General features: G+C 69.1%; 214 protein-coding genes, 1 tRNA gene, 1 other RNA gene and 3 riboswitches (1 of these 219 cut by a window edge). Of the genes, 119 read left to right on the top strand and 97 right to left on the bottom strand.

Annotated features, from left to right (window positions below):
- The 3 genes in view from RBS60_RS08090 to RBS60_RS08080 are tightly spaced (at most 51 nt apart) and all read left to right on the top strand, a layout consistent with a single transcriptional unit that may run on beyond the window.
- Positions 1-447, top strand: partial view of a carbohydrate ABC transporter permease gene (locus RBS60_RS08090; RefSeq protein ID WP_307957097.1) — the 3' portion only. 399 nt of this gene lie to the left of the window's left edge; the window shows 447 of its 846 coding nt (coding positions 400-846); its start codon lies off the left edge, out of view; the stop codon is at positions 445-447.
- On the top strand, positions 444-746 hold the full coding sequence (locus tag RBS60_RS08085; RefSeq protein WP_307957031.1) for a hypothetical protein: 303 nt from the start codon (positions 444-446) through the stop codon (positions 744-746). Before RBS60_RS08090 ends, RBS60_RS08085 begins: the two co-directional genes overlap by 4 nt.
- 51 nt (positions 747-797) lie before the next feature.
- Positions 798-1,811: a LacI family DNA-binding transcriptional regulator gene (locus tag RBS60_RS08080; RefSeq protein ID WP_307957030.1), complete on the top strand. Its 1,014-nt coding sequence runs from the start codon at positions 798-800 to the stop codon at positions 1,809-1,811.
- 35 nt (positions 1,812-1,846) lie between these two features.
- On the opposite strand, the gene RBS60_RS08075 is transcribed toward RBS60_RS08080, so the two are convergent.
- The 4 genes from RBS60_RS08075 to RBS60_RS08060 form a co-directional block, all read right to left on the bottom strand.
- Positions 1,847-2,680 (bottom strand): hypothetical protein, encoded by an 834-nt coding sequence (locus RBS60_RS08075; RefSeq protein ID WP_307957029.1) that lies wholly within the window; start codon positions 2,678-2,680, stop codon positions 1,847-1,849.
- A 37-nt stretch (positions 2,681-2,717) separates the two neighbouring features.
- Positions 2,718-3,530, bottom strand: coding sequence for an exodeoxyribonuclease III (locus RBS60_RS08070; RefSeq protein WP_307957028.1), 813 nt, complete (start codon positions 3,528-3,530; stop codon positions 2,718-2,720).
- 65 nt (positions 3,531-3,595) lie between these two features.
- Positions 3,596-4,441, bottom strand: a complete 846-nt coding sequence (gene nadE / locus RBS60_RS08065; RefSeq protein WP_307957027.1) for an ammonia-dependent NAD(+) synthetase — start codon at positions 4,439-4,441, stop codon at positions 3,596-3,598.
- A gap of 29 nt (positions 4,442-4,470) precedes the next feature.
- On the bottom strand, positions 4,471-5,307 hold the full coding sequence (locus RBS60_RS08060; RefSeq protein WP_307957026.1) for a FadR/GntR family transcriptional regulator: 837 nt from the start codon (positions 5,305-5,307) through the stop codon (positions 4,471-4,473).
- Positions 5,308-5,439: 132 nt separating this feature from the next.
- Here RBS60_RS08060 and RBS60_RS08055 point away from each other — a divergent pair, with 132 nt between their 5' ends.
- The 15 genes from RBS60_RS08055 to RBS60_RS07985 all read left to right on the top strand — a co-directional run bounded on the left by RBS60_RS08055 (position 5,440) and on the right by RBS60_RS07985 (position 22,305).
- Positions 5,440-6,726, top strand: coding sequence for a sugar ABC transporter substrate-binding protein (locus RBS60_RS08055; RefSeq protein WP_307957025.1), 1,287 nt, complete (start codon positions 5,440-5,442; stop codon positions 6,724-6,726).
- Positions 6,727-6,864: 138 nt separating this feature from the next.
- A complete protein-coding gene (locus tag RBS60_RS08050) occupies positions 6,865-7,818 on the top strand; it encodes a sugar ABC transporter permease (RefSeq protein WP_307957024.1) in 954 nt (317 codons plus the stop codon).
- A gap of 1 nt (position 7,819) precedes the next feature.
- Positions 7,820-8,692, top strand: a complete 873-nt coding sequence (locus RBS60_RS08045; RefSeq protein ID WP_307957023.1) for a carbohydrate ABC transporter permease — start codon at positions 7,820-7,822, stop codon at positions 8,690-8,692.
- Between the two features lie 3 nt (positions 8,693-8,695).
- Positions 8,696-9,841: a galactonate dehydratase gene (gene dgoD, locus RBS60_RS08040; protein WP_307957022.1), complete on the top strand. Its 1,146-nt coding sequence runs from the start codon at positions 8,696-8,698 to the stop codon at positions 9,839-9,841.
- Positions 9,842-9,866: 25 nt separating this feature from the next.
- Complete coding sequence (locus RBS60_RS08035) at positions 9,867-10,520, top strand: bifunctional 4-hydroxy-2-oxoglutarate aldolase/2-dehydro-3-deoxy-phosphogluconate aldolase (protein WP_307957021.1); 654 nt, start codon at positions 9,867-9,869, stop codon at positions 10,518-10,520.
- Positions 10,517-11,470 (top strand): sugar kinase, encoded by a 954-nt coding sequence (locus tag RBS60_RS08030; protein WP_307957020.1) that lies wholly within the window; start codon positions 10,517-10,519, stop codon positions 11,468-11,470. The genes RBS60_RS08035 and RBS60_RS08030 overlap by 4 nt, the downstream gene beginning before the upstream one ends.
- Positions 11,471-11,565: 95 nt before the next feature.
- Positions 11,566-12,177 carry a dihydrofolate reductase family protein gene (locus tag RBS60_RS08025; protein ID WP_307957019.1) on the top strand — a complete coding sequence of 204 codons (612 nt, stop codon included), beginning with the start codon at positions 11,566-11,568 and terminating at the stop codon, positions 12,175-12,177.
- Positions 12,178-12,305: 128 nt separating this feature from the next.
- Entirely contained in the window at positions 12,306-13,397 is a 1,092-nt protein-coding gene (locus RBS60_RS08020; RefSeq protein WP_307957018.1) for a Gfo/Idh/MocA family oxidoreductase, read from the top strand.
- Positions 13,398-13,652: 255 nt separating this feature from the next.
- Complete coding sequence (locus tag RBS60_RS08015; protein WP_307957017.1) at positions 13,653-15,176, top strand: ABC transporter substrate-binding protein; 1,524 nt, start codon at positions 13,653-13,655, stop codon at positions 15,174-15,176.
- 73 nt (positions 15,177-15,249) lie between these two features.
- A complete protein-coding gene (locus RBS60_RS08010; protein ID WP_307957016.1) occupies positions 15,250-16,191 on the top strand; it encodes an ABC transporter permease in 942 nt (313 codons plus the stop codon).
- Positions 16,188-18,083 carry a dipeptide/oligopeptide/nickel ABC transporter permease/ATP-binding protein gene (locus RBS60_RS08005; protein ID WP_307957015.1) on the top strand — a complete coding sequence of 632 codons (1,896 nt, stop codon included), beginning with the start codon at positions 16,188-16,190 and terminating at the stop codon, positions 18,081-18,083. The genes RBS60_RS08010 and RBS60_RS08005 overlap by 4 nt, the downstream gene beginning before the upstream one ends.
- Complete coding sequence (locus tag RBS60_RS08000) at positions 18,080-18,916, top strand: ATP-binding cassette domain-containing protein (protein ID WP_307957014.1); 837 nt, start codon at positions 18,080-18,082, stop codon at positions 18,914-18,916. The genes RBS60_RS08005 and RBS60_RS08000 overlap by 4 nt, the downstream gene beginning before the upstream one ends.
- Before the next feature lie 249 nt (positions 18,917-19,165).
- Positions 19,166-20,026 (top strand): sugar phosphate isomerase/epimerase, encoded by an 861-nt coding sequence (locus tag RBS60_RS07995; protein ID WP_307957013.1) that lies wholly within the window; start codon positions 19,166-19,168, stop codon positions 20,024-20,026.
- Between the two features lie 33 nt (positions 20,027-20,059).
- Entirely contained in the window at positions 20,060-21,226 is a 1,167-nt protein-coding gene (locus RBS60_RS07990) for a Gfo/Idh/MocA family oxidoreductase (protein WP_307957012.1), read from the top strand.
- Positions 21,227-21,288: 62 nt separating this feature from the next.
- The gene (locus RBS60_RS07985; protein ID WP_307957011.1) at positions 21,289-22,305 is read left to right on the top strand and encodes a LacI family DNA-binding transcriptional regulator; all 1,017 of its coding nucleotides are present in this window, start codon (positions 21,289-21,291) and stop codon (positions 22,303-22,305) included.
- Positions 22,306-22,324: 19 nt separating this feature from the next.
- On the opposite strand, the gene RBS60_RS07980 is transcribed toward RBS60_RS07985, so the two are convergent.
- Positions 22,325-23,368 carry a LacI family DNA-binding transcriptional regulator gene (locus RBS60_RS07980; protein WP_374049252.1) on the bottom strand — a complete coding sequence of 348 codons (1,044 nt, stop codon included), beginning with the start codon at positions 23,366-23,368 and terminating at the stop codon, positions 22,325-22,327.
- Between the two features lie 140 nt (positions 23,369-23,508).
- Here RBS60_RS07980 and RBS60_RS07975 point away from each other — a divergent pair, with 140 nt between their 5' ends.
- The 11 genes from RBS60_RS07975 (at position 23,509) to RBS60_RS07925 (ending at position 37,331) form a co-directional block, all read left to right on the top strand.
- A complete protein-coding gene (locus RBS60_RS07975) occupies positions 23,509-24,864 on the top strand; it encodes an extracellular solute-binding protein (protein ID WP_307957009.1) in 1,356 nt (451 codons plus the stop codon).
- Positions 24,865-25,094: 230 nt separating this feature from the next.
- Complete coding sequence (locus RBS60_RS07970; protein WP_307957008.1) at positions 25,095-26,018, top strand: sugar ABC transporter permease; 924 nt, start codon at positions 25,095-25,097, stop codon at positions 26,016-26,018.
- An 86-nt stretch (positions 26,019-26,104) separates the two neighbouring features.
- Positions 26,105-26,938, top strand: coding sequence for a carbohydrate ABC transporter permease (locus RBS60_RS07965; RefSeq protein WP_307957096.1), 834 nt, complete (start codon positions 26,105-26,107; stop codon positions 26,936-26,938).
- Between the two features lie 3 nt (positions 26,939-26,941).
- On the top strand, positions 26,942-27,778 hold the full coding sequence (locus RBS60_RS07960) for a sugar phosphate isomerase/epimerase family protein (protein ID WP_307957007.1): 837 nt from the start codon (positions 26,942-26,944) through the stop codon (positions 27,776-27,778).
- A gap of 72 nt (positions 27,779-27,850) precedes the next feature.
- A complete protein-coding gene (gene uxaC, locus RBS60_RS07955) occupies positions 27,851-29,269 on the top strand; it encodes a glucuronate isomerase (RefSeq protein WP_307957006.1) in 1,419 nt (472 codons plus the stop codon).
- 11 nt (positions 29,270-29,280) lie between these two features.
- Positions 29,281-30,615, top strand: a complete 1,335-nt coding sequence (locus RBS60_RS07950) for a mannitol dehydrogenase family protein (protein WP_307957005.1) — start codon at positions 29,281-29,283, stop codon at positions 30,613-30,615.
- 115 nt (positions 30,616-30,730) lie between these two features.
- A complete protein-coding gene (manD, locus tag RBS60_RS07945; RefSeq protein ID WP_307957004.1) occupies positions 30,731-31,960 on the top strand; it encodes a D-mannonate dehydratase ManD in 1,230 nt (409 codons plus the stop codon).
- Complete coding sequence (locus RBS60_RS07940; protein WP_307957003.1) at positions 31,957-32,490, top strand: gluconokinase; 534 nt, start codon at positions 31,957-31,959, stop codon at positions 32,488-32,490. Before manD ends, RBS60_RS07940 begins: the two co-directional genes overlap by 4 nt.
- Positions 32,491-32,771: 281 nt before the next feature.
- Positions 32,772-34,613 carry a beta-glucuronidase gene (uidA, locus tag RBS60_RS07935; RefSeq protein ID WP_307957002.1) on the top strand — a complete coding sequence of 614 codons (1,842 nt, stop codon included), beginning with the start codon at positions 32,772-32,774 and terminating at the stop codon, positions 34,611-34,613.
- 37 nt (positions 34,614-34,650) lie between these two features.
- A complete protein-coding gene (uidB, locus tag RBS60_RS07930) occupies positions 34,651-36,096 on the top strand; it encodes a glucuronide transporter (RefSeq protein WP_307957001.1) in 1,446 nt (481 codons plus the stop codon).
- 290 nt (positions 36,097-36,386) lie between these two features.
- Complete coding sequence (locus RBS60_RS07925; protein WP_307957000.1) at positions 36,387-37,331, top strand: phosphodiesterase; 945 nt, start codon at positions 36,387-36,389, stop codon at positions 37,329-37,331.
- Between the two features lie 35 nt (positions 37,332-37,366).
- Here the strand turns inward: RBS60_RS07925 and RBS60_RS07920 are convergent, their stop codons facing one another.
- On the bottom strand, positions 37,367-39,028 hold the full coding sequence (locus RBS60_RS07920; RefSeq protein WP_374049249.1) for a stealth family protein: 1,662 nt from the start codon (positions 39,026-39,028) through the stop codon (positions 37,367-37,369).
- Positions 39,029-39,169: 141 nt separating this feature from the next.
- On the opposite strand from RBS60_RS07920, the gene pyrE reads away from it, so the two are divergent.
- The 3 genes from pyrE to RBS60_RS07905 all read left to right on the top strand — a co-directional run bounded on the left by pyrE (position 39,170) and on the right by RBS60_RS07905 (position 43,740).
- Positions 39,170-39,772, top strand: coding sequence for an orotate phosphoribosyltransferase (pyrE, locus tag RBS60_RS07915; RefSeq protein WP_307956999.1), 603 nt, complete (start codon positions 39,170-39,172; stop codon positions 39,770-39,772).
- Between the two features lie 37 nt (positions 39,773-39,809).
- The gene (locus tag RBS60_RS07910) at positions 39,810-40,811 is read left to right on the top strand and encodes a thioesterase domain-containing protein (protein ID WP_307956998.1); all 1,002 of its coding nucleotides are present in this window, start codon (positions 39,810-39,812) and stop codon (positions 40,809-40,811) included.
- A gap of 61 nt (positions 40,812-40,872) precedes the next feature.
- Positions 40,873-43,740 carry an FAD-binding and (Fe-S)-binding domain-containing protein gene (locus RBS60_RS07905; protein WP_307956997.1) on the top strand — a complete coding sequence of 956 codons (2,868 nt, stop codon included), beginning with the start codon at positions 40,873-40,875 and terminating at the stop codon, positions 43,738-43,740.
- On the opposite strand, the gene RBS60_RS07900 is transcribed toward RBS60_RS07905, so the two are convergent.
- The 3 genes from RBS60_RS07900 to RBS60_RS07890 form a co-directional block, all read right to left on the bottom strand.
- Positions 43,690-44,424 carry a GntR family transcriptional regulator gene (locus RBS60_RS07900; RefSeq protein ID WP_307956996.1) on the bottom strand — a complete coding sequence of 245 codons (735 nt, stop codon included), beginning with the start codon at positions 44,422-44,424 and terminating at the stop codon, positions 43,690-43,692. The two genes, RBS60_RS07905 and RBS60_RS07900, sit on opposite strands and share 51 nt — an antisense overlap.
- Before the next feature lie 187 nt (positions 44,425-44,611).
- Positions 44,612-45,370, bottom strand: a complete 759-nt coding sequence (locus RBS60_RS07895; RefSeq protein ID WP_307956995.1) for a glucose 1-dehydrogenase — start codon at positions 45,368-45,370, stop codon at positions 44,612-44,614.
- 115 nt (positions 45,371-45,485) lie between these two features.
- Entirely contained in the window at positions 45,486-46,286 is an 801-nt protein-coding gene (locus RBS60_RS07890) for an HAD-IIA family hydrolase (RefSeq protein ID WP_307956994.1), read from the bottom strand.
- A 147-nt stretch (positions 46,287-46,433) separates the two neighbouring features.
- On the opposite strand from RBS60_RS07890, the gene RBS60_RS07885 reads away from it, so the two are divergent.
- From RBS60_RS07885 to RBS60_RS07870, 4 genes are all read left to right on the top strand, one after another.
- Positions 46,434-46,841, top strand: coding sequence for a TOBE domain-containing protein (locus RBS60_RS07885; RefSeq protein WP_307956993.1), 408 nt, complete (start codon positions 46,434-46,436; stop codon positions 46,839-46,841).
- A 26-nt stretch (positions 46,842-46,867) separates the two neighbouring features.
- Complete coding sequence (modA, locus tag RBS60_RS07880) at positions 46,868-47,677, top strand: molybdate ABC transporter substrate-binding protein (protein ID WP_307956992.1); 810 nt, start codon at positions 46,868-46,870, stop codon at positions 47,675-47,677.
- A gap of 172 nt (positions 47,678-47,849) precedes the next feature.
- The gene (locus tag RBS60_RS07875; protein WP_374049248.1) at positions 47,850-48,602 is read left to right on the top strand and encodes an ABC transporter permease; all 753 of its coding nucleotides are present in this window, start codon (positions 47,850-47,852) and stop codon (positions 48,600-48,602) included.
- Positions 48,599-49,699, top strand: coding sequence for an ABC transporter ATP-binding protein (locus RBS60_RS07870; RefSeq protein ID WP_307956991.1), 1,101 nt, complete (start codon positions 48,599-48,601; stop codon positions 49,697-49,699). The genes RBS60_RS07875 and RBS60_RS07870 overlap by 4 nt, the downstream gene beginning before the upstream one ends.
- 3 nt (positions 49,700-49,702) lie before the next feature.
- Here RBS60_RS07870 and RBS60_RS07865 read toward each other — a convergent pair whose 3' ends face one another.
- Positions 49,703-51,082, bottom strand: a complete 1,380-nt coding sequence (locus RBS60_RS07865; protein ID WP_307956990.1) for an MFS transporter — start codon at positions 51,080-51,082, stop codon at positions 49,703-49,705.
- A gap of 200 nt (positions 51,083-51,282) precedes the next feature.
- Between RBS60_RS07865 and RBS60_RS07860 the strand changes: the two genes are divergently transcribed.
- Both RBS60_RS07860 and RBS60_RS07855 read left to right on the top strand, forming a co-directional pair.
- Positions 51,283-51,870, top strand: a complete 588-nt coding sequence (locus tag RBS60_RS07860) for a TrmH family RNA methyltransferase (RefSeq protein ID WP_307957093.1) — start codon at positions 51,283-51,285, stop codon at positions 51,868-51,870.
- Positions 51,871-52,021: 151 nt separating this feature from the next.
- Positions 52,022-52,690, top strand: coding sequence for a haloacid dehalogenase type II (locus RBS60_RS07855; RefSeq protein ID WP_307956989.1), 669 nt, complete (start codon positions 52,022-52,024; stop codon positions 52,688-52,690).
- A gap of 27 nt (positions 52,691-52,717) precedes the next feature.
- On the opposite strand, the gene RBS60_RS07850 is transcribed toward RBS60_RS07855, so the two are convergent.
- The 5 genes from RBS60_RS07850 to RBS60_RS07830 are packed head-to-tail and all read right to left on the bottom strand — an operon-like array spanning position 52,718 to position 57,401.
- Entirely contained in the window at positions 52,718-53,815 is a 1,098-nt protein-coding gene (locus RBS60_RS07850; RefSeq protein ID WP_307956988.1) for an MBL fold metallo-hydrolase, read from the bottom strand.
- Positions 53,815-54,567, bottom strand: a complete 753-nt coding sequence (locus tag RBS60_RS07845; RefSeq protein WP_307956987.1) for an SDR family oxidoreductase — start codon at positions 54,565-54,567, stop codon at positions 53,815-53,817. Before RBS60_RS07845 ends, RBS60_RS07850 begins: the two co-directional genes overlap by 1 nt.
- A 33-nt stretch (positions 54,568-54,600) precedes the next feature.
- A complete protein-coding gene (locus tag RBS60_RS07840) occupies positions 54,601-55,752 on the bottom strand; it encodes an alkene reductase (RefSeq protein WP_307956986.1) in 1,152 nt (383 codons plus the stop codon).
- Positions 55,752-56,906 carry an acyl-CoA dehydrogenase family protein gene (locus tag RBS60_RS07835; RefSeq protein WP_307956985.1) on the bottom strand — a complete coding sequence of 385 codons (1,155 nt, stop codon included), beginning with the start codon at positions 56,904-56,906 and terminating at the stop codon, positions 55,752-55,754. The genes RBS60_RS07840 and RBS60_RS07835 overlap by 1 nt, the downstream gene beginning before the upstream one ends.
- A gap of 3 nt (positions 56,907-56,909) precedes the next feature.
- Entirely contained in the window at positions 56,910-57,401 is a 492-nt protein-coding gene (locus RBS60_RS07830) for a MaoC/PaaZ C-terminal domain-containing protein (protein ID WP_307956984.1), read from the bottom strand.
- Between the two features lie 120 nt (positions 57,402-57,521).
- Between RBS60_RS07830 and RBS60_RS07825 the strand changes: the two genes are divergently transcribed.
- The 10 genes from RBS60_RS07825 to RBS60_RS07780 all read left to right on the top strand — a co-directional run bounded on the left by RBS60_RS07825 (position 57,522) and on the right by RBS60_RS07780 (position 67,023).
- Positions 57,522-59,102, top strand: a complete 1,581-nt coding sequence (locus RBS60_RS07825) for an acyl-CoA carboxylase subunit beta (RefSeq protein WP_307956983.1) — start codon at positions 57,522-57,524, stop codon at positions 59,100-59,102.
- 26 nt (positions 59,103-59,128) lie between these two features.
- The gene (locus RBS60_RS07820; protein WP_307956982.1) at positions 59,129-59,455 is read left to right on the top strand and encodes an EthD family reductase; all 327 of its coding nucleotides are present in this window, start codon (positions 59,129-59,131) and stop codon (positions 59,453-59,455) included.
- A gap of 15 nt (positions 59,456-59,470) precedes the next feature.
- Complete coding sequence (locus RBS60_RS07815; protein ID WP_307956981.1) at positions 59,471-60,064, top strand: TetR/AcrR family transcriptional regulator; 594 nt, start codon at positions 59,471-59,473, stop codon at positions 60,062-60,064.
- A 94-nt stretch (positions 60,065-60,158) separates the two neighbouring features.
- Entirely contained in the window at positions 60,159-61,709 is a 1,551-nt protein-coding gene (locus RBS60_RS07810; protein WP_307956980.1) for an AMP-binding protein, read from the top strand.
- On the top strand, positions 61,706-62,551 hold the full coding sequence (locus RBS60_RS07805) for a fumarylacetoacetate hydrolase family protein (protein ID WP_307956979.1): 846 nt from the start codon (positions 61,706-61,708) through the stop codon (positions 62,549-62,551). Before RBS60_RS07810 ends, RBS60_RS07805 begins: the two co-directional genes overlap by 4 nt.
- The gene (locus RBS60_RS07800; protein ID WP_307956978.1) at positions 62,541-64,337 is read left to right on the top strand and encodes an acetyl-CoA carboxylase biotin carboxylase subunit; all 1,797 of its coding nucleotides are present in this window, start codon (positions 62,541-62,543) and stop codon (positions 64,335-64,337) included. The genes RBS60_RS07805 and RBS60_RS07800 overlap by 11 nt, the downstream gene beginning before the upstream one ends.
- On the top strand, positions 64,334-65,212 hold the full coding sequence (locus RBS60_RS07795; protein ID WP_307956977.1) for a CoA ester lyase: 879 nt from the start codon (positions 64,334-64,336) through the stop codon (positions 65,210-65,212). The genes RBS60_RS07800 and RBS60_RS07795 overlap by 4 nt, the downstream gene beginning before the upstream one ends.
- Positions 65,213-65,247: 35 nt before the next feature.
- A complete protein-coding gene (locus RBS60_RS07790) occupies positions 65,248-65,730 on the top strand; it encodes a MaoC family dehydratase (RefSeq protein ID WP_307956976.1) in 483 nt (160 codons plus the stop codon).
- Between the two features lie 79 nt (positions 65,731-65,809).
- Positions 65,810-66,352, top strand: a complete 543-nt coding sequence (locus RBS60_RS07785) for a nuclear transport factor 2 family protein (RefSeq protein ID WP_307956975.1) — start codon at positions 65,810-65,812, stop codon at positions 66,350-66,352.
- Positions 66,353-66,381: 29 nt separating this feature from the next.
- A complete protein-coding gene (locus tag RBS60_RS07780; protein ID WP_307956974.1) occupies positions 66,382-67,023 on the top strand; it encodes a TetR/AcrR family transcriptional regulator in 642 nt (213 codons plus the stop codon).
- Between the two features lie 62 nt (positions 67,024-67,085).
- On the opposite strand, the gene RBS60_RS07775 is transcribed toward RBS60_RS07780, so the two are convergent.
- A complete protein-coding gene (locus RBS60_RS07775) occupies positions 67,086-67,535 on the bottom strand; it encodes a cupin domain-containing protein (RefSeq protein WP_307956973.1) in 450 nt (149 codons plus the stop codon).
- A gap of 241 nt (positions 67,536-67,776) precedes the next feature.
- Here RBS60_RS07775 and RBS60_RS07770 point away from each other — a divergent pair, with 241 nt between their 5' ends.
- Positions 67,777-69,129, top strand: a complete 1,353-nt coding sequence (locus tag RBS60_RS07770) for an MFS transporter (protein ID WP_307956972.1) — start codon at positions 67,777-67,779, stop codon at positions 69,127-69,129.
- Positions 69,130-69,197: 68 nt separating this feature from the next.
- On the opposite strand, the gene RBS60_RS07765 is transcribed toward RBS60_RS07770, so the two are convergent.
- The 10 genes from RBS60_RS07765 to RBS60_RS07720 form a co-directional block, all read right to left on the bottom strand.
- Positions 69,198-69,545, bottom strand: a complete 348-nt coding sequence (locus RBS60_RS07765; protein WP_307956971.1) for a hypothetical protein — start codon at positions 69,543-69,545, stop codon at positions 69,198-69,200.
- A gap of 127 nt (positions 69,546-69,672) precedes the next feature.
- Entirely contained in the window at positions 69,673-70,035 is a 363-nt protein-coding gene (locus tag RBS60_RS07760; protein WP_307956970.1) for a hypothetical protein, read from the bottom strand.
- A gap of 30 nt (positions 70,036-70,065) precedes the next feature.
- The gene (locus RBS60_RS07755; protein WP_307956969.1) at positions 70,066-70,359 is read right to left on the bottom strand and encodes a DUF1905 domain-containing protein; all 294 of its coding nucleotides are present in this window, start codon (positions 70,357-70,359) and stop codon (positions 70,066-70,068) included.
- On the bottom strand, positions 70,350-71,648 hold the full coding sequence (locus RBS60_RS07750) for an alpha-hydroxy-acid oxidizing protein (RefSeq protein ID WP_307956968.1): 1,299 nt from the start codon (positions 71,646-71,648) through the stop codon (positions 70,350-70,352). Before RBS60_RS07750 ends, RBS60_RS07755 begins: the two co-directional genes overlap by 10 nt.
- A gap of 625 nt (positions 71,649-72,273) precedes the next feature.
- On the bottom strand, positions 72,274-73,317 hold the full coding sequence (locus RBS60_RS07745) for a 2Fe-2S iron-sulfur cluster binding domain-containing protein (protein WP_307956967.1): 1,044 nt from the start codon (positions 73,315-73,317) through the stop codon (positions 72,274-72,276).
- Positions 73,289-74,302: an aromatic/alkene monooxygenase hydroxylase subunit beta gene (locus RBS60_RS07740; protein ID WP_307956966.1), complete on the bottom strand. Its 1,014-nt coding sequence runs from the start codon at positions 74,300-74,302 to the stop codon at positions 73,289-73,291. Before RBS60_RS07740 ends, RBS60_RS07745 begins: the two co-directional genes overlap by 29 nt.
- Before the next feature lies 1 nt (position 74,303).
- A complete protein-coding gene (locus tag RBS60_RS07735) occupies positions 74,304-74,612 on the bottom strand; it encodes an MmoB/DmpM family protein (RefSeq protein WP_307956965.1) in 309 nt (102 codons plus the stop codon).
- A 7-nt stretch (positions 74,613-74,619) separates the two neighbouring features.
- Positions 74,620-75,009 (bottom strand): Rieske 2Fe-2S domain-containing protein, encoded by a 390-nt coding sequence (locus tag RBS60_RS07730; protein WP_307956964.1) that lies wholly within the window; start codon positions 75,007-75,009, stop codon positions 74,620-74,622.
- Positions 75,009-75,254: a toluene-4-monooxygenase system B family protein gene (locus tag RBS60_RS07725; protein ID WP_307956963.1), complete on the bottom strand. Its 246-nt coding sequence runs from the start codon at positions 75,252-75,254 to the stop codon at positions 75,009-75,011. Before RBS60_RS07725 ends, RBS60_RS07730 begins: the two co-directional genes overlap by 1 nt.
- 11 nt (positions 75,255-75,265) lie before the next feature.
- Complete coding sequence (locus tag RBS60_RS07720; RefSeq protein ID WP_307956962.1) at positions 75,266-76,792, bottom strand: YHS domain-containing protein; 1,527 nt, start codon at positions 76,790-76,792, stop codon at positions 75,266-75,268.
- 525 nt (positions 76,793-77,317) lie between these two features.
- Between RBS60_RS07720 and RBS60_RS07715 the strand changes: the two genes are divergently transcribed.
- The gene (locus tag RBS60_RS07715; protein ID WP_307956961.1) at positions 77,318-79,705 is read left to right on the top strand and encodes a LuxR C-terminal-related transcriptional regulator; all 2,388 of its coding nucleotides are present in this window, start codon (positions 77,318-77,320) and stop codon (positions 79,703-79,705) included.
- Positions 79,706-79,755: 50 nt separating this feature from the next.
- On the opposite strand, the gene RBS60_RS07710 is transcribed toward RBS60_RS07715, so the two are convergent.
- Positions 79,756-80,943 (bottom strand): TerC/Alx family metal homeostasis membrane protein, encoded by a 1,188-nt coding sequence (locus RBS60_RS07710; protein ID WP_307956960.1) that lies wholly within the window; start codon positions 80,941-80,943, stop codon positions 79,756-79,758.
- Between the two features lie 283 nt (positions 80,944-81,226).
- On the opposite strand from RBS60_RS07710, the gene RBS60_RS07705 reads away from it, so the two are divergent.
- Together RBS60_RS07705 and RBS60_RS07700 are read left to right on the top strand one after the other, a co-directional pair.
- Positions 81,227-83,221 (top strand): S53 family peptidase, encoded by a 1,995-nt coding sequence (locus RBS60_RS07705; RefSeq protein ID WP_307956959.1) that lies wholly within the window; start codon positions 81,227-81,229, stop codon positions 83,219-83,221.
- Positions 83,222-83,377: 156 nt separating this feature from the next.
- Positions 83,378-84,370: a ribokinase gene (locus tag RBS60_RS07700; RefSeq protein WP_307956958.1), complete on the top strand. Its 993-nt coding sequence runs from the start codon at positions 83,378-83,380 to the stop codon at positions 84,368-84,370.
- A 95-nt stretch (positions 84,371-84,465) separates the two neighbouring features.
- On the opposite strand, the gene RBS60_RS07695 is transcribed toward RBS60_RS07700, so the two are convergent.
- Positions 84,466-86,076, bottom strand: coding sequence for a DUF222 domain-containing protein (locus RBS60_RS07695; RefSeq protein ID WP_307956957.1), 1,611 nt, complete (start codon positions 86,074-86,076; stop codon positions 84,466-84,468).
- Positions 86,077-86,309: 233 nt separating this feature from the next.
- Here RBS60_RS07695 and fbaA point away from each other — a divergent pair, with 233 nt between their 5' ends.
- Positions 86,310-87,332: a class II fructose-bisphosphate aldolase gene (gene fbaA, locus RBS60_RS07690; protein WP_307956956.1), complete on the top strand. Its 1,023-nt coding sequence runs from the start codon at positions 86,310-86,312 to the stop codon at positions 87,330-87,332.
- A complete protein-coding gene (locus RBS60_RS07685) occupies positions 87,332-87,760 on the top strand; it encodes a DUF3151 domain-containing protein (RefSeq protein ID WP_307956955.1) in 429 nt (142 codons plus the stop codon). Before fbaA ends, RBS60_RS07685 begins: the two co-directional genes overlap by 1 nt.
- A 152-nt stretch (positions 87,761-87,912) precedes the next feature.
- On the opposite strand, the gene RBS60_RS07680 is transcribed toward RBS60_RS07685, so the two are convergent.
- Complete coding sequence (locus tag RBS60_RS07680) at positions 87,913-88,647, bottom strand: FCD domain-containing protein (protein WP_307956954.1); 735 nt, start codon at positions 88,645-88,647, stop codon at positions 87,913-87,915.
- A 181-nt stretch (positions 88,648-88,828) separates the two neighbouring features.
- Here RBS60_RS07680 and RBS60_RS07675 point away from each other — a divergent pair, with 181 nt between their 5' ends.
- Together RBS60_RS07675 and RBS60_RS07670 are read left to right on the top strand one after the other, a co-directional pair.
- Entirely contained in the window at positions 88,829-89,374 is a 546-nt protein-coding gene (locus RBS60_RS07675) for a gluconokinase (protein WP_307956953.1), read from the top strand.
- Between the two features lie 39 nt (positions 89,375-89,413).
- Entirely contained in the window at positions 89,414-90,817 is a 1,404-nt protein-coding gene (locus RBS60_RS07670) for a GntP family permease (protein WP_307956952.1), read from the top strand.
- A gap of 169 nt (positions 90,818-90,986) precedes the next feature.
- On the opposite strand, the gene RBS60_RS07665 is transcribed toward RBS60_RS07670, so the two are convergent.
- Positions 90,987-92,327, bottom strand: coding sequence for an aromatic acid/H+ symport family MFS transporter (locus RBS60_RS07665; RefSeq protein ID WP_307956951.1), 1,341 nt, complete (start codon positions 92,325-92,327; stop codon positions 90,987-90,989).
- Positions 92,328-92,374: 47 nt separating this feature from the next.
- On the opposite strand from RBS60_RS07665, the gene RBS60_RS07660 reads away from it, so the two are divergent.
- Positions 92,375-93,184, top strand: a complete 810-nt coding sequence (locus RBS60_RS07660; protein ID WP_307956950.1) for an IclR family transcriptional regulator — start codon at positions 92,375-92,377, stop codon at positions 93,182-93,184.
- Positions 93,185-93,208: 24 nt separating this feature from the next.
- Here the strand turns inward: RBS60_RS07660 and RBS60_RS07655 are convergent, their stop codons facing one another.
- The 5 genes from RBS60_RS07655 to RBS60_RS07635 form a co-directional block, all read right to left on the bottom strand.
- Entirely contained in the window at positions 93,209-94,480 is a 1,272-nt protein-coding gene (locus RBS60_RS07655; RefSeq protein ID WP_307956949.1) for an FAD-dependent oxidoreductase, read from the bottom strand.
- Between the two features lie 10 nt (positions 94,481-94,490).
- Entirely contained in the window at positions 94,491-94,847 is a 357-nt protein-coding gene (locus tag RBS60_RS07650) for a non-heme iron oxygenase ferredoxin subunit (protein WP_307956948.1), read from the bottom strand.
- Between the two features lie 104 nt (positions 94,848-94,951).
- Positions 94,952-95,620, bottom strand: a complete 669-nt coding sequence (locus tag RBS60_RS07645; protein ID WP_307957092.1) for an ABC transporter ATP-binding protein — start codon at positions 95,618-95,620, stop codon at positions 94,952-94,954.
- Positions 95,621-95,754: 134 nt separating this feature from the next.
- Complete coding sequence (locus RBS60_RS07640; RefSeq protein ID WP_307956947.1) at positions 95,755-97,290, bottom strand: ABC transporter permease; 1,536 nt, start codon at positions 97,288-97,290, stop codon at positions 95,755-95,757.
- A 136-nt stretch (positions 97,291-97,426) separates the two neighbouring features.
- A complete protein-coding gene (locus tag RBS60_RS07635; RefSeq protein ID WP_307956946.1) occupies positions 97,427-98,461 on the bottom strand; it encodes a LacI family DNA-binding transcriptional regulator in 1,035 nt (344 codons plus the stop codon).
- Between the two features lie 255 nt (positions 98,462-98,716).
- On the opposite strand from RBS60_RS07635, the gene RBS60_RS07630 reads away from it, so the two are divergent.
- The 8 genes from RBS60_RS07630 to RBS60_RS07595 are packed head-to-tail and all read left to right on the top strand — an operon-like array spanning position 98,717 to position 106,849.
- Complete coding sequence (locus RBS60_RS07630) at positions 98,717-100,036, top strand: extracellular solute-binding protein (RefSeq protein WP_307956945.1); 1,320 nt, start codon at positions 98,717-98,719, stop codon at positions 100,034-100,036.
- A 2-nt stretch (positions 100,037-100,038) separates the two neighbouring features.
- The gene (locus RBS60_RS07625) at positions 100,039-100,941 is read left to right on the top strand and encodes a sugar ABC transporter permease (protein WP_307956944.1); all 903 of its coding nucleotides are present in this window, start codon (positions 100,039-100,041) and stop codon (positions 100,939-100,941) included.
- A complete protein-coding gene (locus RBS60_RS07620) occupies positions 100,941-101,843 on the top strand; it encodes a carbohydrate ABC transporter permease (RefSeq protein ID WP_307956943.1) in 903 nt (300 codons plus the stop codon). The genes RBS60_RS07625 and RBS60_RS07620 overlap by 1 nt, the downstream gene beginning before the upstream one ends.
- Before the next feature lie 12 nt (positions 101,844-101,855).
- A complete protein-coding gene (locus tag RBS60_RS07615; RefSeq protein ID WP_307956942.1) occupies positions 101,856-103,094 on the top strand; it encodes a Gfo/Idh/MocA family oxidoreductase in 1,239 nt (412 codons plus the stop codon).
- On the top strand, positions 103,091-104,095 hold the full coding sequence (locus RBS60_RS07610) for a sugar phosphate isomerase/epimerase family protein (protein ID WP_307956941.1): 1,005 nt from the start codon (positions 103,091-103,093) through the stop codon (positions 104,093-104,095). Before RBS60_RS07615 ends, RBS60_RS07610 begins: the two co-directional genes overlap by 4 nt.
- 11 nt (positions 104,096-104,106) lie before the next feature.
- On the top strand, positions 104,107-104,805 hold the full coding sequence (locus tag RBS60_RS07605; RefSeq protein ID WP_307956940.1) for a ThuA domain-containing protein: 699 nt from the start codon (positions 104,107-104,109) through the stop codon (positions 104,803-104,805).
- Positions 104,790-105,935: a Gfo/Idh/MocA family oxidoreductase gene (locus tag RBS60_RS07600; RefSeq protein ID WP_307956939.1), complete on the top strand. Its 1,146-nt coding sequence runs from the start codon at positions 104,790-104,792 to the stop codon at positions 105,933-105,935. Before RBS60_RS07605 ends, RBS60_RS07600 begins: the two co-directional genes overlap by 16 nt.
- Positions 105,932-106,849: an aldose 1-epimerase family protein gene (locus tag RBS60_RS07595; RefSeq protein ID WP_307956938.1), complete on the top strand. Its 918-nt coding sequence runs from the start codon at positions 105,932-105,934 to the stop codon at positions 106,847-106,849. The genes RBS60_RS07600 and RBS60_RS07595 overlap by 4 nt, the downstream gene beginning before the upstream one ends.
- 51 nt (positions 106,850-106,900) lie before the next feature.
- On the opposite strand, the gene RBS60_RS07590 is transcribed toward RBS60_RS07595, so the two are convergent.
- Entirely contained in the window at positions 106,901-108,115 is a 1,215-nt protein-coding gene (locus RBS60_RS07590) for an ROK family transcriptional regulator (RefSeq protein WP_307956937.1), read from the bottom strand.
- 107 nt (positions 108,116-108,222) lie between these two features.
- On the opposite strand from RBS60_RS07590, the gene xylA reads away from it, so the two are divergent.
- Genes xylA through RBS60_RS07575 form a run of 3 tightly spaced genes read left to right on the top strand, consistent with a single transcriptional unit; the run spans position 108,223 to position 112,166 of the window.
- Positions 108,223-109,422 (top strand): xylose isomerase, encoded by a 1,200-nt coding sequence (xylA, locus tag RBS60_RS07585; RefSeq protein ID WP_307956936.1) that lies wholly within the window; start codon positions 108,223-108,225, stop codon positions 109,420-109,422.
- Between the two features lie 18 nt (positions 109,423-109,440).
- Positions 109,441-110,901 carry an FGGY-family carbohydrate kinase gene (locus tag RBS60_RS07580; RefSeq protein WP_307956935.1) on the top strand — a complete coding sequence of 487 codons (1,461 nt, stop codon included), beginning with the start codon at positions 109,441-109,443 and terminating at the stop codon, positions 110,899-110,901.
- Positions 110,898-112,166 (top strand): D-arabinono-1,4-lactone oxidase, encoded by a 1,269-nt coding sequence (locus RBS60_RS07575; protein WP_307956934.1) that lies wholly within the window; start codon positions 110,898-110,900, stop codon positions 112,164-112,166. The genes RBS60_RS07580 and RBS60_RS07575 overlap by 4 nt, the downstream gene beginning before the upstream one ends.
- Before the next feature lie 88 nt (positions 112,167-112,254).
- Here the strand turns inward: RBS60_RS07575 and RBS60_RS07570 are convergent, their stop codons facing one another.
- Positions 112,255-112,725: a MarR family transcriptional regulator gene (locus RBS60_RS07570; RefSeq protein ID WP_307956933.1), complete on the bottom strand. Its 471-nt coding sequence runs from the start codon at positions 112,723-112,725 to the stop codon at positions 112,255-112,257.
- 119 nt (positions 112,726-112,844) lie between these two features.
- Between RBS60_RS07570 and RBS60_RS07565 the strand changes: the two genes are divergently transcribed.
- The 6 genes from RBS60_RS07565 (at position 112,845) to menE (ending at position 119,427) form a co-directional block, all read left to right on the top strand.
- A complete protein-coding gene (locus RBS60_RS07565; protein ID WP_307957091.1) occupies positions 112,845-113,780 on the top strand; it encodes an SDR family NAD(P)-dependent oxidoreductase in 936 nt (311 codons plus the stop codon).
- Position 113,781: 1 nt separating this feature from the next.
- A complete protein-coding gene (locus RBS60_RS07560; RefSeq protein WP_307956932.1) occupies positions 113,782-114,669 on the top strand; it encodes an amidohydrolase family protein in 888 nt (295 codons plus the stop codon).
- A gap of 1 nt (position 114,670) precedes the next feature.
- Positions 114,671-115,930, top strand: coding sequence for an acyl-CoA dehydrogenase family protein (locus RBS60_RS07555; RefSeq protein ID WP_307956931.1), 1,260 nt, complete (start codon positions 114,671-114,673; stop codon positions 115,928-115,930).
- Between the two features lie 20 nt (positions 115,931-115,950).
- Positions 115,951-116,427 carry a MaoC family dehydratase gene (locus tag RBS60_RS07550; protein WP_307956930.1) on the top strand — a complete coding sequence of 159 codons (477 nt, stop codon included), beginning with the start codon at positions 115,951-115,953 and terminating at the stop codon, positions 116,425-116,427.
- 66 nt (positions 116,428-116,493) lie between these two features.
- Positions 116,494-117,831: an MFS transporter gene (locus tag RBS60_RS07545; RefSeq protein ID WP_307956929.1), complete on the top strand. Its 1,338-nt coding sequence runs from the start codon at positions 116,494-116,496 to the stop codon at positions 117,829-117,831.
- Positions 117,832-117,870: 39 nt separating this feature from the next.
- Positions 117,871-119,427: an o-succinylbenzoate--CoA ligase gene (gene menE / locus RBS60_RS07540; RefSeq protein ID WP_307956928.1), complete on the top strand. Its 1,557-nt coding sequence runs from the start codon at positions 117,871-117,873 to the stop codon at positions 119,425-119,427.
- 64 nt (positions 119,428-119,491) lie between these two features.
- On the opposite strand, the gene RBS60_RS07535 is transcribed toward menE, so the two are convergent.
- A complete protein-coding gene (locus RBS60_RS07535; RefSeq protein ID WP_307956927.1) occupies positions 119,492-120,349 on the bottom strand; it encodes a DUF1206 domain-containing protein in 858 nt (285 codons plus the stop codon).
- 171 nt (positions 120,350-120,520) lie between these two features.
- On the opposite strand from RBS60_RS07535, the gene RBS60_RS07530 reads away from it, so the two are divergent.
- The 6 genes from RBS60_RS07530 (at position 120,521) to RBS60_RS07505 (ending at position 124,754) form a co-directional block, all read left to right on the top strand.
- On the top strand, positions 120,521-121,807 hold the full coding sequence (locus RBS60_RS07530) for an adenylosuccinate synthase (protein ID WP_307956926.1): 1,287 nt from the start codon (positions 120,521-120,523) through the stop codon (positions 121,805-121,807).
- 187 nt (positions 121,808-121,994) lie between these two features.
- On the top strand, positions 121,995-122,573 hold the full coding sequence (locus RBS60_RS07525; protein ID WP_307956925.1) for an RNA polymerase sigma factor: 579 nt from the start codon (positions 121,995-121,997) through the stop codon (positions 122,571-122,573).
- Positions 122,570-123,178 carry a hypothetical protein gene (locus RBS60_RS07520; protein ID WP_307956924.1) on the top strand — a complete coding sequence of 203 codons (609 nt, stop codon included), beginning with the start codon at positions 122,570-122,572 and terminating at the stop codon, positions 123,176-123,178. The genes RBS60_RS07525 and RBS60_RS07520 overlap by 4 nt, the downstream gene beginning before the upstream one ends.
- 43 nt (positions 123,179-123,221) lie before the next feature.
- On the top strand, positions 123,222-123,656 hold the full coding sequence (locus RBS60_RS07515) for a CoA-binding protein (RefSeq protein WP_307956923.1): 435 nt from the start codon (positions 123,222-123,224) through the stop codon (positions 123,654-123,656).
- Positions 123,657-123,669: 13 nt separating this feature from the next.
- Positions 123,670-124,065 (top strand): MmcQ/YjbR family DNA-binding protein, encoded by a 396-nt coding sequence (locus tag RBS60_RS07510; RefSeq protein ID WP_307956922.1) that lies wholly within the window; start codon positions 123,670-123,672, stop codon positions 124,063-124,065.
- A 53-nt stretch (positions 124,066-124,118) separates the two neighbouring features.
- Entirely contained in the window at positions 124,119-124,754 is a 636-nt protein-coding gene (locus RBS60_RS07505; RefSeq protein WP_307956921.1) for a tetratricopeptide repeat protein, read from the top strand.
- A 25-nt stretch (positions 124,755-124,779) separates the two neighbouring features.
- Here the strand turns inward: RBS60_RS07505 and RBS60_RS07500 are convergent, their stop codons facing one another.
- The 9 genes from RBS60_RS07500 to RBS60_RS07460 form a co-directional block, all read right to left on the bottom strand.
- A complete protein-coding gene (locus tag RBS60_RS07500; RefSeq protein ID WP_307956920.1) occupies positions 124,780-125,157 on the bottom strand; it encodes a cupredoxin domain-containing protein in 378 nt (125 codons plus the stop codon).
- A gap of 26 nt (positions 125,158-125,183) precedes the next feature.
- Positions 125,184-125,912, bottom strand: coding sequence for a class F sortase (locus RBS60_RS07495; protein ID WP_307956919.1), 729 nt, complete (start codon positions 125,910-125,912; stop codon positions 125,184-125,186).
- A complete protein-coding gene (locus RBS60_RS07490) occupies positions 125,912-126,688 on the bottom strand; it encodes a hypothetical protein (RefSeq protein WP_307956918.1) in 777 nt (258 codons plus the stop codon). The genes RBS60_RS07495 and RBS60_RS07490 overlap by 1 nt, the downstream gene beginning before the upstream one ends.
- A 134-nt stretch (positions 126,689-126,822) precedes the next feature.
- The gene (locus RBS60_RS07485; protein WP_307956917.1) at positions 126,823-127,422 is read right to left on the bottom strand and encodes a hypothetical protein; all 600 of its coding nucleotides are present in this window, start codon (positions 127,420-127,422) and stop codon (positions 126,823-126,825) included.
- A 308-nt stretch (positions 127,423-127,730) separates the two neighbouring features.
- On the bottom strand, positions 127,731-129,134 hold the full coding sequence (locus tag RBS60_RS07480) for an NAD-dependent succinate-semialdehyde dehydrogenase (protein ID WP_307956916.1): 1,404 nt from the start codon (positions 129,132-129,134) through the stop codon (positions 127,731-127,733).
- Positions 129,135-129,335: 201 nt separating this feature from the next.
- Positions 129,336-129,842 (bottom strand): CoA-binding protein, encoded by a 507-nt coding sequence (locus RBS60_RS07475; RefSeq protein WP_307956915.1) that lies wholly within the window; start codon positions 129,840-129,842, stop codon positions 129,336-129,338.
- On the bottom strand, positions 129,839-131,245 hold the full coding sequence (locus RBS60_RS07470; RefSeq protein WP_307956914.1) for an O-acetylhomoserine aminocarboxypropyltransferase/cysteine synthase: 1,407 nt from the start codon (positions 131,243-131,245) through the stop codon (positions 129,839-129,841). Before RBS60_RS07470 ends, RBS60_RS07475 begins: the two co-directional genes overlap by 4 nt.
- Positions 131,245-132,435, bottom strand: coding sequence for a dimethylsulfone monooxygenase SfnG (gene sfnG / locus RBS60_RS07465; protein ID WP_307956913.1), 1,191 nt, complete (start codon positions 132,433-132,435; stop codon positions 131,245-131,247). The genes RBS60_RS07470 and sfnG overlap by 1 nt, the downstream gene beginning before the upstream one ends.
- Before the next feature lie 604 nt (positions 132,436-133,039).
- Positions 133,040-134,029: a winged helix-turn-helix domain-containing protein gene (locus RBS60_RS07460; protein ID WP_307956912.1), complete on the bottom strand. Its 990-nt coding sequence runs from the start codon at positions 134,027-134,029 to the stop codon at positions 133,040-133,042.
- Positions 134,030-134,122: 93 nt separating this feature from the next.
- Here RBS60_RS07460 and RBS60_RS07455 point away from each other — a divergent pair, with 93 nt between their 5' ends.
- The 4 genes from RBS60_RS07455 (at position 134,123) to RBS60_RS07440 (ending at position 137,711) form a co-directional block, all read left to right on the top strand.
- Positions 134,123-134,614, top strand: coding sequence for a hypothetical protein (locus RBS60_RS07455; protein WP_307956911.1), 492 nt, complete (start codon positions 134,123-134,125; stop codon positions 134,612-134,614).
- A gap of 135 nt (positions 134,615-134,749) precedes the next feature.
- The gene (locus RBS60_RS07450) at positions 134,750-135,586 is read left to right on the top strand and encodes an alpha/beta hydrolase (RefSeq protein WP_307956910.1); all 837 of its coding nucleotides are present in this window, start codon (positions 134,750-134,752) and stop codon (positions 135,584-135,586) included.
- A gap of 43 nt (positions 135,587-135,629) precedes the next feature.
- Positions 135,630-136,898, top strand: a complete 1,269-nt coding sequence (locus tag RBS60_RS07445; RefSeq protein ID WP_307956909.1) for a serine hydrolase domain-containing protein — start codon at positions 135,630-135,632, stop codon at positions 136,896-136,898.
- A 90-nt stretch (positions 136,899-136,988) separates the two neighbouring features.
- Positions 136,989-137,711: an NADPH-dependent FMN reductase gene (locus tag RBS60_RS07440; RefSeq protein WP_374049251.1), complete on the top strand. Its 723-nt coding sequence runs from the start codon at positions 136,989-136,991 to the stop codon at positions 137,709-137,711.
- Between the two features lie 113 nt (positions 137,712-137,824).
- On the opposite strand, the gene acs is transcribed toward RBS60_RS07440, so the two are convergent.
- On the bottom strand, positions 137,825-139,810 hold the full coding sequence (gene acs, locus RBS60_RS07435; protein ID WP_307956907.1) for an acetate--CoA ligase: 1,986 nt from the start codon (positions 139,808-139,810) through the stop codon (positions 137,825-137,827).
- 5 nt (positions 139,811-139,815) lie between these two features.
- Positions 139,816-139,910: riboswitch (SAM riboswitch) on the bottom strand.
- A gap of 252 nt (positions 139,911-140,162) precedes the next feature.
- Positions 140,163-140,274: riboswitch (SAM riboswitch) on the top strand.
- Positions 140,275-140,313: 39 nt separating this feature from the next.
- Between acs and RBS60_RS07430 the strand changes: the two genes are divergently transcribed.
- From RBS60_RS07430 to RBS60_RS07420, 3 genes are all read left to right on the top strand, one after another.
- Positions 140,314-140,796 carry a flavin reductase family protein gene (locus RBS60_RS07430; RefSeq protein ID WP_307956906.1) on the top strand — a complete coding sequence of 161 codons (483 nt, stop codon included), beginning with the start codon at positions 140,314-140,316 and terminating at the stop codon, positions 140,794-140,796.
- 80 nt (positions 140,797-140,876) lie between these two features.
- Positions 140,877-141,788 carry an oxygenase MpaB family protein gene (locus tag RBS60_RS07425; protein ID WP_307956905.1) on the top strand — a complete coding sequence of 304 codons (912 nt, stop codon included), beginning with the start codon at positions 140,877-140,879 and terminating at the stop codon, positions 141,786-141,788.
- A gap of 69 nt (positions 141,789-141,857) precedes the next feature.
- A complete protein-coding gene (locus RBS60_RS07420) occupies positions 141,858-142,151 on the top strand; it encodes a DUF503 domain-containing protein (protein ID WP_307956904.1) in 294 nt (97 codons plus the stop codon).
- Positions 142,152-142,157: 6 nt separating this feature from the next.
- On the opposite strand, the gene RBS60_RS07415 is transcribed toward RBS60_RS07420, so the two are convergent.
- Positions 142,158-142,589, bottom strand: coding sequence for a hypothetical protein (locus RBS60_RS07415; protein ID WP_307956903.1), 432 nt, complete (start codon positions 142,587-142,589; stop codon positions 142,158-142,160).
- Positions 142,590-142,702: 113 nt separating this feature from the next.
- On the opposite strand from RBS60_RS07415, the gene RBS60_RS07410 reads away from it, so the two are divergent.
- A complete protein-coding gene (locus RBS60_RS07410) occupies positions 142,703-144,427 on the top strand; it encodes an LssY C-terminal domain-containing protein (RefSeq protein WP_307956902.1) in 1,725 nt (574 codons plus the stop codon).
- Positions 144,428-144,437: 10 nt separating this feature from the next.
- Here the strand turns inward: RBS60_RS07410 and RBS60_RS07405 are convergent, their stop codons facing one another.
- From RBS60_RS07405 to RBS60_RS07395, 3 genes are all read right to left on the bottom strand, one after another.
- Positions 144,438-145,067: a VOC family protein gene (locus RBS60_RS07405; protein ID WP_307956901.1), complete on the bottom strand. Its 630-nt coding sequence runs from the start codon at positions 145,065-145,067 to the stop codon at positions 144,438-144,440.
- Positions 145,068-145,376: 309 nt separating this feature from the next.
- Complete coding sequence (locus RBS60_RS07400; RefSeq protein ID WP_307956900.1) at positions 145,377-145,787, bottom strand: VOC family protein; 411 nt, start codon at positions 145,785-145,787, stop codon at positions 145,377-145,379.
- A 9-nt stretch (positions 145,788-145,796) separates the two neighbouring features.
- Entirely contained in the window at positions 145,797-146,237 is a 441-nt protein-coding gene (locus RBS60_RS07395) for a helix-turn-helix transcriptional regulator (protein WP_307956899.1), read from the bottom strand.
- 246 nt (positions 146,238-146,483) lie between these two features.
- Between RBS60_RS07395 and RBS60_RS07390 the strand changes: the two genes are divergently transcribed.
- Entirely contained in the window at positions 146,484-149,615 is a 3,132-nt protein-coding gene (locus RBS60_RS07390; RefSeq protein WP_307956898.1) for an alpha-amylase family glycosyl hydrolase, read from the top strand.
- 130 nt (positions 149,616-149,745) lie between these two features.
- Here the strand turns inward: RBS60_RS07390 and RBS60_RS07385 are convergent, their stop codons facing one another.
- Positions 149,746-150,993 carry an AbrB family transcriptional regulator gene (locus tag RBS60_RS07385; RefSeq protein WP_307956897.1) on the bottom strand — a complete coding sequence of 416 codons (1,248 nt, stop codon included), beginning with the start codon at positions 150,991-150,993 and terminating at the stop codon, positions 149,746-149,748.
- A 222-nt stretch (positions 150,994-151,215) separates the two neighbouring features.
- On the opposite strand from RBS60_RS07385, the gene RBS60_RS07380 reads away from it, so the two are divergent.
- Positions 151,216-151,938 (top strand): GNAT family protein, encoded by a 723-nt coding sequence (locus RBS60_RS07380; RefSeq protein ID WP_307956896.1) that lies wholly within the window; start codon positions 151,216-151,218, stop codon positions 151,936-151,938.
- Between the two features lie 21 nt (positions 151,939-151,959).
- Here RBS60_RS07380 and RBS60_RS07375 read toward each other — a convergent pair whose 3' ends face one another.
- Positions 151,960-153,012: an iron ABC transporter substrate-binding protein gene (locus tag RBS60_RS07375; RefSeq protein WP_369046325.1), complete on the bottom strand. Its 1,053-nt coding sequence runs from the start codon at positions 153,010-153,012 to the stop codon at positions 151,960-151,962.
- A gap of 246 nt (positions 153,013-153,258) precedes the next feature.
- On the opposite strand from RBS60_RS07375, the gene RBS60_RS07370 reads away from it, so the two are divergent.
- Together RBS60_RS07370 and RBS60_RS07365 are read left to right on the top strand one after the other, a co-directional pair.
- Positions 153,259-153,651, top strand: coding sequence for a VOC family protein (locus RBS60_RS07370; protein ID WP_307957090.1), 393 nt, complete (start codon positions 153,259-153,261; stop codon positions 153,649-153,651).
- A 75-nt stretch (positions 153,652-153,726) separates the two neighbouring features.
- Entirely contained in the window at positions 153,727-154,734 is a 1,008-nt protein-coding gene (locus RBS60_RS07365; RefSeq protein WP_307956894.1) for a zinc-dependent alcohol dehydrogenase family protein, read from the top strand.
- Here the strand turns inward: RBS60_RS07365 and RBS60_RS07360 are convergent.
- The 4 genes from RBS60_RS07360 to purS are packed head-to-tail and all read right to left on the bottom strand — an operon-like array spanning position 154,727 to position 160,699.
- A complete protein-coding gene (locus RBS60_RS07360; RefSeq protein WP_307956893.1) occupies positions 154,727-157,252 on the bottom strand; it encodes an HAD-IC family P-type ATPase in 2,526 nt (841 codons plus the stop codon). The two genes, RBS60_RS07365 and RBS60_RS07360, sit on opposite strands and share 8 nt — an antisense overlap.
- 36 nt (positions 157,253-157,288) lie before the next feature.
- Positions 157,289-159,637, bottom strand: a complete 2,349-nt coding sequence (gene purL, locus RBS60_RS07355; RefSeq protein WP_374049247.1) for a phosphoribosylformylglycinamidine synthase subunit PurL — start codon at positions 159,635-159,637, stop codon at positions 157,289-157,291.
- Positions 159,634-160,419 (bottom strand): phosphoribosylformylglycinamidine synthase subunit PurQ, encoded by a 786-nt coding sequence (gene purQ / locus RBS60_RS07350; RefSeq protein WP_307956892.1) that lies wholly within the window; start codon positions 160,417-160,419, stop codon positions 159,634-159,636. The genes purL and purQ overlap by 4 nt, the downstream gene beginning before the upstream one ends.
- 1 nt (position 160,420) lies before the next feature.
- Positions 160,421-160,699: a phosphoribosylformylglycinamidine synthase subunit PurS gene (gene purS, locus RBS60_RS07345; protein ID WP_307956891.1), complete on the bottom strand. Its 279-nt coding sequence runs from the start codon at positions 160,697-160,699 to the stop codon at positions 160,421-160,423.
- A gap of 218 nt (positions 160,700-160,917) precedes the next feature.
- Here purS and RBS60_RS07340 point away from each other — a divergent pair, with 218 nt between their 5' ends.
- On the top strand, positions 160,918-161,331 hold the full coding sequence (locus RBS60_RS07340) for a YchJ family protein (RefSeq protein WP_307956890.1): 414 nt from the start codon (positions 160,918-160,920) through the stop codon (positions 161,329-161,331).
- A gap of 497 nt (positions 161,332-161,828) precedes the next feature.
- Here the strand turns inward: RBS60_RS07340 and RBS60_RS07335 are convergent, their stop codons facing one another.
- Positions 161,829-162,917 (bottom strand): DUF6226 family protein, encoded by a 1,089-nt coding sequence (locus RBS60_RS07335; RefSeq protein ID WP_307956889.1) that lies wholly within the window; start codon positions 162,915-162,917, stop codon positions 161,829-161,831.
- 15 nt (positions 162,918-162,932) lie between these two features.
- Positions 162,933-163,898: a 3-methyladenine DNA glycosylase gene (locus tag RBS60_RS07330; protein ID WP_307956888.1), complete on the bottom strand. Its 966-nt coding sequence runs from the start codon at positions 163,896-163,898 to the stop codon at positions 162,933-162,935.
- 39 nt (positions 163,899-163,937) lie between these two features.
- On the opposite strand from RBS60_RS07330, the gene RBS60_RS07325 reads away from it, so the two are divergent.
- Positions 163,938-164,891, top strand: a complete 954-nt coding sequence (locus tag RBS60_RS07325) for a patatin-like phospholipase family protein (protein ID WP_307956887.1) — start codon at positions 163,938-163,940, stop codon at positions 164,889-164,891.
- A 112-nt stretch (positions 164,892-165,003) separates the two neighbouring features.
- On the opposite strand, the gene RBS60_RS07320 is transcribed toward RBS60_RS07325, so the two are convergent.
- On the bottom strand, positions 165,004-165,474 hold the full coding sequence (locus RBS60_RS07320) for a MarR family transcriptional regulator (RefSeq protein WP_307956886.1): 471 nt from the start codon (positions 165,472-165,474) through the stop codon (positions 165,004-165,006).
- A gap of 82 nt (positions 165,475-165,556) precedes the next feature.
- On the opposite strand from RBS60_RS07320, the gene RBS60_RS07315 reads away from it, so the two are divergent.
- Positions 165,557-165,781 carry a hypothetical protein gene (locus RBS60_RS07315; protein ID WP_307956885.1) on the top strand — a complete coding sequence of 75 codons (225 nt, stop codon included), beginning with the start codon at positions 165,557-165,559 and terminating at the stop codon, positions 165,779-165,781.
- Positions 165,782-165,862: 81 nt separating this feature from the next.
- On the top strand, positions 165,863-166,069 hold the full coding sequence (locus tag RBS60_RS07310; protein WP_307956884.1) for a hypothetical protein: 207 nt from the start codon (positions 165,863-165,865) through the stop codon (positions 166,067-166,069).
- Between the two features lie 109 nt (positions 166,070-166,178).
- Here RBS60_RS07310 and RBS60_RS07305 read toward each other — a convergent pair whose 3' ends face one another.
- The 6 genes from RBS60_RS07305 to RBS60_RS07280 form a co-directional block, all read right to left on the bottom strand.
- Positions 166,179-167,492 (bottom strand): aspartate kinase, encoded by a 1,314-nt coding sequence (locus RBS60_RS07305; protein WP_307956883.1) that lies wholly within the window; start codon positions 167,490-167,492, stop codon positions 166,179-166,181.
- A 172-nt stretch (positions 167,493-167,664) separates the two neighbouring features.
- On the bottom strand, positions 167,665-168,690 hold the full coding sequence (locus RBS60_RS07300) for a 2-oxoglutarate and iron-dependent oxygenase domain-containing protein (protein ID WP_307956882.1): 1,026 nt from the start codon (positions 168,688-168,690) through the stop codon (positions 167,665-167,667).
- A gap of 121 nt (positions 168,691-168,811) precedes the next feature.
- Complete coding sequence (recR, locus tag RBS60_RS07295) at positions 168,812-169,411, bottom strand: recombination mediator RecR (protein ID WP_307956881.1); 600 nt, start codon at positions 169,409-169,411, stop codon at positions 168,812-168,814.
- A 9-nt stretch (positions 169,412-169,420) separates the two neighbouring features.
- Positions 169,421-172,429 carry a DNA polymerase III subunit gamma and tau gene (locus tag RBS60_RS07290; protein ID WP_307956880.1) on the bottom strand — a complete coding sequence of 1,003 codons (3,009 nt, stop codon included), beginning with the start codon at positions 172,427-172,429 and terminating at the stop codon, positions 169,421-169,423.
- Between the two features lie 53 nt (positions 172,430-172,482).
- An RNA gene (gene ffs / locus RBS60_RS07285) (signal recognition particle sRNA small type) lies at positions 172,483-172,579 on the bottom strand.
- A 46-nt stretch (positions 172,580-172,625) separates the two neighbouring features.
- Positions 172,626-173,363 carry a hypothetical protein gene (locus RBS60_RS07280; protein WP_307956879.1) on the bottom strand — a complete coding sequence of 246 codons (738 nt, stop codon included), beginning with the start codon at positions 173,361-173,363 and terminating at the stop codon, positions 172,626-172,628.
- A 168-nt stretch (positions 173,364-173,531) separates the two neighbouring features.
- Between RBS60_RS07280 and RBS60_RS07275 the strand changes: the two genes are divergently transcribed.
- From RBS60_RS07275 to RBS60_RS07255, 5 genes are all read left to right on the top strand, one after another.
- Positions 173,532-174,242, top strand: a complete 711-nt coding sequence (locus RBS60_RS07275; RefSeq protein ID WP_307956878.1) for a response regulator transcription factor — start codon at positions 173,532-173,534, stop codon at positions 174,240-174,242.
- Positions 174,239-175,621, top strand: a complete 1,383-nt coding sequence (locus RBS60_RS07270; protein WP_307956877.1) for a HAMP domain-containing sensor histidine kinase — start codon at positions 174,239-174,241, stop codon at positions 175,619-175,621. Before RBS60_RS07275 ends, RBS60_RS07270 begins: the two co-directional genes overlap by 4 nt.
- 113 nt (positions 175,622-175,734) lie before the next feature.
- Positions 175,735-175,819: transfer RNA gene (locus RBS60_RS07265), tRNA-Ser, on the top strand.
- A 190-nt stretch (positions 175,820-176,009) separates the two neighbouring features.
- Complete coding sequence (locus RBS60_RS07260; RefSeq protein WP_307956876.1) at positions 176,010-177,191, top strand: M23 family metallopeptidase; 1,182 nt, start codon at positions 176,010-176,012, stop codon at positions 177,189-177,191.
- A 23-nt stretch (positions 177,192-177,214) separates the two neighbouring features.
- The gene (locus RBS60_RS07255) at positions 177,215-177,721 is read left to right on the top strand and encodes a glutathione peroxidase (protein ID WP_307956875.1); all 507 of its coding nucleotides are present in this window, start codon (positions 177,215-177,217) and stop codon (positions 177,719-177,721) included.
- 105 nt (positions 177,722-177,826) lie between these two features.
- On the opposite strand, the gene RBS60_RS07250 is transcribed toward RBS60_RS07255, so the two are convergent.
- Entirely contained in the window at positions 177,827-178,402 is a 576-nt protein-coding gene (locus tag RBS60_RS07250; RefSeq protein ID WP_307956874.1) for a WHG domain-containing protein, read from the bottom strand.
- 58 nt (positions 178,403-178,460) lie between these two features.
- Between RBS60_RS07250 and RBS60_RS07245 the strand changes: the two genes are divergently transcribed.
- Positions 178,461-178,946, top strand: coding sequence for a DUF4188 domain-containing protein (locus tag RBS60_RS07245; RefSeq protein ID WP_307956873.1), 486 nt, complete (start codon positions 178,461-178,463; stop codon positions 178,944-178,946).
- 121 nt (positions 178,947-179,067) lie between these two features.
- Here RBS60_RS07245 and RBS60_RS07240 read toward each other — a convergent pair whose 3' ends face one another.
- Positions 179,068-179,955 (bottom strand): hypothetical protein, encoded by an 888-nt coding sequence (locus tag RBS60_RS07240; protein WP_307956872.1) that lies wholly within the window; start codon positions 179,953-179,955, stop codon positions 179,068-179,070.
- A 118-nt stretch (positions 179,956-180,073) separates the two neighbouring features.
- On the opposite strand from RBS60_RS07240, the gene RBS60_RS07235 reads away from it, so the two are divergent.
- Positions 180,074-180,373: a type II toxin-antitoxin system VapB family antitoxin gene (locus tag RBS60_RS07235; RefSeq protein ID WP_307956871.1), complete on the top strand. Its 300-nt coding sequence runs from the start codon at positions 180,074-180,076 to the stop codon at positions 180,371-180,373.
- 7 nt (positions 180,374-180,380) lie between these two features.
- Positions 180,381-181,028 carry a LytR C-terminal domain-containing protein gene (locus RBS60_RS07230; RefSeq protein WP_307956870.1) on the top strand — a complete coding sequence of 216 codons (648 nt, stop codon included), beginning with the start codon at positions 180,381-180,383 and terminating at the stop codon, positions 181,026-181,028.
- Positions 181,029-181,053: 25 nt separating this feature from the next.
- Here the strand turns inward: RBS60_RS07230 and RBS60_RS07225 are convergent, their stop codons facing one another.
- Complete coding sequence (locus RBS60_RS07225; RefSeq protein WP_307956869.1) at positions 181,054-181,686, bottom strand: TetR/AcrR family transcriptional regulator; 633 nt, start codon at positions 181,684-181,686, stop codon at positions 181,054-181,056.
- Positions 181,687-181,825: 139 nt separating this feature from the next.
- Positions 181,826-181,924: riboswitch (glycine riboswitch) on the top strand.
- Between the two features lie 150 nt (positions 181,925-182,074).
- On the opposite strand from RBS60_RS07225, the gene RBS60_RS07220 reads away from it, so the two are divergent.
- Positions 182,075-182,911, top strand: a complete 837-nt coding sequence (locus RBS60_RS07220) for a methylenetetrahydrofolate reductase (RefSeq protein ID WP_307956868.1) — start codon at positions 182,075-182,077, stop codon at positions 182,909-182,911.
- Positions 182,911-183,183 (top strand): hypothetical protein, encoded by a 273-nt coding sequence (locus RBS60_RS07215; protein WP_307956867.1) that lies wholly within the window; start codon positions 182,911-182,913, stop codon positions 183,181-183,183. Before RBS60_RS07220 ends, RBS60_RS07215 begins: the two co-directional genes overlap by 1 nt.
- A gap of 18 nt (positions 183,184-183,201) precedes the next feature.
- Here RBS60_RS07215 and RBS60_RS07210 read toward each other — a convergent pair whose 3' ends face one another.
- From RBS60_RS07210 to RBS60_RS07165, 10 genes are all read right to left on the bottom strand, one after another.
- Complete coding sequence (locus RBS60_RS07210; RefSeq protein WP_307956866.1) at positions 183,202-184,059, bottom strand: biopolymer transporter Tol; 858 nt, start codon at positions 184,057-184,059, stop codon at positions 183,202-183,204.
- A 71-nt stretch (positions 184,060-184,130) separates the two neighbouring features.
- Positions 184,131-185,135, bottom strand: coding sequence for a sugar phosphate isomerase/epimerase family protein (locus tag RBS60_RS07205; RefSeq protein ID WP_307956865.1), 1,005 nt, complete (start codon positions 185,133-185,135; stop codon positions 184,131-184,133).
- Positions 185,136-185,228: 93 nt separating this feature from the next.
- Positions 185,229-186,389 (bottom strand): Gfo/Idh/MocA family oxidoreductase, encoded by a 1,161-nt coding sequence (locus RBS60_RS07200; RefSeq protein ID WP_307956864.1) that lies wholly within the window; start codon positions 186,387-186,389, stop codon positions 185,229-185,231.
- Complete coding sequence (locus RBS60_RS07195) at positions 186,386-187,504, bottom strand: Gfo/Idh/MocA family oxidoreductase (RefSeq protein ID WP_307956863.1); 1,119 nt, start codon at positions 187,502-187,504, stop codon at positions 186,386-186,388. Before RBS60_RS07195 ends, RBS60_RS07200 begins: the two co-directional genes overlap by 4 nt.
- Complete coding sequence (locus tag RBS60_RS07190) at positions 187,501-188,286, bottom strand: sugar phosphate isomerase/epimerase (protein ID WP_307956862.1); 786 nt, start codon at positions 188,284-188,286, stop codon at positions 187,501-187,503. The genes RBS60_RS07195 and RBS60_RS07190 overlap by 4 nt, the downstream gene beginning before the upstream one ends.
- Before the next feature lie 52 nt (positions 188,287-188,338).
- Entirely contained in the window at positions 188,339-189,244 is a 906-nt protein-coding gene (locus RBS60_RS07185; protein ID WP_307956861.1) for a carbohydrate ABC transporter permease, read from the bottom strand.
- The gene (locus RBS60_RS07180; protein WP_307956860.1) at positions 189,241-190,215 is read right to left on the bottom strand and encodes a sugar ABC transporter permease; all 975 of its coding nucleotides are present in this window, start codon (positions 190,213-190,215) and stop codon (positions 189,241-189,243) included. Before RBS60_RS07180 ends, RBS60_RS07185 begins: the two co-directional genes overlap by 4 nt.
- A gap of 14 nt (positions 190,216-190,229) precedes the next feature.
- Positions 190,230-191,537, bottom strand: coding sequence for an extracellular solute-binding protein (locus tag RBS60_RS07175; RefSeq protein WP_307956859.1), 1,308 nt, complete (start codon positions 191,535-191,537; stop codon positions 190,230-190,232).
- A gap of 58 nt (positions 191,538-191,595) precedes the next feature.
- Positions 191,596-192,405, bottom strand: a complete 810-nt coding sequence (locus RBS60_RS07170) for a hypothetical protein (RefSeq protein ID WP_307956858.1) — start codon at positions 192,403-192,405, stop codon at positions 191,596-191,598.
- Positions 192,402-193,469, bottom strand: coding sequence for a Gfo/Idh/MocA family oxidoreductase (locus RBS60_RS07165; protein ID WP_307956857.1), 1,068 nt, complete (start codon positions 193,467-193,469; stop codon positions 192,402-192,404). Before RBS60_RS07165 ends, RBS60_RS07170 begins: the two co-directional genes overlap by 4 nt.
- A 158-nt stretch (positions 193,470-193,627) precedes the next feature.
- Here RBS60_RS07165 and RBS60_RS07160 point away from each other — a divergent pair, with 158 nt between their 5' ends.
- A complete protein-coding gene (locus RBS60_RS07160; protein ID WP_307956856.1) occupies positions 193,628-194,848 on the top strand; it encodes an ROK family protein in 1,221 nt (406 codons plus the stop codon).
- Between the two features lie 28 nt (positions 194,849-194,876).
- Here RBS60_RS07160 and RBS60_RS07155 read toward each other — a convergent pair whose 3' ends face one another.
- Positions 194,877-195,515, bottom strand: a complete 639-nt coding sequence (locus RBS60_RS07155) for a class I SAM-dependent methyltransferase (RefSeq protein ID WP_307956855.1) — start codon at positions 195,513-195,515, stop codon at positions 194,877-194,879.
- A 126-nt stretch (positions 195,516-195,641) separates the two neighbouring features.
- Between RBS60_RS07155 and RBS60_RS07150 the strand changes: the two genes are divergently transcribed.
- Positions 195,642-195,836 (top strand): DUF1918 domain-containing protein, encoded by a 195-nt coding sequence (locus RBS60_RS07150; RefSeq protein ID WP_307956854.1) that lies wholly within the window; start codon positions 195,642-195,644, stop codon positions 195,834-195,836.
- A 1-nt stretch (position 195,837) separates the two neighbouring features.
- Positions 195,838-196,974: an acyl-CoA dehydrogenase family protein gene (locus RBS60_RS07145; protein ID WP_307956853.1), complete on the top strand. Its 1,137-nt coding sequence runs from the start codon at positions 195,838-195,840 to the stop codon at positions 196,972-196,974.
- Between the two features lie 6 nt (positions 196,975-196,980).
- Here RBS60_RS07145 and RBS60_RS07140 read toward each other — a convergent pair whose 3' ends face one another.
- Positions 196,981-197,766, bottom strand: coding sequence for a DsbA family oxidoreductase (locus RBS60_RS07140; protein WP_307956852.1), 786 nt, complete (start codon positions 197,764-197,766; stop codon positions 196,981-196,983).
- A 114-nt stretch (positions 197,767-197,880) separates the two neighbouring features.
- Between RBS60_RS07140 and RBS60_RS07135 the strand changes: the two genes are divergently transcribed.
- Both RBS60_RS07135 and RBS60_RS07130 read left to right on the top strand, forming a co-directional pair.
- Positions 197,881-198,357: a hypothetical protein gene (locus tag RBS60_RS07135; protein ID WP_307956851.1), complete on the top strand. Its 477-nt coding sequence runs from the start codon at positions 197,881-197,883 to the stop codon at positions 198,355-198,357.
- 53 nt (positions 198,358-198,410) lie between these two features.
- Positions 198,411-198,905, top strand: a complete 495-nt coding sequence (locus RBS60_RS07130) for a hypothetical protein (protein ID WP_307956850.1) — start codon at positions 198,411-198,413, stop codon at positions 198,903-198,905.
- 328 nt (positions 198,906-199,233) lie between these two features.
- On the opposite strand, the gene aceB is transcribed toward RBS60_RS07130, so the two are convergent.
- The gene (gene aceB / locus RBS60_RS07125) at positions 199,234-200,919 is read right to left on the bottom strand and encodes a malate synthase A (RefSeq protein ID WP_307956849.1); all 1,686 of its coding nucleotides are present in this window, start codon (positions 200,917-200,919) and stop codon (positions 199,234-199,236) included.
- Positions 200,920-201,004: 85 nt separating this feature from the next.
- The gene (gene aceA, locus RBS60_RS07120; RefSeq protein WP_307956848.1) at positions 201,005-202,339 is read right to left on the bottom strand and encodes an isocitrate lyase; all 1,335 of its coding nucleotides are present in this window, start codon (positions 202,337-202,339) and stop codon (positions 201,005-201,007) included.
- A 172-nt stretch (positions 202,340-202,511) separates the two neighbouring features.
- Between aceA and RBS60_RS07115 the strand changes: the two genes are divergently transcribed.
- Entirely contained in the window at positions 202,512-204,008 is a 1,497-nt protein-coding gene (locus RBS60_RS07115; protein WP_307956847.1) for a helix-turn-helix domain-containing protein, read from the top strand.
- A 55-nt stretch (positions 204,009-204,063) separates the two neighbouring features.
- Here RBS60_RS07115 and RBS60_RS07110 read toward each other — a convergent pair whose 3' ends face one another.
- On the bottom strand, positions 204,064-204,312 hold the full coding sequence (locus tag RBS60_RS07110) for a hypothetical protein (protein WP_307956846.1): 249 nt from the start codon (positions 204,310-204,312) through the stop codon (positions 204,064-204,066).
- Positions 204,313-204,547: 235 nt separating this feature from the next.
- On the opposite strand from RBS60_RS07110, the gene RBS60_RS07105 reads away from it, so the two are divergent.
- Positions 204,548-205,246 carry a hypothetical protein gene (locus RBS60_RS07105; RefSeq protein WP_307956845.1) on the top strand — a complete coding sequence of 233 codons (699 nt, stop codon included), beginning with the start codon at positions 204,548-204,550 and terminating at the stop codon, positions 205,244-205,246.
- A 34-nt stretch (positions 205,247-205,280) separates the two neighbouring features.
- Positions 205,281-207,485, top strand: a complete 2,205-nt coding sequence (locus RBS60_RS07100) for an MMPL family transporter (RefSeq protein WP_307956844.1) — start codon at positions 205,281-205,283, stop codon at positions 207,483-207,485.
- Positions 207,486-207,545: 60 nt separating this feature from the next.
- On the opposite strand, the gene RBS60_RS07095 is transcribed toward RBS60_RS07100, so the two are convergent.
- From RBS60_RS07095 to RBS60_RS07085, 3 genes are read right to left on the bottom strand one after another with little or no spacing between them, the layout of a single operon-like run.
- A complete protein-coding gene (locus RBS60_RS07095) occupies positions 207,546-208,583 on the bottom strand; it encodes a TAXI family TRAP transporter solute-binding subunit (RefSeq protein ID WP_307956843.1) in 1,038 nt (345 codons plus the stop codon).
- Complete coding sequence (locus tag RBS60_RS07090) at positions 208,576-210,177, bottom strand: HAMP domain-containing sensor histidine kinase (RefSeq protein WP_307956842.1); 1,602 nt, start codon at positions 210,175-210,177, stop codon at positions 208,576-208,578. Before RBS60_RS07090 ends, RBS60_RS07095 begins: the two co-directional genes overlap by 8 nt.
- A complete protein-coding gene (locus tag RBS60_RS07085; protein ID WP_307956841.1) occupies positions 210,174-210,857 on the bottom strand; it encodes a response regulator transcription factor in 684 nt (227 codons plus the stop codon). The genes RBS60_RS07090 and RBS60_RS07085 overlap by 4 nt, the downstream gene beginning before the upstream one ends.
- Positions 210,858-210,977: 120 nt before the next feature.
- On the opposite strand from RBS60_RS07085, the gene RBS60_RS07080 reads away from it, so the two are divergent.
- Together RBS60_RS07080 and RBS60_RS07075 are read left to right on the top strand one after the other, a co-directional pair.
- Positions 210,978-212,417, top strand: coding sequence for an MFS transporter (locus RBS60_RS07080; protein ID WP_307956840.1), 1,440 nt, complete (start codon positions 210,978-210,980; stop codon positions 212,415-212,417).
- 337 nt (positions 212,418-212,754) lie between these two features.
- Entirely contained in the window at positions 212,755-213,960 is a 1,206-nt protein-coding gene (locus tag RBS60_RS07075; RefSeq protein WP_307956839.1) for an MFS transporter, read from the top strand.
- A 24-nt stretch (positions 213,961-213,984) separates the two neighbouring features.
- Here the strand turns inward: RBS60_RS07075 and tgt are convergent, their stop codons facing one another.
- The 8 genes from tgt to RBS60_RS07035 all read right to left on the bottom strand — a co-directional run bounded on the left by tgt (position 213,985) and on the right by RBS60_RS07035 (position 220,914).
- Positions 213,985-215,286: a tRNA guanosine(34) transglycosylase Tgt gene (tgt, locus tag RBS60_RS07070; protein ID WP_307956838.1), complete on the bottom strand. Its 1,302-nt coding sequence runs from the start codon at positions 215,284-215,286 to the stop codon at positions 213,985-213,987.
- Positions 215,287-215,380: 94 nt separating this feature from the next.
- Positions 215,381-216,460, bottom strand: a complete 1,080-nt coding sequence (locus RBS60_RS07065; RefSeq protein WP_307956837.1) for an LLM class flavin-dependent oxidoreductase — start codon at positions 216,458-216,460, stop codon at positions 215,381-215,383.
- 15 nt (positions 216,461-216,475) lie between these two features.
- The gene (locus RBS60_RS07060) at positions 216,476-216,682 is read right to left on the bottom strand and encodes a tautomerase family protein (RefSeq protein ID WP_307956836.1); all 207 of its coding nucleotides are present in this window, start codon (positions 216,680-216,682) and stop codon (positions 216,476-216,478) included.
- A 12-nt stretch (positions 216,683-216,694) separates the two neighbouring features.
- A complete protein-coding gene (locus RBS60_RS07055; RefSeq protein WP_307956835.1) occupies positions 216,695-218,176 on the bottom strand; it encodes an aldehyde dehydrogenase in 1,482 nt (493 codons plus the stop codon).
- A complete protein-coding gene (locus tag RBS60_RS07050) occupies positions 218,173-218,904 on the bottom strand; it encodes an alpha/beta fold hydrolase (protein ID WP_307956834.1) in 732 nt (243 codons plus the stop codon). The genes RBS60_RS07055 and RBS60_RS07050 overlap by 4 nt, the downstream gene beginning before the upstream one ends.
- A 5-nt stretch (positions 218,905-218,909) precedes the next feature.
- Positions 218,910-219,461 (bottom strand): amino acid synthesis family protein, encoded by a 552-nt coding sequence (locus RBS60_RS07045; protein ID WP_307956833.1) that lies wholly within the window; start codon positions 219,459-219,461, stop codon positions 218,910-218,912.
- Positions 219,458-220,129, bottom strand: coding sequence for an amino acid synthesis family protein (locus RBS60_RS07040; RefSeq protein ID WP_307956832.1), 672 nt, complete (start codon positions 220,127-220,129; stop codon positions 219,458-219,460). The genes RBS60_RS07045 and RBS60_RS07040 overlap by 4 nt, the downstream gene beginning before the upstream one ends.
- A gap of 89 nt (positions 220,130-220,218) precedes the next feature.
- Complete coding sequence (locus RBS60_RS07035) at positions 220,219-220,914, bottom strand: GntR family transcriptional regulator (RefSeq protein ID WP_307956831.1); 696 nt, start codon at positions 220,912-220,914, stop codon at positions 220,219-220,221.
- A 117-nt stretch (positions 220,915-221,031) separates the two neighbouring features.
- Here RBS60_RS07035 and RBS60_RS07030 point away from each other — a divergent pair, with 117 nt between their 5' ends.
- From RBS60_RS07030 to RBS60_RS07020, 3 genes are all read left to right on the top strand, one after another.
- Complete coding sequence (locus tag RBS60_RS07030; protein ID WP_307956830.1) at positions 221,032-221,982, top strand: flavin reductase; 951 nt, start codon at positions 221,032-221,034, stop codon at positions 221,980-221,982.
- A gap of 101 nt (positions 221,983-222,083) precedes the next feature.
- Positions 222,084-223,517 (top strand): cytosine permease, encoded by a 1,434-nt coding sequence (locus RBS60_RS07025; protein WP_307956829.1) that lies wholly within the window; start codon positions 222,084-222,086, stop codon positions 223,515-223,517.
- Positions 223,514-224,074: a cysteine hydrolase gene (locus RBS60_RS07020; RefSeq protein ID WP_307956828.1), complete on the top strand. Its 561-nt coding sequence runs from the start codon at positions 223,514-223,516 to the stop codon at positions 224,072-224,074. Before RBS60_RS07025 ends, RBS60_RS07020 begins: the two co-directional genes overlap by 4 nt.
- Before the next feature lie 146 nt (positions 224,075-224,220).
- Here the strand turns inward: RBS60_RS07020 and RBS60_RS07015 are convergent, their stop codons facing one another.
- Positions 224,221-225,003 (bottom strand): SDR family oxidoreductase, encoded by a 783-nt coding sequence (locus tag RBS60_RS07015; protein ID WP_307956827.1) that lies wholly within the window; start codon positions 225,001-225,003, stop codon positions 224,221-224,223.
- Positions 225,004-225,141: the final 138 nt, after the last annotated feature.

Raw genomic sequence — 225,141 nt, 5'->3', positions numbered from 1 at the left:
TTCACGAACATCGGCTGGATGGGCACGTATCAGGTACTCATCATCCCGAACATCTCGTTCGTGCTCCCGCTCACCGTCTACACGCTCACCTCCTTCTTCCGTGAGATGCCGTGGGAACTCGAGGAGTCTGCACGCATTGACGGATGCACCCAGGGGCAGGCGTTCCGGAAGGTCATCCTCCCGCTGGCCGCACCCGCTACCTTCACGACGGCGATCCTCGCCTTCATCTCGGCCTGGAACGAGTTCCTCATCGCGAGCCAGCTCTCCTCGGACTCGACCCGCACCGTGACCGTGGCGATCGCGTACTTCGCCGGGGCGCAGCCGCACCAAGAGCCGTATACAGCCGTCATGGCAGCCGGGACTATCGTCACCGTCCCGCTCGTGATCCTCGTGCTGGTGTTCCAGCGCAAGATCGTGGCCGGTCTGACTGCCGGTGCCGTGAAGTGACGGAGCACCACACGGAACAGCGTCGTCGGTTACCCTGGGGCCCGTTCGCGGTCGGTGGTGCGGCATATCGCCGCTCCGCCGACCACCGACGGGCGGTCATCGAGCAGTTCGAGATCTTCATCGGATTCCTCGGATTCTGGGCACTCGTCCTCCTGGTGGCGACTGTGTGGCTCGAGGTGACGGGGCAGCCAGCCCTCGGGTGGGCGCTCGGGCTGGCTGGTGTGCTTGCAGCGATGGTCGGCTTGTGGGCGCTTCGGCGGAGAACACTGCGAGGCTCCAAGGACGATCCCGAGCGTTAGTCCGTGGCAGCCCTTTGTGCGTGTCCGCGTCCGAGGGCAACGGAGAGGATCATGGTAGGGATCGATGATGTCGCCGCCGCAGCAGGGGTCTCGACGGCCACGGTTTCTCGGGCCATCCGCGGCCTCCCCCGCGTCTCGCCCGCGACGCGTGCCAAGATCCTCGCGACGGCTGAGGATCTCGGGTACGTGCCGTCGTCGGCGGCATCTCGGCTTGCGACCGGAAAGACGCGGACGATCGGTGTGCTCGCGCCCTACGTGGACCGATGGTTCTTCGGTAAGGCGATCGCCGGGGTCGATCAGGAATTGCACGAGCGCGGCTACAACCTCTCGCTCTTCAACCTGGGCGGCCGGATTACCCCGCGTGAACGCCTCTTCAGCCGGTCCATGGTGCATAAGCAGATCGACGCGCTCCTCCTCCTGTGCATGTTCCTCCATCCGGAAGAGATCGACGACCTCCATGCGATTGACATGCCACTCGTCGTGGTCGGCGGACCCGTGCGGGGCTGCTCGAGCGTGGGCATCGATGACTACCTGGCCGCTCGGAGCATCACGCAGCACCTCATTGGGCTCGGGCATCGGCATATTGCCCTCCTTCACGGCAGCGGCGATGCGGAGCTCAACTTCTCCGTTCCCAAGATCCGCGTCGAAGGCTTTCACGACGCCGTGCACGACGCCGAGCTCGAACTCAATCCCGACGCCGAGTTCTTCGGCAATTTCACGGTGGAGAGCGGCGTTGAGGCGATGCGCCGCTTCATGGAGCTTCCCGAGCCGCGGCCGACGGCCATTGCCTGCGCCTCGGACGAGATGGCCCTCGGCGTGCTCTTCGAGGCCCGGCGCCACGGCGTCCGGGTGCCCGAGGACCTTTCGGTCGTGGGAATCGACGGGCACGAGATGGGAGCCTCGGCGGGGCTGACGACTGTGTGGCAGGACCCGACGTCACAGGCACGTCGTGGAACGCAGATGCTGCTCGCCGAAATCGGTGGCGAGATCGGCGCAGTGCACTCCGAGACCGCCGTGCAGCGGCTCATCGTCCGGGAGTCAACCGCACCGCCGGCCGCCTTCTGAGGGTGCCCCGTCTTGCCGGTGCCCTGCCCAGCGCCCTAGGAAGCGCGGGCCAGCTGGCGGATAGGGATCCACCGGGAGGCGAGGCGCCGGTAGGCGGCGGCCGCCCCGGTCATGTCCCCCTCGGCGAGGCACTCGATACCCAGGAGGACGTCACTGGGCGAATCGTCGGGGAAAACCCGATCCGCGACCTTGCCGTAGTCGAGCTCGATCACGGAATCGGGGTGGAACTCCTCGAGCCACTCTGTGAGAGACGTGAGCTCGTCGAGCAGGTTCATCTCGGGGGCCGCGAGGGCCAGATTCGCCACTGCGAAGCGGGCCCGGCTGATGGCCTTGGCCCAGCCGACGGTGATCCGGACGGTCACCACGTGGTCATTGTCCTCGACGACCACTGTGGGGTCGCCTTGGTGGAACAGCACGAACCAGCTGAAGGGGATCCCCCAGAGCGACTCGCGCGTGCTGATGCGCGGCGTTCCGGGATCCTCGGCAAGACGGTCGACCCGCTCCTGGTGGCGGGCGCGCGCGATCTCCGGAAGGAGAACCGAGGCGAGCGGACCCGGGGCCGTCGTGAGCACCGATTCGGCGGCGAGGCCCGAGCGGAGCACGAGCTGTGACGGACAGTAGAGCGTGTGCCCGTCCACCGTGAGGGTGCGGGTGAATTCGGCACTGCCGTCAGGGAACGGGTCACCGGATGCGCTGACGATGCGGCGCAGCGTGTCGTCGGACTCGGCTTTCTCGAGGTCCTCGCGCCCGTTCTCCGTGAGCCCCTGCTCGATCCGCGCCCGCGCCTCGGCGGTGAACGCAGACAGGGGCTCGTAGACGCGCAGCCGCGATGCGAGCGGGCGTCCCGTGCGGCGGTGCCCGGCGCTCATCCCGACCCGCTCCGGGATGGTGGGGGAAGCGCGGGGGTCACGGCGTGTCTGCCAGGTCCACGATGACGGGCGCGTGGTCCGAGGCGCCCTTGCCCTTGCGCTCCTCGCGGTCGATGAGGGCGCCCGTTGCCCGCGCGGCGAGTGCGGGGGAGGCCAGCACGAAGTCGATGCGCATGCCCTCTTTCCTGGGGAAGCGCAGCTGGGTGTAATCCCAGTAGGTGTAGACGCCCGGACCGGGGGCGTAGGGGCGCACGATGTCGGCGTACCCCGAGTCCCCGAACGCGCGGAACGCGTCCCGCTCGGGCTCGCTCACGTGGGTGAGCTGCTCGCGTCGGAAGTAGTCGATGTCCCACACGTCGTCGTCCTGCGGCGCGATGTTCCAGTCGCCCACGAGCGCAATCTGCGCCTCAGGGGCACCGGCGAGCCACTCGGCGGCGTGGCCGTTGAGGACCTTGAGCCACTCGAGCTTGTAAGGCATGTGCTCATCGTTGAGGGCGCGGCCGTTGGGGACGTAGAGGCTCCACACGCGCACTCCCGCGCATGTCGCAGCTATCGCGCGGGCCTCCTGGGCGGCGTTGTCGCCGTTCTTGCCGAACGAGGGCTGGTCAGGGAAGGTGCGCTCAACGTCATCAAGTCCCACTCGGGAAGCGATCGCGACGCCGTTCCACTGGTTCAGCCCGAAGTGCGCCACCTCGTACCCGTTGCGCTCGAAGAGCTCCCACGGGAAGTTCTCGTCCTTGCACTTGGTCTCCTGGATCGCGAGCACGTCAACGTCGCTGCGCAGGAGCCAGCTCTCAACACGGTCGGCGCGGGCGCGGAGGGAGTTCACGTTCCAGGTAGCAAGCTTCACGGTGCCCACGCTATCAATCCTGCCGGGAGGCCGACACCGGCCTGCCGCCCGACGCCGCGTGGGGCCTACCGCGACCAGGCGTCGGCACCCTCGCGCCACCACGTGTCGAAGATCGTCACCGGCGTGGCGCGCTTGTGGCGGGTCACGAGATACCGCTTCTCGATGGCCTCTGCGACGGAGTCCGAGACATCCTTGCCCTCGAGGTAGTCGTCGATGTCCTCGTACGTGATCCCGAGTTCGTGCTCGTCGGTGCGTCCGGGCTGGAGGTCGAGCAGGTCCGCCGTCGGAACCTTCTGCCAAATCCGCTCGGGAGCCCCGAGATGCGCGAGGAGCTGGCGGTTCTGGCGCTTGTCGAGCCCGAACAGCGGCAGGACGTCCGCGCCTCCGTCGCCGTACTTAGTGAAGAAGCCCGTCACGGACTCTGCACCGTGGTCGGTGCCGATCACGAGCAGGAAGCTCTGTCCCGCGAGGGCGTACTGCGCGATCATCCGCGAGCGGGCCTTGATGTTCCCGCGGTTGAAGTCGCTGAGATCCTCGCCGGTGGTCGCAGCGTACTCCTGCTGGAAGCCGTCCACAGCGGGCTTGATGTTGAACGTCCACTGGGTCTTGGCCCGCACGAACTCGAGGGCGGCCACCGCATCGTCCTCATCGTGCTGCACCCCGTACGGGAGGCGGACTGCCACGAAGTCGGCGTCAGTCCCTTCCTCGGCGAGGGACTCGACGGCGAGCTGCGCAAGGCGCCCCGCGAGGGAGGAATCGAGTCCGCCGCTGATGCCGAGCACGAAGCCCTTCGCGCCGGTCGCCTTGAGGTAGTCCTTGAGGAAGTCGACGCGGGCAGCGACCTCTGCCGCCGGGTCGATCTCGGGCTTGACGCCCATCTCCTCGATGATCTTCGCCTGGAGTTCGCGCATGGGGCTAGCGTAATGCAGACGGGTTTCGGTTAAGGCGTGCCCGGCGCCGCGCCGGGGGCGTCCCACATGTGGGCCATCTCCACGAACGACTGCTCCACGATCTTCTCCATCGCCGCCCGCGCGGCCCGGCCGTCGCCGTGCTGGATCGCGACCGCAACGTCCATGTGCCACTCGAGCGCCGCGTGGTCGGGCAGCTGCGGCATGAGGCCGTACTGGACGCGTCCCGCAAGCACTTCCTGGGTGATCTGGTGGAGCGTGGCGATCATCTGGTTCCTGCTCCCGGCCAGCACCGCGTGGTGGAACTCGATGTCGAGTGCGAGGAACTCCTGCTGGCGCCCGGTCTTGCCTGCCGCCCACATGGCCGCCGCGAGACGCACGATCTCGGCGCGCTCGGCGGTATCGGCCCGCTCGGCGGCCAACATCGCCGCAAGGGGCTCGACGGCGTTGCGCAGCTCTGTCAGCTCGCGCAGCTGCGTGAGGCGCGCCGGGGAGGCGAGCTTCCACCGGATCACCTGCGGATTGAACGCGTCCCACCGCGATTCCGGGAGCACCACCGTGCCGACGCGTCGTCGCGCCTCGACGAGGCCCATCGTGGCGAGGACCCGCAGCACCTCCCGCACGAGCGTCCGGGAGACCGCGAACCTCGCCTCGAGCTCGTCGGTGTTCAGGACGCACGACGGCGGGAGCTCGCCCGAGCAGATCTGCCCGCCGAGCGTCTCGAGGATCTCGCTGTGGCGGCGCGATGCTCCGCCGGGCATGGGCTCCGCCGCGGCGGGGGCGAGCGCGGCGGCCGGCACGACGGACGCGGAAGGTGGGTCGCCGCCGTCGTGCGTCGTGTCCTCCTGCAGCTCCGGTGCGTGCCCCATGGAGAGATCATACTGTGACCCGAGCCACTCTTGAATACGTACTACTTATCGCTTAGTGTCCCTGCTGGGATCCGACGTAAAGGGGCGTCGGACGCGGACCGCGGAAGCGGTCCGAGAGATTGGAGATCACCGATGAAGGTTCCATCGTTCATCAAGGTCGCCGCTGTCGCCGCGGTCGCGAGCCTCGGGCTCGCGGCGTGCGGATCGGGCGGCAGCGGCGCAAGCGACAGTTCGGCGCCCCTGCGCGTCACGCTGGCCAACCACGTCTGGACCGAGCAGATCAAGGCCGCCATTCCGGAGTTCGAGAAGCAGACGGGCATCAAGGTCGAGCTCACGCAGCTGGGCGAGGACCAGCTCTCGGACCAGTACAACGTCAAGCTCAACGCCGGCACGGACGAGATCGACGTGATGATGTACCGCCCGCTCCAGGAGGGCAAGCTGTTCGCGAAGAACGGGTACCTCGCGGACCTGACCGGCAACGTCAAGCAGGACTCCTCGTGGGACTGGAGCGACTTCCAGGCCGGTCCGGTCAAGGCCACCACGGCGGACGGCAAGGTGGTGGGGGTCCCGATCATCACCGAGCGCGAGGTCCTCTACTACCGCAAGGACATCCTGCAGTCGGCGGGCGTCGCAGTGCCGAAGACCATGGACGAGCTCAAGGCAGCCGCCGCCAAGATCAAGGCAGCCAACCCGGATACCGCGGGCTTCGTGGCCCGCACCGGCAAGTCCACCGCCGTCACGCAGTTCTCGAGCTTTCTCTACAGCTACGGCGGCGACTTCACCCAGGACGGCAAGGCCTCGGTCAACACGGACGCCGCCAAGAAGGCCTACGCGTTCTACGGCGGCCTCATCAAAGAGAACGGCCCGGCCAACGTCTCAACGGACATGAGCTGGCCCGAGGCCATGGCAATCTTCACGCAGGGCAAGGCCGCCTTCTACACGGAGGCAGACTCGCTCTACAAGAACGCCACCGACCCCGCGAAGTCCAAGGTCGCCGACAAGGTGGGATTTGCGCCGCTCCCCGCCGGCCCGGCGGGCTCGAAGCCGTACAACATCCCATCCTGGGCGCTCGGCGTCAACGATGCCTCCAAGCAGAAGGACAACGCGTGGAAGTTCGTGCAGTGGGCCACGTCCAAGGAGCGGACCCTCGCCGCGCAGAAGGCCGGCGTGCCGGGTGCCCGAACGTCCGTGTGGGCCAGCCCTGAGGGCACGTCCACGTACCCGAAGGACCTCGCCGACGCCATTGCCGTGAGCGCCCAGAACGGTGTGGGCCACGACCGCCCCGAGGTGATCACGGTGGGCAAGGCCCGCGAGATCGTCGGCGCACCGATCGTCTCAGCGATCACCGGCGCCGACTCGGGCAAGGCGGCCGACGACGCCCAGACCGCCTTCTCGACGTTCCTCGGCACGGACAAGTAGCCCGGCGAGAGCACAACGGCACCCCGCCGGGGCGCGCGGCCGACGTCGTGCGCCCCGGCCCCCCGCCACCCCGCACCCTGGCACCCCAGGCCCAACGGGGGCCTACCCACTCTGACCGTCCCTCTGGCGAGGTAATCCATGACTTCCACCACCCTCGAGCCGACCAGCGCGCAGGCAGCGGCGCCGCGGCCCAAGCCCACCTCGGCCTTCTCCGCGTGGGCCAACCGCCACCGCAAGTGGCTCTTCGCGGCCCCCGCCATGATCTTCGTCGCGGTCCTCATCATCTTCCCGCTCGTGTGGACCGCCTGGCTTTCCCTCACCGACTCGCACGGCTCGGTCCGCGCCGCCGCCAAGTTCATCGGGCTGCAGAACTACGCGACCGTCCTGACGGATACCACGCGGTTCTGGCCGGCCGTGGGGCGCACGGTGCTGTTCACCGGCGTCGTCCTTGTGTTCGAGGTGGTCTTCGGCATGTGCATCGCGCTCCTGCTGTGGCGCCCCTTCAAGGGAGAGCGCTGGGTCCGCGTCGCCGTGCTGCTCCCGCTCGTCGCCACCCCGGTGGCCGTGGGCATGATGTGGCGGCTCATCTTCGATCCCAACATCGGGTTCGCGAACCAGGTGATCGGCTGGTTCGGCATCCCGCCCCAGCCGTGGCTCGCGGGCCAGGAGACGGCGCTGTGGACCACGATGTTCATCGACGTGTGGCAATGGACGCCGATGGTCGCGCTCATCCTCCTCGCCGGCCTCACCTCGCTCTCCGAGGAGCCGCAGGAGGCCGCGAAGATCGACGGCGCGAGCACGTGGCAGCGCTTCTGGTTCGTCACGCTCCCGCTCATGATGCCCACCGTGATCGTCGCGATCCTCCTGCGGGGCATCGACGCGCTCAAGACCTTCGACATCCTCTACGCGACCAAGGGCAAGGGCGGCGGCTCGTTCAACGAGGTCGAGACCCTCAACGTCTACGCCTACGGTCTCTCGTTCGACTACAACCAGTACGGTGTCTCCTCGACCGTGCTGATCCTGTTCTTCCTGCTCATCATCGGCGTCATGTGGGCGCTGACGGGCCGCAGGAACAAGAAGAAGGAGGCCTGAGATGGCGCGCACGACGCCGCTCCCCGCCGCGGACGCCCGGCCCGCCACACGCCGTCGGCCGCTCTCGACCCGCGCGTACCCGGCCTTCCGGACGGTGGCCCTCGTGGTCACGGTGGTCGCGCTGCTGCTGCCGCTGATCTGGATGGTCCTGGCCTCGCTCAAGACCAACGTGGACATCTACGACCCGTCCAAGTCGTTCATGTTCGCCCCGACGTTCGAGAACTACGTCAACGTCCTCACCCGGAACAACTACTTCGTGTTCGTGGTGAACAGCTTCTGGGTCGCGTTCGTCTCGACCCTGCTCTCCCTCGTCCTCGGCGTCCCCGCCGCGTACTCGATGAGCAGGTTCACGATGCACCGCTCGGCACTCGTGGTGCTCATGGCCCGCGTGATCCCGGGTGTCTCGCTGCTCGTGCCGTGGTACTACGTGTTCTCCAACCTGCGCATGGTGGGCGGGTTCGAGGTGCTCATCCTGAGCCACATGTTCGTGGCCCTGCCGCTCATCGTGTACATCATGATGGGCTACTTCGACTCGATGCCGCTCGAACTCGAGGAATCGGCCCAGGTGGACGGGCTGACGCCGATCGGGGCGTTCCGGAGGATCACCCTCCCGCTCTCAGTGGCGGGCATGGCGACGGCGGGCATCCTCGCCTTCATCTTCTCGTGGAACAACTTCATGTTCGCGCTCGTGCTCTCGGGCTCGAAGACGAAGACCCTGCCGGTGGCGATCTTCGACTTCGTCTCCTATGCGAGTATCGACTGGGGCGGGCTCATGGCCGCGGCGACGGTCGTGACGCTGCCGATCATGGTCGTTGCGCTCTTCGCGCAGCGCTACATCGTCTCGGGTCTCACCGCCGGTGCGACGAAGGGCTGACGCGTGAAGATCGAACGGATCGAGACGTTCCTCGTCCCACCGCGGTGGCTCTTCGTCCGGATCGAGACCGACACGGGCATCGTGGGGTGGGGCGAAGCCACGTGCGAGGGCCGCTCCGAGACGGTGCGCACCGCCGTCGGCCAGCTCTCCGAGCTCCTGGTCGGGCGGGACCCGCTGCGCATCGAGGACCACTGGCAGGTCCTCACGAAGGGATCGTTCTACCGGGGCGGCCCGATCCTCGCGAGCGCCGTGGCCGGCCTCGACCAGGGGCTGTGGGATATCGCGGGCAAGCACTTCGGTGCGCCCGTCCACCAGCTTCTCGGGGGGCCGGTGCGTGATCGCATCCGCGTGTACGGCTGGGTCGGCGGCGACGAGCCGAACGAGGTCGCCGACGCGATCGTGGCCCAGCTCGAGGTGGGGCTCACCGCGGTCAAGATGAACGCGTCCGGGCGCATGTCCGCCAACGGCAGCGCCGGCGAGCTCGACGGCGTCGTGCGCCGTGTCGCCGCGGCGCGCGAGGTGCTCGGCCCCGACCGCGACGTCGCCGTGGACTTCCACGGCAGATTCACGCTCGCGACGGCGCGACGCGCGGCCTCGCTCCTGGCGGACCTGCACCCGTTCTTCCTCGAGGAGCCAGTGGCCCCGGAGAACTCGCACCTCATCGGAAGGATCGCCGAGTCCACCGCGATCCCCATCGCGACGGGCGAACGACTCTATTCCCGCCAGGAGTTCCTGCCCGTCCTGCAGGCAGGCATCGCCGTCGCACAGCCGGATCTCAGCCACGCGGGAGGCATTACGGAGGTCCGCAAGATCGCCGCGCTCGCCGAGACCTTCGACGTCCAGCTTGCCCCGCACTGCCCCCTCGGGCCCCTCGCGCTCGCGGCCTGCCTGCAGGTGGGCTTTGCGACCCCCAATTACCTGATCCAGGAACAGAGCATCGGCATCCATTACAACCATGGCGCCGAAGTGCTGGACTATGTGGTGGACAAGGAGCCTCTGGCGTTCGTGGACGGCTCCATCGAGCGGCTCACGGGTCCGGGCCTCGGCATCGAGGTGGACGAGGCGGCCGTCCGGGACGCCGACCGGCGAGGCCATGGCTGGCGCGGGCCCGTGTGGCGGCACCCGGATGGATCGTTCGCGGAATGGTGACCAGCTCGGCAATGGAAAGGCACCCATGAGCACCCTCGATACCCCCACCCTCCTCGACGTGATCCGCGCGAGCCGCGTGGTCGCCGTCATCCGCGGGGATTCCGCAGAGCACGCCGCCGACGCCGCGCGGATCCTCTTCCGCGAGGGCATACGGCTCGTCGAGATCGCGCTCACGACGCCGGGCACGCTCGACGCGATCGCGTCCGTCGTCCCCGACGTCCCGGCGGGCTCGTACCTCGGTGCGGGCACCGTGCTCACGCTCGAGGACGTCGACGCAGTAATTGCCGCGGGGGCGACGTTCATCGTGACGCCGGCGGTGACCGAGGCGGTCCCCTACGCCGCCGGGCTGGGTGTTCCCGTCCTCGCGGGCGCGTTCACCGCAACCGAGTCCTATGAGGCGTGGCGGCAGGGCGCCGCGGCGGTCAAGCTCTTCCCCGCCTCCGCTGTGGGCCCCGGCTACCTCAAGGCGCTCACCGAGCCGTTCCCGGACATCCCGTTCCTCGCCGTGGGCGGGATGGGCCTCGAGCAGCTGCCCCAGTACGTCGCCGCAGGTGCGCTCGGGATCGGCGCCGGGGGTCCCCTCGTGGGCAACGGCGCCCGCGGCGGAAGCGCGGACGGGCTCGCCGAGCGGGCGCGGGCCTTCGTCTCGGCCGCGCGGGAGCTCGAGGAGCCGCGGTGACCCGCAGTGCGGGGACAGTTGTGACGTTCGGCGAGGCGCTCGTCTCGGTGCGGTCCGCCGGGCCGCTCGCGATCGGCAGCCCGCTGACCATGCACGCTGCCGGCGCCGAGCTCAATGTCGCTATCGGGCTCGCGAGGCTCGGCCACGCGGCGTCGTGGGGAGGTGTGCTCGGCGACGACGAGCTCGGCGAGTTCCTCCTCCGCAGCCTTGCCGCCGAGCGCGTTGACGCCTCGCGCGTGCGCCGCGACGTGCTGCCCACGGGCGTGATGTTCCTCGAGGCGCGCACGCCCGACGTGTCCCGCGTGTTCTACCATCGCAAGGGCTCGGCGGGCGCCCAGCTCACCCCGCACGACGTTGACCGGCTCCTCGACCGCGACCCGGCCTGGCTGCATCTCACGGGCATCACGCCTGCGCTCTCGGAGGGGGCCCGCGCAGCGGTCCTGCACGCTGCCGAGACGTGCCGACGTCGATCGGTGCCGTTCTCCGTGGACGTGAACTTCCGCTCGAAGCTGTGGAGTGCACCGGAAGCGGCCGAGGTGCTGCCGCGGCTCATCGAGGGGGCAGAGGTGGTCATCGGATCCCCGGAGGAGCTCGTGCTCGTGGCGCCCGAGGGGAAGACCGTCGAGGCGGCGGCGGCCGAGCTGCTGCCCAGGGGGGTCGGCGAGGTGGTGGCCAAGCTCGGCGCTGCCGGTGCCGGTGCGTACACCGCACAGGGGCTGTTCACGGCGCCTGCGTTTCCCGTGAGGGCCGTGGACACCGTGGGCGCGGGTGACGCGTTCACCGCCGGGTACCTCTCCGCGCGGCTGGACGGCGAGGATGTAGCCGGGCGCCTGCGCCGCGGCAATCTCCTGGGCGCTTTCGCCGTGGGGCAGCTCGGCGACTGGGAGGGACTCCCTCGCCGCGACGAGCTCGGGCTGCTGGATCTCGGGCAGGGAGAGACGCACCGCTGAGGCCGCGGCTCCTGCCGCCCCGCGGCAGTGCGTGCGATCCGCGGCAACCTGCTACCGTGACGGGTGTCACGTGCAACTGCTTCCTGGGGATGCTGATGTCCGATACCACCTGCCACATGTCGATCTCGCTCGACGGCTTCGTTGCCGGACCCGAGCAGAGCCGGGAGAATCCGCTGGGCAAACGCGGCGGCGAGCTGCACGGGTGGCATATGGGCGACCCGCGCGCCAGCGAGGCCGACAGCACAGCGACGGGATGGCTCATGCGCCGGCGCGGCGCGTACGTCATGGGGCGGAACATGTTCGGGCCGATCCGCGGCGAGTGGACCGAGCCCTGGGACGGATGGTGGGGACCCGAGCCGCCGTACCACGCCCCGGTCTTCGTGCTCACTCACCATGCCCGCGAACCGATCGAGATGGAGGGCGGGACCACCTTCCACTTCGTCACCGGGGGCTTCGACGCCGCCTACGCGCAAGCGCTCGAAGCGGCTGACGGGAACGGCGTGGACATCGCCGGCGGCGCTTCAACCGTCCGACAGGCACTCAACGCCGGCGTGATCGACGAACTCGCCCTCGACATCGCACCCGTCCTGCTCGGCAGCGGCGAGCGGATGTTCGACGGCGTCGCGACCTTCGGCTTCGAGCCCGTCGAGGTGCTCCACTCGCCGCTGGCCACCCACATCCGCTACCGCCGAGCCAGCCAGGGCTGAGCAGAGCCTACCGGAGCGCGATCCCGCAGTCGGAGGGGAGTCCTCTTCCGGGAGGTCCGCTCTGCATCGGCGCGCAACCTCTTGGCAAGCGGTTGCCTGTTCGGGACCCGCGTCACTAGCGTGGGTTCATGCCCGTCTCCGTGCCGCCGTCTCGGCCTTCCGCATCGTCCCCTGAGCCCGGACCCCTCTGTGCCGCGGTGGTGGGTTGCGGCGACATCTCGGCCCAGCACTTCGCCGCGATCGGGGGCCTCGCGGCACAGGGGACCGCGAGGCTGGCCGCCGTCGTCGACCTCGACCCGCAGCGGCGAGGGGCCGCGGCGGGTGCGCACGGCGTGCCGGGGTACGAAACCCTCGGCGAGGCGCTCGCGGGAGGAGGCATCGACGTCGTGCATCTGTGCACCCCGCACAGCGAGCACGTCCCGCTCGCCCTCGAGGCCCTCGCCGCCGGCGTCCACGTCCTGACCGAGAAGCCCGTGGCCCATACCCTCGGCGACGCCGAGCGGCTCATCGCCGCAGCCCGTACGGCGTTCAGCGAGGGGGGCACCCAGCTCGGCGTGTGCTTCCAGAACCGGTACAACGCGCCGGTCGTCGCCATGCGCAGCCTGCTCGAGGGCGGCACCCTCGGCGCGGTCACGGGCGCGGAGGCGACGGTCATGTGGCACCGCCCGGCAGCGTACTACGGGGCGAAGCCGTGGCGCAGCACGTGGGCCGGCAGTGGCGGGGGTCTGCTGATGAATCAGGCGATCCACACGCTCGACCTGCTCCAGTGGCTCGTCGGCCCGGCCACTGTTGTGGGCGGCGGCGCATCGACGCGCACCCTCGCGGACACGATCGAGGTTGAGGACACCGCGGACATCTTCCTGGACCATGCGCGTGGCTCCGACGGCTCGCCGGTGCGCAGCGCCTTCTTCGCCACGAATGCCAATGGACGCAACGCTCCCGTGACGCTGCACATCCAGACCGAGGCCGCCGAACTGAGGCTCCGCGGAGCCCTCTCGGTTCAGTACGCGGACGGACGCCTCGACACCGTCGAGGAGGCCGGTGCGCTGCCAGGCGAACGCTCGTACTGGGGCGCCTCGCACCGGCTGCTCGTCGCGGACTTCTACCGCGCCGTGCGCTCCGGCGAGCGATTCTGGATCGGGGCCGAGGAAGCCTCCGAGTCCCTGCGGCTCATCAAGGACGTGTACTCGCGTTCATACTCGGCGGGGGAGTGGGTCTAGCTTCTTCGCGTAGGCGCACGACGGCGCGGGCTGGCTCTGGCTGGCATGTCGCCCATCGGGTGGGCCCGGTGGACTGCCAGCATGGGCTCGACTGTGCCCCGTGACGAAGACATTACGACATCGGAAGGCAAGATTTGGCAAGCGTTGGCCAATGGCAATCGACTGCCAATACGGTGGATTGAGACCGGTTGTGATCGCTCTCACACAGTGATGTGGGGGTCGCCGGGCACCGCACCCTTCCGAAGGAGCTTGACAATGAAGTTACGCGTGAGCGCCGCGGCCGTGGTGGCCGCAGCAACCCTTGCCCTGACCGCCTGCGGCAGCGGTACCGGTGCCGCCAGTGGACAGGCCGCGGGTCCCCAGCCCCTGACCCTGGGCATCCTCACCGACATCCGTTCGTGGGACTCGTCCCAGGCACACGTGGGCCACCTGCTGCAGCCGTACCAGTTCTCGTATGACTCGCTGCTCCTGCGTGAGCCGGACGGCAAGCTCAGCCCGATGCTCGCCACGAAGTGGCAGTACAACGCCGACAACACCGTCCTCACGATGGACCTGCGCACGGACGTGACCTTCAGCGACGGGACGAAGTTCGATGCGCCCGCGGTCAAGGCGAACATGGACAACTTCAAGAAGGCCAACGGTCCGCAGATGCAGCAGCTCTCGGCAGTCAAGGAAGTCAAGGCCCTCGACCCGGCCAAGGTCGAGATCGACCTGTCCAAGCCGGACCCCTCGCTCGAGTACTACATGAGCCAGGCCGCGGGGCTCATGGAGAGCCCCAAGGCGATCGGGACGCCTGAGGTCAAGACCGGTCCAGTGGGCAGCGGCCCCTACATCATGGACAAGGCCACGTCGGTTGCCGGATCCCAGTACGTCTTCACGGCGAACCCGAACTACTGGAACAAGAACCTCCAGAAGTTCTCGAAGGTCACCCTCAAGTACCTCCAGGACCCCACCGCCCGCGTCAACGCGATTGTCTCTGGCCAGGTCGACGGAACCCTCCTTGACCCGAAGACGGGCAAGCAGGCCGACGGCGCGGGCCTGAAGCTCGTGACCAACCAGGTGGACTGGGCGGGGCTCCTGTTCTTCGACCGCAACGGCGAGGTCAACAAGCCGCTCGGCGACGTCCGGGTACGCCAGGCGATCAACTACGCCATCGACCGCAAGCAGCTCCTGGACACGATCATGTTCGGTCAGGGCACACCGACCGCCCAGGTCTTCGGCCTGGCAAGCGGCGCATCCGTGGACACCCTCGACAATGCCTACCCGTACGACCCGCAGAAGGCCAAGGCGCTGCTGAAGGAAGCCGGCTTTGAGACCGGCGTCACGATCGAAGTTCCGACCCTTCCGGGGTCCGAGGCGCTCCTCGCAGCCGTCAAGCAGCAGCTCAGCGAGGTCGGTGTCACGTTCAACGCCGGTGCCGCACTCCCGACCACCTACACGTCGGACATCGCGGCCAAGAAGTTCCCGGCGATGTACTTCCAGCTGTTCCAGGGTGAGCCGTGGGTGGCGATCAACCAGATGATCTCCACCAAGGCCCTGTACAACCCGTTCAAGACGACGACGCCCGAGCTGCAGGCGAAGATCGACGCCGTCGAGACCGCCGGCAAGGATGCCGGCAAGGCTGCCCAGGAGGTCGACAAGTACGTCACGGACAACGCCTGGTTCGCGCCCTTCTACCGCGTCAACCAGATGTACTACGTCAACTCCAAGAAGGTCACGGTGACGCCGCAGATCCAGCAGGCCGTTCCGTCGATCTACAACTACGCCCCGGCCAAGTAGCCACGACGGCGGTGGCCGGGATCCCGGCCCCGGCGACCGCCGCCAATCCAGCACTCACTCCCGGAGCAACCCCATGATCCCCTTCATCCTCAAACGCCTTGTCAGTGGCCTCATCGTCCTGCTGACGGTCTCAGTCCTCACGTTCGTCCTGCTCTACTTCTCGAGCGGCAGCATCGCCCGCAATATCGTGGGCGATCAGGCCACGCCCGAGCAGGTGGCCGCCAAGGCTCACGAGCTCGGCCTCGACGAGCCCCTCGCTGCGCGGTACTTCTCGTGGCTCGGGAACGCCCTCCAGGGCGACCTCGGGACCTCGTGGTTCACGTCCGAGCCGGTCGCCCATGCAATCGGCAACCGCCTCCCGATCACGATGACCATGGTGTTCGTCGCCATGGCCTTCATCGCCGTCATCGCCGCACTCATCGGCGTCGCCGCCGCGGTCAAGCGCGGCTGGGTGGACCGCGTCGTTCAGGTGGGCGCCGTCCTCGGCGATGCGATCCCCGGGTTCGTCATCGGCATCATCCTCGTGACGTTCCTCGCGATCAAGCTTCAGCTGTTCCCTGCCACGAGCACCATCGCGCCCGACGCCGGCGTGGACGCCTGGGTCGCGTCCCTCACCCTGCCTGTCCTGGCCCTCGTCCTCAACGGAGTCACGGGAGGGGCGCAGCAAATCCGCTCCGCGGTCATCAAGCAGCTCGAGCGCGACTACGTCCGTACGCTGCGCTCGCGCGGCATCGGCGAGGGGGAGATCCTCTTCAAGCACGTGCTCCGCAGCGCCGCCCCGGCGGGCCTGACTGTCCTGAGCCTCCAGCTCATCGGCATGCTCGGGGGCGTCCTCATCATCGAGACGATCTTCGCCCTTCCGGGTCTCGGCCCTATGGCCGTCTCCTCGACGAGCCTCGGCGACCTCCCCGTCGTCATGGGCGTCGTGATGTACACGGTCGTCGTGGTGATCATCGTCAATCTCGTCGTCGACCTGCTCAACGGCTGGCTCAACCCCAAGGTGCGTGTCTCATGACCACACAGGCCACATCCCCCGCAACGGGGCAGAACGGCACGGTCGTGCGTTCCAACGTGTTCCTGCGCCTGCTCAAGAACCCCCTCGGCGTGACCGCGACCGTGATCCTCCTGGCGATGCTCGTGCTCGCGGTCTTCGCGCCCGTCATCGCGCCCTTCGACCAGAACTACGCGAACCTCGCCAAACCGATGGCCATGCCCGACGGCGTCAACATCCTCGGGACCGACAGCGCAGGCCGCGACATCTTCAGCAGGCTCACGTACGGCGCCCAGCCGACGCTGCTCTCGGCGCTCCTGTGCGCCGCGGTTGCCATCGCGATCGGTCTGCCGACGGGCCTCCTCGCCGGCTACTACGGCGGATTCTTCGACACCGCCAGCAACTGGGTCGTCTCGATCCTCATGAGCCTGCCCGGACTCATCGTCCTCCTCACGATCCGCGCCGCCTTCGGGCCCAGCGTGTGGACCGCGATGATCGCGTTCGGCATCCTCATCAGCCCGAGCTACTTCCGCCTCACGCGCTCCGCGGTGCAGTCGGTCCGCAACGAGCTCTACGTCGACGCCGCGCGCGTCGCCGGTCTCTCGGACGCGAGCATCATCGGCCGCCACATCTTCTCCGTCGTGCGCGCGCCGATCATCATCCAGACCGCCGCCGTGTGTGGCATCGCGATCGCGATCCAGTCCGGCCTCGAGTTCCTCGGCCTCGGCGACCCGTCCAAGGCCACATGGGGCGTCATGCTCAACGACGGCTTCAAGAACGTCTACCTCGCGCCGCAGGTCCTGCTCTGGCCCGCCCTCGCGATGGCCCTGACCATCGGCGCCCTCGTGCTCCTCGGCAACGCGATCCGCGACGCGCTCGAGGATGCGGACAAGGCCAGCGGGAAGAAGGCCGCGGCCGCATCGGCAGCAGTCATCGGCGCAGCCCTCGGTTCCGCGACGAGCGCGGCCATGGGCGCGACGTCGGGCGCGGACGTGATCCCGCACCAGGCCAAGGTGCGCCCGGTCGCGAAGTCTCGACCGGTCGCAGGCACGCCTGCAGTCGCGGAAGGCACGGAGCACCACCTCGTGAAGGTGACCCACCTCGGCGTCGGCTATCCGCAGGCGGACGGGACGGTCAAGAAGGTGGTCGACGACGTCTCGTTCCACGTCGACCGCGGCGAGATCGTGGGCATCGTGGGCGAGTCGGGCTCCGGCAAGTCGCAGACCGCGTTCTCGATCCTCGGCCTCCTGCCGGACAACGCCCGCATCGTGGCCGGCACCATCCAGTTCGACGGCGCGTACACCGTCGCTCCCGCGGACGACCGGGTGGACGAGGACCGGGTCAGTCGACTGAGGGGCAAGCGGATTGCGTATATCCCGCAGGAGCCCATGAGCAACCTGGATCCGGCCTTCACGGTCGGCTACCAGCTCGTGACGCCCATGGTCCGCGTCCTCAAGATCACCAAGGCGGAGGCCAAGGCCCGCGCGCTCAAGCTGCTCGCCGACGTCGGCATCCCGAACCCCGATCGCACCTTCGCCGCGTACCCGCATGAGGTCTCCGGCGGCATGGCCCAGCGTGTCCTCATCGCCGGCGCGATGAGCTGCGAGCCGGACCTCATCATCGCCGACGAGCCGACGACGGCGCTCGACGTCACGGTCCAGGCTGAGGTCCTCGACCTCCTGCGCGAGCTCCAAGGCCGGCTCGGCATGGGCATGGTCCTCGTGACCCACAACTTCGGGGTCGTGGCCGACCTCTGCGACCGCGTGGTCGTGATGCAGAACGGCCGCCTCGTCGAGGAGGGTCCCGTCCGTGACATCCTGCGCTCTCCCAAGGAGCCGTACACGCAGATGCTCCTTGCCTCGATGCTCGAGGGCAAGGAGCCCAGGACCCAGCTGACGAAGGTGGCCGCCCGATGAGCGAGCAGAAGCTCTTGAACGTCGACGGGCTCGTCGTCGAGTACCCCGGCAAGGGATTCCGGGCCAAGGCGTTCCGCGCGCTCAAGGGCGTGAGCATCGAGATCGGCGCGGGGGAGACCCTCGGTCTTGTCGGCGAGTCCGGCTCGGGCAAGACGACGCTCGGCCGTGCCCTCCTCGGCCTGGCCCCGGTCACGGGCGGCAAGGTCCTCTTCGAGGGCAGGGACATCGGGCACGCTTCCCGGGCAGAGCGTCGACGGCTGTCGCGCGACATCCAGGTCGTGTTCCAGGATCCGTACACATCGCTCAACCCCGCCATGACCATCGGTGACATCCTCGCCGAGCCGCTCAAGGTGCAGGGCAAGAACGATACCGACGCCCGCGCACGCATCCGGGAGCTGCTCGACCACGTGAACCTGCCGGTCGATGCCATCTACCGCCTCCCGCGCGAATTCTCGGGCGGCCAGCGCCAGCGCGTCGCGATCGCGCGGGCCCTCGCGCTCGCGCCGAAGCTCATCGTGTGTGACGAGCCGGTCTCCGCCCTCGACCTCTCGACCCAGGCCCGCGTTCTGGACCTGTTCCTGCAGATCCAGCAGGACACCGGGGTCTCCTACCTGTTCGTCTCTCACGACCTCGACGTGGTCCGCCACATCAGCGACCGGGTCGCGGTCATGTACCACGGGGAGATCGTTGAGCAGGGCGACGCCGAGCAGGTCACCCGGGATCCGCGGCATCCCTACACGCAGCGGCTCCTGCTCGCCTCTCCCGTTCCGGACCCGGACCGGCAGGCCGAGCGACGCGCTCAGCGGAAGGCGCTGCTCGCCGTCGGCAGCTAGCCGTAGGGTCCGGGAGGTCCGGCGAGGTCGGGCGCACGACGGCGGGTGGGAGCCTTCGCGGTCCCGCCTGCCGTCGTCGTGGCAACCAAATGGCAAACGGTTTCCATGTGATGCCGTCGGGGATACGGTGGAACGATGCGTGTGATGCCGCGCACCGCGATCCCGTCGTCGGACAGCGTCGCGGCGCCCCGGGAACCGAGCAAGACCCCACGACTCCCCAGAAGACACTGAACGATACTAAGGAGAACCATGGCCAAGATCGGCGTACAGGCGATGATGCTCAAGGACAGCTTCGCGGAGATCGGCCCCTTCGAGACGCTCCGCAAGGTTGCGGACATCGGGTACAAGGCCGTCGAGGTTTCGCAGATCCCGATGGACGAGAAGAATATTGCCGAGCTTGAACGGTCGCGGGGCGAGCTCGGTGTCGAGTTCGCCGCGCTGTCCGCGCAGCTCGACGGCGAGAAGGGGGCGACGCCGTACGCGCTCGCCGTCGACATAGACCGTGCCGCCGCGGACTGCAAGCGCCTCGGCACGGACATGCTCCGCATCGGCATGCTCCCCATGTCCGAGCTGCGCAGCGAGGAACGCGTGGTCGACTACGCGAAGCGCGTCGAGAAGGCGGCCCAGGCCCTTGCCGACCATGGTGTGACGCTCTACTACCACAACCACCACGTGGACTTCGCCCGCATGGGCGGCCGCTACGTCATGGACATCCTCGCGGAGGAGGCCCCCAGCATCGGCCTTGAGATTGACGTCCACTGGGTCCAGCGCGGCGGCCTCGACCCCGTCCGCACCCTGCAGAAGTACGCGGGCCGCACGGCCATGGTCCACCTCAAGGACTACCGGATCGGCGCCCTCCCCGAGGAGGGGATCGCCGCCTACGAGTCCGGCGACTTCGCCGCCTTCATGGGCCACTTCAAGGATGTTGTCCAGTTCGCGGAGGTCGGAGAGGGCAACCTCGACTTCGCCTCGATCGTCCCAAGCGCCATCGATGCCGGAGCGAAGTACCTGCTCGTGGAGCAGGATCAGCTGTACGGCCGCGGAGTGTTCGACGTGCTGCAGACCTCGCACGACAACCTCGTGTCCCTCGGCTTCAAGAACCTCTTCTAAGAGACTTCTCACACCAGAACGGAGACAGTACCCATGAGCAGGAAAGTCCGCCTCGGCGTCGTCGGATTCGGCGCGCAGGGCAGCTCGTACGCGAAGTTCATCGCGGATGGCCTCGTGCCGAACATCGAGGTCACGGCCATCGCAGACGTCGACCCGGCCAAGCGCGAGAAGATCGCCGAGCTCTACCCGGACGTCCACGTCTTCGACGACTACGTCACGATGCTCGAGTCCGGCGTGGTCGAGGCCGTCGTCACGACCGTGCCGCACTACCTCCACCCGCAGATGGGCATCCAGGCCCTCGAGCGCGGCATCCACGTGCTGCTCGAGAAGCCGGCCGGCGTCTACACGAAGCAGGTCAAGGAGCTCAACGAGTTCGCTGGGACCCGGCCCGAGCTGACGTTCGCGATCATGTTCAACCAGCGCAACAACCCGCTGTACCGCAAGCTCAAGGAGATCGTGGACGCGGGCGAGATCGGCAAGATCAAGCGCACCAACTGGATCATCACCACGTGGTGGCGCCCGCAGGGCTACTACGACCAGAGCGAGTGGCGCGCCACGTGGGGCGGCGAAGGCGGCGGCGTCCTGGTCAACCAGGCACCCCACCAGCTGGACCTGTGGCAGTGGATCTGCGGCGTCCCGCAGAGCGTCTTCTCGAAGGTCGCCTACGGCTTCCGTCGCAACATCGCCGTCGAGGACGAGGTGACCGCGGTGGTCGACTACGGTGACGGCGCGACGGGCGTCTTCGTGACCGCGACGCACGACATCACGGGCACCGACCGCTTCGAGATCCTCGGCGACCAGGGCAAGATCGTCGTCGAGGATTCCAAGACCGCCGTGGTGACACGCCTGAACAAGCCCGAGCGCGAGCTGAGCGAGGCCATGGACATGGATGACGTCCGCAAGATGTTCCAGGGCCAGTTCAACCCGGCGGACTTCTACACGCAGGAGACCATCGCGTTCGAGTCCGCTTGGGGCGCCCAGCACTCCGGCGTGCTTGAGAACTTCGCCGCGAACATCCTCGACGGCACACCCCTGCTCGCCCCGGGTACCGACGGCATGCTCGGCGTGCGGCTCGCCAACGCGATCCACCTCTCGAGCTGGACCGGGAAGGAAGTCTCGATGGACTTCGACGAGGACGAGTTCCTCGCGGAGCTCAACAAGCGCATCGCCGCCGAGGGCAAGTTCCCCGAGCGCGCGTAGCCCTCTGAAGGGGCGCAGCGCAAGCCTCCTTTCTGGGAGCATGGACCCAGAAAGGAGGCCCTGTGCCCAAGCCCCAGGCGACGATCTACGACATTGCGGCGCTCGTCGGAGTGAATGCGTCGACCGTCTCTCGCGCCCTGAGCCGGCCCGGGCGCGTGAGTGCAGCGACCCAACGCCGCATTGAGGATGCCGCGCGCGAACTCGACTACCACGTCAATACCGTCGCGCGGGCCGTCAAGACCGGGCGTCTCCAGACCATTGGCCTCCTCGTCCCTGACATCGCGTATGCCGTGTACCAGGACATCCTGCGGGGCGCGGAGCGGGCCGCGAGGGAGGTCGACTACGTGGTGCTCGTGGGGGAGGAGTTCCGTTCGGCCCAGGCGGAGCTGGACTGGGCGCGCCGTGTACGGGCGGCGGTCGACGGCGTCATCCTCGCCTCACCGCGCATCCCCGACGCCCGCATCCGCGAGTTCGCGGGGGACAAGCCGACCGTCGTCGTCAACCGGGTTCTCAACGGCGTGCCCAGCGTTGTGCCAGACGTCGCGCCCGGGGTGAGAGCCGCCGTCGTGCGCGCGGCCGAGCTGGGGCACCGCCGGCTGCTCTACATTCCGGGCGTGGGCAGCTCGTGGATGTCGCGGAGTCGATGGGACATCCTCGAGGCGGCGGGCGCCGAGGCCGGGATCGAGGCTGTCTCGGCGCCGCCCGGCATGCCCTCACGCCGACGCGGGGCCGAGCTCGCCGATGACGTGCTCGCCAGCGGGTGCTCGCTCGTCATCGCGTTCAACGACCTCATCGCGATCGGCCTCCTGCAGGAGCTCCAGGACCGCGGCGTGCCGGTGCCCGAGCGGCTCAGCATCGTCGGCTTCGACAACATCCGCGGCTCCGACTTCACGTCGCCCCGCCTTGCGACCATCGGCGCGCCGCTCAACGAGGCTGGCGGCCAGGCGGTCAGGATGCTGCTCGCGCGGATCGAGGGCAGCACGGATCGCGGAACGGCGGCCGACGACGGCGGTCCGGGCGCGCCGTCGTACGGCCTCGCGACAGTATTCCACGAACGCGGCTCCCTCGGCCCGGCGTAGAAAGGCCAGGAGGGACTGCTCAGCCGGCGTGCTCGGTGCGGGCGGGCGCCTGGCCTGTCGAGGCCCGCACCTCGAGGTGGGTGGGCATGACCGCAAGCCTGCGGACCGTCGCTGCGTGCAGCGGATCGAGCTGGGCGAGGAGCATCGAGACGGCGGTGCGCCCGGCCTGCTCGATCGGGGAGGCGATCGTGGTCAGCGGCGGGTTGCAGAAGTCGGCCCCGAAGATGTTGTCGCAGCCCACGATGCTCATGTCCTCAGGCACGCGGACGCCGCGCTCGCGGAAGCGTTGGAGCATGCCGATCGCGATGAGGTCGTTGAACGCGATGACGGCCGTCGCGCCCGTGCGCAGGGCAGCGTCGGCAGCTGCAGCACCGGATGAGGTCTTCGGGGAGTAGGGCCCCACGCGGGTCGCCGTCATCCCGCGCCGCGCGGCGGCCTCTTCGATCGCCTTCCAGCGGCGGTGTGTTGACCACGAGCTCGTCGGGCCGCCCACGTAGGTCACCCTCGTGTGCCCGAGCGAGGCGAGGTGCTCGAGCGCCTGGACCATAGCGCTGGGGGTGTCGATGAGCACGGTGGGGGCGTCTGCCGTCGCGCGGTTGATCGTCACGAGCGGCTGGAGGCGCGCGGCCTCGGTGAGCTGGACATCGGTGAGGCGCGACGCCGCGAGGATGATTCCGTCCGCGGTGCGGCGCAGCTTGCGCAGGGCATCGAGTTCGACATCGGTCGCCTCCTCAGTGTCGACGAGCAGCTGTGTGTAGCCCGCCGCCTTGAGCTGGTTCTGCGTGCCGCGGATGATGTCGAAGTAGAACGGGTTGGTCACGTCGGGCACGAGGACCGCGATGATGCCCGTGCGCCCCGAGCTCAGCCCGCGGGCTTGGGAACTCGGCACGTAGTGCAGCTCTGCTGCGATCTTCTCGATGCGCTCGCGGGTGCGGGCGTTGACGCGCTGCGGGTTGGAAAGAGCGCGGGATACGGTCGACGTCGCGACGCCGGCCCGTTCGGCGATGTCGCGGATGGTGGGCATCCGCTCGGAGGCCTCGATGGCCCCGGAAGACTCTGTCATGACTTCCATTGGAGCAGGCTTGGCAAATTTTGGCAATCGCTTGCCGCCATGTTTTGCTCTTCCTAGACTCGCTAGTGCTGCTCACGGTTGTGGGCTGCGTCACGAAATCCGATGCAATGAGTACTCAAAGAGGAGACACCATGCGGATGCGCACCTCCGCCAAGCTGGCCGCCGTCGCGGCAGCAGCGGCACTTGCCCTCACAGCCTGCGGTTCAGGCGGCTCGTCAGGGGGCTCGTCTGGCGGGGCCGTCAACGGTGCCGGCAAGACGCTCAACGTCCTGGTCAACGTCAACACGCTCTACCCCGAGCAGCAGAAGCAGTGGATGTCGGACATCGCTGCCAAGTTCAAGACCCAGACCAGCGCTGACCTCAAGTTCGAGACCTTCACTTCCGCCAACGACGAGCTCACGCGCATCCAGACGTCGGTGGTGTCCGGCCAGGGGCCGGACGTGTACTCGCTCGGCACGACCTTCACGCCGACCGCCTACGCGACCAAGGCCTTCGTGACGCTCACCGACGACGACTGGAAGAAGGTCGGCGGCAAGGACCGGTTCAACCAGGCTGCCCTCGGCATCTCCGGCCCGGACAAGGACCACCTCGCGGGCGTCCCGTTCGTGAGCAGGCCGTTCGTCATGGCCTACAACAAGGACATCCTCAAGGCAGCGGGCATCGACAAGCCCGCGACAACGTGGGATGGCCTCCTCGACCAGGCCAAGAAGACCACCGACGCGGCCAAGGGCCAGTATGGCCTCGCCGTCGCCTACAAGGACAACTTCGATCCGTGGAAGTACATCTGGGCGATGTCAGTCCAGGCGGGCAACCCCCTCGTTGACGGCAAGACGGCCAAGCTCGACGACCCGGCCGTCAAGAAGGCCTACGAGACCTACTTCGGCTGGTTGACCAACAACAAGGTCGTCAACCCCGCCTCGGTCGGGTGGAGCAACGCCCAGGCGCTCGCCGACTTCGCCGCCGGCAAGGCCGCGTTCTTCCCGATGACCACCTCGAACTCGATCCCGACCCTCGAGAAGTCGGCGCTCAAGGACAAGTACGACTACGCCCTCATGCCCGTCGCGGCGCCCGGCGACTCGTCGCCGAAGTCCGGGGCGACCCCCGCGGCGTCGATCCTGTCCGGTGACAACGTGGTCGTGGCGGACTACTCGAAGAACAAGGACCTCGCGTTCGCGTACATCAATCTCGTCACCAGCAAGGATGAGCAGCTGAACTACCAGAAGACCTTCGGTGACCTGCCCGCGAACGCCGAGGCGCTCGCGTCCCTGACCTCCGCGCCGCACATGGCACCGATCACCGACGCCGCGAAGCAGTCGTTCGCGACCCCGTTCACCGGTGCGTGGAGCGACATCCAGCTCGCCCTGCTCAACGTCACGGTCCAGAGCGTCCCGGACCTCGCCTCGGGCAACGTGTCCGACTCGGCGCTGAGCCAGCGCATCAAGGATGCGCAGACCAAGGCCCAGCAGTCCCTCGACCGGGCGAAGTGAGCTGCGGACTCGACCCCGCGTGACTGACATGAACACTGCAAGCACCCCTTCGCCGGAGACCCGGCCTGCCGCATCCGCGGCGGGCCGGGCCGCCCCGCCCGCCCCCGCCGGCACCAACACGACCCGCACCGTGCCGCCCCCCCCCCCCGCCGCCGCAGCCCCGGCCGCCCGCTGCCGGGGGGGGCGGGGCCGCCCGGCCCGCCCCGTCCGGCACCAACAGGACCAGCTCGGTGCCGACCCCCACCCCGGACAAGCCGCGCCGCGGCCTGTCCGAGCGGAACCGTCCCCTGTGGATGCTCCTGCCGGGCGGACTCCTGATGACCATCGTCATCCTGATCCCGCTCCTGCTGGGCCTCTACATGTCCCTCCTGGACCTCGACCAGTACACCCTGCGCCAGTGGATCGCCTCGCCGTTCATCGCGTTCGGCAACTACGTCGAGGCTGTCACCCAGACCACCCTCTTCCACGCCGTCTGGCTGAGCGTCTCGTACTCGTTCATCGCGACCGTCGTCGCCCTGCCGATCGGCATCGCCGCGGCTGTGGCGACGCAGAACGCGTTCAAGGGCCGCGCCGTCGTGCGATCTGTCTTCCTCATTCCCTACATCCTGCCGTCCTTCGTGGTCGCGACCGTGTGGCGCACGATGTTCCAGCCGCAGGGCGTGGTAGACCACTCGTTCGGCCTCTTCGGAATCGATCCGGGGCTGTGGCTCAACGGCCCCAACACGTACGGGGCCATCATCTTCGTGCAGGTCTGGGCATCGTGGCCGTTCGTCTACCTGCTCGCACTGTCGGGCCTGCAGTCCGTGGACCACGAGGTGCACGAGGCATCGGCGCTGGACGGCGCCCTGTGGTGGACCAAGCTCCGGTACGTCGTGTTCCCGTACCTCAAGGGTCCGGTCTCCCTCGCCTTCATCATCGGGATGCTGAACCACATCAACAACTTCACACTGCCGTACGTGATGTTCGGGCTCCCCGCCCCGCACGATGTGGAGCTGCTCCCGATCCTGACCTACGTGACGAGCTTCCAGAGCTTCCGCTTCGGCCTGTCCGCCGCGATGGCCGTGGTTTCGCTCATCCTCATCCTGATCCCCCTCTTCATCTACCTCCGCGCCGTCAGGCTTGACGACACCGAATCCCAGGGAGGCCGCAAGTGACCCTCTCACAGACAGTCACGAAAACAACGCTGAATCCGCTCGTTGACAGGCCCGGCTCGCGCCAACAGGCGGAGGTCACGCGCCTCATGCCGGGGTGGCTGCTCACCGTCGTCATCGCGGTGCTCGGCCTGTTCGTCCTCGCCCCGATCGTGTACATCTTCCTCGCGAGCATCAACTCGGACATCTCCGTGGCCCGCGGCGACTTCTGGCCTGCCGAATTCACGTTCGACAACTATGTGAAGATCTGGTCGAGCGTGGGGCTTGCGAGCGCACTCGTGAACTCCGTCATCGCGGCCGGCGCCACGGCGGTGATCTCGGCGGTCCTGTCCATCGGCACGGCCTACGTTCTGGTCCGCTACCAGTTCCGCGGGCGCCTCACGGTGCTGCGCGGCCTCCTCGGTCTGCAGTCGATCCCCGGCACGCTCCTCGTCCTGCCGGTCTTCGTCCTGTTCTCCTCGGCCGCGACGTACCTCGGGGTCACAGTGATCGGAACCCGCTGGGGCCTCATCGTGACGTACCTGACGTTCGCGCTGCCCTTCTCGACCTGGGTGATGGTCACCTACCTGCGCGGGCTGCCGAAGGAACTCGAGGAGGCCGCGAGGATCGACGGCGCGTCGAACCTCGGCATTCTGACGAGGATCATCCTGCCGCTGAGCTGGCCCGGGATCATCGTCTCCGGCATCTTCGCCTTCCTGCTCGGCTGGAACGACGTGCTGTTCGCGTCGGTCATGACGCGCCCGGACACCCAGACCGCCGCTGTGGCGCTTCAGGTCTTCGCGACCAGCACCGAGGGCGGTGCGATTCCGTACTACGGGCAGATGATGGCCTCGGCCCTCGTCTGCGCCGTGCCCGTCGTGATCCTGTACCTGTTCTTCCAGAAGTATCTAGTGGGCGGCTTGACCGCCGGAGGAGTGAAGTAGACCGTGTCAGACACCAAGTGGGAACTGTCCGGATTCGGCGACGAGATCGACGCCGACCCGCGTGTCCAGGCAGCGGTGATGCGAGCGCTCGGTGCCAACTACATCGAGGTCCGCAGCGCGTGGGGCACCAACATCGTGGACCTCTCCGAGGAGCAGCTCACCGAGCTCAAGAAGGTCCTCTACGAGGCGGGGCTCAAGGTCTCTGCGATCGCGTCGCCGATCGGGAAGGTCGATATCGCGCTGCCTGTGGAGCATGAGGTCGAGCGCCTCGGCCGGGCACTGCGCGCCGCCGAGGTGCTCGGCGCGGGCTACATCCGGATCTTCTCGTTCTACTACGAGGGCAAGACCCCCGAGGAGGCCCGCGACGCGGTGATCGAGCGGATGACGGCGCTCGCGAAGCGGGCGGAGGGCACCGGCGTCGTGCTCGTCCACGAGAACGAGAAGGACATCTTCGGGGACGTTCCGTCGCGAGTGCTGGACATCGTCGAGTCGGTGGACTCGCCGGCGCTCAAGCTCGCGTGGGACCCGGCCAACTTTGTCCAGGTGGGCGTCAAGCCGTTCACCGAGGGCTACGAGATGCTGCGCCCCCACACCGTCTACCTCCAGATCAAGGATGCGCTCGCCGCAACGGGCGCCGTGGTCCCGGCTGGCGAGGGCGACGGCGAGCTGCTCGCCACCGTCGAGGCCTTCCGCGACAGTGGCTACGCCGGCTTCGTCTCGCTCGAGCCGCACCTCGCGAATGCGTTCGAGCTCGGCGGATTCAGCGGCCCGCAAGCGTTCGGCGTGGCTGCCCGTGCGTTCGCGAAGGTGCTCGAGAAGGCCGGCGTCGAGGCCAGCTGAGCCGCACCGGCGCCGTCATGCGCCCAGCGCAACGCGCCAAGACCCGAGCAGAGACTAGAGAAGAGACCACCCGTGACTGACTCCATCGCCGCCAACCCTGACCGACTCCTGCCAGCCGATCCGGGAACTCGCCAGATCGCGCGCGAGCTGCTCGCCGACGTCGAGCATCTGCCGATCTTGTCCCCCCACGGCCACGTGCCGGCCGACGTGATCGCGGACGACACCCCGTTCCCCGATCCGACGGCGCTCATCGTGAGCCCGGACCACTACGTGACCCGCCTCATCCACGCGTCCGGCATCGAGCTCTCCGACCTTCGAGTGGGGGGCACGGCCGACGTCGACTCCCGCACCGCGTGGCGCAGGTTCGCCGAGGCGTGGCCGCTCTTCGACGGCACCGCCTCCGGCTACTGGCTCCGCAGCTCGTTCGAGCACGTCTTCGGACTTCCCTCTGACCTCGTCGACAACCTTGGCGCGGACAACGCGGACACCGTGTACGAGGCGATCTCGGCCAAGCTCGCCGAGCCCGGCTTCCGCCCCCGTCAGCTGTTCACGGACTTCGGCATCGAGGTCCTCGCGACGACCGACGATCCGCTCGACTCCCTCGAGGCGCACGCGCGCATCGCCGCGGACGAGTCGTTCGCGGGCCGCGTCCTGCCCACCTTCCGCCCCGACCCTTACATCAACCTGGCCCACGCGGAGTGGAGCCAGCGCGTGGACCGGATCACGGCGGAGGCGGGCGACGGCGTCGCCGGCTACGCGGGCTACCTCCGCGGGCTCGAGAACCGCCGCCGCTACTTCGTCCAGCACGGCGCCGTCTCGGCAGACCACGGTGTCCGCACGCCGCTCACGCTCAAGCTCGGGCGTGCCGAGGCCGAGGCCCTGTTCGAGAAGGCCCGCCGCGGCGAGGCCACTGCGGCCGACCGTGACGCGTTCGAGGCCCACATGATGTACGAGATGGCGCGCATGTCCGTCGAGGACGGCCTCGTCATGACCATCCACCCCGGCTCGTTCCGCAACCACCACAGGCCGACGTTCGAGAAGTACGGGGCCGACACGGGCCACGACATCCCGTTCGCGATCGACTACACGGCGGGCATCCGGGCTCTGCTCGAGGACTTCGGAACGGCCAAGGACTTCCACCTGGTCCTGTTCACGCTCGATGAGACGGTGTTCTCGCGCGAGCTTGCGCCGCTCGCGGGCTTCTACCCCTCGGTGTACGTCGGTGCGCCATGGTGGTTCCTCGACGCCCCTGACGCGATGATGCGGTTCCGCTCCGCCGTGACCGAGACGACGGGCTTCACCCGCACGTCCGGCTTCATCGACGACACCCGTGCGTTCTGCTCGATCCCCGCCCGCCACGACGCCTCCCGCCGAGTCGACGCGAGCTTCCTGGCCCGCCTCGTCGCCGAGCACCGCGTCACCGAGAACCGCGCCCACGAGATCATCGTCGACCTGGTCGACGGTTCGCCGCGCCGCGTCTTCAAGCTCTAGGAGAGACTCCTGTGACTGCTGCAGGCACTACGACCGAAATCCCCCTCCTCGGCCGCGAGGGCACGCAAGCGCCGCCCGTGAGGATCGTCCACCTGGGCCTCGGCGCCTTCCACCGCTCGCACCAGGCCTGGTTCACCGAGCACGCGTCCGACTCGGCGGAGTGGGGTATCGCGTCCTTCACGGGGCGCCGGCCCGATGCGGCCCTGACCCTCGCGGCTCAGGATGGCCTCTTCACACTCATCGAGCGCGGACCGGAGGGCGACGCCTTCGAGGTCGTCGGCTCGATCGCCGAGGCTGTCGACGGCGCGGACACCGACCGTCTCAACGAGCTCCTCGCCGCCCCGGCCACGGCGCTCGTCACCCTGACCGTCACCGAGGCCGTCTACGAGAAGCACGACGCCGACTCTCCCCTCGCGCGCCTCGTCCGCGGTCTCGCAGCGCGCCGGGACGCGGGGGCCGGGCCGATCGCCGTCGTGAGCTGCGACAACGTGGCCGGCAACGGCGAGGTCGCCGAGCGTGCGGTCCTCTCGATCGCCGAGGGTCTGGACGCCGGCTCCGCCGGCCTCGCCGACTGGATCCGCGACAACGTCAGCTTCGTCGGCACGTCCGTGGACCGCATCACGCCGCGCACGACTCCGGAGGACATCGCAGAGGTGGCCGCCCAGCGCGGGTACCGTGACGAAGCGCCGGTCGTGGCGGAGCCGTTCGCGAACTGGATCCTCTCGGGCGGCTTCCCGGCGGGACGCCCGCGCTGGGAGGACGCCGGCGCCCAGTTCGTGGACGACATCGAGCCCTTCGAGAACCGCAAACTGTGGCTCCTCAACGGAGCGCACTCCCTGCTCGCCTACGCGGGCCAGCTGCGCGGTCACACGACGGTTGCCGAGGCGATCGACGACGCCGCGTGCCGCGACGCGGTCGAGGCGTTCTGGAACGAGGCCGCCCGCCACCTGACGCTGCCGGGGCTCGGGGTGCCCGCGTACCGCGATGCCCTCCTCGAGAGGTTCTCGAACCCGCGGATCGCGCACCATTTGGCCCAGATCGCAGCGGACGGCACCACGAAGCTGCGCATGCGGGCCGTGCCCGTGCTGACGGCCGAGCTCGCGGAGGGCCGGAGTGGGGTGGCCGCGGCACGCATGATCGCGGCCTGGATCGACTTCGTGTCCGCGGCGGTGGCCTTCGGCACCGACTTCCAGGACCCACTCAAGGAACCCATCGTCGCGGCCGCCGGACTCGAGGGACGTGAGCGCACGCAGGCCCTCACCGAACTCGTCTCCGCCGAGCTCGCGGGAGACCCGCTCGTCGTCTCGCGGATTGACTCCCTCCGCGGCACGTTCGGCGCGGAGTGACGGGTCTTGGCATCATGACGGCAAATTATGGCAATCGATTGCCATGCGACCGCCGCCCAACTAGGCTGAAGTACACATCCCCTCCGGCAGCGCCCAGCAGTGAAAGGAAGCGACAATGAAGATCGTCTCCGCTGAAGTCTTCGTAACGAGCCCGACCCGAAACTTCGTGACCCTCAAGGTGACGACCGACGAGGGGGTCGTCGGCATCGGCGACGCGACCCTCAACGGCCGCGAGCTCGCCGTCGCCGCCTACCTCAAGGAGCACGTGGCCCAGCTCCTCATCGGACGCGATCCGCACCGTATCGAGGACACGTGGCAGTTCCTCTACCGCTCCTCCTACTGGCGCCGCGGCCCCGTCACGATGGCCTCGATCGCCGCGGTGGACATGGCGCTGTGGGACATCAAGGGCAAGGTGGCCGGCCTCCCGGTCTACCAGCTGCTCGGCGGGGCCTCCCGCAACGGCCTCCGCGCCTACGGCCATGCCTCGGGCACCGACATCCCCTCCCTCTTCGACTCGATCCACGAGCACCTCGAGCTCGGCTACAAGTCGATCCGCGTCCAGACGGCGATCCCGGGCATCAAGGCCGTCTACGGCGTGGCCGCCCAGACCCAGGCCTCGGGCGAGCGCTACGACTACGAGCCGGCCGGCCGCGGCGCGTTCCCGCAGGAGGAGGACTGGGACACCCGCGCGTATCTGCGCCACCTCCCGACCGTCTTCGAGGCCGTGCGCAACGAGTTCGGCCCCGAGATCCCGCTCCTGCACGACGGCCACCACCGCATGACCCCGATCCAGGCGGCCAAGCTCGGCAAGGCCCTCGAGCCCTACGACCTCTTCTGGCTCGAGGACTGCACTCCGGCGGAGAACCAGGAGGCACTGCGCCTCGTCCGCTCGCACACGACGACGCCGCTGGCGATCGGCGAGGTCTTCAACACCGTCTATGACTTCCAGAGCCTCATCAAGGAACAGCTCATCGACTATGTCCGTGCGGCCTCCACCCACTTCGGCGGCATCAGCCCGCTCAAGAAGGTTATGGACTACGCGGCGCAGTACCAGATCAAGTCGGGCTTCCACGGCCCCACCGACATCTCACCGGTGGGCTTCGCCGCCCAGCTGCATGTGGGCCTCGCGATCCACAACTACGGCATCCAGGAGTACATGCAGCACTCGGAGGCGACGAACACCGTGTTCGAGCAGTCCATGACGTTCAAGGACGGCTACCTCCACCCCGGCGACAAGCCGGGCCTCGGCGTCGAGTTCAACGAGGAAGCGGCCAACTCCTTCCCCTACCAGCAGGCGTACCTGCCGTACAACCGCCTCATCGACGGCACGGTCCACGACTGGTGAGCACGGCCGTCGAACGCGCTGAGCCCGGCGCCGCGTCCCGCACGTTGCATGTGATCGCCATGGGCGTCTCCGGCTCGGGCAAGAGCACCGTGGGGGCCCTCCTCGCCGAGGAGCTCGGGGGAGAGTTCGTCGACGGGGACGACCTGCATCCGGCGGCCAACGTCGCGAAGATGGCGGCAGGCACTCCGCTCGACGACGACGACCGTGCGCCCTGGCTGCGTGAGATCGGCGCGCGGATGGCCGCCGCGACCGGCACGATGGTGATCGGCTGCAGCGCGCTCAAGCGCTCGTACCGCGACCTCATCCGCAGCGCGGCGCCGGACACCGTATTCGTGCACATGCGAGGAAGCCGCGAGCTGCTCGCTGAGCGCATGGCCGCCCGGCCGGAGCACTTCATGCCGCTCTCGCTCCTGGACTCGCAGCTCGGGACCCTCGAGGAGCTCGAACCGGACGAGCACGGTGTCGCCTTCGACGTCGCCGAGCCGCCCGCCCAGATTGCCCGCGAGGCAGCGGAGTGGCTCCGCGCCTGACGCACTCGGGCGGCGTGCCCTCTATCCCCACGCCAGAGCGCCACCACGACCGCACCTGCGGAGTGGTGGCGTTTTGGCGTCTCCTGGTTGTTCCACGCGGGCGCGACTCGACTGGGTCGCGGGCTTGCGGGGCTGCACGGATGCGATGATGGCAACGTGTGGCAATCGATTGCCGAGATGTTGCCGCCGGTCCTACCCTTGAATGAACAGCCCCGAAGACAGGCCCCGCCCAGGCGGCGCTCCAATGCCCCGGCGGACCGCAACGATGCGAAGGACGGCACATGCTCAAGCCCCAGGATGGACCCACCCGCGAACTGGTGAGCCTGGACGGCTTGTTCGCCTTCAAGGTGGATTCGGACAACGCGGGCCTCCGCGAGGGCTGGCAGAACGCACGGCTCGACACGGCACTCGAGATGGCCGTGCCCGCGAGCTACAACGATGTGTTCGCCGACAAGGCGATCCGCGACCACGTCGGCTGGGTCTGGTACGAGCGCGACGTCCGCGTGCCCCGCGGCTGGGCCGGTGAGCGCGCCTGGCTGCGCTTCGAGTCCGCGACGCATGGTGCGAAAGCCTTCGTGGACGGCGTCCTCGTCGCCGAGCACCAGGGCGGCTACACCCCGTTCGAGGCGGACATCACCGAGCACGTGACGCCGGGCGGTGCGTTCCGCCTCACCGTCGCGGTGAACAACGAGCTCACGCAGGCCACGATCCCACCGGGCAACATCACCGAGACTGAGGACGGCCGCCGCCAGCAGCAGTACATGCACGACTTCTACAACTACGCCGGCATCCACCGCAGCATCTCGCTCTACAGCACGCCGGCGGTCTACGTCGAGGACGTCGTCGTGACGACCGGCTTCGAAGGCGACCCCGGCGCAGCCGGGACCGGCACCATCGCGACAGGCACCGTCGACTACGCGGTTGTCGTCGCCGGTGAGACCGCAGGGCTCCTGCCGGTCCGCGTGCGGGTCCTCAACGCCTCGGGCGCCGAGGTGGCCGCCGCGGACGGGATCTCCGGCACGGTGGCGATCCCCGACGTCGAGCTCTGGCAGCCCGGCAAGGGCTACCTGTACAGCCTCGTGGTCGAGGTCGTCGACCTGGACGGTCAGGTCGTGGACTCCTACGCCCAGACGTTCGGCGTCCGGACCGTCGAGGTGCGCGGCACGGAGTTCCTCATCAACGGCGAGCCGTTCTACTTCACGGGCTTCGGGATGCACGAGGACCACGTCACGATCGGCAAGGGCCACAGCCACGCGCAGATGGTGAACGATTTCTCCCTCCTGGAGTGGGTCGGCGCGAACTCCTTCCGCACCTCCCACTACCCGTACTCCGAGGAGGTCATGGACTACGCGGACCGCCACGGCATCGTCGTCATCGACGAGACCCCTGCAGTGGGCCTCAACGCGGACTTCGCAGGGTTCTTCAGCACAGGAGCGAAGAAGACGTATGGCCCGGAGTTCGTCAGCGACGAGACCGCGGCCGCGCACCGGCAGGTCATCGCGGAGCTCGTCGCGCGGGACAAGAACCACCCGTCCGTGGTCATCTGGTCCATCGCCAACGAGCCCCAGTCTTCCGAGCAGGGCGCCCGCGAGTACTTCGAGCCCCTCGCCAGGCTCACCCGCGAGCTCGACCCGACGCGCCCGATCGGCTTCGTGAACGTCATGTTCGACGGACCGGACAAGGACGTCATCACGGACCTGTTCGACGTGATCATGCTCAACCGCTACTACGGCTGGTACCTGAACACCGGCGACCTCGCGTCGGCGGAGAAGGCCCTCGAGGCCGAGCTTCTCGCATGGACCGAGAAGCACGGCAAGCCCATGATCATGACCGAGTACGGTGCCGACACGATGCCGGGCCTGCACTCCCTCTACGAGCAGCCCTGGAGCGAGGAGTACCAGTCCGCGTTCCTGGACATGTACCACCGCGTCTTCGACCGCGTGCCGGCCATGGTCGGCGAGCACGTGTGGAACTTCGCGGACTTCGCCACGTCCAACGGCATCATGCGTGTGGACGGCAACAAGAAGGGCGCCTTCACGCGCGATCGCCGCCCGAAGGCCGCCGCTCACGCCCTGCGCCGTCGCTGGGCGCCGCTGAACAACAAGAAGCCGCAGGCCCGCTGACCGCGACCGGACCCACCCCAAGGACAAGGACATGACAATGACGTCTTCACCGTCGGCACCGGCCGCGCGCACCGATCATCCCGGGTCGGACAAGCTCCGCCTCCGGAGCATCATCGGCTACGGGGCGGGTGACGCCGCCAACAACCTCGCGTTCACCACCACGTCGATGTTCCTGCTCGTCTACTACACCGACGTGGCAGGCATCCCCGCCGCGGCGGCGGGCACGCTGTTCCTCGTGGTGCGCCTCTTCGACGCGTTCTCCGACCTGTTCGCTGGACGCATGGTGGACAGGACCAACACGAAGCGCTGGGGCAAGTTCCGCCCGTTCATCCTGTTCGGGTCCGTTCCGCTGCTCATTCTCACCTTCCTCAACTTCCACATCCCCCAGATCGGCGAGGGCGGGAAGCTCGCCTACGCGTACATCGTGTACGCGGCGCTGGGCCTGGCCTACTCGCTCGTGAACATCCCCTACGGCTCGATGGCCTCGGCGATGACGCAGAAGCCCAAGGAACGCGCAAAGCTCGCCTCGGCGAGAACCGTTGGCGCGCTCCTCGTCTCCTCCGCTCTCGGCATCTTCGTCGCGCCGCTGCTCAAGGCCGGAACCGACCTCCAGCCCATCTTCACCGCGGTGACGCTCGTCTTCATGGTGCTCGGCGTCGTGCTGTACCTGTTCACGTTCTTCACGACCCGCGAGAAGGTCGCCCGCGACGTGCCGAAGGTCTCGTTCAAGCAGAGCATGCAGACGCTCAAGGGCAACAAGCCGCTGCTCATGCTGTGCCTCTCCTCGCTGCTCTTCCTCTCGGGCTACCTGTCCCTCTCGACCGTGCAGGTGTACTACTTCCGCGACGCTCTGCACAACCTCGGCCTCGTCCCGATCCTCTCGATCGTCCAGCTCGTCATCACCTTGGCGCTGAGCGCATGGGTCCCCGTCCTCGTCGCGAGGTATGGCAAGCGGACCGTCTACATGGCGTTCATCGTGGTGGGAGTCGTGGGCGGCCTCCTGGTCATGTTCACCCCGACCACGCTCGTGTGGCTCGCGTTCCTCGGCTTCGTCATCGCGGTTGGCGGCATCGCCGGCGTCAGCATCGTGGTGTGGGCCCTCGAGGCGGACACCGTCGAGTACGGCGAGTGGAAGACGGGCGTCCGCTCCGAGGGCATTATCTACTCGCTCTTCTCCTTCACCCGCAAGACCGGTCAGGCGGTGGGCGGCGCCCTCGCCGGCTACGCGCTGGCGTGGGGCGGCTACGACGGCCATGCTGCGGCGCAGACGGCGCAGGCCGTGACCGGCATCCAGATCGCCGCGGGCCTCATCCCGGCGATCCTCGGCGCCGGCGCCGGCGTGATCATGTTCTTCTACGAGCTCACGGACGCACGGCACGCCAAGATCGTGGCCGAGATCCGTGAGCGCCACCTCCAGGCCGGCGCTGGCCTCGGCGCCGACGCGGAGACGGTCGCCAAGCTCAGCAAGCCGGAAGGGGCCTAGCTCCCTCTCGGTTTCGGATACAGGTCCGGGCCAGAGCGCAAGGGCGGACGACGGCCGCGCCCCCGGTGCGCCGGCGTGCGCCGCGCGGTTTCGCCCGGCGTGGGTTTCCCGTTGCGCGGGGCGCCCGGCCCGGGGGGGGGGCCCCCCCCCCCCCCCCCCCCCCCCCCCCCCCCCGCCTCTCTGTTTCGCCCGGCTTGGGCGGTTTGCGGCGCGTTCACTGGACATTCATCGCCCAGATGCCTTGGATGTGTGCACTGGGGGGAGTGACCCGAGACGACAGAAGGCTCCCAATGGGCATCATCCAGGCCGAGCATCCTCGGCCGCGCCATTTCCTGGTCCATGTGAGCGATACGCACCTCGTCGGTGACGGACTCCTCGCGGGCACCCTCGATTCCGAGGAGCGGCTGCGCAGGCTCTTCTCCCAGATGCACGACGCCGGCGGCTCGCCCGAGGCGATCGTGGTCACCGGTGACCTCGCGGACCGGGGCGAGCCCGCCGCCTACGCCCGGCTGCGCAGCATCGCGGAGCCGGCGGCCGCGGCACTCGGCTCGCGCCTCATCTGGGCCATGGGCAACCACGATTCGCGTGCTGCCCTCCGCGAGCACCTGCTCGACGAGGACCCCTCCGCCGAGCCGCTCGACCGGGTCCACTGGGTCAACGGACTTCGGATCATCGTGCTCGACACGACCGTGCCCGGCTTCCACCACGGCGAGCTCTCCGCGGCCCAGCTCGACTGGCTCGCCGAGGAGCTCACGTTCCCCGCCCCCGACGGGACGCTCCTCGCGATGCACCACCCGCCCGTGCCCTGCGTGCAGGAACTCGCGGTGCTCGTGGAGCTGCGGGGGCAGGCGCCCCTCGCTGACGTGCTGCGCGGCTCGGACGTCCGCGCGATCCTCGCCGGGCACCTGCACTACTCGACCTCCGGGACGTTTGCGGGGATTCCTGTGTCTGTCGCCTCTGCGACCTGCTACACGCAGGACCTCGCCGGCGCCGTCGATCCCACCTCCGGGATCCGCGGAACGCGCGGACGCGACGCCGCCCAGGCGTACAACCTCGTGCATGTCTACGCGGATTCGGTGCTGCACTCCGTGGTGCCCGCCGCGGGCGGCGAGACGGTGGGCCGCGACGTCCCCGCTGCGGAGGTCGCGCGGATCCTCGCCGACGCCGGGGTCACGTTCCCCGCGGACGACGGCGCGCGCCCGGTCCGGCGGTCAGAGGCCCACCCCACCCTCTGACCAGCGCCGAGATCCGGACCCGAAACGGAGCGCGGTCAGCGCTCCCAAGGAGCCGGGATGGGGAAGTACTTCTCGAGGAAATCGGTCACGCGCTCCTGGCGCTCCTGCGCTGACACCTCGGGGAACGAGCCGTCGTTGAGGCAGAAGAAGTCCTGGTTGCGCTTCTTGAGCAGCTTGCCGAGCGACTCCAGTCCGGAGCGCACGGTCGTGTCGATGTACTGGACCTTCGCCCCGATCTTCGTCACGGCGCGCCCGGTGAGGAGCGCGTAGTAGTGGTAGAAGGAGTTCGTCACCGAGATGCTGTCCCACGTGCGGAAGCGCGCGGCGGCCGTGCGGGCGAACTCCTCGGGGAACTCCCGCTCCATCTCAAGCAGGACACTGCGCCGCAAGGGCGCGGCGGTGTGCTCGAGGTGGCGCGTGGTAATGCGGCCGAACCGCTCCCACAGGAGTCGCCGGTTAACGCGCGCGGCGTTCTCGTGGCCCGAACGGTCAAGGTGGTTGTCGCCGAGCCCGATCCGCGTCGAGGCCTCGATGAACTTCGTGATCCCGCCAGGGGAGAAGAACATGTCCGGGCCGAGCGGCCGGCCGAAGAACATGTCGTCATTGGAGTACAGGAAGTGCTCGGACAAGCCCTCGATGTGCTGCAGCTGAGACTCGATGGCCTGGGAGTTGAACACCGGCAGCACTGACGGGTCCTTGTAGTGGTCCGCGGCCGGCACGATGGTGATCCGCTCGTGCGAGGCATTCAGCCAGTCGGGGACCTTCGAATCGGTTGCGATGAAGATGTGTCCAATCCACGGCGCGAACATGTGCACGCTGCGCAGCGCGTACTTGAGCTCGTTGATCTGGCGTACTCGGGCCTCAGCGTCGTCGCCCTCGCCGAGCACCACGCCCGGCAGGAACGACGCGCGGTAGCGCTGGAGCTCGGGATCGGCGCCGTCCACCCACGAGAAAACGATGTCGATCTCGAAATGGATGTCCGTCGCGTGGTCGGCGAACATGTTCTCGATGGTCGGCCAGGTGTGCCCGAACCGCTCTACCGTTCCTCGGACAGCCTCGGACCGCGGGATGGTGCGGCGCGTGAGCGAGTTCTCGATGGGAAGCTGCAGGATCTCGCCTTCCCACTTCCACAGCTCGATCTGGACACCCGTCTCCGGGCCGTAGCGCAGGCCGCCATGCGGCTCGATCCGCGGCCGATAGAGCCGGAACATGCGCGCCTGTGCCGACTCGGCGAGTTGGCCGTCCGCAACGAGCAGGGCTCGGTCCTTGCGTGCATCCACGGTCAGAGAGTAGAACGGCTCGTCACGGCACGCCGCCACGAGCGCATGGCGCAGCTGCCTGCGGAAGGACCAGTCGACGGCGATCACGGGTCGTGCGTCGTTGCCTCGCACTAGGAGGTAGGGGACCTGCGCGCCCTCGAGGGCCCCCCTCACGAACAGCAGGTCGGCGACCATCGCCTCGTGCGGGGTCTGGCCGACGTTGACGAGGGCGTAGCCGCGCTTCTTGTGCCGGACCACGTCTTCCCGGTCCGCGAGGCGCCGCCCGGCCGCGGCGGAGGTGACCTCGTGCACCGGCGGCACGGACTCCTCGGCGTCTGGCGTGGCGTGGTAGACCTCGGCGGGGGTGAGGGACGTGTTCACGGGCCTCCTTGCGGGATGCGGGCGGGGCAGGACGGGTGTGCGGGGTTCAAGGCACATGATAGGCGCACGACGCCGCGCCGCCCCTCGGATGGCCACATCGCCGTCGGCGACCACACGCCGTCGTGCGTGCCGCTCCGGACGGAACCCGGCCGAGCGAAGTGAATCCGGGTGAAGACGGCCGCCACTAGAATCGAAGCCATGACTGACGCCCCGATTGCTGCCTCCGCCGCTGCCGCTACCGTCGACATCGCCACCGCCCGCGCCCGCCTGCTCGAACTGATCAAGGAGCTCGCCGTGGTCCGCGGGAAGGTGACCCTCTCGAGCGGCAAGGAGGCGGACTACTACGTGGACCTCCGCCGCGTCACCCTCCACCACGAGGCCAGCCAGCTTGTGGGGCAGGTCATGCTGGACCTCATTGACCGGGCTGGCGTGCAGATGGAGACCGCGGGCGGCCTCACGATGGGCGCCGACCCGGTGGGCACCGCCGTCATGCACGCCGCGCGCGAGGCGGGCCGCGCCGTCGATGCGTTCGTGGTGCGCAAGGCGCAGAAGTCCTACGGGATGGGACGGCAGGTGGAGGGGCCGGGCGTCGCGGGCCGCAAGGTCGTGGTGCTCGAGGACACCTCGACCACCGGAGGTTCCGCGCTGACCGCCGTGGAGGGCGTGCGCAACGCGGGCGGCGAGGTGACCGCCGTCGCCGTCATCGTGGACCGCGCCACCGGCGCGGAGGAGCGCATCGAGGCCGAGGCCGGTGTGCCTTACCTGTTCGCGTTCGGGAAGGCCGAGCTAGGCCTCGACTGAGGGGCCCAGCCCGGGCGGCACTGTGGGAGAACCGGCCATGGACCCGGCCATGCTGCGCGCCGCACGGCGGCTCAAGGCGTTCTCGCGCCGCGCCTTCCTCGGTGGCGCGGTGGGGTCCGCGCTCCTGGCAACGGACATGTTCGTGACCCGCGAGGTGCAGAGCCGTCGCCGCCAGACGGTGGTCCTCGAGATGGCCGACGACGCCGCGAGGCGGCGCTTCCCCGACGCCTCGTGGGTCCTGTTCCCCGGCTACAAGACGAGCTGGGAGGAGGGGCGGATCATCCTCGCCGCCCTGCATGACTCGCTGTCCGAGCGCGGACAGCTCGCGGCGATCGGCTATTCGAACCTCGGGCTCGACATTGACGAGATCCTCGATGCACTGCGCGTCTACGTGCGTCAGAGGCGCCTGCGGACCCTGTATTTCTATGGGCACTCGTTCGGCGGGATGGTGGCCGTTGAGGTGGCATCGCGGCTGCTGGCCGAGAACGGGCCGCTCGTCGAGGTGATCGTGCTGGACTCGACGCCCGCCTCGAAGTACGACGTCCTCGACCAGAGCTGGTTCGACTCCGTGGTGTTCCTGTACGACCTAGGGATCCGCATCCCCTCGCTCGTCCGCGGCGGCTACGAGTTCGGGGAGCGCGTGATCCACAAGAACGAGCGCACCTGGACGCAGATTCTGGACCAGACCCTCGAACAGCTCTCGCCGCTCGCGCCGTCGAGCGTGCTGATCCAGGCGGAGTCCCAGTACATCTACGACTGGGACGTGACCCGCTTCGTCGGCACGCTCGACCGGGCGGAGATGGCGTTCATCGGCAATCCCGGCGACCAGACGGTCAACTACTCCTCCGCCCGCGCCCGGTGGGCACGGTATTTCCCCGAGAACCTGGTCAGCTCGGACCTGCAGACCATCGGCGCGTTCCCCGCCCACGCGAGCCCGGAGTGGAGCGGCATCGTGTACAACAACCTCCTCGGGCGGCTCCTGCCGCAGCTGCTTCCGCTCCCGCGGAAGGTGGGCGGGGCCGGTGGAGCGGGCAGATAAGAGCTCTTGTAGTATCTCACGTGTAGCATGTTACTGTCACTGTGTCCACCAGGAGAAGAAGATGACCAGCGTCGCCCTCCGCACGGACCTCACCACACGCGCCGCCTACGTCTCCGACGCGTCGATCTACCGACGCGTGCCGGCCGCCGTGGTCGAGCCCCACACCGTCGAGGACATTCGGGAGGCCCTCAGGACTGCCGCAGAGCGGGGGTGGCCTGTCACGTGCCGTGGCGGGGGCACCTCGGTGGCAGGGAACGCGATCGGCGACGGCCTCGTGATCGACACGAGCCGCTACTTCAACGAGATCCTCCAGATCGACCCTCAGGCCCGGACCGCACGCATCCGTCCCGGCGTGGTCTGCGACGCCCTCCGCGACGCAGCGGCACCCTTCGGGCTGACCTACGGCCCCGACCCGTCGACGCACTCCCGCTGCACGGTGGGCGGGATGGTGGCCAACAATGCCTGCGGTTCGCATTCGGTCGCGTGGGGCTCAGCGGCCGAGAATCTGGTCTCCCTCAAGGTCATGCTCGCTGATGGCCGCGAGGTCGAAATCGGCGCCGACTCCTGCAGCGACCCTGTGCTCGAGGACCGCCTGAGGCAGATCCGCGACGCCCACCTCATGGTGCTCCGGAACGAGCTCGGGCAGTTCCCGCGGCAGGTTTCCGGGTATGGGCTGCACTATCTGCTCCCCGAGAACGGCTTCGACATGGCCAAGGTCTTCGCGGGGACCGAGGGGACGTGCGGGGTCATCACGGAGCTGACCGTCCGCCTCGTCGAGCGGCCGCAGGCGACAGCGCTCGCGGTGCTCGGATTCGCGGACGTGTTCGACGCCGCTGCCGCCGCGCCACTCCTGCGCCGGCCCGGCGTCTACACGGTCGAGGGGATGGGGGCCGACCTCCTGGCTGCCTTGCGTTCTCGGCCCGGACGGGAGACCGCCGGATCCGAGCTGCCCGAGGGTGGTGGCTGGCTCTACGTCGAGCTCGGCGCCGGGACCGCTGACGAGGCGGGCGAGGCGGCCAGGTCCCTCGTCGACGCCCTGATGCGCGAGGGACGCATCGTGGACTCTGTGGTGGTCACCGGGCACGACGAGGCCCGTGCGCTGTGGACCATCCGCGAGGCCAGCGCGGGCATTGTCACGCGGCTCCCCGATGGGGGCGAGGCCTGGCCTGGTTGGGAGGACTCCGCCGTGCCTCCCGAGCACCTCGCGGACTACCTCCGCGATCTCTACGCGCTGCTCGGGAGGCACGGACTCCAGGGGATCCCGTTCGGCCACTTCGGCGAGGGATGCGTCCACGTCCGCATCGACTTCGGCCTCGGCACCGAGGACGGCGTCGCAGGCTACCGTTCCTTCATCGAGGAGGCCGCCGCGCTCGTCGCCCGGCACGGCGGGTCTCTATCCGGCGAGCACGGCGACGGCCGCGCCCGCTCCGAGCTCCTCCCGGTGATCTACTCCACTGAGGCGTTGGGGGCCTTCGCCGAGTTCAAGGCCGCCTTCGACCCCGACAACTTCTTCAACCCGGGGATCCTGGTCGATGCCGAACCCATCGATCAGGGCATCCGTCCGGGTCCGGGCATCCGCCATTTCGACCTCACACCGGTGCACGCGTTCAGCCGTGACGGCGGGTCCTTCGTCAGCGCCACGAACCGGTGCGTCGGCGTCGGCCTGTGCCGATCCGACGTCGGTTCCATGTGCCCCTCCTACCAGGCCACCCGGGATGAGGTGCACTCGACCCGCGGGCGTGCGCGGATCCTGGCCGAGATGCTCCGCGGCGAGTCCGTGACCGACGGCTGGCAGTCCAAGGAGACGCTCGAGGCCTTGGACCTGTGCCTGTCCTGCAAAGCCTGCTCCTCCGAGTGCCCCGTCAACGTCGACATGGCCACGTACAAGGCCGAGTTCCTTTACCACCATTACAACGGCAGGCTCCGGCCGATGGCGCACTATGCGATGGGCTGGCTGCCGCTCACGTCGAGGGTGCTCGAGGCGATCCCCGGCTCGGCGCGGCTGGCCAACTGGATCCTGGGCTTCCGCCCCGCCGAGGAGCTCGTCAAGCGCCTCGCGGGCATCGAGCCCAAGCGGCGCATGATCCACTTCGCGCCCGTCACGCTGCGGAAGTGGTTCGCCAAGCGCGCCGCCGCCATTGAGGCAGAAGGCGAGCGGCCCGCCGTCGTGCGTTCCACCGTCATGCTGTGGCCTGACACGTTGACGAACTTCAACGCGCCGGACGTCGGCCAGGCTGCCGTGGAGGTCCTCGAGGCGCTCGGCTACCGGGTCGTCCTGCCTCAGGGACAGGTGTGCTGCGGCCTGACCTGGCACTCGACAGGCCAGCTCGACATGGCCAAGAAGGTCATGAGCCAGTCCCTCGACGCGCTCGAGGAGGCACTCTCGCAGAATCTGCCGATCGTGGGACTCGAGCCCTCATGCACCGTGATGCTCACCCACGAGATCACAGAGCTCCTCCCGGACGATCCACGGGCGGCCCAGCTTGCGGGCCAAGTGGTCACCCTCGCCGAGCTCGTCGCAGAGCACGACGGCGCGTGGCCCTTCGGCGTCGTCGACGCGCCCGCAATTTCGCAGGTGCACTGCCATCAGGAGGCCCAGGGCACCTATGACCCGGACCTGGCCGTGCTCCGGAAGCTCGGGATCGACACCGATGTCATCGGATCGGGCTGCTGCGGACTCGCAGGGAACTTCGGATTCGAGCCGGGCCATTTCGAGGTCTCCCAAGGGCTCGGCGAACGGGAGCTGTTCCCGAAGGTCCGGGCCAAGGGAGAGTCCACGCTGGTTCTCGCCGACGGCTTCTCGTGCCGGACGCAGGTCCAGCAAGGAACGGGCGTCCGGGCCCAGCACCTGGCAGAGGTCCTTCGTGGGGCGCTCAGCTCAGAAGCTGGCGGTCAGAGCGTCCCACAGGGCATCCCCGTCGAGGGCTAGGCCCAGCCTGTCAATGGTCTGGTCCACCAGGAGGCGGCCGGTGTGGTTGAGGTGGGCCCGCATCTCGGCGGCCGCACGGGCGCCGTCGCCCTCCTTGATGGCCTCGACGACGGGTGCGTGCTCCTGAACGATGGCCTGGAGGGAGCGGTTCACGCCGGCCGTCGACGCCCCGAGGATGCGGGTCGTCACGCGAAGCTGGGCGATGATCGAGCGGATCCGGGTATTGCCCGAGGCGGCGAGGATGACGTCGTGGAGGCGCTGGTCATGGTGGAAGAACGTCTCGTCGTCGCCCGCCGCGGCGGCCTCTTCCATCCGGGCCATCGCGTCCTTCAGCGCCGCAGCGATCTCCGTATCGCTTCGCAGGGCGGCGGCCCGCGCCGCGGGAACCTCGAGCGCGAGGCGAATCGCGAAGATTTCGGCCACGTCTTCGGGACGGGGCTGGACCACCCTGAAACCCCTGTTCCGCTCGAAGCGCACGAGGCCAGCCTCTTCGAGCCGCAGCATGGCGTCCCGGACCGGCGAGCGGGAGACGTTGAACAGCTCCGCGAGCTGGTAGACCGAGTACAGCTCGCCCGGCTTCATCTCGCCGGACATGATGGCGGCCCGGACCTGCTTCATGACCTTGCCTGTGAGGGTTGTCTCGGGCTCACCGAGTGGTTCGAAGGTGAGATCCGGGTGAGGCATGGACTTCACACTATCCCAGCGCGCCTACAGCTGTTTGAGCAGTTCCGCGACCGAGCCGAGTACCTGCTGGTTGGGCGTTCCTCGCCGGATCCGCGGGGTAGGGAGGCGTGAGCTGACCCGCGCAGGACGGCGGCCGGCCACCCACAGGTGACCGGCCGCCGTCGTTCGCCGCATTCCCGTCCCAGCGTCACACGGTCGTGTACCCGCCGTCCACGAGGTAGTAGCCGCCCGTGATGAAGGACGCCTCGTCGGAGAGCAGGAACGTCACGAGATGAGCGACCTCCTCAGGCCTGCCGAGGCGTCCGAGGACATGCTTGCCCTTGAGGGCCTCCACGACCTCAGGGGAGAGGCTGTTGTCCAGGAGCGGGGTATGGATGTAGCCGGGGCCTACCGAATTGATGCGCAGTCCCTGCGGCCCGTACTCGGCGGCGGCGTTCTTCGTGATGCCCACGACCCCGTGCTTCGCGGCCGTGTAGGCGCCGCTGCCGATGGCCGCGACGGTGCCGTGGATCGAGGCCATGTTCACGATCGAGCTGCCTTCGGCGCCGGCCTTGAGCATCTCGGGGATCTGGTAGCGCATCCCGTAGAGCACGCCGTTGAGGTTGATGCCGATGACCCGGTCCCAGTCGTCGAGGTCCGTCTCGCCCGCGGGGGCGGCGTTGCCGCCGATCCCCGCATTGTTGACGGCGTAGTTCAGCTTGCCGTACGTCTCGACGGCAAACTGGACCGACTTCTCGGAGTCCTCCTTCTTGGAGGTGTCGGCCTTGAACGCGGAGGCGACGCCGCCCGCGTCGGCGATCTCTTGGGCGACGCGCTGGGCGGCCTCGAGGTTGATGTCGGTCAGGACAACGCTCGCGCCCTTCGCCGCGAGTTCCTTGCCGATTGCCTCGCCGAGGCCCGAGCCCCCACCCGTCACGAGAGCTACCTTGCCGGTGAACTGTGCCATGTCGATCTCCTCTGCTATCGCTGGATCAGTCTCTGTCTGCTTCAGCAAAGGTTGAAGGATCGATATTTCCCGGACCGGAGTCTCGTTGGCGACACGCCTCCGTGATCCACCAGACTCACAGCTGCGTCAACAGCTCCGCGACCGAGCCGAGTACCTGGTTGGGCCGGAACGGGAACGCGGAAATGTCTTCCTCCCGCGTGATGCCCGAGAGCACGAGGACGGTGTGCAGCCCGGCCTCCATGCCCGCGATGATGTCAGTGTCCATGCGGTCGCCGATCATCGCGGTCGTCTCGGAATGCGCGTCGATCTGGTTCATTGCGGAGCGGAACATCATGGGATTCGGCTTGCCCACCGTGTACGGCTCGCGGCCGGTGGCCTTCGTGATGAGAGCTGCTATCGCACCCGTAGCAGGCAGGACGCCGTCCCGCGAGGGGCCGGTCGCGTCCGGGTTGGTCGCGATGAAGCGGGCCCCGTCGAGGATGAGGCGGATCGCCGTGGTGATCGCGTTGAACGAGTACGTGCGCGTCTCGCCGAGCACCACGTAGTCCGGGTCCTGGTCGGTGAGGATCATCCCGGCCTCGTGGAGCGCCGTCGTGAGTCCCGCCTCGCCGATCACGTAGATACGCGCGCCCGGCATCTGGTCCTTGAGGAATACCGCGGTGGCCAGCGCCGACGTCCAGATGTTCTCCTCCGGAATGGACAGGCCCGAGGTCTGGAGGCGCGCGGCGAGGTCGCGCGGGGTGTAGATCGAGTTGTTCGTCAGGACGAGGAAGCGGCGCGACGTGTCGACCCAGCGCTGGATGAGCTCCGCGGCGCCCGGGATCGCGTGGTTCTCATGGACGAGCACGCCGTCCATATCGGTCAGCCAGCACTCGATGTCCTCGCCGCTGCGGTACGTGACGATCGTTTCACTCATGGACGGCTCCTGATCGGGAGGTGAGGGGACGCGCACGACGGCGGACGCACCCTCAGTCTTCCATCCCGCCTTAAGTCTGGGCTATGTTTCCGCATCTGCGGAGTATTTTGCTGGATCGAACCGCAATCGCGGAACTAGACTCAGACGATGGGCCTCATCCGCATCTCCGACGCAGCCCGCCTCACCGGCGTCTCCGACGACACGGTCCGCCGTTGGGTCGACGCTGGCACCCTCACTGCCCACAAGGACGACTCTGGTCGCGCTGCCGTTGACGGCGCGGAGCTCGCCGCGCACGCCCGCGGCATCGCGGCGGCGACGCCGGATTCCTCGGGGGTGGCCCGATCGGCGCGGAACCAGTTCACCGGGCTCGTGACCGAGGTGACCGTGGACAAGGTCATGGCGCAGGTCGAGATGCAGTGCGGGCCGCACCGCATCGTGTCCCTCATGAGCTCCGAGGCCGTGCGCGAGCTCGGACTTGAGCCTGGGTCCGTCGCGACCGCCGTCGTCAAGGCAACGACCGTGATCGTCGAGACGGCTTCAGGGCGTGCGCTGTGACGGCGCGCCCCGTGAGAACGGGCCCCGTGAGGGCGCGCCTCGGCGCGCTCGCGGGCCTGCTCGCCTTGCTCTCTGCGGGGCTGCTCACTGCGTGCGGAAGCACGACGGCGGGTGGTGCGGCCGCGTCGTCGTCCGCCGTCAGCACGGGACGGCACACCATCACCGTGTTCGCCGCCGCATCCCTCAAGCAGACGTTCACGCTCCTGGGCAAGCAGTTCGAGGCCGCGCACCCCGGGACGACCGTGGCATTCAGCTTCGCGGGGTCCTCGGACCTTGCTGCGCAGATCGCCCAGGGGGCCCCGGCCGACGTGTTCGCTTCGGCGGACACCAAGAACATGGACAAGGTCACCGGACCCAGGCTCGCCGACGGCGCGGCCAATGACTTCGCGACCAATGTGCTCACGATCGCTGTCCGGCCGGGCAACCCGTCCGGGGTCACGGGTCTTGAGGACCTCGCGAAGCCCGGCGTGAAGCTCGTGGAGTGCGCGGCCCAGGTGCCGTGCGGGTCAGCGGCGCAGGCGGCCGCACGGGCGGCAGGCAACGGGGCCGGTGTGACCTTGAAGCCGGTGTCCGAGGAGTCCAATGTGACGGACGTGCTCGGCAAGGTCATCTCCGGCGAGGCCGACGCTGGCCTCGTGTACGTCACGGACGTCAAGGGTGCCTCCGGGAAGGTCGACTCGGTGCCGTTCCCCGAGGCCTCGGCGGCCGTGAACCACTATCCGATCGCCGTGCTGCGCGACTCGAAGGACAAGGACACCGCCCGCGCCTTCGTTGCCTATGTTTCCAGCCCCGAGGGACGGAAGGTGCTCGCGGATGCCGGATTCGGCGCCCCCTGACCCCGGTACGCAGGGACGTGACCCCGGATCGTTGGGACGTGACCCCGCATCGTCGGGACGTGACCCCGGGTCCGGATTAGGACGCGGGGTCACCTTTCAGCGACGCGGTGTCACCTTTCAGCGATCTGGGGTCAGGTCCCGTGGGTTCACGGGTCTCCCGGGGTGGATCTGGGTGCCTGCGGCGGTGGGCGCGCTCTTCGTCGTTGTGCCGCTCGTCGGAATCCTGGCCCGTGTGGACTGGGCCCACTTCGCTTCGCTGGTCACCTCGGGATCCTCACTCGCCGCCCTCCGGCTGAGCCTCGAAACCGCGGTGGCGAGCGCCGTCGTCGTCCTTGTCTTAGGCGTGCCGATGGCCATGGCCCTCGCGCGAGGCAACGTGCCGGGGCTGCGTTGGCTGCGAGCGCTTGTACTCCTGCCGCTCGTCCTGCCGCCCGTGGTCGGCGGCCTCGCGCTCCTCTACACGTTCGGGCGCCTGGGCCTCGTAGGCCGCTGGTTGGACGTGGCCGGCGTCCAGATTGCCTTCACCACCACGGCGGTGGTGATGGCGCAGGCCTTCGTGTCGCTGCCGTTCCTCGTCGTCTCACTCGAGGGCGCGCTGCGCACGGCGGGCGGGCGGTACGAGGCCGTCGCCGCGACGCTCGGAGCGACCCCCACCCATACGTTTCGCCGCGTCACCCTGCCGCTCGTGCTCCCGGGCCTCGCGTCCGGACTCGTCCTCGCGTTCGCGCGCAGCCTCGGCGAGTTCGGCGCGACGCTGACGTTCGCGGGCAGCCTCCAGGGCGTCACGCGGACGCTTCCCCTCGAGGTGTACCTGCAGCGCGAGACCGACCCGGACGCCGCCGTGGCACTGGCTTTGGTGCTCGTCGCGGTCGCGGCCGCCGTCGTCGGCCTCGCCTACGGCCGACGGGCGGGGGGACTGCGGTGAGCTTCCTGACGGTCGACGCCGGCCTGGCCGCCCGCGGTGTGCACCTCGCGGTCGGCGTGGCGGAGGGCGAGACGGTGGCGGTGATGGGGCCCAACGGCGCCGGGAAGTCGACGCTCTTCGGCCTGTGCGCCGGGCTCCTGCGGCCCGACTCGGGCCGGGTGGCGCTGGGTGGTCGAGTCCTCGCCGACGCCCGCGGCACCTGGATCCCGCCCCACCGGCGGGGGGTCGCGCTGCTCGCGCAGGAGCCGCTGCTGTTCCCGCACCTGAGCGTGCTCGAGAACGTGGCCTTCGCCCCCCGCGCGGCGGGCGCCTCCCGCGCGACAGCACGGACCGCCGCCGAGTACTGGCTCGGCGAGGTCGACGCCGCGGACCTCGCCTCCCGCCGGCCCGCCCAGCTCTCGGGCGGTCAGGCGCAGCGGGTCGCGATCGCACGGGCTCTCGCCGCCGAGCCGCGCGTCCTTCTGCTCGACGAGCCATTCGCCGCGCTCGACGTCGCCGCGGCCCCGGCCCTGCGTCGGCTCCTGCGCCGGGTCCTCACGGGCCGGACTGCGCTCGTCGTGACGCATGAGCCGCTCGATGCGCATCTGCTGGCCGATCGGGTCGTGGTGCTCGAGGGCGGCCGGGTCGCTGAGTCCGGCCCGACGGCCGAGCTGCTCGAACGCCCCCGAAGCCCTTTCGCTGCGGGGCTCGCCGGGCTCAACTTCCTCCGCGGGCGCGCCGTCGTCTGGGGCCCAACCGCGCGCACGACGCCGCCCGGCCACCTTCGCGTCGACGGCCTCGGCGAGGTGTCGGGCACGGTCCCGGACGGTGCCGACACCCCTGCCGCGGGCGAGGAGGCGATCGCCGTGTTCCGTCCGGCGGATGTCTCCGTGTTCCGGCCAGAGAGCGCCCCGCACGGATCGCCTCGGAACGCGTGGGCCGCTGCGGTCCGCGAGCTCGAGCCGCGGGGCGCCCAGGTGCGGGTCCACTGCGACGCGGGCAGCCACGTGATCGTCGCGGACCTGACCCCCGCTGCCGCCGCCGAGCTCGATCTGGGCCCGGACGTCGCCGTCGTGCTCGTGGCGAAGGCGGCGGCAGTGTCGGTGTACGCGGCGTAGGCCTCAGCGAGGAGCGTCGCTGCTCCCGGCGGCCGCTTGACTGCTGGCGGCCTCAACCGCGGCCGCAGCCCTCACTCGTGTCTTGGGGCCGAAGAATGCGACCGCGAGCGCGCCCACGAGCCAGGTTCCCGCGATGAAGATGAAGACGCTCTGGTATCCGCTGCCGTTGTAGAGCGCGGCGATGATGAGCGGCCCAACGGCGTTGGAGAGTCGCCCCAAGCCGTATGAGACGCCGGTGCCGAGTGAACGGGCCCTGGTATCGAAGAGCTCCGGCGAGTAGGCGTAGGCCACGGCGGTGTAGCCGCGCTCGAACATGTTCACGAGGAAGCCGAAGGCGACGATCATGATCGGGTTGAACGTGAGGCCGTACAGCAGGCCACTGATCGCGATGGCTGTCCCGAAGACTGCGAGGGACCACTTCCGCTCGAAGCGGTCGGAAACGAGGGCGGCGATGAAGGATCCGAGGGGAGCCCCCACCGTGGTGAGGGCCACGTAGAAGATCGAGCTCTCAACGCTGAAGCCCTGCTTGGAGAGCAGCGTCGGAGCCCAGCTCGAGTAGCCGAAGAAGCCGATGGTCTGTGTCACCCAGAGGAGGGAGAGGAGAAGGGTCGGCGCAAGGTACTTCTTCTGCAGCAGCATCCTGACGTGGGCCTTCGCCTGGGGCGCGACCGCCACCGGTGCCTCCGGCGCGGGGAGGGGGCCCTTCTCCGCTGACACCATGTCTTCGATCTCGCGGAGGACCTCGTCGGCGCGCTCGGGCATGCCCATGCTCTCGTACCAGCGGGGTGATTCCTTGAGGTGCCGGATGAACAGGACGAAGAACAGTCCCATGGCGCCCCACAGGTAGACCAGTCGCCACGACCAGTCGGAGAGCGGGACGACGGCGCTCGCAATGAGATTGGTGACCGGAGTGCCGCAGATGCCGATCACGATGGCGTAGGCCTGGTACTTGCCCCGGACGGCCGCGGGGAACAGTTCGCTCACATAGATGACGGCCACCACGGTCATCGCCGAGAGGCCTGCGGAGGTCAGGACCCGGAAGAACCCGAGGGACACGACGTCCCAGGAGAAGACTGACGTGAGGGAGAAGACCGCGAACCAGACGGTGGTCCACGTCAGTGCCTTCTTGCGGCCCCAGCGGTCGGCGATCCAGCCCGCCGCGAGGGATCCGAGGAACATGCCGACGAAGGACAGGGAGGTCACGTAGGCGATCTGGTCCACCGTGACGCCCCAGAGCTTGATGAGCTTCGGAGCCGTGGTGGCGAAGGTGTTGGTGTCCGCGAACTCGAAGAAGTAGGCGAAGGAGACGGCCAAGAGGGTGATCTTGTGGAAGCGAGAAATGGGCAGTCGGTTGAGACGGCTCACGACGTTGGGATTCTGCATTGAAGCCCTTTCGCGGATGTCGACAGTGATGGGACGAGGACGAGCCTAGGTGGGAACAAAATTGTTGACAAACCTCCATGGGTGTCAGGGGCCGCCACGACTACGCTTGTCCGGTGACTGAACAGCGCGAGGAGGACGCCGCCGTCGTGCGCGGGGATGGCGAGCGGGAACACGTGGTGGGAGTCGGACCGTGGAAGGGCATGTGGCCCGAGGGCGAGCACTGGGACCCCGAGCTGCTCGCGCACGGAGACCGCCGCAACGTCCTGGACAAGTACCGGTACTGGACGCATGAGGCGATCGTCGCGGAGCTGGACACGCGGCGGCACGAGTACCATGTGGCGATCGAGAACTGGCAGCACGATCTCAACATCGGCACCGTGGTGCGCACCGCGAACGCGTTCCTCGCCAAGGAGGTGCACATCATCGGACGACGGCGATGGAACCGCCGCGGCGCGATGGTCACCGACCGCTACCAGCACGTCCGGCACCATCCCACGGTCGAGGACTTCGTCGAATGGGCGCGGTCCGAAGACCTGCCGATCCTCGGGGTGGACATCTTCCCCGACTCGGTGCCGCTCGAGACCTATGAGCTTCCACGGCGATGCGTGCTCGTGTTCGGTCAGGAGGGGCCGGGGCTCACGCCGGAGGTGCATGCGGCGGCAGAGGCGACGCTCTCGATCGAGCAGTTCGGTTCGACCCGGTCCATCAATGCGGCGTCGGCGGCAGCGATCGCGATGCACGCGTGGGTGCGGCGGTGGGAGTTCGGGCAGCACGCGACCGGTGGGTGAGCGGAGCGGGACTGGGGGCCCGCGTGGTTGCGGATCCCGCCGTCGTGCGCTGCGTAGCTCCTACGAGGCCGACCACGACGCGAGAGGTTCCGCAGCCCCCGGGACACCTGACACACTGGCATTCCCTGAGCGCCTACGAAGGGACGCCTCCATGGCTAACACCCCGAGCATCATCGTCTTCGACGTCAACGAGACCCTCTCCGACATGTCTCCGATGGGGGAGCGGTTCGCCGACGCCGGGGCCCCCGCATATCTCGCCAAACAGTGGTTCGCCTCTCTTCTGCGGGACGGCTTCGCCCTCGCGGCGACCGGTGATTCGGCCGGCTTTGCGGCGGTCGGCATCGAGCTCCTCACGCCGTTGCTCGACGCCGCCGGAGTCGCCGACCCCGGACAGGCCGCGCAGCGGCTCGCTTCATCGGTCGCGGATCTGCCGCTGCACCCCGACGTGGTCGACGGCGTTCGCTCCCTCCGCGACGCGGGGCATTCTCTGGTGACGCTCACCAACGGCTCCGCCAAAGTCGCCGAAAAGCTCTTCACCGCGGCTGGAATCCTGGACGCGTTCGAGAAGCTGCTCTCGGTCGAGGATGCGCCCGCGTGGAAGCCGCATCCGGCGTCATACCGGTATGCCGCCGAGGCCTGCGGGAAGCGCCCGGAGGAGATGCTGCTCGTCGCAGTCCACCCGTGGGACATCCACGGCGCCGCGCGGGCCGGCCTCCGCACGGCGTGGGTGAGCAGGGACGGCTCCCCGTACCCGCGCTACTTTACGGCGCCGGACATCACCATCACATCGCTGGATCAGCTCGTCGGCGCGCTTGCCTGAAGGTCGACGGCCGGACGCCTTTGAAGGTCAAGTGCACTCGACCAGCACGGCGGGGCCGTTTCGACTGTGCTCAACGCCGGTGGGCTGCTGAACCACCGTATCGATGCCGGTCACGAGACCGAGCAATGCCAGATGCTGGAGGTGGGCTGCGGTCTCGCTGAGCGCGAGTCGGAACTGGAGCCGATGCAGGGAATCGAACCCTCGCGACCATGAGATGTCCCGGGCCACGGAGTAGACGGTAGGGTCGGGTTGCACGGACGCAGCCTCGCGGACCTGCCGCGAGCGCTCCTCGGTCGCCACGCGCAGCTGCCGCGCCCGGAGGCCGGGCCCCCGGAACCGGTATTCGTGGGCAGGCAGGACCTCGTAGTGGTCGGCCAGCTCGACGCGCTGGAGAGAGCGAACGTAGCTCCCGACGGGGTCGGGGTCGCCTCGGATCTCGAGCGAGACGTTCGGCGTGATCCGGGGAAGGAGATGATCGCCGCTGAGGAACACCGCGCGGTTGGCCAGCTCGAGGCAGAGATGCCCGGGCGTGTGCCCTGGCGTCTCGATGACGCGGATCGGGTCGTGGCCCGACAGTGCGGCGCCGAACGGCACCGCGTCCCCGGACGCAAGGCGGAAGTCCGCGTCGGCCAAGCCGCGCAGGTGCTCGAGGCCCTTGACGGTCATTGCCCCCTCGGCGACCCGCGACTCGGGCACGCCCCAGCGCCGCATGCGCTCGCGGTCCAGCTCGACCTCCTCGCGCGCGTCCTCGTAGACCGACAAATACCGGCGCTCCGCCTCACCGAGCCCGATGGGCGCCCCGGACACCCGCGAGAGCCGGCATGCCATGCCGAGATGGTCGGTGTGGAAGTGCGTCGCGATGATGCAGGTGACCTCCCCGGCGCCGATGCCGGCAGCACCGAGGCCAGCCGTGAGATGCCCCCAGCCCTCGTCGCTGTCGAAGCCGGGGTCTACGACGAGGCATTCATCGCCCTCGACGAGCACGTAGCTCAGCGTGTAGCGCATGGGGTTGCCCGGGAATGGGATCGGGACGGACCAGAGCCCGTCGTCGAGCCGCTCAACTGGCGGGAATGCCTTCGCGAGCCACGCTTCACGCTGGGCTGTGCCCGTGACCTCGACAGCCATCAGGCGTGCTGCGGGTCGAAGAGCCGGAAGATCTGCGTCGCGCCGCCGTCGATCACGAGGTCGGCGCCGTTGATGCTGCGGGCGTCGTCGGTGAGCACGAAGGCGATGAGCGCCCCGATCTCCTCGGGTTCAACGACCCGACCAGTGGGAACCTTGTTCGGCACCTGGTCGCGGACCTCCTGGATGACCATCTGGGTGTCGACCACCCCCGGGCACACGGAGTTGACGGTGATCCCGGTGCCCCAGAAGTCCATAAGCAGCGACCGGGTGAGGTTGGAGAGCCCGGCCTTCGACGCCGCGTAGCTCGGGTAGGGGTACCCGGTGGTACCCGCGATGGAGGAGATGTTGACGATTCGGCCGAAGTCGGCGTCGAGCATGTCTTGCGCGAACTCGCGGATCACGGCGAACGGGCCTACGAGGTTGATGTCGAGTACCTTCGCGAATGAGGCGGCATCGTGGTCCAGAAGCATCTTGCGGTCAAGCACGCCGGCGGCGTTGACGATGGCCTGGACGGCCCCGACCTGCTCGAGGGCGTCGCGGCGCAGGCGCTTGACGTCGTCGGGTGTCGTGACGTCCGCGGCGAACGCGAACGCCTTCCCGCCATCTGACCGCACTGCCTCGGCGGCGGCTTCGGCACGCTCGGCGTCGATGTCCACGCACAGGAGCGTGTGCCCGGCGTCGGCGAGGCGTCGGTTGATGCCGCGGCACATTCCGCCGCCGGCACCGGTGATGAGGACGTTGAGACTGCGCAAGGCGGCCTTCCTTTCGTGGTCAGCGTGGTTTCTTCAGGAGGCGAGGCTGGGAACGGCGTGCGGGTTGTCGGGGTGGAGTGGGTAGTCGGTGTAGCCGGCCTCCCCGCCGCCGTAGAGCCCCTCACGCCGGAGCGGCTCAAGCTCGGCGCCGGCCTGAAAGCGGTATGGAAGGTCCGGGTTGGCGATGAACAGCCGGCCGAACCCTACGAGGTCCGCGGTCCCGGCCTCGATGCGGGCCGCGGCCGACTCCGCTGTGTGCCCGCCGGTCACGATCACTGGACCGGCGAAGTGCGCCGCGAGATCGCTGGTAGGTACGACGGCGGCTCGGTCGCCTTCCACATCGACCGAACCAGCGATCCCGGGCTCGACGAAGTGGAGATAGGCGAGACCCCGCGCCGAAGCCAGCCGCACGACGGCCGAGTACACCCCGCGCTTATCCGGATCCCGCATGTCCATCCACGTGGACGACGGCGAGAGCCTCAGCCCCACGCGGTCCATCGGCATGCCCTCTGCGAGCGCATCGAGGATCTCGGCGAGGAACCGGACCCGATTGCTGAAGGTGCCCCCGTACCGGTCGGTGCGCCCGTTCGAGCTCGCGTTGAGGAACTGGTCGATGAGGTAGCCGTTCGCGCCGTGGAGCTCGACGCCGTCGAACCCCGCATCGAGCGCATTCCGCGCGGCCGCAGCGAACTGCGCCACGATCTCGGCGATGCCCGCTTCGGTGAGCTCGCGCGGCACCTCGAATGGGATGCGTCCGGCGGGGGAGCGGTACAGGTCGCCGATGATCGGGATGGCCGACGGCGCGCACGGCGGCAGGCCGTCGGGCTGCACCATGGAGTGGGCCTGACGGCCGACGTGCCACAGCTGTGCGTAGACGAGGGCGCCCCGGCCCTTCGCGGCCGCGACGACCGGCTTCCACGCCTCAACCTGCCTGGCCGTGTACAGCCCCGGAACGCGAGCGTACGAGGCCCCCTGGGGCGAGACGACGGTCCCCTCCGACACCACAAGCCCTGCGCCGGACCGCTGGCGGTAGTACTCGGCCATGAGCGGCGTGGGCACGCCGTCCTGGGTGGCCCTGCTGCGGGTCAGGGGCGCGAGCACAATCCTGTTCGGGGCGTCGAGGCCGCCAATCACGGCGGACTCGAACAACCGGTCGAGGGTGGGCGCAGCTTTCGCGGCGGCCATCAGTACGACCTCGGCAGGCCGAGCATCTTCTCGCCCAAGTAGTTGCGGATCATCTCGTCGGTCAGCGGTGCGAACGTGTAGAGCCGCGCGTCGCGGAAGTACCGCTGCATGGGCAGTTCGCGCGCGTAGCCCCAGCCGCCCATGAGCCGCATCCCGGCGTCGGTGGTGAAGGTCGCTGCCTCGGAGGCGGCAAGCTTCGCGAGCGCTGAGTCGACGTCGCCGCTAGGGTCCCCGGCCTCGGCTGCCCTCACAGCGCGCTCGAGGAGCAGCACGGCGGACTCGATCTTGAGCCGGGCGTCCACGAGGGAGTGCTGGAGGGCCTGGAACGCGCCGATGGGTCGACCGAAGGCCTCGCGGGACTTGGCCCAGTCGAGCGCGACGTCGAACGCGCCGCGCGCGATGCCGAGGGCCACGGCCGCGGCGTTGAGACGCTCGCCGTTGAGCGTGCCGATCACCTGGCGGAAGCCGCGGTCGGGCTCTCCGAGCACGTTGGCCGCCGGGACGCGGACGTCGTCGAGGAAGATGTCCGTCTGGGCGAGACTGCGGATGCCCATGGTGTCGATCTCGCGTGTCTCGATGCCGGGCGTGGAGCGGGGCACGATGAAGGTCGTGATGCCCCCTATCGCCGATGTCCCGATTTCGGTGGTCCGCGCGAGCAGCAGCATGTAGCCACAGTCCATGGCCCCGCCGATCCACCGCTTGCGTCCGGAGATCGAGTACGAGCCGTCGGGCAGGCGCGTCGCGGTGGTCTTCATGGCGCGCGCGACGTCTGTGCCGCCGTCGGGCTCGCTGAGCGCGAAGGAGGCGTGGACGTCGCCAGCGAGCAGGGGCGCAAGGTGCGCGTCCTTTTGCGCTGGCGTGCCGTGGGCAGAGAGGAGTTGGACGGCCATGTACTGCACCACGAACGCCACGGCCATCGAGGTCGGGCCCGCTGCGAGCTCGGTCAGGACTGCGGCCTGGTGCGCGTGGCTGAGCTTGCCCGAGTCGTCGAGGGCCCCGGAGAGGAGTCCGGCGTGGGCGAGCGCATGGAACAGCTCGTGGTCGAAGCGTTCGGCCTCGTCGAACTCCCGGACACGGTTCGCTGGGGCGTGCTCGGAGATCACGGCGCGGACGACGTCGGTCGCGGCCTTGGGTTGCCGGGTCACGGTTGTCATGGGTTACCGCCCCACCAGGAAGCTGCTCGTGAACGTCATGACGGTGCTGCCGTCCTGCTTGACCACCACGTAGTCGAGGGTCCACAGGCCCACGTCCGGTTTCTTGGTCTCGCGGGCCACCCGCACGGTCGCCTCGACGTGGATCGTGTCCCCGATGAACACGGGTTGTACGGCGCGGACCTCGTCGAGCCCGAGCCATGCGGCGACGTTGGAGAAGTAGCCGGTCTGGGTGAGCAGGCCGAGCCCCACCGAGAGCGTGAGCGGCCCGTGGCCGATCCGGCGGCCGAAGGGGGTCTGGGAGGCGTACTGCTCGTCGAGGTGGAGCGAGACCCAGTCGCCGGTGAGCCCCGCCCACTGGACCAGATGTGCCTCCGTGACCGTGATGCCGGGACTGTCAACGCGGTCGCCCTCCACGAGCGCGTCCCACTTGTGGTTCGGCCTGCCTTTCGGGGCGGCCATCCGGACCGCGGCAAGGTCGTCATCGAATGCCTGCATGTCGCTCCTCGAATCTGTAGGAAGGCTACGTGCCCTCGACATCCAGACTAGACTAGCGAGCGCTTGTTCGTATACTGGTGAAGTCAATTTCTTTTCAGTGGATTCACCTCGGAGGCCCACATGAGCACGTCCACGATTCCTACGGCAGCGGATCTCGGCGCCGCGGAGCCGGCCAAGACCGTCCACGAGCTTTTGGCGGAGAAGACCGAGCAGGCCAGGCTCGGCGGCCCGGAGAAGAACCGCCGCAAGATCATCGAGTCCGGCAAGCTGCTTGTACGCGAACGGCTCGCGCTCCTATTCGACGATAACGAGTACATCGAGGACGGACTCCTGGCCCGCTTCGAGGACGGGCTGCCCGGTGACGCCGTCGTCATTGCCTTCGGCCGCGTCGATGGCCGCGAAGTCTGCGTCATCGCCAACGACTTCAGCGTCAAGGCCGGCACGTGGGGCAACCGCACCTTCGAGAAGATCACCGCCGCGCAGGACAAGGCCGTCGCCGCGGGTATCCCCCTCATCTACCTTTTCGACTCCGCCGGCGCACGCATCGACGAGCAGTTCGAGAGCTTCGCCGGCCGCCACGCGTGGGGCAACATCTTCTACAACCAGGTCCAGATCTCCGGCCGCGTCCCTCAGGTCTGCGCCCTCTTCGGCCCCTCGCCCGCCGGATCCGCGTACGTCCCGGCTCTCTGCGACCTCACGATCATGGTCCGCGGCCACGCGACCGCCTATCTCGGGTCCCCGCGTCTGGCCGAGATGGTCACGGGCGAGAAGGTCACGCTCGAGGAGATGGGCGGCGCCGAGATGCACTGCACCGTGTCCGGCCTCGGCGATGTGCTCGTCGAGGACGACGCCGAGGCTATCGCGGCCCTCCGAGTCTGGCTGTCCTTCTTGCCGTCTAACTGGGAGCAGCCCGCGCCCATCGCGCCGTCGGTCGCGCCGCGCGAGGGCCGCACCCTCGAGGAGATCGTGCCGCTGCGCGAGGCGGAGGTCTTCGACATGGAGGAGTTCGTCGAGTCGCTCGTCGACGAGGGCACCTGGTTCCCCTACAAGGAGCTCTTCGCCCCCGAGATGCTCACCGGGTTCGCCCGCATCGGCGGCCGCCCCGTGGGGCTCGTGGGCAACCAGCCTAAGCACATGGGCGGATCGATCTTCCCCGACTCCTCGGACAAGGCCGCCCGCTTCATCTGGATCTGCAACGCCTACAACATCCCGATCATCTTCCTTGTGGACATCGCCGGCTACATGATCGGCTCTGCGGTGGAGCGTCAGGGCATCATCCGGCACGGGGCGAAGATGATCTTCGCCGTCTCAGAGTGCCGCGTCCCGCGCATCACCGTACTCGTCCGCAAGGCATACGGCGGCGGCTACCTGGCTATGTCGGGCGCACCGATGAATCCCGACGCGGTTATCGCGCTCCCCACGGCGCGCCCTGCCCTCATGGGCCCCGACGCCGCAGTCAACGGGATCTACTACAACCAGATCCACGAGATCGAGGACCCGGAGGAGCGCAGGGCCTTCATCGCGGAGAAGCACGCCGAGTACGCCGAGGGCATCGACGTCTTCAAGATCGCCAACGCGAACGCGGTCGAGGCCGTCGTCCCGGCCAATGACCTCCGGAACGACCTCTCGCGCCGGCTCGATCTGTACGGGCGCCGCAAGGCGGTCCCGGTCGAGCGCCGCCAGGCCGTCACCCCCGTCTGAGTCATCTGGTCTGAGCGGAGAAGAGCATGATCAAGGTTGTCGCTGTCCTCAACGCCAAGCCCGGCATCAGCCGGGAGGAGTTCCTCCACAAATGGAACGTGGAGCACCCCATCCTCGTCCGCAGGCTCCCTGGCCTGCGGAGGTACCGCCAGAACCCCGCGATCGAGCACCGCAAGCAATGGCCGTTCAGTGGCATGGCTGAGCTGTGGTTCGACACAGTCGCCGACGTCAAGGTCGCCTACGGGGGGCCTGAGGCCGCAGAGGTCTTCGCCCACGAGGATGAGTTCCTCGAGCGGATGCAATGGTTCCTCGCCGACGAGGTCGAGATCGACATCCGCGGTGAGAATCGCTAGCCGGAACCTGTCAAGATGAGCGTCACTAGCCCCGAGGCGGACACCCTGACGGCCATCCGGAGGGCCGCCGCGAGGCTCTTCTATGAGCATGGCTACAACGCGACGACGCTGCGGCAGATTGCCGCGGACGCGGGCCTCAAGGTCGGCAGCCTCTACTACCACATCGCTTCCAAGGAATCCCTGCTCCTGGACATCATGTGCGGGGCGCTCGACGATCTCCACCGGGACGTTCTCGAGACCATTGCGGCGCATGTCGGCGAGGTGGATCGTCTGATGGTCGCCGTCGAGTCGCACATCCGGTTCCATGCCGAGCGCGGCCCCGAGGTTTTCGTGGGCAACACCGAGCTGCGGGCCCTTTCCAACGCGGGCCGTCGTGTCGTGGTAGCCAAGCGCGAGGGGTACGAGCAGTTCATGCTGGGACTGGTCGAGGCCGTCGTGGCCGCCGGCGAGGCCGATTCCATCGATCCGCGGGTCCACCTCTACAGCCTCTTCGCGCACGCGGCCCATGTGGCCGGGTGGTTCCGCGGAGAAGGCCGCATTGGCGTCGCCGATCTCGGCCGGGCCTACGCCGAACTGGCCCTGCGGGGGCTCGGGATCACGAAGCATTGAACATCAACGGTATCTAACGTACGCTTGTTCGTAAGAATGGAACTCACGTGGTTCCAGGCGCCGAGCAGGCGCATCTGCTGCAGAGAGGCACACGATGCGGACCATAGGAGACTGGATTCGGCTGAACAGCCGCCGGAATCCCGCGAGGGAGGCGTTCGTCGGAGTCGATGGGCGCGTGACATTCGGCGAGGCCGCCGAGAGGGCTTGGCAGCTGGGCCGCGGGCTGCGCAAAGCCGGCGTCACGGCCGGTAGCGGGGTGGGCGTCCTGGCGGGCAACACCGTGTTCAACGCCGAGGCGTTCCTCGGGGTCGCCGCGAGTGGCGGCGTCTACATCGCCTACAACTGGCGGTGGGCGGCAGCGGAGCTCGCAAACGGCATCCTTGAGACGGGCGCGAAGGTCATCCTCGCCGAGGAGGCGCACCTGCCACTGCTCGAGGAGGCTCTGGAGATCCTCGCGGAGAAGGTTGCGGATGACGGCGGGACGGTGCCCTCGGTCGTGCGCCAGGGTGCCGAGATCGATGCGCTCCGAATCGGCTCGGGGCCACTCGAGGATGTGGTCGACGCCGAGGCACCGCTGTGTGTCATCTACACCGGTGGCAGCACCGGCACCCCGAAGGGCGTGGTCCTGTCTCACCGCTCGTCCCTCGCCAACGCCCTCAATGAGATGTATGACTGCGGGGTCGGGAGCCGCGAGAACGAGCGCGGGCTCATCGTGACGCCGTTGTTCCACTCCGCGGCGCTACTGTGTTGGCTCGTGCCGCATTTCGTGGCCGGGGCCACGAGCGTGATCGCGCAGAAGTTCAGTGACGAGACCGTGGTGGACCTCGTGGGACGTGAGTCCATCACGAACACGTTCATGATCCCGAACATGATGCGCCGACTCATGGACCAAGGCGTCCTTACGGACCCCGCGATCAGGAAGAACCTCAAGGCGCTCCACACCGGCGCTGGCCTCCTGCGCATGCCGGACAAGCAGCTCTTCGCCGAGATGCTGCCCGGGACGGACCTCTTCTTCCGCTACGGCCTCACCGAGGCAGGGCCCATGGTCACGCGGCTCAGGCCGGCTGACATGCTTGACTCGGCCGTGGACGGCTCGATTGGCACCGAGTACCTCCTCGTTGAGGCACAGCTCCAGGACGCCGACGGGAACGAGGTGGCCCCCGGCGAGCTCGGGGAGATCTGCGTCAAGGGCCCGTCGCTCATGAGCGGCTACTACGGCCGCCCGGACGCAACCGCCGAGGCCATGCGCGGTGGCTGGCTGCACACCGGCGACCTGGCCGTGAAGGATGAGCGCGGCTACTTCTACTTCCGCGACCGGCTCAAGGAGATGATCAAGACCGGCGGCGAGAACGTCTACTCGGCTGAGATTGAGCAGGTCCTGCACCTCCACCCCGCCGTCCTCGAGGCCGTGGTCCTGGGCGTCCCGGACCCGAAGTGGGATGAGGAGGTCCGCGCGGTCGTCGTGCTCCGCAGCGGCCAGACCGCCGAGGCTGCCCAGCTGTCCAGCTTCCTCCGCGAGCGCTTGGCCGGGTACAAGGTCCCCAAGCAGATGGTCTTCCTCACCCCGGACCAGCTGCCCCGCACTGCCGCGGGCAAGCTCCAGAAGGCCGTACTCAAGACCCAGCTCGGATGGAGTGGTTCATGAAACTCGCCACGATCCGCTGGAGCGACAGCACCGGCACCCGCGCCGCCGTGCTCGACGGCGGCCGCCTCCATCCGCTCGACCTAGCCGACGTCGGGGCGTGGCTCGAGGCCGGCTCGCCCGACTGGGCCCAGCACGTCGACGGTGTGCCGGTCGAGACGGCCGACGCCGACTTCGCGCCGCTCGTGCCTCGGCCCGGGAAGATCATCTGCGTCGGGCTGAACTACCGGGACCACATCCTCGAGATGGGCAGGGAGCTCCCCGAGTACCCCACGCTCTTCGCGAAGTTCGCGGACTCCCTCGTCGGCGCGCGCGACGACGTTGTGCTGCCGGCCGGCTCCGGCAGGGTCGACTGGGAAGGCGAGCTCGCCGTCGTCGTGGGCCGCACCGTGAGCCACGCAGACGAGGACGCGGCTCGGGACGCAATCGCCGGGTTCGCCGTCTCCAACGACGTCTCAGCCCGCGACTTCCAGCGGCGCACGCCGCAGTGGCTCCAGGGCAAGACGTTCGATTCGACCACCCCGCTGGGCCCCTACCTCGTCACCGCCGACGAGACGGGGCCCGAGCCGGATCTGACGATCACGTGCAGCGTGGACGGCGCGGTCAAGCAGCAGTCCCGCACCTCCGAGCTCGTGTTCGGCCCCGTCGAGCTGGTCCGCTACATCTCCGCGATCACGATCCTGCGGCCCGGCGACGTGATCCTCACCGGCACCCCCGGCGGCGTCGGCGACGGCCGCGACCCGAAGGAGTACCTCCGCCCGGGGTCCGTGCTCACCACCACCATCGAGACCCTCGGCGAGACCGAAAACCTGTGCACCGAGACAAGGACCACCCATGTTCACTAAGATCCTCATCGCCAACCGCGGCGAAATCGCGGTCCGCGTTGTCCGGGCCGCCCAGTCACTCGGCGTCAAGGCCGTCGCCGTCCACTCCGAGGCGGATACGAAGTCGATGCACGTGCGAATCGCCGACGAGGCCGTGGACCTCGGTGCCGGCCCGGCCAGCGAGAACTACCTCAACGCCGCCAAGATCATCGAGGCTGCCCTCGCCACGGGCGCCCAGGCCATCCACCCGGGCTACGGGTTCCTCTCCGAGAACGCCGCATTCGCTCGGGCGGTCGCCGACGCGGGCCTGACCTTCATCGGCCCGAGCGCGACGGCGATCTCCACCATGGGCGAGAAGGTCGCCGCCCGCGCCGTCGCGGTCGAGGCAGAGGTTCCGCTCGCGCCTGGCTCGAACGGCGCCATCTCCAGCGCTGACGACGTCGTGGCGTTCGGCGCCAGCCACGGCTACCCGATCCTCGTCAAGGCCTCCGCTGGCGGCGGGGGGCGCGGTATGCGCCTCGTCAACACCGCGGCGGAGGCGGCCGACGCCGTCGCGGCCGCCACACGAGAGGCGACCGCCGCGTTCGGGAACGGCGAGGTCTACCTCGAGCGCTACCTGACGAGCGCCCGGCACGTCGAGGTCCAGGTCTTCGCCGACTCCCACGGCAACACGGTCTACGTCGGCGACCGCGACTGCTCCGTGCAGCGCCGCCACCAGAAGCTCGTGGAGGAGTCGCCCGCGCCCGGGCTGTCCGACGAAATGCGCCGCGCGATGGGGGCCGCCGCCGTGCGCCTCGCCGAGCACGTGGACTACGTGGGCGCAGGGACGGTCGAGTTCCTCGTCGAGGGGGAGCGCTTCTACTTCCTCGAGATGAACACCCGCATCCAGGTCGAGCATCCGGTCACCGAGATGGTCCACGGTGTGGACCTCGTCGCCGAGCAGATCAAGGTCGCCGCCGGCGCGCCGCTGAGCATCCTCGACCGGCTCGCGCCGGTGGGGGCCGCCGTCGAGGCGCGTATCAACGCCGAGGACGTCGCAGACGGCCTCTTCCTCCCGGCACCGGGTCCGCTCCAGACCGTCGAGGCCCCGGAGGGGGAGGGCCTGCGGTTCGATGCCGGCTATGCCTCCGGCGACGAGGTCCTGCCGTACTACGACAGCCTGGTCGGCAAGCTCATCGCCCATGGGGCCACCCGCGAGGAGGCGCTCGACCGGCTCGCCGTCGGGCTGCGAGAGCTGAACATCGTCGGGGTGCCGACCACAGTTCCGGCCGCCCTCGCGATCGTGACGCATGAGGATTTCCGCGCCGCGCGGTTCTCGACGCGCTGGCTCGAGGAAAGCATGAACCTCGCGGAGGAGCTCGAGAAGCTCGACGAGGCGCCGTCACGCCAGGAGGTCGGGGTCGGCGGCCGCTTCTACACCATCCCGGTGTTCCCCGACCTCGGCCGGCCCGGCGCCCAAGCCGTGCTCCCGGCGGCAGGTGCAGCGGAACCGTCTTCCGATCGGGCCGCGGTGAACGGATCCGCCAACGGCACGCGGACTGGCCGCGGCGTTAAGGCGCGTAAGGCCAAGGCCACGGACGGCAGCGTCAAGGCGCCCATGCAGGGAACGATCGTCAAGGTGAACGTCGCCGAGGGCCAGAGTGTCGAGGCCGGCGAGGTCCTCTTTGTCCTCGAGGCCATGAAGATGGAGAACCCGATCACCGCGCCCGCGGCCGGAATTGTGGGATCCGTCAACGCCGCCGTGGGTGATGCGCTGGCCGCAGGCACGCTGCTCACCCAGCTTGTCCTCGAGGGGGCTGCCGCGTGAAGCCGTACCGCTCCCTGCTGTTCGTCCCCGGCCATAAGCGGTCCTGGATCGACAAGGCCCTCGCCTCGGACGCCGACGCTGTGATCATCGACCTCGAGGACTCGGTCCCCGAGGAGGATAAGGCGCTCGCCCGGGCCAACGCCCGCGAGGCCCTCGACGCCCCGGGCTCGGTGCCGGGCGGCAAGGGCGTGCTCGTGCGGCCCAACGCTCTGGATACGGTGCATTTCGGGGCCGACATCCTCGAGGTCACGCACGGCCGGCTCACAGGATTCCTCCTGCCGAAGCTGTTCACGCGCGACGACGTGGTCAGGTTCGACGCCCTCGTCACCGCAGCGGAGCTCGCCCACGGGGTGGACCGCGGGACCGTAGAGCTCATCCCGTCCCTCGAGACCGCGGCGTCGATCCAGAACGTCGAGGCGATCCTCTCCGGCCCGCGGGTCGGCGGGGTGATGGCTGCGGCGGCGAAGGATGCCGACGTCTCGCGCGAGGTGGGCTTCACCTGGACCGCCGAGGGGCAGGAGACCCTGTACCTCCGCAGCCGCGTGGTCCTCGCCGCCCGTGCCGCTGGCCTGCGCAGCATAGTCCTCGGCCTGTGGCAGGAGGTGCGCAACCTAGACGGACTGCGTACCTTCGCCGCCGCGAACAACCGACTCGGGTACACCGGGCAGGTCCTCATCCACCCGACGCACGCGCAGGTGGCCAACGAGGAATACGGGCTCTCCGACTACATGCGCACCTACTACGAGGGCCTCATCTCGGCCTTCGAGGACGGCCAGCGCGAGGGGCACGGCGCGGTCTCCTACCGGGGCGACCACATCGACCTGGCCCACGCCAACCACGCCCGGCAGGCGCTCGCGTTCGCCGCGGCAAGCTGACACCCATCAGATCCACCAGACCCAAGGAGCCAACCATGGCAGGCATGTACTACGAGGACTTCGAGGTGGGCACCGTGATCCTCCACGAGGTCACCCGCACCGTCACCGAGGCGGACAACCTCCTCATCACCACCCTCACCATGAACGTCCAGCCCCTGCACCTCGACGCCGAGTTCTCGGCCAAGAGCATGTACGGCAAGCAGATTGTCAACAGCATCTTCACGCTCGGCCTCGTGACCGGCATACCCGTCCAGGACACGACGCTTGGCACCACGCTCGGGAACCTCGGCTTCCGCGACATCGAGTTCCCCAAGCCCGTGTTCATCGGGGACACCTTGCGGGTGGAGACCGTGGCTCTGGACAAGCGCGTCTCCAAGTCCCGTCCCGATACCGGGATCGTGGGCATCGAGCACCGCGGCTACAACCAGCGCGACGAGCTCGTGTGCGTCGTCCGCCGGACCGCGCTCATGAAGCGGAAGGTCGTGGCTGTCGCTGCCGCGGAGTCGGCCACGGCCTGAACACCACGGGGCGCAGCCGGCGACGAGCGCTGGCCCGTCGCCGGCTTTCCGCGTTCCGACGCCCAGCACAGGAGCCCACGTGACTCAGGATAGTCTGCTCGATTTCGCCGACCACCAGCTCATCTCCCGCCTCAAGGCGGACTACTTCTTCGCCATCGATACCAAGGACTGGAACCGACTGCGGGGCCTGTTCGCCGACGGGGCACGGTTCGAGGGGTTTCCTTTCGCCTCGGGCGGCCCGGAGGCTTTCGTCGCCGGAGTGTCGACGTGGCTGGCGCGGATGCGCTCGGTCCATCACGGGATGATGCCCGATCTCCGGGCGGTCGGCCCGGACCTCGTGCGTGGCCGATGGACAATGACGGACTACCTTACGTGGACTGACCGCGACTTCGACTACAAGGGGTTCGCAGTGCCCGGCATGTACGGGATTCGGGGCTACGGCTACTACGACGAAGAGTACGTGCGCTGCCAAGACGCCCGCTGGCGCATCTCCTTCATGCGGCTCACGCGCCTGTGGATCGACCCCCTGAGGGGTGACTACCTTCAGCCGCCCGCGTACGATGTGCCATCCGTGGAGACGCGTTGGCTTGATCCGGTGGGCGAACGAACGCTCGGGAGCTAAGATGGGTGGACGCGCAAGAAGGAGGATCGATGCCCGCGACGACTGAACGCAGGACGGCTGATGCCATTCGGGAGGAGGCGGCCAAGCTCTTCTTCGAGCGCGGCTACAACGCGACGTCGCTGCGCGATGTCGCGGCCGCCGTCGGCCTGAAGGTCGGCAGCCTGTACAACCACATCGAGAGCAAGGAAGACCTCCTGCTCCAGATCATGGGCGGGATCATTGACGATCTCCTCGAACAGGCACGGCAGGCACTCGCGGAGGCGACCGGTGACGCCGTCGACCGCCTCCAGGCCGTGCTGGGGGCCCACCTGCGGCTCCACACGGAGCGCGCGCAGACGGTGTTCATCGGCAACACCGAGCTGCGGTCGCTCTCGCCGGACGCCCATCAGAAGATCGTGGACAAGCGGCGGGAGTTCGAGCTGTTCCTTCGCGGACTCGTCGAGGACGCGGGGCGCGCTGGCCTGGCCGACCTCATCGATGTGCGGATCCACGTCTACAGTTTCGTGGCCCAGGCCACGCACATCGCGAGCTGGTACCAGCCGGGGCGCGGTAAGTCCTTGGATGAGATCCTCCGGGACTACACCAAGCTCGCCCTGCGGGAGCTGGGCGTCTCCGACGCCGACGAGCGCGTGGACCGCCAGTACGCGGCCTCGGCTCACCCGGCGGCCTGACACAGCAACGGGCACGAGTGAGGGCCGGCAACTTTGCCGGCCCTCACTCATTCGCTCTCTGCTCAGGAGCGGTAGTCGATCTCGAGGTCCACGACGTCCTGGTCCTGGAGGTTGACCACGATGTTGTCAGGGGTCCGCGTGGTCATCCAGATGAGCTCCTCGGTTTTGCTCGCGTTGCCCTCGATGTGGGGCATGAACGGTGGCACGAAGACGAAATCGCCCTCCTCGAGGTATACGATCTGGCCGTAGCCCTGGCCGTAGCGGATGTAGCCGCGGCCCTTGAGCACGTAGCCGCCGGTCTGGGCCTCCCCGTGGTGGTGCGCACCCGAGACCTCGCCCGGGCCGGTGTAGACCTTGCCGAACCAGATGCGGTCCGCGGCGCTGTTCTCCCGGCTCACGCCCGATACGCGGCGGGCGTTGAGCGTCTGGCCGGGGGCGGCCTCGAGATCGACCGCGCGGTGCACGCGGAAGATGTCGGTGTTCTGGTTGATGTCGAAGGCGATGTCGGTCATCGTCAGTGTCCTTTCGGGTGGCATCGGCGGCACCGTCCGCCGTCGGTCTGGGCGGCTGGAAGGCTGCTTCCAGTGTCCAACTGACCGACTTTAGTGTCAAGCAAACGCTTGTTCGTTTATGTATGCTCGAGTCGAAAGTCTCCAAAATCTCAGGTGACGTCTTGCATGAGATGAGAATCACATCTACTGTTGTGGACGAGCGCTTGTTCGTATTCGGTTCCTCTACAAGTCAGGGATCTCCATGTCTGATCTGACCAGCTACTCCGCGCCAATGGCGGCGCACACCTCAGATGCCCCTATCGCGGACACCAGGGGGGCACGGCGCGCGGTCGCGAGCGGTACGTTCGGTACCGCACTCGAGTGGTTCGATTTCGCCGTCTACGGCACCCTTTCGGCCACAATCTTCCCGCATCTGTTCTTCCCGGCCTTCGACGCAAATAGCGCCGTACTGGCGTCGTTCGCGACGTTCGGCGCAGGCATGGCGGCCAGGCCGCTCGGCGGCGTCGTCTTCGGCGCCATGGGCGATCGGATCGGCCGCCGCAACGTCCTCATGTTCACGCTCGTCCTTATGGGTATCTCCTCGATCCTCATCGGCCTGCTGCCCACCTACGCCGCGGCGGGCATCATCGCGCCGACCCTTCTTGTCGCGCTTCGCTTCCTGCAAGGCTTCGCCCTCGGTGGGGAGTCGACCGGCGCGCAGATCCTCGTGGTCGAGCACGCTCCGAACGAGCGACGCGGCTTCTTTGGCGGCATCCTCGCCACCGGCTCTCCCGTAGCTCAGACCATCGCCTCGCTGACCCTCACGGGCCTCGCCATGTTCCTCTCGAAGGATGCGTTCGAGTCGTGGGGCTGGAGGATCCCGTTCCTCATGGGCATCCTGCTCCTGGTAGTGGGCGTCTTCATCCGCCGCCGTATTGAGGAGTCGGAGGCGTTCAAGGAGAGCCAGCGGCTCGCTGCCGAATCCGACGAGCCGCAGGACCGCGCCCTCGCCGTGCTCCGCAAGAGGCCGGGCACCGTCCTCAAGCTCGTGCTGGCCTGGGCCGCGCCCGCCGGCCTGTTCTGGATCTGCGTCACGTACGCCGTGAACTACATGACCAAGGAATTGCACTACGACAACTCGAGCACGTTCGCGCTCATGGTCATGGGGAACGTCATCTCGATCCCTGCGGCAATCTTCGGCGGCCGTCTGAGCGATCGGATCGGCCGCAAGAAGTCGTTCCTCCTCGGCCTTCTGCTCATGGGAATCTCGGCGGCCACGATGTTCCCGACCATGAACACGATGAACTATGCCGCCAGCGTCGCGGTCATCGCCGTTGCCCTGTGCGGCATCCAGATGATGGCAGGCACCCAGGCGTCGTTCTTCGCCGAGGCACTCCCCACGAGCATGCGGTACACCGGCTCCGCGCTCGGCATGACCTTTGCGGGCCTCATCTTCGGCGCCCCGATCCCGTTCGTCGCCGCGTGGATCTTCCAGAACACAAGCAACGGGACCCTCGCGCTGACCCTCATGGGTGTGGGGCTCGTGGTGATCTCGGCGATCGCGACACTCTTGCTCCCCGAGCGCTACAAGCGAGGGCTTCACGAGGACCTGTGATCGTCGCACCATGAGCATCGGGCGGACCTGCGAGCGGCGGGTCCGCCCGATGCTGTTCTCCGTCCCGCCTAGGACCAGATGTACTCCTCGGCGATCGCGCCATCCTTCCATTTCGCGACGGTGACCATGCGGCCTCCGCCCTCGAACTCGCCGATCACGCACGTCCACTCGCCGGAGCCGAAACCGATCGGGTGGGACGTGATCTGAGGCGGTGTGCCCCCGGCCGTCTCGACGTAGGCCTTCATCGCGTCGATGTGCTCCTGCACGCCGTCGGTCGGTGGTGCGCCCTTCCAGTCCACGTGCACGTCATCGGTGTGGTGGTGGGCGAACACGCCGTGCCAGTCGGCCTTGTTCCACCCATCGAAGTCGAGATCGTCCATGCCCTTGAGGTTGTTCTGAACCTGATCGTCTGCCATGTTCCTGCCCATCTTCTGAGGAATTGCCCGGATTCAGCAGCGTCACGGCTGAGGGAATGCGAACGGGTGCGGCGAGCCGTGACCGCACGAATCTATCCCCGTGCTCTGGGCGGCGAATAGGTCTGGCTCAGCGGAACGCGGGGCGGAACCGGAGCGCCGACCACACGTCGTCGAGCGAGACCTGCCGCACCGGGTCGGCGCCGAGCGCGATGACCTCCTGGGCCAGGAGATCGCGGTTGAGGTCCGTGCCGAGCTTCTTCGCCTTCGGATAGGCGATCCACGCGAGCCGGTCCTCGTGGGCCGCGCGGACCGCTGCCGCACCGCGTGCGGCTAGCTCATCGCGGTTGGCCGCGTAGAGCACGACGGCGGCCGCGGCCCCGGCGTCGTCGCTCGCCTCGAAAGGGCCCTCCAAAGCCGGCGCATCCGCGGGCGCGTTGAGCACAGCAACCGTCATGCCCGGTTTGATCTGCAGCTTCTGCCAGAGTTCCACTCGGTCAGTATGCCCAGGTTTCGGTGTCGCTCAACCACGGGTGCCGAGCGTGAGGGTCACCGGAACGACGTCGTCCACGTCGATCCCCTCGGCCTCGCGGTACGCCTTGCGCAGCGGCACGAGGTAGGCGCCGTCCTTCGGCATGAGGGCGGTGGTCCACTCAGAGCCGCCCAAGCGCACCGAGACGGGGATACAGCCCCAGCCGTAGGTGAGCTCGCGCGAGACCGCGTGGATCTCCTCCGACTCCTCATCGGGGACCCGGACGAAGACGAACGGCGCGGGGCCCCGCCATTCGATCACGTCGCCGTCGAAGCTCAGCTCCATCCGGCCAGTATGCCGTCCGCGGTAAGGCTGTCCGGCCCGATATCGTCCACCCCCGTCACCCCGGCAACGGCCATCGTGAGGTCCAACTCGGCGCGCATCCCCTCGAACACCTCGCGCGCGCCTTCCTCCCCGGCGAGGGCAAGCCCGTACATGTACGGCCGTCCGATGCACACCGCCGCGGCGCCGAGCGCGAGCGCCTTGAACGCGTCCGCCGCGCAGCGCACGCCCGAGTCGAAGAGGACGGGAACGCGCCCGGCCGTTGCCTCGACCACTCCGGGGAGCGCGTCCAGGGACCCAAGCGCGCCGTCGAGCTGACGTCCGCCATGGTTGGACACGATGATCCCGTCCACGCCGTGCTCGAGCGCGGCCCGCGCGTCATCGGGGTGCTGGAGGCCCTTGAGCAGGATCGGCAGGCGGGTCCGCTCCCGCAGCCAGGCCAGGTCGGACCACGTGAGAGTGGTTCGCGAGAACACGTCGAGGAACGTTTCCACGCTCGCCCTCGGCACACGCGAGGTGAGATTCTCCCGGAACCCGCCGGGATGCTCCCGGGCCAGCCGCACGAGCGAGCGAACCGCCGCGGGGGTAGGACGCGCCGTCGTGCGCTCCCCGGACGCGCCAGAGGCGAGCCGCTCGTTGACGAGCGCGCGGAAGGCCGGGTCCGAGGTGTACTGCGCGATTCCCATCCCTAGCGCGAACGGCAGGAAGGCGTTGTCAAGGTCGAGGGTGCGCCACGAGAGGACCATCGTGTCGAGGGTGACGACGATGGCGCCGCACCCGATCCGCTCCGCGCGCCGCACGAACGACTCGACCACCGCATCCTCGCTGCTCCAGTACAGCTGGAACCACCGCTCCGTGTCTCCGAGCTGGGCGGCGATCGACTCCATGGCGTACGACGCCTGCGACGAGATGATCATCGGCACGCCCGCCGCGCGGGCCGCGCGGGCGGCTGCGAGGTCCCCAGCCGGGTGTGCCAGCTCGAGGACGCCGATGGGTGCCGCGAGGAAAGGGGCGGGGTGACGGCGGCCGAACAGCTCGACGGACGTGTCCCGCGCGGAGACGTCGCGCGCGAGGCGGGGGACGAGCCGCCACCGGTCGAACGCGGCGCGGTTCGCCGCCATGGTCGAGCCCATTCCGGCGCCGGTGGCCACGTAGCCACGGGCCTCGCGGGACATCCTCGCCAGGGCGCGGCGCTCGAGCTCGGCCGGGTTCGTGGGCACGGCGGCGCGTCTGCCGAAGACGCCATTGCGGTAGATCCGTGCCTGGACTCGCCGGCCGAAGGACTCGCTCACATCCCGAGGCTAAGGCAAGGCCATGGTCGAGGCGAAGAGCCAGCCCAGCGACGCGAATGCCCGGAATGGGCCCTAGGAGGAGTGGACCGTCCCGGGTCAGTGAGAAGGGGCAGGTGCTTCCCGGCCGATCGTGGTGGGACAGGCCACTCGGTTCTGGAGGCCCCCGTCGACCACTGCGTGCACCCCTGACTGGTGTAGCGCCAAGGCCGTGCCCAGGGTGACGTTCCAGCGCCGCGGTCCACTTGCGGTCAGCGCAATCACACTGCACCGTTCACCGCCATGCTGGATCTTGACGGAGATGGGACGGTGGATGCTGCTGCGCAGTCTCGCTGCCCCTGCGGAGTCGGGAATGTCGGCTATCGCGAAGTCGAGGTCTTCTCCGGCGAACGTCCGCAGGTGCAGGAGAGTGGTCCGGTGGCCATAGGACGCTCCGGCGACGACCGCCGATCCTACGAACTGGCCGGAGCCGTGTTGATGATTCCGCGTGTCGTGCATGCTCTCCTCCTGGATATGCGTGGCTGGCGGCCTTGCGGCCCCGAATAGCCTTCTGCGCAGAATGCCGGGCGCGGTGGCCGAGGTCCTGTGCGGGACTCGGCCACCGCATGGTGGTTTCGATGCCGCGCGGTCAGCCGAACCTGTCGTAGTGGATCCGGTCGAGGGGAACACCGGTGTCGCGCAGGACGGCCATCACGGCGTCGACCATCGGTGGCGGGCCCGCGAGGTAGTAGCGGTGCTCGGGCGTTGCCATCTCCTTGAGCGGCGCCGTGGCGAAGCCGCTGCGGCCTGTCCAGGACGGGTCCGGCCTCTGCACCACGGGGACAAGCTCGCCCAGGGGCAGTGCGGCCACCGCCTCGGCCAGTTCATCCAGGCACACGAGCTCCTCGCGGGTGTTCGCGCCGTACAGGACAGTCACCGGGTGGGTGCGCCGTTGACCGGCGATGTGCCGCAGGAGAGACAGCATCGGAGCCACGCCCGTGCCGCCGGCGACGAGTATCGCGTCGGCGTCATCGTCTCGCAGCCACATGTCGCCGAACGGGAGCGCGATCGGCAGCTCGGCACCCACCTCCAGGCGGTGCAGGGCGTTGCTGCCGGCCTTCCCTTCGTAGCGCTTGGCCACGAAGGTGACCTCCTGTCCCGGGAGCCCGTCCATCGAGTAGCACCGGCGCAGGTCCGGGGCGAGTTCAAGGATTGCGTACTGGCCGGGCCGGAATTCAGCATGGCCGCCCAGATCGAAGGTGAACGAGCAGATGTCCGGACCGAGCTCGCTCCTGTCCACGAGCCGCGCAACGTGATCAGAGGTCGGCCGCTCTGCGAAGGGCCCGAGGCGAGTGACCCTGAGCGTCACGTCCGTCGCCGTGGTGCTCTGGCAGGTGATGACGTGGCGGCGTCGCTCGTCCCGCGGGTCGATCGACGGCGCCGCTGGGAAGAGCGACTCGACCTCGCCGGACACGACCGTCGCCTTGCAGGTCCCGCACGATCCCCAGCCACATTCGAACGGCAGGCACACGCCAGCGCGCCGTCCCGCGGTCAGGATCGGCTCTCCTGGGCGCACAGGAAAGGTGTCGCCGGTCGGCTCGACCGTCACGTGGAAGATGCCCACCTTCCCCGGGGCCGGCGTGCCGGGCCCGGGGAAGAGGTCTTCAGATTGAGGTGCCAACGATGAACTCATCGCGGGTGCTCCGTGCTTTCTCGGTGACGGCTGCCGGGTTGAACGGAATGGGAGCCTTGCTGAACACTGGGGCGAAGCCGTCGACTGCCGCATCGGCGATCGGCGTCCACTTCTGGACCGAGCCGTCGAGCACCCCGGACAGCTTCGGGTCGCGCTCCAGGGCGTAGGCCGTCAGCGCCTGGGTCCAGTCGCGGCTGCGGGCAGAGTCATGGGCGAACTCGGCGGCCAGTTCCGCGACGAACGCGTCGCCGTTCTGCGTCGCCAGCTCGCTCATCGCCTCGTTGAACATCGCGTCCAGGGTCGGCTTGAGAACCACGTTGAGCGCGGTGAACGCTTCACCCCAGTCGTAGGTGATGAGCAGCTCCTCCAGCGCCTTGCGCAGCGGCTGCCAGGCCGGGTCGGACTCCCAGATCTGACGACTGCGCTCGGTCGAGGCGATGTCGCCACCGTGGGCGTTGTCGAGCACCTTGGTCCAGTACGCGATCCGCTGGATGCGGCGCATCTGGTCCGCGGCCTGGAAGTGGGCGCAGTTGGTGATGTACGACGACGGTGCCAGCTGGCCGACGTAGAGGCTCACCATCTGGAGCACGTGGATTGGGAACCGCAGCGGGACGAGCACGTCTCCGAGAGCCGCAACCCACTCCGGGGACAGCGTCGCGGGGTGGTTGCTCGCCTCGGCACGGTCGATCATGCCATCGACGAAGATTTCGCGCTCATGCTGCATCGCGACGTAGTCGCGGTAGGTGAGCTTGAAGGGGTCGCGGAACTGCTCCCAATCGTCGACCTGGAACGCCGAACCCTCGCGGTTCTTGAGGTACCAGAGGTTCAGCGGCGTGTGCGGGTCCATCTCGAACGGCGCCGGCTCCCGCCGGAAGTGATAGTGGAACTTGCCGGTGACGGCCTCGTAGGGCGTCGGTTTGCGCTTCACGTCGCCGAACTGGCTCCAGGTGCGCAGCTTGCGGTTGGTGGCGGGGATCATGGCCATGTCAGTTGGTCCTCTCGAGGTACCACTCGATGCTGTCGTCGGAGGTGCGCACGCGACCGGAGAAGGAGGCGAGCGCCTGCTCCAGCCGAGTGATCGGGTAGGTGTAGCCGAGTTCGTCCTCGAGCGTGTCGCGGGTCAGCACACACCGGCCGGGGGTGTGGATGCGGACATAGCCGCCCTGATCGTCGACCATCACCTCGGCCTCGGGGTTGTCTCGCTCGATCGCAGCCAGCACAGCCTCGGCGAGGTCCGGATCGAAGCCGCGGATGACTGGGCCGACGAGCAGGTTCTTGTTGTAGGTCTGCGTCATGTCAGCCTCAGCTCTCGTAGGACTTGGTGTAGTGGGCCTCGCCGTCCTGGGGGATGCCGACGCGGACCACGCCGCCCTGCTCCTTGACGGGGTAGCGGTAGAGCGTGGACCCCTTTGGGTTGATGCCATCGCCCTTCTTCATGTCGAACTCCCAGAGGTGGCCGGGGCAGGCGATCACGCAGGACTCCTCGTCCCACTTGCCGTCGGCCAGCAGTACCTCCTGGTGCGGGCAGAGACCCTGGAAGGCGTCGTACGAGCCGTCGAGGTGGTGGACGATGATGACCTGCTCACCGTCGACCTCGGCGTCTACGATGTCGCCTTCCCAGATGTCCTGCGCCTCAGGAACCTCGACCCACTTGATCTCGACGTCGGCGCCGAGGTGGACGTCGGCGCTCATCACGCGTACCCGACTTCCACGAGGGCCATCGGGGCGAAGCTGGCGCTTCTCACTGTCGCGTCCGCGGGGACTACGACCGAGTTGTGGCGGACCTGCATCGGCCGGTCTTGCGCGGGTACGCGACGGCCGACGGCGTGGTGGGCGACCTTCTCGGCGACCTGCGTCATCGTGTCCTGGTCATCGACCTGGACGAGCATGAAGAGGAAATCGCCGTCGAACATGCCTTGCAGCGGGAACAGTGCCATCAGGGGTCTCCTCAGTGGTCGGCGGCGACGAGCGTCGCTGCGGGGATGTAGGGCTTCTGGGCCCAGCTGTAGTTGGTGGCGTCCCGGCCGCACTCCTCCGGGGAGAGGCTCATGTAGGCGAGGGCGCCCGCCAGATCTGGCGGCTGGATCTCGCCGGCGAGGAACCGGTCCACGAGGGTGGTGTGGCCTGCGAACCGCTCGGGCTGCTCCTCGAAGATCCACTTGCAGGGCACGGAGCAGAAGTTGTACTGACGGCCTTCGTGGATCACGGTGTGCGGGAGCGGGCTATCGAGCTTGCCCGCGGCGTGGCCCGCCGGGGTACAGATCGGGACCTGGCACATGTTGCAGACGATCGGCAGCGTCTCGGGGAGGGTGAGTTCTTCGTGGCCGTCGCGGATGTTCTCGCCCACGACGTCCCAGTGCCGGCCGAAGGTCTCGTTCCAGCCCGGGTACTTCGACTCCAGCCAGTCGCGCTCCTCCGGCGAGACGCCGGCGTCGGGGTTCCACCAGACGGTCGGACGCCAGGTCCAGACACCCTCGTGATAGGCGTGGTGGAGCCAGTCGAGCTCGGGCAGGAAATGCTCGTCCCAGTACCAGGGCTTCTCCAGACCGAAGTCCCGGAACTGCTCGAGGAACTGCTTGACGATGAACTCCTCCATGAACTCCTTGAAGGAGTGCGTGCGATGCTCGAGCGGCGTGTAGTAGTCCATCGACAGGCCCGTCAGCAGCGCGAAGACCTTCCACGACCGCCAGAACATGTGGTCGACCAGCTTCTGGGCAACATCCTTTCTGCCCTGCTCGATCAGGATCTTCACCGTCGGCTCGCCCTGCTGCGAATGGCGCGCCTCGTCGGTCTGGATCGAGGAGATCAGCGAGCCGAAGTCGACGTCGCCGACTTTCATCGCGTCGGCCGCCATGCCCAGGAACTGCAGGTTGGTGAAACCGGTCTCGAAGGTGAAGGTCAGCTGGATGGCCGTGGAGACCGCGTCGTTGGCAGCGAACATGTCGTCGAAGAGGCTGCGCGCGGCAATGGCGGCCCATTCGTTCGTGTGGAAGGCCTTGTGGGCCCAGTCTGCCCGCGGCTCCTTTGCGAGGAGGCCGTACGGGAAGTAGGTCTGGATCTGCCCGTGCCGGGTCTCGTCCAGCGTGCCGTACATCGCCATGTTGCGCCATGCGGCCGCCCGGCCGAAACGGCCCATCCGCGACTCGCCGATGCCGGCGACGTATTCGGGGACGGCGATTGCGCCGTAGTGGGCGAGGATGGCGGACTTCCAGCCCGGGTCGAGCGACTCGAAGATCTTCGAGCGCCCGACGACTGCGTTGACGGCGTACACGGAGGCGTCCTTGCCGTACTGGTTGTGGACGTACTCCGTGTAGGTCACCTTGTACGGCTCGTCCCAGGGCCACCAGTCCTGGGCTGCGACGCCGTAGCTGTTGGACATCTCCTCGGGGAAGACCTCCTCTTCATTGACGTATGAAAACGTCCAGTTCATGTCGCGTGTGAGGTCATACCACTGTGACCGCTCAAGGCTTGGCACCTTTGGCTCCTTCAGATGGGTGTGCTTTGGACTGATTCGGTGTGCTGTGAGGCGAATTGATGCCCAATGGGGAGGGGCTGGCCGTCAGCTTGTGGCCGACTCGGCTGACGCCGCGGGGCCCGGTCCGGCCGGTTCCCGCGCTGCGGGCGGCCCGCCGCAGACCGCCGCGATTCCGCATGAGGTGCAGGCTCTGGGCGGAGGCTGGGGTGACCGGCGCTCGTGCGCAGCGGATGGGGGATCAGTGCTCATGTCAGGCCTCCCTTAGTCGTGGTGGCGACTAGTCGTGGTGGCGACGGGACTGTCCGGACCGCAGGCCACGACGTGTGACCCTCGGATCCTTGGTTCGTCTGCATCCAGAGTGATCTCCTCGCCCTTCACAGACCCGGGTGAGATCACCCGTCTCGACTACCCGTATTGTGGTGGGCATCACAGGAGGGTCATGGGTGCAGGGTTCTCGCCCTTCCCAGGTCAGGGTGAAGTCACCCCCTCGGCTACCTGTATCGTGTTTGGCATCACAGGAGGGTCATGAGCACTGCTGCACTGGTCGGCCGCATGTCCGGGGGCCAGGGCCTGACGAGCTTTGTCGGCAGACGGCGGGAGCTTGCCGAGATGCGCGAGCTCATGTCACGCTCGCGGCTACTGACGCTCGTGGGCCCCGGCGGTGTGGGCAAGACGCGCCTCGCCGTTGAACTCGTGGCTAGGTCAGGGGAGTCCTTCCGGGACGGCACTTGGCTGGTCGAGCTGGCGGCGTTGGAGGACGGCGACTTGGTCGGATCCCAAGTCGCCGCTGCCCTGAGGCTGCCCGACCAGTCCAACCGTTCGGCCCTTGACCGGCTCGCGGACTACCTCAGGGAACGCGAGCTCCTGATCGTCGTCGACAATTGTGAGCACCTGCTCGACGCCGTCGCCCCCCTCGCGTCCGAGCTCCTCGAAGTCGCCCCAGGGCTGCGGATCCTCGCGACGAGCCGTGAGCCGCTCGGGATCCCCGGCGAGCAGGTCTACAGCGTGCCGCCACTCCCTGCGCCCGCAGAATCGCAGCCAGGGGCCGACCCGCTCGAAGGGTTCGAATCGGTGCGCCTGCTCGTGGACAGGGCGCGCAGCGTGGACCCGACCTTCGAAATCACCGACGCCAACCGACACGCGGTCGCGCAGCTGTGCCAGAGGCTCGACGGCATGCCGCTGGCGATCGAGCTTGCGGCCTCGCGGTTGCGCTCCCTCTCAGTCATCCAGCTCGTGGAGCGGCTCGACCGGCGCTTCGACCTCCTCACCGGCAACAGTCGCGTCGCCGTCCCGCGGCAGCAGACCCTTCGGGCCCTCGTCGACTGGAGCTACGAGCTCTGCAGCCCGGCAGAGCGACTCCTATGGGCGCGTCTGGCCGCGTTCCCCGGGGGATTCGACCTCGAGGCCGCCGAGGACGTCTGCGGTTTCGGCGAGGTCACGCGGGAGGACGTCTTGGACCTCTTGGACCGCCTCGTCTCCAAGTCGCTGGTACTGGCCGAGCGGCTCGAGGGCCCTCGTGAACTGGGCGGCGGCCGGGTGCGCTACCGCCAGCTCATGACCTTCCGGGAGTACGGCGCCGAGCTCCTCGACGCCGCGGGCGAGGCCTCCCAGCTGCGCCGCCGGCAGCGCGACCACTTCCTCGCACGTGCGGCGAGAATGGTCTCCTCGTGGTGCGGTCCCGATCAGGCCGAGCGCCTCGCGGCGGCCCGGAGGGACCACGCCAACCTCCTCTCGGCCCTTGACTGGTCAGCCTCCACCCCGGGAGAGGAGCTCGCCGGGATGCGCCTCGCGGCGCTGCTGAGGTACCACTGGCACGCCGGCGGCAACCTGAGCGACGGGCGCCGGTGGCTCGACCGCTTCTTGGCGCTCTCTTCTGAACCAACCCCCGAGCGGGGGGATGCGCTCTGGGCCGCCGCATGGGTTTGCCTCGTTCAGGGCGACAGGGGCCTCGCCCGCAGTTACCTGCAGGAGTGCCGGCGCGTCGCACGCCTGCTGAATGATCCTGTCCTTGCGGCCCATGCCGACCACTGGGACGCGCTGCGCGAGCTCTTCGGAGGGAATCTGGAGCCCGCGTTGGCAATGTTCGACGCAGCCATCGCCGTCCACCGCCGGGTCGGTGACACGATGTCGGCACTCATAGCGCTCTTCCAGCGGTCGTGGGCCCAAACGTATGCCGGACGTCCTCGAGAAGGACTCGCCGCGTGCCAGGAAGCCATCAGGGAAAGCGAGGAGCTCGGTGAACGTTGGACCCAGGCTTATTCCCATTGGGTGTCGGGACTCTGCCAACGCGATCTAGGTGATCTCGACGCCGCGCGGCAGTGTCAGATCGCTGCGCTCGAGATACAGCAGGGCTTTCTGGACGGCATCTGCATCGCGCTCACGATCGATGAGACCTCTTGGACGACTGCGTCCACCGGGCGCTACGAGGACGCCGCCGTCCTCTTCCACACCGCCCAGTCCGTGTGGAAGGGCCTCGGGACAGCGATCTCAGCCTTCGGCCCGCACCTCCAAGCCGATTCCGAACGGGCCGCATCCCTCATCCGGCGGGGGCTGGGCGGGCCTCGGTTCGAGGCCATCCTCGCTCTGCCTCCCGTGCCGACCAAGGAGAGGGCGATCGAACTCGCTCTAGCCACGGCCAGATCAGGACCCCCCGCACCGGAGGCCGCCACGACGCCGCGGCCGGAGCGCGACACGACGGGCCCAAAGCTTACCAAACGGGAACACCAGATTGCTGCTCTCGTCGCCGAAGGCCGCAGCAACAAGGAGATCGCAGCGGCCCTCGTCGTCTCTCCACGGACGGTCGACGGCCACGTCGAGAACATCCTCGCCAAGCTGGGGTTCACTTCTCGCGTCCAGATCGCGGCGTGGATCGCCGGTCACACCGGGCCGGAACGGACGGCCACCTCCCGATAGATCAAGTTCATCTCCACCCGCGTGGTTCTGCCCCCACCAGACCACCGTGGTCAGCGCGCGAGGAAGTCCGCGTGCCTCGCATGCGCCTCGGCGACCTTCGCGCGGATCGCGTCGATGTCCTTGACCTTGTCGCGGTACTTCTTGTCCATCTCGAGGATGTCCTTCTCTTCATCGAGGAGCTCCCGATAGACCCGCTCGCGCTCGGTGGGGTCGGCCGTGTACTCGAGGTCGAGGTAGCTCTCGGCATGGCGGCGGGCATTGTTGACGGCTGCGTGCGCCTTGCCCGCCTTGCTGAACAGCGAGGCGATGACCGTGACGAGCAGGACGCCGATGATCACCGTGAGGGAGAGGCCGGTCGTGATCTCGAAGACCTGGACGTGCTCGCCGCCGTTGATGAACGGCAGGTTGTTCTCGTGCAGCGCGTGGAGGACGAGCTTGACGCCGATGAACGCGAGGATCGCGGCGAGGCCGTACGAGAGGTAGATGAGGCGGTCGAGCAGGCCGTCGAGCAGGAAGAACAGCTGGCGCAGGCCCATGAGCGAGAACGCGGTCGCGGTGAAGACGACGTACGCGTTCTGGGTCAGGCCGAAGATCGCCGGAATCGAGTCGAGGGCGAAGAGCAGGTCCGTGCCGCCGATTGCGACCATGACGAGGAGCATGGGGGTGAGGACGCGTTTGCCGTTCTCAACGGTGAAGAGCCTGTCGCCGTCGTAGTGCTCGGAGGTGCGCAGGAACTTGCGGGCCAGGCGTATGACGAAGTTGTCCGCCTCCTCATCGCCTGAGTCTTCGCCCTTGAGCAGGTTGCCGGCGGTGATGAGCAGGATGAGGCCGAAGAGATAGAAGACCCACGAGAACGCGTTGATGAGCGCCACGCCGGCGAAGATGAACGCTGAGCGCGCGATGAGGGCGAACACGATGCCGAACAGGAGGACCTTCTGCTGGTCCTCGCGAGGAACCCGGAAGCTCGCCATGATCACCAGGAACACGAAGAGGTTGTCCACGGAGAGGGCCTTCTCCGTGATGAAGCCGGCGAAATACTCGCCGCCCATGGTCGAGCCGCCGAAGACGAGCAGGACGACGCCGAACAGCACCGCGGCGCCGACGTAGATCGAGGACCACACCGCCGCTTCCCTGAGCGTGGGCACGTGCGCCTTGCGGATGTGGAAGAAGTAGTCGAAGGCCAGCAGGGCCAGGATCACCACGATGGTGATGGTCCAGACGAGCGGTGATACGGACATGGAAAGGGTCCCTTTCGCAGGTAGGCGATATCGCCACAAGTCTCTCCACCCGCCCGATGTGTGGGCTGGCCGCTGCACCCGGCCGGGCTCCGGCGCCCGACGTGCTGACGTGTGCAGCGCTTGGGATACTCCCCTGCGCAGAGTCCAGCCTAACGGCTACCTTGGCTGTCGCAAAACTCATGGCAAACTCTCAGCTTCTGCGCACTTCCTGCAAGGGTCGCTTCACAACTAGTCTCGCTGCAGCCGGACCCGCTGGGGTGTCCGGCAGAACGGGAGAAGAAGCATGGCGCCCCATCGCGGTTCTCATCGGTTTTCCCTGCGTGCCCTCGCCGCCACCGCGGCCGTGGGCTGCACCCTCGGACTCGCGGCGGTAGGTGTATCGAGCGCCGCGGCGGCGCCGCCCAATCCGCCGCCCTCGAGTTCCAAGTCCTTCCCCGGCTCAGTGCCGCCGTGGGCCGGGGCACGGACGAAGACTGGGATCCCCCTGACCAACACCACCGTCGAGGGGGAGATATACCTCAAGCTGCCCAACGAAGCAGCGGCCACGGCCTTCGCTACTGCCGTCTCGACTCCCGGAAACCCGCAGTACGGCCAGTACCTGACTGCCGCCCAGTGGAAGTCCCAATACGCGCCCGCGCAGGCGGCTACAGACAAGGTGGTCGCCTGGATCCAGGCGCAGGGCATGGTCATCACGGGGGTGCCGGACAGTGGGATGTACGTCGTCTTCCGTGGCACCGTCGCGGAGGTCAACGCAGCATTCCAGGTCGCGGAACAGACGTACTCCGTGCAGGGCACCGATCTCATCGGGCCGGACCGGGCACCGACCGTTCCCGGCGACATCGCCGGCCTGGTCTCGTCCGTCAGCATCGATCAGGGCCGCCTCCTCACCCGCCCGGACAACATTGCCGACGGCGCGGACGCCTCGCCGGGCGGCCAGACCGCTTCCGCAGTGCCGGTCGCGACTCCGTGCTCCCACTACTGGGACGAACACGAGGTGACGGTCCCCAGGACCGCGACCGGCGCGACGTCGGCCCCGACCGTCCTGTGCGGCTATACGCCAGGCCAGATCCAGGCGACGTATGGACTCGGCAACGGCGTCGCGATGAATGCGACGGCCGGCGCGGGGCAGACTGTGGCGATCATCGACGCCTTCGCGGCGCCCACGATGCTCTCTGACGCCAACCAGTACGCGTCGCTCCACGGCCTTCCGGCGCTGACCTCGACTTCCTACCGCGAGATCCTTCCGAGCGTCTATTACGACCAGGCGCTCTGCGCAGAGCCGAGTGGCTGGCAGGGCGAAGAGGCGCTCGACGTCGAGGCCGTGCACTCCACCGCCCCTGGCGCGAACATCCTCTACGCCGGAGGCTCGAATTGTGCCGGTGGGCTGGACATCGCCATGTCGAAGATCCTCGACGGCCAGCTCGCGAACATCGTGAGCAACAGCTACGGGTACGTCGGCGAGGCCGTAGCGCCCGATCAGCTCGCAGGGGAGGTCCACCAGCACCTCCAGGCCGCGGCCGAGGGCATCGGGCTGTACTTCTCGAGCGGCGACAGCGGCGACGAGAAGAAGGCGCTCGGCTACACCTCCCCGGACTTCCCGGCGAGCTCGCCATTCGTGACGTCGGTGGGCGGCACGAGCCTCGCGCTCGACCAGTCCAACAACTATCTGTGGGAGACCGCGTGGGGAACCACGCGCCAGCGGATCCTCGCGCAGGCCGACGGTACTCTGACCTACGCCGGTGCACTTCCGGGCGTCTTCCAGTACGGTGCCGGCGGCGGCCGGAGCGCGGACTTCGACCAGCCTGCATACCAGACCGGGCTCGTTCCGGCGTCGCTCGCGAACGGCAAGCGCGTTTCGCCGGACGTCTCGGCGCTCGCTGATGTGTGGACGGGGTTCCGGATCGGCTTCAGCCCCATCACCAACGACCACTCGCTGAACACCGGCAGCTACTCCGAGGAGCGGATCGGCGGCACCTCGCTCTCGTGCCCGCTCACGGCGGGGCTCATGGCCAGCGCGCAGGCTGCGTCCAACAAGCGAATCGGCTTCGCGAACCCGGCGGTCTATCAGGCGGCAGCCGCCCCGGGCGCTGCGATGAGGGATGTCACCTCCCCAGCGACTTCCATCAACCTCGTCCGCGCCTACCCGGCCACGGGCCTCACCTGGATGGCGACCCTGGGCCTCGACACGTCCCTGACGGCGACGAAGGGCTATGACGACGTCACGGGCGTCGGAAGCATGACCGAGGCGTTCGCGCAGCAGGTCGCGGCCCAGCACTGAGGCAAGCTCCTCAGGCGCCTTCTCACCGTGAGCGAGGGGCGTGACGGCGAGGCGCACGACGGCGGCACCCACCCGCCGTCGTGCGCGTCGCCTTTCGCGTGGGGAGGCAGTGCCCAGCGCGGAGACCTCATCGCGGAGCCGCCTACCATGACTCGCATGGACTCCAGCGTGGTTGTGGTGGGCTCGTTGAACGCGGACCTCGTCTTCTCCGCTGAGCGGATGCCGGATCCCGGGGAGACAGTGGCGGGCGCCGACTTCGCCGTCCATCCGGGCGGCAAGAGCGCGAATCAGGCCGTTGCGGCGGCGCGGCTCGGGGCGAGGGTGCGGCTCGTGGGCGCAGTCGGGGACGACGCCCACGGCGAGATGCTGCGCGCCTCCGCCGAGGCTGCGGGCGTAGACGTCTCGGCGGTGCGCGTGGTTGCCGGTGTGCCGAGCGGCGTCGCGGGCATCACTGTCGACGCCCGCGGCGAGAACAGCATCGTGATCATTCCCGGCGCGAACGGGATGCTGGCCCCTGGGGACATTGCGGCGGCGCGCTCGCACTCTGTTTTCGAGGGCGCAGCAGTGGTGTGCCTGTGCCTCGAGGTCCCCATGCCCACGGTGCTCGCGGCCGCGCAGGCGGGGCGTGACGCGGGAGCGACAGTCATCCTGAACCTGTCCCCTTACGCCGCGATCCCCCCTGAGCTCGCAGCCTGCACGGACGTGCTCCTCGTCAACGCGCGCGAGGCCGGACAGCTCCTGGGCAGCGGCGATCTCGAGCCCAGTTCGGATTGGACTGCCACGGACTGGGCGGAGGCCGGGCCAGCGTTCGTCAGGGCCGGGTTCCGCAAGGTCATCGTGACCCTAGGCGCCCGAGGCGCAGTGCTTCTCGATCCCGACCCGGCGGCAGCCGTGGTGTCCCTCGAGTCCACGCCGGTTGTGCCGGTGGACACGACCGGCGCCGGCGATGGGTTCACCGCTGCCGTCACGGTCCGCCTCGCCGCCGGCGACAGCCTCGAGGACGCGGCGCGCTACGCCTCGGTTGCCGCAGCCCTCGCCACCACGCGTCCCGGGGCTCAGCCGTCTTACCCGTCGGCAGGCGAGGTCGAGGAGAAGATCCGACACGCAGGACGGGGCGTTGAGCGGGACGCAGGACGGGACGCTGGATGAGCGCGGGGCGTTGAGCGGGACGCTGGATGAGCGCGGGGCGTCGAGCGGGACGCTGGATGAGCGCGGGATGTTGAAGGCAGCCGAAGCGACGCGTCTTAGAAGGGCGGCGGTTCGTCGCCGTCAGACGTTTGAATGTCCCATGAACCGCGCGCCGGTGGCGGCTTAGGTAATGGGGAGTCGCGCGGCGTTGGCGTAGGAGGCATTTCGGGGTCTCGCGGCCCGCGCGGACCGCGCGGCCCGGCCAGTTCGGCAGTTTCGACTGTTTCAACTGGTCCGGCGGGGAGCCTGACGGTTCGCGGTCCCAGGATGTGGTCGCGGCTCAGGGGCTCGGCGGGCAGAATTGTGCCGAGAAGGGTTTCCCAGAGGAGCTGGCCGCTGACCTTGGGTGGCTCTTTGGGGAGCTTCGTGCCCGCGACGGTGGGCGCCGAGCCCTCGGCTGCCTCTCTGCGGAGACGAAAGAGGGCCAGTGACTTCAGTGCGTGGTGCTTGGGGCAGAGCAGGGTGAGGTTCTCGGCATCGGTAGTGCCGCCGTCCTGCCATTCGATCGTGTGGTCGATCTCAGACCGCCTCGCCGCGCACGAACATCCGGGGACGAGACACGTGCCATCGCGGTACTGGATGAAGCGGACCAAGCCTGCCGGCGGTCGATAGGTGCTCCGCCCGAGCTTGACGGGAACCCCCTCGTCGTCCGTGAAGATGCGCTGCCACGTCGGCGCGGCCGCCGCAAGCAGCCGCGCGGTATCGGCGTCGATAACGCCGTAGCCCTCGAGCTGGGCAACGTCGTCGGACGCTCCGAGCGCCACCGCGAGCGGAATATGCACGACGATCTCCGCCTTGACGCCGCCGAGCAGTTCTTCGGGAGACGGTACGGACGCCGCGGGCGTTCCGGTGCTGGCCGGATCGAGCCTGTCCGCGAGGGCCAGGTTGATGAACGCGTCGGCACGTAGCTGGGCGAGCGTCCTGACCTCGCCCTCGCGGCCGCGAGCCGAGCGTGCGACCGCGTCGATGCGCGCGTACATGGATGTTGCCGTCTCGGCGGGCAGGAGCGCGGACAGCGTGCACATGCCGTCCTCGTCCGGCTGGAGCCACACGCGGCGATCTTCGCGTGCGGCCGCGCGCCGCCTCACGATCGACTCCGGGTGGAGGCGCTCACGCAGATCGCGGACGACTGCGCGGAACTCGCCCGGGGTCCGGACACGTCCCTTGCGGGTATGGAGCCGTGAGAGCGCCTCGATGCCGAAGGCCTCGGCGACGGATTCGGGCAGGGACGACGCCTGATCGACGATAGCCCGGGCGTGGGCCTCGGTGATGTCTCCCGCCGCGAGGGCCTCGTGGAGCGCTGGGTGGAGGTTGACGAGGGCCACGGAGAAATTCATGGTCCGAGCGGCGGCAGCCTCCGATGTGTTCTGCAGGGAGGCTATCTCGGCGACCGCAGCGGCGTGCTCGACGTCCCCACCGAACCGGGTGGGCTGCGATTCCCGCCCCGCCAGAGGAGTCTCTGCCACGTGCTGGGTGTGCCGGTCGATGAGGAGTGCGCGCAGGCTGGCGCTGAAGGAATCGAAGTCTGCGAGTGCCCGAAGCGCCTGGGACACCCCATCCGGAGTGTCGAGGGCCTGGGGATCGAGGCTGAGCGAACCATGGAGGGCGTCCGGGTGGCGCGAGATGAACTCGAGCTCCGCAGCGGACCGTAGTCCTGCAGTCGGCATCCTGAACCCCCTCAGTCCAATTGATTCGAATCTATATTCCTATACTATAGACTGAGTTATCCAAACACTAGAGTTATTTTCGAATCCTGTGAGATCCCGAGCCCGTCTACCCACCGCCCTCCGTCATCTGTACCCATGGAAACTCGCCCGTGAACCTCGCTCGCTAGGATGGGCAGTGGCCAAACCACGCGACCCGCGTGATACCCCGTCGAGCCACTGTCGAGGAGCACTCAATGCCTATCGCCACCCCTGAGAAGTACGCAGAGATGATCGACTCCGCCAAGGCCGGCGGCTACGCATTCCCCGCGGTGAACGTGACCTCGTCACAGACGCTCAATGCCGCCATCCGCGGCTTCGCCGAGGCCGGATCCGATGGCATCATCCAGGTCTCCACCGGCGGCGCGGCGTACTGGTCCGGCGCCTCGGTCAAGAACATGGTCGTCGGCTCGCTCGGCTTCGCGGCGTTCGCACGCGAGGTCGCCAAGAGCTACGACGTCAACATCGCGCTCCACACCGACCACTGCCCCAAGGACAAGCTCGACAGCTTCGTGCTGCCGCTCCTCGCGGCGTCCGAGGACGAGGTCAAGGCCGGACGCAATCCGTTCTTCAACTCGCACATGTGGGATGGCTCCGCCGAGACGCTCGAGGAGAACCTCCGCGTCGCCAAGGAGCTCCTGCCCCGCACTTCGGCCGCGAAGATGATCCTCGAGGTCGAGATCGGCGCCGTGGGCGGCGAAGAGGACGGCGTCGAGAACGCCATCAACGAGAAGCTGTACTCCACGGTTGCCGATGGCCTCGCGACCGTCGAGGCCCTCGGGACGGGCGAGAACGGCCGCTACATCACGGCGCTGACGTTCGGCAATGTCCACGGCGTCTACAAGCCGGGCAACGTCAAGCTGCGCCCGGAGATCCTCAAGGACATCCAGGCGCAGGTCGGCGCACAGGTCGGCAAGGACAGCCCGTTCGACCTCGTGTTCCACGGCGGTTCCGGCTCGAGCGAGCAGGAGATCGCGGACGCCGTCTCCTACGGCGTGATCAAGATGAACATCGACACCGACACGCAGTACGCCTTCACGCGGCCGGTGGCCGGGCACATGTTCTCCAACTACGACGGCGTGCTCAAGGTCGATGGCGAGGTGGGCAACAAGAAGACCTACGACCCTCGCGTCTGGGGTGCCCTTGCCGAGGCCGGCATGGCCGCGCGCATCGTCGAGGCAGCGCAGCAGCTCGGTTCCGCCGGCAAGTCCATCAAGTAATGAGCGACGAGTTCCGCACCAACCTCCTCGGCCCGGAGCCCACGCGGCTCCCGGCCGAGAGCGAGGTGTACCAGGGCCTCGCGATGGGGCAGGAGGCCCGCGACCTCGTGGTCAAGCACCCGGAGTCGTCGCTCCTGTGGGCGATCCTCGCCGAGGAGGCCTGGGACGAGGGAAGCACGGTTGAGTCCTACGCGTATGCCCGCGTCGGCTACCACCGCGGCCTCGACGCCCTGCGCCGCAACGGATGGCGTGGCGCGGGGCCCGTCCCGTGGGAGCATGAGCCCAATCAGGGATTCCTCCGGGCGCTCTACTCGCTCGGCAGGGCTGCCGCGGCGATCGGCGAGGTGGGCGAGCCCGAGCGGATCGACACGTTCCTCACCGAGTCCGACCCGGCCGCGAAGGCCGCGATCGAGGCATCCCAGCACTAGGCATCGCAGCATCAGGAACCCCTGACGCACGACGGGGCGGGGGCCGCGGCCCCACCGACCCCCGCCCCCCCCCCGCGGGGGGGCGGGGTGACCCCGGGGGGGGGGCCCGCGCGCCCCCCCGCCGCCCCCCCCCCCCCCGTCGTGCTTCCGGGTTACCCGAGGCCCATGGCCCCCCGCACCTCGGAGATAACGCTGTGCATCGACTCCTCGGCTGCGGCGGCGTTGCCGCCCGCGACGGCCGATGCGACGGCCTCGTGCGCGTCGAGCGCCTCGGGGCGCGGATGGAAGGGCATGAGACCCTGCCGGGTGCGGCTCGTGAGGACCTCGGCGACCATGTTGTCGAGGGCCGCGAACATCTCGTTTCCGCACGAGTGAAGGACGAGCCGGTGGAACGCGATGTCGGCGGCAAGGAAGGCCTCGAGGTCGCCTGCCTCGCCGAGCCGGCGCAGCTCGGCCGCGAGCCCAGCTAGCTCCGCCTTCTGGGCCGGCGTCGCTCGGTGTGCGGCCCCTGCTGCGGCGATCGGCTCGACGGCGACGCGCAGTTCCAGGAGCGAGGCGTACTGCTCGTCGCGCCGTCCGGAGGCGAGCCTCCAGCGCACGAGCTTGGGGTCGAAGACATTCCATCGCTCAGGCTCCTGGACGACGATCCCCACACGGCGTCGCGAGTAGACGAGGTTCATCGACTCCAGAACGCGCATGGTGTCCCGGGCCACCGTGCGCGAGACGCCGAACTCCTGCTGGAGGTCGTCAAGGGTCAGGCGTGAATGGGGCGGCAGGAGCCCAGACGCGATGCGCTCGCCGAGCGCGTCCAGCATGCGCTGGTGCAGGCCGCCTTCCGCCTTGGCCTCCTGCTGGGCGCTGGCCTCCTGAGGTGTCGCCGTCGACATGCCCCGCCTTCCGTGTCCGCGTGGGTTCAGCCTAGCCGCTCGCGACGATAGATGTGACCTATGACAATTAAAGTACTACCAATGCCAAAACAATGGTGCTATCTTTCTTGCCGGGCCGGCGTTCGCGGGCCTGCAGAGCTTCTTCGGAAGCCAACGACGTCTTCTGCGGAGGTAGAGAGCCATGGAACCCCTGCATGTGGTGGTCATGGGTGTTGCCGGATCCGGCAAGACAACGGTCTCGGCGGCCCTGGCCGAGCGACTCGGCTGGCGGATCGCGGAGGCCGACGAGTTCCATCCGGCGTCCAATATCGCCAGGATGACGGCCGGCATCGCGCTCACGGACGCGGAGCGCTGGCCGTGGCTGCGCAGCATCCGCGACTGGATGACCGGGCAGGCGCGCGACGGACACAGCACCGTGCTGACGTGCTCGGCGCTCAAGCGGTCCTACCGGGACCTCCTCTCCGAAGCGGGCGGACGCGTGGTCTTCGCCCACCTGGACGGCGACCCGGCCCTCCTCGCGGAGCGCATGGCCTCGCGCGCGGGCCACTTCATGCCCGCCGGACTCCTCCCGAGCCAGCTCAGGACCCTCGAACCGCTCACCGTTGACGAGCTCCGGGCCGGCAGCCTCCGTCTGGACATCTCCGAGAGTCCCGAACGCCTCGTCGAGGCGATCGCCGCCTCACTGCACCCGACCGACGAACCCGCCCAACGCGCCGTCGTGCGCTGACGGTCGAACCCCACACCCCGAAGAACCCCAAGGAGAACCATGACCATCGAAGGATGGACCCAGACGCTCGGCGCTGGGCCGCTCCTCGCCATAGCGGCGGCCGCGATCGCCGTACTGCTCGTGCTCATCATGCAGTTCAAGATGCATGCGCTCCTCGCGCTCATCGTGGTGAGCCTGCTGACGGCCTTCGCCACCGGGATTCCGCCGGCGCAGGTGGTCAACGTCCTCGTCAACGGCTTCGGCACGACCCTCGGGACAGTCGCGCTCCTCGTGGGGCTCGGCACGATGCTTGGCCGGATCGTCGAGACCTCCGGCGGCGCGAAGGTGCTCGCCGACTACCTCATCGGGATCTTCGGCGAGAAGCGTGCCCCGTTCGCGCTCGGCCTCGCCTCGCTCCTGTTCGGCTTCCCGATCTTCTTCGACGCCGGCCTCATGGTCATGCTCCCGGTCGTGTTCGCAGTGGCCCAGCGCATGGGCGGCGGAGTGCTGCGGTACGGCCTGCCGGCCGTCGGCGCGTTCTCCGTGATGCACGTGTTCCTTCCCCCGCACCCCGGCCCGGTCTCCGCCTCCGCGATCCTCGGCGCGAACGTGGGCATCGTGACGATCGTGGGGCTCATCGTCGCGATCCCCACGTGGTACGTCGCCGCGTACCTCTACGGCCTGTGGACCGGCGGAAAGCTCGTGCTGCCCGTGCCGGAGATCCTCGGCCACGCTGATGCCGAGGCGGAGTCGCACCCGCCGCGCTTCCGCACCGTGGTGGGCATCCTCCTCCTGCCGCTCGTGCTCATCTTCCTCAACACCGGGCTCGGGACGCTCGCGACCGCCGGTGTGATCAGCAAGTCGGTGAGCGGCCAGACGTGGTTCCAGATCCTGCGTGCGCTCGGCGAGACGCCCGTTGCGCTGCTCATCTCCCTGCTCGTCGCCGCGCTCGTGCTCGGTGCGCGGCGCGGCCTGCACGGATCGGTCCTCGAGAAGCTGCTCGAGTCCTCGCTCGGTCCGGTCTGCTCCGTCATCCTCATCACCGGCGCGGGCGGCATGTTCGGTGCCGTGCTGCGCACGTCCGGCATCGGCAAGGCGCTCGCGGACGTGCTCGGGGGCGCCGGGATCCCGCTCATCCTCGCGGGCTTCCTCATCTCCGCAATCCTGCGAATCGCCCAGGGTTCCGCGACCGTCGCGCTCACGACGGCGGCGGGCCTCCTCGCGCCCGCCGTCACCGGGGCGGGGCTCAACGGCGTGCAGCTCGCGGCGCTCGTCGTTGCCGTCGCGGCGGGCTCCGTGGTGGTCTCGCATGTCAACGACGCGGGCTTCTGGATGGTTGGCCGGTTCATGGGCATGGACGTCAAGACGACCCTCGCCACGTGGACCGTCATGGAGACACTCATCGGCGTGATGGGCTTCGCGCTCGCGGCCGTGGTCTTCGGGGTAGGGTCGGCGTTCGCCTGACGCTCTTTCTTCACGCACGGCGGCGGGGGGGGGGGGGCCCCCCCCGGCCCCCCCCCCCCCCCCCCGGGGGGGGGGGGGGGCGGGGGGGTGCGGGGCCCCCCGGGGGGGGGGGGCCGGCCCCCCGCGGGCCCCGCCGCCCCCCCGCCGTCGTGCGTCGCTGTCTGCTGCGTTAGGCGGCGACGAGAGCGGTCTTGCGGCTCTTGAGGTCGCGGGCCACGATGACGGCCAGGAAGACCGCCGAGACGATGGCCGCGCCGCCGAACATGAGGAAGTTCATCGACGGCGGGACGGTCTTCGTGGCGAGCATCAGGCCGGAGAGCTGCGGTGCGAGGACCGCGCCGATGCGGCCGATGCCGAGTGCCCATCCGAGCGCGGTGCCGCGCAGTTCGCTCGGGTAGTGCGAGGCGATCGCGCCGATCACGAGGGACTGGGTTCCGTGCGTTCCGACGCCGGCGATCACGAGGGCGGCGTAGATGAACGCCGTGTTCGAGGCAGGCGTCACGAGGAGGGCGATCAGCGCGATTCCGGCGAGGCCCGCAGCGATGACGGACACCTTGACGGTGCCGAACTTGTCTCCGGCCCACGCGGTGATGATGGACCCCGCGACCGCGCCGAGGTTGAGTGCGATGGTGAAGGTCAGCGCCGGACCGAGGTTGGCGCCGGAATCGTGCATGATCTTGGGCAGCTGGGTCCCGAGCCCGTACCACGCGAAGAGCGTGAAGAGGGTGGACGCCGCGAACAGGATCGAGAGCGCTCCGAAGCCACCGCGGAACAGGCCGGCAAAGCCGCCGCGCGGCGTCGTGCGGGCCGCGGACTCGGAACCGGGTGCGGTCGACGCCGCGTCCTCGGCCGCCGTCCGGGCCGCACCGAGCGTCTCGGGGAAGAAGGCGAGGCCGAGCGGCACGAAGAGGACGAGAGGGATGATCGCGACGAGGAACATCGGCTGCCAGCCGAAGGCCGGGATCACGCCGAGGCCCAGCAGCGCCGCGATGGTGCCGCCGATCGGGACTCCGGACATCATGAGGGTGGCCATCGATCCGCGCCACTTCGAGGGGATGAGCTCGGCGGCTAGGGCGTTGGCCGACGGCACGAGTCCGCCGAGTCCGAGGCCCGCGACCAGACGCAGGAGCCCGAAGGCGAGGGCACTGGGCGCGAAGGCGCAGAGCACCGTGGCCACCGAGAAGATGATGGTGCACAGGATGATCGCCTTGCGGCGGCCCCACGCATCGGAGAGCCGGCCGGCGAAGACGGCGCCGAGCATCATGCCCACGAAGGCCATCGAGCCGAGCGTGCCCGCCGAGGCAGCGTTCAGGCCCCAGCCCGTGGACTCGATGAGGCTGTTCTGGACCGTGCCATAGACAATGAGGTCGTACCCGTCGAACACGACGAGGCCCCAGCAGATGACGACCGCGATGATCGCGGCGCGGCGGCTCTGGCCCGATTCCGGGCCACGGGTGGCATTGCGGGCGGCTTCATTGCCGGGCGCAGAGGAGGTAACGCTAGAAGTCACACAGCAAGCATCTGGTGTTGTGGCTCACATGACCATAAGATTCTGTTGTGCAGAAGTTTCAGATCGTGAAGAAGCCGGCCTACGCGATTGAATCGGTAGACAATGCGCTCCAGCTCATCCTCATGCTCCAAGAGCGCGACTCGGTGCGCGTCCACGAGGCGGCGGAACGGCTCGGCGTGGCGCAGTCCACCGCGCACCGTCTGCTCGCGACGCTCGTCTACCGGGGGTTCGCTCTCCAGGACGAGGGCCGCCGGTATACCGCCGGGCCGGCGTTCTCGGACGACTCCCGCCACGGCCGGCTGCAGGACGTCGTGGCCCGAGCTCTCCCGCACCTCGACGAGCTCACGGCGACGGTAGGGGAGACGAGCAACCTCGTGACGCGGTTCGGAACGAGTGTGCGCTTCCTCGCGAGTGCCGAGTCCCGCCAGATCCTGCGGGTGGGAGACCGGACTGGGTCCGTGCTTCCCGCGAGACTGTCCTCGGGCGGCAAGGCCATGCTTGCGACCCTCGACCCTGCAACCCTCCGCCAGCTGTTCACGGGCCGAGGCGCGCAGATGTCCGGCGAGCAGCTCGGCGAGGAGGCGCTCCGCGCGCTCGAGGCCGAGCTCGCCGCGGTGCGCGAAAGCGGCGTGGCCATCAACAGGGGCCTCACCGAGCCGGGGCTCGTCGCGATGGGCGCCGCCGTCCCGGCGCCGGGCGGCGGCTCGTCCCACCGCGCGTGGCTGGGGGTCTCGCTCAGCGTGCCGGACTCGCGGGCAGGGGCGCTCGACGAGCCGGAAACCCGCGAGGCACTCCTGGCGTGCTGCAGCAGCATCGCGGCCTCGCTCGATGCAGCGGGGCTCACCGAGCCACGCTGATTCTGCTCTACAGAAGATAAAGGTTCAGCGCGCGAGCTTCCGCGGATCGACCGTCGGGTCGGCGAGGCGCTCGGGGTCCGGGATGATCCCCCGGTCGATGATGCGGCGCGCGGCCCGGACGACGAGCGGCTGGTCAACGGCCGCGCACCCGAGCAGGCGACCGTCCTCGGCGAGGAGGAAGGCTGCTGCAGGGACCCCCGTGACCGTCCCGTCCTCCGTGCGGAGGACGACGCGCGCGCCCGGCTCCTGACGTGCATCCATCGTGCCGACCGCCTCAGCGTGCACGCCGTAGCGGTCCGACCAGAACCACGGCGCTCCGAACTCCGCCGGCGCCTGGCCGAGCAGGCCCGCCGCCGCGGCCTGGCCCGAACGCACGGCGGCTTCCCAGTGCTCTGCTCGCCGCGCTGCGCCCCCGCGCACGACGTCGTCCGGTTGCCGGGTGCGGGTCGCGTCGCCGGCGGCGAAGATCGCCGGGTGGGATGTGGAGCCGTCGGAGCCGACGAGGATCCCGTCGTCCACGTCGAGGCCTGCGGCCTCGGCGACGTCGGTGTCCGGGGTGATCCCGATGCCGGCCACGACGATGTCGGCGGGAACGGAGCGGCCATCGGCGAGCCGCACGAGGTGCGGGGCGGCGTCGTGCGTCCCGTCCTCGATCGCCGCCGGCAGGCCGGTGACCGTGCGGACGCCGTGCTCTGCGTGCATCGCGTGCAGTCTGCGCGCGAGGTGCTCGCCCATCGCGGGGCCGAGGGGGAGGTCGATCGGGTCGATGAGAGTCACGTTGCCGCCCAGCGACGCGGCGGCGGAGGCCACCTCGGCGCCGATGAGCCCCGCGCCCACGATCACGATCCGCGCGCCCGGGACGAGCACGCGGCGCAGGGCATCGGCGTCGGCGCGGGACCGGAGGGTTAGCGCGTGCTCACCGCCGGGGATTGCGAGGCGCCGCGGGAGGCCGCCCGTCGCGAGAAGGATGCGGTCGGCGGCGAGGACCCGCCCGTCGTCGAGCGTCACCGACGGGTTCCCGCCGGACGCGTTCAGGGCGGTTGCACGCGAGGCAACCACCGCGACGTCGTGCTCGCCGTACCAGCGCGCCGGCGCGAAGAGGATCTTCGCAGAGTCCTCGGTGCCCAGGAGGTAGCCCTTGCTCAGGGGCGGTCGGTCGTAGGGCAGGCCCTCGGGGGAGAGGATGGTGAGGACGCCGCCGTAGCCGCGGGCGCGCAACTCCTGCGCGGCGCTGAAGCCTGCGACGCCGCCGCCCAGGATGACGATGCTGTGGGGGAGGGCAGGCGGAGCGCTCACAGCGGCGCCGTCACTGCGCGCAGGCCTCCGGGTCGGCGTCCGCGCCCGGGTACAGGAAGATCTGGCCGTCGCGGACCTCGACCCGGTGGGTACGAGCATCCACGGTGGCCGGCAGGCACGTGACCTTGCCGGTGCGGAGGCTGAAGCTCGAGGAGTGCAGAGGGCACTCGACCTCCTCGCCCTCGATCCAGCCCTCGGCGAGCGATGCTTCCTCGTGCGTGCACGTGTCGTTGAGCGCGAAGAAGCAGCCCGTCTCGGCGTGGAAGACGGCGATGGCCTCGGCGAAGCCAGACTCCTCCGGTTCGACGACCTTCGCGGTGCCCTCCTCGATCTCGCCTGTGCTGCCGACCACGATTCCTTCGCTCATGGGCTCCACTCTACCGAGAGGCGTCGTGCAGGTTCGCGAAGGAGATTGGCGGCCCGGACCCGTGAGACTGCGCGGCCCCGACCCGCGAGACTGCGAAGCCCGGGCTACTTGCTCTCGGCGAGCTTGCCGCCCGCGATGCGCAGGCGTCGCTGGGCGCGGCGGGCCACCGCGGAGTCATGGGTCACGAGGACAATCGTGAGGCCCTGACGCCAGAGCGTCTCGAAGAGGTCCATGATCTCGTCCCGCGTGCCTTCGTCGAGGTTGCCCGTGGGCTCGTCGGCGAGCAGCACCTTGGGCCTCTTCGCGAGGGCCCGGGCGATCGCGACGCGCTGCTGCTGGCCGCCGGAGAGCTCTCCGGGACGGTGCGACGCGCGGTCGCCGAGCCCGACCGACGCGAGCGACTGGGTGGCCCGCTCGGCGCGCTCCTGTGCCGGGAGGCCCAGCGGCGCGAGGCCCATCTCCACGTTCTCCTGAGCCGTGAGCGTGGGGATGAGGTTGAACGACTGGAATACGAAGCCCACCTCGTGCGCGCGGATGTCCGCGAGTTCGCGGTCGCGCAGCTTCGAGATCTCGTGCCCGGCGAGCGTCACGGTGCCGGACGTCGGGCGGTCGAGGGCCCCGAGCATCTGGAGGAGAGTGGACTTCCCACCGCCCGTGGGACCCTGGATGGCCACAAGCTGCCCGGTCGGGATGGTGAGATCGACGCCGTCGAGCGCGTGGACTTCGCCCCGGGACTGGCGGTACGTCTTGCTGACGCCCACGAGCTGGAACATCGCTCCTGGGGCTGTAGCAGGGGCTGTTTCTGCCGTCAGTGCTGGCGCCACGGGCCGCTGGGCCTCATCCGGCGTCGTCGTGCTCTGCATCGCTGGTGCTTCCTTCTCGAGTCGTTTCTCGTCCTGGACGCTCATTACGCCACGCTCCGCAGCGCCTCGGCCGGCTGGAGCCGCGCGGCCCGCCACCCGCCGACAATTCCGGCGATAAGCCCGCCCGCGATGGCGATGCCCACGGCGATGAGCACGATCGCGGGCGTGATCGGAGCGCCGAGCACGACCTGGGCGGCGCTCCCGCCGCCGAAGCCGCCTGGCCCCTGTCCCGGCCCGCCGGACTGCGCAGCCTGGCCCGCTGCCTGCCGCGCCGCCTGGCCGGCCGCCTGTCCCGCACCGCCTTGGCCGCCGAAGCCGCGGCCCACGCCTGCGGAGGCGCTGAGGGTCGGGGCGAAGATGTTCAGCAGCACTACTGCGATGAGCCCGACGGCGATCCCACCCACGGCGCCGATGCCCGACTGCACGAGCGACTCGCCGGCGACCTGCCGCACGATGGCCGAGTTGCGCCAGCCGATGGCCTTGAGCGTGCCGAACTCCCGCGTGCGCCGCGACACCCCGGAGAGCGTCAGGAGCGCCGCGAGGAGGAAGGCCGCGACGAGGACCGCGACCGAAAGCCACAGGCCCAGGCCCGAGACGAGGCTCGACGCGTTCGCGAGCGAGCCCGAGACGTTGGCGGCGAGGTCATCCTGCGTGTTGACGGTCTCGTCCGGGAGGGCCTTCTGGAGCGCGGCCTTGACCGCGGCGAGCTGATCCGACGAGGACGCCTTGACGTAGACGGAGCTCACGACCCCGGCCTGTGACGAGAGGGTCTGCGCGACGTCGAGCGGGACGTAGACGTTCGCCGCCGTCTCGGACTCGGACCCTGTCGCGGAGACAATCCCCACGATCGTGAAGTCCGTGCCGCCCACGTTCACGGTCCCGCCGAGCGTGAGGCTCGCCGTCGTCGCGTAGGAGGAATCCACGACGGCGTTGTGCTGGCCGACGTCCTGCGTGCCGAGAGCGCGGCCCTGTGACACGGAGGCCGACGCGAGGGGGCCGACGGTGGAGGCGCTGCCGTCGATGCCCAGGACGCTGAACGAGTTGACGCCGAAGGAGCCGCCGGGGCCGCGCTGGCCCTGCCCGGTTGCCGTCTGGCCCTCGCCGGATGGGGCCGGGGCGGTGGGGGCGGCGGTCGGCGCGCTGCCCGAACCGGTGCCGGTCTGGGTCAGCTGCCCGTTGAGCGTGATGTTCATGAGGGACAGCGCCGCCGAGGCCGACTGGACTCCCGTGGTCGCCTTGACCGTATCGGCCGACGTCCCTGCGAAGGTCGACGCGCCACGGCCCGAGATGAGCCTGGACTGGCTCACGGAGGTCGAGGAGCCGGTGCCCGACTGGCCGTTGACGTCGAACCGCTGGCCCGGCTGCGCGCCGGCCGTCGGCGCCGCGGGCGCCTTGGTCACCGTGATGTCGGTGCCGACGCCGTACACGGTGGCGAGCGCCGCCTTCTGCGCGTCCCGCACCCCGGCGGACAGGGCATTGACGACGATGACGAGGGCGATGGCCAGAGCCAGGGCAATGGCGATGATGGCGGTCTGCTTCCGCCGCCCTGACAGCTCTCGCCGCAGGTACCGAGCAAACATGGGGTGTCCCTTCGCTGCGCGGGCCTTCGCCGCGCCTGCCTCCGACGCTAGGGACGCACCCTATGGGCGTTGTAGGGCGAAGCTGTGGTGCGGCTGTGGTGGGCTGTGCGATGGGCAGGCCAGGCGTTCCCGAGCGTCAGCGAGCGGGGGGCGCCGTTGACTCGCGGATCACGAGCTGGGTCGCTAGCTCAACGCGGTGCGAGTCGAGCTGCTCGCCGCGCGCCTGCCGCAGGACGGTCCGGAGCGCGGCCCTGCCCATGTCGTGCAGGGGCTGTGCCACGGAGGTCAGGGCGGGAACGGAGTCTTCGGCGAGCGTCGTGCCGTCGAAGCCGACGAGGCTCAGGTCCTCCGGCACCCGGATCCCTCGCCGTCTGGCTTCCCTCAGCACGCCGACGGCGATCGCGTCGTTGCCCGCGAAGATCGCTGTGGGCGGCTCGGGCATCGTCAGGAGCGCCGAGAGGCCCTCGACGCCGTACTCCGCGCGGAAGTTCCCGTGGATCACGAGCTCCGGCCCAAACCCGATGCCGCGCGACATGAGGGCAGACATGTAGCCATGGAGGCGCGCCTGGTTGCACTCGGCGGACTTCGGTCCGCCGAGGTAGGCGATGCGCCGGTGGCCGAGGTCCAGGAGGTGCTCGGCCGCGGCCCGGCCGCCAGCCCAGTTGGTCGCCCCGACGCTCACGACGTCCCCGGGCGGCGGGTTGAGCGGGTCGATCACGACGACGGGGATCTGGCGCCGCCGGAACGCCATGAGCTGCGCCTCGGCGAAGGCCGAGGTCACGACGATCAGCCCCGCACGCCCCTCGTCGACCATGCGCTGCGCCCTCCGGGACAGATCGTGCCCCCCGGCCGGGGCATGCTGGGTCGCGCTGAGCATGACCTCGACGCCGGCCTCGGCCGCGTAGTCGAGGATGCCGTTGAGCACGGTCAGGGAGTAGTTCGAGTTGACCGAGTCAAACGCGACCTCGACGACGGAGGGGCCGGCCGCCGTGCGGCGCTGGCCGGGGGACTGGTAGCCCGCGTCCTCGAGCGCGGCCAGCACCTTGGCCCGCGTCTGGGGCGCGACGTCCTCGCGCCCGTTGACCACCTTCGACACGGTGGGCGCGGAGACGCCGGTGAGGCGCGCGATGGCGGCCAGAGTGGTCTTCCCGCCGGTCGTGGTGAGGGTCATGGCCGTCCGAACTTTCGAAATTATTTCGTGCCGTTTCAGTCTGGCCGTGGAGCCGTGTCGAGTCAACTCTTCGGCGGCTCCTCACCATCGCAGCGAAAGCGGGATGGATCATTCGTCAATGTCTTGAACTTTTTCCCTGAAACCCGTTGACCGTGATCTGAGTCACCCATTACGGTTGCACTGCAAGCCGAAATCTATTCGAAACATTTCGAAGCCTTGCGGTCACTGACGACCCCAGAGGATGAACGGAAGACCATGAACATTCGGAAACTGCGCACGGCCGCCACCGCGGTCGCCGCCGGAGCACTTGCCCTCACTCTTGCCGCGTGCGGCTCGGCGGGACCGGGGGGAGCGGCGGTCAGCGCCGACTCGGCGACCATGTGGGGCCTGACCGGAGGCAACCAGCCGGTGCTCCAGAAGTCGGTCGATGCGTGGAACTCGGCCCACGCGGGCGAGTCCATCAAGCTCGACTTCTTCGCGAACGACGCCTATAAGACCAAGGTCCGCACTGCCGTCGGCGCTGGCCAGGGGCCCACGTTCATCTACGGCTGGGGCGGCGGCGTGCTCAAGTCGTACGTCGACGCCGGCCAGGTCGAGGACCTCACGTCCTTCCTCTCCCAGAACCCGGACGTCAAGGACCGCTACCTGCCCTCTGTGCTCCAGAACGGCCAGGTCAACGGGAAGCAGTACGCGATCCCGAACAACAACGCCCAGCCCGTGGTCCTCTACTTCAACAAGGACCTCTTCGCGAAGATCGGGGCGCAGCCGCCCACCACGTGGGATGAGCTCATGGCGCTCGTGCCCAAGTTCAAGGCCGCCGGCATCGCCCCCTTCGCGCTCGGCGGGCAGTCGAAGTGGCCAGACCTCATGTGGCTCGAGTACCTCGTGGATCGCATCGGCGGCCCCCAGGCGTTCGCGGACATCGCGGCGAACAAGCCCAGCGCGTGGTCCAACCCCGCCGTGGCCGAGGCCCTGACGAAGATTCAGCAGCTCGTCGACGCGGGCGGATTCGTCAACGGCTTCTCATCCATCGCCGCGGACAGCAACGCGGACCAGGCGCTCCTCTACACGGGCAAGGCCGCCATGATCCTGCAGGGCGGCTGGATCTACCAGGGCATGAAGACGAACGCGGCCGACGCCATCAAGGGCGGCAAGATCGGCTGGACGACCTTCCCGGCCGTTGCCGGCGGCAAGGGCGATCCGGCGGGCATCGTGGGCAACCCCTCCAACTTCTGGTCGGTCTCCTCGAAGGGCACCGACGCCCAGAAGAAGGCCGCGCTCGACTACATCAAGAGCGGCATGTTCACCGACGCCGACACCCAGACCCTCATCGACTCGGGCGCAGTGCCCGTGGTCAAGGGCATTGAGGGCAAACTGGCGGCGTCCCCGGACAAGGACTTCCTGACGTTCGTGTACGGCATGGTCAAGAACGCCCCGAGCTTCACCCTCTCGTGGGACCAGGCCCTCAGCCCGGCCCAGGGCGACGCGATGCTCGCCAACCTCGACCAGATCTTCCTCAAGAAGATCACTCCCGAGCAGTTCGTCAGCACGATGAACGCGACGATCGGAAAGTAGGGATGGCCTTCACCAGCACCGCCTCCCGGCGGGCCCGCGAGAGCGGCCCGTCGGGGTGGCTGGCCGCCCCGGCCCTCGTCTTCTTCCTTGTCTTCGCGGTGATCCCACTGGCCGGCGTCGTGGCCCTGAGCTTCACGAAGTGGGACGGCCTGAGTGAGATCACGTTCGACGGCGTTGCCTCCTGGGCGCGCACCCTCACCGACCCGGTGACCGCCAACGCGCTCTGGGTGACGGCGAAGATCATGGTCTTCTCCTACGTGGTCCAGACGCCGATCAGCCTCCTCCTCGGGGTCTTCACGGCCGGAGGTCAGCGCTACCGGGCCGTTCTCGCGGTCCTGTACTTCCTCCCGCTCCTGCTCTCCTCGGCGGCGATCGCGATCGCGTACAAGGCGCTCCTCGATCCGAACTTCGGCATGGGCGCGGGCCTCGGCCTTCCGGCCCTCGCACAGGACTGGCTCGGCAACTCCGACCTCGTGCTGTTCGTAGTCGTATTCGTGATCGCGTGGCAATTCGTGCCGTTCCACACGCTCATCTACCAAGGCGGCGTGCGGCAGATCCCGGGCTCCCTCTACGAGGCGGCGCAGATCGACGGCGCGGGCCGCCTGCAGCAGTTCTTCGCGATCACGCTCCCGCAGCTCAAGTACACGATCATCACGTCGTCGACCCTCATGGCCGTGGGATCGCTCGCGTACTTCGACCTCATCTTCGTCCTCACGGGCGGCGGGCCCGGTTACTCGACCCGACTCCTACCCCTGCACATGTACCTGACCGGATTCAAGGCCAACGACATGGGCGCCGCGAGCGCGCTCGGGGTGATCCTCGTCGTCGTCGGCCTCGCCCTCGCGCTCATCCTGCAGCGCCTCGGCGGCACGAACCGCAAGGCCAGCCAATTGGAGGGTGCCTGATGGCTTCCACGACGCAGCTCCCCGTGAACCCCGCGGCGCCCACGCGCCGTCGTGCGCAGGAGGCTCCGCCCCCGGCGCGCGGCGGCCGGAAGCGGCCCAACGTCCTCGGCGCCCTCGGCGGCTGGTTCTGGCTCGCGGTGATCATCCTGCCCATCTACTACGTGGTGATCACGAGCCTCAAGGACCAGTCCGGGTTCTTTACCTCGAACCCGCTCGCCCCGCCCACGGACCCGACGTTCGCGAACTACCAGCTCGTGCTCGAGAGCGACTTCGCGCGGTACTTCGCCAACAGCCTCGTGGTGACGGTGGGGAGCGTCGTGCCGGCCCTGCTCGTCTCGTTCATGGCCGCATACGCCATCGTGCGCGGCCGGGGCTGGTTCCTCTCGTGGACCAACCGCCTGTTCCTCCTGGGGCTCGCGATCCCGCTGCACGCGACGATCATTCCGATCTACTGGATGATCACGCGGGCGCACATGTACGACACTCTGCTCGCGCTCATCCTGCCCTCGGTCGCCTTCGCGATCCCCATCTCCGTACTCATCCTGAGCAACTTCCTCCGCGACGTCCCGAACGAGCTGTTCGAGTCCATGCGGCTGGACGGGGCGAGCGACTGGGCCATGATGTGGCGCCTCGCGCTGCCGCTCGTTCGCCCGGCGGTCGTGACGGTGGGCATCTATGACGCGCTCAACGTCTGGAACGGCTTCCTCTTCCCGCTCATCCTCACCCAGAGCCCCGAGACCCGCGTGCTCCCCCTCTCGCTGTGGACGTTCCAGGGCGAGTTCAGCGTCAACATCCCCGCGGTGCTCGCCTCCGTGGTCCTCGCGACGCTTCCGCTCCTCGTCGTCTACATCGTGGCCCGTCGCCAGCTCGTGAGCGGCCTGACCGCCGGCTTCAGCAAGTAAAGGAAGACCCCAGTGACTGAATCCACGCCCTTGCGCGTCGGCATGGTGGGGCACGCCTTCATGGGCGCGGCCCTTTCTCACGCGTGGCGCACCGCGCCGCGGTTCTTCGACCTCCCACTCGCCCCGCGGCTCACGGCGGTAGCCGGCCGGGACCCCGAGCGGGTAGCGGCGGCGGCCGCGAAGCTCGGATGGGAGTCGATCGAGACGGACTGGCGCCGCCTGATCGACCGGGACGACATCGACCTCATCGACATCTGCACGCCCGGGAACACGCACGCCGAGATCGCGATCGCGGCGCTCGAGGCCGGCAAACACGTCCTGTGCGAGAAGCCGCTCGCAAACTCGGTAGCCGAGGCCGAGCGGATGACGGCTGCCGCGGACTCAGCGGCGGCCCGCGGTGTCCACTCGATGTGCGGCTTTTCCTACCGGCGCACGCCGGCGCTCGCCCTCGCGAAGCGGTTCGTGGACGAGGGCGCCCTCGGGCAGATCCGCCACGTGCGCGCCCAGTACCTCCAGGACTGGCTCACCGACGGGAACGCGCCGCTCACGTGGCGGCTCGACAAGTCGAAGTCCGGCTCCGGCTCGCTCGGGGACATCGGCGCGCACTCGATCGATGCCGCGCAGTGGATCACGGGCCAGAGCATCGCAGGGGTCTCGGCCCTGCTCGAGACGTTCGTCAGGGAGCGGCCCATCGCGGGCGAGCTCGTGGGGCTGGGCGGCCACGGCGGCGTCGATGCGCCGCGCGGGCCCGTCACGGTGGACGACGCTGCAATCTTCACCGCGCGCTTCGACGGCGGCACTGGATCGGGCGGCACTGGATCGGGCGGCACGGAATCGTCTGGCGCCATCGGCGTGTTCGAGGCGACGCGATTCGCCCTGGGCCGGAAGAACGCGATGCGGCTCGAGCTCAACGGCACGAAGGGCTCGCTCGCGTTCGACTTCGAGGACATGAACTCGCTCTGGTTCTACGACGCCGACGACGAGCCCAACGCGGGCTTCCGCCGGATCCAGGTCACCGAGCCCGAGCACCCCTACACCGGGCACTGGTGGCCCGTGGGACACGGGCTCGGCTACGAGCACGGATTCACGCATCAGGTGGTGGATCTCGTCGAGGCGATCGCCGCCGGGAAGCAGCCCACGCCGTCGTTCGCGGATGCGCTCCAGGTGCAGTGCGTTCTGGAAGCCGTCGAGGCGAGCGCCGCGGACGAGAGCCGCTGGACCAAGGTTCCGGGCGGGTGGGACGGACGATGACACGACCCATCACGCTGTTCACTGGCCAGTGGGCGGACCTGCCGTTCGAGGAGGTCGCGCGGCTTGCGGGGGAGTGGGGCTTCGACGGGCTCGAGATCGCCTGCTGGGGCGACCACCTCGACCCCGTGCGGGCGGCGCACGACGACGCGTACGTCGCCGACCGTCGGGCCATCCTCGAGCGCAACGGCCTCGAGGTCCACGCGATTGCGAACCACCTCACCGGCCAGGCCGTGTGCGACGACCCGATCGACGCCCGCCACCGCGGCATCCTCTCCGATGACGTGTGGGGCGACGGCGACCCCGAGGGCGTGCGACGGCGTGCGGCCGAGGTCATGAAGGACACGGCGCGCGCCGCGGCGCGGCTCGGCGTCCCGACCGTCACCGGCTTCACGGGCTCTTCGATCTGGAAAGCAGTCGCCATGTTCCCGCCGGTCCCGGAGGGCATGGTCGAGGCTGGACACCAGGACTTCGCGGACCGGTGGAACCCGATCCTGGACGTCTTCGACGAGGTCGGGGTGCGGTTCGCCCTCGAGGTGCACCCCTCGGAGATCGCCTACGACTACTGGACCGCCAGACGCACGCTCGAGGCGATCGGGCACAGGGAGGGCTTCGGGCTCAACCTCGACCCCTCGCACTTCATCTGGCAGGACCTCGATCCCGTCATGTTCCTGCAGGACTTCGCCGAGAAGATCTTCCACGTGCACGTCAAGGAATCCGTGCGCCAGCTCAACGGCCGCAACGGCAGGCTCGGCTCGCACCTGCCGTGGGCCGACCCGCGGCGCGGGTGGGACTTCGTCACCGCCGGCCACGGGCACGTGCAGTGGGAGCCCATCTTCCGCACCCTCAACGCGATCGGCTACGAGGGGCCCACGAGCATCGAATGGGAAGACGCGGGCATGGACCGCCTCGTCGGGGCTCCCCAGGCGCTCGAGCTCGTGCGCGGACTCGCCCGCATCTCGCCCCCCGCCGCGGCCTTCGACGCCGCCTTCAGCACCCGGTGAAAGGACCACCCATGACAACCACCAAGAACGCCCTCGTGGTGCGCGGAGGCTGGGACGGGCACCAGCCCATCGAGGCCACCGACCTGTTCATCCCGCACCTTCGGGCCAACGGCTACGAGGTGCGGATCGAGGAATCGCCCAAGATCTACGCGGACGCGGAGTACATGGCCAGTGTGGACCTCGTGGTGCAGTGCATGACGATGTCCACGATCGAGCGGGACGAGTTCGAGGGGCTGCGCACCGCGGTCGAGAACGGGACCGGACTCGCGGGCTGGCACGGCGGGATCGCCGACTCGTACCGCAACACCTCGGACTACCTGCACCTCATCGGCGGCCAGTTCGCGTGCCACCCCGGCAAGCACCCGGACGAGCGCACGGGCGAGCAGTCGGACAACTACGTCCCCTACACCGTGAACATGCTCCCGGCCGCGGCCGAGCATCCGATCACGGTAGGGATCGAGGACTTCGAACTCGTCACCGAGCAGTACTGGGTCCTCGCGGACGACTACATCGACGTGCTCGCGACCACTACACAAAAGGTCCGCGAGTGGGATCCGTGGCACCGCGAAGTGACATCCCCCGCCATCTGGACCAGGGAGTGGGGCCAAGGGCGCATCTTCGTGTGCACCCCGGGCCACCGCGTCGAGGTCCTCGAGGACTCCACCGTCCGCACCATCATCGAAAGGGGCCTGCTATGGGCAAGCCGGTAGGGAATCCTCTGCGCATCGGAATCATCGGCTGCGGGAAGATCGTTGGCCAGTACCTGGACAGCTTCCGGCGGCTCGAGGACGTGCGGCTCGTGGCCGTCGCGGATCTAGACGCCGCACGGGCCGGCGCCGTCGCCGAGGAGTACGGCCAGGGGGTGCGCGCTGTCGCCGTCGACGCGCTCCTCGCCGCCGACGACGTGGACCTCGTCCTCAACCTGACCGTCCCCGCAGCCCACGCCGAGGTCGCGCTCAAGGCTATCGCCGCAGGCAAGCACGTCTACGGCGAGAAGCCGCTCGCCGCCACGACCCAGGAGGCGCGGGAGGTGCTCGACGCCGCGCGGGAGGCGGGCGTCGTCGTCGGCTGCGCCCCGGACACCGTGCTCGGGACAGGCATCCAGACCGCCCGCAAGGCGATCGACGACGGGCTGATCGGCGCGCCCGTGGCCGCGATGGCCACCATGGTCACGCCGGGGCACGAGCGCTGGCACCCCAACCCGGACTTCTACTACGTGCCCGGCGGCGGCCCGCTCCTGGACATGGGGCCGTACTACGTGACGGCGCTCGTGACGCTCCTGGGGCCGGTGGCCTCCGTGATTGGTGCCGCGAGCCACACGCGCGCCGAGCGCACCATCGGCTCGGGGCCGCGGGCGGGGGAGACGATCCCGGTCACCACCGACACGCACGTCACGGGCGTTCTCGTCCACGAGTCGGGCGCGCTCTCGACGCTCGTCATGAGCTTCGATGCGGTCGCGACGCACTCCGCGAACATCGAGGTGCACGGGTCCCTCGGGACGCTCGCCGTCCCGGACCCCAACCACTTCGACGGCGATACGCGCCTCTTCCGCCTCGGCGGGAGCGAGTGGGAGACCCTGCCGGTCTCCGCCGGGTACACCGGCTCGGGCCGCGGCTACGGGATCGCGGACCTCGCGCGGACCCTGGCGGGCCACGCTGCTGCGCCGGGCGAGGAGCCCCGCGCCGGCGGCATACTCGCCTACCACGTGCTCGACGTCATGGAGTCGCTCCTGGCCTCGGCGCACACCGGCGCGTCTGCGGCGGTGACGAGCCGCGCGGAGCGGCCGCGCGCCGTCGCCCTCGAGGAGGTCGCAGCGGAACCGAGCCGGCTGACCGCGTGAGCACCACGATTCGGGCGGGGGACTACGCGGCCGTCGTGACGCCCCGGGCGGGCGCGCTCGCCTCGCTCACTTACGCCGGCCGCGACCTCGTGGTGCCGTCCGACCCGAGCCTGCCGATCCCGGACTACCGGGGGATCGTCGCGGCGCCGTGGCCCAACCGCCTCGCCGATGGCCGGTACACCGCGGGCGGGCGAGAGCTCGCCGTGCCCGTCACGGAGCCCGAGCGGGGCACCGCGCTGCATGGGCTCGCCTTCGGCCGGGACTGGGAGGTCGTCGCGCACGACGGCGCGTCCGCGACCCTCGCGCTCGACCTCGCCCCGAGCGAGGGGTACCCGTTCCGCGTGCGCCTCGAGACGCGGTACGCGCTCGACGCCGGGGCGTCCGCCGAACGCGGCGGACTCACGTGGTCGGTGCGGGCGGTCAACCTCGGGGAGGGCACAGCCCCGTACGGGGTGTGCCCGCACCCGTACCTCGTCGCCGGTCCGCACGCCCTGGACGCATGGGTCCTCGAGGTCCCCGCGGAACGGTTCCTCGAGGTGAGCCCGGACCGGCTCCTTCCGGTCGGCCTGTGGGACGTTGCGGGGCATGCGTTCGACTTCACCACCGCGCGCGTGATCGGCGCCACGGCGATCGATCATGCGTTCACGGGGATCCGCTTCGACGCGGCCGGGACGGCGCAGGTGCGGGTGTGGGACCCCTCGGGGACCGGCGTCGGCATGGCGTGGGATGACGAATGCCCGTGGGTGCAGATCCACACCGCGGACAAGGCGCCGCCAGGTCCCAACCGGCTAGGGCTCGCGGTGGAGCCGATGACGTGCCCGCCCAATGCGTTCGCGAGCGGGACGGACCTCGTGTGGCTCGCGCCGGGTCAGGAGCATGCCGTCAGCTGGCGGGTATTCGCGCTCGGCGGCTGATGGCCTGCCGCACGCGGGCTGCCTCCGACGGCCTACCGCGAGGCGCCAGCCTCAGGCGAGCAACTCGTGGGGCGCGGCGAGAACCCGGCGCACCGCGCCCCCGGCGGCTCCCCTCAGGGCAGCGGAGGCCCCGAGGTCGGAAAACGATACCGAGGTGATCTGACCGGGGGCGAGGTCCGCGAGCGAGTCGACGAGGAGGGGGCCGATCCGGTCCCGCAGGGCGGCGAAGTGGCCGCCGAGCACGACGGCGGAGATGTCCACGAGCCGCGCCGCGGCGACCACCGCCACGGCGAGTGCGGCCCCGGCGCGGCCGACGGCGTCGGCCGCCTTCCGGTCACCGGCGGCGAGGGCGTCCCGGAGCGCGGCCATGCGCCCCGTCGCCGTGCCCGTGCCGATGCCCGCGGCGGCGAAGATCGCCTCCTGTCCGGCCACCGTCTCGAGGCACCCGCGCCCGCCGCAGCTGCAGCGCCGCCCCTGCGGGTCCACGACGACGTGTCCCACCTCGCCCGCGTGGCCGCCCGGCCCGGTGAACAGGCTGCCGCCGAGCACGAGCCCACCGCCGACGCCGACCTCTCCGGAGAGGTAGAGGTACGCGTCCGCCGCGGAACCCTGCCCGTACCAGAGCTCGGCCACGGCGGCGCTGTCCGCCTCGTTGGAGAGCGCCACCCCGTATGGGGCGTCCGGCACGAGCGCGGCCAGCGCGTCTGAGACGTCCACGTCGCGCCAGCCGAGGTTCGGCGCTGTGAGCACGATGCCGGTATCCCCCTCCACGAGGCCCGGCGCCGCGAGGCCGCCCCCGAGCAGCTCGATGCCTTCGGCGGCGGCACTGTCCCGTGCTCGGGCGGCGAGCCCCTGCAGGTCGGCGAGCACGTCCGCGGGCGCGCGTCCGTGGTTGACCGCCTCGACGGACTCGTGCACGCGGAGCGTCCCCTTCAGGTCCAGGACACCCACCGCGAGGTAGTCGACGTTCACCTCCGCACCCAGTGCCCCGCGCCGGGGGTTCAGGGCGAGGCCGACGCCGGGACGGCCGCGCTCGCCGTCGCGCGTCACGCCGAGCTCCTCGACGAGGCCGGTCGTGAGGAGGTCCGTCACGAGGCTCGAGACGGACGCCTTGGTGAGCCCGGTCGCGGCGGCGATCTCGGCGCGGCTCGCGACGGTGTCCGGGCCGAGGCGGCTGAGCACGAGGGCGAGGTTGCGCCGTCGCACGTCCCCGACGCGCCCGGGCGCCTCGCTGGCCCGGGGCCCCGCTGCGGCCTGAGAAGTCATGGCGTCCTCCCGGAAGAAAAGTGTTGACCACATCACATCACAGTGGATACAGTCCATATAGTTCAGAACACATACTAATTCGTCCGGCCTCAACGAGGAGCATCACGATGTCCCAGACCAGCCCCGCCGTCCCCAAGCCTGCTGACAAGTTCACCTTCGGCCTCTGGACCGTCGGCTGGACGGGCAACGACCCGTTCGGCGTCCCGACCCGCGCAGCCCTGGACCCTGTCGAGGCCGTCCACAGGCTCGCCGAGCTCGGCGCGTACGGCATCACGTTCCACGACAACGACCTCGTCCCGTTCGGCGCCCCCGCGAGCGAGCGCGAGCTGATCCTCAAGCGCTTCCGCGCCGCGCTCGAGGAGACCGGCCTCAAGGTTCCGATGGTCACGACGAACCTGTTCAGCCACCCGGTCTTCAAGGACGGTGGCTTCACATCCAACGACCGCTCGGTGCGTCGGTTCGGCCTCGCGAAGGTGCTGCGCAACATCGACCTCGCCGCGGAGCTAGGTGCCGAGACGTTCGTCATGTGGGGCGGGCGCGAGGGTTCGGAGTACGACGGTTCGAAGGACCTCAACGCCGCCCTGAACCGCTACCGTGAGGGCGTGGACACGGCCGCGGCGTACATCAAGGAGAAGGGCTACGGGCTGCGGATCGCCCTCGAGCCCAAGCCGAACGAGCCGCGCGGGGACATCCTCCTGCCGACCGTGGGGCACGGCCTCGCGTTCATCGCCCAGCTCGAGCATGGGGACATCGTGGGCCTCAACCCCGAGACGGGACACGAGCAGATGGCGGCCCTGAACTTCACCCATGGCATCGCGCAGGCGCTGTGGGCGGGCAAGCTCTTCCACATCGACCTCAACGGCCAGCGCGGCATCAAGTACGACCAGGACCTCGTGTTCGGCCACGGCGACCTCACGAGCGCATTCTTCACCGTGGACCTGCTCGAGAACGGCTTTCCGGGGGGCGGCCCCCGCTACGAAGGCCCGCGCCACTTCGACTACAAGCCCTCCCGCACCGACGGGTACGACGGCGTGTGGGCGTCCGCCGCCGCGAACATGCGCATGTACCTGCTCCTGAAGGAGCGTGCTGCGGCGTTCCGTGCCGACTCGGAGGTCCAGGAGGCCCTTCGCACGTCAGGCGTCTTCGAGCTCTCCGAGCCGACCCTCGCCGCGGGAGAGACGACGGCGGACCTCCTCGCCGATGCCTCCGCCTTCGAGGACTTCGACGCCGACGCCGCCGCCGAGCGGTCGTACGCGTTCGTCCGCCTCAACCAGCTGGCCCTCGAGCACCTGCTCGGCGCCCGCTGAGATCCGGAAGGTCCTGACGTGCCGCTCGTCGCCGGAATCGACAGCTCCACCCAGTCCTGCAAGGTCGTGGTCCGTGACGTCGAGACCGGGGCGCTCGTCCGCTCCGGCTCGGCCCGCCATCCCGAGGGCACCGAGGTGCACCCCGACGCGTGGTGGGAAGCGCTCCAAGCTGCGACCACGGCAGCCGGCGGGATCGACGACGTCGCCGCAGTGTCGGTGGGCGGCCAGCAGCACGGCATGGTCTGCCTCGATGCCGACGGTGTCGTGGTGCGGCCCGCGCTCCTGTGGAACGACACACGCTCGGCTGGCGCCGCTGCCGCCCTCATCAAAGAGGCGGGCGCTGCATCGAGTTCGCCCGACCCTGCCGCCGGCGCCCGGTGGTGGGCTGAAGCGACCGGCACGGTGCCGGTCGCCTCGATCACCGCGACGAAGCTGCGCTGGCTCGCAGAGAACGAGCCCGAGAATGCCGCCCGGACCGCCGCCGTGTGCCTCCCGCACGACTGGCTCTCGTGGCGGCTCGCGGGCCACGGCCCCGGCACGGCAGGGCCAGACGGTGCCGCTGGGGGGCTCGCCGCCCTGGCAACTGACCGCTCGGACGCCTCGGGTACCGGGTACTGGTCCCCGGTCTCGGGGGAGTACCTCCCGAGCGTGCTTGAGCAGACCCTCGGCCACGTGCCGGTCCTCCCGCGCGTGCTCGGGCCACTCGAGGCGGCCGGGCGCACCCCCGCTGGGGCGATCATCGGCCCCGGAGCCGGGGACAACGCGGGCGCCGCGCTAGGGGTCGGAGCGTCGGTGGGCGACGTCGTGGTCTCGATCGGCACCTCCGGCACCGTGTTCGCCGTCGCCGACCACCCGACGTCGGACACCTCCGGCCTCGTCGCCGGCTTCGCCGACGCGACCGGGAACTACCTCCCGCTCGTGTGCACGCTCAACGCCTCGCGCGTGCTGGACGCGACGGCGGCGCTGCTCGCCGTTCGGCTGCCCGAGCTCACCGAACTCGCCCTCTCGGCCCCCGCGGGGGCGGGGGGGCTCACCCTCGTGCCGTACTTCGAAGGCGAGCGCACGCCGAATCTGCCCGACGCGACCGGCTCGCTGCACGGCCTCACCCTGCACAACTACACGCGCGCTAACCTCGCGCGCGCCGCGGTGGAGGGCATTGTGTGCTCTCTTGCGGACGGGCTCACCGCACTCGCCGCTGCGGGGGTGATGGCCGAGCGGATCATCCTCGTGGGCGGAGGCGCGCGCTCGGCCGCCGTCCAGCAGGCCGCTGCCGCCATCTTCGGGATGCCGGTGCACGTGCCGGAACCGGGGGAGTACGTGGCCGACGGCGCCGCCCGCCAAGCCGCGAGCCTCCTCTTGGGGCGCCTCCCGGACTGGGAGGCCGCGGGCACCGCGACGGTCACGGCCCCGGCGGCCCCGGGCGTCCTCGAGCGTTACCGCGCTGCTGCCTCTACGACGTATTCGAAGGGACTGGAATGAAGAACTGGGCTGGGAATCTGGACTATTCGGCGGCGTCTGTGGTGCGGCCGGAGTCAGTCGAGGAGCTCGCCGTGCTGGTGGGGTCCGCGTCGGCGCGGGGCGCGCGGGTCAAGGCGCTCGGCTCGAGGCACTGCTTCAACGACGTCGCGGACACCGACGGCGTCCAGGTGGTGCTCGACCGGTTGCCCGGGCCCGTGGAGGTTGACGCGCGGCGGCGGGTGGCCCGCGTGGGCGGCGGGCTCACCTACGGCGAGCTCGGGACCGCCCTTGAGCGCGAGGGATGGGCCCTGCACAACATGGCCTCCCTGCCGCACATCTCCGTCGCAGGGGCCGTGCAGACCGGCACGCACGGTTCCGGGATCTCTAGCCCCGCGCTGGCATCGGCCGTGAAGGCCGTCGAGCTCGTGCGCGCGTCCGGGGACGTCGAGCGGCTCGACGAGGGCGACGGCGAGTTCGCCGGCTCCGTGGTGGGCCTCGGGGCGCTCGGGATCGTCACGGCGCTCGAGCTCGCGATCGAGCCGAGCTACCAGGTGCGCCAGCAGGTCTTCGAGAACCTGCCGTGGGAGACCGTGCTAGCGGACTACGACGGCGTCGCCGGCGATGGGTACAGCGTCTCGCTCTTCACGGACTACGCCGGGGACGCCGTTCCCCAGGTCTGGCGGAAGGTGCGCGCCGACGCCGCGGAGGCCGGACGCGCCGTCGACCGCTCCTCTGACTTCCACGGAGCGGTGCCGGCGACCCGTCCGCGGCACCCGCTCCCGGGCATGTCCGCCGAGAACTGCACGCAGCAGCTCGGCGTCCCCGGTCCGTGGCTGGACCGGCTGCCGCACTTCCGGCATGAGTTCACGCCGAGCGCGGGAGAGGAGCTGCAGACCGAGTACCTCCTCCCACGTCGGTACGCAGCCGAGGCGCTCGCCGCGGTGCGCAGGCTCGCGGGGGAGCTCGCGCCGCTCCTGTTCGTCTCGGAGGTTCGCACCGTCGCCGCCGACGAGTTGTGGCTCAGCCCCGCCTATCGGCAGGACAGCATCGCGCTGCACTTCACGTGGCGGCCTCAGCAGGCCCAGGTCGAGGCGTTGCTGCCCGAGCTCGAGGCTGCGCTCGCCCCGTTCGGCGCGCGCCCGCACTGGGGCAAGCTTTTCGCAGTGCCGTCGGCGGAGTTCCGCGCACTGTATCCGCGGTTCGAGGAGTTCCGGGACCTCGTCGCGAAGCGCGACCCGGAGGGCACGTTCCGCAACGCCTACCTCGACAGGGTTCTCGGCGCCTGAGCCGCGCCGCGCCCATAGCGGGGCCATGTCCCGCGTCGCGGGGGACATGGCCCCGCGTTGGTGGGTTGGGGCGCCGTCGGTCCTTCGCCTACGCGGCGCCGCTCCAGAGGGCCTTCCGCAGCAGTGACCTGAGGGTCACGGTCTCTGAGGGCGCGAGTGCCGACAGCGTCTCCGCTTCGCTCGCCGCCACTGCAGCCTCCGCCGCGGCATGGATGCTCGCGCCCTCGGGAGTCGCGAGCACGATCTTCTGCCGCCGGTCAGTCCGTCCCTGTTCGCGTGTCACGAGGCCGCGTCCTTCGAGCTCGTCCACGAGTGCCACGATCTGGCTCGGATCGAGGCTGAGGAAGTCGGCGAGCTCGCGCTGCGTCGGCTCGAGTCCGCTGCAGGCGAGCCGCAGCACCGAGTACGAGCGCTCGCGCAGTTCGAAGGCCGCGAGAGTGCGGTTGTTGAGAACCGAGCCGGCCGCGTGCAGCTTCGCGAGGAGAAGCCCGATGTCGTCGGCGATGGCCGCCTCGGCGAGCCGCGGCACGCTCACCTCTACGTCGTCCTGCACGCTCACGCCGTCCTCCAAGAAGTACTCAAGATAAATCGTTGACATTTTCAATGATCCAGTATTTCATGGACTGTGACAAGGGTCTCACGAACGAGGCCGCAGCGGCACACGGCAAGGAGCAGGGCATGAGCCTGGCAGGCAAGGTAGCAATCGTCACCGGCAGCGGACAGGGCCTCGGCCTCGCCTATGCCCGTGAGCTCGCGCGGCAGGGCGCCGCCGTCGTGATCAATGACGTCAACGCGGAGACGGCAGCCGCCGCCGTGGCGCAGATCGAGGCCGACGGCGGCCAGGCGACCGCCGTCGTCGTGCCGGTCGGGAGCACCGAGGCCGCGAAGGCGCTCGTGGACGGCGCGGTGAACGCGTTCGGCCGCCTCGACATCCTCGTCACGAACGCCGGGATTCTGCGCGACAAGAGCCTGCTGAAGATGACGGACGATGACTTCGACCTCGTCATCAACGTCCACCTCAAGGGCACGTTCACGTGCGTCCGTGAGGCCTTCGCGTACTTCAAGGCCAACAACGTCCAGGGCCGGATCGTCACGATCGGCTCCCCGACGGGCCAGCGCGGCAACTTCGGCCAGACCAACTACGCCGCCGCGAAGGCCGGAATCGTGGGCATGGTCCGCACGTGGGCCCTCGAGATGAAGAAGGCCGGCGTGACCGTCAACGCGGTCATCCCCGTCGCCGCGACCGCGATGACCAAGACCGTCCCGTACTTCGCCAAGGCCGTCGAGGCCGACGAGCGCGGCGAGGCCATGCCGGCGTTCTTCCGCCACGATCTGGGCTTCGGGACGGCCGACGACGTCGCCGGCCTCGTCGCGTATCTCGCCTCCGACGAGGCGGCCGGCATCAGCGGCCAGGCCATCGGCGCCGGCGGCGACCGACTCCAGGTCTGGACCCACCCCGACGCCGCCACGACGGACTACCGCGAGGGCGGCTGGACGTACGAGGCGCTCCGCGCCCAGGGCGCCGAGCTCATCGGCGCCCACCTCCAGAGCGTCGGCGAGGAGTTCCTCCCGCTTCCCGCCGACCTTCAGCCCGCTGCCGCAGAGGCCCGCTGACATGGCCCGCTACGAACTCGGGATCGACGTCTCGTCGATCGACGCGATCGACATGCACGTGCACATCGAGATCGATGGGCACGGCCATTGCTCCCTCCCCGACGCACTCAACGAGGCCTCGGCGAAGTACTTCAAGGCCGACGACCGCTCACCGAGCCTCGAGAAGGTCGCGGAAACCTACCGCGAGCTGAACATGGCCGCCGTCATCTTCACCGTCGACGCCCGGACCCAGCTCAAGCACGAGCCCAACTCGATCGAGGACCTCATTGCCGGCGCCGCCGAGCACAACGACGTCCTCATCCCGTTCGGCTCGGTCGATCCCCGCACCGGCGCGGACGCGATCGCCCGTGCCAAGCACCAGGCCCTCGAGCTCGGCGCGCGGGGCTTCAAGTTCCATCCCTCCCTGCAGGGCTTCGACCCGTCCAGCGAGGAGTTCTACCCGCTCTGGGAGACGCTCCAGGAGCTCGGCCTCCCGGCCATCTTCCACACCGGCCAGAACGGGATGGGCGCGGGCCTGCCCGGGGGATACGGGATCAAGCTCGGCTACTCGAACCCGATCCTGCTCGACGCCGTCGCCGCGGACTTCCCGGGCCTGACGGTGATCATGGCGCACCCCTCGGTCCCGTGGCAGGACGAGGCGAACTCGATCGCGACGCACAAGTCGAATGTGTTCATTGACCTCTCCGGCTGGTCCCCGAAGTACTTCCCCGAATCCCTCGTGAAGGCCTCGAACTCCATGCTCCAGGACAAGGTGCTCTTCGGCACCGACTACCCGCTCATCACCCCGGCCAAATGGCTCGGCGCCTTCGCCGACCTCCCACTCAAGGACGAGGTCCGCCCCAAGATCCTCAAGGGAAACGCGGTCAAGCTCCTCGGGCTCGGTGGTTGAGATGGCAGGCACGACGACGGAGCTCGCCTCGAGCGTGAACCCGGCCGGCGCCGCTTCTCCCACTCCTGGGCGACTGTATGAGGTGGCCGACTGGTACGACGCCGAGTCCCTCCTCACGCCCGACGAGCGCCGGGTCCTCGGCCGCCTCCGCGACTTCCTCGAGGAGAAGGCCAAGCCGCTCGTCGGCGACTACTGGGAGCGGGGCGAATTCCCCTACGAGATCGCGCAGCCGCTCATCGACCTGGACCTCATGGAGCCGGCCGAGCTGACCGAGGGCCGCACCAAGCCGGCCCGCGGGATCTACCAGGGCTTCCGCATCTTCGAGCTTGCTCGCACCGACGCCTCGATCGCCACGTTCTACACGGCTCAGGCCGGGCTCTTCCGCACGGCCATCCGCGTGGGCGCGTCCGAGGAGCAGAAGCGCGAGTGGATGCCGAAGGTCATCGACTTCTCCCTCAAGGGCGTCTTCTCGCTGACCGAGCCCGAATCCGGCTCGGACATCGCGGGCGGCCTCGCCACGACGGCTCGGCGTGAGCCGGGCGAGAACGGCGACACGTGGATCCTCGACGGCGAGAAGCGCTGGATCGGCGGCGCGTTCACCGCGGATGTGCTGGCGGTCTTCGCCCGCGATGTCGCGGACGGCCAGGTCAAGGCGTTCCTCGTCCCGCGAGAGGCGCCCGGCGTCACGCTGACGAAGATCCACCGCAAGACCGCCCTGCGCATGATGCAGAACGCCCACATCACGCTCGACGGCGTCCGGGTCACCGAGGCCGACCGCCTCCACAACGTGAACTCGTTCAAGGACGTTGCCGCGATGCTGAGGGGCATGCGCTCGGACGTCGCGTGGATCGCCACGGGCATCCAGGCGGGCGCGTTCGAGGCCGCCCTGCGCTACGTCAGAGAACGCGAGCAGTTCGGCCGCCAGCTCGGCTCGTTCCAGCTCGTCCAGGAGAAGCTCGCCCGCATGCTCGGCAACCTCACCTCGAGCCTCTCGCTCGTGGTCAGGCTGACTGAGCAGCAGGAGAAGGGCATCTACCGCGACCAGGACTCGGCCCTCGCCAAGATGCAGACGTCCCTGCTCATGCGCGAGACCGTCGCGCTCGCCCGCGAAGTCGTGGGCGGCAACGGCATCACCCTCGACACCGACGTGGCCCGCTTCCACGCCGACGCCGAGGCCGTCTACTCCTACGAGGGCACCCACGAGATCAACGCCCTCATCATCGGCCGCGCCCTCACGGGGCACAGCGCCTTCACGAAGTAGAGAACTCCAAGGAGAATCCCATGACCGCGCCCCGCACCATCGAGCCGAGGCTCGTTGTCGACTTCGACCAGCTCCTGACCATGACCGGCGCCGACCTCGGCGCGACCGACTGGATGGAGATCACCCAGGACCGCATCAACCTCTTCGCCGACGCGACCGGCGACCACCAGTGGATCCACACCGACCCCGAACGCGCCAAGGACGGCCCGTTCGGCGCGCCGATCGCGCACGGCTTCCTCACCCTGAGCCTGCTCATCCCGTTCTGGGGCGAGCTGTTCGACGTCGACGGCGTCACCACCAAGGTCAACTACGGCCTCGACAGGGTCCGCTTCACCTCGCCGGTCAAGGTCGGCTCGAAGGTCCGCATGCTCGGCTCGATCGCCGAGGTGTCCGAGGTCAAGGGCGGCGCCCAGATCAAGGTCACGGCGACCATCGAGATCGAGGGCCAGGAGCGCCCCGCCGTCGTCGCCGAGTTCCTCGCGCGCTTCTACAAGTAGACCTGCAGTTCCCGCCCCACCAAACCCACCCTTACCAGCATCATTTCCGTCCCCAAGGAAATCATCATGTCCGGAAACACCACGCTCAGCCAGATGAGCACGACCGCGCAGCGCAAGGAAGCGCGCACGGTCATCCTGTCCAGCTACATGGGCAGCACCATCGAGTTCTACGACTTCCTCCTCTACGCAACCGCCGCCGCGGTCGCGTTCCCGAAGGTGTTCTTCGCCGGGACGGACCCGTGGGTCGGCGTCGTGGCAGCGTACGCGACGTTCGCGGCAGGCTACGTCGCCCGCCCGCTCGGCGGCGTGATCTTCGGCCACTTCGGTGACCGGATGGGCCGCAAGGGCATGCTCATCATCTCGATGACCGTGATGGGCCTGGCCTCGGCGGCCATCGGCCTCATTCCCGGCGCGAACCTCATCGGCCCATGGGGCGCGGTGCTCCTCGTGGTGCTCCGCGTGCTGCAGGGCATCGCCGTAGGTGGCGAATGGGGTGGCGCGGCGCTCATGGCCCTCGAGCACTCCAACCCGAAGAGGCGAGGATTCGCGGCGTCGTTCGTCAACGCCGGTGCCCCCACGGGCGCTGTGCTCGGCACGGTCATGATGGGCATCGTCTCGGCGCTGCCCGGGGACCAGTTCCTCTCGTGGGGCTGGCGCATCCCGTTCCTGCTCTCGTTCGCGCTCCTCGTGGTCGGCCTGTTCGTCAGACTCCGCGTCACCGAGAGCCCGATCTTCTCGGAGGCCGTCGAGGCAGAGAAGAAGGCGGAGGAGGCCAAGGGTGCGAAGCCGAAGGTCCCGCTCATCGAGGTCCTGCGCCGGCCCAAGGCGCTCATCTTCATCATGCTTGCGGGCGCCGCGGGCTTCGGCCTCCAAGTCGTGCTGCCCACGTTCGCGGTGACCTATGCAGTCTCCAAGGGTGCCCCCCAGCAGGGCGTGCTGTACGGGTTCGCGGCGGCCTCGGCGATCTCGATCGCGTTCGTGCTCTTCGGTGGCCGGCTCTCCGACCGGTTCGGCCGGCGCCCCGTCATGATCGCGGGCCTCATCCTGTTCGTCGCGTACTTGTTCCCGATGTTCGGCCTTCTCGGCTCGGGCAACGTGTGGCTCGTGTTCCTCGCGTTCACCCTCGCCCTCGTCTTCCACTCGACGCTGTACGGGCCGCTCGCCGCGTTCGTCTCGGAGCAGTTCGGCACCACGTCCCGCTACACCGGCGCGGCGCTGGGCTACCAGCTCGCCACCCTCATCGGCGCCGGGTTCACGCCGGGCATCGTCGCCTCGCTCTACAAGGACTCGGGCCAGAGCATCGGTGCAGTGGTCGGGTTCCTTGCCATCATGTCCCTCGTCTCGGCGGTCTTCATCCTGCTGACCCGCGAGTCCAAGGACAACGACCTCACCACGGTCCGCTGAGGCCCCGCCCGCTGCCCAACCCGACCTGAGGAGGTCCCCATGTACAACAACGGTGTTGGCTCGTGGCTCCACCGGCGTCGCCCGAAGTCGGGCCCGAAGGTTGCCCTGGTCGCGGGAGAGCGCGAAATCTCCTACGACGAGCTCTCCGAGCGCGCCGACCGCCTCGCGAACGCGCTGCGCCGCCGCGGGGTGGCCCGCGGCGACCGCATCGCTTACCTCGGCGAGAACGATCCGGCCTTCGTGGAGACGTTCTTCGCCGCGGGACTTCTCGGGGCGATCTTCATCCCGCTCAACACGCGGCTCGCCGCCCCCGAGCTGCAGTACCAGCTCCAGGACTCCGGGGCCCGGCTCCTCGTCAACGGATCGGCGCTCGAGGCCTTGGCCGCTGCCGCGGCCGAGGATACCGGCGTGCGGAACCGACTGGTGGTGGGCCAAGCGGAGCCCGCGCCGACCGCACAGGCGGGGCCCGCCGTCGAACGGGGTATTGAGCTCTACGAGCAGGCCCTCGCGGCGGCGCCCGCGGAGGTGATCGACGAGACGGTGACGCATGACGACGGTGCCCTGATCCTGTACACCTCCGGGACGACGGGCAGGCCCAAGGGCGCGCTGCTCACGCACGGGAACATCACGTGGAACTGCATCAACGTGATCACCGACATGGACGTCAACCGCAACGACGTCGCGCTCATGATCTCGCCCCTGTTCCACGTGGCCTCGCTCGACATGGGCCTCCTGCCGATGCTGCTCAAGGGCGCCACCGTGGTCCTCGAGTCCAGATTCGAGCCCGGCCAAGTCCTGCGGACCATCCAGGAGCGCGGGGTCACGTCCCTCAACGGGGTGCCGACCACGTTCCAGATGCTCTGCGAGCACCCCGACTGGGACGCGACGGACCTCAGCTCGCTGGACAAGCTCACGTGCGGCGGATCCGCCGTGCCGGTGCGCGTCCTCGAGGCGTACGAGGGGCGCGGACTGGGCTTCTCCAACGGCTACGGCATGACCGAGACGGCGCCGGGTGCCACGACGCTGCCGGTGTGGCGGTCCAAGGAGAAGGCCGGCTCGTCCGGGCTCCCGCAGTTCTTCACGGACATCCGCATCGCCGACCCGCTCGGCCAGGTGCTCGCGCCCGGTGAGGTCGGTGAGATCCAGATCGCCGGACCCAACGTGATCAAGGAGTACTGGAACCGCACCGACGCGACGCGCGAATCCTACGCGGATGGCATCTGGTTCAAGTCCGGGGACATGGGCTACCGCGACGAGGAGGGCTTCCTGTTCGTCTCGGATCGGCTCAAGGACATGATCATCTCCGGCGGGGAGAACATCTACCCGGCCGAAGTCGAGGCCGTCATCGTTGAGCTCGATGCCGTCGCGTCCGTGGCCGTCATCGGGGTTCCCGATGACAAATGGGGCGAAGTGCCGCGGGCCATTGTGACCCTGAGGGAGGGCACGTCTCTGACCGAGGCCAGCGTCCGCGCCCACCTCGATGGGCGCCTCGCCCGCTATAAGATCCCCAAGTCCGTGGTGTTTGTGACCGAGATGCCCCGCACGGCAAGCGGGAAGATCCGCAAGGCCGAGCTGCGCAGGCAGTACGCGGGGTGACCACGACGTCCGTGGCGCACGACGGCGGGACGCGCGTCCGCGTCGTCGTGCGCCAGTGGGCGGACTACCGGGCGAAGTCCCCGTACTTCGCCCGCGCGGCGCTGTAGACCCCGTAGCAGAACAGGCCGACGGCGACCGCCCCGAGGATCCAGTCCCCGAAGGGCTGGGCCGCGAGTCCCTTGAGGGCGCCGTCGAGGCCGCTCTGCTGTGAGGGGTCGTGGCGGATCGTGGCCACGAGGATGAGGATGCCGAGGACCGCGACCGCCACGCCCTTCGCGGTGTAGCCCACAGTCCCGACCGCCCTGACCCAGGCCGGCGCGGTCTCACCAGGCTGGGCATCCTTGCCGAGGAAGCTCCGCGTGATGCCCGTGTAGCCGAAGTACACGCCCACCCCGAGGACCGCGAGCCCCACAACGATCAGCAATGCAAAGCCGAACGGGGCCGTGAGGAGTTTCGCCGTGGTCTCCTGGGACTGCTGGCCCGAATTCTCCTGATTTCCGATCGCGAAGCTGATCAGCAGCCACGTCAGGGCGAGGTACGCCACCGCGGTCCCGGCCGGCCCGAGCGCCTTCGTCGGTTTGCCGTAGCGGCGCCACCGGGCCACGGCGTCGAGTGCCATCCACACCGCGAGGGCGCCGCAGCACACGGCGGCCGCCCACAGCAGGAATGGTCCGCCCGGCGCCCCCGCGAGCTGCCCGATCGCGCCCGACTGGTCCGCATGGCCGCTGCCTGCTCCGATCGCGATCTGCGCGGCGAGCCATGCGATGAGCGCGTGCACCACTCCCACGAACACGAATCCGGCCCGGGCCAGCATCCGGGCCGGACGGGAACGAGCCGCCCGCTGCGCTCCGCGCGCCGCGGACCTCGCACCGTCCTCTGCCATCTCGCGGGCGTTGCCGCCCGTCTGTCCTCGATTGCTCACGTGTGACCTCCCGGTGGGTCTATTGCCCCATCTTCGGCGTCTTACGCGGCCCTTGGGTAGACTTGGGTGGCAAGAGCCCCGGCTGCCTTGCTTTCCAAGCGAGTCCCGGGGCCTGTGCATGTAGGCCAACGGCCAGCCGGGCCGCGGGCGGTTTCGGGGAGGAATCCATCCATGCCAGCAATCGTGATCGTCGGAGCCCAGTGGGGCGATGAAGGCAAGGGCAAGGCGACGGATCTGCTCGGACATCGGGTGGACTACGTGGTCAAGCCCAACGGCGGCAACAACGCCGGGCACACCGTCGTCGTGGGCGGCCAGAAGTACGAGCTCAAGCTCCTTCCTGCCGGCATCCTGAGCCCCAACGCGATCCCGATCATCGGCAACGGCTGCGTGGTGAACCTCGAGGCGCTCTTCGAGGAGATCGACGGGCTCGAGGCCCGTGGGGGCGACGCGTCACGACTGCGCGTCTCCGCCAACGCGCACCTCGTGGCCCCGTACCACCAGACGCTCGACAAGGTCACCGAGCGCTTCCTCGGCAAGCGGGCCATCGGCACCACCGGCCGTGGGATCGGCCCCGCCTACATGGACAAGGTCGCGCGGCTCGGCATCCGTGTCCAGGACGTGTTCGACGAGTCGATCCTGCGCCAGAAGGTCGAGGGTTCGCTGCACCAGAAGAACGAGCTCCTCGTCAAGGTGTACAACCGCCGTGCCGTGAGCGTCGATGAGACCGTGGACTACTTCCTCGGTTTCGCGGACCGCCTGCGGCCGCTCATGATCGACTCGACCTACGAGCTCAACAAGGCGCTCGACGACGGCAAGGTGGTCCTCATGGAGGGCGGCCAGGCGACGTTCCTCGACGTGGACCACGGCACGTACCCGTTCGTGACGTCCTCGAACCCGACGGCGGGCGGTTCCTCCGTGGGCTCCGGGGTCGGGCCCACCCGCATCTCGCGCGCGATCGGCATCATCAAGGCGTACACGACCCGGGTCGGCGCCGGACCGTTCCCCACCGAACTGTTCGACGAGATGGGCGAGTACCTGCAGAAGACCGGCGGCGAGTTCGGCGTCAACACGGGACGTCCGCGCCGCTGTGGCTGGTACGACTCCGTCCTCGCCCGCCACGCCTCGCGCGTCAACGGCTTCACGGACTACTTCCTCACCAAGCTCGACGTGCTCACCGGCATCGAGAAGATCCCGGTGTGCGTCGCGTACGACGTCGACGGCGTGCGGCACGACGAGATGCCCATGACCCAGACCGAGTTCCACCACGCCAAGCCGATCTTCGAGTACTTCGACGGCTGGACCGAGGACATCTCGGGCGCCACGAACCTCGACGAACTGCCGGCCAATGCCCGGGACTACGTTCTCGCGCTCGAGAAGCTCTCTGGCACGCGGTTCTCCGCGATCGGGGTAGGCCCCGATCGCGAGCAGACCATCGTGGTCCGCGACCTCATCGACTGACGGTGATGGAGCGGAGTCGGAACCCGCACAAGAAATTCCGTCACCGCGTAACCTTTCCGGGTTCCGGAGCGATTACGTGAGTGCAAGCCGGGCTGGAATCTGTCCCCCATCATGTTCCAGCCCGGCTTCTTCTCTGCCCCAGACAGAGCCGTCCGCGCAGCTGGCGGACGGCTAGACTGGGCAGATTGTGCCCGCAGGAAGTCAGGGAAGCCCCGTGCTCGAACCGATCATCGACGCCGACCTCGCGCCGGGCGCCATGACGGAGCATGAGCTGTTCACGCTCGTGTACCGTTCGCTGGCTCCCGCGGTGATCGGCTACATGTCGGCACGGGGCGTGGATGATCCGGAGGCTCTGACCCAGGACGTCTTCGTGACGGTCCTATCGCGGCTCGGATCGATTGAGGGCGGCGTGGCCGGCCTCAAGACGTTCCTGTTCTCGGTGGCGCACGCCCGCGTCGTCGACCATTACAGGCGCAACGAGCGCAGGCCACGGATCGTCGACTACGACCCCTTGACGGATACCCGTCAGACTAACTCCGCGGAGCACGACGCGCTCGTGGCCACGGGCCAGACCGATGCAGAGATCCTGATCGGCAAGCTCAAGGGAGATCAGAGAGAGGTGCTCACGCTCCGGATTGTCGCGGAGCTGACCATCGATGAGGTCGCCACCGTCCTCGGCAAGTCGCCGGGGGCGGTCAAACAGCTCCAGCGCAGGGCGCTCCTTGCCCTGCGGGAGCATGTGTCCGAGGAAGAGTGGGTCCAATGACCATGAACAGGACCGCGTTGCGAGCTCTGCTCGCAGAGGAAGGCCTCGAGCACGACGTCGCACTCTCGCACGTGCTCGAACGGATCGCGGCGCTCGGCGCGGCACCGGCACCCGAGCCCTCGGGCCCTCTGGCGCGCTTCATGGCGGCCTCGGCACTCAAGGCCACCGGGGTGGGGCACCCACGATGGATCAAGCGTCACCGGGGCGCCGTGATCGGTGTGCTGGTCGCGGCGGGAATGGGACTCGGCGCCAGCGGAGTCGCAGCAGTGACCGGGCAGACATGGCCCTGGCAGGCCCAGGACTGGTCAGATCTCACCCCGGCCGAGAGCGTCCATACGCAGGCCCCGGCGCCGGAGGGAACGGCGTCGGCCGTCGACCCGGCCAGTATCCCGGCGGCGCCGGCGAAGGACAAAGCCTCTGACGCCAAGGGGGACCAGCACGCGCAGGACTCGGCCTCCGAGGGCAAGAACAGCCAGGGACAGAACAGCCAGGGCGACGCCAATCAGGGTCAGTCAAACCAGAACCAGAACACGCAGGGCGGACGCACTCCTGGGCGTTCGGACTCCGGCGGCCAGGGCGCGAGCGGGCCGGGCGGCAACCACTGACCCTTCCCTGCGCCCCTTCAGGCTCCGGGGATAGCATGACCCCATGCGGCATGTGAACGATCCGGCTGTCATTGACCGCCTGATGGAGACCCCAGGAACCTGGGCGATCGTGGGCCTCACCAGGAACGAATGGCGCGCCGCGCATTCCGTGGCCCTCACCGTACGGGACGTCATGGGCAACCGCATCATCCCCGTGAATCTCCGTGGCGAGGATGTGCACGGTGAGAAGGGCTATGCGGCCCTCGCGGACATCCCCGCGGAACTGCACCCGATCGACGTCGTGGACTGCTTCGTGAATTCCCATCGCGTGGGGGACGTCGTGGACCAGGCCATCGCTGTGGGCGCGAAGGCGTTATGGCTGCAGCTCGGTGTGATCGACGATGCCGCCGCGGAGCGCGCTGAGGCGGCCCGGCTCGACGTCGTCATGAACGCGTGCCCCGACCAGGAGCTCTGGCGGCGGAACCGGAAACGCGCCTGAGGGACGCCACCCCATGGATTCAGCCGAACTGCGAACGCTGTGCCTCCGGTTTCCGGGCGCCTACGAGGATTTCCCCTTCGGCCCGGAGGCCTCCGTTTTCAAGGTCCGTGCGCCCTCCGGCGGTGAGGACCGGCCGGGGAAGATGTTTGCCCTCTCGAACCTCGACGCCACACCGCTGAGCGTGGCGCTCAAGTGCGATCCCGTGCTCGCCGTGCAGCTGCGGGCCGCGCATCGGGAGATCACGGGGGCGTGGCACATGAACAAGCGGCACTGGAGCGACGTGCGCCTCGACGGGGGACTGACGGACCACGACGTGCGCGATCTGGTCGAGGACTCGTATGACCTCGTCGTGGCCGGCCTTCCCCGCACGCAACGCGAGGCGCTCGGCTGGAGCCGGCTGGCGCGCTGAGCGGGTTAGGGTGGGTGCAACGACGCCGCGACCGCCCTGCCCAAGGAGGCCCGATGCTCGACCAGTCCACCCTTGATGCCCTCTGGAACTTCTCCGATCCCTCAGCCTCCGAAGCTGCCTTCCGGCGCGCACTCGAGGACGGTGCCCTTGGCGGCCGCCCGTTCGACGACGCCGAGCGCGGCGAGCTCACCACCCAACTCGGCCGCGCGATCGGGCTCCAAGGACGCTATGAGGAAGCTGACGCGCTCCTCGACGGCATCGATTGCGAGGAGGACCCCACCATCTCGGTGCGCGTGCTGCTCGAGCGGGGCCGTGTCCTCAACTCCTCCGGGCACGCCGCGATGGCTGTTCCGCTGTTCGAGCAGGCCGCCGAGCTCGGCGAGCACCTCGGAGACGAGTTCCTCGCAGCGGATGCCTTCCACATGCTCGCCATTGCCGACTCGGACCATGCCGAGTCCTGGGCCCGCGCGGGGATCGAGTATGCGCGGGAGGCCCACAGCCCGCGCGCGCAACGGTGGTGCGTTTCGCTCCACGGCAACCTCGGCTGGATGTTCCTCGACGCCGGAGAGCCGCACCGGGCGCTCGTCGAATTCCAGCTCGCCGAGCAGTGGGCCTCCCGCGTCGGAACCCCGGAGCAAGCCGAGTGGGCTCGCGAGGGCATTGCAGCCTGCCGTGCCTTGGCCGGCTGACGCGGGGGCGCTGGCCGTCTCCGCGTCACCGGACCGTGAGCGTTCCATGCATGTCCGCGTGGAACTTGCAGTGGTAGGCATAGGTGCCAGGTTTTGCGGGGACCGTGAAGTCGAGGGTCTTTCCGGGCTGGACGGTGACATCGAAAGAGCCATCGTCTGCCGTGACGGAATGGGCCTCGCCGTCCATGTTCATCACGCTGATGCGCGTGCCGGCGGCGGCAGAGTTGGCTCCTGTGAAAGCGAAGTCCTTCACGTGGATCGTCGCTTGTGAGCTCGACCCCATGTCCATGGTCATCGTCGAGGACGGGGAGGGCGTGGGTCCCGCCGGCGGCGAGCACGCACCCACGGTGAGGATGAGACCACTCGCCAGGAGCAGGGTCTGGAATGTCTTCGGGCGTGCCACGGCTGGTCCTTTCGGTCAGAGGGCTCTTACGACGGATGCGTCGCGACGAGATGCGCGTAGACAACCGTGTTGTCCAGAAACTGGCCTGAGGCGGGGTCGTAGCCGCCGCACGTGATCAGGCGGAGTTCGGGACGATCGGCGTTCCGGTACACCTCAACGGTGGGGAAGGACGCCTTGTGGTAGACGTCCACGTGGTCGACGGCGAAGACTGCAGCCGTCCCGTCGGCGCGGACCACGGTTGCCTGCTCGCCGGGGGTGAGTTCGTGGAGGCGGTAGAAGACGCCGATCGGGGTTCCAATCGCGTTGACGTGGCCCAGGATGACGGCGGAGCCGGTCTGCCCGGGCGTTGTGGAACCGGTGTACCAGCCTGCCGGCGATCCGGGCTCGCCCGGTGGGACTTGGACTTCGCCGTCCGGCTGCTTCCCGAGCTGCATGAGCGGCGTGTCGATCCCGACCGCGGGCACCTGGAGGCGCCCGGGCACGGAGGAAGCAAGTACGGGACCCGTCGCGGCTGACGGCGGTGCGGGAACCGCGGCGCTCGGCGTTGGGGGCGACGCTGGGTCCGGAACAGCAACCGACGTCGACGGTGCGGGCGCGGCTATCGCCGACGTCGTCGGGGTGGCCGTAGCTTCGTCCCACGGTGCGTGGACCGCCCCGAGCCCAGCGGCGGCGGTTGCCGTCCCGGCCGCCATCAGGATGACCGCCGCCGCGGACGCCGCAAGGCGTCCACGGCTACGGCCGATGCCGAAGCGCATCAGATCCTCTGAGTTGCCTTGGCCGGGGCGAGTCGGCGCCTGAGAGCAAACGCGGCACCGGCGCCCAGCATGAGCCCGCCGCCAGCCGCGAGAAGACCCACGGTGGGTTCGACGGTACCGGTCGGCTCGCTGATCCCGGTTCCCGGGGCCCCAGCAGGCATGGCAGTCAGCGTCCCGCACAGGGCAGGAGAGGTGGCAGCCAGGGGGAGTGAGGGAACGAGGTCGCTCGGCTCCTTCTGTGCGGCGGCGGAGAGTGTCGCCGGGTCCAGCCCGTGCACCACGACCACGGCCGTGCCGGCCTTGAGCGAATCCGAGGTCTTGGCGTCGAGGGTGATGGTGCGCTGGTAGGTGTAGCTCGAGCCCATGCCCGCGACAGCCAGGTCGGTGCCGGCGGCGGGACTCGTGTCACCGCTCGTGGAAAGCGTCGCGCCGATCCCACCGTAGAAGGGGGCGCCTTCGGTGGTGCTGACGACTCCGTCCCCGTTCGTGTCCGCTGAGGGACCCGGGCACTGGCCCTTCGCCCCGATATGGATGTGCTGCACATGCGGGTAGGGCTTCCCGTTGAAGGACGCGGCGAGGCCCGAGACCTTCTCGGTGACGGTTGCCTGGTCGCCGTTGACCGTGATCATCACGGTGCCGGAGGCGTTGGAACCGTTGATCGAAGCGAGATTGGCCTGATACGTCCAGTTATCCGCCGCCTGTGCCGGGACGCCGGACAGGGCCAAGGCGCCGAGGGCTAGTGCCGGGGCGAACAGAAATGCTGACTTCTTCATCATGGTGGCTTCCTCTTGGTGGAGCCTGATGTCCCGGGAGTTCCCGTGAAGCGAAACCCGTGGAGGACTCTGACACAGGTCTTTCGGTGCGGGACCGGTTCGCGGATTGGTCACCCCGGCCTGGGCAGGGCGTGGCCCTATCCGTCGGACCAGCAGGCGAGGACGTCCGTCGCCACCTGGTAGGCCAGAGCGGTCCGCGTGATTCCATGCGGCCCGACGGGTTCGGAAAGGCCCGTGGCGTCGGCCGTGAGGGTGAACGAGTCCTTGAGGAACGCCACGGTTCCTGTCGAGGACTGCGCGGCGGGAAAGCCGAGGTTCGCAAGCCCTTCGATGTCCTTCATCGGGCCGCGACGCTCCTTCACCGACTCGAAGTTGATCCGCGCGGCCGCGGGACTGGAGGATTCCTGGACCGAGAGGGTCAGTGTTCCTGTGGGGAGCCGGTAGAGGCACGAGAAGAGCCCTTGGGACCAGGTCGATCCAGGCTGCGGCGGGTCTGGAAGGGCGAGGATCTGGGCGATGCGCTCCCTGATCTCGGGATCGCAGACCATCTTCGCGGCGGGCGAAGGCCCCGCGCCCTCTTCCGGGGCTCCAGCAGCTCCCGTGACTCGGGCAGTTGCTCCTGCGCCCACCGGCGACTGCGGGCTCGTGTCACGAGCCGCTGCGTTCCCACCTTCCGCGCAGCCGCTGAGCATGAGTGTTCCGGCGGCGACCAGCGCCGCCCACCTCGTCGAACGCATTGACAGCTCCCTCCCGGGGCGACCGCGTGGTCCGCCCTTCCATGGGAGTTCGGAGCCGGAAAGGACCCGGACTGTTCGACGATTGAGGAAAGACTCGACAGCCACCTACTTCCCAACGGCGAAGCACGACGGGGGGGCCCGGGCCCTGGAGGCCACCGAGGTGCCGGCCGCCCGAGCGCGGAGTTGATTGCCCACGGGCTCCCCAGCCCGGCGCCCGGTTCACGTTTGGTACTACTGTGGCCCGGGCCGCCGTCGTGCTTCATTGCGGCTGCGCTCAGCCGGCGGGGGTTGAGCGGGGTCGAGACCCCTCAGCCGGCCACGTAGTAGAGGCGCTTGTTGACGAACTCGTCCATGCCGAGCGGGCCGAGCTCGCGGCCGAAGCCCGAGCGCTTGACGCCGCCGAACGGCATCTCGGCGCCTTCGGCGGCCGGGGTGTTGACGTTGGCCATGCCGGTCTCGAGGCGCGAGGCGACCTTCTCGGCGCGGGCGGTGTCCGCGGAGAAGACGGCGCCGCCGAGCCCGTACGGGGTGTCATTGGCAAGCGTGAGGGCCTCCTCGTCGCTGCCCACCTTGTAGACCACTGCGACCGGACCGAACAGCTCCTCCCTGTACGCGCGCATGTCCGGGGTCACACCAGTGAGAACCGCGGGGGCGTAATACGCGGCGTCGCCGTCGGAGAGCACGCCCCCGGCGTGGAGCGTGGCGCCCTTGTCGACGGCGTCCTGCACCTGCGCGGCGATGCCCACGGCGGCGGCGCGCGAGGACATCGGGCCATACGTCTCTGCGGCGTCGGCGGCGGGGTCGCCGGGGGTGAGGGCCAGCGCGCGGGCAGTCAGCTGGGCAACGAAGTCGTCGAAGATGTCCTCGGCGACGATCATGCGCTTGTTCGAGTTGCAGGCCTGGCCCGTGTTCTCCATGCGCGTGTCCCATGCGGTGTCCGCGAGGCCCCTGACGTCGGTCGAGTCGAGGACCACGAACGGGTCCGAGCCGCCGAGCTCGAGGACGGCCTTCTTGAGGTTCTTGCCCGCGAGCTCGCCGATGATCGCGCCCGCGCGCTCGGATCCGGTGAGGGAAACGCCCTGGATGCGCGGATCGGCGATGATGTCCGCGATCTGCGCGTGCGACGCGAACACGTTCACGTACGCGCCCGCCGGGACGCCGGCGTCGTCCATGATCTGCTGGATCGCCAGAGCCGAACGCGGGCACGACTCGGCGTGCTTGAGGACGATCGTGTTGCCGAGCATGAGGTTCGGCGCGGCGAAGCGGGCCACCTGGTAGTACGGGTAGTTCCACGGCATGATGCCCAGGAGCGGGCCGACCGGGAGCTTCTGCACCACGGCGCGGCCCCCGGAGAAGGTCTTGATCTCCTGGTCCGCGGCAAGGGTCGGGCCCTCGTCGGCGAAGTACTTGAAGATGTCCGTGCAGAACTCGGCCTCGCCCTTGGACTGGCCGAGGGGCTTGCCCATCTCCTCGGTGATGATCGCTGCCAGCTCGTCGGCGCGCTCGGTGAAGAGCTCGCCGATGCGGGACACGACCTTGGCGCGGTCTTCGATCGGGGTTTCGCGCCAAGACTGGTAGGCGCTCTCGGCTGCGGCGAGGGCGGCTTCGACCTCGGCGTCCGTGGCGGTGGGGAACGTCTCGACGACCTCGCCCGTGGCGGGGTTCAGGACCCGGTAGCCGGGCTCTGCTGGGGTGCTCGCAGTGCTAGTCATAGATCCATCATGCCCGGTTCCGTGGCGCGGATCACTGTGCTTAAGCACGACCTTGCGGGGTCACTACTAGACGAAATATCCCGTCGCTTCCCTCGTCTCGCCCCGCCCCGTCGCGTTGTGGGTCTCTGGCGACCACTTGTGGGGTCTTTATGTGCCAGAGACCCCGCAACGGTGCGCCAGGGACCCCGCAACGGGAGGGGGTTAGGCGAGGGTCTGGCGCTTGCTCGAGATGACCCCTGTGTTGAAGCCCGCGAGGTGGAGGCCGCCGTGGAAGCGCGCGTGCTCGATCTTGACGCAGCGGTCCATGACCACGCTCATGCCCGCGGCCTCGGCGTCGGACGCGACGCCCTCGTGCCACGAGCCGAGCTGGAGCCAGATCGTCTTGGCGCCCGCGGCCTTGGCCTCGGCGAGGACGCCGGGCAGGTCGTCGTGCTTGCGGAACACCTCGACGAGGTCAGGCGTCTCGGGCAGGTCCGCGAGCGAGGCGTAGACGGGCTGGCCCAGAATCGTCTTCACGACGGGGTTGACGAAGTACACGCGGTACTTCGTCGAGGACAGCAAGTACGTCGCGACGAAGTAGCTCGCCCTGCTCGGCTTGTCAGACGCGCCGACGATCGCGATGACCTTCGTATCGCGGAGGATCTTGAGGCGCTCGGGGGCGGTCGGCCCCACCCACGTGCGCTCGGTGCTTTCGACGGCGGCGCTCACTTGCCCTCCCCTTCCTGCTGGCGACCCGCTGCAGCGGCGACGGACCGGATCACGCACGCCTCGCCGTCGTACGTCGGGGCCGCGAATTCCTGCTCCAGCTCGACAACCTCCTGAGACCGGTTCTGGCTTGCAGCAAGTGCCTGGTCGAGGTCCCAGATGATGTCCTCGACGTCCTCGAGGCCCACGGAGAGCCGGATGAGGTCCGCCGGGACGCCGGCCGCGACGAGCTGCTCTGCGGAGAGCTGCTGGTGGGTCGTCGAGCCGGGGTGGAGCACGAGGGTGCGCGCGTCGCCGATGTTGGCCAGGTGCGAGGCGATCTGCAGCGCCTCGATGAAGCGGGCCCCGGCCTCGCGGCCGCCCTTCACACCGAAGCTGAACACCGAGCCCACGCCGAGCGGCAGGAGCTTCTTGGCGTACTCGTACTGCGGGTGCGAGGGCAGGCCCGCGTAGTTCACATACGTGACGCGCGGATCGGCCTCGAGCCACTCGGCCACGCGCTGGGCGTTGGCGAGATGCGCGTCCATGCGCTGCGGGAGCGTCTCGACGCCCTGGAGGAGCTGGAACGCGGACTGCGCGGGCAGGGACGGGCCAATGTCACGCAACTGCTCGGAGCGCAGCTTCGTGAGGAAGCCGTACTCGCCGAAGTTGCCCCACCACGAGACGTTGCCGTAGCTCGGCACCGACTCGGTCATGGACGGGAACCTGCCGTTGCCCCAGTTGAACGTCCCAGACTCGACGACCACGCCGCCGAGCGTCGTCCCATGGCCGCCGAGGAACTTCGTGGCCGAGTGGATCACGATGTCCGCGCCGTGCTCGATGGGCCGCAGGATGTAGGGCGGGGTGAGCGTCGAGTCGACCACGAGCGGGACACCGTGCTCATGGGCGACGGCGGCGAGGCCGGCCAGGTCTGCGATGTCGCCGGAGGGGTTGGCCACCACCTCGGTGTAGACGGCCTTCGTGTTCTCCCGCAGGGCGGCCTTGAACTCGGCCGGGTCGGTCGAGTCGACGAACGTGGTCTCGACACCGAAGCGGCGAAGGGTCACGTCGAGCTGCGTGATCGTCCCGCCGTACAGCTTCGAGGACGCGACGATGTGGTCCCCGGCCTGCGTGAGCGCGGCGAACGTGATGAACTCCGCGGCCATGCCCGACGCCGTCGCGACCGCGCCGATGCCGCCCTCGAGGGAGGCGATGCGCTCCTCGAAGGCCGCGACCGTCGGGTTGCCGATGCGCGAGTAGATGTTGCCGTACTTCTGCAGCGCGAACAGGTTCGCGGCGTCGTCCGAGTCCTTGAACACGAACGAGGTGGTCTGGTAGATCGGGACGGCCCGCGCGCCGTGTTCGGCGTCGGGCGTGCCGCCAGCGTGCAGGGCGCGGGTGCGGAACCCGAACTGGCGCTCCGCCATCAGGCGTTCGCCCCGGCGAGGCCCGCGGCAGAACCAGTGACTGGCAGCAGGTCCGTGCGAAGCTCGGTGCCGTTCTTTCGGGCGAGGTCCGCCTCGAGCTCGCGCACGATCGGGAGCACGTCGCGGCCGAACGCCTCGAGCTCCTCCTGGAAGTGCAGGTAGCCCGTGAGGAACAGGTTCACGCCGATCTTCTTGTACTCGACGACGCGCTCGGCGATCTGCTCGGGAGTGCCGATGAGCTTGGTGCGGAAGCCGTCGTTGTACTGGACGAGGTCCTCGAACGTCGAGTCCTCCCACATGCCCTTGCCGTCCTTCGTGGACTGGCCGGCCTCCTTCACAGCGGCGGCGAAGCCCTCGACGGCGGGCTTGTGGGCCTTGGCGATGATCTCGCGCAGGGTGTCCTGCGCCTCCTTCTCGGTCTCGCGCGCGATCACGAAGCCGTTGAGGCCGAAACGCGGGGCTGCGGGGGCCGTGCGGCCCTGGCCGGCGGCGGCCAGGACACCGCGGATGTTGTCCTTGAACGGCTCGAGGTCGCGGCCGTTGGAGAAGTACCAGTCCGCGGTGCGGCCCGCGGCGGCCTGCGCGGCCGTCGAGTTGCCGCCGAAGAAGATCTCCGGGTGCGCGCGGCCCGGGATGTCCAGGGGGGCGGGGTTGAGGGTGAAGTCCGTGATGTTGTAGTACTTGCCGGACTGCGAGTAGTCCTTCTCGGTCCACAGGCCGCGGAGGGCGTTGATGAACTCCTCGGTGCGGACGTAGCGCTCGTCGTGCTCGAGCCACTCCAGGCCGAAGTTCACGAACTCGTCCTTGAGCCAGCCCGAGACGATGTTCACGGCCGCACGGCCGCCGGAGAGGTGGTCCGCGGTGATGATGAACTTCGCGAGGACGCCCGGGTGCCACATGCCCGGGTGCACGGCCGAGATGACCTTGAGCCGCTCGGTTGCCATGAGGAGGGCGAGGCTGAACGAGGTGGCCTCGTGCTGCTTGTCCGCGCCGTAGCTCGCGGCGTACCGGGTCTGGGTCAGCGCGTACTCGAAGCCGGAGTTCTCCGCGATGCGGGCGAGCTTCTTGTTGTACTCGAACTCCCAGTTGGTGCGCTGCTCGATCGTCGAGACGACAAGCCCGCCGGAGACGTTGGGGACCCAGTAGGCAAACTTGAGCGGGGTCTCGAGGTCAATCACGTGATCGGTCATGGTGGCGCTCCTTGGAACTCGGGCGCGACGTGGAGCGTTGCTGACACTCGCCATCGCTTCTGGCAGTAGCACCCTGTGGCTCCCACAGCGGAGCCAGGGTTGCTGCGGCGTCACAGATCCAGATCTCTCGGCCGCTCGGGATGGTCCCTCTGATTGTGCGGAAAATGGGCGTAATGAAGCAAATTGTTTCGTCACACTCCGATGCCGGCGGTGAGTGCCGAATAAAGTTCGACGGCGCTCCAAGGGGACCCGTCGCCGTCGTGCGCGGCCGCCGTTGCGTTAGGCCGCACAACATGTCGTAATCGACCCGAATCTCCCGGGTGGATCGAACCATGTTCGAGCATGCGCGCCTCTGTCCGGGCGCGCTTGAGGGAGGGAACCATGGGAAGCACGACGCCGCGGGACGGCTTATACGCGGAGCTCGCCGAACGCTTCGCCCCGGTCTTCACCCGGATCGCCGAGGGCGCGCTCGAGCGGGAGCTCAACCGGCCATTCTCGTTGAGGGGTCTCTGGCGGGCGCTTGAGGGGTCCTTGGTCGCGCCAGGGACCCCGCATCGGGGTGCCAAGGACCCCGCAACGGGGTGCCAGAGACCCCACAACGGGGCTAGGCCCTCGCGAGCAGCTCCTCGCCTACCCTGCCGCGCTGGTAGAACACCTCGCGCCCTGCCCGAAGCGCCTCAGCGAGCCCTGAATCTGCCAGCACCTTCAGATGCGAGTTGACCGTCCCGGCCGCGAGGTCGAGGGCGCAGGCCAGCTGCGTCGTCGTCATCGGCACGTCCAGCTGTGCGAGGATCTGCGCCCGGGTCCGTCCGAGGAGCCGCGAGACGGGCGATTCGCGCGTTTCCCGCGTTGTCTCCCACAGCCGCCCGACCCCGCGTGGCGCGTACGTGATCGTCGGGACGAACGGCGCGATGTTGAGCACGAGAGTTGACGGCCACACGAACGCGTTCGGCACGAGGATGAGCCCGCTGCCGGGCGCGGGCAGGTCGGTGGCCTCGCAGCCGCGCGTGATCTCGAGGCCAGTGGACGTGGCGCGGACGCTCGGGTGGAGGGTCTTGAAGACCTCCTGGATGCCGTAGCGCGAGAGTTCGTCGAGCCGTGAGTCGATGTCTGCCAGCAGTATCGAGCGCAGCTTGGGCCAGTAGGGTTCGACGGCGGTGTGCCAATACCAGCGCAGCGCCGCGACAATGCGGGGCACAGCGGCGTCCACGTCGGCGCGGAGCTCGTCGAGCGTCGCCCGGACGTAGCCCGTGGGCTTGCGCCCCTCGAGGCAGTCGAGGTCGCGCAGCCACAGCTCGGCCGGGACTTCCGCGACAGCGTTCAGGGCCTCCGCGAACGTGTCCGCCCGCGTGGGCGTGGGCGTGAGCGAGTCCGCGATGAAGCCCTGCGGCTGCACGAGCGTGGTGAGGATCCGCAAGTGCTCGCGCCCGAGAGGCTCCTCGCTCGCGGTGATGCGCTGCCGCGCCTCCGCGATCCACGGCCGGTGCAGCGGCGTGCCGGCCTGCAGGGCGCGCAGGCTCGTGACCGTCTCCCAGAGAGGAGATGCCTCGAAATGCACTTTGGTGAGGTCCTCGCTCGTGAGCGTGATGAACATGCAATCAGGGTAGGTTTGGAACCCGCGCGAAAGCGAGGATTCGGTGAGGGTCGAATCGTTGGGGCGCGGTTCGGGGCGGCGCACACTCAGGGCATGGCAACGAACACCCGCACCGAAACCCCCGCCGCATCGGCCCATCGCGTGCCTGATGCCCACGCCGTCGAATCCGCCGGCGTTCGCACTCCAGTCGGCCACGCGCCGTCGCCCGCCGACGACCGACTCCTCCACCCGGTCCGCCCCATCGCCCCGCGCCCCGTCCGGAGGCCGCATACCGGAACCACGGCGGTCGGCGGACGCACGACGGCGGCCGGGAACCCGCCGTCGTCCGCCCTCCTCCCGTTCGGCGCGGCACCCGAGGCCGGGGCGCGCCCCCTCGTGCCTCCGACGGCAGTCCCCGAGCTCGCGGGGGACCTCCTCGGGCTGCCGGACTTCTCGGCGCTCCGCCGCGGGTTGCGCCGCGGGTGGGCCTGGCTCGCTGACCAGCTGCGGGCGTCCGCCGAGATGGATGCACGGCTGCGTGCGCGCCGCGACGAGGATTCGGCCGCGATGGCCCGCGCGGGCGTGAACCCGAGCCGCTTCGGGTAGCAGATTGGATGCCCACCTCCTTGCCTCAGCCGCTTCTCCTTGCCCGACCAGACACGGAGAAGCGGCTGAGGCAAGGAGATGTGCCGTCCGTCGCGCCCCGTTGACGGCACCCGGGCACCGACGGACCCTTGCTGCATGGGTGTCCCCGAGCTCCAGGGCGTCAACGTTGGCGGCCTGACCATCGCGTACCGTCGGGCGGGCACGGGCGCGCCGCTCGTGCTCCTCCACGGGGCGTACGAGGACAGCCGCATCTGGGAGCGCCAGCTCGCGGACCTCTCGGATGAGTTCACGGTCATCGCGTGGGACGCCCCAGGTTGCGGCGGCTCCGACGACCTCCCGCCAGACTTCGCCGGGAGCCTCGGCCTGGTCCTCGACGGTTTGCTGGCCGCGCTCGGGCTCACGGGGGAGCGGCGCCCGCACGTGCTCGGCCTCTCCTTCGGCTCGACGGTCGCCCTGGACCTCGTCGGCGTTGCGCCGCAGGCCGCGCAGACCCTGATCCTGGCCTCGGCGTACGCCGGCTGGGCCGGTTCCCTGCCGCCGGAGGAGGTTGACCGCCGGTACGCGCAGGTGCTCGCCGAGCTGGACCGCCCGGCCACGGAGATCATCCCGGCGTGGCTGCCCACCCTCTTCACGGAACGGGCCACGCCGGCGATGTGCGATCTCGTCTCCCGCGTCATGGCCGACTTCCGCCCGTCCGGCATGCGTGCGCTCCTCGAGCTCGCGGGCCGCGCTGATTACCGGCCCGTTTTGCCGACCATCTCGGTCCCGACCCTCCTCCTGTACGGGTCCGAGGATGCGCGCTCACCTGTCTCGGTGGGTGAGGCCCTCCGGGCGCAGATCCCGGGCGCCGCGCTCGAAGTGCTCCCCGGCGTCGGGCATCTGAGCTTCATCGAGGATCCGCACGCGTTCGACGGCGCGGTGCGGCGTTGGGTTCGGGCCCACCTCGGGGCTTCCCAGCCGGACGGGCGTTAAGGGCCAGACGGGCGTTATGACGCGGACGGGCGCTAAAATGTAGGTGCTGGGCAGCGACGTCGAGGAGCGCATGGCCGGGCGCGGCGCCGCAGACGGCCACGCCCCTGACCCCGCACTCCTTGATCGGCCGATTCCCATGACTCCCCAGAGCCGCGCCCTCCTGCGCGTGTCCGCGGCGGTGGCCGCCCTCGCGCTTGCCGGATGCTCGTATACGGCGCCAGACCCCACGCCGACGGAATCCATCCCCACCGCCGCCGCGTCCATCGACAACCAAGCCAGACAGTTCATCGCCAACGGGGCGGTGGCCGCCGTGGTCCGGGTCCGCTGGCCGGGCGGCGAGTGGTCTAAGGCCTACGGCGTCCGAGACCTCGACACCAAGAAGGCGGCCCAGCCGGATGACCGTCTCGGAGTCGCCAGCGTCACCAAGACCATGACCGCCGTGACCGCGCTCAAGCTCGTCGACGATCGGCTGATCGGGCTCGATGATCCCGTCAATGACGTGATCCCGGGCTTCACGACGTCGCTGCACCCGCCCGGGCCGATCACCGTCCGTCAGCTGCTGAACCACACATCTGGCATCCCAGAGGTCAACGACGCGCTCCCGCAGGATCCCGACTTCCGGCCCGTGCTCGCTCAGGAGATGACCATGGAACGGGAACTCCAACTCGCCGGAACCCTCCCGTGGACCGCCTTCAGCGTCGGCGAGTTCCACTACTCGAACACGAACTACGCAGCACTCGGACTGCTCGTCCAGACGCTACGGCATCGGCCATTCGCCGAAGTGCTCCGCGACGAGGTCATCGTTCCGCTCGGGCTCTCGAAGACGAGCACGGACCGGGTCGACATCCACGCGGCCGATCTCCTGCACGGCTACGTGACGCTGCACGGGGAGCGGATCGATCTCACTGACAACAGCTACAACGCGGGCCTGCCGGACTCAGGGGCGGTATCGACGATGGGCGATCTGAATACGTTCTTCGCCGCGCTGTTCCAGGGCCGACTGGTCTCCGCGGCCTCGCTTGCTGAGATGAAGAAGGCACCGTTATCGCGGTTGCCCTATGGGCTCGGTGTGTGGATGCATTCCGACGGGTGCTCCTCGGGCCAGCGATACGAAGGGCGAGGCGGGTTCTGGGAGTACCGAACCGTGGCGGTCGTGAGCGACGACGGCAAGTACCAGGCGGCAATGAGCCTCTCGGTGAAGCCGATGGCCACCGAGCTCGAGGACTCGGACACATCGAAGCAGAGGGACCTCTACAGCGACCAGGTCGAGTCTGCCGTCAACGACGCACTGGACAGGCTGTGCCAGCAATGAGGCATATGAGATGGCCAACAGGATGTTGATGCGTCAACTGACGGCGGTGTAGAGTGTTGGTTGAAACGTCAACTACCTACCCTGTGAGGCATCATGTCCTGGCTCAAGAAGCTCTTCGGCAAGACCGAGACCCCCGCCCATCGCGCCGAGGCCCCCGTCGTTGTCGCCGAGGCCCCCGCTGCCGAGGTGACGGTCGCGCCCGAGGCCCCGGCCGCCGTCGTGCGCGAGGGTGCGCCCCGCATCGCCGTCGTGACCGGCAGCACGCGCCCGGGTCGCAACAACCGCCAGGTGGCCGAGTGGGTCGTGGCCCGCGCGAGCCAGCGCGGCGACGCGGTCTACGAGCTCGTGGACGTCGACGACTTCAACCTGCCGCTCCTCGACGAGGCCTTCCCCGCCGCATACGGCAACTACCAGGGCGAGCACACCAAGGCGTGGGCCGCGAAGATTGCCGAGTTCGACGGCTACGTGTTCGTGACCCCCGAGTACAACCACTCGACGACGCCGGCCCTCGCCAACGCGCTCTCGTTCCTGAACGCCGAGTTCGCGAACAAGACGGCGGGCATCGTGGGCTACGGCTCCGCGATGGGCGCCCGCGCCGTCGAGCACCTGCGCGGCATCCTGTCGGAGCTGCAGGTCGCGCACGTGCAGAAGACTGGCATGTTCTCGCTCTTCACCGACTTCGAGAACTTCTCGGTGTTCAAGCCGACCGAGCTGCAGGCCGCCTCGGTCGACCCGATGCTCGACCAGCTCGTCTCCTGGACCATCGCGTTCTCGAAGGTCCGCGAGGGCGAGCTCGAGGCCGCCGCGGTCTGAGACCCCGCAACAGTCGGCCAGAGACCCCACAACGGTCCGCCAGGGACCCCACAACCGGATTCGTTCGGGTTGCGGGGTCTCTGGCGTTTGCCTGTGGGGTCTCTGGCCGCGGACTACCGGGCCGCGAGGACCTTCTCGATCTCCTCGACGCACGGCTCGTTCTGAAGGCTCGTCGTGTCGCCGAGTGCGGTGCCCTCGAAGAGCTGCGTGAGCAGGCGCCGCATGATCTTGCCTGAGCGCGTCTTGGGCACGTCTGGGACCACGACGACGTCGCGCGGCTTCGCGATCGGGCCGATCTCCTTCGTGATGTGGGCGCGGAGGGCGTCGGCGAGGCTCGACGGGCCATCGGGGAGTGCCGCTACGGCGTCCGGATTCACGACGACGAACGCCGCCACCGCGTGCCCCGTCTTCGCATCAGAGACCGGGCAGACGCCAGCCTCGACCACGGCCGGGTGCGAGACGAGAGCGGACTCGATCTCGATTGTCGAGAGCCGGTGCCCGGAGACGTTGAGCACGTCGTCGACGCGCCCGAGGATCCAGGTGTCGCCGTCGGAATCGAACTTCGCGCCGTCGCCGGCGAGGAACCAGCCCTGCTCCGCGTACTTGCGCCAGTACGAGTCCAGGTACCGCTGCGGGTTGCCCCACACGGTGCGCGCCATGGCGGGCCCGGTCTCGGTGACCACGATGTAGCCCTGCACGCCCGGCGGCACCGGAGCGCCGTCGTCGTCCACGATCGCGGTGGCGAGACCGGGCAGCGCCCTCGTGGCACACCCGGGCTTGAACGCGGCGTCGGTCTGCCGCGGGGAGAGCACCGTCGCGCCGGTCTCGGACTGCCACCACGTGTCCACCATCGGGACGTGGTGCGGGCCCACGGCGGCGTCGCGCCCGATGTTGGCCCGCAGCCATCGCCATGCCTCCGGGTTCACGGCCTCGCCCACGGTCCCGAGGACCCGGATCGAGCTGAAGTTGTACTCGGCCGGGACGCCGTCGGGGAACCAGCCCATGAGCGAGCGCACCAGCGTTGGCGCGGTGTAGTAGCTCGTGACGCCGTAGCGCTGGATGATCTCGAAGTGCCGGCCCGGGTGCGGCGTGTTGGGCGTGCCCTCGAAGATCACCTGCGTGACGCCGTTGGAGAGCGGCCCGTAGATCTCGTACGTGTGCGCCGTGACCCACGCGAGGTCGGCTGTGCACCAGTGCACGTCCCTGTCGCGCAGCGCCGGGTCGGGGTTCGAGAACAGATACTCGTGGCTCCAGGACGACTGGGTCAGGTAGCCGCCGGTCGTGTGCACGAGGCCCTTGGGCTTCCCGGTGGTCCCGGAGGTGTACATGATGAACAGCGGCGTCTCGGCGTCGAACGCCTCGGCCTCGTGCACGTCGGGCTGCGCGTCGACGAGCTCGTGCCACCACACGTCACGGCCCGGCGTCCACTCGATGTCGGACCCCGTCCGCCTGATCACCAGGACATGTTCGACGGCGTTGTCCCCGCCGGCCGCTCCGCCGCGCACCGCGGCGTCGGCGTTCTCCTTGACCGGGACGGCCTTGCCACGGCGGTACTGTCCGTCCGTGGTGACGAGCAGCTTGGCGCCCGTGTCCTCGACCCGGAATCGCAGGGCCTCGGCGGAGAACCCGCCGAACACGAGCGAGTGCACCGCGCCGATTCGGGCGCACGCGAGAGTGATGACCACGGTCTCGACGAGCACGGGCAGGTAGACGACCACACGGTCGCCCTTGCCGACCCCGAGCGCGAGCAGCGCGTTTGCCGCCTGGGAGACACGCCGTTGGAGGTCTGCGTACGTGACGGTGAGGCGGTCGCCCGGCTCACCCTCGAAGTGCAGCGCAACTTTGTCCCCGCGCCCCGCGGCCACGTGCCGGTCCGCGCAGTTCACCGCCGCATTGAGGCGGCCGCCCTCGAACCAGCGGATTACGGGGGGCTCGTTGGCCTCGGGGTCTGCCGGGATCCAGGTGTGGGCGGTGTCCCACTCGCGCTCCCACGCGAGGCGCCGCGCGGCGTTCTCCCAGAACGCGATCCGGTTGGGGTCGGTCTGGGCAGAACCGCTCTGGTCGGAATTGACAGCGGGGGCAGGGGTTATTGCGGACATTCACATCTCCATCGGTTCTGGCGGTAGCACCAGTGGCACTTGGTGGCCAGGGTTGCTGCGGCGTCGTGGAGCCAGATCTCTCGGCCGCTCGGGATGGGTTTGCTTCAACTTTCACGCAATTCGCGCCCTCGGCGCAAACACGCGGTGCGCGGCCGTAATAATCGCGGCGTGCGCAGGCGGCGTGTGCACGGGCGGTGAGGCACGACGGCGGGTGCCCACCCGCCGTCGTGCCTCGCCGATCAGGCGCCGCGCGGCGGGCCGGGTCAGCTCATTTGACAGTGTGTCGCAGTGTGTCCAGCCCGGTGGCCCGGGCTGGACGAGCCTCGCGAACTTTCCGTAGGGTGGAAGGCAGGATCAAGAGTCCCGGCGTTAAGCTCTGGCTGGCCGGGCGGCAACCCTCTCCCGTAGTGGGGTGCCCCAGATGAGGATCCGGCCGCGGTGTCCATCCGCGGCAAGTACGGCGCCTGATGCACCGGGCGTCCTTCCGATGCTGGAGCAACCTCATGACCGCGATGCCGCTCGACCTTGTGACCGGTGCTGACCTGCGCCGCGCCATGGGGCGCTGGGCGACGGGCATCTCGGTCATGACCACCTCGGACGGCGGCACGGTTGCGGGCCTCGTGAGCAACTCGTTCACCTCGGTCAGCCTCGACCCGCCGCTCGTCTCCTGGGCGGTGGACAAGAAGTCGAGCTCATTCGAGATCTGGAACCGCACCGACAACTACGCCGTGCACATCCTGTCCGAGTCCCACCAGGACTTGGTCAAGAGGTTCGCGGCGAAGGGAACGGACAAGTTCGCGGGACTGGCCTGGGAGCCCGGGACCCTGGGCTCTCCCATCGTGGCCGACGACGTCCCGCACCTCGAGTGTCGCCTCTGGCAGCGGGTGGACGCAGGGGACCACGTCATCCTGATCGGCGAGGTAGTCACCGTCTCGGATCAGGACGACTTCCGCCCCCTCACGAACCACGTGTACTGGGCAAAGTAGACCCCACCCGCCGGGGCCCCGACTCCGAGTCAACGGAGGGGGCTCCGGCGGCTTCTTCTTTCCGGCCGTACGCTGGGGAGGTGCCCCTCGACGCGCTCGGCCCGCTCCGCACCCGCCTCCGCCTGACCTTCGCCGGCCAGTCCGAAAGCGTTCCCGCATGGGAGACGGCCCTCGAGGAGGGCGATGACGCGGGCTTCTTCGCGCCCGACTCCGCCGTCTGGGCGGTCCACAGCTCCATGTCGCCGATCGCCGGCGGCATCCGCGCCCTCCTCACCCAGGCCCTCCACCCCGGTGTGCTGGCCGGCGTCGCGGACCACTCGGACTACCGCACCGACCCGCTCGCACGGCTCGCGGGGACCATCCGCTGGATCTTCACGGTCACCTACGGGGACACGACGGCGGCGCGGCGCGCGTGCGCGTACGTGCGGCGGCGCCATGAGCCGGTCGAGGGCGACTACGTATCCGGCAGCGGCAAGCACCTGCACTATTCCGCCAACGACCCGGCCCTTGCCGAGTGGGTCCACATCGCGTTCACGGACGCGTTCCTGCGCACGTACGAGGCACTCCACGGGCCGGTGCCCGGCGGCGCGGACGCGTACGTGGGCGGGTGGGCGCTCGCCGGCGAGCTCATGGGCGTGGCGGATCCGCCGCGTACCGAGGCCGCGTTGCAGTCGCGCATCGAGGCGTTCGACGCCGCGGGGCAGCTGGCCGGCGGCCCCCGTGTCGCCGAGGTGGTCGCCTTCCTGCGGCGTCCGCCCCTCGACCCGCTGCTCAAGCCGGGCTACGCCATGCTGTTCGGCGCCGTGCTCGAGACGATGCCGCAGCGGCACCTCGACCTGCTGGGACTGTCGCGCCCCCGGCTCGGCCCGATGCCGCTGCCCGCGACGCCGGCCGCGAAGGCGACGCTCGCCGTCGTCGGCCGCGCCCTCGGTCCCATCGGGCCGAGCCAGGCCGCCGCCCGACGCCGCCTCGCCCGGCTTGGCGCAGTCTGACGACCACGGCCAGCACCTGCAATTGCGTCAGCTCGCGGCGCGCAGCTCGTGGCGCGGGAGAATGGGCGCATGTGGATCGCCTGGATCGAGCTGGACCTGCTGCTGGGAGACGTTCACTCGCTCAAGGAAAAGCGGTCCGTGGTGAGGCCGATCATCGCCGAGGTTCGGAAGAGGTTCGAGGTTTCGGTCGCGGAGGTCGGGGACATGGACCTGCACAGGCGGGCACGCATCGGCGCGGTCGTGGTGAGCGCGGACCGAGCGCACGCGCTCGAGGTGGTCGACGCCGTCGAACGCCTCGTGGCGGGCCGGCCCGAGGTCGAGCTGCTCAGCGCGCGGCGCCGGGACCTGCACAGTGAGGACTGATGCGCGTCAGCGCACGAAGAGCATGACCACGTGAAGCGCGCTCAGCGCCACGCCCCCGATCGCCATCGCCGAGATGCGTGCGGCCCGGAACCGCGAGCGGGCGAACGATCCCCACGCGCCGAACACCGAGCCGAGGAGAGGCGGCGCCGCGAGGAACGCGCCGATCCACGGCACGAATCCCAGAGTGAGCGCGAGGAGACCCAGCCCCAGGGAAATCCCGCCGAGAGCCGTCGCGAGCCGGGAGACGGGCTTGTACGGGCGGGGCCCGCGCTGCCGTGTCGGAGCCACGGCCGACGGCGCCGACCCACCCCTGCGGACGAGCTCACCTCTGCGCTGTTCGGCTGCGCCGGGCGTGCCGGCCAGCGGGACGCCGTCGGGCCAGTAGGCGCTCGGGTCTCGGTAGGGGTTCCTCCGTGGGGCGTGGCCGGGTGTGCTCACCGTTCGATTATGCCCGCTCAGCCCCGCGACTACTCTCGGGGTTCACCCTGAGCGGACCCTGAAACGCGCGGGGTACGCAGGGATTTCGGAACGTGCCGGGGAGAATCGGGAACATGGCATCAGAGGAAGGCACCGACGGGGTCCGCATCGCGAACGCACCGACACACAGGCGCGCGAGCGTGCACCTCCTCGTCGCCCTGCTTGCCCTGGCGCTCATCGTGGCAGGCTTCTACGCGGTCAGGACGCTGACGATCTTCGTTTCGCCGATGCTGTTCCTCGCCGCGGTCTTCCTCGAGGCGGTCGCCGTCACCGTCTTTGTCTTCGCGGTCGTGAGGGCGCTGACCCTGCCGGGGAAGGTGCTGCGCTCCCTGGGGAGATCAGCCTGGGAGGGCCTCGCCTCGAACGCCTACGTGGTCAGGGTGCGGACGAGCGAGACGGCGTGGGTGGGATGGCTCCGCGGCCGATTCAGACGGGACAGCCCCGCCGGGATCTGGCTGACGGGCACCGTGGCGATCGCCGCGTGGCCTCTCATGAGCTTCCTGGGGGTGGCGTTCACCGTTGCCACCGGTGGGGCGCTGACCCGGGTCGACGAGCGGATCGCGAACCTCATGCCAGCAGTGCGGACGCCGGGGGAAACTGTCTTCTTCACGGCCGCGACGATGCTTGTGAACTGGCAGGCCCTGACCTTCTTGACCGTCGCCGCCGCGGCCATGCTGTGGTGGGAACGACAGCGGTTCCTGGCCGTGGTCGTCGTCGGCGCCGTCGTGGGACAGGAACTGCTCGCGACGGTGGTCAAGCTGCTCTTCGGCAGGCACAGGCCGGACGCCTCGCTCGCCCTGCTCGACGTGGGCACCCTCGGCTTCCCGAGCGGACATGCCGTGCGCGTTACCGTGGTCTACGGGCTCCTTGCCTACCTGCTGGTCAAGGCCTATCGCACCACGGTGGCGCGCACCCTAGTCGTGGCGGGGTACCTCGTGGTGGTGCTCCTCGTCGCGATGAGCCGCGTGTACTTGGGGGTGCATTTCGTGAGCGACGTGTGGGGCGGCGTGCTGCTCGGTGCTGCATTCCTGACCGCGGTCGTCGGCTTCCTCGAGATCGCGGCTCGGTTCCCCATCGTCCGGCACGAACGGCGAGCGGGCAGCGCGGGGCGGGCGTTCGCCGTCGTGCCGGCGATCGGGATCGTCTTCGCGGTTGTGACCGCGCCGCTGCTGATCCACCCGCACGAGCACCCCGGGGAGCCGACCACCCAGCAGCTGCCTGCCCTGGACGCGGCGTCCTTCTCCAGACTGCCGCTCTACAGCGAGACGCTCACCGGCGACCACATGGAACCGGCCAACTTCATCTTCGTGGGCACCGAGGACCAGCTCGTCGGGGCCTTCGAAGGCGCCGGGTGGGCCCGTGCCGACCGGTCGACGTTCGCCAACACGCTTCAGGCGTTTGCGGTGGGGATCCAGGGCGGCCAGTACGCCTCGGCCCCAGTGACGCCCGCGTTCATGGCGGGCGAGCCGGAGACGGTTGCGTTCCAGAAGGCGACGGCCTCGAACTCGTTGCGCCAGCGGCACCACACCCGCATCTGGCGCACCGACTACGCCGCCCCTGACGGTCGTCCGATCTGGGAGGCCACGGCGAGCTTCGACGACGGGATTGAGTTCGCCGGGGCGGCCAAGGTGCCAACCCACCACATCGACCCGAACATCGACGTCGAGCGGGCTTTCATCATCGGCACGCTCGGGTATCCCGAGCGGCTCGTGCCGCTCACGCACCCCCAGATGGGGCACAACGGCAGCGGCGATGAGTTCTTCACGGACGGGAAGGCGCAGCTCGTCGTCCTGCGGTGAACCTGCAGGGTCAGACGGTCCGGGCGAGCTTCGACGCCTCCCAGGCAAATCCGTCGGGATCCGTCACCGCGCGGGCGCTGCCGGTGATCGCGAGGCGGTGGGAGCCGGTCCCCTCAGGGGCCGCCCCAGCGTCCTTGGCCAGCGCGCGACGGCGGTAGAGGGCCAGCTTGACCGGGCCGTCTGCCGCGAACTCGACGTACATGCGGCCGAAGGCCTTGGCCACGGTGAGCCCGCGATCCGTGTAGAACCTCCTGCTGGCGGCCACGTCGGCAACGCCCAGCAGCAGAACGACCTCGTCGGTCTGCCGCTGTGCCGGGCCCGAGTCCTTCTTCTCGGACGTGGCAACCTTCCAGATGGTCCCGTCCGGGGCCTGGATCACGCCGCCGTAGCCCCAGAGTGACTTGGACGCGGGCTTGAGGGCTGCCGCTCCGCCGGCGAGGGCGGCGTCGAGGAGGAGATCTGCGTTGGCGGGCTGGGACACCACAAAGGATAGGGTGAATCCCCGGAAGCCGTTCGTGGTCTGCTGCGATTCGCGCAGCCGCACATGGGCGGCCAGGTCCAGGCCAAACGCGCCGGTGTAGAAGTCCCGGGCGGCCGCGAGGTCCGCCACTTCGAGGGTGATTGAGTCGATGATGCCCATGGTCTTCACGCTATCCGGGCGCGCTGAGCGCCGCTTCTCGATTCCTGACCGGTCTGCAGACCGGTTCGTCGCGGCGCAACGCCGCGTATTCTTCCGGGGACATCCCGTAGGCGAGCGCGAACTCGCCGGCGAGCTGGGCCGCCGGTACGCCGGCCGCGCGAGCGAGCGCGGCGGTGTCGAGGTGGCATGCGCAGTTCCCGCCGCTCCGCGCGGCGTTTCGGTCGATCAGGTCGCGGACGCGTCGTACCCGCGCGAGGTCGCACGGGTACGGCGCGGGGGCATGCGCCGGGCCCCAGGCGGGATGGCACATCAGCGAATCTCTTGGACGCGGATCTGGTTGCCCGCCGGGTCGCGGAACGCACAGTCGCGCAGGCCGTAGGGCTGCAGGGTCGGTTCCTGGATCACCTCGGCGTCGGTGGCCTGGACCTTCTCGAAGACCTCGTCGATGTTGGGGGTGGCCAACAGGATCCAGCCGTAGGTGCCCTTGGCCATCATCTCGGAGATGGTGCGGCGCTCGTCGTCGGTGATCCCGGGATCGATGGCCGGCGGGGCCAGAAGGATCGATGTGCTGGGCTGGCCGACGGGCCCGACAGTGATCCATCGCATGGTGCCCTTGCCGACGTCCTGACGGACCTCGAAGCCGAGCACGTCGCGGTAGAAGGCCACCGAGGCTTCGGGATCAACATGGGGGAGTGCGCTTGCGTGAATGGTGAGTTCCATGCCTTCACGCTAGAGCGTGCGGGCAGGCCACGCTTCTCGATTCCTGATCGGTCTCGTGACCTGCTTGGCGATGCACGGCAGCATGCCTTCGGTGATGTCCGCGCCGTGGTCTCGGTAGGTGCTGGGAGGGACCCCCACGAGCTCCGCGAACCGGGTGCTGAACGTGCCCAGCGACGAGAAGCCCACCTCGAAGCACACGTCCGTGACGCTGAGTTCCCCCACCCGTAGCAGGGCCATGGCCCGCTCGATCCGGCGCGTCATGAGGTACTGGTACACCGACTCGCCGTACGCGGTCCTGAACAGCCGGCTCAGGTGCCCAGCAGACATGTGGATGCCCTGGGCGAGTGCCTCGACGTTCAGCGGCAGCGCGTAGTCGCGGTCGATCCGGTCCCGGACGCGCCGCAGGAGGGCGAGGTCGCGCAGGTGGGAATCGGCGGGTGGTTGCGTCACCCCTCGATGCTGACAAGGGAGCGGCCCGCTGTCGAGACACGGCGCTCAGATACCGGTGAAAGCGTTTCCAGACGAGGGGGAATCAACGGAATCCGTCGAGACTGATGACAGGAAACACAGTCGCAGACGGTGAGGATGAAAGCCTTTCCAGCGCGTGTTCCAGAGGCAGACTTCCGAACCCTTGTCACGCAAGTGTGACTCGTGTCATAGTTACCCGCGGTGTAAACGTTTTCATAGGAGGTTTCCATGAAGAATCGCCGTATCCCTTCGCGCGACGTGAGAGGACGGGCCGCCGCAGCAGCCGCCGTCGTCCTCGTTGCCGGGCTTCTCGCAGGAGGCGCGACGACGGCGCTCGCCGCCCCGCCGCCGTCGCCGCCCGATCCGGCTACTGGGGCCACCCACTCGTTCCGCACGGCCGCGGGCGCCGAGAATTACTACTTCGTCATGACGGACCGCTTCGCGAATGGCACGAGGGCGAACGATCTGGGCGGGCTCGCAGCCGACCCGATGGTTTCGGGCTTCGATCCGACCAACAAGGGCTTCTACCACGGAGGCGACCTCCAGGGCCTCACGGGCAAGCTCGACTACATCCAGGGCCTGGGCACGAGCGCGATCTGGCTCACCCCGAGTTTCAAGAACAAAGCCGTCCAGCCGCAAGACAAGAGCGCGGGCTACCACGGCTACTGGATCACGGACTTCACGCAGATCGACCCGCACCTCGGCACCAACGCCGAGCTCGGAGACCTCATCACCCAGGCGCACTCGCGCGGCATGAAGGTCTACTTCGACATCATCACGAACCACACCGCAGACGTCATCAAGTACACGGAGGGCGACCGTATGCCCTACGTGAGCAAGACCGTCTCGCCCTACAAGGACGCGTCGGGGAAGACGTTCGACGACGCCGCTATCGCCGACCAGCCGACCTTCCCCACGATGGATCCCGCGACGTCGTTCCCGTACCACCCGTACGTCTCGCCCGGCGACGAGAATGCCAAGGTCCCCGCATGGCTCAACGACCTGAGCCTGTACCACAACCGCGGAGACTCGACCTTCGCTGGCGAGAGCGCCAACTACGGCGACTTCTCGGGCCTCGACGACCTGTTCACCGAGAACCCGAAGGTCCTCAACGGGTTCATCGACGTCTACAAGAAGTGGATCGGCGACTTCGGCATCGACGGTTTCCGCATCGACACGATGAAGCACGTCAACGACGCGTTCTGGCAGAAGTTCTCGCCCGCGATCCTGGACTACGCACACTCGGTGGGGAAGAAGGACTTCTTCATGTTCGGCGAGGTCTACGACACCTCGCGGGACTTCACCTCGAAGTTCACGACGTCCGACGGCGTCCAGGCGGTCCTCGACTTCCCGTTCCAGCAGGCGGCGCGCTCGTACGCGTCGGCATCCTCGCCCGCCACGACGCTCCAGAAGCTGTTCCAGGGCGACGACTGGTATACGACCGCGACCTCGAACGTGTACCAGCTGCCCACGTTCCTCGGGAACCACGACATGGGCCGCATCGGCTCCTTCATCAACACCGACAACCCCAAGGCGTCCGACGCCGAGAAGGTGGCGCGCGACCGGCTCGCGAACGAGCTCATGTACTTCTCGCGAGGCAACCCGATCGTCTACTACGGCGACGAGCAGGGCTTCACCGGCACGGGCGGTGACCAGCTTGCCCGCCAGGACATGTTCGCCTCCAAGACGCCCGAGTACCTGGCCGACAGCCTTCTGGGCACGACGGCGACCCACGCCACGGACAACTACGTCACCACCCATCCTCTCTACACCTCAATCGCCGACCTCGCGAAGGTGGTCAAGGACAACCCCGCGCTGCGCTCGGGCGCTCATCAGGATCGCTACGCCGACACGACGGCGGGCGTGTACGCGTTCTCGCGCATCGACGCGACGGCGCAGCGCGAGTACGTCGTGGCGCTGAACAACACCGCGGCTCCGCGTACGGCCGCCGTGCCGACGTACATCGCCCAGCGGCCGTTCACCAAGGTGTTCGGCGCGGGGGCAACGGACCGGCTCAAGACCGCCGCGGACAGGACGCTGACGGTGACGGTCCCGGCGTTCTCCGCCGTGGTCTACGAGTCCGCGGGCCGCATCCCCGACTCGGCTGCGGCGCCCGTGCCCCAGATCGGAACGCCAGCGGCGACGGGCGGGGACAACACGCGCGTCAACGTCACCGCGGACCTCCCGCACGACTCCTTCTACGAGGTCACGTTCCAGGCCCGGACCCCGGGCGCGCAGGGACCGGCCGGGCAGTGGCAGAACATCGGCACCGACGACACCTACCCGTACCAGGTGTTCCACGCGACCAAGGGCATGACACCGGGCACGCCGCTCGAGTACCGTGCGGTCTCGCTGGACAACACCGGCCACACCGCGACCTCGGCGACCGTCTCCGCCGTCGTGCCTACCCCGGTGGACCCGGACGCGCCGAAGGGCCCCGCGCCGCAGCCGCTCTCGGTGAGCATCGCGGGCGACTACCAGCACCTCGCGGGCTGCACCGGCGACTGGGACCCCGCGTGCCGGGCGACGATGGCACAGTACGACCCGATCGCCTCCGAGTGGCGGCTCACCGTTGACCTGCCGGCGGGGACCTACCAGATCAAGGCTGCGCTCAATGGCTCGTGGAAGGAGAACTACGGGGCTGGCGGCGCGCCGAACGGCGGAAACATCACGCTCAACCATCCCGGCGGGAAGCTCACGTTCACGTATCGGCAGGACACGCATTTGACCACGGTCTCAGAGCACGCGTCACAGCCCTCCGCCGTGTCTGTTCCGGGGACGCTCAACACGGCGATGGGATGCGCGAGCAACTGGGATCCCGCGTGCACGCAGGCGCAGCTGACGTTCGACGCCGCGCTGGGAGTCTGGCGCGGGACGTACACCCTGGCGGCTGGCAGCTACTCGTTCAAGGCGGCGCTCAACAAGTCCTGGGACGTGAACTACGGCGTGGGGGGCGCGGTCAACGGCCCCAACATCGGCCTCGACCACCCGGGCGGGACGGTCGTGTTCAGCTACAACGACTCGACCCACCTCGTCACGGCCGGCTGGCCCGTGACGCAGCCCGCTTCGGTCAACTTCCCCGGCACCTACCAGCACCTCGCCGGATGCGCGGGGGACTGGGATCCGGCGTGCGCTGCGACGTCCGCGACGTGGGATCCCCGCTCGCAGGGGTGGATCCTTCGGCTTGCCTCACTGCCGGCCGGGTCGTACTCGTTCAAGGCGGCGCTCAACGGGTCCTGGGACACGAACTACGGGATGAACGGGGCCTTGAACGGGTCCAACATCGGCTTCGACCACGCAGGCGGGCCCGTAGCGTTCCGGTATGACCACACGACTCACTTGGTGACGATCGTGCAGTAGGCGGTGGGAGGTACTCCGGGGCTGTCAGCGGAGGTAGCCCGCTGACAGCCCTCAACCGCGCTCATCCCCATTGCACCGAATCGGCTCGCGCTCTGGGGAACCTGCTGGGGCGGCTTCGCCCCCCGGCATTCTAGGAGACGGCGGACTCCGTCACGACCGGAAGGCGCCTGTTGCTGCCTGCTGCACGCGCAGGCTTCCGCACCTCGGAGGTCTTGCGGGCCAGCCAGCTGATGATCGGCGGGGTCACGAGCATCACGATGAGAAGGCGGGTGCTCTGGACGGTCGAAATGGCAGGGAGGTTTGCGTCCATGGAAGCGGCGGTGGCCAGTACGGCGTTGATGCCCCCAGGCGTGGTAGCGAGGTAGGCGTCGACCAGCGGAAGGCCCAACGCTGCCGAGAACGCCCAGGCCAGCCCCCCGCACGCGAGGCAGACGGCCACCGTCCAGAGCAGCACGTGGGGAAACAGCCTGCCGATGCTCCGTACGGAGGCCCAGGTGAACCTCAGGCCCACCTCAAGGCCGACCAGGACGAAGAGGAGGCCGCGCAGCACGCCATCGGGCGCGAAGCCCTGTGCGGTCCCCGTGAACACGAACAGCGCGGTCATGACCATCGGCCCGAGCAGCGCCGGGGCGGGCATCGAGAAGCGCTTGCCGGCCCTGACCCCGAGGATGCAGACGGCGCCCAGCATGAGAAGTCCCGGGAGCTGATGCGCGCCCTGCGAGAGGTGAAGGATTTGATGTGGGTCGTCCCAGAGCGGCGTGCCCCCAGCCCTCGTGCTCCCGTCTGTGTCGGGGTGCATCGCGGTCGCGACGACGGGTGCCGTGAACGCCACGAGCGCGACCCGGAAGTATTGCGAGAAGGCGACGAGGCGGGAGTCAGCGCCGAGATCGTCCGCAGCCGCCACGACGGCGGCAGAACCGCCCGGAACGAGGCTCAATGCGCCTTCGGCGAGGCCTGTCCGGCCCCATCTGGCCAGAAGAGCTCCGGCCGCGAGGCACAGTGCGATGGTCAGGACGGTCACTGCCATCATCGGCAACGCCGTGGCACCAACTGACTGCAGGGCGGCCGGGCTGACATAGCTGCCCATGAGAACGCCGATTCCGGCCTGGGAGGCCGTGGCCGCAGGCTTCGGCAGCTGTCGCTTCACTGCCCCGGTGAGGGCGGCAGCAGCACCGACCAAGAGCGCCATCAGCAGATGCGGTGCGGGAAGGCCAACCAGCGAAGCGGCCTCGCCGAGGGCGTAGGCGACTCCTCCCAACCCCAGCCACAGGACGGCGGACGCGACACTATGTCGGCCAAATGGTCCGGCCAGAGGCCAGTGCTCCGAGCTTCCTCCACGTGATGTCGCTGCGGGAACATCCGCTCCTGGGCTGAACATTGGGTCACCTTCCGTCGACTTCGCGTGCTCCGGACCCACACGACCCTCCGGGCCGGACGTTACCGACGGGGAAATTGAGGAGTAATTCGAGCCTTGGCCGGGGTGAAGGTTCACGGGAGGGTAGTGAGGTTGGCCACTGACCCTGCGATCGCGCAGTGTCGGGAGGTGCCCAGCGCCGGACGGGCCCAATGCCCGGGGCGCGCTAGCTGCTAGCGTGGGACCATGGCGCTGCTGGAGACCCTCTGGCCCCTGTTCGGCCTCCACCTCAGGACCCCGCGGCTCGTCCTGCGGCCCCTGCGCGACGAGGACATTCCCCACTACGTCGACGCGGCCGCCTCTGGCATCTACGAGCGAGTGAACGGACACATCCCCTTCCCGACAGCATGGGCGGAATCACCCGAGCTGGGGCCGACCGCGGCGCGCTGGATCTGGGAGAACCGCATCAAGTCGCGTCCCGAGTCATGGACCGTGATGTTCGGTGTCTGGTCGTCGGCGGGGGAGTTCCTTGGCTCCCAGGATGTCGCGGCGAAGAACTTCGTCGCGCTCCGGACGGTGACGACCGGCTCGTGGCTGCGCCGCAGTGACCAGGGCCGAGGGCTGGGGAAGGAGATGCGGGCCGCGGTGCTCCTGTGGTGCTTCGACTTCCTCGGCGCGGAGGTGGCCATGACGAGCACGTTCGAGTGGAATGCCCCATCGATCGGGGTGAGCAGGAGTCTCGGATACGAGCCCAACGGCGAGGCGCGGCTGGAGACCTCCCTCGGCGTCGTCGAGCGCGAGGTGCGGTTCCGCCTCGCCCAAGAGCGATTCCAGCGCCCGCCGTGGGAGCTCAGGGTCGAGGGGCACGAGGCGGCCGCCGCCGCGCTCGGGATCCCAGAGGAACGGGGCGGGCACCCAGCCCGCCTTGACGGCGGCGGCGACGACGGCGGTGGGCCTCGGATGTCCTGAGGCCCACCGCAGCGGTGTGCCTCAGAGGAGCCCGGCGCGGGTCATGAGGTCCTCGACTTCGGGGCTGTTGAGCGTGCCGGGGTCGATGGCGGGGGACTGGAGGTCGGTGAGGGGCACGAGCTTGGGGTTGGACGGGACGTTGGATCCCACGGTGTACTCGAAGGACTTCCCGTCCGCCAGGACCTGCTGGCCGGCCTTGGAGGTGATGAAGGCGATGAACTTCTGGGCCTGCTCCTGGTGCTTGCTCGACGCAAGGACCGCGCCGCCGGAGACGCTCACGAACGCGCCGGGGTCCTGGTTGCGGAAGTAGTGCAGGGCGACGTTGTTGCTGTTCTCCCCGGTCTGGGCCTGGTCCACGAACGAGTAGTAGTGGTAGAGGATCCCGGCCTCGATGTCGCCCTTGTTCACCGCGGCGAGCACCGGGGTGTCGTCCTGGAAGCTGCGGGCGTTGTCCTTGATGCCCTTGAGCCAGGCCAGGGTCGCGTCGGGGCCCTTGAGCTGGTCCATGGCGCTGACGATGGCCTGGAAGTCGGCCCCTCCGGTGGATGCGCCGATGCGATCCTTCCACGCCGGGCCACTCAGGTCCATCAGCGAGGCCGGGATCTGGGCCTCGCTGAGCTTCGTCTTGTTGTAGGCCAGCACCGTGGAGCGGGCAGCGATGCCCGTCCAGTCGCCTGCGGCAGGGCGGTATCGCGCGGGGACCTGGTCGAGGGTTCCCTGATCGAGCTTGGCGAGCAGGTGCGCGTTCTCGACCTGGTCCATGGCCGGGGAGTTCTCGGTCAGGAAGACATCCGCGGGGGACGCCTTGCCCTCCTCGATGATCTGGTTGCCCATCTCGAGGTCGTCGCCGTTGCGCAGGAGGACCTTGATCCCGGTCTCCTTCGTGAAGGCGTCCGCCCAGGCCGCGGTCAGCTGCTCGTGCTGGGCGTTGTACACCGTGATCGTGGTGCCGGCGTCTCCGCCGCCCGAGGACGCGGTAGAGGACGTGGCCGCGGGGCCTGAGCAGGCGGCCAGCGCTGTCGCGGCTGTTACGGCGGCGACGAGCTTCACAGTCGTCAGCTTGGACATGGGCATGGGCATGGGCATGGGCCTCTCGGGAACGGACGTATAGGGCGGCACAGCGTGGCTTAGGCAAGCCTTGCCTTGCACTGGAAAGATAACCTCTGGATCCGGTCCTTGTGAAATTAGCGCACATTTGTGTTCCCGAATATGACGACCCGCGCCGGGCGGGAGGGGAGTCGAGGGGCATCAGTGGTTACCACGCGAAGCCTGTTGTCGGGAGAGGTGATCATCATGGGTTCGCCCTGTACCGTGTGGGCCATGGAGATGCGTCTTGAAGTCGTGCAGGTGCCCGTGGCTGATGTCGATAGGTCGAAGTCGTTCTACGTTGAGACGCTGGGCTTCGCCCTTGACCACGACGTCGAGCACATCCCCGGAATGCGTGTGGTCCAGCTGACGCCCCCGGGCTCTGCTGCCTCGATCGTCATTGGAACGGGGATGACGAGCATGAGACCCGGAAGTCTCGAGGGGCTGCAGCTCGTAGCGCCCGATCTGGGCGCCGTCCGCACCCAGCTCCTCGAGCGTGGTGCAGACATCAGCGAGATCCAGGATATGGGCGGGGTTCAGTTCGCCCACTTCGCTGACCCGGATGGCAACCGCTGGGTCATCCAGGGCGCAACGCCTCCCGATTTCAGGGCCGCCCACGTGGACTGAGCCGCCCAAAGGGGTTCGCCAAACCTGCGGCTGCGGACCCTGTCCATGCCCAGCCGGGCAGGTGAGAATAGCGCCATGCGCGCATGGTGGGTGGACGTCCCGGGCCAGGCGGGCGGGAGCCCCGGCCCGCTGGCCTTCGGCGAGAGGCCCGACCCCGTGCCCGGGCCGGGGGAGATCCTCGTGCGGGTCTCCGTCTGCGGCGTCTGCCGCACGGACCTGCACCTCGCCGAAGGAGACCTCGCCCCGAAGCGGCATGGCGTCATCCCCGGGCACGAGGCCGTGGGCCGCGTCGAGGTTCTCGGCCCCGAAGCCCATCGGTTCGAGCCAGGCCAGCGCGTCGGGATCGCGTGGCTGCGCAGCACGTGCGGCACGTGCCGCTTCTGCCTCTCGGGCCGCGAGAACCTCTGCGAAGCACCTCGGTTCACGGGGTGGGACGACGACGGCGGGTACGCGGAGCGCGCCGTCGTGCGCGAGGACTTCGCGTACCGGATCCCGGACGCGTTCAGCGACCGCGAGGCCGCTCCGCTGCTGTGCTCCGGGATCATCGGCTACCGGGCGCTGCAGCGCGCCGCGATGCCCGACGGCGGCAGGCTGGGCATCTATGGGTTCGGCGGCAGCGCGCACCTCACCGCGCAGCTCGCGATGCACCGCGGAGCCACGGTGTACGTCATGACCCGAGCGCCCGAGGCCAGGGAACTCGCGCTCAAGCTCGGCGCCGCGTGGGCTAGCGGCGCGGATGAGGAGCCGCCCGAGAAACTCGACTCGGCCATCCTCTTCGCGCCCGTCGGCACACTCGTTCCGCCCGCGCTCCGCGCCCTCGATCGCGGCGGAACCCTCGCCGTCGCAGGCATCCATCTGAGCGACATCCCGGCACTGAACTACCAGGAGCACCTGTTCGAGGAGCGGCAGCTGCGTAGCGTCACCGCCAACACGCGCTCCGACGGCGAGGAGTTCTTCCGCCTGGCCGCCGAGATCCCGATCCGCACCGCGACGGTGCCCTACGCGTTCGAGGACGCCGACCGGGCGCTCGCGGATCTCGCCGCGGACAGGATCACCGGCGCGGCCGTCCTCGAGGTCACCTGAGGCGGCGCCTCAGCATCTGGTGCGCGGTCTCGATGAGCATGCACGCCCCAGCGGCGAAGGCGAGCGCTGCGACCGTGAGGGCCGGCGCCGGCGCCGTGAGCTGGTGGTATGCAAGTGAGACCGGGACGAGGAGCACCGCGGCCATCCCCGCGTACATCGAGCCGACGAGGAGCACGCGCCACCGCGTGAGCGGGCGCGCCGCAATCGCGAGGACCCACAGGCCCGAGGCCGTGAGCGTGAGGAACGCCGCAGCTTCGATCTGTTCCTGCGACGCGTCCGTGCCCCAGCGCCCGTAGGCGTACACGCCGAGGATCGCCGCGGCCATCGCCAACCCCGACGGCAGCGCCGTGAGCACGGCCCGGCGCAGGAACCCCGGCACGTAGCGCCGCGTATTGGGCACGAGCGCGAGGACGGCAGCAGGGAAGCCGATCATGAGGAAATCGGCGGTCGAGAGCTGCCGAGGAAGGAACGGGAACGCCCACGTCATGGCCCCGAATCCGACGCCGAGGAGGAACGCGTAGATCGTCTTGGTCAGGAACAGCTGCGAGACCCGCTCGATGTTCGCGATGACCCGGCGTCCCTCCGCGACCACGGCGGGCAGCCTGGAGAAGCGACCGTCGACGAGCACGAGCCGCGCGACGGCCTTCGTGGCCGGCGCGGCATTGCCCATCGCGATCCCGAGGTCGGCGGCCTTGAGGGCCAGGGCGTCGTTGACCCCGTCGCCGGTCATCGCCACGACGTGTCCGCGTGACTGGAGTGCCTCGACCATCGCCTTCTTCTGCTGCGGCCCGACCCGCCCGAACACGCTGTGGCGCTCGACGGCGGCGGCCAGCTCCGTGGGATCCTCCGGGAGCGTCCTCGCGTCCACGGGCTCGGCCCTGTCCCCTCCGGCGTCCATTCCAGCGGCGCGGGCTGCAGCCGCCACGGTTCGCGGGCTGTCGCCCGAGAGCACCTTGAGGGCCACACCCTGCTCGCGGAAGTAGGCGAGCGTCACGGCCGCGTCGGGCCGCAGCCGCTCGCGGAACGTGAGGACGACGGCGGGCCGCACCTCGGCGGCCAGCTCGCCGTCGCGGGGGAGCCACCCGGCCCGACACAGCACGATCGCGCGGAGCCCGCTATCGGACGCTTCCGCGCAGAGCTTGCGGGCCTGCGTCCGGAGCTGGTCCGCGGGAGCACCGGTCCCGGGCGCGTCGCCGAGGAGGGCCTCCGGGGCACCGAGCAGCCACGCGCCGTCGGCCGTCCCACCTTCGAAGGCGACCGCGCTCCACCGGCGGCCCGAGGAGAACGCGATGGTCCCGCTCGGCTCGCGGTCCGGGCGCTCGGTGAACGCCTCGGCGAGGGCCGCCGCAGTGGGGTTCGCGTCCTCGTCCGTGCCGATCCAGGCAAGCACCCGCTCCCAGCCCGCAACCGCCAGGGCATCCTCGGCATTCGCGGCGAGCGGGACGGCGGATTCGAAATGGATCCCGCCCTCGGTGAGCGTTCCCGTCTTGTCGAAGCACACGACATCCACGCGGGCCAGCACCTCCACGGCCGCGAGCTCCTCGATGAGGACCTCGCCCTTCGCCAGCCGGACGGTCGCGACGGCGAACGAGACGGTCGTCAGGAGGGCCAGTCCCTGGGGGATCATGATGGTCACCGACGCGATCGCGGCCACGACCGCGTCTCGCCAGGCCCCTGACGCGAGGGCCGCGGACCAGCCGCCCGCGGCCTGCATCTGGCCGTTGAGCACGATCGCGATCATCGGCCCGAGGGCAATGGTGATCCAGCGGACCACCCGGTCCAGGGCCGCACGGAGCTCCGACGAGACCGGAGTGAACCGCTTCGCCTGGGCCGTGAGCCGGGCCGCGTGGGAGCCGTTGCCGAGGGCCGTGGCTCGGAAGCTGCCGCTGCCCGAGACCACGGAGGATCCGGAGAGAACGGTCTCGCCCGGCTGCTTCGGAACCGGCTCCGACTCGCCCGTGAGCAGGGACTCGTCCACGTCGAGGTCGTCGGCGCGCAGCACTGTCCCGTCCACCGGAACCTGGTCGCCGCGGCGCACGAGCACGACGTCGTCCATGACCACCTCGTGCGGGGGCACCTCGACCGCCGCGCCCGAGCGCACCACCCGCACGGGGTCCCTCTTGAGCACCGCAAGCCTGTCGAGCCTGCGCTTGGACTGGAGCTCCTGGGCGAAGCCGAGCACGGTGTTCCCGATTGCCGCGGCGAGGAACATGAGATCCAGCCAGCGCCCGAGGAGCACGAGCGTGAGCCCGGAGAGGCCGAGGATCAGGTTGAAGATCGTGAACAGGTGGGTCGTGGCGATCTGCCACACGGTCCGCGACGTGCGCTGTTCCTGAGTATTGACGAGGCCGGCGGCCCTGCGGACCTCTACCGCTGCGTCATCGAGGCCGGCAGACTCTGGAGCGCTGCGCGACGGCGGACCGCCCAACCCGGTTCCCATGCCCCATGACCCGCCGGCCGACGGCGGCCCCGACCCGGACGCCGCGCTTGCGCGCAGCTGATCCTCGGTCGGGGCCATCGTCGTTGCCTTGTCCGTTGCCTCGTCGGCCCGGTCTCAGCCGAAGTACTTCGGCAGCGTTCCCTCGTGGGCCTCGCGCAGATCGTTGATGGGAAGCTCGAACAGCCCCTGCACCTCGAGGCTCGTCGCGAGGACATCGACCACTCCGAGGCGCACCACGGGGTAGTTCCGTGCGGAGGCCATGTCGTTGAAGCGGACCTCCTCGGAGCGCGGGACGGCCACGACGGCGCGGCCCTGCGACTCGGAGAAGAGCGCCGTGAACGCGTCCACGCCGTCCCGCTCGCACAGGTCGTCCAGCGCCACCCGCGCGCCCACGCCGAAGCGCAGCACCATCTCGGACAGGGCCGCGGCGAGGCCGCCCTCCGAGAGGTCGTGCGCGGCGTCGATCATGCCGTCGCGCGAGGAGTTGATGAGGATCGCGCCGAGCGTCTTCTCCACCTCGAGGTCGAGCTTCGGCGGGAGGCCGCCCAGCTGGCCGCGCAGGTTCGCGAACTCGGAGCCGTCCAGCTCGTCGCGGGTCACTCCGAGCAGGTAGATCGCCTGCCCGTCCGCGTTCCTCTGCCAGCCCGACGGCGTGCGGCGAGCCACGTCGTCGAACTTGCCGAGGACACCGACCACCGGGGTGGGGTGGATCGGCGTCGAGCCCGTCTGGTTGTACAGCGAGACGTTGCCGCCGGTGACCGGGACGCCGAGCACCTGGCATGCGTCCGCAAGGCCGCGCACGGCCTCGGCGAACTGCCACATGACCTCGGGGTCCTCGGGGGAGCCGAAGTTGAGGCAGTCGGTGACGGCCATCGGCACGGCGCCGGAGGTGGCGACGTTGCGGTAGGACTCGGCAAGGGCGAGCTGGGCGCCCGTGTACGGATCGAGGTAGGCGTAGCGGCCGTTCGCATCCGTCGAGATGGCGATCCCGAGGCCGGTCTCCTCGTCGACGCGGACCACGCCGGCGTCGTCGGGGGTCGCGAGGGCCGTGTTCCCGCCCACGTAGCGGTCGTATTGGTTGGTGACCCACGACTTGTCGCACATGTTGGGGCTCGCCATGAGCTCCAGGACTGCGGCCTTGAGGGCCTCACCCGTCGAGGGGAGGTCCTTGCCGGCCTCCGAAGCGCGGAAGGTGTCCGCCTGGATGCCGTCGAGCCACTCGGGGCGGTTGAACGGGCGATGGTAGACCGGGCCTTCATGGGCCACCGTCCGCGGGTCGACGTCGACGATGGTCTCGCCGTCCCACGTAATGACGAGGCGCCCGTCCTCGGTGACCTCGCCGAGCCACGAGTACTCGACGGCCCACTTGTCCATGACCTTCTCGAACGCCTCGACGTTCTCCGGGGTCACGACCGCCATCATGCGCTCCTGCGACTCGGACATGAGGATCTCACCCGGGGTCAGGGTGGGGTCGCGGAGCAGCACGTTCGTGAGCTCGACCCGCATGCCGCCGTCGCCGTTGCTCGCGAGCTCGCTCGTGGCGCACGAGATGCCGGCCGCCCCGAGGTCCTGGATGCCCTCGACGAGCGAGTGCTTGAACAGCTCGAGGCAGCACTCGATGAGCACCTTCTCGGCGAACGGGTCTCCGACCTGGACAGCGGGGCGCTTGCTCGGCTTGCTGTCGTCGAAGGACTCGGACGCGAGGACGGACGCGCCGCCGATCCCGTCGCCGCCCGTGCGGGCCCCGAACAGGACGACCTTGTTGCCCTCGCCGGAGGCGTTGGCGAGGCGGAGGTCCTCGTGGCGCAGCACGCCGACGGCGAGGGCGTTCACGAGGGGGTTGGCCTGGTAGACCGAGTCGAAGACCACTTCACCGCCGATGTTCGGCAGGCCGAGGGAGTTGCCATAGCTCCCGATACCCGAGACGATGCCGTGCACGAGGCGCGGGGTGTCGGGGTGGTCGATCGCGCCGAAGCGCAGCGGGTCCATGACTGCCACGGGGCGCGCGCCCATCGAGATGATGTCGCGCACGATCCCGCCGATGCCCGTCGCCGCACCCTGATGCGGCTCCACGAAGGAGGGGTGGTTGTGCGACTCGACCTTGAAGGTCACGGCCCAGCCATCGCCCAGATTGGTGACGCCGGCGTTCTCGCCGATGCCCACCATCATGTCCTTCTTCATCTCGTCGGTGAGCTTCTCGCCGAACTGGCGCAGGTGCACCTTGGAGGACTTGTAGGAGCAGTGCTCGCTCCACATGACCGAGTACATCGCGAGCTCGGCCGCGGTGGGGCGGCGGCCCAGGAGCTTGACGACCTCGTTGAATTCGTTCTCCTTGAGGCCGAGCTCGGCCCAGGGGAGATCGGTCTCGGGGGTTGCGGCCGCGTGCTCGACCGTGTCGATGTTGAACTTGCGGGATGCCGCTGCGTCGGTTGCCACGGTATTGGTCTCGTTCCCTGCGCTCACTTGGTACCTCCAGCAACCAGCGTGGTCAGGACGGACGTGAAGAATCCGAGCCCGTCGGTCGAATAGTCGGAGGAATCTGGGTCCAGCGGACCGAAGCCGGGCTCGACGGCGTGCTCGGGGTGCGGCATGAGGCCGACGACGTTGCCTGCGGCGTTCGTGATGCCCGCGATGTTACGGCGCGACCCATTTGGGTTCCAGCCCACGTAGCGGAACACCACGCGGCCCTCGCCCTCGAGCTCGTCGAGGGTCTTCTTGTCCGCGACGTACTGCCCGTCCTGATTCTTCAGGACGATCGTGATCTCCTGGCCGACCTCGTACTCGCTGGTCCACGCCGTCGCGTTGTTCTCGACGCGCAGGGTCTGGTCGCGGCAGATGAACTTGAGGTGGTCGTTCTTGATCATCGAGCCGGGGAGCAGGTGTGACTCGGTGAGGATCTGGAAGCCATTGCAGATGCCCAGCACGGGAAGCTTCGCGTCCGAGTTCGCTGCATCGACGATTTTGCCCATGAGCGGGGCGAACCGCGCGATCGCGCCCGCGCGCAGGTAGTCGCCGTAGGAGAACCCGCCCGGGAGCACGACGGCGTCGACATCGCCCAAGGTCGTGTCCGCGTGCCACAGGGGCACGGCGGTGGCGCCCGCGAGACGGACAGCGCGAGCGGCGTCGCGGTCGTCGAGGGTGCCGGGGAACGTCACGACGCCAATCCGGGCACCGGAAAGAACAGCGCCGGAGAGCGGCGCGGACTCCCGGGCGCTCAGGTCTGCGATGAGGGGGACCTCGCTCATGTCAGTTGGCCTCGACGGTCTCGGTCGATTCGTCCGCGAGGACCTCGACGTTCACGACGTCCTCGATGACAGGGTTCGAGAGCATCGTCGCGGCGGCGGTGCGGGCCTGCTCGAGGACCTCGTCCGTGACGGGACCGTCCACGGTGAGCTCGAAGCGCTTTCCCTGGCGCACGCCGCTGAACGCGGTGAAGCCCAGACGCGGCAGTGCACCGACGATCGCCTTCCCCTGCGGGTCGAGAATCTCGGGCTTGGGCATGACGTCGACAACGATCCGCGGCATCGAAAGAGGCTCCTGTGCATAGGGGGGATTGCCCCCCGATTCTACGCCAGCGCCCTTCATTGGCCGGAACCGGCTCGGGTCACACGCACGTCAGGGGCCGACTGTGACACGGGTCATGGGTGGTCCGGCGCCGTCGTGCTTGCCATCGGCGCCCTGGCCGCCGGCGCCGGGGCAGCCCAGGCCGCGCCCGGCGGGGGCCGCTTCGCTAGTCTGGCGGCATGACGCTCGACCCTGACTCCCGATGCCCCTGCTGCAGCGGGGACACGTATGGCGCGTGCTGCGGACGGTTCCACTCGGGGCTATCGGCGGGCGCCCTGCCGCCCACCGCGGAGGCACTCATGCGTTCGCGCTACAGCGCGTTCGTCGGCCTTGACGCGGCGTACCTCCTGGCGACCTGGCACCCGTCTACCCGACCGGCCACGCTGGAACTCGACGAGACGACGCAGTGGCGCCGACTCGACGTCGTGCGCACGACGGCGGGTGGTCCCTTCGACACGCAGGGCACCGTGGATTTCGCAGCCCATTGGCGGGAGGGCGGGGACGTGAGCGCCCGGCGCGGCGTGATGCGGGAGCACTCGAGGTTTGTGCGCGAGGGCGGCCGGTGGTTCTACCTCGACGGTGACGCCTCGTAAGGGCGTACCCCTCAACGCGCAGAAATCAGGCCCTCAACCGATGGATGGGGGAGGGCTGGCACAAGGGAAGGGCGCGTCGGCTACGGCGCGCCCTTCGCGGCATCTGGCTTTCTGTCGAGTGATTGACGGAATCCGGCCCCTTCGAGCCCGGACCGCATGGGGGGTCGAGGCCTCAACCCTGCTGCGGTGTTCCGGCGTCCTTCTCTTTCGCTGCCTTCACCTCTCTGTCGTCCTTGACTTTGAAGAACTATTCGGGCGAGTCCCGCGGCGACAGCAAGGGCAATGATCACGAGCAATGCGGTCTCGGGCTCCCCAGCCCCGTCCCTTGCTTCCTGCGGTGCTCGTTTTGGTGTAGTGGAATCTACTCCGCGCCGGACTCGAAAGACCCGGACGAATAGGGCACATTTTCTTTCGCTAATAGATCCGCGAAGATTCGGATCCAGGCCCCGCGCGCCCATGCGGCGAGCCCAGCCTCGGGCGCACGCCGCCACCGGACTTCATCCCGCTAGCGGCCAGGGCTGCCAGCCACGCTGCAACCCGGCAACTCGGGTGCGGGCCGCGTCGAGGATTTCGGCGCCCTGAGCAGTATGGAGACCGCCCCCGCGCTTCCTCGTCGATCCGGCCCCGCGTTCATAGGCGAGCGCGTGCTCGAACCAATCGGGCTCCGGCCCGGGGAAGCGCTCGGCGAACCGGCCCTCGGCAACGGCAAGGACCGTCTGCTCGAGGTCGCGGAGATCGGCATCGGTGGGCCAGATGACCTCGCCGGCTGGGTTCCGCAGTCGGTGGTGCTCCTCGAAGACGTCCCTCGGCATGGCCGGGAACCTGAAGCCGGTCAGCGCCCCAGCGCGCACTGCGACTCCACGGACGGGCGAGACGGCCATCGCGAGCGGCGCCGCGTCTGGCGATCCCGGCTCGACGGTCACGGCCCATCCTCCGCCCTCGAGGTCATCGCCCCTCGGGAGGGATGGAGGAGCACCGCTGCGGACGGCGACGCGGTAGTTGGCTTGGAGATGGGTGAGGAGCGCGAGGGCAATCTGCTCCAGGGCCCCGGCGTCACCGGGCTCCGCACCGGCGGGCCGCACGTAGGGGTGCGGGAGGGTGCGGGGCACGGGTTCGGGGAAATCGAGCGGCTCGGCGTAGACGGCCGCGGCCCAGGCGCGCACGCGCTCGCTCAGCTGTTCCAGTTGTTCAGGCGTGGCGTCGCCCAGACGCGTCAGCAGGGTGAGAGGCGTGATTCGCTGCCGGGGGCCACGGACGATGTCGCCGACCCAGCAGGCATCCGGGCGGAGCGCCGTGAGCGCATTCCCGAGGAACACCGCCGCGGCCTCGGCCAGCCCGGGCCGATCCATCATCTCGCGGTGGTGCGCGCGGAGCTGCCCGACGAGCGCAACGGGGTCACGCGCCGTCGTGCGCGGATCGATGCCGCGGGAGGCGAGGAAGCCGACGAAAGGCGCGTACCCGGCGCGGTGCCGGACGGGGGCGGCCGAGGGTCCATCGGGGCGCGATGTGTACGCCGCGGCCCTTCGCGCCATCGGAGCGGATGCGGGCAGCGCGCGGGCAGGCCCCTCGAACAGGTCCTCCTCCATCCCGCCAGCGTAGCCTCAGGCGAGAACCGCCTCCAAGGTCGCGAGCGCCGTCGTGAGTCGCCCGCGCAGCACCGCGGCCTCGGCTGCGAACCCGCGCTGAGCCTCGACATACGCGGACTTCCCGGCGGGCCTCTCGATGGCGATGGGCTCGAATCCCCAGTCCGAGAGGTCGTAGGGGGACGCCTGCATGTCCATCGTGCGCACACGCCACGCGAGCTCGAAGCAGTCCATGAGCAGCTCGCCCGGGACGGCGGGCCCGAGCTTGTACGCCCACTTGTAGAGGTCCATGTTGGCGTGGAGACATCCGGGCTGCTCGAGGTCGCGCTGGGCGGCTCGCGTCGGCTGGAGCTCATTGAGCGGCACGGCGTCGGGGGCGTAGAACCGGAACGCGTCGAAGTGCGTGCAGCGGATGCGGTGCTCCTCGACCACACGGTCCGTGCCTGCGGCCCCGAGCCGCAGCGGCAGGTACTCGTGCCGGATCCCGAACTTCTCCGACCGGTAGGCCATCGCCCACTCGTGCAGCCCGAAGCAGCCGAAGTTCGCAGGCCGCTCCGCAGTGCCGCGCAGGATCACGCCGCAGAAGCGGATGGTCTCCTCACGCTCGCCGGCGTACGCGGGCAGGTCGAGCACGACGGCGGCACTCGCCCCAGGTGCGTCGCCGGCGGGAAGCCCCGCAGCGGCCCGCTCGGCCTCGGTCAGCGCGCGGTAGTGCTTCCAGCCGAGCCTCTCCCGCGCGGCGTCGCCCACGAGCGCAACCCCCGCCCCCGGGTGCCAGCGGCCGAGCTGCCCGGGCTTGTGGGTGTAGTAGGTGAAGAGGAAGTCCTCGATGGGGTGCTTCTTCCGCGCATTGCGCCGCGCCACGAACGGTTCCGCGAACCGTGCGACCCGTTCCGCATGCGCCCGGGCACGCGGGAGCCACTCGTCCTCGGCGAGGACGGAGTTTACTGACGCGAGTGGGCTCAACGGGACGGGCAAGGGCACCCATCGATTATCCCCGAGTCTGGCCCTACGATGGGCGGCATGTCACGGGCGCTGATCCTCGGTTCGGGCGGCCACACCGCGATCGGGTGGGAGGTCGGGGTCCTGCACGGCCTCGCTGCTGGCGGAGTGGATGTCCAGAACTGGGACTACATCGTGGGCTCCTCGGCCGGCTCGTTCGTGGGCGCGCGGCTCGCGGCCGGCCTCCTCGATGCGACGTACACCGACCTCACGAGCGGGGATCCCGCCGTCGAGCGTGCGGCCTTCGCCGCCGGCATGGGCAACAGCCTCCCGTACCTGCTGAGTCTGCGGGGCCAGATCGGCAGGGCCGCCGTGCAGGCGTGGATCGCCGGTGCGGTGGTGCGCCGGTTCGCCGGTTCCGCGCGGCTCGGCGGCCTCCGTCCCCTGCGCGCGGTCCCGGCCGCGCTGGGCCGGGCCTTGGGGCCGGGGAGGCTCACGGCCCGCGAGATGACGGACCTCGCGGCCCTCGCCGTCGGGCTCCGGCAGAGGCAGGCTGCGTGCTACGAGGCGTACTGGGCGGGGAAGCTCATGCCGGAGGCCGACTGGCCCAGCATGCGTCTGGGGATCATTGCGTTCTGCTCGAGTCTGGGGCAGCGGCGCGTCATCGAGGCGACCGACGGCGTGCCGCTCGCCCGTGCGGTCGCGGCCAGCACCTCGATCCCTGGGCTGGTCGGGGCCGTCGAGATCGGCGGACGCCATCACATCGACTGCGGGGCGCTCGATTCGACGAGCGCAGACCTCGCTGACGGGTTCGACGACGTGCTCATCCTCGCTCCGGATGCGAATCCTGGTGAGCTTGCGAGAACGGTGCCGACGCTCGAGGCGGGAGGTTCACGCGTGAGAGTCATTGCGCCGAGCGATCCTGCCTCGTTCGGGGAGGGCGTCCAGCATCTCGACGTCAGCCGAGTGCCGGCGGCGACTGCGCTCGGTGTCCGCGACGGCAGGGAGGCCGTCGAGCGGCTCAGGACGGCGTGACACTCGCGGCCGAGGCGGCGGTCGGACGCGTTCGGCGTCGCAACGTGCTGCCACAGACCCCGCAAGGGGGTGCCAGGGACCCCGCAACGGGGGAGGAGCGAGGGGCGGGTCGTCAGCGGTGGCGCATCAAGGCGTCGGCCTCGCGGCTCGCCTGGGCGGCGGCGATGAGCCGCATCATGGACGCGTGCAGCTCGGCGGCCTCGTCCCGCGTGATGTTCAGCCGCGACATCATGGTGGTGGGCACAGACAGGGCCTGCTCGCGCAACGCCGTGCCCGCGGGGGTGAGTGCGATGTCTAGGGCCCTCTCGTTCCCCGTCTGGCGCGTGCGCGTCACGAGCCCGGCGTCCTCGAGCCGTTTGAGCAGCGGGGTCACCGTGGCCGGCTCGAGGAGGAGTGCCTCGCTGATCTCCTTGACGGTCCGCGGTGAACGCTCCCACAGCGCGAGCATCACGAGGTACTGCGGGTGCGTGATGCCAAGCCGGTCCAGAACGGGCCTGTAGGAGGCGACGACGCTCCGGCTCGCCACGCTCAGCCCAAAGCAGAGCTGCTTCTCGAGCAGGAGGTCTTCGCTGTCGTAGGCCATGGTCGATCCTCGATTCATTAGTGCACTAATAATGAGTGTACTGTTGATCTGAGAGAGCGTCAGGCCGAGGAGAGGAACAGCGATGTCGGACGAGGGCTTCGTGCAGAAGTTCATGCGGGCAACGGACAAGTTGCGTCTGGTATTCGGCCCGGCCAACCGCAGCTCGACCACGCACGAGATGACCGAGGAGAATCGGCGCCTCCTGGCCCAGCGCGAGGCCGAGTCGCAGCAGTGGGAAACGCTCACGCGCCCCGATGGCAGCACCTATGTGGTGCCCAAGAACCCGGACGATCGATCCCTGCGCTGACTCCGACGGCACTCATCTCCCCCTGAGATCTGCGTCACACCGGGCGTACAATGTCCGGTACTGGAAAGGGGGTGAAAAGAGATGCCCCGCACGCACAAGGTTCTCGACACCTTCATGCATGTCACCGAGCGAGCCGCTGCGGTCTGGGGTCCAGCGTCGCACAGCGATCCCGATGCGCCGGTGGTCCACAGGCACGACGACTTCGAGCAGGCCTCGGAGACTGAACTGCGCACCTTCGACGTCGAGACCGACTCCGAAGGACACCACTACGCCGTCCGCAACGACTAGACCCCCCCGATCACCCCCCACTCGGTTTTCGACGTCGCTGAACCACCGACGGCCGGTCACCTTCCCAAGGAAGGTGACCGGCCGTCGTCGTGCGCGCGGGCAGCAGGCCTCAGCGGCCGGTGCCTCCGTAGACGGTCGCCTCGGCGTCGGAATCGAGGTTGAAGGCCGAGTGGATCGCACGGACAGCGTCGTCGAGCAGGTCAGCGCGGGTCACCACGGAGATGCGGATCTCGGAGGTCGAGATCATGTTGATGTTGATCCCGGCGTCCGAGAGGGCCTGGAAGAACGTCGCGGAGACGCCCGGGTTGGAGCGCATCCCGGCGCCGATGAGGGAGAGCTTGCCGATCTCGGCGTTGTACTCGATGTCCTCGAAGCCGATCTCGTCCTGGGCGGCCTTGAGGGCGGTGAGCGCGTCGGCGCCCTCAATGATCGGCAGGGTGAAGGAGATGTCCGTCTTGCCCCGGCCGAACGTGGAGATGTTCTGGACGATCATGTCCACGTTCGCGTGCGCCTTGGCAATGACCTGGAAGATCGCGGCGGCCTTGCCGGGGATGTCCGGGACGCCCACCACGGTGACCTTGGCCTCGGAGCGATCGTGCGCGACGCCAGAGATGATGGGCTGTTCCAAAGCGACTCCCTCGCTGATGGTGATCGTGTCGTCGGGGCTGGGCAGGACCCACGTCCCCTCATGCTGGCTGAACGAGGACCGCACATGCACGGGCACCCCGAAGCGGCGCGCGTACTCGACGCAGCGCAGGTGGAGAATCTTGGCGCCGGACGCGGCGAGCTCGAGCATCTCCTCGCTCGAGATGCGGTCGATCTTCTTCGCCGTCGGCACGACGCGCGGGTCCGCGGTGTACACACCGTCCACGTCGGTGTAGATCTCGCACACGTCCGCGTTGAGCGCGGCGGCGAGGGCGACGGCGGTGGTGTCCGAGCCGCCGCGGCCGAGGGTCGTGATGTCGTGGGACTCGCGGCTCACGCCCTGGAAGCCGGCGACGATCGCGATCGCGCCCTTGTCGAGGGCCGTGCGGACGCGGTGCGGGTCGACGTCGATGATGCGCGCCTTGCCGTGGATGCCGTCCGTGATCATGCCGGCCTGGGAGCCGGTGAAGGAGCGCGCCTTCGCGCCGAGCTTGCTGATCGCCATGGCCAGGAGCGCCATCGAGATGCGCTCGCCGGCGGAGAGGAGCATGTCCATCTCGCGGGCCGGGGCCTCGTCGGTGATCTGCGAGGACAGGTCGAGCAGCTCGTCGGTCGTGTCACCCATCGCGGAGACCACGACCACGACCTCGTGCCCCGCGCGCTGGGTCGCCACAACGCGCTCGGCCACCCGCTTGATGCCGGCCGCGTCCGCGACGGACGAGCCGCCGAACTTCTGGACGATGAGCTGCCGGGCAGGCAATTCGAGGGGCAACGACATACGGGCACACTCACAGGGGGTCGAGACGTCAGAAAGGGTCCCAGCCAGTTTACGCGCGGCCCCTGCACGCCGATCAATTGTGACCGGTCCGTGGACGCCGGGGGCCACACGCACGACGGCGGGCGGCCCGCCCGGGGGCCCGCTCGCCGTCGTGCGTCGTGACAGGGGTGGATCAGCCGACGAGCTCCGGGTAGTGGATCCTCGCGGTCTGGGGGTGGGCGCGCAGCCAGCCCTTGAGGACGTTCTGGCCGTACGAGGCGAGCATGGGGTTGTGCGGGTCATCGGAGACGCCGCGGGCCTGGGCCGCAAGGTCCGCGGGCAGCTCGACGGGCTCGATCACGGCGTCGAGGCGGGGGGACCAGAAGAACGGCACCGAGTAGCGGTCCACGCCCGCGGGCGGGGCGATGACGCGATGGATCGTGGCCATGAGGTAGCCGTCGGTGGCAACCTCGAGCATCTCGCCGAGGTTCACCACGAGGGCTCCCGGCGTCGGCGGGACGTCGATCCACTCCTCCTGGCCGTACGGCTGGACCTCGAGCCCGCCCACCTCGTCCTGGAGGAGCAGCGTCACAAACCCGTAGTCCGCGTGGAGGCCCACGCCCTGCCGCCCCGCTTCGGGAACAACACCGGTGCCCACGTAGTGCACGAGCTTGCCCATCCAGGCCGGGGTCCCGGCGAAAGGCTCCGCGAAGTGGTCCTCGGGCAGGCCGAGCGAGACCGAGATGGCGGCGAGGAGTTCGGCGCCGACGGCGGACATGAGCTCGGCCCAGTCCATCGCGGCCTTCTCGAGCGCCGGGAACCCGGCGGGCCACTGGTTCGGGCCCTGGAGGTTCAGGTACGGGCGGTTGGCCGGGACATCCTCGAGGGGGAGTCGCTCGGGGCCGTAGTCAATCTGCTCGCGGGCGTCCGCGCGGCCCCGCGTCACCTCGGTCCCGAGCCGCGTGTAGCCGCGGAACTGGGCGGAGTTGCGGTTGTCGAGGGCCAGACGGTCCTCGAGCGGCTCGCGGAAGAACTGGGCGACCGTGTCGAGGAGCTCCCGGTCCTGGCCGGGACGCGCGCCGTAGCCCGTGATCTGGAAGAAGCCGACGTTGTGCGTCGCGTCCCGCAGCGCATCCAGGAACTCCGAGGTGAACGTGCCATCCGCTCCCCTCGCGGCTGAGAGGTCGAGGGCAGGGATGGAGGTGCGTGCCGTGCTCATGTTTCCAGCATGCGCCGCTTGCCGCCGGGGGCTTAATAGTCTGTCACACTTCAATTCGGCGACACGCGAGCGCGACCCGGCCCGGCGGCGTCGTGCGCGGTTGGTGCAGCCCGTGCCCGGCTCAGCCGATCGCGCTGCGGCGGCCCTCGAAGGCTCGCCCGAGCGTGACCTCGTCGGCGTACTCGAGGTCGCCGCCCACGGGCAGCCCAGACGCCAGACGCGTGACGCTGACGCCGATCGACTTGAGCATGCGGGCCAGATAGGTGCTCGTCGCCTCGCCCTCGAGGTTGGGGTTCGTGGCCAGGATGATCTCGGTGACCGTCTCGTCGTTGAGCCGCGTGAGGAGCTCGCGGATGCGCAGCTGGTCCGGCCCGACTCCGGCGATGGGGTTGATTGCGCCACCCAGAACGTGATAACGGCCACGGTAGGCCCGCGTGCGCTCGATCGCGAGCACATCCTTCGACTCCTCGACCACGCAGATCACGCTCGGATCCCGGCGCGTATCCCGGCAGATCGAGCACGTGTCCTGCTCCGAGACGTTGCCGCAGATCTGGCAGAACTTGACGCGTTCCTTGACGCTGATGATCGCCGTGGCCAGACGCTTCATGTCATCGGCATCCGCCTCGAGGATGTGGAAGGCGAGCCGCTGGGCGGACTTCGGTCCGATGCCGGGAAGCCGGCCGAGCTCATCGATCAGTTCTTGGACTACGCCTTCATACACCCCACTACGCTACCGCGGGGGAATGACACTGCCGTCCAGGCCGCGCTCCTCGATGAGCTTGCCGCCCAGGATCCGCTCGACCGCCGCGCGCCCGAACAGGCTGGACTGCTCGACCGTCTCGTCGTCTGCGCTCGGGACCTCCTCGACATACGCCTGGGGGGCGGGCGCCTGCTGCTGGGGCTGCTGCTGGGCCATCTCCGCGGCGGCCTTCTGGCTGAGGCGCTCGTACATGCTCAGCTTCCGGCCGCCCTGGGAGGCGGCGGCCGCGTTCGCGGGGGCTTTGGGCTGGATGGGCGCCTGGGCGGCCGCCGGTGCGTACGACGGCGCTGCTGCCGCCGGCTGCTGCGCGAGCGGCCCGGGAGTCGCGGGCTGCTTCGCGGTGGGGGAGGACTCAGCGGAGCCCGCCGGGGTGCTCCCGTTGCGGACGTTCGGCTCCGTTCCCACGCTCCAGACGCCAGGGGTGCTTTCCCGCGCGAACGACCACGGGTCCGCCGAAGCCGTGGTGTCCTTGGCTGAATCGCCGCGGCTTGCCGGACTGCCGCCGGCGTTCTGCATCCTCTCGCGCGTCGGACCTGTCTGACGGCTGGGCTGACCGGTGGACGTTGGCTGCGGGGGCTGCTGACGGCGTGCAGCCGAGTACCCGGAGTCCTCGGGGTACGGCTCGTCCCACTCACCGGTCGGTTCCTCATCCGAGTAGGGGATGTCGTCGTAGGGGGACGGAGCGGGCGCGGGGGTCGGTGCGGACGGGAAGCGGGCCTCCCGCGCGGGGGTCTCCGGTGTTTGGGCCTCAGGCGTGCGCCCCTGCGGCTGCGTGGGCACTTCGGCGGGGTGCGCATCTCGTGGACGTGCCTCCGCGTTCAGGGCGGGGGAGGCGCCGGGTGCGCTCGGCTCGGGTATGTGGGTCTCGGGCGTGCTCCCTGGCTGTTGCGTGGGCAGCTCGGCAGGGTGCGGACCCTGCGGTTGCGTTCGCGTCTTCGCGGTGGAGGCGCGCGTCGGGACAGGGCTGGAGGCGGGAGCCGTTGCAGGGGTCGCAGACGCAGGTGCCAGACCCCATGCAACGTCCGCGGCGGAGGGAAGCGACGAGACCGGCGGTGTCTTCGGCGGCGTGGACGGTGTTGGGGCAGCTGCCGGTTGGGCGGCCGAACGAGCGGTGTGACGGGAGGCCGACGGCTCCGGTTCGGCGTTGCCGGAGGCAGGAGCAGACTGTGCCGCGGGGGCCCTCCCGGGCAGGGGGGTGCCCGGGTGCGGATCAGCGGGCGCTTTTGGGCGCTCCCCACCTCCCGCGGTGGGAGCAGTCCCTGGCCCATTGCCTCCCGTGACGGCGTCGATCTGACAGTCGACCCCGAGCACGGTCTGAATGGCCCGGTGCAGGTTCTCGGAATGGTCTGCGCGGCTGAACGCGGCAGCCAGTCCGGATGTCCCGAAGGCCAGGGCAAGGGTGCGGCCGTCGAAGCCCGCGACCGAGGCGTTCGGTCCCACGAGCGCCCACGTGCTGCGCTTGACCTTCGCGAGCGCGTCGAGGATCTCAGGCCAGGCGCGCCGGAACATCTCGACGCTCCCCGCGCCCCCACCCTGCGCCGAGGTCACCCCCTGTGGCGCCGAGGTCACCCCCTGTGGCGCCGACGTCACCGGTTCTGGCGCCGACGTCACCGGTTCTGGCGCCGAGGTCGCCCCGTGTGGCCCCGAGGTCGGGGCTTCGGATCGGGGCTTCGACTCCGCTTCGCTTCGCTCAGCCACCGGCGCGGCTGGCCGTTCGGCCATCGGCTGGGGCTTCGATTCCGGCGCGCTGCGCTCAACCACCGGGGTCGCGGTGCGCTCGACCGCCGGAGCCAGCCCCTCGCCGTCGTGGGCGAAGGAGAGGCGGCGCTCAAGGCGGTCCACCCGCGCGGCCCAGCCGCGCTCGGCCATATCAGCTGCGGGGAGCATGAGCCGCGCGCACAGGAGTTCGAGGTGCAGGCGCGGTGACGTGGCCCCGGTCATCTCGTTGAAGGCCTCGTTGGTGACGTCCGCCGCGCGGGAGAGCTCGGCGGCGCCGAGGTTCTGGGCTTGGACGCGCATGCGGGCGAGCTGGTCGGCGGGGACACCACGCAGAATCGATTCGGCGGCGTCGGGCAGGGCCTGGACGATGATGAGGTCGCGGAACCGCTCGAGCAGGTCCTCGACGAAGCGCCGCGGATCGTGTCCGGTCTGGATCACGCGGTCGACGGCGCGGAACACCGTCCCGGAGTCGCCGGCGGCCATGGCGTCCACAACGTCGTCGAGCAGCGCGGCATGCGTGTATCCGAGGAGCGCGACGGCGAGCTCGTAGTCGATCCCCTCCGTCCCGGCGCCGGCCATGAGCTGGTCGAGCACCGACAGCGAGTCGCGGACGGATCCGCCGCCGGCCCGCACCACGAGTGAGAGCACGCCGGGTGCCACGGGCACGTGCTCGGACGCGCACAGCTGCTCGAGGTACGCCAGGAGCGGCTCGGGGGGAACGAGCCGGAACGGGTAGTGGTGGGTACGCGAGCGGATCGTGCCGATGACCTTGTCCGGCTCGGTCGTCGCGAAGATGAACTTGATGTGCTCCGGCGGCTCCTCGACGATCTTCAGGAGCGCGTTGAATCCGGCCGAGGTGACCATGTGGGCCTCGTCGATGATGAAGATCTTGTAGCGGTCCCGCACGGGCGCGAAGGTGGCGCGCTCGCGGAGGTCGCGGGCGTCGTCGACGCCGCCGTGGCTCGCGGCGTCGATCTCGATGACGTCAAGGGAGCCGGACCCCCCGCGCGCGAGCTCGACGCAGCTCGAGCAGACCCCGCACGGGGTCGGCGTGGGGCCCTGCTCGCAGTTGAGGCAGCGGGCCAGGATGCGTGCCGAAGTGGTCTTGCCGCAGCCGCGCGGCCCGGAGAAGAGGTAGGCGTGGTTGACGCGGTTCTTGCGCAGCGCCGTCATGAGCGGTTCGGTGACATGTTCCTGCCCGATCACGTCCTGGAACGTGTCCGGCCGATACCGGCGGTAGAGGGCAGCGGGAGCAGTCACGGAAGAAACCCTACCAATCGGGACCGATACCCGGTCCGGGTTATCCACAGGTACGTAAAGGCCCCTCATGCACCCGCCAGAGCCCACTTACCCTTGCTACCTTCCGGTCCTGGGGGAGTTCAGCAGGATGACGCCACATGAGGGGCTGGAGACCATCTTAGCGGAGTTCGGCGGGTGCTCCGAACCGCGGCCGAGGTCAGCTGCCGGATGAGGGCGATGGCGAAGGTGCGGGTGTTGCCGGAGCCTTCGCAGGCGCCTTCTGGATCGCCTGGGCGACCTTCTGGACCGCCGCGCCGTAGGTGCCGTCGAGCGCGCGGCCCTTGATGGCCTGCGCATCTGCGGCTTCCTGGCCCGCCGCGGCGCCCGCGAGCTGCCACAGGTCCTGGCGCAGCTTCTCGGGGAGGCGGCGGAACGCGGCCGGGAACCGGTTGATCGCGGCCCGCGCGGCAGTCTGCGCGTGCTCGCCGTACTGGGCCGTGCCGTCCTGGCGGATCACGACGGCGAGCACGCGCCTCAGTGCGGACCGCGCCGGGTGCTTCGCGGACGACGGCGCACTGCCGCCTGCCGTGGATGCCGACGATGAGGGGACCGCCGCCGCGGCGGGGGCCACGAGGGCGGCGAGGTCGACGCTGGATACGCCCGAACCGGATGCGGATCCGGCGGTTCCGGGAACCGCCGTGTCGACTGCCGAGTCGACCGCCGCGACGTCCTCGCCCACGCCGTCGAGCGAGGTGAGGCTTGCGAGGGACTCCTGGCCGGCCTCACCGGACGCCTCCTGGCTGGCCGACGCGCCGGGCGCCTGAGCGGCATTCGCCTGGAGCGCCACGGCCACGCCGCCGCCGGCGAGGGCGGCGGCCGCGAGGGCCGAGGTGGCCCCCGCGATCCAGCGGCGGCGTCGAGGGGGAGTGTGGAGGAGGTCTGACTGGGGGTTCATGGCGGTGCCTTTCGTTCCGGGAGGAGCTCCGGGGGAGCCCTGGAGATGGCTCCATGATCGCGAGCCCGCGCAAGGGCCGTGTTCGGCCACTGTTCGGGGAACGTAAAGTCTGCCGCGGTGGGCCGGATGGCCACGCTGCCACGCGCCGTCGTGCGCTTGAATGAGAGGGTGGAAGAGGATCGGGGCCTCGTGCTCGTGGCCGAGGACGAGCAGGCCATCGCTGATCTCGAACGCCTGTACCTCGCCCGTGCCGGCTACGGCGTGCATGTGGAGCGCGACGGCGCGGCCGCGCTCGAGCAGATCCGGCGGCTCAGGCCCGTGGCGATCGTCCTCGACGTGGGCCTGCCCGGCCTCGACGGCGTCGAGATCTGCCGCCGCCTCCGCGAGGCAGACGACTGGACACCCGTGATCTTCGTGACCGCCCGCGACGACGAGGTGGACCGCGTGCTCGGCCTCGAACTCGGCGCCGACGACTATCTGACCAAGCCGTTCTCCCCGCGGGAGCTCGTGGCCCGGATCCGCAGTATCCTCCGCCGCACGGCAGGACCGCAGGCGCCGCGCGTCCTGAGCGTCGGGACCGTGCGGCTGGACCTCGGCAGGCGCACCGCCGAGGCAGAGGGACTGCCCGTCCAGCTGACCGCGATGGAATTCGACCTCCTCGCGCACCTCATGTCCCAGCCCGGGCGCGTGTTCAGCCGGGAGCAGCTCCTCGCCGCCGTGTGGGGGCAGGCCGACTACGGCGGCGGGCGCACGGTGGACGTCCACGTGGCCCAGCTCCGCGCCAAGCTCGGCGCGGCGAGCCCTCTGCGCACCACGCGCGGCGTCGGGTACAGCGTGGCCGCCGACCCCGCTGGCACCGAGCGGCGGGGGCTCCCGTGAAGGCCTGGTTCCGTTCCCTGCACGCCCGGGTCACGCTCGTCATGGCCGCCGTGGCGGCGATCGCCACGCTCGTGGCGGGGTTTGTCGGGGCGCAGCTCATCCGCTCCGCCGCCGTGGACCAGGCGCGCTCGAGCCTGGCCCGCGAGGCGACGGCCCTGAGCGCCTCGGGGAGCGTGACCGACCTCGCCTCCCTGCGCGAGCTCGCATTCGGCGAGGCCGGCCGGATCGCGCTCGTGCAGCCGGACGGCACAGTGACCGGGGCGGGGCGCCGGCTCGTGAGCGCTGCGGCCGCGCGGAAGGTCCTCGGGGGCCAGTCGGTGTCGCAGACCGAGACCGTGCTCGGCGTGCCGGTGGTCGTGGAGGCCCGTCCCATCTCCGCTGGCGGCGGACTTGTCCTCGCCGAACCCGTCTCGGCGGTCACGCAGGCCGCCGGGCCACTCGTCACCCGGCTCCTGTGGTCCCTCCTCATCGGCTTCGCGGCCGCCGTGCTCGGCGGGGCCCTCGTGGCCCGGTGGGTCGCGCGGCCGCTCGTGCGGGTGGCCGGTGCCGCGCGCCGGCTCGCCGGCGGTGAGCGGGGCGTGGCGGTCGACGCCGCGGGGCCGGCCGAGGTGCGCGAGGTCTCCGAGGCCCTCGCGGGCCTCGACGCCTCTCTCGGCGCGAGTGAGGCACGCCAGCGCGAGTTCCTCCTCTCCGTCTCGCATGAGATGCGCACGCCCCTCACGGCCCTGCAGGGCTACGCCGAGGCGCTCGCTGACGGGATCATCGCGGCCGACGACGTTCCCCGCGTCGGCAGGACCCTGTCCGCCGAGACCGAGCGGCTGGACCACTTTGTCCGTGACCTCCTTGAGCTGGCCCGGCTCGAGGCAGACGACTTCCGCGTCGATCTGCAGGCCGTCGACGCCGCTGCCGTGCTTCCCACCGTGGTGGAAGCGTGGCGCGGGGTGTGGGAGCCGGCGGGCGTCGCGATGCGCGCCGGGGTGGCTGGCCCGCTGTCCGTTGTGACGGATGCGCGCCGGCTGCGGCAACTGCTCGACGGGCTCGTCGAGAATGCGCTCAGGGCCGTGCCGCCGGGGGCGCCCGTGGTGCTGTCTGGGCGGCAGGAGGGCGGCGCCGTCGTGCTCGAGGTCCGCGACGGCGGTCCGGGGCTGAGCGACGACGACCTGCGGCACGCTTTCGAGCGGGGCGCGCTGCGGGGCAGGTACGCGGGGGAGCGGAAGGTCGGCACTGGGCTTGGGCTCTCGATTGCCGCGCGGCTCGCGTCACGGATGGGCATCCGCCTCGCCGCAGGCCGGGCACCCGAGGGCGGTGCTGCGTTCACGCTGACGCTTCCCGCGGCGCCCGGTTCCGTGCCCGGCGCGGGGCGCGATGCGGCGTCCTGAATCAGGCCCGGATGGGCGGCAGGGGCATGCGGCAGGGGCGGGCGCGCGCGGCCGATTCGGTGCATCGGCCGCGTTCAGGTATTCTGGTACCTGCTCTTGACGGAGCACAGCCTGGAGGATTCGCCTAGCGGCCTATGGCGCACGCCTGGAACGCGTGTTGGGTTCACGCCCTCGGGGGTTCAAATCCCCCATCCTCCGCGCAATCCCATGCAGAATACCCCGGTCCTCGGACCGGGGTATTCTGCATTTTCGGAGCCTACTTGGGTCCTGCGAATCGTGTACTTGATTCGTGGGCCCACGACTGGCCAAACGGGTGGCGGGATGCCCAGAATAGGACCGTGCGCCGCGGGCATCTGCGGCGCAGCGACTGATTGGGGAGTCACCGACGATGCCACGCGCCCTTGCCGCCACCATTTCTCGTCTGCGAGCCAGACTGTCCGCCGGCCTGACGGTCGCGGTCGCCGTCTCCGTCTTCGGCGCGGGTCCGGTCCTCGCGAGCGATGTCTTCCCGTTCGGCCCCATCACGGCGGACCCGGGGGCGGTCGTGCCGTTCTACCGCACCGCGGTCGGCTCCGTCGCGGCAGGGCACGTCTCTGCGGTCCTCGTGGCGCAAGCGAACCTCCACCGGCCCGAGGCAGGCAAGCTCTACGCGCCCCTCACGAGCCTTGTTCCGAGCTCTCCGTTCGGCTACCGGATCAATCCGCTCACGGGGCAGGTGGGCGAATTCCATTGGGGCCAGGACTTCGCCGCCGGGTGCGGCACCCCGGTCTATGCGGCCGACGCCGGTGTGGTTCGTGCCGCCGGCTGGCACCCCTGGGGCGGCGGGAACCGGGTCGAGATCGATCACGGCAACGGTCTTGTCACGACCTACAACCACATGCTCGGTGCAGCCGTGAAGGTGGGTGAGTCGGTCGAGGTCGGCCAGGTTGTCGGGCTCGTCGGGTCCACAGGCTCCTCGACCGGATGCCACCTCCACTTCGAGACGATCAAGGACGGCAAGTACATCGATCCGATGACCTTCACGTTCATCGCGCTCACGCAGGGGACCCCGCTCGGCACCGTCCAGATCACCGACTACTCGCCGAAGGATGGCAAGTCCACCAACGAGCGCCAGAACTGGGCCATCCCGGCCCTCGCCCAGGAGCCCGCCCCCGGTGAGACGGTGGTTCACGCCCCTGCCGCCCCGACGCCTCCGCCGCTCGTTGACCCGACGCCGGCCGGCCCGCCCGCCGCGCCTCCGGCGACCTCCCAGGTCCCGGCCGGAGGGACGACATCCACGAGCTCGCCCAGCCCGACGTCGTCGTCCTCCCCGAGCCCGGCCTCGTCCCCCAGCCCCACGCCAACGGCGTCGCCGACGCAGACGGCGACGGCGACTCCCACCCCAACGACGACCGCTACGGCCACCCCGACGCCGACCGCTACGGCCACCCCGACGCCTACTCCGACTGCGACGTCGTCTTCGACCCAGACGACGACTGCCCCGGCGGCCGCACAGACCACGACGGCCAGCCCGACGTCGTCGTCCACTGCGACGTCGTCCCCGACCGCAACCCCCAAGCCGACCTCCTGATCGGAGCCCCTTAGACTGGCCCGATGAGCCTGCATGAAACTGTCGTGACCCTCAACGACGGAACCGCCACGACGTTCGGCGATCTAGCTGCGGGGCGCGCCGCCCTCGTGGTGAACGTCGCCTCGAAGTGCGGATTCACGCGACAGTACGACGGCCTCGAGGCGCTGTACGAGGAGTTCGAGCACCGCGGGCTCTTGGTCCTCGGCGTCCCGTGCAACCAGTTCGCCGGCCAGGAGCCCGGGACCGATGCGGAGATCGAGGAGTTCTGCCGGCTGAACTTCGGCGTCACGTTCCCGCTCACGGCCAAGGCCGACGTCCTCGGCACGAAGCAGCACCCGCTCTACGCCGCCCTGACGCAGTTCCCGGCCGACGATGATCTGGGCCACAAGGTCAAGTGGAACTTCGAGAAGTTCCTCGTCAACCCGGACGGTGAGGTCGTCGGGCGGTTCCGCTCGGCTGTCGAGCCCGAGGCGGAGGAGCTCCGCACCGCGATCGAGTCGGTCCTCCCCGCGCGCGTTCCAGCCCCCTGACGCCGAGGTCACCCCGTGTGACGTTGAGGTCACCCCGCGTGGGCGCGAGGTCACCCCGTTGGGACGCCGTCCCCGCCGTCTAGCGTCGAGCGGACCCAGCCGGTGTCAGGCGGCCCAGGCCCGCAGCACCGCATCGAGCGTGGACCGGTACAGACCGCCCCAGTCGGCGTCGGTCGGCCCGACGGAGGCGAGTTCGAGGCTCACGAGCCCATGGACCTGCCCCCAGATGCCCAGCACGATGATGTCGAGCGGCTCATCCCGCAGGACCCCTGATTCCTGGCCCGCTGCAACGGCGTCCCGCAGCGGCGCCATCGAATCCCCGGCGGCCTCCGGATCCGGCGAGCAGTCGGCGTAGGCCGCGAGCGCCCCGCCGAACATGAGCCGGTAGAGCGCCGGGTGCGCGAGCGCCCACTCGCGGTACGCGACCCCGAGAGCCAGCAGCCCGCCGTCGGCCGCAGCCCGCTGTGAGGCGCCGAAGGAGGCGAATGCGCCGTCCAGCACAGCTGCGAGCAGTTCTGCCTTGCCGCCGAAGAGTGAGTACACGGCCGTCGTGGAGGTCCCAGCGTCGGCGGCAATCTGCCGCAGCGACAAGCGGGCGGGGCCGTACCGGTCGACGCCGCCCGCGGTCACCTCGAGCAGCCTCTCCCGCAGCGCCGCATCGTGGAGCGTGGGTCTTGCCATGGCCCAAGTATATTCGTAACGTTGTTTTGTAACAGCGTTACGAATCAAGGAGCGAGCCATGGCACAGAAAGTCTTCCCCGGCCGATACACGGCGGCGCCTGGCAGGCCCGTCACGGTGTTCCTCATCGGGATGCGGGCCAACCGATGGTGGAAGCTCGGCACGGTGATGCGCGTCGCCTCAGCGATGCCAGGCATGCTGCGGCACCTCGGCGAGAACCCTGACGCTGGAATGCTCGGCTGCGAGGGGTGGTTCGGGCGGACCACGGTTCTCGTGAGCTACTGGGAGAGCCCCGAGCACCTTCAGCGCTTCGCTTCCGACCGCGACGCGCCACACCTCGCGCCGTGGCGGGACTTCATGCGGACGGTCGCGGGAAGTGGCGACGTCGGGGTCTACCACGAGACCTACGAGGTGGCCCCCGGGGGCATCGAGGCCGTCTACAACGGGATGCCCCTGTTCGGGCTCGCCCGTGCCACCGGCCACGTGCCCGTTACTGCCGGCCTCAACACTGCCCGGCAACGGCTCCGCTCCTCCGGGGCGGTCTGAAGCACGACGGCGAGGGGCGGCGCCGTCGTGCGTCGCACCAGGCGATCTCGGCGTCACACGGCACGACTTCGGCGTCAGAGGACCCGACTTCGGCGCCACACGGGGTGATCTCGCGGTGGGGTCAGGCGGTGCCGAGCGCGTCCCACCAGCGGGCGAGGAACGCAAGCCCGGCGTCGTCGTGGATGACTTCAGGGCCGAGGCCGAGGTACGCGGCGGTGTGGATCTCGTAGGGCTTCTCGGGGACGCCGTCGGCAGGACGGACGTCCACATGAACCACGGTGTGGTCGTTGTGGTGCAGCCAATCGGCCATGGCGTAGTCGGTGCGGGAGTCGCCCATCGTGAACCACGCGGCCGGGACGATTCCGTCGCGGCGCAGCCGCTCGCAGGCGCGCGCCGCGCCAAGGTCCTTGCCGAGCCTCACGGACTCGATGTCGGTGGAGATGATGGTCGGATCGACGCGGTAGTCCACCTCGTCGTCGCTCCCGGGGGCGTGGTGGTCCAAACGAGCCGCGGCGAGCCCGTGCTGGCCCATGAGCGTCAGGGCGTCGGCGTCGAAGCGCTCCTGCTCGGCCCGGTAGTCCTCATTGGAGACATCGACGCGCTGCTCGACCGAGACCATGGCCCGCTTGGTCTCGTCGAAGAACATGTGCTCTGCGTACTTCGCGGACACGAGCCCGCGGACGTCGTCGGCGAACTCGGACGGCACGGCGAGGTCCCGGTCCACGTGCACCGTGCCCGCGCCGCCAGCCGTGAACGAGAACCACGTGGCGCCCTTCTCGCAGACCGCGTGCACCATGAGTCCGTCCGGCATCCCGGCTTCGATCATCGGCTCCATGACCTGGCCGCGGATGAAGGCATCCGAGCGGCCGGTATTGAAGATGATCGGGATCTGGGCCGCGCCCAGCTCGTTGAGGAGCGCGATGATCTCGGGCTTCACGGTGCGCGTCACGGGGCTCGCGATGGGTCCGTCGACGTCGAGGAGCAGGGCAAAGGGCGGGGCGGTGTCCATGGGGCCATTCTTCCACCGGGTTCGGCAGCCCCGGGCCCGAATAACCGTTTGGCCACAATGCTCCGTGCCTGCCCATCCACGCTCACGCGCGGCAGGATCGCGAGCCTAGTCTTGAAACGTGATCTTCAAAGCGGTGGGCGACGGTCGTCCCTATCCAGAACATGGCTACACGACGCCGAAGGACTGGGCCGCGCTCCCTCCGCGTCCGGTCCGCCTGGATGAGCTCGTGACCACCAAGCGCACCCTCGATCTCGAGGCGCTCCTCGCCGAGGACTCGACGTTCTTCGGCGACCTCTTCCCCCACGTGGTCCAGTACAAGGGCGTGCTGTACCTCGAGGACGGGCTCCACCGGGCCGTCCGCACCGCGCTCCACCAGCGCACCGCCATCCACGCCCGCGTCCTCGACCTCGACGCGTGAGACTTCGATGGCCCGCAAGCCCCAGGATCTGACCAGCTACCACGGCCACCACGTGGTCAGCGGGGCCGAGCTGCAGACCCAGTTCGACGACGAAGCCCGCGAGGCCGCGACGGCCTCACGCAGGTGGCGGAGGATCCGGCACGGGGTTGCCATCAGCCTCCTCGTGGTGCTCCTCCTCGGCGGCGGCGTTGCCGCGTGGGCGGTCCTGACCGGCCGCCTCAGCGTGCCGCAGCCGGCCGGAAAGGCCACGGAGGCAGTCACCTGCCCCTCAGGCTCCTACGACTATCTCCCGCCCGAGAAGGTCACCGTCACGGTGTTCAACGCAGGCGGACGGGAAGGCCTCGCCGCGCAGATCGGCGACGAGCTCAAGGCGCGGAAGTTCGCGGTGAAGGACGTCGGCAACGAGCGCCTCACGATGGGCGCGGCGGCGGTGTTGCGCAGCGGGTTCGGCGGCGAGGCGGCCGCGTTCACGCTCCAGCGCAACGTGCCGGGGAGCGTCTACCTCCGCGACGGCCGCTCCGATGCCAGCGTTGACTTGGTCCTCGGTCCGAACTTCAAGGCCCTCGCGGATCCGGGGGTGGTCGACCAGACCCCCGGCCCGCTCGTGTGCACGCTTCCGGAGGCTACGGCGCCGGCGACGAGCGCAGGCGGCTGAGCCCTTCCGCGCACGGCGCGGGCCCCTAGCGGCGGATGGGACGGCCTTCCTCATCGAAGCGTGCGCCGACTCCGAGTTGGATGAAGCGGACGGTGGCGTCCGTGCGGCGGGCCGACTCGTCGTCGTCCGCCTTCTCTCCCGCGCGGTCGGCGCTTGCCGTGAGCGAGCCGTGGACCAGGGCGACGAGTTCGTCCACCTGAGCATCGGGAAGGTACCCCTGCGCCATCGCATCGCGGAGGATCCGGGTGAGGAGGGCGTTGAGCTCGCCGACGTGATCGCCGAGCTTCGCGAAGGACGACGCCGACAGTACGGCGCGCATCGCTGGCCCCGGGGGAAGGTGGCGCCGCGAAAGATCCTCGACCTGCGCCCTGATGTACACCGCGAGGCGGTCGATCGGATTCTCGAGCTCGGCGAGCTTGGCCTTGAGGTCCGTGAGGAACCTGCCCGTCTCGTCGAGGGCGTAGCCGATGAGCAGCTCTTCCATGTCCGCGTAGTAGTTGTAGACGGCGGTGCGCCCGACGCCGGCCTGCCGGGCGACGTCCGTCATCGTCAGGCCGGGGAGGCCACGCGTGAAGAGAAGCTCGCCGAAGGCGTCGAGGATCCGGCGCTGGGTGAGCGCTCGCTGTGCGGCGTTCGACTCGGCCTGGATGCGGGGCATGCTTCCATTTTAGGTCGATGTGTCACTAAACCGCGGGAGTAACCCAAATTGACACCCTTCGTGACTTCCGACACACTGAGCGGACGTGGCCTCGCGGCCGCGGCACAGAGGAATTCGCTGTGACAACTGAAGACGCCATCGATCTGCGGCGGGAGAATCCTGCTCGTCCGTCCCAGCAGGTGCCGTAGGAGCAACTCCTCCCCAGGAATCTCTCAGGCGCCCGTACCGCCGCAGCAAGGCAACTCTGGAAAGCAGCCCGGCATCGCTGGGCTCACCGACGGTGCAAGCGACCTGCTACAGCGGGGAGCGGAAACTCTCAGGTCCATGACAGAGCGGGGAGGAACGCCATCCACGTCGGGCCCAGCCCGGCCAGACCCTGGAGTCCTCCATGACTGTTCAGTCCCTCCCTCGAGCGCTTGCTGGCTCCGCGCCCCACGCGCCACTCCCCCTCCGCATCGAGATCGTCCCCACCGAGGGAATCCTCCCGAAGGTCGCCACGACCGTCCCCCAAGGCTCGACCATCGCTGTCACCTGCCTGCCGCACCACGGGATCGAGCGGACGGCTGAGGCTTCCACGCGCCTCGCCGCGCTCGGCTACCGCGTGGTCCCGCACCTCGCCGCGCGGAGCATCGGGGAACGGTCCCAGCTTGCCCGCGCGCTCCGGGGCTTCCAGACCGCCGGGATCACCGAGGTGTTCGCCGTCGGCGGCGATGCGGCCCAGGCAGCCGGCCCCTATGCCAACTCGCTCGAGCTGATGGAGGACATTGCCGAGCTCGCTGGAGGCCAGTTCGCCATCGGCGTTGCCGGATACCCCGAGGGCCACCCGGACCACAGCGGCATCGACCTCCTCGATGCACTTCTGGCCAAGCAGCACCTTGCGGCGAACATCGTCACCCAGATGTGCTTCTCGGCGTCCGCGATCAGTGCCTACGTGGCACTCCTGCGCAGCGAAGGCATCCACCTGCCGGTCTGGGCGGGTGTGCCTGGGCGCGTGCCGCGCGCGCGGCTCCTGGAACTCGCCGTCAGGATCGGCGTCGGACCGTCCCTGAAGTTCATCAGCCGCAAGGGCCCGCTGGCCAGAAGGCTCCTGACCGGAGGCTCGTACTCGTCCGAACAGCTGATCGGCGAGCTTTCCGCGGCCCGTGCAGGCCTCGCCGGCGTCCACCTCTTCACGTTCAACAACCTCGACCTCCCCAAGTTCGACCTGGCCGAGCGGGGGCTGTGATGGCGACGATCGCGACGCGGGCAGGCTTGGCCGCATACACGCCTCCCGGCGTCCCGCGGCGCATGGACTCGAGGCAGCTCCGCCGCGGCGTGGCCGTGCACGTCACGGCGGACGGGCAGTACCTCGGCGAAGGCACCGTGGACGGTCTCAGCCGCGACGGATCGACGCTGTGGGTCCAGTTCGCCGGCATCGAGGGCCGCCGGATGTTCCTGAGCACGGACGATGTGCGGATCGGGCTCGGGCGCGGCAGACCCGGCACTCACGCTGGCTGAGGCTCGACGTCGCCGGCGTCAGGGGCTCACATCCGCGCCGTCCAAGGGATAGGCGATGAAGGCGAAGCGGTCCGAGTCGGGCGCCCAGCTGTTCACGTTCATGGTGCCCTGCCCGCCGAACAGCCTGTAGCTCTGGCGCGGCGCCGCCCAGTCGCCGGTGGAGACCACCTGCACCACGACGTCGAGGTCGGCCGGGTGCCCGAGCGTGCCCGCGGGGAAGGAGACATAGGCGGCGTGGCGGCCATCCGCCGAAAGGTGCGGGAACCAGTCGACGGAATCGCTGGCCACGAGCCGTTCGAGCTGACCGCCGCGAGGGTCGATGCGCGCAAGCTGGGCATGTCCGGGCTGTGAGGTGAAGCCCTCGGTGTTGAAGTAGATCCAGGCGCCATCCGGCGACCACTCGGGACCGTCGGCATGGCCGGAACCGGTAGCGAGCACCCGGGATGGGCCACGCCGGGAAGGCCCGCGCCGGGACGGGCCGAGCCGGGAAGGGCCGACGGCGAGACGCCCGGGCGCCGAGAAATCCGAGAGCTCCACCCAGGCCAGCTCACTCTCGTCCGGGCGCACTCCGTGGAGGAAATGCCACCTTCCGTCTTCGTCGGTGACGCGCTCGACCGTGCCGCCGGACAGCGCGCCTCGGTAGATGTGCCCGTCCATCGCGGACAGGTAGATCGAGGCGCCGTCAGGGGACAGGACGTGGTCGTTGTTGATCTCCGGGAGATCCTCGAAGGGGACTTCCCGGAGCACTGGCACGTCAACATCAAGGGCCCAGAGAACGCCGTGGCCATTGACGTACAGCGTGCGCCCGTCGCGCGACCAGTTCGGCGCCTCGAGGAGGATCTCGTCGGTGTGGAAGATCAGCTGGGGCTCTGCCATCCCAGGGCCGCCGATCCAAATCTGCGACCACTGGCCCGCACGCAGTTCGCGATACATGCGCAAGGAACGGGTCAGCCTTGGTTGCTGAAGGCGGCGTCGAACGAGGCGGTGGCGGGGGCGAAGTCGAACTTCTTCAGGGCGGCGAGTGCCTCGGGGGCGCCGACGAGTCGGTCCATCCCGGCGTCCTCCCACTCGACGGAGATAGGCCCGTCGTAGCCGATCGCGGTCAGGGCGCGGAAGCAGTCCTCCCAGGGGACGTCGCCGCGCCCGGCGGAGACGAAGTCCCAGCCGCGGTGCGGGTCGCCCCAGGGCAGGTGCGAGGAGAGGATCCCGGCGCGGCCGTTGCCCATGCGCATGCGGGTGTCCTTGCAGTCCACGTGGTAGATGCGCTCGGCGAAGTCGGTGATGAACGCGACCGGGTCCAGGCCCTGCCACATCATGTGGGAGGGGTCCCAGTTCAGGCCGAACGCGGGCCGGTGGCCGATGGCCTCGAGCGCGCGCTTCGTGGACCAGTAGTCGTAGGCGATCTCGGAGGGGTGGACCTCGTGGGCGAACCGGACCCCGCATTCGTCGAAGACGTCCAGGATGGGGTTCCAGCGGTCGGCGAAGTCCTGGTAGCCGGCGTCGATGACGGAGGCGGGGACGGGCGGGAACATGGCCACGTACTGCCAGATGCCCGACCCGGTGAACCCGACGACGGTCTTGACCCCGAGGGCCCTGGCCAGGCGGGCGGTGTCCTTGAGTTCCTCGGCGGCGCGGGTGCGGACGCCCTCGGGGTCGCCGTCGCCCCATACGGCGGAGCCGACGATCCCCTGGTGGCGGAAGTCGATCGGGTCGTCGCAGACGGCCTGGCCCTTGAGGTGGTTGGAGATCGCGTACAGCTTCAGGCCGTGCCTGTCGAGGATGCTGAGGCGTTCGGCGATGTAGGCGGGCTCGTCCCAGCGGGCGGCGTCGAGGTGCTCGCCGGAGACGGCGATCTCGAGGCCGTCGTAGCCCCAGCCGGCCGCGAGCTCGGCGACCTCCTCGAGCTTGAGGTCGGCCCACTGGCCGGTGAACAGAGTGAACGGGCGGGGCATCGGGGATCCTCCTCGTGGATCGCAATGGTTGGGTTGCCGTGGGTGAGAGGGCTGAGGACCACGGCAACCCGACCACTGCGGGTGGGGTCTGTTTCAGAGCTGGATGGCGGTGGACTTGGCGGCGGCGGACTCTTCGATCGCGGCGAGCACCCGCTGGACCTGCAGGCCTTCCTCGAACGACGGCGCGGGCTGCTCGCCGTCCCTGATTCCTATGAGGAAGTCGCGGACCTGGTGGGTGAACGTGTGCTCCCAGCCGATCATGTGGCCCTGCGGCCACCAGGCGTCCATCAAGGGGTGGCCGGGCTCGGTGACGACGATCCTGCGGAAGCCCTGCTCCTCGGCGGGTGCGGTCGCGTCGAGGAACTCGAGCTCGCCGAGCCGCTCGAGGTCGAACGCGAGGGCGCCGGCGGAGCCGTACACCTCGATCCGGAGGGAGTTCTTCCTCCCGGTCGCGACGCGGGAGACCTCGATCGAGGCGACCGCCCCGGTGGCGAGGGAGAGCGTGGCCCAGGCTGCGTCGTCGACCGTCACGTCCTCGAGCCCGTTCGGGCCGGGGCGCCGGCCCACGAACGTGTGCAGGCGTCCGGAGACCTCGGTGACGGTGGTGCCGGTGAGGTACTGCACCTGGTCGATCGCGTGGGAGGCGATGTCCCCGAGCGCCCCGGATCCGGCGGTCTCCTTGCGCAGGCGCCAGGTCATGGGTGCGGTCTCGTCGGCGAGCCAGTCCTGGAGGTACGACGCGCGGATCTCCCGGACGGTGCCGAGCCTGCCGTCCGCGATGAGCTGCCTCGCGTACGCGAGGGCCGGGACACGCCGGTAGTTGAAGCCCACCATGGACTGGATCCCGCGGTCCCGGGCCGCCCGAGCGGCTTCGACCATGTGCTCCGACTCGGCCAGGGTGTTGGCCAGCGGCTTCTCGACCAGGACGTGCTTGCCGGCCTCGAGCGCGGCGATCGCGATCTCGGCGTGCAGCCAGCCCGGGGCGCAGATGTCCACGATGTGGATGTCGTCGCGGGCGATCACCTCGCGCCAGTCCGTGGCAGACTCCGCCCACCCGTACCGGGTCGCGGCCTCCGCGACCTCCTGGGCGTGCCGGCCCACGAGCACCTTCTGCTCCACGGCTGGCACGTCGAAGAACGCCGCCACGTTCCGCCACGCGTTCGAGTGAGCCTTGCCCATGAACGCGTAGCCGATCGCGGCCACGCCGAGGGGCGAGCCCGGCTTCGGTCCGGTGTGCGGCGGCTCGGCAGTCATGCTCTGACCCCGTCGAGGGTCGCCTCGGTGGGTGCCCAGTCCTCGGGGAGAGGGGTGGACGACGGCGCGGTGCTGGCCACGTCGACAAACGCGCCGGAGTCGATTGACTCGGAGATTGAGACCATCGTGTCCAGCACGTGGTAGGCCAGCTGCCCGGTGGCGCGGTGCGGCTCGCCCGAGCGGATGGCGCGGGCAATGTCGAGGACGCCCATGCCGCGGCCGTTCGCCGGCCCTGCGGTGGGGATCGAGGTCCAGTCCGTCTCGCCAATCCGGCAGATCTGCAGCTCGCCGTCGAAGTAGTTCGGGTCCGGCAGGGAGAGCGTTGCCTCCGTGCCGGTGATCTCGATGAAGCCCATGCGTGCGCGGGGAGACTCGAAGCTGAAGATGCTGTGCGAGGACGCGCCGGACTCGAACTGGGCCAGGGCGCTGACGTGCGTGGGCACCTCGACCTCGAACTCCTCGCCCGCCTTGGGACCCGAGCCGATCACACGCGTGGTCTTGGCCTTGGAACCCAGGGCGGCGACGCGCCGGATGCTGCCGAAGGTCTGCACGAGAGCGGTGAGGTAGTACGGGCCCATGTCGAACAGGGGGCCCGCGCCGTGCTGGAACAGGAAGGCGGGATTCGGGTGCCAGGACTCCGGCCCGGGCGTCTGGAAGACGGTCTGGGCGGTGAGGGGGATGCCGATGTCACCGCGCTCGATCACGCGCCGGGCCGTCTGCAGGCCCGCACCGAGGAAGGTGTCCGGTGCGCACCCGAGGCGGATGCCGGCGTCGTCCGCCTCCTTGAGCAGCCCGAGGCCGCTCTCGCGGTCCAGGGAGAACGGCTTCTCGCTCCACACGTGCTTGCCGGCGCGCACGGCCGCCGTCGCGACCTCGACGTGGGCGGCGGGGATCGTGAGGTTGACGATGATCTCGACGTCCGGGTGGTTGAGCGCGAGCTCGGGGGTCCCGAACTCCGCGATCCCATACTCCTCGGCGCGTGCCTTGGCGGCCTCGGGGAAGAGGTCCGCGATCACGTGCCCCTTCACGTCCGGGAAGACAGTGAGGTTGTCCAGGTACTGCTTGCTGATGACTCCGGCGCCGATGACGGCGACGCCCACAGGTCCGCGGCTCATCGCACGGCCTCCGCGCTGCCTGCCTCGACAGATGCCTGGGCGTCAGCGGAGGGGGCGCCGGCCTCGAGGTAGGCCAGGGAGGCGGCCACGCCGTCGAAGATGTCGCCCGCGTAGTCGTCGAACTCGACGACGCCGACCTCGAGGCTCTTCGCGGCCGCCAGCACGCGCCAGATGCCGATCTCGCCCTGGCCCGCGGGCAGCTGGGCCTGCTTGTCCTGGTTGACGGGCCCATCCTTGATGTGGATGGCGACCACCCGGTCCCCGAGGCGGGTCAGGAGCGCTGCCGGGTCCTCGCCGCCCACCGCAGCCCAGTAGGTGTCGACTTCGAGGACAACCTCAGGGTCGAGGAGGCTGGCGAAGAACTCGAGGGCCGTTGTCCCCTCGATCCTCGAGGAGAGCTCCCAGTCGTGGTTGTGGTAGCCCACGCGGATGCCGTGCTCGGCGCCCTTCTTCGCGGCGGCGTTGAGGCGGGCTGCGGTATCGCGGATCGTGTCTGCGTCCTGCCAGTGCTCGGCGGGGAGGTACGGATCGATCACGGTGCCGATGCCGAGCTTCGTCGCTGCAGCGAAGATCTCGTCCTGGTCGGCGGACAGGAGCGGCGCATGGGCCGTGGGGGCCGTGATGCCGTGCTCCGCGAACGCTGCGGCGAGATCGTCCGCGCGGGCCGCGAAGTTGTAGGGCTCCACTTGGGTGTAGCCGATCTTGGCGAGCCGTGCGATGGTGCCCGGCAGGTCGGCGTCGATGGCGTCGCGGACGGAGTAGAGCTGGACGGAGTACGTCATGGGGACAGTGTCCTCTCGGGAGGGATGTACGGGGAGGTCTCGGGGGAAGGTTTCAGCGGCCAGCGAGGGATCCGCCGATTCCGCCGACGCTGAAGTACTTGTTGAGGGCCGCGAACACGATGATCGGCGGGAGCATCATGACCACGGCGAGGGCCATGACCGAGCCCCAGTCGGTCGCGTTCTGCTGGAAGAAGGACTGCACGCCCATGGGGAGGGTGAAGATCTCGTTCGAGCGCAGGAACACGATCGCCACGAGGTAGTCATTCCAGGCGAGCAGGAACGCGAAGATCGCGGTGGAGAGCACGCCGGGGAGGCTGTTCCGCAGGACGACCTTGGTGAAGGAGCCGAACACCGAGCACCCGTCGATCCACGAGGCCTCCTCGAGGCTGACCGGTATGGAGTCGAAGTACGCGGCCATCATCCAGGTGGCCACCGTCATGGTCGAGGCGACGTAGACGATCGTGAGGCCGAGGAGGTTGTCCACGAGGCCCATGTTCGCGAAGAGCAGGAACAGCGGCACGACCGAGGTGATGATGGGCAGCGACTGCATGACGAACAGCAGCAGCGAGTAGCCCGAGACGGCCTTGCTGCGCCCGCGGGAGAGCACGTACCCGGCAGGAGCGGCCACGGCGACCGAGACGATGACCGTAGAGAGGGTCGTGACGAGGCTGTTCTTGAGCCATGTCGAGGCGAGCGTCTTGGCGAAGACGTTGCTGAAGTTCTCGAACGTGAGCCCCGTCGAGGTGCTCGTGGTGGCAGGGGTGAACGCGAGGACGACCACCACGAAGATCGGCACGAGGACCACGACGGTGATGGCCAGGATGAGCGCGAGGCGCCACCAGCGGCCGCGCACATCGGCCTCGGAGACCGTGCGACGAGCCTTGCCCGCCCCGGTGGGGCCTCCGGCCACGCTGAGCCCGGGTCCGGCGGTGGGGTGGGTGTGCAGTGCGGCGCTCATTCGACACTCGACTTTCGGATCTGGCGGTACAGGACGGCGGAGATGACCACGAGCGTGATCGTCATGAGGAAGGCGATGGCGACGCCGGGGCCGGTCTGGAAGTCCTGGAAGACCCTGCGGTAGGCCAGCACCACGAGTGATGTCGTCGCGTCGACCGGCCCTCCGCCGGTGAGCAGGTAGATCGTCGGGAAGTCGTTGACGCAGAAGATCGTCATGAGGATCCAGCTGATGTACGTGGACCGGGCGATGAGCGGCAGCGTGATGCCGGTGAACTGCTGCCACCGGCTAGCGCCGTCCATGCTCGCAGCCTCGTAGACCGTCCCGTCTACGGAGGAGAGAGCGGACGAGGTCATCATCATCATGAAGGGGAAGCTGACCCAGACCTTGAACGCGCACACCATGACGGCCGCGAGCGTCGGGTTGGCCAGGAACAGTGGCGTGCCGAGGCCCAGAGCGCGGGACATGGCCGGGATGGGGCTGTCCGGGGTCGCAACGAGCCAGTTCCAGGCTGTCGAGGACACCACGATCGGCACGACCCACGGCAGGAGCAGGAGGACCTTGAAGAACCCTCCGGCCGGGATGCGCGTGCGCAGCAGGAGCGCAAGGCCCATGCCGACGAGCCACGAGCCGAACACGCCGACGATGGTGAACACGAGGGTGAACTGCGCGGCCTTCCAGAAGGCCGGGGCACCCAGGACGTTCGCGAAGTTGTTCAGGCCCACGAAGTTGCCGGTGTCGATCAGAGAACCGTCGTGGGTGGCCTGGACTCCCGCGTACAAGAGGGGATAGCCATGGATGAGGATGAGCAGGAACACGGACGGGAGGAGGAGCCAGAAGAACGTCCGCGTGGCCTGGGAGGCGAGCCTGCTCCTTCGGTTGAGGCCGCCGTCCGCGCCGGGCTTCCCGCCGCCGCCGGGGGCGAGGCCCCGACGGGCGCGGGCGAGGCCCCTGGATGGTGTGGTGGTAGTCATGTCCCGCACCCGTTTCAGGACTTGAGGACGGACTGCAGGCCGGTCTGGAACGCCTGGAGGGCGGTCTTGGCGTCCGACTTCCCCGTCAGGATGGTCTGGGTGAACTGGTTGAGCGCCTGGCCACCGTCGAGCGCGGCGAGGTTCGCGTTCATCTTCGTGCCCCGCGAGGCGAAGGTCTTCGCGATCGGCTGCCAGTCCTTGACGATCTTGACGTTGTTGGGGTTGCTCGTGAACTCGGGGGTCTCGGTGATCGACTTGAACACGGGCAGCGCCGCCATGAGCTTCTTCTGCCAGAGCTGCTTGAGCTGGCCCATGTAGTAGACGAGGAACGCCTCGGAGGACGCCTGGGACGGGGTGTTCTTGTACATCATGATGTTGTTCGGGAACACGATCGTGGCCTTGTCGCCGTGCGGGCCCGCAATGGGGTTGGCGACGAGCATGTCGCCCGAGGTGTCGCCGACCCGCTGGTCTGCACTGGCCTGGAAGATCCCGAAGCCGATCTTCTTGTCCTTCCACTGCGCGGACATGTTGTCCGTCGTGTATCCGACGGCGGCCGGATCGATGATGCCGTTCGAGACCAGCTCGAGCAGGAATTCGACGGCCTCGACGTTCCGGTCGTTCATGACGTCGAGCTGGCCGTCCGGGGTCCAGACGCCACCGCCGTTGTTGACCATCATCATGATCATCGTGTGGTTGCCGAAGTTGTTGCCCGAGCCGGACCCGGTCCCGAAGCCGACCGCGCCGACCTTCTTGAGGGCCTTGCCGACCTCGAGGAGGGAGGTCCAATCCGTGGGGAGCGCGACGCCGGCCTGGTCCATGAGCGACTTGCGGTACCAGAGCACACGCATGTCGAGCTGCCACGGGACGGCCACGTAGCCCTTGTCCGACTTGAAGGGATCGAGCACACCGGGCAGGAAGTCGTCGTACTGGCCGTTCTTCTTGAGGGCCTCGATGACGTTGTCGGCGTAGGCGATCTGTCCCTGCTGCTCGAACTGGAATGCCTGGAAGCCGCCACCCGTGGACACCGCGGGTCCGGTCTTGGACGCGATCGCCGAGGAGAAGGTCTGGTAGAAGTTGTTCCACTGGATGATCTGGTAGCTCGCCTTGGCGTTGCCCGAGGCCGGGGCATACGCCTCGGTGATCCCCTTCGCCGCGTCGTTGTAGGCCGTCGTTGCCCACGGCATGTCCCAGAACTTGATGTCGCCGGTGCTGCCGCCCGAGGCGGAGCCGCCGCCGCACGCGGCCAGGGCCGGCACGGCCGCCGCCGCTGCGGCAAGGCCGAGGAAGCCCCTGCGGGAGAAGGTCGTTTTGGATGCGCTCATGGTGGGTCCTTCGTCGTTGAGGAGTGCTGCGGTGGATGGGTGGGGCAGGTGACTGATGTCAGACGGTGGCGACGCTGGCCGCGGGGGGCGGCGCCAGCGAGGCCGTGCGGTGGAGCTCGGCGGTGTCGGCGGAGACGGAGTCTCCGCCAGCGATCGCAATGGCCCGCCGCCAGCTGGCGCGGCGGGAGGTCTCCCAGAGGGTGGGCAGAAGCAGTTCGCCGTCCGGCCCGACGACGCGGGCCTCGGCCGGGGCGGCCGTTGCAGCGGACGGAACGACGACGGTGATTCCGCCATCGGTGGTCAGGAGGCGCACGCGCAGCGACGCGGGCACTGCGCCGCTGACAACGATCCCGAGGGACAACGGGGCGCCGTTGTCCAGCCGGCCGGCGAGGTGCCGGCCGGAGGGACCCGAGAACACCGTGGCCAGAGGCCCGAACTCGCCGGCAATACGGCGGGCGGCCGTGAGGGAGTCGAGCAGGGCCCCTTCGAGGCCCGCCGAATCCGGGACGGTCAGCGTGCAGTCGACCAGGACTGCCCGGTCGCGCCAGGCCGCAGCCGCTTCGGCCGCGGCGAGGATGCCGGGGTTGGCTGCGAACTCCCACGCGATCACGACGCGGCCCGCGGTCACGGCGTCGAGGTGGGTATCGCCGTCGTGCGCTGCGGGCGAGCCGACGACGACGGCCAGCGCCCCGGCGTCGAGCGCCTTCTGGGCGCGTACCGCCCAGCCGGACGAGCCGTCCACGGCGGCGATCTGCGGTGCGCTGTCCGAGGGCGCGAGGGAGAGCGGGAGCGACGCGGCGATCTCGGTGAGCCCGGGGATCCCGGTGGCCGAGGAGGCGCTGACAGTGAAGGCGGTCCGGGCGGTCATGCTGCGGCCTCGAGCACGCGTGCGTGGGATCCCTCGACGATCGCGAGGGCGAAGCGCAGATCGTCGATGAGGGCCTGCGGATCCGGCGCGGAGGCTACGCCTGAGACGATGTCCGCGATGCGGCGCCATTCGCCTTCGTAGCCGTTGTGCCCGAAGGGGCCGGCCATGGTGGTGCGTCCGCCCCGGGTGTGCTCGGCGACGGCTGAACCCGCCTGGACGTAGGACGGCGTGAACCTCACCTTGAGCGCCGCGTCCGGGCCGATCGCCTCGAACGTCCAGTCCGGCTTCCACGTCGAGTTCATTGCGGCGACCAGCTCGATCGTGCGTCCGCCGGCCCGGACCATGAAGACGTACCCGAACGGCTTCACGATGTCGGCGCGCAGCACCTGGAGGTCCGTGAAGTCGGGGACGAAGCGTCGCACGAGCGGGAGATCGTGGATCGCGAGGCCCAGGATGCCGCCTTCGAGCATCGCGGCGACGACCGCGGGGTCGCTGAGGTCGCGTTCTGGCATCTCCGGCCGCGCGATGACCTCGGTTGCGAAGTCCTCGAAGCGCGCATTGGGGGGCAGGACGATCGATGACCGCAGCGTGTGGGCCGTCTCGGGGAGATCTCCCCACAGCTCTTCGGCGGCCAGCCAGCCCGGGTCAAACGTATGCATCGCGCCGACGATGATCGGCACGCCGGTCTCCGCGGAGACGGCCGCGATCTCGGCCGCTTCCTCGCCTGAGACCGCGAAGGGCTTCTCGCAGAGGACGGCCTTCTTGCCGGCCCGGCACGCGGCGATGACCTGCGCGGCGTGGAACTGGTGCGGGCTGCAGATGGCCACGACGTCGACGTCGGGGTCGCCGAGGAGTTCGTCCATCGAGGCGGAGTGACGGGCGCCGACCCGTGCGGCGACCGTCGAGGCGACGGCTGCGTCGACGTCCATGACGTGCGTGACGCGGAAGAGGTCCGTCAGCCGCGCGAGGCTTGGGAGGTGGATGGCCTGGGTGACCGGTCCGGCGCCCAGGAAGCCGACCCCGATTGTCGCTGGATGGTCGGGGACCGCTGGGGTGTCTGGCATCGTGGCTTCTCCTGAGCTGTCGATGTCAGCGGCTCAATGTGAGCTGCTTCACTCGGAGCCTAGAACCACTTATGTCGAGCGTCAAGCAAAAGATTGCTGAACGCCGTCACTCTTTGTGGTTAGTGACATGCAGAAGCGTGGCGTGCTATCACTGTGGCATGACGTCGCCACTCTCGCCCCCGCTGCCGGCCACCGAGGCCGGGGGGAGTCTTGCGCGTGCCGGCGACCTCTTCCAGCTCCTCCGCGACGGCAGGCCCTGGACCCGCGCGGAACTCGCCATGACCACGGGCCTCGCCCGCTCGACCGTGGCCGGCAAGGTCGACCTGCTCCTCAACTCGGGGCTCGTCGTCTTCGTCGGCGAGGCGCTCTCGAGCGGCGGAAGGCCGCCGTCGCGCTTCGCCTTCCACCCGCAGGCCCGTACCGTCCTGGCGGTCGACGTCGGCGCGAGTCACGTGCGCGTTGCCCTCACCGACCTCAACGGGGACGTGATTGCCGAGCGCCGGGCACCGCTTCCGGTGGCGGACGGGCCTGAAGCGGTCTTGGGCTACGTGGTCGAGTCCGGCAAGAAGCTCCTCGCCGAGAGCGGCCGCCCCGAGAGCCGACTCGCCGGCGTCGGGATCGGGCTGCCCGGACCCGTTGAGCACGCGACCGGACGTCCAGTGAAGCCGCCGATCATGCCGGGCTGGGACGGGTTCGACGTCGTCGGGTTCGTCCAGCGCTCGCTGCCCGTTCCCGTCCTCGTCGACAACGACGTGAACATCATGGCGCTCGGTGAACGAGCCGCATACTGGCCGGACGTGGACGACCTGCTCTTCATCAAGGTCGCCACGGGCATCGGCTCGGGGATCATCTCGAGCGGCCAGCTCCAGCGCGGTGCGGACGGCACCGCGGGCGACCTCGGGCACGTGCGCGTCGCCCGGGGCGCCGACATCGTGTGCCGGTGCGGAAACGTGGGCTGCCTCGAAGCGCTCGCTTCCGGCGGCGCCGTCGCCCGGGCCCTCGCAGCCCAGGGCATCGATGCGAACACCGGCGCGGACGTCGTCGAGCTCGCGGCCCACGGCAACATCACCGCGATCCATTCGCTCCGGCAGGCGGGGCGTGACATCGGCGAGGTGCTCGCGACGTGCGTGAACCTGCTCAACCCGAGCGTGATCGTCATCGGCGGGTCGATGGCTGCGGCGGGGGAGCACGTCATGGCCGGCGTGCGCGAGGTCGTGTACCACCGGTCGCCTCCGCTCGCGACGACGAACCTGCGCATCGTCCTTTCCCGTGCGGGCGAGCGGGCCGCCGTCATGGGTGCGAGCCGGCTCGTCTCCCAGCACGTCCTCTCGCCTGCGGGCGTCGAGGCGGCACTTGCGACCATGGCGAGCGCGGGCTGAGTCCTGCGGTCCATCCGGAACGCGAGGCTCAGGAGGCGAGCCGCCTCGCCGTGAGCACGGCATCTGTCAAGACGGCTGTCTGCCCCTCGGGGCCAGTGGCCTCGCGCCCTTCGGACGTGCTCGTCTCGAGCTCCCAGTCGGCTGCGCGGAGCCCCAGCGATGCGGCGAGCTCGTCTGCGGAAGGCATGTGGGCGTCGTCGTGCGCGTGCCGAGCCCACGGCGGGAACGCCGTGTGCCCCACCACGAACAGCGTCCCGCCCGGCGCAACCGCCCGTGTCCCGGCCAGGAGGATCCGTTCGCGGGGCATCTCGATGGGGGAGTGGAGGAAGGACGCGGTGACGAGATCGTACGTCTGCTCGGGCTCCCACTCGGCAAGGTCGCTCACGAGCCACGTCACCCGATCTGCGACGCCGGCCTCGGCCGCGTGCGCCGCGGCGCGCCCCAGCGCGACCGCGGAGATGTCCACCCCCGTGACGGTCCACCCGCGCTCGGCCAGCCAGATCGCGTCCGCGCCCTCGCCGCACCCGAGGTCGATCGCCCGCCCCGGCGAGATCATGCTGACCTCGCGCATGAGCGCCCCGTTCGGCTTGCCGCTCCAGACCCGCTGCCGCTCACTGTAGAACTCGTCCCAGAACTCGCTCGGCCCCGGCTTGTGTTCGGTGTTCATGGAACCCGGTCTATCCGCTCCGGCTCCACCCGCGCAAGTCCCGACGCACGACGCCGGGCGCTCGCGTCGCGACCCCTTCCCGCCTGCCGAGGGGTTACGTAACCTCATCATCAGGAGGTGATCCGCATGAACGCACTGCATCAGGGCGACCGGATTGTCATCAGGGGCCGGACGGTGGACTCGGCGGACCGGCACGGGCAGATCGTCGAGGTGAAGGGCGCCAATGGGGAGCCGCCCTATCTCGTCCGATTCGACGACGGGCATGAGTCCGTCGTGTTCCCGGGTGGAGACTTCTCGGTCGAGAAGGCCGCAGCCACCTGACATGTTCGAACTCACCGAGGATCAGCGCGACCTTGTCGGCGCCGTACGGGACTTTGCCACCGAGCGGCTCGCCCCGCACGCACTCGAATGGGACGCGACGAAGCACTTCCCCGTGGATGTGCTGCAGGAGGCTGGCGAGATCGGTCTAGGCGGCGTCTACGCAGGCGAGGAGTACGGCGGCACCGGCCTGACGCGTTATGACGCATCCCTGATCTTCGAGGAGCTGGCCAGGGCGGATCCCTCGATCGCGGCCTACATCTCGATCCACAACATGGTCGTCTGGATGGTCGACGCCTTCGGCACGGACCTCCAGCGGAAGGAATGGGTCCCCCAGCTGGTGACCATGGAGTCACTCGGCAGCTACTGCCTCACCGAGCCCGGCGCGGGCTCCGACGCGGCCGCCCTCACGACGAAGGCGGTGCGCGACGGCGACGACTACGTGCTCACGGGCGTCAAGCAGTTCATCTCGGGTGCTGGCTCCTCGGCCCTGTACATCGTGATGGCACGGACCGCCGCGACGGGCCACCGCGGCATCACCGCGTTCCTCGTCCCGGCGGGCACTGAGGGCCTTTCCTTCGGCTCCAACGAGAAGAAGATGGGCTGGAATGCCCAGCCGACCCGGCAGGTGGTCCTCGCGGGAGCCCGCGTCCCGGCGGCCAACCGGCTCGGGGAGGAGGGCGACGGGTTCGGCATCGCCATGAAGGGCCTCAACGGCGGGCGCCTCAACATCGGCGCGTGCTCTCTGGGGGGAGGGCAGGCCGCACTCGACAAGACAGTCGCCTACCTCAAGGAGCGCACGGCGTTCGGCGGCCGCCTTGCGGACAAGCAGTCCCTCATGTTCGACCTCGCGGACATGGAGATGAAGCTCGAGGCGGCCCGGACCCTGCTACGCCGTGCCGCCGACGCCCTGGACCGCGGAGACCCGGACGCCGTCCGGCTCTGCGCGATCGCCAAACGCGTCGCCACGGACGCCGGCTTCGAGATTGCCAACGAGGCCATCCAGCTCCACGGCGGCTACGGCTACCTGCACGAGTACGGCATCGAGAAGATCGCCCGGGACCTGAGGGTCCACCAGATCCTGGAGGGCTCCAACGAGATCATGCGGCTCATCGTGGGCCGGATGCTCGTCGAAGGCTAACGCAGCTCAGACGCAGCCCTCGGGGCCGCACACCTCACCGTTGAGGCCGTCCGGATCGACCGAGCCGTCGGCACCCGCCGCCGGCTGGCCGACCATGACGAGGGGGTGGGCCTCACGCCAGGCGGTCTCGAGCGCCTGCGTGAACAGCTCCGCGGGCTGCGCGCCGGAGACCCCGTACTTGTTGTCGAGCACGAAGAACGGCACACCCTGGATGCCGATGGCCTGCGCCTGGGCAATGTCCGCGCGGACGGAGTCGCGGTAGGTGCCGGCGTCGAGCGCGGCATTGATCTCGTCGGCGTCGAGACCGGCCTCGGTGCCGATCCGCACCAGCACGTCGCGGGCCCCGATGTCCTCGCCGTGCTCGAAGTGGGCCGAGAGCAGCGCTTCCTTGACGGCGTCGGCCGTCGTCCCGCCTCGAGCGTCGGTTCCGCGGGAAGTGTCCGTTCCGCCTGCGGCGTCTTTCGCCTTCGCGAGGTGGAGCAGCTCGTGCGCCGAGAAGGAGTTGGCAACGGCGACCCGGCCGAAGTCGTACGCGAGGCCCTCGCCCGCAGCGACCTGCGTCACGTGGTCGAACATCTGGGCGACCCGCTCGGCCGGCATGCCCTTGCGCTGGGAGAGGTACTCGAGTTCCGTGCCGTCGTAGTGGTCCGGGAGGGTGGGGTCCAGCTGGTAGCTGTGCCAGGTGACGCTGACCCGGTCCCTATGCGGGAACTCGGAGAGCGCCTTCTCGAACCGGCGCTTGCCGATGAAGCACCACGGGCAGGCGATATCAGACCAGATGTCAACGTTCATAGAAGCTTCAAGTTCTCCAGACGGAGAACTATTCCCACTCTTCTACAAACTGTAGAAAAGTGGGACAATGTCGTTGCCGGATCATCCGGCAGCTCCTTCCCGGAGGTGAGAACGATGGCAGTCCTCGTCCGAACATCGTGGCTCAGCAGAACGGCGGCCGTCGCGGCGCTTGCCGCCCTCGCGCTCTTTGCAGCTGTCTTCGTCCCCGCGTGGGAACCAGCGAAGTCCCCGCTCTTCAACGCGGCCTTTGTGGCCGTGACCGCGGCCCTCGTCCTCTTCGCCGCTGGCAGCGCCCAGGATCGGGGAGACCGGCTCGTGCTCAGGCCGCAGACGCGGCTCGGATGGTGGGCGGTCGGCCTCGTGGTCGGTGCCGCAGTCCTCTTCGGCGCGGCCGGCGCACTGTCGGTCTTCATCCCGGTCGCCTCCTCGGGTCTCTCGGGCGTGTTGGGTGTGGCGCTCGCCGGCGGAGGCATCGCAGCCCTCGTAGCGTGGTTCAAGCACCATGAACGCTCGTGGCTCGTGCTTCTCATGACTGTCCCGGCGATGCTCGTCCCGTACATCGCGGTGGCCGTGATGGTCTTCCCGTACTAGTTCCCGTCCAGCTCGTTCCCGTCCAGGTCTGTGCAGTCGAAAAGGTGAGGATCATGGCAGTGCTCCTGAGGTCCAGAGTCGGTCAGGCCGCCGCGGCTGTCGGGCTGGTGGCACTCGGCCTCTTTGTGGCCGTCTTCTTCGTCACGGCCGAGTTCGCGAAGGCGTGGGTCTACACCGTGGCGTTCTTCGTGACGGTGGCGGCGCTCATCCTGGTTGCCTCGGCAAGGCTCCACGAGAGGCACGAGAAGCCCAGCTTCGCGCCGAAGACCCGTCTCGGCTGGTGGTCGGTCGGGCTCGCTGCGGCGGGCCTTGTGCTCGCGGTTGCTGTGCCCTCGATCCTCAGTGCCATCGCCCCAGCCATCGAAGGGCCCATGATGGCTCTCTCGAACGTCGTCGTGCTGGGCTTCGCTGCTGCTATCGCGGCCGGAGTGACGGGCGTGATCGCCTGGTTCCGCCGGGCGGAGCGGTCCGTGCTCGTCCTGCTGACGTGGCTGCCCGCGCTGTTCGCGCTGTACTTCCTGATCGGCGAGGTCGCGTTCCCGCACTAGCGGCAGACGCACGACGGCGCCGCTCGCCTCATGGGGCGGGCGGCGTCGTCGTGCGGTAAATGCCGTTTCGCGCCGACCAGATGGTTCCGGCGACGCCCGCGGGGTTTCGACCGTGCTCAACCAGCGGCGGGGGGTGAGTTGAGGGGCCGTTCCCAGCGCAGCACCACTACGCTGGGCGGCCCCTCAACGGGTTCCCCGGTATCCCTGCCCCCGTCTTTCGGGGTGCCTGTTGCGATGGAAGCGTGCAGGGTCCGGGAAGCTATGGGCGGAAGCGCGGGCTCGGCGTTGCGGGTTTCGACTCCGCTCCGCTCAGCCACCGCGCCTCCGATCAGCCGACGAGGGCGAACTGGCGCTCGGGCAGGCCGGCCTCGTACTCGTCCTCCTTGCCGGCGGTCTCGCACAGGTACCGTGCGTAGGCCGGCATGGTGAGGAAGGTCGGGAACTCGGTGCCGAGGGCCACCTCGCCGAAGAGCTCGCGGGCGTCGCGGAAGCGGTCGCCGTCGAAGCGCTCGAGCTTGTGGAACTCCTCATCGAGCAGCTCCTCGACCCACTCGCGGGACACGATCTCGCCCTGGTCGGTGATGGCCCGGGCATAGATCCACTGCCAGATCTGCGAGCGGGAGATCTCCGCGGTCGCGGCGTCCTCCATGAGGCTGTGGATCGTCACGGCGCCGTTGCCCCGCAACCAGGTCTCGATGTAGCGGATGCCCACCTCGATATTGTTGCGGATGCCCTCCTCCGTGATCGTGCCGTGGCACGTGCCGAGGTCGATGAGCGCGCGGTCGTCCGGGGTCACGTCATCGCGGAGGCGGTCCAGCTGGTTCGGGCGGTCTCCGAGGACCGAATCGAACGCGTCCCGCACCACGGAGACGAACTCCGGGTGCGCCACCCACGCGCCGTCGAATCCCTCCTCGGCCTCGCGCAGCTTGTCCGCGCGCGTCTTCAGGAGCGCCTCGGCGTTGGCGGCGGGATCCCTGCGGCTCGGCACGAATGCCGCCGGGGCCGCGATCGCCATGGCGCCGCGCCGGTGGCAGGCCCGCACGAGCTGCTCGGTGTACGCCTTCATGAACGGCTGCGTCATGGTGACCTGCTCGCGGTCCGGGAGCACGAAGCGGGGGCCGCGCGTCCGGAAGTTCTTGATGATGGAGAAGATGTAGTCCCAGCGCCCCGCGTTGAGCCCGGCTGCGTGGTCGCGCAGCTCGTAGAGGATCTCCTCCATCTCGAACGCGGCCGTGATGGTCTCGATGAGCACGGTCGCGCGGATCGTGCCATGCGGGATGCCGAGCAGGTCCTGGGCCGCCACGAAGAGATCGTTCCACAGGCGTGCCTCGAACCGGTTCTCGATCTTCGGCAGGTAGAAGTACGGGCCGTGGCCGAGGGCGATGAGCCGGGCCGCGTTGTGGAAGAAGTACAGCCCGAAGTCCATGACCCCACCGGCGATCGGCTTGCCGTCCACGAGCATGTTCTTCTCCGGCAGGTGCAGGCCGCGCGGGCGCAGCACCGTCGTCGGACGCTCAGAGAAGGGCTTGAGGTGGTATTCCCTGCGGGCTGCGCCCTCGCCGATGCTGAAGTCGATCTGGTCGCGCAGCGCGTCCATGAGGTTGATCTGGCCCTGGATGAGGTTGCGCCACGAGGGCGTGAGCGAGTCCTCCATGTCAGCGAGCCAGACGTTGGCTCCGGAGTTCAGCGCATTGACGGTCGACTTCCGGTCCACCGGTCCCGTGATCTCGACGCGGCGGTCCGTGAGCCCCGGAGCCGGCGGTGCGACGCGCCAGGCAGCGTCGTTCCGGATCTCCTCGGTCTCACGGGGGAAGCGCGGGTCGGTGCCGCGGGCGATCTCCGCGCGGCGGGCGTGGCGGGCCTCGAGGAGCTCTTGGCGGCGGTCGGCGGTGGCCCGGTGCAGACGGGCGACGAACTCGAGGGCATCGGGGGTGAGGATCTCACGCTGGCGAGCGATGGGCTGCGCGGTGAGGGTCACTCCGTTGATCGTGGTGTCGGTGCTGAAGCTGTTCATGGCGGTCTCCGTGGTGTTGGACGACGGCGGTGGGCTGGGAGGGGCTCCCGGCCCACCGCCGTCGCACGTCCGTGCCGAGTCGGCGTTAGTGGAACTGGCCCTCTTCGGTGGATCCCACGAGGGCGAGGGTGCTGGCGTTCGGGTTCAGCGCCGTGGAGACCAGATCGAAGTAGCCGGTGCCCACTTCGCGCTGGTGCTTGGTTGCGGTGTAGCCGCGGTCTTCGGAGGCGAACTCGCGCTCCTGGAGGTCGACGTACGCGCTCATGCCGTTTCGGGCGTAGCCGTGGGCGAGATCGAACATCGAGTAGTTGAGGGCGTGGAAGCCAGCCAGGGTGATGAACTGGAACTTGAAGCCCATCGCGCCGAGTTCGCGCTGGAACGTGGCGATCGTCGTGTCGTCGAGGTGCTTCTTCCAGTTGAACGACGGCGAGCAGTTGTACGCGAGCATCTGGTCCGGGAACTCGGCCTTGACGGCCTCGGCGAACTTCCGGGCGAGCTCGAGGTCCGGGGTGCCCGTCTCCATCCAGATGAGGTCGGAGTACGGGGCATAGGCCTTGGCACGGGCGATGCAGGGCTCGATGCCGTTCTTGACCCGGTAGAAGCCCTCGGCCGTGCGCACCGGCTGTCCCCCTTCGCGGAGGATGAACTCCTGGTCCCGCTCGTCGACGTCGGTCGTGATGAGGGTCGCGGCCTCGGCGTCGGTACGGGCGATGATGACGCTCGGCACGCCGGCGACGTCGGCGGCGAGCCGAGCAGCATTGAGGGTGCGGATGTGCTGCTGGGTCGGGATGAGGACCTTGCCGCCCAGATGGCCGCACTTCTTCTCGGATGCGAGCTGGTCCTCCCAGTGAACGCCGGCGGCACCGGCCTGGATCATGGACTTCATGAGCTCGTAGGCGTTGAGCGGGCCGCCGAAGCCAGCCTCGGCGTCCGCCACGATCGGGACCAGCCAGTCCTCGACCGTCTGCTTGCCCTCGGAGAACTCGATCTGGTCAGCGCGCTGCAGCGCGTTGTTGATGCGGCGGACGACGGCGGGCACGGAGTTCGCGGGGTAGAGCGACTGGTCCGGGTACGTGTTGCCGGACAGGTTGGCGTCGGCGGCGACCTGCCAGCCGGAGAGGTAGATGGCCTTGAGGCCCGCCTTGACCTGCTGCACGGCCTGGTTGCCGGTGAGGGCGCCGAGGGCGTTGATGTAGCCTTCGCCGTCTGCGCGGCCCTCGGTCACGGACTTCCAGAGCTTCTCCGCACCGCGGCGGGCCAGCGTGTTCTCCTCCGGAACTCGGCCGCGGAGGCGGATGACGTCCTCGGCGCTGTAGTCGCGGGTCAAGCCGTCCCAGCGCGGGTCGGCGGACCACTCGAGCTTGAGGGCCTCGGCCTGCTGCTCGAGGGACTGGTTCTGGGGCTCGGGCTGTGCGGTCATGGCGGGTCTCCTTCGACTCGGGTGCTTCGGCCCCTGCGGGCCTCCGATGACTTCGGCTTCGCTCAGCCACCGGGCGATTTGTTCTTCGTGAGAACAACTTTTCCGTGTCTGCAACCCCTGCAACAGACAAAAGAGCTGGAAAGAAATGTAGATCTTCACGTATCCTCAAGAAATGCCGCGTCAAGCCTCTTGGGTTCGCCCCGCCGCCCCCGCCGCCGCGCCGACCTCTGCCGGGGGAGGCGGTGTCGACGTCATCAGCTTGGGCCGCCGCGTGCGGCATCTGAGGAAGGCCGCCGGCCTCACGCTCGACGAGCTGGGCACCGCAGTCGGGGCGGCGGCGAGCCAGCTGAGCCTCATCGAGAACGGCAAGCGCGAGCCGAAGCTGGGACTCCTGCAGCAGCTCGCCGGGGCGCTCGGCGTCGGCATCGATGCGCTGCTCGGCGCGGAGCCCCCGAGCCGTCGCGCGGCGCTCGAGATCGAGCTCGAGCGCTATCAGCGCAGCCCGCTCTACGAGAACCTGAATCTCCCCAAGATCCGCGTCTCCTCGCGGCTGCCGCTCGACGTGATCGAGGCCCAGCTCGGGCTCCTGCACGAGCTCGAGCGCAAGATGAACGAACAGGTTGCCACCCCCGAGGAGGCCCGCCGAGCCAACGGCGAGCTACGCCGCATGATGCGCGAGCGGGGTAACTACTTCCCCGAGTACGAGGCCGAGGCTCAGAGGGTCCTCGCGCAGGTCGGCTACACCTCGGGCCCGCTGAGCCAGCACACCATCTCGGACATCGCGACGCACTTGGGGTTCACCCTCCATCACGTCGGCGATCTGCCCCACTCCACGCGGAGTGTGACCGACCTGAAGAACCGCAGGATTTATCTCACCCACAGCCAGCGGTCCGACCATGACCCGCGCTCGGTGTTGCTCCAGGCGCTCGGGCACTACGTCCTCGGACACGAGACGCCGAAGTCCTATGGCGATTTCCTCGCGCAGCGGGTCGCGACCAACTACTTCGCGGCCGCGCTCCTGCTGCCGGAGCAGACCACGGTCGAGTTCCTTCAGCGGGCCAAGGCTGCCAAGGAGATCTCAGTGGACGATCTCCGTGACGCATTCTCCGTCAGCTACGAGACGGCAGCCCACCGATTCACGAACCTCGCGACCAAGCACCTCGGGCTCACGACGCATTTCCAGAAGACGCACCAGTCGGGCATCATCTACAAGGCCTACGAGAATGACGGCGTCAACTTCCCGATGGACCACACGGGCGCGATCGAGGGCCAGCCGTCCTGCAAGGCGTGGACGAGCCGCGCCGTGTTCGACGTGCCGGACAAGTTCAGCTCCTACAGCCAGTACACCGACACGGTCACCGGCACGTTCTGGTGCACGGCACGCACCGAGCGGAGCGCGACGGGCGAATTCTCGCTCAGCATCGGCGTCCCGTACCACCAGGTGAAGTGGTTCCGCGGGAGGGAGACGACGGCGCGCGCGGTCTCACGCTGTCCCGATCCGGACTGCTGCCGCCGCCCGCCCGCAGAGCTCAGCGAGCATTGGTCCGGCAACGCCTGGCCGTCCGCACGGGCGCACTCGCACCTGCTCGCGGCCATGCCGCCAGGCGCCTTCCCCGGGGTCGACGAGACCGAGGTGTACTCGTTCCTCGAGGCCCATTCGGGGGCCTGAGCGCGAGGTTGGGCGCGTCAGGTCGATGACGTCAGGTCGATGACGCCTGCTCCGGTCACCCCGGGAACGGCCGGGCCGGGATGTCCGGCTGGCCATCGTGGTCCTCGTCGCCGTACGCGCGCATGGCGATCCGGTCTGCGAGTTCTTCGTTGATCGGATACGGCGGGACCTGCCTGAAGGCGTGCGCCTCCCGCTTGGGCTTGCGCGCCTCCGGTGCCGTCTTGGCCGGCCCTGATTCGGCCCGCTCGGCCGCGGACTCCCCGGCCGTCTCGGCGGGTTCCTCATGCTTCTTGAAAAGGCCCATGGTGTCCTCCCCAGACGGTGTGCACTTCAGCTCGGTGCGATTCAACTCGCTCCTTCACGATACGCCGAAACCCCGGGGAAATTCAGAGGTCCGGAGGCCCCACAGGCGCGCCGAGGCCTCCAGGTCCGCGAAGGCATGGAGACCGGTGTTGCTCCCGCGGAGTAACGCCATGCCGTCATTCATGGCGTTACTTCGCGGGGGGATGTGTCTGGCCCAGCCGTCTAGGGTTTGAGCCATGGGGGACACGAGTGTCACGCACGCAGGGGCATTGACCGCGCTCACGGCGCTCCTGGGGACGGCGCCGTCGCCAGGGCTTCCCGAGGGCCTCCACTATTTGGGACAGCTGGTGACGTTCGCGACGGCTGCCGGGCTCGCGGTGGAGTCCGACTCCAGTGTTCCCACCATCGAGGAACTGGTGCGGGCTGCACGGATCAGGGTCAGGGAACGGTATGGGGAGCCGCCCGAGGAAGAGGAGCAGGAAGAGGATCTGCACGAAGCCGCCGCCCAGCCCTTCGCGGAGCCGTGTCCGGAGCCTGATTTCGAGGATGTCGCGGCTGTCACCCGGCTGCGTGATCGACTGGCCCGCGCGCTGTGGGCGCCGGAGGCGGCTGAGTGCCGGGACGAGCTGGCGGCCATCGCGATCGACTTCCGCCTCGTCCCGGGGCTCACCGATCAGGACATGCTCGCCGTTCGTTCGGCCTCAGGGGACTTCGCGTCGCTGCTGGCCGCCAAACTCGTGGGGGCGTCGCTCCAGCTCGTGGCAGCTGGGCTGCGGGGTCGGCTTCGACGCTGCGGGGACTACGAGTGCATGAGCCCGTTCGTCGACCGGAGCGCCTCAGGGCACGGGCTGTGCTGCACGCCTACCTGCGCCAGCAGAGTGCGGGCGCGGAGGCGGCGGAATCGGCAGTTCGAAGAGGGTCAACCTATCGGTTGATGGATGGACGCGCACGGATTCCTAACGTTGGAGTGTGACCACAACAGCACCTCGAACAACTCCTAGTCCTAGCAAGAGCTCGGCCAAGGCACCCACCCGCACGCCCCGCTGGCTCCGCATCCTCCTGCCCGCAGTCCTCATCCTCGTCTGGCTCGCTGTGTTCGGCATGGGCGGGCGCGCGTTCGGGGAGGTGAACAAGGTCGCCGTCAACGACGCGTCCGAGCACCTGCCTGCGAGCGCGGAGGCCACCCAGGTCCAGCACCTGACGGACCTGTTCCGCGACGGCACCCTCGTCCCGGCGACGATCGTGTTCTCCAAGGACACGGCCTTCACGCCCGTCGAAACCCAGGACCTCACCGCGCTCGCGAAGGACCTTGCCCGCGAGCACGGTGTGGCCGTCAACCAGATCCCGGGCGACGCGCCGCGCCTCGTCCCCTCCGAGGACGGCAAGGCCGCCACCGTGTTCCTCCCGCTTGAGAAGAACAACCCGGCTGTCGGCATCAAGCTCTCCGACACGGTCAAGAACATCCGCACCGACCTTGCGGACCACAGGATCGACGGTGTTCAGGCCAACGTGACCGGCCCCGCCGGCCTCTCGGCGGACATCGCCGGCGCATTCAGCGGACTTGACGGGCTCCTGCTCGTAGTCGCGCTTGCCGTCGTGCTCCTGATCCTCGTGATCGTGTACCGCTCGCCGCTACTACCGCTCATCGTGCTTGGATCCTCGCTCGTCGCGCTGACGGGAGCGATGGCGGTCGTCGTCGCGCTCGCGAAGGCCGGGGTGCTGCTCCTGTCCGGGCAGACGCAGGGCATCCTCATGATCCTCGTGATCGGCGCCGCGACGGACTATTCGCTCCTGTACGTCTCCCGCTATCGCGAGGAGCTCGCCGTCCGCGAGTCCAAGGCGGCAGCAACCTGGTCCGCGCTGCGTGGGGCGTTCGAGCCGATCAGCGCGTCTGCCGGAACCGTAGTTGCCGCGCTCCTGTGCCTCCTGCTCTCCGACCTGAACTCGAACAAGGCGCTCGGCCCCGTCGCGGCGATCGGGATTGCGTTCGCCTATCTCGTCTCGCTCACGCTCCTGCCCGCCCTCATGTACTGGGCCGGCAAGGTCGCCTACTGGCCGCGCAAGATGGCGGCGACTGGGCGGAACGAAGCGGTTCCGGCGTCGCCCGACCGGCGCGGCGGCATCTGGGGCTGGGTGTCCCGACTCATCGCCACGCGTCCGCGCACGGTCTGGGCTGCCTCGCTCGTGATCCTCATCGGCATGGGCGTAGGCATGACCGGCTTCAAGGCGGACGGCGTCCCGACCAGCGACTTCGTGGTGGGCCACTCCGACGCCCGCGACGGCCAGGCCGCGCTCGCGGCGCACTTCCCCGCGGGGGCCGGCCAGCCCGCCGTCGTGATTGCGCCGGAGACCAAGGCTGCCGATGTCACGAGCCTGCTCAAGGGCGAATCCGGAGTCAGCTCCGTGCGGCAGTCCGGCACCACCGTCGACGGCAAGGTCATGCTCGAGGTCACGCTGGCCAACGCGCCCGAGTCGAGCGAGGCCGAGCAGACCATCACAACGATGCGATCCGACATCGCCGCCAAGGGGTGGCATGGGCCGGACGGGCAAAGCGCCGGTGGGCAAGGCGCCGATAGGCAAAGCGCAGTCCTCGTGGGCGGCCCGACCGCCGTCGAGCTCGACACCAACGAGACCACGATCCACGACCGCAACCTCATCATCCCCGTGGTCCTCGGCGTGATTTTCGTGATTCTCATGCTGCTGCTGCGCTCGATCGTGGCGCCGCTGCTGCTCGTGGGGACCGTGGTGGTCTCGTTCGCCGCCTCGCTGGGAGTCTCAGCCCTCGCGTTCAACAACGTGTTCCAGTTCCCGGGTGCGGATGCGTCCGTGCCGCTGTTCGGGTTCGTGTTCCTCGTGGCCCTGGGGATCGACTACAACATCTTCCTCATGAGCCGGGTCCGGGAGGAGTCGCGCAAGCACGGCACCCGCGAGGGCATCCTCCGGGGCCTGCGGTCAACGGGCGGCGTCATCACCTCCGCGGGCGTGGTGCTCGCGGCGACGTTCGCGGCGCTGGGCGTCCTGCCGGTCCTGTTCCTCGCGCAGATCAGCTTCATCGTTGCGTTCGGCGTGCTGCTGGACACCATCCTCGTGCGCTCGCTCCTGGTCCCGGCCCTGTGCTACGACCTCGGCGACCGCATCTGGTGGCCGATCAGGCTGCGGCGGCTGGCCGGCTAACGGCGGGGGATGACCTTTGGGAGGTGACTTCCAGGAGTGACTTCCAGACGGGCGGGGCGGTCAACCGTGGAACTCACGGTAGGCCGCCTCGGCTGCGGGGTGCAGCGGGATGCCCGCGGTGTTGATGAGTGTCTCGGGGCTCAGGAACTGCACCCCGAGGCTCGTGCTCGGCACGAGCTCGCTCGCGTGCGTGAGCAGCAGGTTCACGGTGGCCCGGACTGTGTCCGCGTGGAGGTCTTCGCGGCACAGCAGCAGGTTCGCGGCGCCCACGGTCCACGTCGATGGGATCCCCTCGTACGCGCCGGCGGGGACGAGGACCCGCTCGTAGTACTCGCCGAAACGGGCCCGGGTCGGGGCGATGAGCGGCGAGAGGTCGATCAGGCGCAGGCCGACGTCCTTCGTCGCGGTGGCAACCGCGGCGGTCGGGACGCCGCCGGACCAGAACAGCGCCTCGATGTCTCCGGTGCGCAGAGCGGCGAGACCCTGGTTGAGGCCGAGGGACTCCTCGCGGACCGTGACGCCGGCCGCCTCCAGCAGGCGATGGGCCGTGAAGCTCGTCCCGGCCCCGGGCGCCCCGACTCCCACCGCGCGGCCCGCAAGGTCGGCGACCGCGGCGATGCCGCTGTCCTTCCGCACGAGCAAGTGCACATAGTTCTCGTACACCCTCGCGAGCGCCATGAGTCTGGGGGATGCCGGGGCGGACGAGGGCGCCGGGCCGGCGATGCTGTTGATGCCGTTGGCAGCGGCATCTGCGAGCGAGATCCCGAGAGCGGCGCCGCCGGTGGCGATCCTGTCCATGTTGGCTACGCTGCCGCCCGTCTCGAGGGTGGACGCGTGCCGTGCCACTCCGTGCCGTTCGAGCGACTGCGCGAGGAGCGTCGCGAACTCGAGGTAGAAGCCGCCCTGCTCGCCCCCGGCCACCATGATCGAGTCGGCCGGGGGGACCGGGGCGCAGGCGGCCGCCGGGAGGACGAGCCCCGAAGCGGCGGCCGCGAGCCCGGCGCGGAGGAACCTGCGGCGGGTGAGCGGGGCATGGGCGATCCGGGCGCGGGTGACACGGAACTCCGTCGGCCCAGGCGCCCCGGGCCGTTCAGGCATGGTGTCCCTCCCCGCCGCGGGTGCCGTCCGCGCCGTCGTGCGGGAGGCCGGCGTCGTGCGCAGTGCCGTGCGCCGAGCCCTGCACCGAGCCATGGGCTGTGTCCGGCGCGGCCTCCTCGTGCACAGGGTCCGGCGTGCCTTCCTCAGGCGCGCCCTCGCGCACCCCGGGGAACTCGGGGAACTCGACCCGCGCGACCAGGCCATGCGGCTCCGCGGCGGCGAGGACGAGGCGGCCTCCGTTGGCACCGGCGAGCTGCTCGACGATGGACAGGCCCAGGCCCGTGCCGCGTGTGCCCGCGGTCCGCGGGGAGCGCCAGAACCGGGTGGTCGAGGAGGCACGCTCTTCGGGCGTGAGGCCGGGGCCGTCGTCGGCGATCTCGATGACCACGGTCCCGCCGCGCAGCGAGACGCCCGCCCGCACGTTCGCGCCCGTGCTGCGTGCGGCGCCCTCCGGCGCGCCGTGCTTGATCGCATTCTCGAGCAGCTCCCCGACGATGTCCGTGAGGTCCGAGCGGTTTCCCCTGAACCGGAGTGGCTGGGCCGGCGGATCCGCGATCTCGATGCGGGCGCTGGCGCCCTCAGCGAGGGGTGCGACGCGGCCTGCGGCGTCCGCGAGGACCGTCCAGGCGTCGAGGACCCCGGCGCGCTCGCCGAGGGACGACCCCGCGCCGCCGGGGGCGAGGCCCTCCTGGACGCGGTGCTCGGCGGAGGCGAGGCGCAGGAGACCGTCGAGGATCTCCTCGACGTGCTCGAGCTCTCGGGTCATGCCTGCGGCGGCATCCTTCTGGGCGGGTGTCTCGAGGGCGAGGGCAAGGAGGTCCGTGCGCAGGCGCAGCGCGCCGATGGGGTTGCGGAGCTGGTGCGAGGCGTCCGCGATGAGCTGTCGCTGGGCCTCCATGCTCTCGCTCACGTGCTCGGCCATGGTCGAGAAGGCCCGCGAGAGCCGCTGCAGCTCCGGTGGCCCCTCCTCGCGCAGGGGGGTGGCACGCCCCGACTCCTCGAACGCCGCCACGGCGTCCGTGAGCCGGTGCACCGGCCGCAGCACCCACGCGGTGAGCCGCTCCGCGCCGGCTACGAGCAGGCCGGCCCCGGCCGCCGCCCCGAGGACGACGAGCAGCCAACGCTCCCGCAGCTTCTGCTGCGCGGCGCCCAGATCGACCTCGAGCGCCGTCTCTCCGAGGACCTGGTTCGCCGTTCCGAACGAGCGCGCGATCACCTGGGATGACCGCCCGAACGGCTGCACGGCGTCGAGCGAGGTGTTGCTGAGGCCGAGGCGGGCCTGGGCGAGGGCGTCGCCCACGTCCGTCCGGCTGGCGCTGAGGCCGCCGGAGGTCAGCGTGGCCTGCGGGGTCCGCACCACGATGCCCTCGCCGTAGAGGGCTGAGTATCGGTCCATGTCGCGCTGGAGCGGGACCGTGTCGCCGCTTGACGTCGCGTCGTCAGCCACCTGCGCGAACCGGTTGAGCGCGGCGACGCGGTTGATCTGCAGCTCCTGGGTGAGCTCACGGCTCACCGAGGCGAGGATCGAGGCGGACACCGCCACGACGATGAACAGCGCGAACAGGCTTAGGACGCCCAGGACCCGCAGCCTCACGGACGCTGTCCGCCCTGCGCAGGCCCCTCGAGGCGGTACCCGACGCCGCGGACGTTGATGATGAACCCCGGCAGCTTGAGCTTGGAGCGCAGGCCCGTGAGGTGCACGTCGAGGGACCGCGAGCTCGCCACGAACGCGTCGCCCCAGAGGGCGTCGAGGATCTGCTCCCGCGTCACGACCGAGCCGGCGTGGCGCGCGAGGAGCGCGAGCAACTCGTACTCGGTCGCCGTGAGGTTCAGCTCGCGATCGCCGACGGCGGCAACGCGCCTGTCGAGGTCTATGCTCACCTGCCCGACGCGGAACCGGTGCGGCTCCGCGCCGCCTGCGCGGATGGTTCGGCGTGCCACAGCCTCGATGCGGGCCAGGAGCTCGACGAGTTTGACGGGCTTGACGAGGTAGTCGTCCGCGCCGGAGCGCAGGCCGAGGACCACGCTGCGCTCGTCGTCGCGCGCGGTGAGGATGAGGATCGGGGCGAGCGTGACCTGACGGAGCTTGCGGAGCACCTCGAGGCCGTCCATGTCCGGCAAGCCGAGGTCGAGGAGGATCGCATCGTGCTCGCGGTGCTTCAGGAGCGCGTCGGCGCCCCGGCTGACGCGGGTCGCGTCCAGCCCTGCCGAGCCGACGGCGGCGACGAGCGCGGAGGCCATCGCGTCGTCGTCCTCGACGATCAGCACCCGCATAGCCTTCTCCTCCCGCTCTCCACCGCCGAGAGTACCGCGTGACTCCGAAGACCTAAGGAAGTGTTAGGACTCACGTCCCCGGCTTGGGCTGTGTCCGGCGTCACCCCTAACGTCGAGGGCATGACCCTCACCCAAGCCCAGGGTGGCAGCGCCGCAGCGACGCGGCGCGCCATCGCCAACACCCTCAAGGGATCCGCCGGAAACCTCATCGAGTGGTACGACCTCTACGTCTACGCGGCGTTCTCGGCGTACTTCGCGACGTACTTCTTCAGCACCAAGGACCCCGTCCAGGCGCAGATCGACGCCTACCTGACCTTCGCCCTGACGTTCCTCATGCGCCCCGTGGGCTCATGGTTCTTCGGCCGCTACGCGGACCGCCACGGCCGCCGCGCCGCCCTCACGCTCAGCGTGAGCCTCATGGGCGTCGGCTCGCTGCTCGTCGCGGTGCTGCCCGGCGTCGCGCAGATCGGCGTGTGGTCCACCGTCCTCATGTACGCCTCCCGGCTCCTCCAGGGATTCTCGGTGGGCGGCGAGTACGGCACCTCGGCCACGTACATGTCCGAGGTCGCGACCGCCAAGCGGCGCGGCTTCTTCTCGAGCTTCCAGTACGTCACGCTCGTGGGTGGCCAGGTGCTCGCGCTGCTCTCGCTCATCATCCTCCAGACGACGCTCGGCGAGGCCGACCTCAAGGCGTGGGGCTGGCGCATCCCGTTCGCGGTAGGCGCCGTCGCCGCGCTCCTCGTCCTGTGGCTGCGCCGCACCATGGACGAGAGCATCCCCCCGGAACAGCTCAAAGCCGCCGCCCGCGCAGCGTCCGGAGAGGGTGGCGAGTTCGAGGCCATCCAGCCCGGGACGCTCAAGCTCCTGTTCACGAAGCACTGGAAGCCGTTCCTCGTCGTCGTGTTCCTCACCATGGGCGGAACGGTCGCGTTCTACCTCTACACGACCTACATCCTGAGCTTCATGAACAACGTCTCCCACATCCCGAAGACCCAGACCTCGGTCATCAACTTCTGGGCCCTGTTCGTGTTCATGCTCCTGCAGCCCGTGTTCGGCCTGATCTCCGACAAGCTCGGCCGCCGGCCCCAGCTCATCCTCTTCGGCGTGCTCGGGGCGGTCTTCACATGGCCCATCATGTCCACGCTCGCCGGCGTCAAGGATCCGGCCATCGCGTTCTGGCTCATGCTCGCGGGGCTCGTGATCGTCGTGAACTACACGTCCATCAGCGCCCTGGTGAAGGCGGAGCTGTTCCCCTCCTCGGTGCGCGCGCTCGGCGTCGGCCTCGGCTACGCCGTGGCCAACTCGCTCTTCGGTGGCACCGTGCCGTTCATCGGCGAATGGCTCACGAGCGCCGGGCACAAGGAGTGGCTGTTCACGTACGTGACGATCACGATCGTTATCTCCCTAGTCGTGTACATCTTCTTCCTGCCGAACAAGACGCACACCCCGCTCGACCACGAGTTCGGCGCCGCCTACGGTGAGCTCCCCGTGGCGGCCGGCTCCGCGCCGTCGTCGACGGCCGCGGACGACGACGGCCGCGAGCCGTCGCGGGTGGGCTGAGGCCCCGGCTCGTTCCGACCGCGCCGACTGTCCTGTGCCTGCGGCCGCTGGGGGTCGCAGGCACAGGCGCATCCGGGCTCCGCAGGGTTCGCGCCGCACGCCCCGGAGCAGCGCGCCCGATGACAGGCCCTCGCGGGCATAACAGGCCCGCGCCACGGCCTGCCATGCCGCCCCCGGCCTGCCACGTCCACGCCCGTACGGCGCCACAGGGTGACCCCCGCAGCGGCCTGCGCGGCAACCGGCTCGGGGCCCACACCACAGCGGAAGGGACCGCACTGCGTCGATCCCGCGGCGGCCGAGGCGGCTCCGGCGCCGCAGGCGTGATACGAACGAGGACATGAGCGCCACGAACACCCACCGCCCCAAGGCCGCCGCGTGGCTGCTTCTCGTTTCGATCGGCCTCATCGCCCTGACCATGCGGGGGCCCTTCGTGGCAGTTGCGCCCCTCGCCAGACCGCTCTCGGCCGACCTCGACCTCTCGCCCGGCGCGCTCGGGCTGCTCACGGGCATTCCCGTACTATGCTTCGCCCTCGCCTCGCCGCTCGCGTCCCTATCTGCGCGGCGGTTCGGGGCCGAGGTGGCCGCGACCCTGACACTCGCCGGCGTCCTTGCCGGCGTGGTGGTCCGTTCGCTCGACGGGACCGCCGTCGTCATGATCGGCACGGTGCTGATCGGCGTCGCGATCACGATCGGCAACATTGCCGTCCCCCTGCTCATCCGCCGTGACTTCACGCCGGCGCGGCAGGGTATGGCGATGGGCGTGTACACGGCCTCGCTCAACGTCGGTTCCTTCATCACCTCCGTGGCGTCCGCGCCCCTGGCCGACGCTCTGGGCTGGCGCTTCGCGCTCGCCTCGAGTTCGCTCTTCGCAGTGGTGGCCCTCGCGTTCTGGGCCGCCGCGGTCGGGGTGCGGCGCGCCGTCGTGCCCGAACCGGTAGCCCCCGAGCAAAGCACCGTGCACGACGGCGGTCGGCGCCGCGGCGTGACGGTCATCGTCGCGCTTGTGGTCGGGTTCGGCGGCCAGGCGTTCTCGTACTACGGCGTGACCGCCTGGCTGCCGAGCCTCCTGACCGATGAGCTTGGGCTTTCCTCGACTGCCGCCGGAGCCGGGGCGTCGTTGTTCCAGATCCTCGCGATCATCGGCGCGCTCGGAACGCCGCTCCTGTCCCGCCGGTACGGGACGACCACGGCCGTCGTGACGCTCGGCGTGCTGTGGCTGGCCGTGCCGCTCGGGCTCCTGGCCGCTCCGGGCCTGTGGCCTCTGTGGTCGTCTTTCGGCGGGGCCGCGCAGGGCGGCGGGATCACACTCATCTTCACCGCAATCCTCGCGATCGCCCGCGATCAGGCCGCTGCCGGGCGGATGTCCGCGATCGTGCAGGGCGTCGGCTACGCCTTTGGGGCGATTGCGCCGACGCTCGTGGGGTCGGTGCGCGCAGCCGTCGGGTCGTGGACGGTGCCGCTGCTCGTGGTGGTTGGCTCGGTCCTGTGCTTCATCGTCGGGACGCTCGTCGGCCTGCGGACGGCGGCGCACCACCGCGCGTGACGCGCCCACGCGCCGTCGTGGGCCTTAGACGTTGGCGGCGCTGTAGTAGCGGCCGAGGGTCTCGGCCTTGAACTCGTGGAAGGTGCCGTCCTCGATGGCGCGGCGGGCGTCGTCGACCATCCGGACCACGAAGCGCTCGTTGTGGATCGAGATCAGCGTGTGCGAGAGCATCTCGGACGCCTTGTAGAGGTGCCGGATGTACGCGCGGGAGTAGTTGGCGCACGTGTAGCAGTCGCAGCCCTCCTGGAGCGGCCCCCAGTCGCGCCTGTACTTGGCGCCGGAGAGGTTGAGGCGGCCCTCGGCCGTGTAGAACGCGGAGTTGCGGGCCACGCGCGTGGGCGAGACGCAGTCGAACGTGTCGGCACCGGCCTCGATGGCCACGAAGATGTCGTCCGGCTCGGAAATCCCGAGCAGGTGCCGGGGCTTGTCCTCGGGGAGCATTTCGGAGCACCAGCCGACGATCGTGCCGAGGTTCTCCTTCTCGAGCGCCCCGCCGATCCCGAACCCGTCGAACGGCATCTCGCCGAGGTCGCGGCAGGCCTTGCGGCGCAGGTCCTCATACTGCGCGCCCTGGATGACCCCGAACAGGGCCTGGTATGGCTTGCCCTCGCGCTCGTCGGTGAGGCGGAAGTGCTCCGCCACGCAGCGCTGGGCCCACAGGCGCGTCCGTTCGAGTGCCTCCTCCTGGTAGCGGCGGGAGTTGTGCAGCGTGGTGAGCTCGTCGAAAGCGAACATGATGTCCGCGCCGATCTGGTGCTGGACCTGCATCGAGATCTCGGGGGTGAACCGGTGCTTGTCCCCGTTGAGGTAGCTCTTGAACCACACGCCGTCGTCGTCAATGTGGGCGAGGCGCTCCTTGCCGGGGGCAACGGCGTCGTCAGCGCCCGCCTGCTCGGGGGCGCCCGGGCCGGTCATGTCGATGACCTTCTTGAACCCCGAACCGAGGCTCATGACCTGGAAGCCGCCGGAGTCCGTGAACGTGGGGCCTGCCCAGTTCATGAACTTCCCGAGTCCGCCGGCCTCGTCGAGGATGTCCGGGCCGGGCTGGAGGTACAGGTGGTACGCGTTCGCGAGGACTGCCTGCGCGCCGAGGTCGCGGATGGACTCGGGCAGCACCGCCTTGACCGTCGCCTTGGTGCCCACGGCGATGAACGCCGGCGTCTGGATCGTCCCGTGCGGAGTGGTGATCGTTCCGGTACGGCCGAGGGTGGGCTCCCCGTCCGGTCCGGTCAGGCGCGTCCCGACCTCGAAGGAGAATTCGCTCTGACGCGGGTGGGCCTCGGTCAGCGGAGGGGCAGCGGGGGAGGCGGACGCGGAATCTGGCACCCGTCCAGTCTGCCACCCGGCAGGGATGGCCCGGACGACGGCGCGTGGTCGCCTCAGGTGGGCACGCGCCGTCGTACTCGGGAGCCGCGGGGTGTCAGCGTGCCGCGGCCGCAGGCTGCTCCTGGAACGCCGGTGCCACCTGCTCGATGAAGAGCTCGAGCGAGCGCTTTTTCTCCTCGTGGGTGAGGCTGTTGTCCGACCAGATGCTGAATTCGGTGACGCCGAGGGCCTCGTAGTGGCGCAGCCGTTCGATGATCTCCGCAGGCGTTCCGATCATGGCCGTCTTATGGAGCGATTCGGGCTGGAACTCCGGGCGATCGGCGAACTTCTCAACGGGGCTGGGCTTGAGGAAGCCGTTCACGGGCGCGGTCTTGTTCCCGAACCAGGCATCGAACGTCCTGTAGTACTTCTGGATGCCCTCGGCGGGGCGCCGCCAGCCCTCGGGATCGTCGGCCGAGTGGACATGGGTGTGGCGTAGCACCATGAGATCCGGGCGCTCGGCGTCGGGGTTCGCTGAGCGGTTCTTCTCGATGGCAGAGTCGAACTTCCGCGCGAGGTCCTCGACCTCCTCGTCGCCCTTCATGAGCGGAGTCACCATGACGTTGCAGCCGTTCTCGACCGCGAACTCATGCGAGGAGATGTCGCGGGCGGCGATCCAGATCGGAGGGGTGGGCTTCTGGATCGGCTTGGGCACGCTCGTCGAGGTGGGGAACTGCCAGATCTCGCCGTCGTGCGCGTAGTCGCCCTCCCAGAGCGCACGTACGGCCGGTACAAGCTCGCGGAGGTGCTTGCCGCCGTCGACGGCGGACATGCCGCCCATGAGGCGGTCGAACTCGAACTGGTAGGCGCCGCGTGCGAGGCCCACCTCCATGCGGCCGTTGCTGATGACGTCGAGCAGCGCGGTCTCGCCAGCCGCGCGGAGCGGGTTCCAGAAGGGTGCGATGATCGTGCCTGCACCGAGGCGGATGCGGGACGTGCGCGCGGCGAGGTATGCGAGCTGCGGGAGCGGGCTCGGGGAGATCGTGTACTCCATGGAGTGGTGCTCGCCGATCCAGACGGTGCTGAAGCCGCCCGCCTCGGCGATGAGCGCGAGTTCCGTGAGATTCTCGAAGCACTCGCGGTGCGAGACGGACTCGTCCCAGCGTTCCATGTGGACGAAGAGGGAGAAGCGCATCAGTGACTCCTTTTTCTAGAGCTGCCCAGCAGCGGTGGCGCGTTCGGCGATGGTCTGGTTGCCGCGGGACCAGTGCTCATGCTCGATCTCGCGGACGATGACAGTGGTGTTCTCGGGGAGTGCACCCACGGTGCTCTCTGCCGCCTGGTGGAGCGCGTCGATGAACGCGCGCAGTTCCTCTGGGGTGCGCCCGCGGGCGATGGATACGTCGATGAGTGGCATGGGTGTGACCTTTCAGCCGCGCATGACGAACGGGTCGGAGACCGGGCCCTCGTCGGTGTTGATCCAGATGCTCTTGAGCCGCGTGTATTCGTGCATCGACTCGAGGCCGTGCTCGATGCCGACCCCGGAGCTCTTGAAACCCTGGCGGGGCGACATGGGCGACATGGCACGGTAGGTGTTGACCCACACGGTGCCGGCGTCGAGCCTGCGGGCCATGCGGTGGGCGCGCGCGAGGTTCTGGGTCCAGACGCCGGCGGCGAGCCCGTAGTCGGTGTCGTTCGCCATTCCGACTACATCGTCCTCGGTGTCGAACGGCATGATCGCCGCGACGGGACCGAAGATCTCCTCGCGCACTACTCGCATCGAGTTGTCGACGTCGGTCAGGACGGTGGGCGAGTAGAAGTAGCCGGCGAGATCGACGTCGGGCCGCCCGCCGCCCGTGCGGACGGTCGCGCCCTCGCTGACCCCGAGGTCCACATACGAGCTCACCTTCTCGAGCTGGGCGCCGAAGGCGAGCGGGCCGAGCTCGGTGGCATCGACGAGCGGGTCCCCGACGATGATGGAGGCGGCCCGCTCGGAGACCCGCTCGACGAGCTCGTCGTACACGCTGCGGTGCGCGAAGACCCGGCTCCCGGCGATGCAGGTCTGCCCCGCTGCCGCGAAGATCCCGGCGACCACGCCCATCGCGGCGTTGGCGACGTCGGCGTCGCCGAAGACGATGTTGGGGCTCTTGCCACCGAGCTCGAGGGTGGAGCCGATGAACCGCGACGCCGTCTCGGCGGCGATACGGGCACCCGTCAGGGTGGATCCGGTGAACGAGATCTTGGCGATGTCCCGGTGGCTCACGAGCGCCGCACCCGCCTCGTTGCCGAAGCCCGTGACCACGTTCACCACGCCGTCGGGGAACCCGGCCTGGGAGGCGAGCTCGGCGAACCGGAGGATGGTCCGCGACGTGTACTCGCTTGGCTTGATGACGATCGTGTTGCCCGCGGCGAGCGCGGGGGCGAGTTTCGACGTGGTCAGCGTGAGCGGTGAGTTCCACGGCGTGATGGCGCCGACGACGCCGAGCGGCTCGCGCTGCGTGTAGTTCAGCATGGTGATCGAGCTCGTAGGGATCTGGCTGCCTTGGACCTTGTCGGCCAGGCCTGCGTAGTAGTAGAGGTACTCGGGCAGCGTGGCGAGCTGGCCGCGCATCTCGCGCAGGAGCTTGCCGTTGTCCAGGGTCTCGAACTCCGCGAGTTCCTCCGCGTGTTCGACAACCAGATCTCCGAGACGCCGGAGCAGGTGCCCGCGCTTGGTCGCCGTGAGGTCGCGCCACTGGCGCGACTCGAACGCGCTGCGGGCCGCGGCCACCGCGCGGCGGACGTCCTCGTCGGTGCCGCGCGCGGCCTCGTAGAGCACGTCGAGGGTGGCGGGGTTGGTGCTGGCGAAGTACTCGCCGCTGGCGGGGGCGGACCACGTGCCCCCGATGAAATGGTCGAGTCGAAGCGTCACGCGACTACTCCTTCGGTTTCGTGGATGAACTCGTTGATCGCCCGGACCAGGGCTTGGGGATCCTGAACGGGAAGCATGTGCCGGGCGCCCGGCACAATGAGTGCCCTCGCCCCGGGGATGGCGGCGACCAGACGTCGGGTCATGTCCGGGGTGGACCCGGGGTCCAGCTCGCCGGTGACGGCGAGCGTCGGGACGGCGATGCGCCCCAGCTCGGGTCCGATGACCGCGTCCCCGTGTGCGAACACGCGATAAGCGTGCAGGAAGGACTCGGGATCGTTGGTACGAAGCACCCTCCGGGTGGCCTCGACGAGGGCCGCGGGCACCGCGGTTCCCGTGTACCAGCGTGAGATTGAGGCCTCGGTGCTCGAGGAGAAATCGGCCTCCGCGGCGGTGAGCCTGCCCTCGACGGCGCCGGACTCGGCGTCAGTGCGCTCGCACACCGAGCTCACGCAGGTCAGCGTCTCGACACGCTCAGGGTGGAACCTCGCGATGTACTGTGCCACGAGCGCCCCGAGCGAGAACCCGACGAGGTGGCCGCGCTCGGGAAGCCGCCCCAGCACGCCGTCGGCCATCTCGGCGAGCGTCACCGGCTCCGTCAGGGGCGGCTGCTCTCCGTGGCCCGGGAGGTCCATGGCAACTGACTCCCGCCTGAGCGCTTCCTGGACAGGCTTCCACATGGATGAGTCGAGGCCGACGCCGTGGAGGAGGACAACGGGAACTGTGGACATGCCCTTCACCGCTCGGTGGACAGGGGTGCAAGGCGCTCCTGCGGCCGCCCCTGCGCTGATGCTGCGAGCGCGATGAGGATCTCACCGGGGTGGGGTGCGTCGGCGATCCTGACCTCGACGGTCTGGTGGTGGGAGCGGATGGTCGCGTCGGTGATGTGCTTCATGGGGATGTCGAACACCGTCCCTGCCGCGGCCCGCTTCTCGACGGCCGGCAGGAGGGTGGTCGCCTGCGCGGCGCGACGGTAGTGGTCGCCAAACTTCAGCGTATGGATGAGGGCCGACCCGTGCTCGATCTCGCCGTTGATGCCGACAATGGCGGCCTTCCCGTAGGCCTCAATCGGAGCGCCCAGCGCCTCCACGACCTTGGGCGTCAAGAGCGCGCCCAGATCGGAGGCGGTGGCTTCGATGCCGTCCGTCAGGTCCTCGACGAAGCCCTGTCCGGCCCAAGGATTCTCCAGGACGGCGATGGCGACGGCGACACGTGCAGCCGGGGAGACAGGGCGGTTGCCCTCGGTCAGGGTCTCTTCGGACAGGGTGACGATCTTGCGGATCTTCATGGCAGGATTTCCTCCAGGATTTCAGCGGTCACGGGGCGGTCGGTCGTACGGTCGCCGATGCGCGGATGGGGCCGGGGCCCGGTTGAGGCGGCCGCGACTACGACGATCTCGTGCGAATGGGGCGCGTCGCTCACGCTCAGCGTGATGGTCTGGTAATGGCTTCGTGTGGCGGCTGCGGTCTTGTGCCACATGGGAACGGCAATCGACGTCCCCGCCTCTGAACGGTCGTCAGAGAAGCAGAGGATCGAGGATCCGCCGAGGAACTCTCTTACGAGGTTCCCGTAGAAGGGCGTGTGGATGAGGGCTGCGGCGTGCTCTGTCTCACCGGCGAGCCCGACGATGGCCGACTTCCCGAATGCCTCGATCTCGTCAGCTCCGCCCAGCACATCCTTGAGACGGTCGGTGAGCACCTTGGCGAGGATGGGTGCGATCCGTTCCATTTCGGGCGCCAGATCGGTCGAGACGTCCGAGCCGGCCCAGGGGTTGCGGATGACTGCAGCAGCTACGGCACGGGTGACGCTCGTGATCATGGGACCGGGGCCGTCGCGGAGGATCTCCTCCTGTTGGACGATGATCCTGCGGACGCCCACGGTTCGGGCGGCTTCTTCAATGTTGGTGGCCACCTGTTGGGTGTCCTTGGCGGGGGCGGAGAGGGCGGCGGAGCACATGGTGCGACTCCTTTTCTTGTGGATCTGGCGCGGACGCCAAACGGTCGGTACCGCAGCGCAAGGCGCTGGGTGAAGCGAGGGACGAACTGTCAGCTTTGCGCGGTCTCCTGCGTGTCCTCCTCGCGAGCAGCGGCGAGGCTGGAAGCGTTGACATGGCTGCGCATTGCTAGTTCGGCGCCAATAGGGTCCTTGTCCTCGACGGCGTCCAGAACGGCGCGATGCTCCCCGATGGATGCGCGCATCCGCGCAGGACGCTCGACGGTCTTGAGCACAATGCGGTGGTAAGCGAGCTGGTTCATAAGCCGCCCGTAGTGCTCGATCAGCTTCGAGTTGTCGGAGCCTGTCACCAGAGTCCAGTGGAAGTCGTGCACGAGTTCGGCATAGGCACCGCTGTCGCGGTTCCGTTCGGCGCGCTCAGATGCCTCGATGTTCTGCCAAAGCGCTGTAATCTCCGGCACCGGGCCCCGCCTGGCCAACAGATTGGCGGCGAGTCCTTCCAGGCTCTCCTTGAGCTGGAACAGCTCGACGATCTCGCGTCGCGTGGGGATCCGGACGAATGTGCCGACCTTTGGGCGGATCTCCACGAGGCCCTCGTTCTCGAGCTGCTTGAGCGCCTCCCGGACTGGAGTCCTGCTTACGTCGAACTCCTGTGCCAGGAACATCTCCGGGAGGGGGGCCCCTGGCGGGTACTCCCCGCTCAGGACAAGCCTGCGCAGCTTGTCCAAGAGGGTTGGCTCTTCTCTTGTAGCTCGGTCCTCGGGACGAAGTTGCACCATCTCTTGCATGCATCAAACCTAGGTTGCATACAAGGACTACGTCAAGAGGAAGACTAAAAGCCTTGCAAACACGGGAAAATTTAGAAGAGTGTTGACGTGCATCACATCACGTCGTACGGTTTTGGCATGCAACAGACGATCAATCACAGCGTCACAGCAGCTTGGACGGCAGCCTGGGATGAAGGCAACGTTGATGCCTTCGATGCGATAGTCACGGACGACTACCGGCGCGAGAGCACGGGAACGCAGAAGGCCACGGGCCTGAAGGAGCTCAAGCAGGAGATCCTGGACGTCAGGGTGGCGTTCCCTGATCTCGCGACCCGCATCGACAAGGTCATCACCAACGGCGACGACATGGCAGTCTTCTGGACGTCCACCGGCACGTTCGCGAATCCGCTCCGAGGAGTGCCGCCCACGGGCCGCCGCGTCGTCACCCACGGGTCCAATGCCCTGACGCTTCGCGATGGCCGCATCGCCTCCGAGCGCGTCACGTGGGACGCGGGTGAGCTCCTGGCTCATCTCGGGGTCCCGTCTCTTGGATCTGCCTTCGAGGACGAGATCCCCGACGTCGTCGTGGACGAGTTCGCCGGTACCCTCATGCAGGACGTGATGAAGGGCTTCAACCGACAGTTCATTACGGGAGTCACCGTGGTGACGACTGTCGATGAGACGGGTACCCCGCGCGGTCTCGCGGCGAATTCCTTCGCTTCGATCTCCCTCGACCCGCCGCTCGTGCTGGTCTGTGTCCAGAAGACATCATCAACGTACTCTGCGCTCTTCCAGTCGAGTCACCTGGGTATCAACATCCTCAGCAATGAGCAGTTCGCTACGGTGCGGACCTTCGCCTCAAAGGCAGCGGACAAGTTCGCGGACCTCGATTGGCACGCCGGCCCCAACGGGTCACCGCTCATCGACCGGTCCGGTGCCTGTCTAGAGGCCGAGATCAAGGAGCGATTCCAGGCCAAGACCCACACGATCTTCGTCGGGCGCGTACGCCACGCGGAGGTTGCCGACGCCGCGCCTATGGTCTACAAGGCCGGCCACTTCTTCGACGGCGCCCAGCTCGTCGAACTGTAGAAAGCCGAGGTGGCCAGCACCGTTGCAGGGGAACATGGCCACCCCAGCCGAAACTGCTCAGAAAGCAGCGCACAATGTGCGCTTCCAACCTTAGGACAATCATGAGCCCTGACACCATGCGTGCAGTCAGCGAAGACAGCATCGCCGAAGACCGCGGCTACCGCGACAGCCTCACCAAGATTGAGCCGTACGGCGTCGAACACATCCCCGACGTCGAGCGTCATGGAAGGCCTCGCTCCCAGTTCTTCCTCTGGTTTGCCGCCGGCATGAACTTCCCCATCGTCGTCCTGGGTTTCAGTGCGACGTACTTCGGGCTCCCGTTCTGGGCAGCCGTGCTCGCGATCGTCCTCGCGGGCGTCATCTCCTCCGCGGGGATGGGCTATCTCTCGGCCATGGGCGTGCGTCTTGGCGTACCCCAGCAGATGCAGGGTCGAGGGCCCTTGGGCTTCGTGGGTAACCTCTTCCCCGTCGCCTACGTCAACGTGTTCGCTGGCATTGGCTGGGCTGCCGTGACGGTCATCCTCGGCGGGCAGGCCATCGCCCTGCTGACCGACATCCCCTTCTGGGTGTCGTCGCTGATCCTGATGGGCATCCAGCTAGCTGTCGCGGTGATCGGGTACAACCTGATCCATTTCCTCCAGCGGATCCTCTCGTTCGTGCTCGTCATTGGCTTCGTCTTCATCACCATCGTCGCGGCCGCCAACGGCCACATCGTCAACGAGGTCAACACCGCAGCGGAGGGCTTCAACGGCGTGGGCGGCTGGATCGTCTTCTTCGGCTGGTTCTTCTCGTTCATCGTCGCGTGGATGCCGTTCGCCTCCGACTACTCCCGTTATCTCCCGAACACGCCGGGCAACCGGCGCGGAGCAGGGTGGGCAACCATGCTCGGCAACTCCGTGACGATGGTCTGGATGGGCGTACTCGGCACGGTCCTTGGATCGGCCGCGACTGCGACGGACAGCATCGGCGCGCTCAAGGAGCTCATGGGCCCTTGGGCCCCGATCGGCCTCGGCATCGTCGCCCTGTCCTCGTTCACGCAGAACTTCCTGAACGTCTACGGTGGCGCGATCTCAATCCAGACCATGGGCATCCCGGTCAAGCGTCACATCGGCGTCGTCGTGATCTGCGTGGCCTCCTACCTTGTGGCCCTCTGGGGCCAGAATGGGTTCAATGAGGGCTTCACGGCCTTCCTCAACCTGACTGCCTACTGCATCGCCCCCTACGTTGCCGTCCTCGTGTGCGATTATCTCTTCGGTGGCCGGCGCACCGACCGCGGCCTGCGTGAGCTCTTCGACAAGAAGCGCAAGGTCGAATGGGGCTTCGTCGCCTGGGCTGCGGGCGTCGTCCTCTCCTCCCCCTTCTGGATGTCCTCGATCTACACAGGGCCGATCGCTGCGGCGTTCCCCCAGATCGGCGACCTCTCCTACTACGTCGGCGCAGCTGTGGCGGCACTGGTCTACTTCGCCACCTACCGCCTCCGCCGCCTCTCGGGCCACGAGCTCCTCGACGGCAGCCCTCAGGCGCAGACCCTGTGAGCACGGCAGGCGCAGGTCCGGCGGGCACACTCGTGGTGATCGACATGCAGCGGGTCTTCCGCGACACGACTGTCTGGCACGTGCCGCGCTTCGACCAGGCGGCCAAGGCCATCGTCTCGTTGGAAGAATCGCTGGCGACCCCGATCGTCTACACGCGCTTCGTCCGCGACGGCGATGAGGAAGGCTCGTGGTCGGCATACTACGACCGGTGGCCGGACACACGCCTCCCAGCGGAGGCGCCCGAGTGGGACTTCGTCTCGGAGCTCCCGCAAGGCGCCCGTGTCATCGATGCGCCGACCTTCAGCAAATGGGGTCCGGAACTGGCCTCGCAGGTCCCGATCGGGCAGAGGATGATCCTCGCCGGAGTGGCCACCGACTGCTGTGTCCTGTCGACGGCTCTGTCTGCCGCCGATGCCGGTCGCTTCGTCACAGTGGTCCGTGACGCGTGCGCCGGGGCGACCGACGAGGCCCACGAGCAGGCGCTCGCACTCATGCAGATGCTCTCGCCCATGTGCGAGGTCGTCTCGGCAGCGGACCTGCTGACCCGCGCGAGTTGACGCGACGCACGACGGCACGTGCCCGCCCGCCTCTGAACAGGGCGGGTACGGGCCGTCGTACGTCCGGCCTACTTCAGGGACATGACGGGTTCGCCATTGAGCAGCCCGGACGACGGCGCGTGGTCGCCTTGCCGCCTCCCTGCGGCTTACCAGACGGAGTCGCCCCGCAGGACGACGTCGCTGCCGCCGTCGACGTAGACGATCTGCCCGCACAGGTGCGTGTTCTCCACGCTCCCGAGCCAGGCCAGCGCCTGGGCAACGACTACCGGCTCGGCGATGCCGTTCAGTGGCATGGGCACCGCCTTCAGCAGGCCCACCCGTCCCTCGTCCGTCGCGATGAGATCGGCCGTCATGGGGGTGGAGATGACGCCGGGGGCCACGGCGTTGAGCGGGATCCCTTCGCCAGCCCACTGCGAGGTGGAGGCCTGCCTGCGGACCCACCGCGAGAGCGCGAGCTTGGTGGAGGCATAGATGAGCCGGCCCGTGGTCGCGGGCTCCTTGGCGAGGATTTCGGCGCGGGCCAGCGCCGTCTGCTCGTCTCCGGCGGTGAGCAGGGCGACGAGTTCCTCATCGCTGGGCATGAGGGCGGCCATCGAGGACACGAGCACAGCCCGCGGCGCGGGGGAGCCGAGGAGGAGCGGTCGGAGGCCTTCGAGCGTTGCGACGGTGCCGAAGAAGTTCACGGCCACGGTGGCGACGGTGGCGGTGGCCAGCCCCGCCACGGCGTAGACGGCATCGATCGAGCCGCCGCTGAGCCGGCGCACCTCCTCGACCAGCGCGGCCCGGCCCGCCGGCTCCGACAGATCGGCGACCACCTCCGCATCGCGGATGTCGGCGCCGATGACGCGTTCTCCCCGCTGCTCAAGCAGTTGCTTGGTTGCCTTGCCGATGCCCGAGGCGGCGCCGGTGACCACAGATGTTCGAGTCATGGGACTCCCTCTCACGAAGCGGTAGATGCCGCCCCCATTCTGTCCGGCACGGGGGCGTGCGGCCAAGGCCCAAAGACCCGCACGACGGCGGGGGGCCCCCCCCGGGGGGCCCCCCCCCGCGGGGGGGGGGGCCCATAC

Origin of the sequence: Sinomonas sp. ASV486, assembly GCF_030908215.1 — a bacterium.
GTDB lineage: Bacteria > Actinomycetota > Actinomycetes > Actinomycetales > Micrococcaceae > Sinomonas > Sinomonas puerhi.
This window is presented reverse-complemented; position numbering and strand designations above follow the sequence as displayed.

Excerpts from the sequence above, each read along its gene's own strand:
- RBS60_RS08080 (WP_307957030.1), top strand. The coding sequence starts at position 798 with ATGGTAGGGATCGATGATGTCGCCGCCGCAGCAGGGGTCTCGACGGCC.
- RBS60_RS08075 (WP_307957029.1), bottom strand. The coding sequence starts at position 2,680 with ATGAGCGCCGGGCACCGCCGCACGGGACGCCCGCTCGCATCGCGGCTG.
- nadE (WP_307957027.1), bottom strand. The coding sequence starts at position 4,441 with ATGCGCGAACTCCAGGCGAAGATCATCGAGGAGATGGGCGTCAAGCCC.
- RBS60_RS08060 (WP_307957026.1), bottom strand. The coding sequence starts at position 5,307 with ATGGGGCACGCACCGGAGCTGCAGGAGGACACGACGCACGACGGCGGC.
- RBS60_RS08055 (WP_307957025.1), top strand. The coding sequence starts at position 5,440 with ATGAAGGTTCCATCGTTCATCAAGGTCGCCGCTGTCGCCGCGGTCGCG.
- RBS60_RS08050 (WP_307957024.1), top strand. The coding sequence starts at position 6,865 with ATGACTTCCACCACCCTCGAGCCGACCAGCGCGCAGGCAGCGGCGCCG.
- RBS60_RS08045 (WP_307957023.1), top strand. The coding sequence starts at position 7,820 with ATGGCGCGCACGACGCCGCTCCCCGCCGCGGACGCCCGGCCCGCCACA.
- RBS60_RS08035 (WP_307957021.1), top strand. The coding sequence starts at position 9,867 with ATGAGCACCCTCGATACCCCCACCCTCCTCGACGTGATCCGCGCGAGC.
- RBS60_RS08025 (WP_307957019.1), top strand. The coding sequence starts at position 11,566 with ATGTCCGATACCACCTGCCACATGTCGATCTCGCTCGACGGCTTCGTT.
- RBS60_RS08020 (WP_307957018.1), top strand. The coding sequence starts at position 12,306 with ATGCCCGTCTCCGTGCCGCCGTCTCGGCCTTCCGCATCGTCCCCTGAG.
- RBS60_RS08015 (WP_307957017.1), top strand. The coding sequence starts at position 13,653 with ATGAAGTTACGCGTGAGCGCCGCGGCCGTGGTGGCCGCAGCAACCCTT.
- RBS60_RS08010 (WP_307957016.1), top strand. The coding sequence starts at position 15,250 with ATGATCCCCTTCATCCTCAAACGCCTTGTCAGTGGCCTCATCGTCCTG.
- RBS60_RS08005 (WP_307957015.1), top strand. The coding sequence starts at position 16,188 with ATGACCACACAGGCCACATCCCCCGCAACGGGGCAGAACGGCACGGTC.
- RBS60_RS08000 (WP_307957014.1), top strand. The coding sequence starts at position 18,080 with ATGAGCGAGCAGAAGCTCTTGAACGTCGACGGGCTCGTCGTCGAGTAC.
- RBS60_RS07995 (WP_307957013.1), top strand. The coding sequence starts at position 19,166 with ATGGCCAAGATCGGCGTACAGGCGATGATGCTCAAGGACAGCTTCGCG.
- RBS60_RS07990 (WP_307957012.1), top strand. The coding sequence starts at position 20,060 with ATGAGCAGGAAAGTCCGCCTCGGCGTCGTCGGATTCGGCGCGCAGGGC.
- RBS60_RS07980 (WP_374049252.1), bottom strand. The coding sequence starts at position 23,368 with ATGACAGAGTCTTCCGGGGCCATCGAGGCCTCCGAGCGGATGCCCACC.
- RBS60_RS07975 (WP_307957009.1), top strand. The coding sequence starts at position 23,509 with ATGCGGATGCGCACCTCCGCCAAGCTGGCCGCCGTCGCGGCAGCAGCG.
- RBS60_RS07965 (WP_307957096.1), top strand. The coding sequence starts at position 26,105 with ATGCCGGGGTGGCTGCTCACCGTCGTCATCGCGGTGCTCGGCCTGTTC.
- manD (WP_307957004.1), top strand. The coding sequence starts at position 30,731 with ATGAAGATCGTCTCCGCTGAAGTCTTCGTAACGAGCCCGACCCGAAAC.
- uidA (WP_307957002.1), top strand. The coding sequence starts at position 32,772 with ATGCTCAAGCCCCAGGATGGACCCACCCGCGAACTGGTGAGCCTGGAC.
- uidB (WP_307957001.1), top strand. The coding sequence starts at position 34,651 with ATGACGTCTTCACCGTCGGCACCGGCCGCGCGCACCGATCATCCCGGG.
- RBS60_RS07925 (WP_307957000.1), top strand. The coding sequence starts at position 36,387 with ATGGGCATCATCCAGGCCGAGCATCCTCGGCCGCGCCATTTCCTGGTC.
- RBS60_RS07920 (WP_374049249.1), bottom strand. The coding sequence starts at position 39,028 with ATGTGCCTTGAACCCCGCACACCCGTCCTGCCCCGCCCGCATCCCGCA.
- pyrE (WP_307956999.1), top strand. The coding sequence starts at position 39,170 with ATGACTGACGCCCCGATTGCTGCCTCCGCCGCTGCCGCTACCGTCGAC.
- RBS60_RS07910 (WP_307956998.1), top strand. The coding sequence starts at position 39,810 with ATGGACCCGGCCATGCTGCGCGCCGCACGGCGGCTCAAGGCGTTCTCG.
- RBS60_RS07905 (WP_307956997.1), top strand. The coding sequence starts at position 40,873 with ATGACCAGCGTCGCCCTCCGCACGGACCTCACCACACGCGCCGCCTAC.
- RBS60_RS07900 (WP_307956996.1), bottom strand. The coding sequence starts at position 44,424 with ATGCCTCACCCGGATCTCACCTTCGAACCACTCGGTGAGCCCGAGACA.
- RBS60_RS07895 (WP_307956995.1), bottom strand. The coding sequence starts at position 45,370 with ATGGCACAGTTCACCGGCAAGGTAGCTCTCGTGACGGGTGGGGGCTCG.
- RBS60_RS07890 (WP_307956994.1), bottom strand. The coding sequence starts at position 46,286 with ATGAGTGAAACGATCGTCACGTACCGCAGCGGCGAGGACATCGAGTGC.
- RBS60_RS07885 (WP_307956993.1), top strand. The coding sequence starts at position 46,434 with ATGGGCCTCATCCGCATCTCCGACGCAGCCCGCCTCACCGGCGTCTCC.
- RBS60_RS07865 (WP_307956990.1), bottom strand. The coding sequence starts at position 51,082 with ATGCAGAATCCCAACGTCGTGAGCCGTCTCAACCGACTGCCCATTTCT.
- RBS60_RS07860 (WP_307957093.1), top strand. The coding sequence starts at position 51,283 with ATGTGGCCCGAGGGCGAGCACTGGGACCCCGAGCTGCTCGCGCACGGA.
- RBS60_RS07855 (WP_307956989.1), top strand. The coding sequence starts at position 52,022 with ATGGCTAACACCCCGAGCATCATCGTCTTCGACGTCAACGAGACCCTC.
- RBS60_RS07850 (WP_307956988.1), bottom strand. The coding sequence starts at position 53,815 with ATGGCTGTCGAGGTCACGGGCACAGCCCAGCGTGAAGCGTGGCTCGCG.
- RBS60_RS07840 (WP_307956986.1), bottom strand. The coding sequence starts at position 55,752 with ATGGCCGCCGCGAAAGCTGCGCCCACCCTCGACCGGTTGTTCGAGTCC.
- RBS60_RS07835 (WP_307956985.1), bottom strand. The coding sequence starts at position 56,906 with ATGACAACCGTGACCCGGCAACCCAAGGCCGCGACCGACGTCGTCCGC.
- RBS60_RS07830 (WP_307956984.1), bottom strand. The coding sequence starts at position 57,401 with ATGCAGGCATTCGATGACGACCTTGCCGCGGTCCGGATGGCCGCCCCG.
- RBS60_RS07825 (WP_307956983.1), top strand. The coding sequence starts at position 57,522 with ATGAGCACGTCCACGATTCCTACGGCAGCGGATCTCGGCGCCGCGGAG.
- RBS60_RS07820 (WP_307956982.1), top strand. The coding sequence starts at position 59,129 with ATGATCAAGGTTGTCGCTGTCCTCAACGCCAAGCCCGGCATCAGCCGG.
- RBS60_RS07815 (WP_307956981.1), top strand. The coding sequence starts at position 59,471 with ATGAGCGTCACTAGCCCCGAGGCGGACACCCTGACGGCCATCCGGAGG.
- RBS60_RS07810 (WP_307956980.1), top strand. The coding sequence starts at position 60,159 with ATGCGGACCATAGGAGACTGGATTCGGCTGAACAGCCGCCGGAATCCC.
- RBS60_RS07805 (WP_307956979.1), top strand. The coding sequence starts at position 61,706 with ATGAAACTCGCCACGATCCGCTGGAGCGACAGCACCGGCACCCGCGCC.
- RBS60_RS07800 (WP_307956978.1), top strand. The coding sequence starts at position 62,541 with ATGTTCACTAAGATCCTCATCGCCAACCGCGGCGAAATCGCGGTCCGC.
- RBS60_RS07790 (WP_307956976.1), top strand. The coding sequence starts at position 65,248 with ATGGCAGGCATGTACTACGAGGACTTCGAGGTGGGCACCGTGATCCTC.
- RBS60_RS07780 (WP_307956974.1), top strand. The coding sequence starts at position 66,382 with ATGCCCGCGACGACTGAACGCAGGACGGCTGATGCCATTCGGGAGGAG.
- RBS60_RS07775 (WP_307956973.1), bottom strand. The coding sequence starts at position 67,535 with ATGACCGACATCGCCTTCGACATCAACCAGAACACCGACATCTTCCGC.
- RBS60_RS07770 (WP_307956972.1), top strand. The coding sequence starts at position 67,777 with ATGTCTGATCTGACCAGCTACTCCGCGCCAATGGCGGCGCACACCTCA.
- RBS60_RS07765 (WP_307956971.1), bottom strand. The coding sequence starts at position 69,545 with ATGGCAGACGATCAGGTTCAGAACAACCTCAAGGGCATGGACGATCTC.
- RBS60_RS07755 (WP_307956969.1), bottom strand. The coding sequence starts at position 70,359 with ATGGAGCTGAGCTTCGACGGCGACGTGATCGAATGGCGGGGCCCCGCG.
- RBS60_RS07745 (WP_307956967.1), bottom strand. The coding sequence starts at position 73,317 with ATGAGTTCATCGTTGGCACCTCAATCTGAAGACCTCTTCCCCGGGCCC.
- RBS60_RS07740 (WP_307956966.1), bottom strand. The coding sequence starts at position 74,302 with ATGGCCATGATCCCCGCCACCAACCGCAAGCTGCGCACCTGGAGCCAG.
- RBS60_RS07735 (WP_307956965.1), bottom strand. The coding sequence starts at position 74,612 with ATGACGCAGACCTACAACAAGAACCTGCTCGTCGGCCCAGTCATCCGC.
- RBS60_RS07730 (WP_307956964.1), bottom strand. The coding sequence starts at position 75,009 with ATGAGCGCCGACGTCCACCTCGGCGCCGACGTCGAGATCAAGTGGGTC.
- RBS60_RS07725 (WP_307956963.1), bottom strand. The coding sequence starts at position 75,254 with ATGGCACTGTTCCCGCTGCAAGGCATGTTCGACGGCGATTTCCTCTTC.
- RBS60_RS07715 (WP_307956961.1), top strand. The coding sequence starts at position 77,318 with ATGAGCACTGCTGCACTGGTCGGCCGCATGTCCGGGGGCCAGGGCCTG.
- RBS60_RS07710 (WP_307956960.1), bottom strand. The coding sequence starts at position 80,943 with ATGTCCGTATCACCGCTCGTCTGGACCATCACCATCGTGGTGATCCTG.
- RBS60_RS07705 (WP_307956959.1), top strand. The coding sequence starts at position 81,227 with ATGGCGCCCCATCGCGGTTCTCATCGGTTTTCCCTGCGTGCCCTCGCC.
- RBS60_RS07700 (WP_307956958.1), top strand. The coding sequence starts at position 83,378 with ATGGACTCCAGCGTGGTTGTGGTGGGCTCGTTGAACGCGGACCTCGTC.
- RBS60_RS07695 (WP_307956957.1), bottom strand. The coding sequence starts at position 86,076 with ATGCCGACTGCAGGACTACGGTCCGCTGCGGAGCTCGAGTTCATCTCG.
- fbaA (WP_307956956.1), top strand. The coding sequence starts at position 86,310 with ATGCCTATCGCCACCCCTGAGAAGTACGCAGAGATGATCGACTCCGCC.
- RBS60_RS07685 (WP_307956955.1), top strand. The coding sequence starts at position 87,332 with ATGAGCGACGAGTTCCGCACCAACCTCCTCGGCCCGGAGCCCACGCGG.
- RBS60_RS07680 (WP_307956954.1), bottom strand. The coding sequence starts at position 88,647 with ATGTCGACGGCGACACCTCAGGAGGCCAGCGCCCAGCAGGAGGCCAAG.
- RBS60_RS07675 (WP_307956953.1), top strand. The coding sequence starts at position 88,829 with ATGGAACCCCTGCATGTGGTGGTCATGGGTGTTGCCGGATCCGGCAAG.
- RBS60_RS07670 (WP_307956952.1), top strand. The coding sequence starts at position 89,414 with ATGACCATCGAAGGATGGACCCAGACGCTCGGCGCTGGGCCGCTCCTC.
- RBS60_RS07650 (WP_307956948.1), bottom strand. The coding sequence starts at position 94,847 with ATGAGCGAAGGAATCGTGGTCGGCAGCACAGGCGAGATCGAGGAGGGC.
- RBS60_RS07645 (WP_307957092.1), bottom strand. The coding sequence starts at position 95,620 with ATGTTCCAGCTCGTGGGCGTCAGCAAGACGTACCGCCAGTCCCGGGGC.
- RBS60_RS07640 (WP_307956947.1), bottom strand. The coding sequence starts at position 97,290 with ATGTTTGCTCGGTACCTGCGGCGAGAGCTGTCAGGGCGGCGGAAGCAG.
- RBS60_RS07635 (WP_307956946.1), bottom strand. The coding sequence starts at position 98,461 with ATGACCCTCACCACGACCGGCGGGAAGACCACTCTGGCCGCCATCGCG.
- RBS60_RS07630 (WP_307956945.1), top strand. The coding sequence starts at position 98,717 with ATGAACATTCGGAAACTGCGCACGGCCGCCACCGCGGTCGCCGCCGGA.
- RBS60_RS07625 (WP_307956944.1), top strand. The coding sequence starts at position 100,039 with ATGGCCTTCACCAGCACCGCCTCCCGGCGGGCCCGCGAGAGCGGCCCG.
- RBS60_RS07620 (WP_307956943.1), top strand. The coding sequence starts at position 100,941 with ATGGCTTCCACGACGCAGCTCCCCGTGAACCCCGCGGCGCCCACGCGC.
- RBS60_RS07610 (WP_307956941.1), top strand. The coding sequence starts at position 103,091 with ATGACACGACCCATCACGCTGTTCACTGGCCAGTGGGCGGACCTGCCG.
- RBS60_RS07605 (WP_307956940.1), top strand. The coding sequence starts at position 104,107 with ATGACAACCACCAAGAACGCCCTCGTGGTGCGCGGAGGCTGGGACGGG.
- RBS60_RS07600 (WP_307956939.1), top strand. The coding sequence starts at position 104,790 with ATGGGCAAGCCGGTAGGGAATCCTCTGCGCATCGGAATCATCGGCTGC.
- RBS60_RS07590 (WP_307956937.1), bottom strand. The coding sequence starts at position 108,115 with ATGACTTCTCAGGCCGCAGCGGGGCCCCGGGCCAGCGAGGCGCCCGGG.
- xylA (WP_307956936.1), top strand. The coding sequence starts at position 108,223 with ATGTCCCAGACCAGCCCCGCCGTCCCCAAGCCTGCTGACAAGTTCACC.
- RBS60_RS07575 (WP_307956934.1), top strand. The coding sequence starts at position 110,898 with ATGAAGAACTGGGCTGGGAATCTGGACTATTCGGCGGCGTCTGTGGTG.
- RBS60_RS07565 (WP_307957091.1), top strand. The coding sequence starts at position 112,845 with ATGAGCCTGGCAGGCAAGGTAGCAATCGTCACCGGCAGCGGACAGGGC.
- RBS60_RS07560 (WP_307956932.1), top strand. The coding sequence starts at position 113,782 with ATGGCCCGCTACGAACTCGGGATCGACGTCTCGTCGATCGACGCGATC.
- RBS60_RS07555 (WP_307956931.1), top strand. The coding sequence starts at position 114,671 with ATGGCAGGCACGACGACGGAGCTCGCCTCGAGCGTGAACCCGGCCGGC.
- RBS60_RS07550 (WP_307956930.1), top strand. The coding sequence starts at position 115,951 with ATGACCGCGCCCCGCACCATCGAGCCGAGGCTCGTTGTCGACTTCGAC.
- RBS60_RS07545 (WP_307956929.1), top strand. The coding sequence starts at position 116,494 with ATGTCCGGAAACACCACGCTCAGCCAGATGAGCACGACCGCGCAGCGC.
- menE (WP_307956928.1), top strand. The coding sequence starts at position 117,871 with ATGTACAACAACGGTGTTGGCTCGTGGCTCCACCGGCGTCGCCCGAAG.
- RBS60_RS07530 (WP_307956926.1), top strand. The coding sequence starts at position 120,521 with ATGCCAGCAATCGTGATCGTCGGAGCCCAGTGGGGCGATGAAGGCAAG.
- RBS60_RS07520 (WP_307956924.1), top strand. The coding sequence starts at position 122,570 with ATGACCATGAACAGGACCGCGTTGCGAGCTCTGCTCGCAGAGGAAGGC.
- RBS60_RS07515 (WP_307956923.1), top strand. The coding sequence starts at position 123,222 with ATGCGGCATGTGAACGATCCGGCTGTCATTGACCGCCTGATGGAGACC.
- RBS60_RS07510 (WP_307956922.1), top strand. The coding sequence starts at position 123,670 with ATGGATTCAGCCGAACTGCGAACGCTGTGCCTCCGGTTTCCGGGCGCC.
- RBS60_RS07505 (WP_307956921.1), top strand. The coding sequence starts at position 124,119 with ATGCTCGACCAGTCCACCCTTGATGCCCTCTGGAACTTCTCCGATCCC.
- RBS60_RS07495 (WP_307956919.1), bottom strand. The coding sequence starts at position 125,912 with ATGCGCTTCGGCATCGGCCGTAGCCGTGGACGCCTTGCGGCGTCCGCG.
- RBS60_RS07490 (WP_307956918.1), bottom strand. The coding sequence starts at position 126,688 with ATGATGAAGAAGTCAGCATTTCTGTTCGCCCCGGCACTAGCCCTCGGC.
- RBS60_RS07485 (WP_307956917.1), bottom strand. The coding sequence starts at position 127,422 with ATGCGTTCGACGAGGTGGGCGGCGCTGGTCGCCGCCGGAACACTCATG.
- RBS60_RS07480 (WP_307956916.1), bottom strand. The coding sequence starts at position 129,134 with ATGACTAGCACTGCGAGCACCCCAGCAGAGCCCGGCTACCGGGTCCTG.
- RBS60_RS07470 (WP_307956914.1), bottom strand. The coding sequence starts at position 131,245 with ATGGCGGAGCGCCAGTTCGGGTTCCGCACCCGCGCCCTGCACGCTGGC.
- sfnG (WP_307956913.1), bottom strand. The coding sequence starts at position 132,435 with ATGACCGATCACGTGATTGACCTCGAGACCCCGCTCAAGTTTGCCTAC.
- RBS60_RS07460 (WP_307956912.1), bottom strand. The coding sequence starts at position 134,029 with ATGTTCATCACGCTCACGAGCGAGGACCTCACCAAAGTGCATTTCGAG.
- RBS60_RS07455 (WP_307956911.1), top strand. The coding sequence starts at position 134,123 with ATGGCAACGAACACCCGCACCGAAACCCCCGCCGCATCGGCCCATCGC.
- RBS60_RS07450 (WP_307956910.1), top strand. The coding sequence starts at position 134,750 with ATGGGTGTCCCCGAGCTCCAGGGCGTCAACGTTGGCGGCCTGACCATC.
- acs (WP_307956907.1), bottom strand. The coding sequence starts at position 139,810 with ATGTCCGCAATAACCCCTGCCCCCGCTGTCAATTCCGACCAGAGCGGT.
- RBS60_RS07430 (WP_307956906.1), top strand. The coding sequence starts at position 140,314 with ATGACCGCGATGCCGCTCGACCTTGTGACCGGTGCTGACCTGCGCCGC.
- RBS60_RS07420 (WP_307956904.1), top strand. The coding sequence starts at position 141,858 with ATGTGGATCGCCTGGATCGAGCTGGACCTGCTGCTGGGAGACGTTCAC.
- RBS60_RS07410 (WP_307956902.1), top strand. The coding sequence starts at position 142,703 with ATGGCATCAGAGGAAGGCACCGACGGGGTCCGCATCGCGAACGCACCG.
- RBS60_RS07405 (WP_307956901.1), bottom strand. The coding sequence starts at position 145,067 with ATGGGCATCATCGACTCAATCACCCTCGAAGTGGCGGACCTCGCGGCC.
- RBS60_RS07400 (WP_307956900.1), bottom strand. The coding sequence starts at position 145,787 with ATGGAACTCACCATTCACGCAAGCGCACTCCCCCATGTTGATCCCGAA.
- RBS60_RS07390 (WP_307956898.1), top strand. The coding sequence starts at position 146,484 with ATGAAGAATCGCCGTATCCCTTCGCGCGACGTGAGAGGACGGGCCGCC.
- RBS60_RS07385 (WP_307956897.1), bottom strand. The coding sequence starts at position 150,993 with ATGTTCAGCCCAGGAGCGGATGTTCCCGCAGCGACATCACGTGGAGGA.
- RBS60_RS07380 (WP_307956896.1), top strand. The coding sequence starts at position 151,216 with ATGGCGCTGCTGGAGACCCTCTGGCCCCTGTTCGGCCTCCACCTCAGG.
- RBS60_RS07375 (WP_369046325.1), bottom strand. The coding sequence starts at position 153,012 with ATGCCCATGTCCAAGCTGACGACTGTGAAGCTCGTCGCCGCCGTAACA.
- RBS60_RS07370 (WP_307957090.1), top strand. The coding sequence starts at position 153,259 with ATGGAGATGCGTCTTGAAGTCGTGCAGGTGCCCGTGGCTGATGTCGAT.
- RBS60_RS07365 (WP_307956894.1), top strand. The coding sequence starts at position 153,727 with ATGCGCGCATGGTGGGTGGACGTCCCGGGCCAGGCGGGCGGGAGCCCC.
- RBS60_RS07360 (WP_307956893.1), bottom strand. The coding sequence starts at position 157,252 with ATGGCCCCGACCGAGGATCAGCTGCGCGCAAGCGCGGCGTCCGGGTCG.
- purQ (WP_307956892.1), bottom strand. The coding sequence starts at position 160,419 with ATGAGCGAGGTCCCCCTCATCGCAGACCTGAGCGCCCGGGAGTCCGCG.
- purS (WP_307956891.1), bottom strand. The coding sequence starts at position 160,699 with ATGCCGCGGATCGTTGTCGACGTCATGCCCAAGCCCGAGATTCTCGAC.
- RBS60_RS07340 (WP_307956890.1), top strand. The coding sequence starts at position 160,918 with ATGACGCTCGACCCTGACTCCCGATGCCCCTGCTGCAGCGGGGACACG.
- RBS60_RS07335 (WP_307956889.1), bottom strand. The coding sequence starts at position 162,917 with ATGGAGGAGGACCTGTTCGAGGGGCCTGCCCGCGCGCTGCCCGCATCC.
- RBS60_RS07325 (WP_307956887.1), top strand. The coding sequence starts at position 163,938 with ATGTCACGGGCGCTGATCCTCGGTTCGGGCGGCCACACCGCGATCGGG.
- RBS60_RS07320 (WP_307956886.1), bottom strand. The coding sequence starts at position 165,474 with ATGGCCTACGACAGCGAAGACCTCCTGCTCGAGAAGCAGCTCTGCTTT.
- RBS60_RS07315 (WP_307956885.1), top strand. The coding sequence starts at position 165,557 with ATGTCGGACGAGGGCTTCGTGCAGAAGTTCATGCGGGCAACGGACAAG.
- RBS60_RS07310 (WP_307956884.1), top strand. The coding sequence starts at position 165,863 with ATGCCCCGCACGCACAAGGTTCTCGACACCTTCATGCATGTCACCGAG.
- RBS60_RS07305 (WP_307956883.1), bottom strand. The coding sequence starts at position 167,492 with ATGTCGTTGCCCCTCGAATTGCCTGCCCGGCAGCTCATCGTCCAGAAG.
- RBS60_RS07300 (WP_307956882.1), bottom strand. The coding sequence starts at position 168,690 with ATGAGCACGGCACGCACCTCCATCCCTGCCCTCGACCTCTCAGCCGCG.
- RBS60_RS07280 (WP_307956879.1), bottom strand. The coding sequence starts at position 173,363 with ATGAACCCCCAGTCAGACCTCCTCCACACTCCCCCTCGACGCCGCCGC.
- RBS60_RS07260 (WP_307956876.1), top strand. The coding sequence starts at position 176,010 with ATGCCACGCGCCCTTGCCGCCACCATTTCTCGTCTGCGAGCCAGACTG.
- RBS60_RS07255 (WP_307956875.1), top strand. The coding sequence starts at position 177,215 with ATGAGCCTGCATGAAACTGTCGTGACCCTCAACGACGGAACCGCCACG.
- RBS60_RS07250 (WP_307956874.1), bottom strand. The coding sequence starts at position 178,402 with ATGGCAAGACCCACGCTCCACGATGCGGCGCTGCGGGAGAGGCTGCTC.
- RBS60_RS07245 (WP_307956873.1), top strand. The coding sequence starts at position 178,461 with ATGGCACAGAAAGTCTTCCCCGGCCGATACACGGCGGCGCCTGGCAGG.
- RBS60_RS07240 (WP_307956872.1), bottom strand. The coding sequence starts at position 179,955 with ATGGACACCGCCCCGCCCTTTGCCCTGCTCCTCGACGTCGACGGACCC.
- RBS60_RS07230 (WP_307956870.1), top strand. The coding sequence starts at position 180,381 with ATGGCCCGCAAGCCCCAGGATCTGACCAGCTACCACGGCCACCACGTG.
- RBS60_RS07225 (WP_307956869.1), bottom strand. The coding sequence starts at position 181,686 with ATGCCCCGCATCCAGGCCGAGTCGAACGCCGCACAGCGAGCGCTCACC.
- RBS60_RS07220 (WP_307956868.1), top strand. The coding sequence starts at position 182,075 with ATGACTGTTCAGTCCCTCCCTCGAGCGCTTGCTGGCTCCGCGCCCCAC.
- RBS60_RS07215 (WP_307956867.1), top strand. The coding sequence starts at position 182,911 with ATGGCGACGATCGCGACGCGGGCAGGCTTGGCCGCATACACGCCTCCC.
- RBS60_RS07210 (WP_307956866.1), bottom strand. The coding sequence starts at position 184,059 with ATGGCAGAGCCCCAGCTGATCTTCCACACCGACGAGATCCTCCTCGAG.
- RBS60_RS07205 (WP_307956865.1), bottom strand. The coding sequence starts at position 185,135 with ATGCCCCGCCCGTTCACTCTGTTCACCGGCCAGTGGGCCGACCTCAAG.
- RBS60_RS07200 (WP_307956864.1), bottom strand. The coding sequence starts at position 186,389 with ATGACTGCCGAGCCGCCGCACACCGGACCGAAGCCGGGCTCGCCCCTC.
- RBS60_RS07195 (WP_307956863.1), bottom strand. The coding sequence starts at position 187,504 with ATGAGCCGCGGACCTGTGGGCGTCGCCGTCATCGGCGCCGGAGTCATC.
- RBS60_RS07190 (WP_307956862.1), bottom strand. The coding sequence starts at position 188,286 with ATGACGTACTCCGTCCAGCTCTACTCCGTCCGCGACGCCATCGACGCC.
- RBS60_RS07185 (WP_307956861.1), bottom strand. The coding sequence starts at position 189,244 with ATGAGCGCCGCACTGCACACCCACCCCACCGCCGGACCCGGGCTCAGC.
- RBS60_RS07180 (WP_307956860.1), bottom strand. The coding sequence starts at position 190,215 with ATGACTACCACCACACCATCCAGGGGCCTCGCCCGCGCCCGTCGGGGC.
- RBS60_RS07175 (WP_307956859.1), bottom strand. The coding sequence starts at position 191,537 with ATGAGCGCATCCAAAACGACCTTCTCCCGCAGGGGCTTCCTCGGCCTT.
- RBS60_RS07170 (WP_307956858.1), bottom strand. The coding sequence starts at position 192,405 with ATGACCGCCCGGACCGCCTTCACTGTCAGCGCCTCCTCGGCCACCGGG.
- RBS60_RS07165 (WP_307956857.1), bottom strand. The coding sequence starts at position 193,469 with ATGCCAGACACCCCAGCGGTCCCCGACCATCCAGCGACAATCGGGGTC.
- RBS60_RS07160 (WP_307956856.1), top strand. The coding sequence starts at position 193,628 with ATGACGTCGCCACTCTCGCCCCCGCTGCCGGCCACCGAGGCCGGGGGG.
- RBS60_RS07155 (WP_307956855.1), bottom strand. The coding sequence starts at position 195,515 with ATGAACACCGAACACAAGCCGGGGCCGAGCGAGTTCTGGGACGAGTTC.
- RBS60_RS07150 (WP_307956854.1), top strand. The coding sequence starts at position 195,642 with ATGAACGCACTGCATCAGGGCGACCGGATTGTCATCAGGGGCCGGACG.
- RBS60_RS07145 (WP_307956853.1), top strand. The coding sequence starts at position 195,838 with ATGTTCGAACTCACCGAGGATCAGCGCGACCTTGTCGGCGCCGTACGG.
- RBS60_RS07140 (WP_307956852.1), bottom strand. The coding sequence starts at position 197,766 with ATGAACGTTGACATCTGGTCTGATATCGCCTGCCCGTGGTGCTTCATC.
- RBS60_RS07135 (WP_307956851.1), top strand. The coding sequence starts at position 197,881 with ATGGCAGTCCTCGTCCGAACATCGTGGCTCAGCAGAACGGCGGCCGTC.
- RBS60_RS07130 (WP_307956850.1), top strand. The coding sequence starts at position 198,411 with ATGGCAGTGCTCCTGAGGTCCAGAGTCGGTCAGGCCGCCGCGGCTGTC.
- aceB (WP_307956849.1), bottom strand. The coding sequence starts at position 200,919 with ATGAACAGCTTCAGCACCGACACCACGATCAACGGAGTGACCCTCACC.
- aceA (WP_307956848.1), bottom strand. The coding sequence starts at position 202,339 with ATGACCGCACAGCCCGAGCCCCAGAACCAGTCCCTCGAGCAGCAGGCC.
- RBS60_RS07115 (WP_307956847.1), top strand. The coding sequence starts at position 202,512 with ATGCCGCGTCAAGCCTCTTGGGTTCGCCCCGCCGCCCCCGCCGCCGCG.
- RBS60_RS07110 (WP_307956846.1), bottom strand. The coding sequence starts at position 204,312 with ATGGGCCTTTTCAAGAAGCATGAGGAACCCGCCGAGACGGCCGGGGAG.
- RBS60_RS07105 (WP_307956845.1), top strand. The coding sequence starts at position 204,548 with ATGGGGGACACGAGTGTCACGCACGCAGGGGCATTGACCGCGCTCACG.
- RBS60_RS07095 (WP_307956843.1), bottom strand. The coding sequence starts at position 208,583 with ATGCCTGAACGGCCCGGGGCGCCTGGGCCGACGGAGTTCCGTGTCACC.
- RBS60_RS07085 (WP_307956841.1), bottom strand. The coding sequence starts at position 210,857 with ATGCGGGTGCTGATCGTCGAGGACGACGACGCGATGGCCTCCGCGCTC.
- RBS60_RS07080 (WP_307956840.1), top strand. The coding sequence starts at position 210,978 with ATGACCCTCACCCAAGCCCAGGGTGGCAGCGCCGCAGCGACGCGGCGC.
- RBS60_RS07075 (WP_307956839.1), top strand. The coding sequence starts at position 212,755 with ATGAGCGCCACGAACACCCACCGCCCCAAGGCCGCCGCGTGGCTGCTT.
- RBS60_RS07065 (WP_307956837.1), bottom strand. The coding sequence starts at position 216,460 with ATGCGCTTCTCCCTCTTCGTCCACATGGAACGCTGGGACGAGTCCGTC.
- RBS60_RS07060 (WP_307956836.1), bottom strand. The coding sequence starts at position 216,682 with ATGCCACTCATCGACGTATCCATCGCCCGCGGGCGCACCCCAGAGGAA.
- RBS60_RS07050 (WP_307956834.1), bottom strand. The coding sequence starts at position 218,904 with ATGTCCACAGTTCCCGTTGTCCTCCTCCACGGCGTCGGCCTCGACTCA.
- RBS60_RS07045 (WP_307956833.1), bottom strand. The coding sequence starts at position 219,461 with ATGAAGATCCGCAAGATCGTCACCCTGTCCGAAGAGACCCTGACCGAG.
- RBS60_RS07040 (WP_307956832.1), bottom strand. The coding sequence starts at position 220,129 with ATGTGCTCCGCCGCCCTCTCCGCCCCCGCCAAGGACACCCAACAGGTG.
- RBS60_RS07035 (WP_307956831.1), bottom strand. The coding sequence starts at position 220,914 with ATGCAAGAGATGGTGCAACTTCGTCCCGAGGACCGAGCTACAAGAGAA.
- RBS60_RS07030 (WP_307956830.1), top strand. The coding sequence starts at position 221,032 with ATGCAACAGACGATCAATCACAGCGTCACAGCAGCTTGGACGGCAGCC.
- RBS60_RS07025 (WP_307956829.1), top strand. The coding sequence starts at position 222,084 with ATGAGCCCTGACACCATGCGTGCAGTCAGCGAAGACAGCATCGCCGAA.
- RBS60_RS07015 (WP_307956827.1), bottom strand. The coding sequence starts at position 225,003 with ATGACTCGAACATCTGTGGTCACCGGCGCCGCCTCGGGCATCGGCAAG.